Annotated in this window: 201 protein-coding genes and 7 pseudogenes (1 of these 208 running past the window's edge); 94 read left to right on the top strand and 114 right to left on the bottom strand. The window is 72.9% G+C overall.

Going from position 1 to position 223,439, the window contains the following annotated elements:
* The 4 genes from ACIGEZ_RS19320 to ACIGEZ_RS19305 form a co-directional block, all read right to left on the bottom strand.
* Window positions 1–1,340 carry the 5' portion of an APC family permease gene (locus tag ACIGEZ_RS19320; RefSeq protein WP_399832556.1) on the bottom strand. It extends 58 nt beyond the left edge of the window, so 1,340 of the gene's 1,398 nt are visible here — the first part of the coding sequence; its start codon is at window positions 1,338–1,340; the stop codon falls past the left edge of the window.
* Between the two features lie 311 nt (window positions 1,341–1,651).
* Complete coding sequence (locus tag ACIGEZ_RS19315) at window positions 1,652–2,815, bottom strand: oxygenase MpaB family protein (protein WP_399832554.1); 1,164 nt, start codon at window positions 2,813–2,815, stop codon at window positions 1,652–1,654.
* Window positions 2,816–2,833: 18 nt separating this feature from the next.
* Window positions 2,834–3,889, bottom strand: a complete 1,056-nt coding sequence (locus ACIGEZ_RS19310) for a polyprenyl synthetase family protein (protein WP_399832552.1) — start codon at window positions 3,887–3,889, stop codon at window positions 2,834–2,836.
* Window positions 3,879–4,157 carry a polyprenyl synthetase gene (locus ACIGEZ_RS19305; protein ID WP_399832549.1) on the bottom strand — a complete coding sequence of 93 codons (279 nt, stop codon included), beginning with the start codon at window positions 4,155–4,157 and terminating at the stop codon, window positions 3,879–3,881. The genes ACIGEZ_RS19310 and ACIGEZ_RS19305 overlap by 11 nt, the downstream gene beginning before the upstream one ends.
* A 461-nt stretch (window positions 4,158–4,618) precedes the next feature.
* Between ACIGEZ_RS19305 and ACIGEZ_RS19300 the strand changes: the two genes are divergently transcribed.
* On the top strand, window positions 4,619–6,628 hold the full coding sequence (locus ACIGEZ_RS19300; protein WP_399832547.1) for an ATP-binding cassette domain-containing protein: 2,010 nt from the start codon (window positions 4,619–4,621) through the stop codon (window positions 6,626–6,628).
* Here ACIGEZ_RS19300 and ACIGEZ_RS19295 read toward each other — a convergent pair.
* Window positions 6,583–7,014: pseudogene (locus ACIGEZ_RS19295) on the bottom strand (Lrp/AsnC family transcriptional regulator); the annotation flags it as partial. The gene ACIGEZ_RS19300 and the pseudogene ACIGEZ_RS19295 overlap by 46 nt on opposite strands.
* A gap of 74 nt (window positions 7,015–7,088) precedes the next feature.
* Between ACIGEZ_RS19295 and ACIGEZ_RS19290 the strand changes: the two are divergent.
* Both ACIGEZ_RS19290 and ACIGEZ_RS19285 read left to right on the top strand, forming a co-directional pair.
* On the top strand, window positions 7,089–7,559 hold the full coding sequence (locus ACIGEZ_RS19290; protein ID WP_399832545.1) for a hypothetical protein: 471 nt from the start codon (window positions 7,089–7,091) through the stop codon (window positions 7,557–7,559).
* Between the two features lie 364 nt (window positions 7,560–7,923).
* Window positions 7,924–9,825 carry a DUF2264 domain-containing protein gene (locus ACIGEZ_RS19285; RefSeq protein WP_399832543.1) on the top strand — a complete coding sequence of 634 codons (1,902 nt, stop codon included), beginning with the start codon at window positions 7,924–7,926 and terminating at the stop codon, window positions 9,823–9,825.
* A 44-nt stretch (window positions 9,826–9,869) separates the two neighbouring features.
* On the opposite strand, the gene ACIGEZ_RS19280 is transcribed toward ACIGEZ_RS19285, so the two are convergent.
* The 3 genes from ACIGEZ_RS19280 to thpR form a co-directional block, all read right to left on the bottom strand.
* Entirely contained in the window at window positions 9,870–10,286 is a 417-nt protein-coding gene (locus tag ACIGEZ_RS19280; RefSeq protein ID WP_399832541.1) for a universal stress protein, read from the bottom strand.
* A gap of 1 nt (window position 10,287) precedes the next feature.
* On the bottom strand, window positions 10,288–11,805 hold the full coding sequence (locus ACIGEZ_RS19275; protein ID WP_399832539.1) for an APC family permease: 1,518 nt from the start codon (window positions 11,803–11,805) through the stop codon (window positions 10,288–10,290).
* Window positions 11,806–12,157: 352 nt separating this feature from the next.
* Window positions 12,158–12,739: an RNA 2',3'-cyclic phosphodiesterase gene (gene thpR, locus ACIGEZ_RS19270; protein WP_399832537.1), complete on the bottom strand. Its 582-nt coding sequence runs from the start codon at window positions 12,737–12,739 to the stop codon at window positions 12,158–12,160.
* A gap of 189 nt (window positions 12,740–12,928) precedes the next feature.
* On the opposite strand from thpR, the gene ACIGEZ_RS19265 reads away from it, so the two are divergent.
* Window positions 12,929–13,603 (top strand): beta-glucanase, encoded by a 675-nt coding sequence (locus tag ACIGEZ_RS19265; protein WP_399832535.1) that lies wholly within the window; start codon window positions 12,929–12,931, stop codon window positions 13,601–13,603.
* Between the two features lie 163 nt (window positions 13,604–13,766).
* On the top strand, window positions 13,767–15,089 hold the full coding sequence (locus ACIGEZ_RS19260) for a nicotinate phosphoribosyltransferase (RefSeq protein ID WP_399832533.1): 1,323 nt from the start codon (window positions 13,767–13,769) through the stop codon (window positions 15,087–15,089).
* A gap of 38 nt (window positions 15,090–15,127) precedes the next feature.
* Here the strand turns inward: ACIGEZ_RS19260 and ACIGEZ_RS19255 are convergent, their stop codons facing one another.
* Window positions 15,128–16,018: a DUF4436 family protein gene (locus tag ACIGEZ_RS19255; protein ID WP_399832531.1), complete on the bottom strand. Its 891-nt coding sequence runs from the start codon at window positions 16,016–16,018 to the stop codon at window positions 15,128–15,130.
* Window positions 16,019–16,195: 177 nt separating this feature from the next.
* Here ACIGEZ_RS19255 and ACIGEZ_RS19250 point away from each other — a divergent pair, with 177 nt between their 5' ends.
* The 3 genes from ACIGEZ_RS19250 (at window position 16,196) to ACIGEZ_RS19240 (ending at window position 20,278) form a co-directional block, all read left to right on the top strand.
* A complete protein-coding gene (locus ACIGEZ_RS19250) occupies window positions 16,196–16,864 on the top strand; it encodes a DUF4389 domain-containing protein (RefSeq protein WP_399832529.1) in 669 nt (222 codons plus the stop codon).
* 60 nt (window positions 16,865–16,924) lie between these two features.
* The gene (locus tag ACIGEZ_RS19245; protein WP_399832527.1) at window positions 16,925–17,725 is read left to right on the top strand and encodes a crotonase/enoyl-CoA hydratase family protein; all 801 of its coding nucleotides are present in this window, start codon (window positions 16,925–16,927) and stop codon (window positions 17,723–17,725) included.
* Window positions 17,726–17,851: 126 nt separating this feature from the next.
* Window positions 17,852–20,278: a polysaccharide lyase 8 family protein gene (locus ACIGEZ_RS19240; protein ID WP_399832525.1), complete on the top strand. Its 2,427-nt coding sequence runs from the start codon at window positions 17,852–17,854 to the stop codon at window positions 20,276–20,278.
* Between the two features lie 51 nt (window positions 20,279–20,329).
* Here the strand turns inward: ACIGEZ_RS19240 and ACIGEZ_RS19235 are convergent, their stop codons facing one another.
* Complete coding sequence (locus ACIGEZ_RS19235; protein ID WP_399832523.1) at window positions 20,330–21,325, bottom strand: aldo/keto reductase; 996 nt, start codon at window positions 21,323–21,325, stop codon at window positions 20,330–20,332.
* Window positions 21,326–21,328: 3 nt separating this feature from the next.
* Window positions 21,329–21,697, bottom strand: coding sequence for a winged helix-turn-helix transcriptional regulator (locus tag ACIGEZ_RS19230; protein ID WP_399832521.1), 369 nt, complete (start codon window positions 21,695–21,697; stop codon window positions 21,329–21,331).
* Between the two features lie 124 nt (window positions 21,698–21,821).
* Here ACIGEZ_RS19230 and ACIGEZ_RS19225 point away from each other — a divergent pair, with 124 nt between their 5' ends.
* Entirely contained in the window at window positions 21,822–22,472 is a 651-nt protein-coding gene (locus ACIGEZ_RS19225; RefSeq protein ID WP_399832519.1) for an FMN-dependent NADH-azoreductase, read from the top strand.
* A 110-nt stretch (window positions 22,473–22,582) separates the two neighbouring features.
* Here the strand turns inward: ACIGEZ_RS19225 and ACIGEZ_RS19220 are convergent, their stop codons facing one another.
* Window positions 22,583–23,533, bottom strand: coding sequence for an endonuclease/exonuclease/phosphatase family protein (locus tag ACIGEZ_RS19220; protein WP_399832517.1), 951 nt, complete (start codon window positions 23,531–23,533; stop codon window positions 22,583–22,585).
* 105 nt (window positions 23,534–23,638) lie between these two features.
* Between ACIGEZ_RS19220 and ligA the strand changes: the two genes are divergently transcribed.
* The 3 genes from ligA to ACIGEZ_RS19205 all read left to right on the top strand — a co-directional run bounded on the left by ligA (window position 23,639) and on the right by ACIGEZ_RS19205 (window position 26,967).
* Window positions 23,639–25,684 (top strand): NAD-dependent DNA ligase LigA, encoded by a 2,046-nt coding sequence (gene ligA, locus ACIGEZ_RS19215; protein WP_399832515.1) that lies wholly within the window; start codon window positions 23,639–23,641, stop codon window positions 25,682–25,684.
* Window positions 25,685–25,783: 99 nt separating this feature from the next.
* A complete protein-coding gene (locus tag ACIGEZ_RS19210; protein WP_399832513.1) occupies window positions 25,784–26,443 on the top strand; it encodes a lysophospholipid acyltransferase family protein in 660 nt (219 codons plus the stop codon).
* 131 nt (window positions 26,444–26,574) lie between these two features.
* Window positions 26,575–26,967 (top strand): hypothetical protein, encoded by a 393-nt coding sequence (locus ACIGEZ_RS19205; RefSeq protein ID WP_399832511.1) that lies wholly within the window; start codon window positions 26,575–26,577, stop codon window positions 26,965–26,967.
* 83 nt (window positions 26,968–27,050) lie between these two features.
* Here the strand turns inward: ACIGEZ_RS19205 and ACIGEZ_RS19200 are convergent, their stop codons facing one another.
* The 7 genes and pseudogenes from ACIGEZ_RS19200 to ACIGEZ_RS19170 all read right to left on the bottom strand — a co-directional run bounded on the left by ACIGEZ_RS19200 (window position 27,051) and on the right by ACIGEZ_RS19170 (window position 34,131).
* On the bottom strand, window positions 27,051–28,268 hold the full coding sequence (locus ACIGEZ_RS19200; protein ID WP_399832509.1) for a VWA-like domain-containing protein: 1,218 nt from the start codon (window positions 28,266–28,268) through the stop codon (window positions 27,051–27,053).
* An 11-nt stretch (window positions 28,269–28,279) separates the two neighbouring features.
* Window positions 28,280–29,476, bottom strand: a complete 1,197-nt coding sequence (locus ACIGEZ_RS19195) for an AAA family ATPase (protein WP_399832507.1) — start codon at window positions 29,474–29,476, stop codon at window positions 28,280–28,282.
* Window positions 29,473–31,398, bottom strand: a complete 1,926-nt coding sequence (locus tag ACIGEZ_RS19190; RefSeq protein WP_399832505.1) for an ankyrin repeat domain-containing protein — start codon at window positions 31,396–31,398, stop codon at window positions 29,473–29,475. Before ACIGEZ_RS19190 ends, ACIGEZ_RS19195 begins: the two co-directional genes overlap by 4 nt.
* Window positions 31,395–32,549, bottom strand: coding sequence for a gala protein (locus tag ACIGEZ_RS19185; protein WP_399832503.1), 1,155 nt, complete (start codon window positions 32,547–32,549; stop codon window positions 31,395–31,397). Before ACIGEZ_RS19185 ends, ACIGEZ_RS19190 begins: the two co-directional genes overlap by 4 nt.
* Window positions 32,550–32,606: 57 nt before the next feature.
* A pseudogene (locus ACIGEZ_RS19180) lies at window positions 32,607–32,679 on the bottom strand.
* A gap of 159 nt (window positions 32,680–32,838) precedes the next feature.
* Window positions 32,839–33,690 carry a Rieske 2Fe-2S domain-containing protein gene (locus ACIGEZ_RS19175; RefSeq protein WP_399832737.1) on the bottom strand — a complete coding sequence of 284 codons (852 nt, stop codon included), beginning with the start codon at window positions 33,688–33,690 and terminating at the stop codon, window positions 32,839–32,841.
* A gap of 162 nt (window positions 33,691–33,852) precedes the next feature.
* Window positions 33,853–34,131 carry a hypothetical protein gene (locus ACIGEZ_RS19170; protein ID WP_399832501.1) on the bottom strand — a complete coding sequence of 93 codons (279 nt, stop codon included), beginning with the start codon at window positions 34,129–34,131 and terminating at the stop codon, window positions 33,853–33,855.
* A gap of 381 nt (window positions 34,132–34,512) precedes the next feature.
* Here ACIGEZ_RS19170 and ACIGEZ_RS19165 point away from each other — a divergent pair, with 381 nt between their 5' ends.
* Complete coding sequence (locus ACIGEZ_RS19165; protein WP_399832499.1) at window positions 34,513–35,562, top strand: mechanosensitive ion channel family protein; 1,050 nt, start codon at window positions 34,513–34,515, stop codon at window positions 35,560–35,562.
* Here the strand turns inward: ACIGEZ_RS19165 and ACIGEZ_RS19160 are convergent.
* Genes ACIGEZ_RS19160 through ACIGEZ_RS19150 form a run of 3 tightly spaced genes read right to left on the bottom strand, consistent with a single transcriptional unit; the run spans window position 35,544 to window position 38,397 of the window.
* Window positions 35,544–36,221, bottom strand: a complete 678-nt coding sequence (locus ACIGEZ_RS19160; protein ID WP_399832497.1) for an FkbM family methyltransferase — start codon at window positions 36,219–36,221, stop codon at window positions 35,544–35,546. The genes ACIGEZ_RS19165 and ACIGEZ_RS19160 overlap by 19 nt on opposite strands.
* Window positions 36,218–37,501: a hypothetical protein gene (locus tag ACIGEZ_RS19155; RefSeq protein ID WP_399832495.1), complete on the bottom strand. Its 1,284-nt coding sequence runs from the start codon at window positions 37,499–37,501 to the stop codon at window positions 36,218–36,220. The genes ACIGEZ_RS19160 and ACIGEZ_RS19155 overlap by 4 nt, the downstream gene beginning before the upstream one ends.
* A gap of 11 nt (window positions 37,502–37,512) precedes the next feature.
* The gene (locus tag ACIGEZ_RS19150) at window positions 37,513–38,397 is read right to left on the bottom strand and encodes a hypothetical protein (protein WP_399832493.1); all 885 of its coding nucleotides are present in this window, start codon (window positions 38,395–38,397) and stop codon (window positions 37,513–37,515) included.
* 330 nt (window positions 38,398–38,727) lie between these two features.
* Between ACIGEZ_RS19150 and ACIGEZ_RS19145 the strand changes: the two genes are divergently transcribed.
* Window positions 38,728–39,207: an FAD-dependent oxidoreductase gene (locus ACIGEZ_RS19145; RefSeq protein ID WP_399832491.1), complete on the top strand. Its 480-nt coding sequence runs from the start codon at window positions 38,728–38,730 to the stop codon at window positions 39,205–39,207.
* Window positions 39,204–40,169, top strand: coding sequence for an NAD(P)/FAD-dependent oxidoreductase (locus ACIGEZ_RS19140; RefSeq protein ID WP_399832489.1), 966 nt, complete (start codon window positions 39,204–39,206; stop codon window positions 40,167–40,169). The genes ACIGEZ_RS19145 and ACIGEZ_RS19140 overlap by 4 nt, the downstream gene beginning before the upstream one ends.
* On the opposite strand, the gene ACIGEZ_RS19135 is transcribed toward ACIGEZ_RS19140, so the two are convergent.
* The gene (locus ACIGEZ_RS19135; RefSeq protein ID WP_399832487.1) at window positions 40,133–40,729 is read right to left on the bottom strand and encodes a TetR/AcrR family transcriptional regulator; all 597 of its coding nucleotides are present in this window, start codon (window positions 40,727–40,729) and stop codon (window positions 40,133–40,135) included. The genes ACIGEZ_RS19140 and ACIGEZ_RS19135 overlap by 37 nt on opposite strands.
* A gap of 48 nt (window positions 40,730–40,777) precedes the next feature.
* Here ACIGEZ_RS19135 and ACIGEZ_RS19130 point away from each other — a divergent pair, with 48 nt between their 5' ends.
* Window positions 40,778–41,326, top strand: coding sequence for a GNAT family N-acetyltransferase (locus ACIGEZ_RS19130; RefSeq protein ID WP_399832735.1), 549 nt, complete (start codon window positions 40,778–40,780; stop codon window positions 41,324–41,326).
* 48 nt (window positions 41,327–41,374) lie between these two features.
* Here the strand turns inward: ACIGEZ_RS19130 and ACIGEZ_RS19125 are convergent.
* The 7 genes and pseudogenes from ACIGEZ_RS19125 to ACIGEZ_RS19095 all read right to left on the bottom strand — a co-directional run.
* Window positions 41,375–42,067: pseudogene (locus ACIGEZ_RS19125) on the bottom strand (chitosanase); the annotation flags it as partial.
* Window positions 42,068–42,181: 114 nt separating this feature from the next.
* Window positions 42,182–42,604, bottom strand: a pseudogene (locus ACIGEZ_RS19120) (discoidin domain-containing protein); the annotation flags it as partial.
* A 390-nt stretch (window positions 42,605–42,994) separates the two neighbouring features.
* Window positions 42,995–44,683: an ATP-binding protein gene (locus ACIGEZ_RS19115; RefSeq protein WP_399832485.1), complete on the bottom strand. Its 1,689-nt coding sequence runs from the start codon at window positions 44,681–44,683 to the stop codon at window positions 42,995–42,997.
* A gap of 49 nt (window positions 44,684–44,732) precedes the next feature.
* Entirely contained in the window at window positions 44,733–45,272 is a 540-nt protein-coding gene (locus ACIGEZ_RS19110) for a hypothetical protein (protein WP_399832483.1), read from the bottom strand.
* An 82-nt stretch (window positions 45,273–45,354) separates the two neighbouring features.
* Window positions 45,355–45,477 (bottom strand): type B 50S ribosomal protein L36, encoded by a 123-nt coding sequence (ykgO, locus tag ACIGEZ_RS19105; RefSeq protein WP_399832481.1) that lies wholly within the window; start codon window positions 45,475–45,477, stop codon window positions 45,355–45,357.
* A 2-nt stretch (window positions 45,478–45,479) separates the two neighbouring features.
* Entirely contained in the window at window positions 45,480–45,644 is a 165-nt protein-coding gene (rpmG, locus tag ACIGEZ_RS19100) for a 50S ribosomal protein L33 (protein WP_399832479.1), read from the bottom strand.
* A gap of 86 nt (window positions 45,645–45,730) precedes the next feature.
* Window positions 45,731–46,099: a hypothetical protein gene (locus tag ACIGEZ_RS19095; protein ID WP_399832477.1), complete on the bottom strand. Its 369-nt coding sequence runs from the start codon at window positions 46,097–46,099 to the stop codon at window positions 45,731–45,733.
* Window positions 46,100–46,153: 54 nt separating this feature from the next.
* Here ACIGEZ_RS19095 and ACIGEZ_RS19090 point away from each other — a divergent pair, with 54 nt between their 5' ends.
* From ACIGEZ_RS19090 to ACIGEZ_RS19080, 3 genes are all read left to right on the top strand, one after another.
* Entirely contained in the window at window positions 46,154–46,537 is a 384-nt protein-coding gene (locus tag ACIGEZ_RS19090) for a hypothetical protein (RefSeq protein WP_399832475.1), read from the top strand.
* Between the two features lie 94 nt (window positions 46,538–46,631).
* On the top strand, window positions 46,632–48,611 hold the full coding sequence (locus tag ACIGEZ_RS19085; protein ID WP_399832473.1) for a protein kinase: 1,980 nt from the start codon (window positions 46,632–46,634) through the stop codon (window positions 48,609–48,611).
* A gap of 166 nt (window positions 48,612–48,777) precedes the next feature.
* The gene (locus ACIGEZ_RS19080) at window positions 48,778–50,067 is read left to right on the top strand and encodes an MFS transporter (RefSeq protein ID WP_399832471.1); all 1,290 of its coding nucleotides are present in this window, start codon (window positions 48,778–48,780) and stop codon (window positions 50,065–50,067) included.
* On the opposite strand, the gene ACIGEZ_RS19075 is transcribed toward ACIGEZ_RS19080, so the two are convergent.
* Window positions 50,039–51,058 (bottom strand): CU044_5270 family protein, encoded by a 1,020-nt coding sequence (locus ACIGEZ_RS19075; RefSeq protein ID WP_399832469.1) that lies wholly within the window; start codon window positions 51,056–51,058, stop codon window positions 50,039–50,041. The genes ACIGEZ_RS19080 and ACIGEZ_RS19075 overlap by 29 nt on opposite strands.
* Window positions 51,055–51,774, bottom strand: coding sequence for an RNA polymerase sigma factor (locus tag ACIGEZ_RS19070; protein WP_399832467.1), 720 nt, complete (start codon window positions 51,772–51,774; stop codon window positions 51,055–51,057). Before ACIGEZ_RS19070 ends, ACIGEZ_RS19075 begins: the two co-directional genes overlap by 4 nt.
* Window positions 51,775–51,868: 94 nt before the next feature.
* Between ACIGEZ_RS19070 and ACIGEZ_RS19065 the strand changes: the two genes are divergently transcribed.
* Complete coding sequence (locus ACIGEZ_RS19065) at window positions 51,869–53,473, top strand: serine protease (RefSeq protein ID WP_399832466.1); 1,605 nt, start codon at window positions 51,869–51,871, stop codon at window positions 53,471–53,473.
* Between the two features lie 147 nt (window positions 53,474–53,620).
* On the opposite strand, the gene ACIGEZ_RS19060 is transcribed toward ACIGEZ_RS19065, so the two are convergent.
* Together ACIGEZ_RS19060 and ACIGEZ_RS19055 are read right to left on the bottom strand one after the other, a co-directional pair.
* Complete coding sequence (locus ACIGEZ_RS19060; RefSeq protein ID WP_399832464.1) at window positions 53,621–54,511, bottom strand: sigma-70 family RNA polymerase sigma factor; 891 nt, start codon at window positions 54,509–54,511, stop codon at window positions 53,621–53,623.
* Window positions 54,512–54,598: 87 nt separating this feature from the next.
* On the bottom strand, window positions 54,599–55,003 hold the full coding sequence (locus ACIGEZ_RS19055) for a DUF4440 domain-containing protein (protein WP_399832462.1): 405 nt from the start codon (window positions 55,001–55,003) through the stop codon (window positions 54,599–54,601).
* A 295-nt stretch (window positions 55,004–55,298) separates the two neighbouring features.
* Between ACIGEZ_RS19055 and ACIGEZ_RS19050 the strand changes: the two genes are divergently transcribed.
* Window positions 55,299–56,219, top strand: a complete 921-nt coding sequence (locus tag ACIGEZ_RS19050) for a universal stress protein (protein WP_399832460.1) — start codon at window positions 55,299–55,301, stop codon at window positions 56,217–56,219.
* Window positions 56,220–56,376: 157 nt separating this feature from the next.
* Window positions 56,377–56,751: an STAS domain-containing protein gene (locus ACIGEZ_RS19045; protein ID WP_399832458.1), complete on the top strand. Its 375-nt coding sequence runs from the start codon at window positions 56,377–56,379 to the stop codon at window positions 56,749–56,751.
* Between the two features lie 57 nt (window positions 56,752–56,808).
* Here the strand turns inward: ACIGEZ_RS19045 and ACIGEZ_RS19040 are convergent, their stop codons facing one another.
* The 7 genes from ACIGEZ_RS19040 to ACIGEZ_RS19010 form a co-directional block, all read right to left on the bottom strand.
* Window positions 56,809–57,537, bottom strand: a complete 729-nt coding sequence (locus ACIGEZ_RS19040; protein WP_399832456.1) for a GNAT family N-acetyltransferase — start codon at window positions 57,535–57,537, stop codon at window positions 56,809–56,811.
* A gap of 264 nt (window positions 57,538–57,801) precedes the next feature.
* Window positions 57,802–58,497, bottom strand: a complete 696-nt coding sequence (locus ACIGEZ_RS19035; protein ID WP_399832454.1) for a ribonuclease H — start codon at window positions 58,495–58,497, stop codon at window positions 57,802–57,804.
* Window positions 58,498–58,638: 141 nt separating this feature from the next.
* The gene (locus tag ACIGEZ_RS19030) at window positions 58,639–61,293 is read right to left on the bottom strand and encodes an ATP-binding protein (RefSeq protein WP_399832452.1); all 2,655 of its coding nucleotides are present in this window, start codon (window positions 61,291–61,293) and stop codon (window positions 58,639–58,641) included.
* Between the two features lie 10 nt (window positions 61,294–61,303).
* Entirely contained in the window at window positions 61,304–61,729 is a 426-nt protein-coding gene (locus ACIGEZ_RS19025) for a hypothetical protein (protein ID WP_399832450.1), read from the bottom strand.
* A 74-nt stretch (window positions 61,730–61,803) separates the two neighbouring features.
* A complete protein-coding gene (locus tag ACIGEZ_RS19020) occupies window positions 61,804–63,156 on the bottom strand; it encodes a radical SAM protein (RefSeq protein WP_399832448.1) in 1,353 nt (450 codons plus the stop codon).
* 140 nt (window positions 63,157–63,296) lie between these two features.
* On the bottom strand, window positions 63,297–64,211 hold the full coding sequence (locus ACIGEZ_RS19015; RefSeq protein ID WP_399832446.1) for an AAA family ATPase: 915 nt from the start codon (window positions 64,209–64,211) through the stop codon (window positions 63,297–63,299).
* 2 nt (window positions 64,212–64,213) lie between these two features.
* The gene (locus tag ACIGEZ_RS19010) at window positions 64,214–65,431 is read right to left on the bottom strand and encodes a T4 RnlA family RNA ligase (protein ID WP_399832444.1); all 1,218 of its coding nucleotides are present in this window, start codon (window positions 65,429–65,431) and stop codon (window positions 64,214–64,216) included.
* A 244-nt stretch (window positions 65,432–65,675) separates the two neighbouring features.
* Here ACIGEZ_RS19010 and ACIGEZ_RS19005 point away from each other — a divergent pair, with 244 nt between their 5' ends.
* Window positions 65,676–65,933: a hypothetical protein gene (locus tag ACIGEZ_RS19005; protein ID WP_399832442.1), complete on the top strand. Its 258-nt coding sequence runs from the start codon at window positions 65,676–65,678 to the stop codon at window positions 65,931–65,933.
* Between the two features lie 191 nt (window positions 65,934–66,124).
* Here the strand turns inward: ACIGEZ_RS19005 and ACIGEZ_RS19000 are convergent, their stop codons facing one another.
* Window positions 66,125–68,179 (bottom strand): prolyl oligopeptidase family protein, encoded by a 2,055-nt coding sequence (locus ACIGEZ_RS19000; protein ID WP_399832440.1) that lies wholly within the window; start codon window positions 68,177–68,179, stop codon window positions 66,125–66,127.
* Window positions 68,180–68,400: 221 nt separating this feature from the next.
* Between ACIGEZ_RS19000 and ACIGEZ_RS18995 the strand changes: the two genes are divergently transcribed.
* Entirely contained in the window at window positions 68,401–70,428 is a 2,028-nt protein-coding gene (locus ACIGEZ_RS18995) for a phosphocholine-specific phospholipase C (RefSeq protein WP_399832438.1), read from the top strand.
* Window positions 70,429–70,464: 36 nt separating this feature from the next.
* Here ACIGEZ_RS18995 and ACIGEZ_RS18990 read toward each other — a convergent pair whose 3' ends face one another.
* Window positions 70,465–71,034 (bottom strand): NADPH-dependent FMN reductase, encoded by a 570-nt coding sequence (locus tag ACIGEZ_RS18990; RefSeq protein WP_399832436.1) that lies wholly within the window; start codon window positions 71,032–71,034, stop codon window positions 70,465–70,467.
* A 237-nt stretch (window positions 71,035–71,271) separates the two neighbouring features.
* Here ACIGEZ_RS18990 and ACIGEZ_RS18985 point away from each other — a divergent pair, with 237 nt between their 5' ends.
* Window positions 71,272–72,639, top strand: a complete 1,368-nt coding sequence (locus ACIGEZ_RS18985; RefSeq protein ID WP_399832434.1) for an NAD(P)/FAD-dependent oxidoreductase — start codon at window positions 71,272–71,274, stop codon at window positions 72,637–72,639.
* Window positions 72,640–72,735: 96 nt separating this feature from the next.
* On the opposite strand, the gene ACIGEZ_RS18980 is transcribed toward ACIGEZ_RS18985, so the two are convergent.
* Entirely contained in the window at window positions 72,736–73,497 is a 762-nt protein-coding gene (locus ACIGEZ_RS18980) for a hypothetical protein (protein WP_399832432.1), read from the bottom strand.
* A 146-nt stretch (window positions 73,498–73,643) separates the two neighbouring features.
* On the opposite strand from ACIGEZ_RS18980, the gene ACIGEZ_RS18975 reads away from it, so the two are divergent.
* The 3 genes from ACIGEZ_RS18975 (at window position 73,644) to ACIGEZ_RS18965 (ending at window position 75,798) form a co-directional block, all read left to right on the top strand.
* Window positions 73,644–74,123 (top strand): GNAT family N-acetyltransferase, encoded by a 480-nt coding sequence (locus ACIGEZ_RS18975; RefSeq protein WP_399832430.1) that lies wholly within the window; start codon window positions 73,644–73,646, stop codon window positions 74,121–74,123.
* A gap of 119 nt (window positions 74,124–74,242) precedes the next feature.
* On the top strand, window positions 74,243–75,322 hold the full coding sequence (locus ACIGEZ_RS18970; RefSeq protein ID WP_399832428.1) for a dihydrodipicolinate reductase: 1,080 nt from the start codon (window positions 74,243–74,245) through the stop codon (window positions 75,320–75,322).
* Window positions 75,319–75,798, top strand: a complete 480-nt coding sequence (locus tag ACIGEZ_RS18965) for a carboxymuconolactone decarboxylase family protein (RefSeq protein WP_399832426.1) — start codon at window positions 75,319–75,321, stop codon at window positions 75,796–75,798. Before ACIGEZ_RS18970 ends, ACIGEZ_RS18965 begins: the two co-directional genes overlap by 4 nt.
* 68 nt (window positions 75,799–75,866) lie before the next feature.
* Here the strand turns inward: ACIGEZ_RS18965 and ACIGEZ_RS18960 are convergent, their stop codons facing one another.
* Window positions 75,867–77,522 (bottom strand): GMC oxidoreductase, encoded by a 1,656-nt coding sequence (locus ACIGEZ_RS18960; RefSeq protein ID WP_399832424.1) that lies wholly within the window; start codon window positions 77,520–77,522, stop codon window positions 75,867–75,869.
* Window positions 77,523–77,873: 351 nt separating this feature from the next.
* Here ACIGEZ_RS18960 and ACIGEZ_RS18955 point away from each other — a divergent pair, with 351 nt between their 5' ends.
* Window positions 77,874–80,882 carry a protease pro-enzyme activation domain-containing protein gene (locus tag ACIGEZ_RS18955; protein ID WP_399832422.1) on the top strand — a complete coding sequence of 1,003 codons (3,009 nt, stop codon included), beginning with the start codon at window positions 77,874–77,876 and terminating at the stop codon, window positions 80,880–80,882.
* Here ACIGEZ_RS18955 and ACIGEZ_RS18950 read toward each other — a convergent pair.
* Both ACIGEZ_RS18950 and ACIGEZ_RS18945 read right to left on the bottom strand, forming a co-directional pair.
* Entirely contained in the window at window positions 80,873–81,001 is a 129-nt protein-coding gene (locus ACIGEZ_RS18950; RefSeq protein ID WP_399832420.1) for a hypothetical protein, read from the bottom strand. The two genes, ACIGEZ_RS18955 and ACIGEZ_RS18950, sit on opposite strands and share 10 nt — an antisense overlap.
* Window positions 81,002–81,335: 334 nt before the next feature.
* The gene (locus tag ACIGEZ_RS18945; RefSeq protein ID WP_399832418.1) at window positions 81,336–82,100 is read right to left on the bottom strand and encodes an alpha/beta fold hydrolase; all 765 of its coding nucleotides are present in this window, start codon (window positions 82,098–82,100) and stop codon (window positions 81,336–81,338) included.
* A gap of 162 nt (window positions 82,101–82,262) precedes the next feature.
* On the opposite strand from ACIGEZ_RS18945, the gene ACIGEZ_RS18940 reads away from it, so the two are divergent.
* The 3 genes from ACIGEZ_RS18940 to ACIGEZ_RS18930 all read left to right on the top strand — a co-directional run bounded on the left by ACIGEZ_RS18940 (window position 82,263) and on the right by ACIGEZ_RS18930 (window position 86,075).
* The gene (locus ACIGEZ_RS18940) at window positions 82,263–84,773 is read left to right on the top strand and encodes a SpoIIE family protein phosphatase (protein ID WP_399832416.1); all 2,511 of its coding nucleotides are present in this window, start codon (window positions 82,263–82,265) and stop codon (window positions 84,771–84,773) included.
* A gap of 101 nt (window positions 84,774–84,874) precedes the next feature.
* Window positions 84,875–85,129, top strand: a complete 255-nt coding sequence (locus ACIGEZ_RS18935; RefSeq protein WP_399832414.1) for a type B 50S ribosomal protein L31 — start codon at window positions 84,875–84,877, stop codon at window positions 85,127–85,129.
* Between the two features lie 106 nt (window positions 85,130–85,235).
* Window positions 85,236–86,075, top strand: a complete 840-nt coding sequence (locus ACIGEZ_RS18930) for an SDR family oxidoreductase (RefSeq protein WP_399832412.1) — start codon at window positions 85,236–85,238, stop codon at window positions 86,073–86,075.
* Between the two features lie 77 nt (window positions 86,076–86,152).
* Here ACIGEZ_RS18930 and ACIGEZ_RS18925 read toward each other — a convergent pair whose 3' ends face one another.
* The 3 genes from ACIGEZ_RS18925 to ACIGEZ_RS18915 form a co-directional block, all read right to left on the bottom strand.
* The gene (locus tag ACIGEZ_RS18925) at window positions 86,153–87,304 is read right to left on the bottom strand and encodes an epoxide hydrolase family protein (protein ID WP_399832410.1); all 1,152 of its coding nucleotides are present in this window, start codon (window positions 87,302–87,304) and stop codon (window positions 86,153–86,155) included.
* Between the two features lie 282 nt (window positions 87,305–87,586).
* Complete coding sequence (locus ACIGEZ_RS18920) at window positions 87,587–88,084, bottom strand: peptidylprolyl isomerase (RefSeq protein WP_399832408.1); 498 nt, start codon at window positions 88,082–88,084, stop codon at window positions 87,587–87,589.
* A gap of 86 nt (window positions 88,085–88,170) precedes the next feature.
* Entirely contained in the window at window positions 88,171–88,389 is a 219-nt protein-coding gene (locus ACIGEZ_RS18915) for a hypothetical protein (RefSeq protein ID WP_399832406.1), read from the bottom strand.
* 170 nt (window positions 88,390–88,559) lie between these two features.
* Between ACIGEZ_RS18915 and ACIGEZ_RS18910 the strand changes: the two genes are divergently transcribed.
* Window positions 88,560–89,084: a hypothetical protein gene (locus tag ACIGEZ_RS18910; protein ID WP_399832404.1), complete on the top strand. Its 525-nt coding sequence runs from the start codon at window positions 88,560–88,562 to the stop codon at window positions 89,082–89,084.
* A gap of 69 nt (window positions 89,085–89,153) precedes the next feature.
* Here ACIGEZ_RS18910 and ACIGEZ_RS18905 read toward each other — a convergent pair whose 3' ends face one another.
* The 3 genes from ACIGEZ_RS18905 to ACIGEZ_RS18895 form a co-directional block, all read right to left on the bottom strand.
* Window positions 89,154–89,654 carry an NUDIX domain-containing protein gene (locus ACIGEZ_RS18905; RefSeq protein ID WP_399832402.1) on the bottom strand — a complete coding sequence of 167 codons (501 nt, stop codon included), beginning with the start codon at window positions 89,652–89,654 and terminating at the stop codon, window positions 89,154–89,156.
* 151 nt (window positions 89,655–89,805) lie between these two features.
* The gene (locus ACIGEZ_RS18900) at window positions 89,806–90,681 is read right to left on the bottom strand and encodes a YhjD/YihY/BrkB family envelope integrity protein (protein ID WP_399832400.1); all 876 of its coding nucleotides are present in this window, start codon (window positions 90,679–90,681) and stop codon (window positions 89,806–89,808) included.
* A gap of 75 nt (window positions 90,682–90,756) precedes the next feature.
* Window positions 90,757–91,230 (bottom strand): winged helix-turn-helix transcriptional regulator, encoded by a 474-nt coding sequence (locus ACIGEZ_RS18895; RefSeq protein WP_399832398.1) that lies wholly within the window; start codon window positions 91,228–91,230, stop codon window positions 90,757–90,759.
* A 135-nt stretch (window positions 91,231–91,365) separates the two neighbouring features.
* On the opposite strand from ACIGEZ_RS18895, the gene ACIGEZ_RS18890 reads away from it, so the two are divergent.
* A complete protein-coding gene (locus ACIGEZ_RS18890) occupies window positions 91,366–91,854 on the top strand; it encodes a PaaI family thioesterase (protein ID WP_399832396.1) in 489 nt (162 codons plus the stop codon).
* A 28-nt stretch (window positions 91,855–91,882) separates the two neighbouring features.
* Here the strand turns inward: ACIGEZ_RS18890 and ACIGEZ_RS18885 are convergent, their stop codons facing one another.
* Together ACIGEZ_RS18885 and ACIGEZ_RS18880 are read right to left on the bottom strand one after the other, a co-directional pair.
* Window positions 91,883–92,245, bottom strand: a complete 363-nt coding sequence (locus ACIGEZ_RS18885) for a luciferase family protein (RefSeq protein ID WP_399832394.1) — start codon at window positions 92,243–92,245, stop codon at window positions 91,883–91,885.
* Between the two features lie 84 nt (window positions 92,246–92,329).
* Window positions 92,330–93,487, bottom strand: a complete 1,158-nt coding sequence (locus ACIGEZ_RS18880) for a PP2C family protein-serine/threonine phosphatase (RefSeq protein ID WP_399832392.1) — start codon at window positions 93,485–93,487, stop codon at window positions 92,330–92,332.
* A 277-nt stretch (window positions 93,488–93,764) separates the two neighbouring features.
* Here ACIGEZ_RS18880 and ACIGEZ_RS18875 point away from each other — a divergent pair, with 277 nt between their 5' ends.
* The 5 genes from ACIGEZ_RS18875 to ACIGEZ_RS18855 all read left to right on the top strand — a co-directional run bounded on the left by ACIGEZ_RS18875 (window position 93,765) and on the right by ACIGEZ_RS18855 (window position 99,574).
* Window positions 93,765–94,634 (top strand): AAA family ATPase, encoded by an 870-nt coding sequence (locus tag ACIGEZ_RS18875; protein WP_399832390.1) that lies wholly within the window; start codon window positions 93,765–93,767, stop codon window positions 94,632–94,634.
* Window positions 94,631–96,055: a VWA domain-containing protein gene (locus tag ACIGEZ_RS18870; RefSeq protein WP_399832388.1), complete on the top strand. Its 1,425-nt coding sequence runs from the start codon at window positions 94,631–94,633 to the stop codon at window positions 96,053–96,055. Before ACIGEZ_RS18875 ends, ACIGEZ_RS18870 begins: the two co-directional genes overlap by 4 nt.
* Before the next feature lie 55 nt (window positions 96,056–96,110).
* Entirely contained in the window at window positions 96,111–96,695 is a 585-nt protein-coding gene (locus ACIGEZ_RS18865; protein ID WP_399832386.1) for a nucleosidase, read from the top strand.
* 357 nt (window positions 96,696–97,052) lie between these two features.
* Window positions 97,053–98,213, top strand: coding sequence for an LLM class flavin-dependent oxidoreductase (locus ACIGEZ_RS18860; RefSeq protein ID WP_399832384.1), 1,161 nt, complete (start codon window positions 97,053–97,055; stop codon window positions 98,211–98,213).
* A complete protein-coding gene (locus ACIGEZ_RS18855) occupies window positions 98,210–99,574 on the top strand; it encodes an NtaA/DmoA family FMN-dependent monooxygenase (protein ID WP_399832382.1) in 1,365 nt (454 codons plus the stop codon). Before ACIGEZ_RS18860 ends, ACIGEZ_RS18855 begins: the two co-directional genes overlap by 4 nt.
* A 51-nt stretch (window positions 99,575–99,625) precedes the next feature.
* Here ACIGEZ_RS18855 and ACIGEZ_RS18850 read toward each other — a convergent pair whose 3' ends face one another.
* From ACIGEZ_RS18850 to ACIGEZ_RS18835, 4 genes are all read right to left on the bottom strand, one after another.
* Window positions 99,626–101,476: an alpha/beta fold hydrolase gene (locus ACIGEZ_RS18850; protein ID WP_399832380.1), complete on the bottom strand. Its 1,851-nt coding sequence runs from the start codon at window positions 101,474–101,476 to the stop codon at window positions 99,626–99,628.
* 198 nt (window positions 101,477–101,674) lie between these two features.
* Complete coding sequence (locus ACIGEZ_RS18845) at window positions 101,675–102,820, bottom strand: PP2C family protein-serine/threonine phosphatase (RefSeq protein ID WP_399832378.1); 1,146 nt, start codon at window positions 102,818–102,820, stop codon at window positions 101,675–101,677.
* 39 nt (window positions 102,821–102,859) lie between these two features.
* Window positions 102,860–104,242: an MFS transporter gene (locus ACIGEZ_RS18840; protein ID WP_399832376.1), complete on the bottom strand. Its 1,383-nt coding sequence runs from the start codon at window positions 104,240–104,242 to the stop codon at window positions 102,860–102,862.
* Window positions 104,239–104,919: a TetR/AcrR family transcriptional regulator gene (locus ACIGEZ_RS18835; RefSeq protein ID WP_399832374.1), complete on the bottom strand. Its 681-nt coding sequence runs from the start codon at window positions 104,917–104,919 to the stop codon at window positions 104,239–104,241. Before ACIGEZ_RS18835 ends, ACIGEZ_RS18840 begins: the two co-directional genes overlap by 4 nt.
* A 320-nt stretch (window positions 104,920–105,239) precedes the next feature.
* Here ACIGEZ_RS18835 and ACIGEZ_RS18830 point away from each other — a divergent pair, with 320 nt between their 5' ends.
* From ACIGEZ_RS18830 to ACIGEZ_RS18815, 4 genes are all read left to right on the top strand, one after another.
* Window positions 105,240–105,824, top strand: a complete 585-nt coding sequence (locus ACIGEZ_RS18830; protein ID WP_399832372.1) for a TMEM165/GDT1 family protein — start codon at window positions 105,240–105,242, stop codon at window positions 105,822–105,824.
* A gap of 70 nt (window positions 105,825–105,894) precedes the next feature.
* On the top strand, window positions 105,895–106,512 hold the full coding sequence (locus ACIGEZ_RS18825) for a TetR/AcrR family transcriptional regulator (protein WP_399832370.1): 618 nt from the start codon (window positions 105,895–105,897) through the stop codon (window positions 106,510–106,512).
* Window positions 106,496–108,148 (top strand): acyl-CoA dehydrogenase family protein, encoded by a 1,653-nt coding sequence (locus ACIGEZ_RS18820; protein WP_399832368.1) that lies wholly within the window; start codon window positions 106,496–106,498, stop codon window positions 108,146–108,148. Before ACIGEZ_RS18825 ends, ACIGEZ_RS18820 begins: the two co-directional genes overlap by 17 nt.
* 69 nt (window positions 108,149–108,217) lie before the next feature.
* Window positions 108,218–109,516, top strand: a complete 1,299-nt coding sequence (locus ACIGEZ_RS18815; protein WP_399832366.1) for a M20 family metallopeptidase — start codon at window positions 108,218–108,220, stop codon at window positions 109,514–109,516.
* A 1-nt stretch (window position 109,517) separates the two neighbouring features.
* Here ACIGEZ_RS18815 and ACIGEZ_RS18810 read toward each other — a convergent pair whose 3' ends face one another.
* Both ACIGEZ_RS18810 and ACIGEZ_RS18805 read right to left on the bottom strand, forming a co-directional pair.
* Entirely contained in the window at window positions 109,518–110,402 is an 885-nt protein-coding gene (locus ACIGEZ_RS18810; RefSeq protein ID WP_399832364.1) for a DMT family transporter, read from the bottom strand.
* Between the two features lie 4 nt (window positions 110,403–110,406).
* Window positions 110,407–111,321: a LysR family transcriptional regulator gene (locus tag ACIGEZ_RS18805; RefSeq protein ID WP_399832362.1), complete on the bottom strand. Its 915-nt coding sequence runs from the start codon at window positions 111,319–111,321 to the stop codon at window positions 110,407–110,409.
* Between the two features lie 89 nt (window positions 111,322–111,410).
* Between ACIGEZ_RS18805 and ACIGEZ_RS18800 the strand changes: the two genes are divergently transcribed.
* The 3 genes from ACIGEZ_RS18800 (at window position 111,411) to ACIGEZ_RS18790 (ending at window position 116,575) form a co-directional block, all read left to right on the top strand.
* The gene (locus ACIGEZ_RS18800) at window positions 111,411–113,075 is read left to right on the top strand and encodes an MFS transporter (RefSeq protein ID WP_399832360.1); all 1,665 of its coding nucleotides are present in this window, start codon (window positions 111,411–111,413) and stop codon (window positions 113,073–113,075) included.
* Between the two features lie 257 nt (window positions 113,076–113,332).
* A complete protein-coding gene (locus tag ACIGEZ_RS18795; protein ID WP_399832358.1) occupies window positions 113,333–114,967 on the top strand; it encodes a poly(3-hydroxybutyrate) depolymerase in 1,635 nt (544 codons plus the stop codon).
* Between the two features lie 198 nt (window positions 114,968–115,165).
* A complete protein-coding gene (locus ACIGEZ_RS18790; RefSeq protein WP_399832356.1) occupies window positions 115,166–116,575 on the top strand; it encodes a threonine/serine exporter family protein in 1,410 nt (469 codons plus the stop codon).
* A gap of 2 nt (window positions 116,576–116,577) precedes the next feature.
* Here the strand turns inward: ACIGEZ_RS18790 and ACIGEZ_RS18785 are convergent, their stop codons facing one another.
* The 4 genes from ACIGEZ_RS18785 to ACIGEZ_RS18770 form a co-directional block, all read right to left on the bottom strand.
* On the bottom strand, window positions 116,578–116,886 hold the full coding sequence (locus ACIGEZ_RS18785) for a CU044_2847 family protein (protein WP_399832354.1): 309 nt from the start codon (window positions 116,884–116,886) through the stop codon (window positions 116,578–116,580).
* Between the two features lie 20 nt (window positions 116,887–116,906).
* Window positions 116,907–118,223, bottom strand: coding sequence for an Ig-like domain-containing protein (locus ACIGEZ_RS18780; RefSeq protein WP_399832351.1), 1,317 nt, complete (start codon window positions 118,221–118,223; stop codon window positions 116,907–116,909).
* A 168-nt stretch (window positions 118,224–118,391) separates the two neighbouring features.
* The gene (locus ACIGEZ_RS18775; protein ID WP_399832349.1) at window positions 118,392–119,180 is read right to left on the bottom strand and encodes an ArsR/SmtB family transcription factor; all 789 of its coding nucleotides are present in this window, start codon (window positions 119,178–119,180) and stop codon (window positions 118,392–118,394) included.
* Window positions 119,181–119,240: 60 nt separating this feature from the next.
* Window positions 119,241–119,744 (bottom strand): TetR/AcrR family transcriptional regulator, encoded by a 504-nt coding sequence (locus ACIGEZ_RS18770; RefSeq protein ID WP_399832734.1) that lies wholly within the window; start codon window positions 119,742–119,744, stop codon window positions 119,241–119,243.
* Window positions 119,745–119,965: 221 nt separating this feature from the next.
* Between ACIGEZ_RS18770 and ACIGEZ_RS18765 the strand changes: the two genes are divergently transcribed.
* From ACIGEZ_RS18765 to ACIGEZ_RS18745, 5 genes are all read left to right on the top strand, one after another.
* The gene (locus ACIGEZ_RS18765; RefSeq protein WP_399832348.1) at window positions 119,966–121,144 is read left to right on the top strand and encodes an FAD-dependent monooxygenase; all 1,179 of its coding nucleotides are present in this window, start codon (window positions 119,966–119,968) and stop codon (window positions 121,142–121,144) included.
* A 40-nt stretch (window positions 121,145–121,184) separates the two neighbouring features.
* Window positions 121,185–121,763: a PadR family transcriptional regulator gene (locus ACIGEZ_RS18760; protein ID WP_399832346.1), complete on the top strand. Its 579-nt coding sequence runs from the start codon at window positions 121,185–121,187 to the stop codon at window positions 121,761–121,763.
* A gap of 34 nt (window positions 121,764–121,797) precedes the next feature.
* Complete coding sequence (locus tag ACIGEZ_RS18755; RefSeq protein ID WP_399832344.1) at window positions 121,798–122,253, top strand: peroxiredoxin; 456 nt, start codon at window positions 121,798–121,800, stop codon at window positions 122,251–122,253.
* A gap of 109 nt (window positions 122,254–122,362) precedes the next feature.
* Window positions 122,363–122,767 carry an SHOCT domain-containing protein gene (locus tag ACIGEZ_RS18750; RefSeq protein ID WP_399832342.1) on the top strand — a complete coding sequence of 135 codons (405 nt, stop codon included), beginning with the start codon at window positions 122,363–122,365 and terminating at the stop codon, window positions 122,765–122,767.
* 92 nt (window positions 122,768–122,859) lie between these two features.
* On the top strand, window positions 122,860–123,720 hold the full coding sequence (locus ACIGEZ_RS18745; protein ID WP_399832340.1) for a hypothetical protein: 861 nt from the start codon (window positions 122,860–122,862) through the stop codon (window positions 123,718–123,720).
* Between the two features lie 111 nt (window positions 123,721–123,831).
* On the opposite strand, the gene ACIGEZ_RS18740 is transcribed toward ACIGEZ_RS18745, so the two are convergent.
* The 4 genes from ACIGEZ_RS18740 to ACIGEZ_RS18725 all read right to left on the bottom strand — a co-directional run bounded on the left by ACIGEZ_RS18740 (window position 123,832) and on the right by ACIGEZ_RS18725 (window position 126,740).
* Complete coding sequence (locus ACIGEZ_RS18740) at window positions 123,832–124,200, bottom strand: peptidase inhibitor family I36 protein (RefSeq protein WP_399832338.1); 369 nt, start codon at window positions 124,198–124,200, stop codon at window positions 123,832–123,834.
* Window positions 124,197–124,916, bottom strand: a complete 720-nt coding sequence (locus tag ACIGEZ_RS18735) for a hypothetical protein (protein ID WP_399832336.1) — start codon at window positions 124,914–124,916, stop codon at window positions 124,197–124,199. The genes ACIGEZ_RS18740 and ACIGEZ_RS18735 overlap by 4 nt, the downstream gene beginning before the upstream one ends.
* Before the next feature lie 385 nt (window positions 124,917–125,301).
* Window positions 125,302–126,090 carry a polysaccharide deacetylase family protein gene (locus tag ACIGEZ_RS18730; RefSeq protein ID WP_399832334.1) on the bottom strand — a complete coding sequence of 263 codons (789 nt, stop codon included), beginning with the start codon at window positions 126,088–126,090 and terminating at the stop codon, window positions 125,302–125,304.
* 272 nt (window positions 126,091–126,362) lie between these two features.
* A complete protein-coding gene (locus ACIGEZ_RS18725) occupies window positions 126,363–126,740 on the bottom strand; it encodes a hypothetical protein (protein WP_399832732.1) in 378 nt (125 codons plus the stop codon).
* Window positions 126,741–126,829: 89 nt separating this feature from the next.
* Between ACIGEZ_RS18725 and ACIGEZ_RS18720 the strand changes: the two genes are divergently transcribed.
* Entirely contained in the window at window positions 126,830–127,360 is a 531-nt protein-coding gene (locus ACIGEZ_RS18720) for a DUF6328 family protein (protein WP_399832332.1), read from the top strand.
* Between the two features lie 23 nt (window positions 127,361–127,383).
* Here ACIGEZ_RS18720 and ACIGEZ_RS18715 read toward each other — a convergent pair whose 3' ends face one another.
* The 8 genes from ACIGEZ_RS18715 to ACIGEZ_RS18680 all read right to left on the bottom strand — a co-directional run bounded on the left by ACIGEZ_RS18715 (window position 127,384) and on the right by ACIGEZ_RS18680 (window position 135,938).
* On the bottom strand, window positions 127,384–128,931 hold the full coding sequence (locus tag ACIGEZ_RS18715; protein ID WP_399832330.1) for an ATP-dependent DNA ligase: 1,548 nt from the start codon (window positions 128,929–128,931) through the stop codon (window positions 127,384–127,386).
* 96 nt (window positions 128,932–129,027) lie between these two features.
* Entirely contained in the window at window positions 129,028–130,032 is a 1,005-nt protein-coding gene (locus ACIGEZ_RS18710; RefSeq protein ID WP_399832328.1) for a DUF6397 family protein, read from the bottom strand.
* Between the two features lie 92 nt (window positions 130,033–130,124).
* Window positions 130,125–130,547 (bottom strand): roadblock/LC7 domain-containing protein, encoded by a 423-nt coding sequence (locus tag ACIGEZ_RS18705; RefSeq protein ID WP_399832326.1) that lies wholly within the window; start codon window positions 130,545–130,547, stop codon window positions 130,125–130,127.
* A gap of 86 nt (window positions 130,548–130,633) precedes the next feature.
* On the bottom strand, window positions 130,634–131,248 hold the full coding sequence (locus tag ACIGEZ_RS18700) for a GTP-binding protein (RefSeq protein WP_399832324.1): 615 nt from the start codon (window positions 131,246–131,248) through the stop codon (window positions 130,634–130,636).
* Complete coding sequence (locus ACIGEZ_RS18695; protein WP_399832322.1) at window positions 131,229–131,645, bottom strand: DUF742 domain-containing protein; 417 nt, start codon at window positions 131,643–131,645, stop codon at window positions 131,229–131,231. The genes ACIGEZ_RS18700 and ACIGEZ_RS18695 overlap by 20 nt, the downstream gene beginning before the upstream one ends.
* A 12-nt stretch (window positions 131,646–131,657) precedes the next feature.
* Entirely contained in the window at window positions 131,658–132,092 is a 435-nt protein-coding gene (locus ACIGEZ_RS18690; RefSeq protein ID WP_399832320.1) for a roadblock/LC7 domain-containing protein, read from the bottom strand.
* Window positions 132,089–134,887, bottom strand: a complete 2,799-nt coding sequence (locus ACIGEZ_RS18685; protein WP_399832317.1) for a nitrate- and nitrite sensing domain-containing protein — start codon at window positions 134,885–134,887, stop codon at window positions 132,089–132,091. Before ACIGEZ_RS18685 ends, ACIGEZ_RS18690 begins: the two co-directional genes overlap by 4 nt.
* 139 nt (window positions 134,888–135,026) lie before the next feature.
* Window positions 135,027–135,938, bottom strand: a complete 912-nt coding sequence (locus ACIGEZ_RS18680; protein WP_399832315.1) for an MHYT domain-containing protein — start codon at window positions 135,936–135,938, stop codon at window positions 135,027–135,029.
* A gap of 173 nt (window positions 135,939–136,111) precedes the next feature.
* Between ACIGEZ_RS18680 and ACIGEZ_RS18675 the strand changes: the two genes are divergently transcribed.
* From ACIGEZ_RS18675 to ACIGEZ_RS18665, 3 genes are all read left to right on the top strand, one after another.
* A complete protein-coding gene (locus ACIGEZ_RS18675) occupies window positions 136,112–136,717 on the top strand; it encodes a class I SAM-dependent methyltransferase (RefSeq protein ID WP_399832313.1) in 606 nt (201 codons plus the stop codon).
* Between the two features lie 243 nt (window positions 136,718–136,960).
* Window positions 136,961–137,818, top strand: a complete 858-nt coding sequence (locus ACIGEZ_RS18670) for a hypothetical protein (protein ID WP_399832311.1) — start codon at window positions 136,961–136,963, stop codon at window positions 137,816–137,818.
* A 211-nt stretch (window positions 137,819–138,029) separates the two neighbouring features.
* A complete protein-coding gene (locus ACIGEZ_RS18665; RefSeq protein WP_399832309.1) occupies window positions 138,030–139,397 on the top strand; it encodes a tannase/feruloyl esterase family alpha/beta hydrolase in 1,368 nt (455 codons plus the stop codon).
* A 146-nt stretch (window positions 139,398–139,543) separates the two neighbouring features.
* Here ACIGEZ_RS18665 and ACIGEZ_RS18660 read toward each other — a convergent pair whose 3' ends face one another.
* A complete protein-coding gene (locus tag ACIGEZ_RS18660; RefSeq protein ID WP_399832307.1) occupies window positions 139,544–140,104 on the bottom strand; it encodes an MOSC domain-containing protein in 561 nt (186 codons plus the stop codon).
* 50 nt (window positions 140,105–140,154) lie between these two features.
* Window positions 140,155–141,258, bottom strand: a complete 1,104-nt coding sequence (locus ACIGEZ_RS18655; RefSeq protein ID WP_399832305.1) for a fatty acid desaturase family protein — start codon at window positions 141,256–141,258, stop codon at window positions 140,155–140,157.
* Window positions 141,259–141,525: 267 nt separating this feature from the next.
* Between ACIGEZ_RS18655 and ACIGEZ_RS18650 the strand changes: the two genes are divergently transcribed.
* Complete coding sequence (locus tag ACIGEZ_RS18650) at window positions 141,526–144,468, top strand: SNF2-related protein (protein ID WP_399832303.1); 2,943 nt, start codon at window positions 141,526–141,528, stop codon at window positions 144,466–144,468.
* Window positions 144,465–145,805, top strand: a complete 1,341-nt coding sequence (locus ACIGEZ_RS18645) for an SWF or SNF family helicase (RefSeq protein ID WP_399832301.1) — start codon at window positions 144,465–144,467, stop codon at window positions 145,803–145,805. Before ACIGEZ_RS18650 ends, ACIGEZ_RS18645 begins: the two co-directional genes overlap by 4 nt.
* Here ACIGEZ_RS18645 and ACIGEZ_RS18640 read toward each other — a convergent pair.
* From ACIGEZ_RS18640 to ACIGEZ_RS18595, 10 genes are all read right to left on the bottom strand, one after another.
* Window positions 145,786–146,574 carry a hypothetical protein gene (locus tag ACIGEZ_RS18640; protein WP_399832298.1) on the bottom strand — a complete coding sequence of 263 codons (789 nt, stop codon included), beginning with the start codon at window positions 146,572–146,574 and terminating at the stop codon, window positions 145,786–145,788. The genes ACIGEZ_RS18645 and ACIGEZ_RS18640 overlap by 20 nt on opposite strands.
* Window positions 146,575–146,679: 105 nt before the next feature.
* Entirely contained in the window at window positions 146,680–147,534 is an 855-nt protein-coding gene (locus ACIGEZ_RS18635; protein ID WP_399832296.1) for a bifunctional 5,10-methylenetetrahydrofolate dehydrogenase/5,10-methenyltetrahydrofolate cyclohydrolase, read from the bottom strand.
* 303 nt (window positions 147,535–147,837) lie between these two features.
* Window positions 147,838–148,203 (bottom strand): PRC-barrel domain-containing protein, encoded by a 366-nt coding sequence (locus ACIGEZ_RS18630; RefSeq protein ID WP_399832294.1) that lies wholly within the window; start codon window positions 148,201–148,203, stop codon window positions 147,838–147,840.
* 176 nt (window positions 148,204–148,379) lie between these two features.
* The gene (locus ACIGEZ_RS18625; protein ID WP_399832292.1) at window positions 148,380–148,541 is read right to left on the bottom strand and encodes a hydrophobic protein; all 162 of its coding nucleotides are present in this window, start codon (window positions 148,539–148,541) and stop codon (window positions 148,380–148,382) included.
* 119 nt (window positions 148,542–148,660) lie between these two features.
* Window positions 148,661–148,957: a DUF2188 domain-containing protein gene (locus ACIGEZ_RS18620; RefSeq protein ID WP_399832290.1), complete on the bottom strand. Its 297-nt coding sequence runs from the start codon at window positions 148,955–148,957 to the stop codon at window positions 148,661–148,663.
* A 127-nt stretch (window positions 148,958–149,084) separates the two neighbouring features.
* Window positions 149,085–150,206 carry a glutamate--cysteine ligase gene (locus ACIGEZ_RS18615; protein ID WP_399832288.1) on the bottom strand — a complete coding sequence of 374 codons (1,122 nt, stop codon included), beginning with the start codon at window positions 150,204–150,206 and terminating at the stop codon, window positions 149,085–149,087.
* Window positions 150,207–150,317: 111 nt separating this feature from the next.
* Window positions 150,318–150,491, bottom strand: a complete 174-nt coding sequence (locus tag ACIGEZ_RS18610; protein WP_399832286.1) for a CsbD family protein — start codon at window positions 150,489–150,491, stop codon at window positions 150,318–150,320.
* Between the two features lie 116 nt (window positions 150,492–150,607).
* Entirely contained in the window at window positions 150,608–151,414 is an 807-nt protein-coding gene (locus ACIGEZ_RS18605; RefSeq protein WP_399832284.1) for a ribonuclease BN, read from the bottom strand.
* A gap of 198 nt (window positions 151,415–151,612) precedes the next feature.
* The gene (locus ACIGEZ_RS18600) at window positions 151,613–152,299 is read right to left on the bottom strand and encodes an HAD family hydrolase (protein ID WP_399832282.1); all 687 of its coding nucleotides are present in this window, start codon (window positions 152,297–152,299) and stop codon (window positions 151,613–151,615) included.
* Window positions 152,300–152,315: 16 nt separating this feature from the next.
* Window positions 152,316–153,281, bottom strand: coding sequence for an LLM class F420-dependent oxidoreductase (locus tag ACIGEZ_RS18595; protein ID WP_399832280.1), 966 nt, complete (start codon window positions 153,279–153,281; stop codon window positions 152,316–152,318).
* A gap of 337 nt (window positions 153,282–153,618) precedes the next feature.
* On the opposite strand from ACIGEZ_RS18595, the gene ACIGEZ_RS18590 reads away from it, so the two are divergent.
* The 5 genes from ACIGEZ_RS18590 (at window position 153,619) to ACIGEZ_RS18570 (ending at window position 157,968) form a co-directional block, all read left to right on the top strand.
* Window positions 153,619–154,104 carry a flavin reductase family protein gene (locus ACIGEZ_RS18590; RefSeq protein ID WP_399832278.1) on the top strand — a complete coding sequence of 162 codons (486 nt, stop codon included), beginning with the start codon at window positions 153,619–153,621 and terminating at the stop codon, window positions 154,102–154,104.
* Window positions 154,105–154,209: 105 nt separating this feature from the next.
* The gene (locus ACIGEZ_RS18585; RefSeq protein ID WP_399832276.1) at window positions 154,210–154,365 is read left to right on the top strand and encodes a DUF6131 family protein; all 156 of its coding nucleotides are present in this window, start codon (window positions 154,210–154,212) and stop codon (window positions 154,363–154,365) included.
* Between the two features lie 305 nt (window positions 154,366–154,670).
* Window positions 154,671–155,039: a low affinity iron permease family protein gene (locus tag ACIGEZ_RS18580; protein ID WP_399832274.1), complete on the top strand. Its 369-nt coding sequence runs from the start codon at window positions 154,671–154,673 to the stop codon at window positions 155,037–155,039.
* A gap of 541 nt (window positions 155,040–155,580) precedes the next feature.
* Complete coding sequence (locus ACIGEZ_RS18575; protein WP_399832272.1) at window positions 155,581–156,408, top strand: dienelactone hydrolase family protein; 828 nt, start codon at window positions 155,581–155,583, stop codon at window positions 156,406–156,408.
* Between the two features lie 282 nt (window positions 156,409–156,690).
* Window positions 156,691–157,968, top strand: coding sequence for an extracellular solute-binding protein (locus tag ACIGEZ_RS18570; RefSeq protein ID WP_399832270.1), 1,278 nt, complete (start codon window positions 156,691–156,693; stop codon window positions 157,966–157,968).
* A gap of 2 nt (window positions 157,969–157,970) precedes the next feature.
* On the opposite strand, the gene ACIGEZ_RS18565 is transcribed toward ACIGEZ_RS18570, so the two are convergent.
* The 3 genes from ACIGEZ_RS18565 to ACIGEZ_RS18555 all read right to left on the bottom strand — a co-directional run bounded on the left by ACIGEZ_RS18565 (window position 157,971) and on the right by ACIGEZ_RS18555 (window position 161,422).
* Window positions 157,971–159,587 carry a phospholipase D family protein gene (locus tag ACIGEZ_RS18565; protein WP_399832268.1) on the bottom strand — a complete coding sequence of 539 codons (1,617 nt, stop codon included), beginning with the start codon at window positions 159,585–159,587 and terminating at the stop codon, window positions 157,971–157,973.
* A gap of 291 nt (window positions 159,588–159,878) precedes the next feature.
* Complete coding sequence (locus ACIGEZ_RS18560; protein ID WP_399832266.1) at window positions 159,879–160,772, bottom strand: AraC family transcriptional regulator N-terminal domain-containing protein; 894 nt, start codon at window positions 160,770–160,772, stop codon at window positions 159,879–159,881.
* A gap of 110 nt (window positions 160,773–160,882) precedes the next feature.
* Window positions 160,883–161,422 (bottom strand): YbhB/YbcL family Raf kinase inhibitor-like protein, encoded by a 540-nt coding sequence (locus ACIGEZ_RS18555; protein ID WP_399832264.1) that lies wholly within the window; start codon window positions 161,420–161,422, stop codon window positions 160,883–160,885.
* 222 nt (window positions 161,423–161,644) lie between these two features.
* Between ACIGEZ_RS18555 and ACIGEZ_RS18550 the strand changes: the two genes are divergently transcribed.
* Entirely contained in the window at window positions 161,645–162,130 is a 486-nt protein-coding gene (locus tag ACIGEZ_RS18550; RefSeq protein WP_399832262.1) for an SRPBCC family protein, read from the top strand.
* Window positions 162,131–162,156: 26 nt separating this feature from the next.
* Here the strand turns inward: ACIGEZ_RS18550 and ACIGEZ_RS18545 are convergent, their stop codons facing one another.
* Both ACIGEZ_RS18545 and ACIGEZ_RS18540 read right to left on the bottom strand, forming a co-directional pair.
* Entirely contained in the window at window positions 162,157–163,110 is a 954-nt protein-coding gene (locus ACIGEZ_RS18545) for a RimK family alpha-L-glutamate ligase (RefSeq protein ID WP_399832260.1), read from the bottom strand.
* A 14-nt stretch (window positions 163,111–163,124) separates the two neighbouring features.
* Window positions 163,125–163,622, bottom strand: a complete 498-nt coding sequence (locus ACIGEZ_RS18540; protein WP_399832258.1) for a GyrI-like domain-containing protein — start codon at window positions 163,620–163,622, stop codon at window positions 163,125–163,127.
* 106 nt (window positions 163,623–163,728) lie between these two features.
* Between ACIGEZ_RS18540 and ACIGEZ_RS18535 the strand changes: the two genes are divergently transcribed.
* The 6 genes from ACIGEZ_RS18535 (at window position 163,729) to ACIGEZ_RS18510 (ending at window position 169,413) form a co-directional block, all read left to right on the top strand.
* The gene (locus tag ACIGEZ_RS18535) at window positions 163,729–163,890 is read left to right on the top strand and encodes a putative leader peptide (RefSeq protein WP_399832256.1); all 162 of its coding nucleotides are present in this window, start codon (window positions 163,729–163,731) and stop codon (window positions 163,888–163,890) included.
* A 254-nt stretch (window positions 163,891–164,144) separates the two neighbouring features.
* Window positions 164,145–165,212, top strand: coding sequence for an ABC transporter substrate-binding protein (locus ACIGEZ_RS18530; RefSeq protein ID WP_399832254.1), 1,068 nt, complete (start codon window positions 164,145–164,147; stop codon window positions 165,210–165,212).
* A 5-nt stretch (window positions 165,213–165,217) separates the two neighbouring features.
* Window positions 165,218–166,069, top strand: coding sequence for an ABC transporter ATP-binding protein (locus tag ACIGEZ_RS18525; RefSeq protein WP_399832252.1), 852 nt, complete (start codon window positions 165,218–165,220; stop codon window positions 166,067–166,069).
* Window positions 166,066–167,025, top strand: coding sequence for an ABC transporter permease (locus ACIGEZ_RS18520; RefSeq protein WP_399832250.1), 960 nt, complete (start codon window positions 166,066–166,068; stop codon window positions 167,023–167,025). Before ACIGEZ_RS18525 ends, ACIGEZ_RS18520 begins: the two co-directional genes overlap by 4 nt.
* A gap of 85 nt (window positions 167,026–167,110) precedes the next feature.
* On the top strand, window positions 167,111–168,466 hold the full coding sequence (locus ACIGEZ_RS18515) for an LLM class flavin-dependent oxidoreductase (protein WP_399832248.1): 1,356 nt from the start codon (window positions 167,111–167,113) through the stop codon (window positions 168,464–168,466).
* A gap of 47 nt (window positions 168,467–168,513) precedes the next feature.
* A complete protein-coding gene (locus ACIGEZ_RS18510; RefSeq protein WP_399832246.1) occupies window positions 168,514–169,413 on the top strand; it encodes a TauD/TfdA dioxygenase family protein in 900 nt (299 codons plus the stop codon).
* 65 nt (window positions 169,414–169,478) lie between these two features.
* Here the strand turns inward: ACIGEZ_RS18510 and ACIGEZ_RS18505 are convergent, their stop codons facing one another.
* Window positions 169,479–170,360: a diacylglycerol/lipid kinase family protein gene (locus tag ACIGEZ_RS18505; protein WP_399832244.1), complete on the bottom strand. Its 882-nt coding sequence runs from the start codon at window positions 170,358–170,360 to the stop codon at window positions 169,479–169,481.
* A gap of 31 nt (window positions 170,361–170,391) precedes the next feature.
* Window positions 170,392–171,987, bottom strand: a complete 1,596-nt coding sequence (locus ACIGEZ_RS18500) for an FAD-binding oxidoreductase (RefSeq protein ID WP_399832242.1) — start codon at window positions 171,985–171,987, stop codon at window positions 170,392–170,394.
* 75 nt (window positions 171,988–172,062) lie between these two features.
* On the opposite strand from ACIGEZ_RS18500, the gene ACIGEZ_RS18495 reads away from it, so the two are divergent.
* From ACIGEZ_RS18495 to ACIGEZ_RS18485, 3 genes are all read left to right on the top strand, one after another.
* The gene (locus ACIGEZ_RS18495; protein WP_399832240.1) at window positions 172,063–172,662 is read left to right on the top strand and encodes a TetR/AcrR family transcriptional regulator; all 600 of its coding nucleotides are present in this window, start codon (window positions 172,063–172,065) and stop codon (window positions 172,660–172,662) included.
* Complete coding sequence (locus ACIGEZ_RS18490) at window positions 172,659–174,236, top strand: glycerol-3-phosphate dehydrogenase/oxidase (RefSeq protein ID WP_399832238.1); 1,578 nt, start codon at window positions 172,659–172,661, stop codon at window positions 174,234–174,236. The genes ACIGEZ_RS18495 and ACIGEZ_RS18490 overlap by 4 nt, the downstream gene beginning before the upstream one ends.
* 118 nt (window positions 174,237–174,354) lie before the next feature.
* Window positions 174,355–175,158: a TIGR01458 family HAD-type hydrolase gene (locus ACIGEZ_RS18485; protein WP_399832236.1), complete on the top strand. Its 804-nt coding sequence runs from the start codon at window positions 174,355–174,357 to the stop codon at window positions 175,156–175,158.
* Window positions 175,159–175,354: 196 nt separating this feature from the next.
* Here the strand turns inward: ACIGEZ_RS18485 and ACIGEZ_RS18480 are convergent, their stop codons facing one another.
* Window positions 175,355–176,041 (bottom strand): DUF4232 domain-containing protein, encoded by a 687-nt coding sequence (locus ACIGEZ_RS18480; protein ID WP_399832234.1) that lies wholly within the window; start codon window positions 176,039–176,041, stop codon window positions 175,355–175,357.
* Between the two features lie 286 nt (window positions 176,042–176,327).
* Here ACIGEZ_RS18480 and ACIGEZ_RS18475 point away from each other — a divergent pair, with 286 nt between their 5' ends.
* From ACIGEZ_RS18475 to ACIGEZ_RS18460, 4 genes and pseudogenes are all read left to right on the top strand, one after another.
* Window positions 176,328–176,684, top strand: coding sequence for a CU044_2847 family protein (locus tag ACIGEZ_RS18475; RefSeq protein ID WP_399832232.1), 357 nt, complete (start codon window positions 176,328–176,330; stop codon window positions 176,682–176,684).
* 6 nt (window positions 176,685–176,690) lie between these two features.
* Window positions 176,691–180,833, top strand: coding sequence for a trypsin-like peptidase domain-containing protein (locus ACIGEZ_RS18470; RefSeq protein ID WP_399832230.1), 4,143 nt, complete (start codon window positions 176,691–176,693; stop codon window positions 180,831–180,833).
* A 181-nt stretch (window positions 180,834–181,014) separates the two neighbouring features.
* Window positions 181,015–181,395: pseudogene (locus ACIGEZ_RS18465) on the top strand (ATP-binding cassette domain-containing protein); the annotation flags it as partial.
* Window positions 181,368–182,119, top strand: a pseudogene (locus tag ACIGEZ_RS18460) (metal ABC transporter solute-binding protein, Zn/Mn family); the annotation flags it as partial. The pseudogenes ACIGEZ_RS18465 and ACIGEZ_RS18460, both read left to right, overlap by 28 nt.
* 52 nt (window positions 182,120–182,171) lie before the next feature.
* On the opposite strand, the gene ACIGEZ_RS18455 reads toward ACIGEZ_RS18460, so the two are convergent.
* Both ACIGEZ_RS18455 and ACIGEZ_RS18450 read right to left on the bottom strand, forming a co-directional pair.
* Entirely contained in the window at window positions 182,172–183,170 is a 999-nt protein-coding gene (locus ACIGEZ_RS18455; RefSeq protein WP_399832228.1) for a sugar ABC transporter permease, read from the bottom strand.
* Window positions 183,167–184,303 carry an MFS transporter gene (locus ACIGEZ_RS18450; protein ID WP_399832730.1) on the bottom strand — a complete coding sequence of 379 codons (1,137 nt, stop codon included), beginning with the start codon at window positions 184,301–184,303 and terminating at the stop codon, window positions 183,167–183,169. The genes ACIGEZ_RS18455 and ACIGEZ_RS18450 overlap by 4 nt, the downstream gene beginning before the upstream one ends.
* 288 nt (window positions 184,304–184,591) lie before the next feature.
* Between ACIGEZ_RS18450 and ACIGEZ_RS18445 the strand changes: the two genes are divergently transcribed.
* Both ACIGEZ_RS18445 and ACIGEZ_RS18440 read left to right on the top strand, forming a co-directional pair.
* Complete coding sequence (locus ACIGEZ_RS18445; protein ID WP_399832227.1) at window positions 184,592–185,260, top strand: hypothetical protein; 669 nt, start codon at window positions 184,592–184,594, stop codon at window positions 185,258–185,260.
* Between the two features lie 172 nt (window positions 185,261–185,432).
* On the top strand, window positions 185,433–186,125 hold the full coding sequence (locus tag ACIGEZ_RS18440; RefSeq protein ID WP_399832225.1) for a sigma-70 family RNA polymerase sigma factor: 693 nt from the start codon (window positions 185,433–185,435) through the stop codon (window positions 186,123–186,125).
* 98 nt (window positions 186,126–186,223) lie between these two features.
* Here ACIGEZ_RS18440 and ACIGEZ_RS18435 read toward each other — a convergent pair whose 3' ends face one another.
* The 3 genes from ACIGEZ_RS18435 to ACIGEZ_RS18425 form a co-directional block, all read right to left on the bottom strand.
* Window positions 186,224–187,489, bottom strand: a complete 1,266-nt coding sequence (locus tag ACIGEZ_RS18435; protein WP_399832223.1) for an MFS transporter — start codon at window positions 187,487–187,489, stop codon at window positions 186,224–186,226.
* Window positions 187,486–188,883 carry a glycoside hydrolase family 1 protein gene (locus ACIGEZ_RS18430; protein WP_399832221.1) on the bottom strand — a complete coding sequence of 466 codons (1,398 nt, stop codon included), beginning with the start codon at window positions 188,881–188,883 and terminating at the stop codon, window positions 187,486–187,488. Before ACIGEZ_RS18430 ends, ACIGEZ_RS18435 begins: the two co-directional genes overlap by 4 nt.
* A 289-nt stretch (window positions 188,884–189,172) precedes the next feature.
* Window positions 189,173–189,613: a MarR family winged helix-turn-helix transcriptional regulator gene (locus ACIGEZ_RS18425; protein WP_399832219.1), complete on the bottom strand. Its 441-nt coding sequence runs from the start codon at window positions 189,611–189,613 to the stop codon at window positions 189,173–189,175.
* Between the two features lie 130 nt (window positions 189,614–189,743).
* Here ACIGEZ_RS18425 and ACIGEZ_RS18420 point away from each other — a divergent pair, with 130 nt between their 5' ends.
* The gene (locus tag ACIGEZ_RS18420) at window positions 189,744–190,577 is read left to right on the top strand and encodes an SDR family oxidoreductase (protein WP_399832217.1); all 834 of its coding nucleotides are present in this window, start codon (window positions 189,744–189,746) and stop codon (window positions 190,575–190,577) included.
* Window positions 190,578–190,606: 29 nt separating this feature from the next.
* On the opposite strand, the pseudogene ACIGEZ_RS18415 reads toward ACIGEZ_RS18420, so the two are convergent.
* Window positions 190,607–191,397: pseudogene (locus ACIGEZ_RS18415) on the bottom strand (hypothetical protein); the annotation flags it as partial.
* A 522-nt stretch (window positions 191,398–191,919) separates the two neighbouring features.
* Between ACIGEZ_RS18415 and ACIGEZ_RS18410 the strand changes: the two are divergent.
* The 10 genes from ACIGEZ_RS18410 to ACIGEZ_RS18365 all read left to right on the top strand — a co-directional run bounded on the left by ACIGEZ_RS18410 (window position 191,920) and on the right by ACIGEZ_RS18365 (window position 204,450).
* The gene (locus ACIGEZ_RS18410; protein ID WP_399832215.1) at window positions 191,920–192,303 is read left to right on the top strand and encodes a hypothetical protein; all 384 of its coding nucleotides are present in this window, start codon (window positions 191,920–191,922) and stop codon (window positions 192,301–192,303) included.
* A gap of 132 nt (window positions 192,304–192,435) precedes the next feature.
* The gene (locus ACIGEZ_RS18405) at window positions 192,436–194,112 is read left to right on the top strand and encodes an FAD-dependent oxidoreductase (protein ID WP_399832213.1); all 1,677 of its coding nucleotides are present in this window, start codon (window positions 192,436–192,438) and stop codon (window positions 194,110–194,112) included.
* Window positions 194,109–195,659 (top strand): ATP-binding protein, encoded by a 1,551-nt coding sequence (locus tag ACIGEZ_RS18400; RefSeq protein ID WP_399832211.1) that lies wholly within the window; start codon window positions 194,109–194,111, stop codon window positions 195,657–195,659. The genes ACIGEZ_RS18405 and ACIGEZ_RS18400 overlap by 4 nt, the downstream gene beginning before the upstream one ends.
* Entirely contained in the window at window positions 195,656–196,009 is a 354-nt protein-coding gene (locus tag ACIGEZ_RS18395; protein ID WP_399832209.1) for a UBP-type zinc finger domain-containing protein, read from the top strand. Before ACIGEZ_RS18400 ends, ACIGEZ_RS18395 begins: the two co-directional genes overlap by 4 nt.
* 29 nt (window positions 196,010–196,038) lie before the next feature.
* Complete coding sequence (locus tag ACIGEZ_RS18390) at window positions 196,039–196,395, top strand: PRC-barrel domain-containing protein (protein WP_399832207.1); 357 nt, start codon at window positions 196,039–196,041, stop codon at window positions 196,393–196,395.
* A 15-nt stretch (window positions 196,396–196,410) separates the two neighbouring features.
* Window positions 196,411–196,578 (top strand): hypothetical protein, encoded by a 168-nt coding sequence (locus ACIGEZ_RS18385; RefSeq protein WP_399832205.1) that lies wholly within the window; start codon window positions 196,411–196,413, stop codon window positions 196,576–196,578.
* A gap of 178 nt (window positions 196,579–196,756) precedes the next feature.
* Complete coding sequence (locus ACIGEZ_RS18380; protein ID WP_399832202.1) at window positions 196,757–200,674, top strand: Pls/PosA family non-ribosomal peptide synthetase; 3,918 nt, start codon at window positions 196,757–196,759, stop codon at window positions 200,672–200,674.
* A 37-nt stretch (window positions 200,675–200,711) separates the two neighbouring features.
* Window positions 200,712–202,118: a M1 family metallopeptidase gene (locus ACIGEZ_RS18375; RefSeq protein WP_399832200.1), complete on the top strand. Its 1,407-nt coding sequence runs from the start codon at window positions 200,712–200,714 to the stop codon at window positions 202,116–202,118.
* Between the two features lie 108 nt (window positions 202,119–202,226).
* Window positions 202,227–203,171: an RNA polymerase sigma-70 factor gene (locus tag ACIGEZ_RS18370; RefSeq protein WP_399832198.1), complete on the top strand. Its 945-nt coding sequence runs from the start codon at window positions 202,227–202,229 to the stop codon at window positions 203,169–203,171.
* 85 nt (window positions 203,172–203,256) lie between these two features.
* Window positions 203,257–204,450: an NAD(P)/FAD-dependent oxidoreductase gene (locus ACIGEZ_RS18365; RefSeq protein ID WP_399832196.1), complete on the top strand. Its 1,194-nt coding sequence runs from the start codon at window positions 203,257–203,259 to the stop codon at window positions 204,448–204,450.
* A 68-nt stretch (window positions 204,451–204,518) separates the two neighbouring features.
* On the opposite strand, the gene ACIGEZ_RS18360 is transcribed toward ACIGEZ_RS18365, so the two are convergent.
* The 6 genes from ACIGEZ_RS18360 to ACIGEZ_RS18335 form a co-directional block, all read right to left on the bottom strand.
* Window positions 204,519–205,481, bottom strand: coding sequence for an ABC transporter substrate-binding protein (locus tag ACIGEZ_RS18360; protein ID WP_399832194.1), 963 nt, complete (start codon window positions 205,479–205,481; stop codon window positions 204,519–204,521).
* A 1-nt stretch (window position 205,482) separates the two neighbouring features.
* Window positions 205,483–207,462 (bottom strand): ABC transporter permease, encoded by a 1,980-nt coding sequence (locus ACIGEZ_RS18355; protein ID WP_399832192.1) that lies wholly within the window; start codon window positions 207,460–207,462, stop codon window positions 205,483–205,485.
* Window positions 207,463–207,568: 106 nt separating this feature from the next.
* On the bottom strand, window positions 207,569–208,666 hold the full coding sequence (locus tag ACIGEZ_RS18350) for a glycine betaine/L-proline ABC transporter ATP-binding protein (RefSeq protein WP_399832190.1): 1,098 nt from the start codon (window positions 208,664–208,666) through the stop codon (window positions 207,569–207,571).
* Window positions 208,663–210,189 carry a GMC family oxidoreductase gene (locus tag ACIGEZ_RS18345; RefSeq protein WP_399832188.1) on the bottom strand — a complete coding sequence of 509 codons (1,527 nt, stop codon included), beginning with the start codon at window positions 210,187–210,189 and terminating at the stop codon, window positions 208,663–208,665. Before ACIGEZ_RS18345 ends, ACIGEZ_RS18350 begins: the two co-directional genes overlap by 4 nt.
* Window positions 210,186–211,694 carry an aldehyde dehydrogenase family protein gene (locus ACIGEZ_RS18340; protein WP_399832186.1) on the bottom strand — a complete coding sequence of 503 codons (1,509 nt, stop codon included), beginning with the start codon at window positions 211,692–211,694 and terminating at the stop codon, window positions 210,186–210,188. The genes ACIGEZ_RS18345 and ACIGEZ_RS18340 overlap by 4 nt, the downstream gene beginning before the upstream one ends.
* Before the next feature lie 200 nt (window positions 211,695–211,894).
* Window positions 211,895–212,473, bottom strand: a complete 579-nt coding sequence (locus ACIGEZ_RS18335; protein ID WP_399832184.1) for a snapalysin family zinc-dependent metalloprotease — start codon at window positions 212,471–212,473, stop codon at window positions 211,895–211,897.
* A 413-nt stretch (window positions 212,474–212,886) separates the two neighbouring features.
* Between ACIGEZ_RS18335 and ACIGEZ_RS18330 the strand changes: the two genes are divergently transcribed.
* Window positions 212,887–214,356, top strand: coding sequence for a multicopper oxidase family protein (locus ACIGEZ_RS18330; protein WP_399832182.1), 1,470 nt, complete (start codon window positions 212,887–212,889; stop codon window positions 214,354–214,356).
* Window positions 214,357–214,374: 18 nt separating this feature from the next.
* On the opposite strand, the gene ACIGEZ_RS18325 is transcribed toward ACIGEZ_RS18330, so the two are convergent.
* Together ACIGEZ_RS18325 and ACIGEZ_RS18320 are read right to left on the bottom strand one after the other, a co-directional pair.
* A complete protein-coding gene (locus ACIGEZ_RS18325; RefSeq protein WP_399832727.1) occupies window positions 214,375–215,673 on the bottom strand; it encodes an MFS transporter in 1,299 nt (432 codons plus the stop codon).
* 98 nt (window positions 215,674–215,771) lie between these two features.
* On the bottom strand, window positions 215,772–216,542 hold the full coding sequence (locus ACIGEZ_RS18320; RefSeq protein WP_399832180.1) for a DUF4232 domain-containing protein: 771 nt from the start codon (window positions 216,540–216,542) through the stop codon (window positions 215,772–215,774).
* 293 nt (window positions 216,543–216,835) lie between these two features.
* Between ACIGEZ_RS18320 and ggt the strand changes: the two genes are divergently transcribed.
* Complete coding sequence (gene ggt, locus ACIGEZ_RS18315) at window positions 216,836–218,674, top strand: gamma-glutamyltransferase (protein WP_399832178.1); 1,839 nt, start codon at window positions 216,836–216,838, stop codon at window positions 218,672–218,674.
* A 192-nt stretch (window positions 218,675–218,866) separates the two neighbouring features.
* Here the strand turns inward: ggt and ACIGEZ_RS18310 are convergent, their stop codons facing one another.
* From ACIGEZ_RS18310 to ACIGEZ_RS18300, 3 genes are all read right to left on the bottom strand, one after another.
* Window positions 218,867–219,067 carry a DUF5988 family protein gene (locus ACIGEZ_RS18310; RefSeq protein ID WP_399832176.1) on the bottom strand — a complete coding sequence of 67 codons (201 nt, stop codon included), beginning with the start codon at window positions 219,065–219,067 and terminating at the stop codon, window positions 218,867–218,869.
* Window positions 219,068–219,159: 92 nt separating this feature from the next.
* Complete coding sequence (locus ACIGEZ_RS18305; protein WP_399832174.1) at window positions 219,160–220,047, bottom strand: endo alpha-1,4 polygalactosaminidase; 888 nt, start codon at window positions 220,045–220,047, stop codon at window positions 219,160–219,162.
* Between the two features lie 88 nt (window positions 220,048–220,135).
* Window positions 220,136–221,017, bottom strand: coding sequence for an alpha/beta fold hydrolase (locus tag ACIGEZ_RS18300; protein WP_399832171.1), 882 nt, complete (start codon window positions 221,015–221,017; stop codon window positions 220,136–220,138).
* Between the two features lie 410 nt (window positions 221,018–221,427).
* Here ACIGEZ_RS18300 and ACIGEZ_RS18295 point away from each other — a divergent pair, with 410 nt between their 5' ends.
* The 3 genes from ACIGEZ_RS18295 to ACIGEZ_RS18285 all read left to right on the top strand — a co-directional run.
* Window positions 221,428–221,958 carry a hypothetical protein gene (locus ACIGEZ_RS18295; RefSeq protein ID WP_399832169.1) on the top strand — a complete coding sequence of 177 codons (531 nt, stop codon included), beginning with the start codon at window positions 221,428–221,430 and terminating at the stop codon, window positions 221,956–221,958.
* Between the two features lie 81 nt (window positions 221,959–222,039).
* Window positions 222,040–222,885, top strand: a complete 846-nt coding sequence (locus tag ACIGEZ_RS18290; RefSeq protein WP_399832167.1) for a DUF4097 family beta strand repeat-containing protein — start codon at window positions 222,040–222,042, stop codon at window positions 222,883–222,885.
* A gap of 57 nt (window positions 222,886–222,942) precedes the next feature.
* A partial coding sequence (locus tag ACIGEZ_RS18285) for an ABC transporter ATP-binding protein (protein ID WP_399832165.1) occupies window positions 222,943–223,439 on the top strand: 497 nt, incomplete at its 3' end.

Here is a 223,439-nt window from a genome sequence, read left to right as displayed (position 1 = left end):
AGGTACAAGCCCCAGTAGAGGGTGGCCGCGGCCGTGATGCCGCCGGTCCACAGCAGGTACTCGTTGTCCTGCATCCACAGGACGTACGCCAGGACGCCGATGAGCAGCAGCGGGACGGCCGGCCACAGCGGCATGCGCCACGCGGCGACCTCGCGGTGCACGCCCTTCCGGCTGAACAGCGCCGCCACCGCGACCAGCAGGTACATGCCGGTGACGGAGACGCCGGTGACGCCGTAGAGGGTGTCGAGGTCGACGAAGCACAGGGCCGCGCCGGGCACGCCCACGACCAGGGTGGCCACCCACGGGGAGCCGAAGCGGCCCAGCCGGGACAGGGCGTTGTTCACGGGCTCCGGCCACGCCTTGTCCCGGCCGGAGGCGAAGAGCACGCGGGAGTTCTGGATGACCATCACGATGCCGGCGTTGACGATGGCGAGCGCGACACAGAGGCTGATGAACGTGCCGACGGCGGAGTTGGACCAGGCGGCGATCATGCCGCTGATGTCGCCGCCGGTCAGCGTCTCGAGGTCGCCGGCGCCGAGGGTGATGGCCACGACCGGCACCAGGATGACGGCGGTGGAGATGGCCAGGGTGGCGAGCACGGTGCGGGCCACGTTCCGGCGCGGGTTCTCCAGCTCTTCGGAGAGGTAGACGGCCGTGGAGAAGCCCTGGGTGACGAAGAGGGCGATGGCGAGGCCGGAGACGACCATGGCGCCGGTGACGAGCGAGTGCGTGCCGCCCCCGGCCGCGACCTGGCCGTGGACGAGCGCGCCGACGCCGCGCTGGGAGTGGGCGAAGCCGAGGACCGCGACGATGCCCGCCGCGACCACCTCGAGGACGAGGAAGACGCCGGTGATCCAGGCGTTGGCACGCAGGTCGAGGAGACCCGCGAGGGTCGCGAGGAGCATGACGCCGGCGCCGGCGAGCGGGGCCGGTACGTGCACCAGGGGTGCGAGGTAGTCGGCTGTTCCCATGGCGATCACCGGTGGCACGATCATCACGACCAGCAGGGACAGGACGAAGACCAGCCAGCCCGCCAGGCGGCCCGCGAGGGTGGAGACGATGGCGTACTCGCCCCCCGCGCTCGGGATCAGGGTGCCCAGCTCGGAGTAACAGAACGCCACTCCGACGCAGAGCAGCGAGCCGATGGCGATGGTCAGCGCGGCGAAGGTGCCCACTCCCCCGAACAGGTCCGGTACGACCACGAAGAGGGTCGAGGCAGGGGTCACGCACGACAACGTCAGCAGCGTGCCGCCCACCACCCCGATGGAACGCTTGAGATTCTGCGGCACGGGCTCCGTCTGGGGGGCCAGGGTGTGCGGTGCGCTGAGGGTGTCCGTCATCAGGCGGTTCCGATCGGTGTGAGCGGTGTTTCCGAGCGGGAGCGGTATCGCCTCCGAGGCGGCCGGTGATCAGGTGGGTCCTTGGCTCCCGGGCTGAATGGAAGCCCGGGCAGAACCGCAGGTCAATGGCCCATCCACCACGGAATCCGTCGTTCCGACACGCTCTGACGGGGCAGCGGGACGTAAAGAACGCGCTAAGACGGCGGAAACGCTCCGTACGGGAACCGCAGCATGCCCCGGAGGACTTTTCCCGCGCTTTACCGCCCGGCTCCGGTGTTCCGGTGTTCCGGCCGGCCACCGGGCCGGGCGGGTCACGGGGAGACCGTGGCGGCGGGCGGGGTCCAGCGGCGGGTGCGGGGCGGCGCGCCGGGGACCCCGTACTCCTCCCTCAGCTGTTCGGGGATGGCGTAGTGCATGACGCGTCCGCGGGTGAGGGAGGACAGCTCCAGGATCGTGGTCAGGTGGCCGAGGCGGTCCAGCGCCCAGGCACCGAGCGGGGAGCGGTCCTCGATGGTCTCCAGTACGCCGAGAAGGTGCGGCACGGCCCTGACGACGGTGTCCCACGGGGTGCGGGAGACCTCGAGCCAGTCCGCGCACGTGTCGCCGACGAGGTGGCGGATGAGCGCGGAGACGATCGGGTCGAAGAAGGTGCCGGGCACGACCTCCTCGTAGAGGTCGACGAGCTGCCGGGTCAGGTGGGCGCCCTCCGGGGACGGGCCCATGTGCCGAATCATGTACATGTCCAGGAACCGACGGGCGTCGTCCAGGGTCTCGGGTACGGCGTCCTGGTCGACGCCGAGCATGGCACCGACCACGCGCCAGGCGTAGTAGTACGCTTCGGCACCCTCCGTCGACATGTGGATGCCGAGGCGGTGCAGGCTGTCGAGGACGAGCAGGGAGAAGAACATCTGCCCGCCGATCATGTCCTCCTGACAGATCGGCGCCCCGAGGACTCCGGTGTCCCAGCGGTTCTCCCGCTTGAGGTGGTGGCGGATCGAGGCGTGCAGGAGGCGGACCTTCTGGACGGCCGGGATGAAGCGGCTGCCCGCCTCGAAGGCACCGGGCCGCATCAGGTAGACGACGAACTGGCCGGTCTCCGCCATCCTTCTGGACGGGTACTTCAGACCGTGCGTGGCCGAGAGCAGCTTCGCCACGTGCGGGACGACGTAGCACGCGGGCATGGAGGCGAACGACAGCGCGGTGGAGATGTGCACGTTGTTGTCGATGAAGAACAGCCGGGCCTTCTCCATCTCCCCCCAGTCCACCCAGGCGGGCGGGGCGCTCGTGGCCCGGAGGTACTCGCGGGCGACGTCGGGCAGCCCGTCCGGCAGCGGGGAGCCGGCGGTGGAGACGAAGCGCATCAGGGTGTTGAGCTTGCCCACCTCTCCCCGTTCGAAGAGGGTCGTGACGACAGCGTCGGCGAGTTCGTCCCCGGTCTGCCGAAGGGCGTCCATCGAGGCCTCGGTGTGGGTCATGGCGGGACTCCTCGTGGTTCAGGAAAGCCGGATCGCCGCCGAATGCGCCAGGCCGGTCAGGGCAGCGGCGGCGTGCGCGGGTGTGTCCAGCTCGTGCAGGGCGTCAAGGGCCTCCTCGACCCTCGCGGTGATCATGGCCTCGATGCGGCCGGGGGCCTTCAGCCGCCGCATCACCTCGCGGACCGCGTCCAGGCCGTCCGCGTCCAGACCCCGCCGGCCGAGGAGAGCCCGCAGCCGCTCCCGTTCCTCCGCACCGGCGAGGCTCCAGGTCTCCGCCAGCAGGGCCGTGGGCCGGTGGCCGCGCACGTCGTCGGCGTTGTCCTTGCCGGTGCGGTCCGGGTCTCCGAACAGGCCGAGCAGATCGTCCCGCAGCTGGAAGGCCTCGCCCAGCGGCAGCCCGTACGCCGAGTAGCCCGCGCGCAGCCGCTCGCCGGCCCCCGCCAGGGCACCGCCGATCAGAAGGGGCTGCTCGACGGTGTACTTGGCGGTCTTGTACCTGATCACCTTCAGCGATGCCGCGGTGTCCGGATCGGCGCCGGTACGCAGGATCTCCAGGCACTCGCCCGCGATCAGCTCACGGGCCAGCAGCGACCACAACGGGCGGGCCCGCCCCAGATACGCGGCGGGCAGACCGCTGGTGGTGAACAGCTGCCCGGCCAGCGACATCAACAGGTCCCCGACCAGCATCGCGAGCGACCTGGCGGAGGCGACAGGGTGCGGACTGCGGCGTACGGCGCCGCGCAGGGCGACATGTGCGGTGGGCCGGCCGTGCCGTAACGGACTGTCGTCGATCAGATCGTCGTGCACGACCGCCGCGGCGTGCACCAGCTCCATCGAGGCCGCCGCCCGCACCAGCGCGTCACTGTCCGGCTGTCCTGCAGCGCGCCAGCCCCAGTAGCAGAACGCCGCCCGAAGCCGCTTGCCTTCCGCGACCGCCGCCTCCACCTGCTCGGCCACCGGGCCCAGGGCCGGATCGATCGCCGCCAACTGCTCGGCCTCCTCGGCGACGAAGCGGTGCAGGACCGCGTCGACACGGCTCTTGAACACGGTCGGCTCCCACCGGTCAGACATCATCGGCGGCCCGCCGGGCCAGGGCGTGCCGGGCGAGAATCTCCAAGTGGGCCGGGGGGACAGCCGCGTAACGGTCCAGCACCAGGCGTCCGCGCGCCATCAGATCGTCCTGAGCCTCCGCCGCAAGCTCCGCGGCGTCCGAGCGGCGCAGCAGCCCGCGCACCGCGCCGACGGCCGAACCCAGTGTGCTCACCGCCAGATCGGCCAGCCCCGCCGCCAGCAGCACCGCCTGCCGGTCCAGTCCCCCGTGTCGTCCCGCCGCTCGCGCCATCCCATCCCCCAGCCGGCCCACAGCTCCTGCGGGCGGCACCGGTCACACGCCGCCCGTCCCTCTCAGCATCGCGTCCTGCCGGACCCCTGAGGGGAAGGACTCACGATCGAGTGATCACGTCGCTTGTCCGTACGGACCGAGACCGCGGGAACTCCGCCACACGACCACCGTCGGCGTTTCGGCCACCCCCGGGGTCGGCTGCGGCGTTCGCCCCGCAAGGGTCGATGCACACGGCACGAACGCGCATTCGCTCTACGACCGGGTTCGGAACCCGTCCGAAACACATGTGTTCGACCCGCCCGGCCTCGTCGTTGAGCCCCGCGACACCCGACTCCTCGTCTCCCGGAGGCCACCGTGCATCCCCTTCCCGCCCGCAGGACCGCGCCCCTCCCCACCCCCACCGGACCTCTCCGGAGCCTCGGCGTCCTCCGCCCGGCCCGTCCGGATACGAGGTGGGCGGCATGAGCGAGCGGACAGACGAGAATGCCGCCACGGGCACCGTTCCCGCACCACGGACCGCGCCGCTCCCCCTTCCGCCCCGTACGATGCCGGCCGGTCCGGTCGACGGGGACATCGCCGGGGAGATGGAGGAGGCGTACTGGTCCGTCCACGACGGTGCCGCCGCCCAGGCGACCGTCCGGCAGGTCCTTGTCCGGTTGCCGCGGATCACCCGGCAGATCGGCGAGCTCGCGTGGCGGGCCGACCCGCGCGCCACCACGGCCGTGGTCGTCTGCCAGCTCGTCTCGGCCGCGGTGAGCGCCTTCGGACTGATCGCCTCCGTTGGGGTGCTGCAGGAGCTGTTCGGGCAGGGTCCGACGCCCGACCGGGTGCGCGCCGCCGTTCCGCAGATCCTGCTGGTGGTGGGGTTCCTCGCCCTGCGCGCCTTCCTGGAGGCGGCGGTCGCGGTGGCACAGGCGCGGGTGACGCCGAAGATCCGGACCGCCCTGGAGACGGAGTTCTTCCGCCTGACGGCGCATGTACGGCTGGAGGCGGTGGAGGACGCCGACTGGCACGACGAGGTCTACCGCGCCAACGACCGGGGCCTCTTCTACGCCCGGCAGATCGTCGGCCAGGTCGTCTCCCTCGCCTCCGCCGTACTCACCCTCGCCGGTACGGCCGGCGTCCTCGGCATCCTGCACCCCGCCCTGTTGCCGCTGCTCCTGCTGTCCGTCCTGCCGGTCGGGGCGGCGGCCGTGCGCAGCGCCCGGGCCCGGTTCCACTCCTTCAAGCGCTGGAACGCCCTCCAGCGCCGCGTCCGGGTCTTCTCCTGGCTGCTGCTCGACCAGGACGCCGCCGCCGAACTCCGGTCCGACACCGCGCAGCAGGCGCTGCTGGAGGAACACGGCCGACTGATCACCCGCATCGCCGAGGAGGACACGCGTCTCGGGGTGCAGGCGGCCTTGTCGAACCTGGCCGGCCGTGGGGTCGGCGGCCTCGGCACCGGGATCACGTACTGCGCGCTCGGCGCCATGCTGATCGCCGGATGGCTGCCGCTCGCCGCCGGCGCGGGCGCGGTCCTCGCCATCCAGGCCGGTCAGACCTCTCTGACCCGCCTCGTGGAGGTCGCGCATCTCGTGTACGAGCACGCGATGTGGGTGGACGACCTGCTGGCCGTCCAGGACCGCTGCCGGGGCCTCCAGCTGCGCACCGCCGAGGTGCGGGCGCCGGAGCGGTTGAAGACCATCACCCTGGAGGACGTCTCGTTCACGTACGACGGGAAGGAGGCACCCGCGCTGAACGACGTGTCCATGACGCTCAGGGCGGGCGAGACGGTCGCGTTCGTCGGTCTCAACGGCAGCGGCAAGAGCACCTGCGCCAAGGTCCTGGCAGGCCTCCACGACGTTCAGCGCGGGAGGATGTGCTGGGACGGCGTCGACGTACGGACCATGGACGCCCAGTCCGTCCAGCAGCGGGTCGCGTGCGTGCTCCAGGAGCCCGTGCACTTCCCGTTCAGCGCCCTGGCCAACATCACCGTGTCCACCGGCAGCCTCACCGAGGCCGACCCCGAGCGGGCCCTGGCCGCCGCACGCGCCGCCGGCGCCGACCAGGTCATCGCGAACCTGCCCGGCCAGTGGGACGCGCTGCTGTCCAAGCGTTTCCGTGGCGGCCAGGAGCTCTCCGGCGGCCAGTGGGCCAAGGTCGCCGTCGCCCGTGGCCTCTACAAGCACGCCCAGTTGCTCCTGCTCGACGAGCCGACCGCCAGCATGGACCCGCCCTCCGAGCACGCCGTCTACGAGGCGGTGCTCCGCGGCCGGCTGCGCGAGGACCAGATCACCGTCCTCATCTCCCACCGGCTCGCCAGCGTCGTCGACTGCGACCGCATCTACGTCTTCGACACCGGCCGCGTCGTCGAGTCGGGCTCCCACGACGAACTCATGGCCCACGGCGGGCTCTACACCCGCATGTTCACCCTCCAGGCCGACGGCTACCGAGCCGGCCAGGTGGCCGACCCCGAGGGAGCGGCCAGATGATCGGCGACACGTGCTCCGGCCTGCTCCGGCAGTGGTCGCTCGTCGATGACGTTCTTCATGACGAGGGTCGGGGTCAGGCGCTGGACGCCGGGGAGCTTGGCCAACTGCTCGTCGTAGAGCTGCTGGTAGGCGGGCAGGTCGGTGGTGGCCACGCGTAGCGGGTAGTCCGGTTCGCCGAAGAGGCGCTGGGCCTGGATGACGTGCGGGATCGCGGTCACCGCCTCCTCGACGGCGGTGACCGTGTCGCGGTCCTCCCAGCGCAGGGTGGCGAAGACCAGGGCCTCGAAGTCCAGACCGACGGCGGCGGGGGCGACCACGGCGCGGTAGCCGCGGATGGCGCCCTCGCGTTCCAGGTCGCGCAGTCGGCGGTGACAGGGCGAGACGCTCGCCGGGGCCGGCTACCTGAGCCGCCGACCCCGGCGCGGCCTTCGCCACCGCCCTGCGCCGCGCGCAACGCCTCGTGGACGACCCCGGCGGGGCCGTCTGGTACGGCGCCCGCCGGATCTTCGCCTTCGCCCTGATGATCCGCGAGGGGATCCCGGCCGACGAGGCCGAGCCGTACCTGCGCCAACGGGCCTGGCTCGCGGACGCGGCACGCCTCCTGGACCGCACGCCCGAGGCACTCGCGACCGAGCTGGTCCCGACCATGCTCCGCAGCGGAGCCGTCGTCCTGCGCGACGGCCGCCTGCACGCCGCGGCCGACCACGCTCCCGTGGCGGCCGAGTCCTTGCGCGTCCCCTTCCCGCGCGTGGCCGGCCCCGGAGCCTCGCTGACGGAGGACCGGACGGCTGCCGGTCATCTGGTCCGGCCGCGCACGAAGTACGCGATCAGCCCCGGCCGCGGGACGGCGCCGCGTGGGGCGCGCCTTCCCGACGAAGACGGGCTTGCCCGCCCCCAGGGCCTCGCAGGCCAGGCCGGGGTGGCTTGGTGACGCGGTAACGGACAGAAACACGCCCGATCCCCTTGCGAGGGGACAGCAAGCGCTTACATGCTGGCCCGCAGCTCCCCCGCCCCTCCCGGACGTAGGCCCCGCCTTCTGCACCTCCTCGACCCAAGGATGAAGACACCGATGCGGACTCCCTCATGGACAACGCCGTCGTCGCCCTGGGCGCGGACATCACGGCGGGACCGGCGAACTCCTCTTCCGCGTCCGTCATGTGGTGCGCGCCGAGGAGACGGTCACGGTCACACCGGGCGCCCACACCGTGCTCACCGGCCGGGCCGACGGGGCACGGGGCCACAGCCACACCACCGCACTCGTCCAGTGACCGCCCGGTCATCGAAAGGGAACCCCCGTGCCCGCACCCCATCTGCACCTGCCGCCGCCCGACCGCGTCCTCTCCCCCCGTACCGGCTGGACGCGTGCCCACTGGGAGGCGCTCGCCGACCGGCAGCTGGAGGCGCTCGTCCCCTACGCCACCCCGGGGTTCGCGCAGTACCGCCTGCCCGGACGCACCAGCTGGTCGGGGGTCGTCTCGGACGGCCTCGAAGGGTACGCACGCTCATTCCTGCTGGCCTCCTTCCGGATCGCGGGCGCGGACGGCAAGGCCGACCCCCACCTCATCGCAAGGTATACGCAGGGTCTGACAACGGGCACGCAGCGTGACAGCCCCGAGGCGTGGCCGGCGCTCACCGACTGCTCGCAGCAGATGGTGGAGGCGGCCTCCATAGCCATCGGACTGCACGAGACGCGCCCATGGATCTGGGACACCCTCGACTCCGCGGTCCAGGAACGGGTGGTGGAGTGGCTCTCGGGCTTCGTCGGAGCCCGCACCTGGGACAACAACTGGCGTCTGTTCCAGGTGGTGTCGGAACAGTTCCTGGCCTCCGTCGGCGCACCGCACAGCCGGGACGACATCGAGCGCGGACTGGAACGCATCGAGGACTGGTACGTCGGCGACGGCTGGTACAGCGACGGCGACGGCCGGAACTTCGACTACTACGCCGGCTGGGCCATGCACCTGTATCCGCTGCTGTGGGCCCGCATGGCCGGTCCCGACGGCGACGGCGGCCGGGGCGCGGCCTACCGGGAGCGCCTGGCCCGGTTCCTGTCCACGTACCCGCAGTTCTTCGGCGCCGACGGGGCACCCGTACACCAAGGGCGCTCCCTGACGTACCGGTTCGCCGCCGTGGCGCCGGTGTGGCTGGGCGCGCTCGCCGACAGCACTCCGCTCCCCCCGGGGCTCACCCGGCGCCTGGCGTCGGGGACGGCGCGGCACTTCGTGGAACGCGGTGTGCCGGACGAACGCGGGTTGCTGCCACTGGGGTGGTACGGCACCCATCTGCCGACCACCCAGGCGTACTCGGGACCGGCGTCCCCGTACTGGGCGAGCAAGGCCTTCCTGGGCCTCCTGCTGCCCGGGGACCATCCCGTGTGGACGGAGCGCGAGGAGCCGCTGCCCGTGGAGGAAGGCCCGCAGTACACGGCGCTGCCCGCGCCGGGCTGGCTGCTGCACGGCACGCCGCACGACGGCATCGTGCGGCTCGTCAACCACGGCAGCGACCACAACCCGTACGACGGCCCCGCCGAGGACGACCCGCACTACGCGAAGTTCGCGTACGCGACGGCCACGGCACCGGAGTCGGCCGCGCATGCCTGGGCGCGCACCGTGGACAACCACGTGGCGCTGCTGGCCGCCGACGGCACACCGTCCCGGCGCAGCCGCATCCATCCCGTGTCCTGTGAGGGGCGCCGGGCGTCATCCCGTCACACGGCACGCCTCCCCGGGCACGAGGGGGACTTTCCCGTCGAGTCGACAAGCCTGTTGCACGGCCCGTGGGAGATCCGGGTGCACCGCGTCCGGGCCCCCGAGGGCGTCCGGGTGCGCGAGGGCGGGTACGCGGTCGCGGACGTGACCCCACCGCACGTCCTGCAGGGTCCCGGCTGGGCGCTCGCGAGGACGGAGGAGGGGCTGGCGAGTGCGGTGGTGGCTCTGTACGGCTGGGACGAGGAGTGCGGAATCGCCCGCGAGGTCGAGGCCAACGCCTTCGGTCCGCACTCGGCGACGCCGTACCTCCTGGCCTCCGGTCCGCTCGCCGGGGGTCAGCCCGGCGGCACACGCGTCCACGTGACGCTGGTGGCGCTGACCCGCGACGCGGTGCACCCGGAGGCGCTGCGCGCGGCCGTCGGCTGCGCGGTGGGGGACGACGGGCTGATCCGGATCACGTTCCCGGACGGCGAGACCCTGACGGCCTGAGGGCCACGCGTCCGACAGCACGCCCCTGTGCCGGAGGGCAGGTCTCATTCCTCGGGAGGGACGCAGAGAACGGGGACGGTGGACATGTGCAGGAGCTTGTGGGGGGTCGAGCCCAGGAGTGCGCCGCGGATCGGGCTCTCGCCCCAGCTGCCGACCACGATGACGCGTGCGGCGTGACGGCTCGCCGCGTCGACCAGGGCCTGGGCGGGGTTCTCGTCGAGCACCTCGACGACGGTCGGCACGCCCGCGCGGTCGGCCTCCGTGACCGCGTGCTCCAGACCGGTGCGGCCGGCCTGGCGGATGGCCTCGTAGTGGGACGCGTACTCCTCGCCCAAGGGGCCGGGGGCCGCGGCCCCGTAGACCAGCACGAGCCGCTCGTCGAACGCGGCGGCCACCTCGACCGCGATGCGCAACGCACGGGCGGCGCCGGGGGATTCGTCGTAGCCGAGAACGACCGACATCTCAGGGCTCCTTCCGGCGATCGAGGTCGGGCCCGTGGCCGTGGACCAGGACGGGGTCGGCCACACCGGGGCGCTCCTGCCAGAACGCGGGTGCCCGCAGCCGCCATACGAGCATGATGACCACCCCGGCCAGGGCGATGCCGATGCCGATGACGAGCGGGGGGCCGAGGCCGAACCAGGAGGTGCCGCTGTAGGAGTTCTCCGGATCGGACATGTCGGAGACCGACCTCACCAGGAGCCACGTCAGCAGTCCGGCACCGACCAGGGGGCCGAGGCCGATCAGCAGGAAGTTGTGGACGCTCTCGAAGAGATGGCGGCGGTAGTAGACCGCGCAGGCGATCCCGGTGAGCGCGTAGTAGAAGGCGATCAGCAGCGAGAGCGCGGTGAGCGAGTCGAAGAGGGCGTTGGAGCTGATCTGGCTCACCACGAGGTACCAGGCGATGGCGATGGCGGCGACCCACCACGTACTGACGTCAGGGGTACGGAAGCGTGGGCTGATGTGGCCGTAGTGCGCGGGCAGCGCCCGGCGCCGGGCCATGGACAGCGCGGTGCGCGAGGCCGGGATGATGGTGGTCTGGGTGGAGGCGATGGCGGAGGTCGAGACGGCGAGCAGCAGGATCCAGTCCCAGCCGCCGAGGACGTCCGTGGCGAGCTGGGCGAAGACGAACTCCTCTTCGTCGGCGTTCTCGGCCAGGAACGTCGGACCGGCGTACGCCACGACCGCGAATCCCACGGACACGTAGGTCACCAGGAGGACGACGGTCGACCAGAGCCCCGCCTTGCCGGGGGCGGTCGCCGAGTGCTCGACCTCTTCGGTGAGGTTGACCGCCGATTCCCAGCCCCAGTAGATGAAGACGCCCAGGAGCAGCCCGCTGGTCAGTGCCGCGCCGCCGGCGCCGAAGGGGTTCAGCCAGCTGAAGGCGGGTTCGACCGAATCGTATTTGCTCGTGCCGGCGTAGACGCTGTAGAGCGCCACCCCCACGAAGATCAGCAGGCAGGCGACCTGCGCCAGGATGAGGACGTTCTGCACCTTGGCCGACAGTTCGGTGCCGATGACGCACACGGCCGTCATCACCAGGATGAGCACCACGGTGAGCAGCTGGCGTACGAAGGCGTTGTCCACCCAGCTGTCGAGGCCGAAGGAGAGCAGGGCGAAGCTCACGGCCACATCGGCGAGCGAGCCGACGACGAGGACTCCGGTCATCGCGATGGCCCAGCCGCCGAGCCAGCCGGCCCAGGGGCCCATGGCGCGCGTGACCCAGGAGAAGGTCGTGCCGCAGTCCTGATCGACCTTGTTCAGGTAGTAGAACGCCGACGCGATCAGCAGCATCGGCACGAAGGACGCGACCATCACGCCGGGCGCGTACAGCCCGACCAGGGCAACGACCGGGCCGATGACGGCCGCGAGTGAGTAGGCGGGGGAGGTGGAGTTGAGCCCGATCACGAGGGCGTCGACGAAGCCGATCGCGTTGGGCTTCAGACTCACAGGTCGCCCGGCGGGCGAGGCATCCTCGGCCATGCTCCCTCGCTCCCGTGGGGCCCGGTCCGAACCCGGACAGAACAGCGAGACCTACGCCTTCATCGTAGAGAGGCGCGACTTCGCGTGCATGTGCAGGCGGTCACGAGAACCACCCCGTCACCACTACGGCCCGCACGGCATGCAGCCGGACACGACAGTCCGTACCGTCGCAGCAACACCCCCGATGGGTGCGTCCCAGGTGGCCCCGCGTACTTCGCACGGCGCGGGGCCCGCCCGGCGCCGCTGCCGGGCCCCGTCGCCGGCCGAACCGGCTGCGGCGGGTCGCCGGCAGGGCGCGCCGTCGACTCACCCGTGCTGCGGCCCGGACCCGGTCCCCTCGCAGGTGGCGTCCTCAGCGGGCGTCGAAGCTCCAGGATTCGATGTCGCGGTAGCGGATCGGCCCCGGCCCGCGCCCTATGTTGCTGCCGACCATGTGCAGGCGTCCGGCTCGCCATCGACGGCCGGTGAACCCGGCGAGGCCGGCGGCGGCCGCCACGACACGGTCCCCCTCGCCGCGGCGGGCGCGGGCCAGCGTCAGGTGGGGGCGCAGGGGCCGGTCCTCGAACGGGATGCCGCAGTTCCTGACCACGGCCCGCACCTCGGTGGCGAGGAGGTGCAGTCCTTCCAGGTCCCCGTCGATGCCGCTCCACAGCACCCGTTCGTCGAAGTGCCCGCCGCCCCGCAAGGCCAGTTCGAGCGGCCGGCGCGTCGCCGCGAGGTCCGCGAGGGGTGGCTGGAGGATCGGCACGGTCGCAGCGGGAAGCTCTCCGAGGAACGCCAGGGTGATGTGCCAGTCCTCGATCCGGTTCCAGCGCATGCCCGGGTACGTGTCGTAGGCGGGGCGCAGCGCCCGCGCGAGTTCGTCCTTCGCGTCGTCGGGTGGGGCGAGGGCGATGAACACGCGGATGGTCGGGTTGTGGGACTGATCGTTCACGAGGGACTTCGTACCGTGCCGGGCCCCGTTCCGTCATATTCCGGAGCGCGACTCCGTACCGACGACGCCCGGACGCGCACATCCCGTGACGACTTGTAGACAAGGAGTGAGGAATTCCGCGTGGGAGTGGGCCCGGTGGGCAGTAAGCCGGTGATGTGACACATCACGCACCCACCCGAGGAGCTGCGCATGCCGCCCTTCACTCCGGCCGACGAGCCGGTCTTCACCGCCGATTTCGGCTCACCGGAGCAGTGGGCGGCCGGCCGCTCATGGGCGTATCCCGACGGCGGACCGGTCAATCCGGGAGACAACAAGCTCGACCACCTCGTGGAGGACCCCGCCTACAGCCGCTCGGGAGTCTTCCGCGCGACCCGCCGCCCCGACGGACTGTGGGACACCGGGCTGCTGACGACGGAGGGCAGTCCCGAGGGTTTCGAAGTGCGGTCAGGGGACGTGCTCGAGGCGCGCGTCAGGCTGCCCGAGGAGACCGGGGCCTGGCCCGCGATCTGGACCTGGCGCGACGGCGGGCAGGAAGTCGACGTCTTCGAATACCACCCCGACAACCCGGACCTGCTGGAGCTGTCCAACCATGTGCGCGGCACCCACCTCTACCACCGCTCCCCCGCCGTGCGGCCCGGCGGCTGGATACGGCTGCGGACCGAGTTCGGGGCCCGCTCCGTGGTGTGGTCGGTCGACGACGTCGAGGTGTTCGCCGACGGGAGGGGGGTCGGGCGGTCCTGGCACGCCTGCCTGATCGTCAACCTCTCGGTCTGTGCCGGGCGCTATCACCCGGCGCCCGACCCGCAGACGAGTGAGATGTCGTTCGAGGTGCGTGACCTGCGGGTGTTCCGACCGGCCCGCTGACGTCGGCGGATCGCGCGTGAGGCGGCCCGGCCGCGCCCCGTGCCGGCCGCCGTCCCCGTGCGGGCCGCCGCCCCGTGCCGGCCGCCGTCCCCGTGCCGGCCGCCGTCCCCGTGCCGGCCGCCGTCCCCGTGCGGGCCGCCGGCCGGCCGCGCATGCTCGAAGCATGTCCCAGGTGACGACCACCGACCTGTACGAGGTCACGATGGCGCTCTCGTACCTGCGGGAGGACATGCGCGCCCCGGCCACCTTCAGCCTCTTCGTGCGTGACCTCCCCCCGGGTCGCGGATTCCTCGTCGCCGCCGGGCTCGAACCGGCCCTCGACCACCTCTCCCGCTTCCTGGTGGGCCGCTCCGACGTCCGGGAGTTCGCCGAGGCGCTGCGGCGGCCGGTCGAGGACCTCGAACCGCTGCACGGCCTCTCCTTCGACGGGCAGGTCCGCGCCGTGCCCGAGGGGCGGCTCGTCTTCGCAGGTGAGCCGCTCCTGGAGGTCACCGCTCCGCTGCCGCAGGCCCAGCTCGTGGAGACGTACCTGCTGTCCCTCCTCTGTCATCAGACGGCGGTCGCCTCCAAGGCGGCGCGGTGTGTGCTGGCCGCCGCCGGGCGGCCGCTCGTGGACTTCTCGCTGCGCCGGGCCCACGGCCCCGAGGCAGGCATGCAGGCGGCGCGCCTGTGCGCCCTGGTCGGCTTCGCGGCGACCAGCAACGTCGCCGCCGCAACCCGGTACGGCATCCCGGCGGCCGGCACGATGGGCCACGCGTACGTCGAGGCCTTCGCCTCGGAGGAGCAGGCGTTCCGGGCCTTCGCCCGTACCCATCCGGGACCGGTGACCTTCCTGGTGGACACGTACGACACCGACCGCGCTGTCGCGAAGGCGGCGCGCGTCTTCGCGGACCTGGGGCTCGGCCCGGGGTGCGGGATCCGCCTGGACAGCGGCGACCTGGGCGCGCTGGCCGGCCGGGCCCGTACCGCCCTCGACGCGGCGGGGCTGAGGGACGTGCAGATCATCGCGAGCGGCGGGCTGGACGAGTACGGCGTCGCCGCGCTCATACGACAAGGGGCGCCGATCGACGTGTTCGCCGTGGGGTCGAAGACGGGCACCGCCGCGGACGCGCCGTATCTGGACGCGGCGTACAAGCTGGTCGAGTACGACGGGCGGCCCGTCATGAAGCTCTCGCCGGCGAAGGTGACGGCGCCGGGCCCGAAACAGGTCTTCCGCGGCCCCGGCCTGCGGGACGTCATCGGCCTGGCGAACGAGGAGCCGCCCGCGGGCGCGGAGCCGCTGCTGCGGACCGTGATGCGCGGCGGACTGCGCACGGAGCCGCCCGACACCCTGGCCGCCGCCCGCGCCCGCTTCGAGGCGGATCTCGCCGCGCTTCCGGTGGAGGCCCGGCGCATCGACGATCCGGTGGCACCGCTGCCCACGGCATCCATGCGCCTGACGGTCCTGACGACCGTCGTCCGGCACCGGATCGAGCGACCTCACTGAGCGCCCTCACCGGAGGCGTGTCCGGCGGATCGGCCGGGTCACCGGGCGGGCTCGGTCGCGTCCGGCAGGAGGGCGGTGCGGACGCCGCTGATGACCACGGTGATCAGGCAGAGGGCGATGATCGTCTCGGCCCAGAGGAAGGCGAACCAGTCCAGCACGCAGCCGATCGGGGGTGTGCCGGGGGCTGTGTTGCGGAACGCCGCGAGGGCGAACAGAGTGGCGGCCATCCAGGCCAGGGCGGGCCAGACGACGCCCTTGCTGCGGGTCGTCAGGTACCAGGCCCCGAGGAGCACGGACGCCGCCAGCGCCCACATGACGACCATCATGAACACCGCGAAGACGAGCAGGCTGCCCGACCGGGACAGCCGCACCGCCACGACGGCCTCCTGGCGGGAGGGCGCGGGTTCCGCGGAGACCGAGAAGAGCGTGTCGTCGTTGGAGAACAGCAGGCGCACCGGCACCTGTTTGCCACCCAGCCGCGCCCGGAACGCGATGTCGGTCTCGTAGGTGTCGAACGGGTAGTCGCTGATCGACCCGCCCGTGAGCGCGACCTGCACGTCCCTGGTCGCGAGCCGCTCGTGCGCCGTGAACTCCAGGTCGCCGAGGGTGGCCCCGGAGGTCTGGAGGCTGAGATCGGCCACGGGGGCGGCCCCCTCCGCCTCGCCGAGGGTCCCGCGTGGGATGACCCAGACGCGCAGCACCAGCTCGTTGGCCAAGGCGTCGACCCGTTGGACGACGGCCGCCACGTCCACCCGGTCGCCGGCCGAGGATCCGGCGGTGTGCACCGTGTCGACCGCCTGCCGCTCGGTGAACTGCAGCCACGAGCCCACGGATACCGCCACCACGATCAGGACCGCGATGGGCAGCAGGACCCGCAGGATCGACCCCCCGGAGCGGCGTGGGCGAGGTGGGTCCGACGGTGGGGCCATGGTGACTCCGACGAGGTGGGAAGGGGCACGGACTCGTGTGATGCGGCGCGCGTCCATCGTGGTCGGACGGGCAGCGGGCCAGCAGTAGCCAGGGCGGCGGAAACGGGTGATCCTGAGAGGTGGGTGTCGTCGACGGCTGACGTACGCGCAGGATGACCTGGCGAGGAAGTGACGACCATGGACACCCAGCAGTCCCCTCACCCCCCTCACCCCGCGGTGACGGTGACGGCAGAGCTGGACACGCCGCTGTCCCGCTGGCTGTGGCTGGTCAAGTGGATCCTGGTGATTCCGCACTGGATCGTGCTGTTCTTCCTCTGGGTCGCCTTCCTCGTGGTGGCGGTGATCGCGTTCTTCGCCATCCTCTTCACCGAGCGCTTCCCGCGGCCCCTGTTCGACTTCAACCTCGGCGTGCTCCGCTGGTCCTGGCGCGTCTCGTACTACTCGTACGGCGCCCTCGGCACCGACCGCTACCCGCCCTTCAGCCTCGGCCCCGAACCCGACTACCCGGCACGCCTCGACATCGTCTACCCGGAGCGGCTCTCGCGCCCGCTGGTCCTGGTCAAGTGGTGGCTGCTCGCCATCCCCCACTACCTGGTGCTGGCGTTCTTCACCGGCGGCATGCGGGCCGGCTGGTGGAGCGGCGGCCTGGTCACGCTGCTCACGGTCATCGCGGCCTTCGCCCTCGCCTTCACCTCACGGTATCCACGCGACCTGTTCGACCTGATCGTCGGCCTGAACCGGTGGCTCCTGCGCGTCGCCGCCTACGCGACCCTCATGACGGACACGTATCCGCCCTTCCGCCTCGATCAGGGCGGGACCGAACCGCGGCCGGTCGAGGTGCGTTGAAGGCGCGCAGGGCCCCTGTCGGGTCTGGTCGCAGCGCCGCGCCCACGTGAGAATGCCGCCATGACCGATACCCCAGCGCAGCCGGACACCGCCCCCGCCGTGCGCGTCGAGCGTGACGGGCCCGTGACGACCGTGGTGTTGTCGCGGCCCGGTGCCCGTAACGCCGTCGACGGGCCGACGGCGCGGCAACTGGCCGATGCCTTCCGGGCGTTCGAGGCGGACGACGGGGCCTCGGTGGCCGTGCTGTGGGGCGAGGGCGGGACCTTCTGCGCGGGCGCCGACCTCAAGGCCGTCGGCACCGAGCGCGGGAACCGGGTGGCGCCCGACGGCGACGGCCCGATGGGGCCCACCCGGCTGCGGCTGACCAAGCCGGTGATCGCGGCCGTCGCCGGCCATGCCGTGGCCGGCGGGCTCGAACTGGCCCTGTGGTGCGACCTCCGCGTGGTCGAGGAGGACGCGGTCCTGGGGGTCTTCTGCCGCCGGTGGGGGGTGCCGCTGATCGACGGCGGCACGTTCCGGCTGCCGAGGCTCATCGGCGAAAGCCGCGCCATGGACCTGATCCTGACCGGGCGTCCGGTCCCGGCTGCCGAGGCGTACGCGATCGGGCTCGCCAACCGCCTCGTACCGCCGGGCCGGGCGCGGGACGCGGCGGAGGAGCTCGCCCGGGAGATCGCCGCGTTTCCGCAGCTGTGCCTGCGCCACGACCGCCTGTCCGTACGCGAACAGCACGGGCTGACCGAGTCCGAGGCGCTGGCGGCCGAGCTGCGGCACGGCATGGTGCCGCTGTCGGCGGGCGAGACCCTCTCGGGCGCCGCGCGCTTCACGTCAGGGGCGGGACGGCACGGCTCGTTCACCGACTGAGCCGCCCCAGGGGTAGCAATCGCTTTCTATCCCCGGCATGCTGTGCGCCACGCCGCCGGCCGCCGGGCCTCGCGTGACCGCGCGGGCGGCCCCTCCTCGCCGCACTCCCCCGGAGGTTCCTCCCCCATGCACTCCTCCGTCCCCGCCTCCCTGCTGTCCCGCCGCGGCCTGCTGCGCGGAGCCCTGGGCGCCGCCGCGCCGTTCGGGACGGCGGCCGCCGCGACGCCCGCGTACGGCGCCGACGCCTACGACGGCCTGCGGCTGAAGTGGCGGGATCTGCTCCTCGGCACGAACATCACCCCCACCGCCGAGCCCTTCGCCTCGAAGCTCGCGGCGCTCGGGAGCACCGCCCGGGGCCTGCGTGACTCCATGGCCCGGGCGGACGGCTCCCTCTGGCCGGATCTGCCCTACGCCGACCCGGAGCCGGACACGGACGCCGAGTCGTACACGTACTCGGGGAACCTCAACACCAGCTACAACCGCCTGCGCACCCTCACCGAGGCCTACGCGCAGCCCGGCACCGGCCTCACCGGCGACGCCGGCCTGCGCGCCGACATCCTCGCGGGGCTCGACCACCTCCACGACCAGGCGTACCACGCCGGCCAGGCCCGCTACGGCAATTGGTACAGCTGGCAGATCGGCATCCCGCAGGCGCTGCTCGACATCGACGTCCTCCTCTACGACTTCCTCGGCGCGGCCCGCATCACGGCACACTGCGCCGCCGTGGACCACTTCGTCCCGGACAGCACGGTCGCGAGTTACACCGGCACCTCCACCGGTGCCAACCGGGTCGACCTGTGCCGCGTCCTCGGCTTGCGCGGCGTCGTCGGGAAGTCCTCTGCGAAGCTGGCGCTCGCCCGCGACGCGCTCTCGCCGGTCTTCCCGTACGTCACGTCCGGCGACGGCCTCTACGCCGACGGGAGTTTCGTCCAGCACACCTACGTCCCCTACGCCGGTTCCTACGGCGCCGTCATGCTCGGCGGTCTGTCGCTGCTCTTCACCCTGCTCAAGGGCTCGACGTGGGAGGTCACGGACAGCGGCCGGCAGGTCGTGTTCGACTCCGTCGAGAAGGCCTACGCGCCCTTCCTGTTCAACGGCCTGGCCATGGACGCCGTCTCGGGCCGTGCGATCAGCCGGGGCGTGCAGACGGCGGACACCAGGGGGATCCGGCAGGACGACCACCTGCGCGGACACTCGATCATCGCGTGCGTCGCGCTGCTCGCGCAGAGCGCGTCGGCCGCCGAGAAGGCCCGCTGGGAGGGCATGGTCAAGGGCTGGATCGCCCGCGACTACTTCAGCCCGCTGCTCGCCAGTCCGGCGCTCGGCGTCTCTGCCCTGGCCCGGCTGAAGACCATCGACGACGGTTCCGCCGCGGCGAGCCCCGAGCCGTCCGGCCACCGTCTCTTTCCCGGCATGGACCGTGCCGTGCACCGCCGCCCCGGCTGGGCGGCCGGTCTCTCCATGGCGTCGAACCGGATCACGTACTACGAGAACGGCAACGGCGAGAACCTGCGCGCCTGGCACAGCGGCTCCGGAATGCTCTACTGGTGGGGCGGCGCCTTCGCCAACGGGCAGTACACCGACGACTTCTGGCCGACGGTCGACCCGTACCGGCTGCCCGGCACGACCGCCTCCCGCAAGCCGCTCGCCGACGGCGAGGGCGGCACCTGGGGCGCGCCCCGGCCGGACGTGCGCTGGGTGGGCGGGACGACGGACGGCACGTTCGCGGCCGTCGGGCAGTACCTCAAGGGGCTGTCCTCGACGCTCGTCGCCAAGAAGTCCTGGTTCTTCCTGGACGACGCGGTGGTCTGTCTCGGTGCCGGGATCCAGGGCCGCGACGGCACGGGCGTCGAGTCGGTCGTCGAGAACCGCAACCTCGGCGCCGGCGGCGTCCACGCCTTCACCGTCGACGGTACGGCCCAGCCCAGCACGCTCGGCTGGAGCGCCACGCTCACCGGCGCCCGGTGGGCCCACCTCGCCGGTCACGCCGGGTACGTCTTCCCCGGCGGCGCCGGCGGGCTCAGGGCCCTGCGGGAGTCCCGTACGGGCGCCTGGGCCGACATCAACAAGGGCTCCGTGACCGATCCGGTCACCCGCCGCTATCTCACGCTGTGGTTCGACCACGGCACCGACCCGACGGCGGCCGCGTACGCCTACCTCCTGATGCCGGGCGCCGACCAGGCCCGGACGGCCGCGCGCGCCGCCGACCCGGGCTGGCTCGTCCTCGCCAACACCGACCGACAGCAGGGGGTGCACGTCCCCTCGCTGGGGTTCACCGGGGTCAACCTCTGGTTCGCCGGCACGGTGGGGCAGGTCACGGCCACGGCCCCCGCCTCCGTGCTGATCCGCGAGTCCGGCACCACCGCCACGATCTGTGTCTGCGGGCCGCTGCGCGACGGCGCGACGATCGACCTCACGTGGAACCGCCCGGTCTCGGCCGTGACCTCCAAGGACCCGGCGGTGCAGGTCCTGTCCACGGGATCCGCACTGCGGCTCCGGATCACGCCGGGGACACTCGCCGCCACCCACAAGGCGGTGGTGAGCCTCGACTGAAGCCGGAAGGATCCGAGGGGGATGACGCCTGGAACCCGTGGGTCGCGGGCGTCAGGACCAGGGAAGCGCGGCGCGGGTGCGCCAGTAGGTCTCGGCGGGCTCGGCCAGGGCGGCGAGGCGGGTGAGGTCCGTGGCGTCGAGGGCGAGTCCGGCGGCGGTGAGGTTGGAGGCCAGCTGTTCCGGTGTCGCGGCGCCGGAGAGCACCAGGTCGGCCCACGGCCGCGCGGCCACGGCGGCCAGCGCGACGGCGTCGCAGGAGGTGCCTGAGCGGGCGGCGACGGCACGCAGGCCGGCGGTGTCGGGGCCAGTGGCGTTCCGGTCGGCGAGGCGGCCGTTGGCCATGGCCTCCTTGACCACCACCAGCCACCCGGCGGCGTGCGCCTCCGCGAGCGCCGGCCCTGCCGATGGCTCCAGCACGTTCCAGGTCGACTGCACGGCCGTGAACAGCGGCCGCCCGTCCACGGTCACCTCCAGCGCGGCCCGGACGGTGTCCCCCTGTGCCGGGCCACTGGTGGACAGACCCACCCGGACGCCCTCGGTCGCCAGCGCGGCCAGCCTGGCGTGCAGGGCCCGATCGGTGAGCGCGGGGCTGTCAGGGGTGACCGAGTGCACGAGGTACACGTCCGGCTTCGGCCCCAGCAGCGCCCGGGTCTCCTTGATCTGGCGGTCGAAGACCGCCACCGAGTGCTCCTTGACCTCGTGCGCGTCCGCGCCGGAGACCCGCCAGCCGGCGGTGTAGGTGTAGCCCCACTTGCTGCCCACCCGTACCTGCGCGGCCGCGTCCGGCCGGGCCGCCAGCCACTCGCCGAGGAACTCCTCGGCCCGGCCGTACGACCGGGCGGTGTCGAAGTACCGCACCCCCGCGGCGAACGCGGCGTCGAGCAGGGCGTGCGTCCGCGCCCTCATGGCCTCGACGCTGCGGTCGGCCGGCAGATCCAGATCGCGCCCGAGGGTGATGTATCCCGGCCGCCCGACAGCGGCGGTGCCCAGTCCGAACCGCGCGAGCGACGGACCGGCGGCGGATCCGGTGACGCGTCCGGCCGACATGACCTACCCCGCCGTCTCCACGCAGGCGGGGGTCTGCGGCAGGTGGTGTTTCGCCCACTCGCCGAGGCCCCTGAGCGGCGGCTCCAGTGCGGCGCCCGATGGGGTCAGCTGGTAGGAGACGCGCAGCGGGGGTCCTTCGTCGACCTCGCGCAGGACGAGTCCGGCGGCGCCGAGCTCGGCGAGGCGGTCGGAGAGCATGCGTTCGCTGATGCCGGGGATGGCGCGGCGCAGGTCGGCGAAGTGCGCGGGCTGGACCATCAGCACGGCCAGGATCTGGCCGCTCCAGCGCTTGCCCAGCAGCTGGAAGACGCGGGTGATGCCTTCGTCCACTCGCTTGCACGCTGCCACATCGTGGGTCTGCTCCGCCGCCATGGGTCCAGGGTACTACCCTTCTCGTAGGGAGCTGAGAAAAAGTAAGCACCTATGGTAAATGTAGTTGCATACGAAACCGCAGCCCGGCGTCGTCGCTGAGGGCTCACCCTTTCTGGAGACACTCATGGCCACCCTGCTCCACATCGACTCGTCCGTGTTCCCGGGCCAGGCGTCCGCCTCCCGCGCCGTGACGGACGCCTTCCGCAAGGCCTGGGAGGAGCAGCACCCCGGCGGCACGGTGATCTACCGTGACCTGGCCGCGGCTCCGGTCCCGCACATCACCGCCGTGGCCCACACCGCCGGCTTCGCCGCCCCGGACGCCCACACCCCCGAGCAGGCCGCCGCCTTCGCGGAGCGGGTCAAGCTGATCGAGGAGTTCGAGCAGGCGGACGCGGTGCTCATCGGCGCCCCGATGTACAACTACGCGATCCCGTCCACCCTCAAGGCGTGGCTGGACAACGTGATCCTCTTCGGCCGCACGGCGGGCGAGACCCCCTCCGCCAAGGGCACGCCGGTCACCGTCGTGGCGAGCCGCGGCGGCTCCTACGCGCCGGGCACCCCGCGGGAGCCCTACGAGTACGTCCAGACCTACCTGAAGGCCGTCCTCGGCGACGCCCTCGCGCTCGACGTCGAGTTCATCGTCCCCGAGCTCACCATGGCCCCGCACAACCCGGGCATGGCCGAGCTGGTACCCCTCTTCGAGGCTTCCCGCGAGCGCGCCCTCCAGGAGGCCACCACCCGCGCGAAGGCCCTCGCGGAGCGCTTCGCCGCGTAGCCCCGCCCATAGCGGAGCCCGCCGTACGGACGACAGGTCCGCGCCGACACAGGACGGCGCGGACCTGCCCGTACGGTCCGGCCGGGCCGTCCAGGAGCGCACCCGCCAGTTCAGCGCAGCGCGACCCGGGCACTCACCGGCAGGTGGTCGCTGCCGGTGGCGGGCAAGGTGTGCATGGGGCCGACGGTGGCGGAGCGGGCCATGACCTGGTCGATCCGTGCCAGCGGGAAGCCGGCGGGGAAGGTGAAGGCGAAGTCACCGTCCGCCACGCTCATGCGCGAGGTCAGCGGGGCCAGTCCGCGGTCGTCGGTCGTGCCGTTGAGGTCTCCGAGCAGGATCACCGCCTGCTGCTTCTCGCCGGCGATGGCGTCGCCGAGCAGTCGGGCACTCTCGTCACGCAGGGAGGACGCGAGTCCGCTCGCCCCGAGGCGTACCGAGGGCAGGTGCGCGACGTAGGCCGCGATCTCGCCGCGTGGCGTGTGGACCACGGCCCGAAGACCGCGGTTCCATTCCTCCGCGATACCGCGGGGTTTGATGTCCAGCAGCCGGGCGTCACTGAGCGGATGCTTCGACCAGAGCCCGACGGTGCCCCGGACCTCGTGGTACGGATAGCCGGGGGCGAGGGTCCTCTCGTAGACCGGCAGTGCCGAAGGCACCAGTTCCTGCAGCGCGATGAGGTCGGGCCCGGCGTCGGCGAGGGTACGGGCCGTGCCGGCCGGATCGGCGTTCTCGTCGCTGACGTTGTGCTGCACCACCACGAGGTCGTGGGCGCCGCCCTTCGCCGTGGGCAGGAGCAGGCCGCCGAACTGGTAGGTCCAGGCCGCCACCGGTAGCAGCAGGGCCACCAGCGCGATGGCCGAGCGGCGCAGCAGGGCCATGCCGAACAGCGCCGGCACCACCAGGCCCAGCCACGGCAGGAACGTCTCCCCCAGGCTTCCCAGGTGACCCACGGAGTTGGGGACCGTCCAGGGGAACGCCAGGAGTCCCGCCGTCAGCACCGCGAGCACGGCGAGCACGCGCCCCCGCTTCACACCGCGGCCCACCGAATCCACCATGCCCATCCGTCCGTTGGAGATCGCTTCCCAAGACGAGCCGGAAGGCGAATCGGTTCTCGCGGCGCCAGGACGAAGAACGCCGTTGTCAGACCCCTGCGCAAAGATCGACGCATGACGACGACTGCTGCACCTGCCGCTCCCCTGGCCGACCGCACCGCGTACGACGCGGCCGTGTCCAAGGCGCTCGCCGCCTCCCGGGCGTACTACGGCGACGGCGAGGCCGTTCTCGGCGATGCCTCCTACGACGCCCTGGCCCGCCGGATAGCCGCGTACGAGCGCGAGCACCCGGAGCACCGGCGCGACGACAGCCCGAGCGGCAAGGTCGGCGGCGGCGTGGCGCCGGTCGGCGACGTCGCCCACACCGTGCCCATGCTCTCCCTCGACAACGTCTTCGACGCCGAGGAGCTGGTGAAGTGGGACGCCTCCCTGGCACGGCGCATCGGCGGCCCCGCCGAGGGCGGGTACGCGGTGGAGCCGAAGCTGGACGGCGCGGCGATCGCGGCGCGTTACCGCGACGGCCGCCTCGTCCAGCTCGTCGGCCGCGGGGACGGCACGCACGGCGAGGACCTCTCGCACGCCATCGGCAGCATCGTCGGCCTGCCCGAACTCCTGCCGACCGCAGCCACATGCGAGATACGCGGCGAGGTCCTCCTGACCCGTACGCAGTTCGAGAAGGCCAACGCGACCCGGCTCGCCCACGGCGCGAAGGTGTTCTCCAACCCGCGCAACGGCACGGCCGGCACCCTGCGCGCCAAGGACCGCCCCTATGTCATCGAGACGACCTTCTTCGGCTACGGCGCCATCGCCCTGGAGGGGGCCGGGTTCCCGCACGGCGAGACGCACGAGGACGTCATGGAGCACGTCCGGGCCCTGGGCGTCCAGACCACGGCCGTGACGGAGGTCGGGCTGCGCGTGTACGAGACGCTGGCAGAGGTCCAGGCCCGCGTGGACGAGATCGGCAGGCTGCGCGCGGGCCTGCCGTTCGGGATCGACGGCGTCGTGATCAAGGCGAACAGTTTCGCCGAGCAGGCGGCGGCCGGGCTCGCCACCCGACACCCGCACTGGGCGATCGCCTACAAGCTGCCGGCCGTCGAGGCGCAGACGAAGCTCGTCGCGGTGGAGTGGAACGTCGGACGCACCGGCATCATCGCCCCGCGCGCCGTCCTGGAACCGGTGGAGGTCGACGGCAGCGTCGTCCAGTACGCGACCCTGCACAACCCGGCGTTCATACGCGACAGCGGCATGATGATCGGCGACACGGTCATGGTGTGGAAGGCCGGCGACATCATCCCGCGCATCGAGGCGCCGGTCGTGGCCCTGCGCACCGGCGAGGAGACGGACATCGTCCTGCCCGAGGCGTGCCCGAAGTGCGGCGGGGACATCGACACGTCCGGCGAGCGCTGGGAGTGCGCCGACGGCGCGGGCGGCGGCTGTGGTCTGCTGGCGGCCCTTCGCTACGCCGTGGGGCGTGACCAGCTCGACGTCGACGGGCTCGGTACGACGTACATCGAGGCGCTCGTCGAGTCCGGGTGCGTCGCCGACGTCGCCGACCTGTTCACGCTGACCCGCGAGCAGCTGGCCGAGGCGACCCGCAGCGAGAAGCGCGCGGACGCCCTCCTGGAGCAGATCGGCCAGGCCAAGGCCAAGCCGCTGAACCGGGTCTTCTGCGCGCTGGGCATCGTACGGACCGGGCGCACGCTCTCGCGCGAGATCGCCCGGCACTTCGGCACGATGGACGCGGTGCGCGCCGCGGACGCGGAGGAGCTCGGGCAGGTGAACAAGCTGCCGGGCGCGAACGCCCCGAAGATCGCCGCGCATATCGCCGCGATGGGTCCGGTCATCGACAAGCTCGTCGCCGCCGGGGTGAACATGACCGAACCCGTCGCCGAAGCCGCGAGCGTCGCCGGCGGCAAGCCCCTGGACGGCGCGGTCGTCGTCGTCACCGGCGGGATGAACGGCCCGCTGGCCGGACGCAACCGCACGCAGATGAACGAGCTCGTCGAGAACGCCGGCGGCACCACGTCGAGCAGCGTGTCGAAGAGGACGACGATCCTCGTCGCGGGCGAGAACGCCGGCTCGAAGCTGGCCAAGGCCCGGGAACTCGGCACCAGGGTCCTCACCGAAGAGGAGTTCGCCGCCCTGATCGCCGACCACTGAGTAGGGAGACGGCCGGCCGCTGAGTACCGGAGCTCAGGCCGAGGCGGCGGGCGGTGCCGAACATGGAGGAAGTCCCGTCGCCGACCTCGGGGAGATCACGTGCTCAGCCGTATCGCCGGAGCCCTGGTACCGGCCGTGGGCCGACTCACCGTGAGCACGGACGCCCGCGCGGAGTTCGCCCCCGGCAGCATCGTCGTCGCGAACCACACCTCGCTCGCCGATCCGGCGATCGTCCTCGCCGCGCTTCACCGTCTGGGCGTCGAGCCGGTCGTCGCGGCCACGGCCGGGCTGTGGCGCGTCCCCTGGCTCGGTCGGGCGCTCACCCGCGAGGGCCACATCCCGGTGCACCGCAACAGCGCCCGCGCCGCCGACACCCTCGACCTCGCCGCGGCAGCGCTCGCCGACGGGCGAGTGGTGCTCGTCTACGCGGAGGGCGGCCTTCCGCGCCGCAGGGACGCCACCGAGGCACCACCGGAAGCCTTCCGTAGCGGCATCGCCCGCCTCTCGCACCGCACGGGCGCCCCGGTCGTACCGATCGGTCAAGCGGGTGCGCGCCGCGTCGCCTCGGGGGGTACGGCCAAGCAGGTCGCCGGCCTCGCCACCGCACCCCTGCGACGGCCCGGGCTGCACGTACACGTCGGCCCGCCGGTCAGGTTGACCGGCGACGCGGCGGCGCGAACGGCGCAGGCATACACGGCGGTTACGGCCGCGTGGCGCACTGCCTGCTGGTGTCGTTGTCTGGCCATGCTCAGGCGATGACGGAGGCCGGCCCGCTGAGATGCCCGGTACCGGGCCGCGCAGTCTGCGATCGACCGCTGATAATGGCATCACCGGGCCGGCTCGCGCGCGTAGGTGGCCGTGGCCCGGCCGAGCGGAGAGACGAAGGATCGATGACGTGGAAAGAGGGCCAGCGGGTGCGGCTGGCGGCGGATGTCCGGTTGGCCGGTTCGGTCACCCTGGGCGAGGGCTCTCCCGCGGAGACGGGGGCCGTCGCCGGATTCCTCGCCCTGGCGGCGGGTACCGAGGGCACCGTCGAGCGGGTCGACGAGCACGATGAGCAGAGCAAGGAAGTCCGCGAGTACGTACGGCTGAAGTCGCTCCTCGACGACTTCGGCCACCAGATGCCGCCGGGGAGCAGGAAGCAGCTCGAGGAGCAGATCGGCTCTCTGGAACCCGAGTGGATCGCCTATCGGGAGCGCGGGCTCCGCGTGACCGTCCGCGTCCGCCTCGACAACGGATTCGTCCTCGACGAGGCCGCCGAGGGCGTCTTCACCTCCGCCTGACCACGGGAGGATCCCGCCGGCCGGCTCGGTCAGCGTGAGCGCCCTGCGCCCGGGCTTCGAAGCGTCGCCCGGCCCGACGGCGTTCAGCGGGCGGCCGGGGAGGCGACCCGTACCGTCTCGGCCCAGGCGGGGGGCTGGGGAGCGTCCTCGCCGATCAGGGCGGCGATGAGGCGACAGGAGACGGGTTCCGGCGGCCAGGGTGTGTGACCGTCGGTCAGCACGACGACGATCTGCGGCGGTTCGGGAGCGGCGAGAGCCGCACGGATGCCGACGGTCATGTCCGTGCCACCACCGCCCGCCAGTTCGACCTGGTCGACGGCGGTCACCCTGGCGACGGCGTGGACGTCGGCGTCGCAGGCGAGGACGGCGACCCGGTTGCCGCCGACCCCGACCTCACGCAGCACGCCCGACACCTCGGCGAGCGCGGCCGCGAGGTCGTCCTCGCGCATCGAGCCGGACGTGTCGACGACGATCGCCACGCGCGGAAGCGGCCGGCGCAGGCTGGGCAGCACCACGCGGCCGCCGAGCGCCGGAGTGCGGCGCGACGGGCGCCGGTAGGTGTAGTCGACCGAGCCGCCGGCCCACGCGGCGGCCTCGCGTACGGCGCCGGTCAGGGCCTTGCGCCAGTCGACGGTGGGTTCCAGGACCTCGTCCGCCCAGCGCCGCCAGCCCGCCGGCACCGATCCCCGGGAACGCCGGTGCGCGCGGACGGCCTCGGCGGTCTGGCGGCGCAGGGCCTCGGCCTCGACCGGGCCGATCCCGGCCACGCCCTCGCCGCCGCGCTCCCCCAGGTCCCAGGGCGCCGGGACGCCGTGCGCGCCGGACCCGCAGTCCACCGAGTGGTGCGGTGTGGCCGGGATGCCGGGCAGGTACGCCTCGAAGAGGCCCCCCTCGCGCAGACCGAACAGGCGCGGCTCCATGCGCCCTTCGGGCAGACGCAGGCCGTCGGAGATCAGGTCGTCGTTGATCTCGCAGTCCTGGGCGATGTTGACCCGGAGGCGGTCGCGCTGGTCGGCCGCGGGCAGCCGGTCGGCCCGGCCGTGGTGGTCGCGCAGGAGGTGCGCGGCCTCGTGGATCCACACCCCGGCGAGCTCCTCGACGTCGGTCGCGCCGACGAAGGCGGGTGCGACGTAGCAGCGCCAGTGGCGGTCGACGGCCATCGTGCGCACGTGCGGGGAGGCGACGACCGTCAACGCGTAGAGGGCGGAGACGAGGTACGGGCGTGCCTCGGCCGCCTTGTAACGCGCGGCCAGCAGCTTGGCGCGGTCAAGGCCGTCGGCCGGTCCCCCGGTGGCAGCCACGGGGCGCCCGGTCAGCGCGCGCCCGGCAGGGCGCCGGCGAGCTGGAGCAGTTCCAGGAAGGCGTCGATCCCGGGAGGGATCGGCCAATCGGGTTCGCGCAGGGCGGCCAGGTCGCGGGCGGCCCGCGCGGCCACGTCGGGCACGCCGGCGTCCACGGCCTTCGCGAGGACGTCCCAACCCGCTTCCCAGCGAGGGCGGGTGGGTTCGCTCTGCACCGCGGCGACGACCGCGATGAGGAACGCCAGCTGCCGGTCGCCGCGTTCGGGCAGGGCGAAGGCGGACGGGTCGGCGAGCACCCGGTCGGGGTCGGGCAGGTCGAGGTTCTCCAGGTACGAGAGGAGTTCGATGCCGGCCGCCTCGCCGACGGCGCCCATCAGGGCCGCGGCCTGCGCGTCGCGGCCCGCGCCGGACGCGTACCCGGCGGCGAGCAGGCGCAGCGCCATCTCCCATGTACGCGGCGACGGCCAGGCGCGGCCGCGGCTCTCGGCGTCCTTCGGCATGTGGTGGACCAGGCCGGGCCGGGCGGTCAGGAATCCGCTGATCACGCCGCGGGCGCGGGCGACCGCGCCGGAGACTCGCCCGGGATCCACCGTGGGCAGGACGGTCTCGGGCCAGGTGCCCGCCATGCCGCGTGCGACGGTGCGCGGGTCGTGCGTCCAGTCGAGGTGGACGAAGCGGTTGGCGAGGGGCGGGCTGAGGTGCCAGCCGTCGGCGGCGCTGGAGGGCGGGTTGGCGGCGGCGACGATCCGTACCGGCTCCGGCAGGGCCAGGCTGCCGACCCGGCGTTCGAGGACGACGCGGAGCAGGGCGGCCTGCACGGCGGGCGGCGCGGAGGACAGCTCGTCGAAGAACAGCAGGCCGTGCCCGGTGCGCGCGAGGCGGACGGCCCAGTCCGGCGGGGCCATCGGCACGCCCGAGACGGCGGGGTCGTCGCCGACGATCGGCAGTCCGGCGAAGTCGGACGGCTCGTGGACGCTGGCGACGACCGTCTCCAGGTGGACGCCGAGTGCGGCGGCGAGCTGCTCCATGCCCGCGGACTTGCCGATGCCTGGTTCACCCCACAGCAGGACGGGCTGATTGGCCGTCACGGCCAGGGCGAGGGCCTCCAGTTGGGGGTTGCCGGCCGGTTCGGTCCGCGTGGCGCGCAGACGGGCGTTGAGGGCGTCGGCGGCCGCGAGGGCGGCGGGTACGGGAGGGAAGCCGGTCATGCGTGGGTGTCCTCGTCGTGGGGTCCTTCGGAACAGCCCAGCATCTCGGACGGCTCGTCCCCCTCGGACGGCTCGTCCCCCTCGGACGGCTCGTCCCCCTCGGACGGCTCGTCCTCCGCGGAAGGCTCGTCCTCCGCGTCCCAGTCGGGCTCGGAGTCGCGCTCGCTCATGTAGTCGTCGAACCACTCCGAACCGATGCCGGGGTGTTCCTTCAGCACGAGCCGGCGCAGGAACATCAGGTCGGTTCGTTCGTAGCGGCGGATGACCTGGGCGAGCGAGAGCTCCATGTCGTCGGTCACGTCGGTCCTGGCACCCGCGTCGAGGAGATCCCTCACCAGGGCGGCCGTTCCTCCGCAGTGGACGGCGTTCTGGAGCGGGGTGCGCCGGGTGTTGTCCCTCGCCTCCAGGTCGAGGCCGGCGGCCAGCAGACGCGGCAGCAGCATGCCGTGGTCGAGCAGGTGGAGGAGGTGCAGCAGGCCGCGTCCGGAGCGGTCGCGGACACGGGGGTCCGTGCCGGCGTCGAGCAGCGCCAGTACGGCCGGGGTGTCCCCGTGCTGGACGTGCTGGAACAGCTCGCGCTGCTGGGCCCGCAGGGCGCGCGGCAGCCGTCCTTCGCCGCTGGTCCAGGCGTGCCGGGCCGCGAAGCAGCCGGATATGGTGCCGCCGAAGGCCCGCAGGGCGAGTTCGCGCTGCTGCTCCTGCTCGGTGTGCGGGATGTCGAGTACGCCGTCCCTGGAGACGACCTCGTGCCACACGCCGCCGCAGCGGACCCGGACCGGCGCGGGCGGCTTCGGGCCGGTCGGCCCGGCGGCGGGTCCGGCCTGGGGGAACAGGGCGGCGGTGACCGACGGGTGCAGGTCCTCGGGCCGGATCCGGCCGGCGCGCAGCAGGCCGATGTCGGGCAGTCGCTGCCAGGCGTATTCCGGCAGGAGGAGGGAGTTCTCCTCCTGCCCTCGCTCCCGGCCGACGACGTGCGCCGGGGCGCCGTCGGCGTCCGCGGGGTCGAGGGCGATGTGCAGGTGGCCGCGCCATTCCACGGGGATGCGGAACCGCGTGCCGCGTCCGGCCCGCTCCAGCAGGCGGATCTCGGGGGCCAGGCGCGTGAGGTCGGGAACGACGAAGCGGACGAGCTCGGCGACGTCGAGGTCCCGGTAGGAGCGGGGGCCCCGGGGTGGGGTGGTCAGGTCGAGGTCGAGTCCGGCGGCGGCGTACGCCTCCACGTGGGCGCCGCGCGCCTGGAGCACGGCGACCCACTCGGCGCGGGCCGCCGGGTCGGCGGCCCCCGGGTCCGCGGCGGGCAGTTCCTCGGGGGTGAGCGGGGTGCCGTCCGGGTGGAGGAAGGGCACGCGGCCGGAGTCGACGGAGCCGGCGCTGTAGCGCAGTTCGGCGGTGCGGCGAGCGTCCCAGAAGCGGCGGGCGGCTGTCCAGTCCTCGGTGCCGTACGTCAGGCCGTGGAGCCGGTCGCGCGAAGGCTCGACGGCGGGACCGAAGTGCAGCCTGAGCCGCTGCGGCCCTGCCAGCATCGGGGAGGTCGTCAGCGACAGGACGGGTCCCGTGCTCCCGTACGCGGCGAGGACGACGCGCCGGGCGGCGGTGAGCGTGGTGTGGCCGCCGAGTGCACGCGGCAGGTGCCAGCGCAGCAGGTCCGGGGCCAGGTGGAGCAGGTCGTCGGCCACCCGGGCGGCGACATCGGCGCCGTACCGGTCGGCGATCCGCTCCGGGTCGAGCTCGTCCGGGACGTCCGTCGCGGCAACGGCGCAGGCGGCCTTCCAGTCACCGGCCAGGCGTGCCTCAGTGGCGCGTTCGATCATCCAGCGCGGGACGGCGTAGCGGCGGATCCGGGCCCACGCGGAGGTGTCGGCGGGCGCGAGGAGCCCGGGCGGCGCCGGTTGCGGATTCGTCGGTACGCGGGGCGAACTCATCGGTACACGCTGCCGATCGCGCGCAGGTCGGGGTGGGTCGGCCGGGCGGGGCGCAGTCGCTCGGCGAAGGACCGCTTGACGCGTCGGGGCAGGCCGGGGCCGAGCCCCACGTACTCGAGGCGGTGCCCTTCGGGCAATGCGCCGAGCAGGCTCTTCGCCCCGCGACCGGTGATGCCGGTGTGGCGCAGTTCGAGGCGGCGCAGCGGGCTGCCGGGCAGGGCGTCGGCCAGGGCGCGGGCGCCGTCGTCGCCGGTGGTGTTGCCGGTGGAGCCGAGGCTGCGCTCCGACATGGCCCGGCCGAGGTCGAGGGTCTCGATGCCGTCGAGGGCGTCGGCGAGGGCACGGGCGCCCCCGGGGCCGATGCCGTTGCCGCCGAGGCCGAGCCGGACCGGCCTGGCGGGGTCGGCCGCGGCGGCCAGGACGGCGGTGCCCTCGTCGCCGAGGTGGTTGGCCGTCAGGTAGAGCTCGCGGACGCCGGCGTCGCGGACGAGTGCGGCGAGCAGCGGCGCGTCGGCGGCACTCAGGCCGTTGCCGCCGAGGAAGAGCCGCTCCAGCGGGGCCTCCCGGTCCAGAAGGGCGTCGAGGAGGACTCGTACGCCCGCCGGGCCGATTCCGGAATTGACCAAGTCCAGGGTGCGCAAGGTGGTGTTGCGGTGCAGCAGTCCGGCGACGGTGTGGGCACCGGCCTCCAGGACGGGGTTCCGCTTGAGCCACAGGGCGCGGACCGTGGTGTCGTCGGCGAGTGCCCCGGCGAGCGCGGCCACGCCGGCCGGACCGATGCGGTTGCACCCGAGGTAGAGGGTGTGGATGCCGTGGGAGGCGCCGGCGTCCCACGCCGCGACCAGTGCGCCGGCGACCGACCGGACGCCGTCGTCGCCCAGGGAGTTGGTGCCGAGGAGCAGGTGCACGGCGTGCGGGGAGACCGTGGCGGCGGGTAGCAGCCGGGCGGCGCCGTCGGGGCCGAGTCCCTGCTTGCACAGGTCCACGCGGCCGTCGGCGCGCAGGGTGCCGAGGGGGAACGTCTCGTCGGCGGTGAGGGGCCGCGCGTCCGCGAGCCGGGCCGTCAGCGGCGCGAGCCCCGCGGGGTCGGCGAGCGGCAGATCGGGGTGCTCGATCGCGGGGCAGCGTACGGGCGTTGTCGGCTGGGTCATCACCACTCCACCGGTCCTTCGCCGGGGCCCGGCGTCCGCGTCGACATCAAGCAGGCGCAAGACCGGTCGGATTCGAACCGACGTCCTCCAGCTCGATGCGTGGGCGCGACGACCTCTGCGCTACGGCCTTGCTGCGGAGATCATAGCCACTCACCCACCCGGTTTCGATCACCAGTTTGACGGGTCGCTCGTCGACCACCGCCGGTCGACCACCGCCGGTCGACCACCTCGCGCCGACCGGCGGCTGACCGCCCGCCGCCCGCGGAGCCACGTACGACGTCGCACGAGGTCATGCCGAGCTCCTGTGTCGTGGCTGCCGGAAGCGGGCCTCGACGCGGCCGTCGATGATCCGGGTGTCGAAGGCGGGTTGGGGAGCTGTGGCCGGGCCGGTGACGTTCCAGCCGTCGGTCAGGCGGAAGGTGCTGCCGTGCCAGGGGCAGCGCACGCACCCGTCGACGATCTCGCCCTCGGCGAGCGGACCTGCCATGTGGCTGCACCGCTCCGCCAGGACCCGGACCGTGTCGTCGTCCGTCCGTACGACGACCACGGCCACCTCGCCGACATGGCCACGGCGCGGCCGGCCCGGCGGGAGGTCCGCGAAAGCCGCGACCGGGTGCCAGCCCGGCGGGACGAGCACGCTGACCTGTTCGGCGTGGTTCGCGCCCGCGGCCTGCCGGTACGCGAGATGCCCACCGATGGCACCGGTCGCGCCGGTCACGGCCAGGCCGCAGAAGCCCCAGACCCGGCCACGCCGGTAGCGGCCCTGGCAGCGGGCGATCAGGGAGGCGGCGTAGAGCGATACGCCCACGACGTTGGCAGCCGCGTGGACCAGGCCGACGCGCTGCTGCGGACGCCGTAGCTCGGCCCAGTCGACCCAGCCGGCGACGGCCGCGGCGGGCACCCCGGCGAGGCCCGCGCCGACGAGCACCCGTGCCGCGCGCTGCTGGCCGGGCAGGAGGTCGAGGACCGCCGCGGACAGCCACGCGCCGATGGGGAGCTGCACGAGCAGAGGGTGTACCGGGTGACCGAGCCATCGTCCGTGGAGCACGTCCCGGGAGGCACCGAGAGGCACCTTCCGTACGGTTCCGCGCATGCCATCCACGAGACGGTCGGCACGCGGGGAGTTCTCCAGTCGGTCCATCGCCCTCAGGATGAGCCCGGGCTCCTGCGCGGAGGGCAGTACCGACCGCAGGGCGGGCGGGAAAGTGTTCATGCTGCGCGGGTTACCCCTCGCAGGGCGATGAAACGGGCGGTTTCCGGTCCGGGCCGGGGCCACCCGGCCAGGGCCGCTGCGAGCAGACGGTCACGCCGCTGTCGAGCCGGCCGGGCGGGCGATGGTGGCGGGGCCGACGACCGTGAGGGGTATTCCCTGGCCCTCGCAGAGCCGTCGCGCGCGGGCCAGCGCGCTGAGGGTGGCGGGGGACGGGTCGGAGGTGGGCAGCTGGAGGCGGACGAGCCGGGGGCGATGGGTGAAGAAGAGGGCTTCCGTCCTCAGGACCGCCGCTGCTCGGCTGGTGACGTCGAGATCGCTCAGGAGCGTGATGTGCAGGACGCCGTCCTCGAAGGCGTGGCTGAGGAGCATGGCGGTCTCCTTCCGCTGCTCGCCGGGTGCGGCCCTCTCCTGCGGGACGCTTCGCTCGGCGAGCGCGGCAGGGGGCTGAACCAGTATGCGTGAAGGGTGCCGCGTACACATGTTCTCGGCGTGTGCCGGCTCGTATCCGGGGCGTATGCGGGCCACCCTCGTGGATGGCGTGTGTGTGACGGCGTCGAATCTCGATGCTTTGACGTGCTCCTCCGGTCGACGCCCGGCACGGGTCGCGAGAGGATGCGGCTGAGCAGAGGACGCCCGGTTCCTGAGCCGCCCGGTTCCTGCGGGCCGAGGCACCCCGCGCGGTGGGTTTGGCGGGCGGCTCGGCGGTGAGACGAGGGGAACGGCCGTGTTCCACTCGTCGACTGGGGAGCCATGGAGAGCCTGCTTCGACTCGCGATCGTGCTCGGCGGCTCGGTGCTGGTCACCCTCGCCGTCGGTCGCGCGGCGGACCGGCTGGCGCGGCGCGCGGACGCGCGCCATGCCGAGACCCCGCTGTGGGGGCTGCTGCGCCGGTGCCGCCCGCCGTTGTACGTCGTCCTGCTGACCGCCCTGCTCAGGTGGTCCCACCGCGCCTCCGACTGGGCGCCGTTGCGGGACCACCGGGAGGTCGTCGACCACGTCCTGCTGCTGTGCCTGATCGGTGGCGGCGCCTGGCTGGCGGTGCGGGTCGCCTCGGCCGTCGTCGAGTCCTCGTACGCACGCTACGCCGTACGGTCCCGCGATCCGGCCCGGGTGCGCCGGGTCCGTACCCAGGTCACGCTCATCATGCGGGTCGTGGCCGTCGCCGTCGGCGTGCTCGCCGCGGCCGTGGCCCTGGTCACCTTCCCGTCCTTCCGCACCCTGGGCACCTCCCTGCTCGCCTCCGCCGGGATCGTCGGCATCGTCGCGGGCGTCGCGGCGCAATCGACGCTCGGGAACCTCTTCGCCGGATTCCAGATCGCATTCGGCGACATGGTCCGCATCGGCGACACGGTCGTCGTCGGCGGCGAATGGGGACAGGTGGAGGAGGTGACCCTGACCTTCCTCACCGTACGGACCTGGGACGAGCGCCGGGTCACACTCCCGGTCTCGTACTTCACCTCGCGGCCGTTCGAGAACTGGTCGCGCGGCGGCGCGGAGGTGACCGGGACGGTCTTCGTCCACTGCGATCACTCCACGCCCGTCGCGCCGATGCGCGCACGGCTGAGGGAGTTCCTCGGCCTCTGCCCCACCTGGGACGGCCGGGGCTGGGACCTCGCCGTCACGGACACCTCCCCCACCGGCATCACCGTCCGCGCGCTCGTGACCGCCAAGGACGCCGACGACCTCTGGACGACCCGCTGCGCCGTGCGGGAGGAGCTCGTCCGCTGGCTCGCGCGCGAGCACCCCGAGGCGCTCCCGCGGGTCGTCACCGCGCCCGCGGATCACGCGAGGCGGCGGTGACGCCACGCCGCGCTGCGCCAGGCGGGGCCCGTCGCCGTGACGGGTGAGGGCCGGACGAAGCAGTCGTCGCAGCCCAGTTCACCGGCCCACAGGTAGCCCTGGCCTTCGAGGAAGTCGCGGACCGCGGACCGGGCGGGCAGCCAGTTGTGTTCGACGGTGAGGACGCGGACGTCGTACTCGTCGAAGGGGAAACTCCGCAGGAGGGCCAGCTCGGAGCCCTCGGTGTCCAGGCTCCAGTAGTCGAGGACCGACGGCGCTCCGAACTCGCGCAGTACCGAACGGATGGTGCGGGCCGGTCGTCGTACGGTCGGTGGCGGCCGGTCGGGGACGGTGCCGAGGAGCCGGCGGGCGCAGTCGAGCAGGACGGGGTGGTACTCGTCCAGGATGCCGCCGACCGTGCCGGCTTCGACGAAGTCGACCTCTCCCGCCCGGTCGTAGAGGCAGCAGTTCACGCTGTGGCAGCGGCGGTTGCGGACGAGCTCGGTGAAGAAGCGGGGGTTCGGTTCGACGCAGATGCCCGACCAGTCGTACGAGGTCTCCAGCAGGTGGGTGTTGCTGGCGTCCACACCGTCCGAGGCCCCCGAGTCGAGGAAGAAGCCGCCCCGCAGCCCGTTCAGGGCCCGGACCACGAACAGGTCCTGGCCGTATTGGGAGGTCATGCGCGTCGCGGCCGGGACCGGGCCCGGGTGAAGGCTCCCGAGCGCCAGGCCGCCGCTCCGCCGGCGCCGGTCGGCAGGCCGGAGTCGCCCTGGGGGTTGCGGTGGTGGACGTCGTCCGCTCGCTCGCCGTACAGCATGGTGATGTTGATGCGGCGGTTCTCATACCCGGGCCGGAACCGTACGCCGTCGGTGCCGTGGAACAGGTCCGAGTCGAAGAGGACGGCCCGGTTCGCGCGATAGGGGATGCGGACCGCTCCGACCTGCCGGGTCTCCAGGTACGAGCCGATGATGTCGGGCCGGCCGTTGTAGGTGTCGAAGTCCCAGTCGGCGGGCGCGTCGGCGCGGTGGACGAGCAGACCGCCGCTGCCGGGGTCGAGGTTCGCCTCGGTCGGGGTGATCCAGAAGTTGACGTTGACCGCCGCGAAGTCCGCGTGGGTGTGGCCGGAGCGCGGCAGGTCGGGTCCGTTCTTGAAGGCCCACAGCTGCCGCAGGGGATAACGGTGACCGATGACCTCGGGCAGCGCCTCGGCCAGTTCCTCGGCGATCTGCAACAGCAGCGGGCAGTTGAAGCCGTCCCGGAAGAACGCGCCGAGCCGCCCGTGGGCGTACCGGTTGGCGGACCAGACCGTCGATTCCAGGCAGAACGCGCGAAGGCTGTCCAGCGCCTCGGGCGTGAGCAGGTCGTCGATCACCACGACACCGAAGCCGTCGCCGAGGTAGCGCGCCTGCACGGCCGTCCGGTCCCAGCCGCAGGCGAGCGCCCGGTCCAGGCGGGGCGCGGTTCCGAGGTGCAGCAGGCGGTTGTAGACGTGGCCGATCGCCGCGCGGTCCTCGTCCGCCATGGGCGTCTGGCCGAACTCGCCCTCGGCGACGAGTCGTTCGGCGACCGTCTCGTACCTGCCGATGACGAGGTCGTACCCCTCGCCGAGGAGGCCGCGGGCGCGGAGGTAACGCAGCTGCTCGATGTCGTGCCGCAGCTTGGCGACGGACAGGTGGGGCACCGGCAGCGGGCGCAGCGATTCCGCTGACGTTGTGGGGCGTCCGTCCGCGTCGGCGCCGCTGCGCCAGCGGGCGAGGGCCAGCACGCGGCCCAGCTCGCCAGCGGTGGCGTAGTCCCGGGCGTCCATCGCCTCCCAGGCGACCCGGTCGAGCCAGGCCAGGTTCTCGTCGGTGGCCGTCTCGGGGCGCCGCCACAGGTCGAGGCACTCGTCCGTATGTCCGAGCCGGGCGAGCCGGAGCGTCGTGTCCCGTACCTCGGCGGCGTCGACGGGATCGGCCACCTCCGTGGTCCTCACCGCACGCCTTCGGGTCGGTCCAGCAGCCCGCGGTCGCGCAGATCGACGGCGTACCGCATCAGCGCCTCCAGTGCCACGGCCCCGGGGGCGGAGCCGAAGAGCCGGCCCGCGTCGCCGACGGTCACGGAGGAGGGATCGGCGTCCGCGGCCAAGGACACGTGCGTGCCACTCGACTCCGTCAACGGGTCCGTACCACTACCCCCCGTCGACATGTGCGTACCACTCACCTCCGTAGCCGACGCCGGCACCGACACATGCGTGCCACTCGACTCCGTCAACGGGTCCGTACCACTACCCCCCGTCGACATGTGCGTACCACTCACCTCCGTAGCCGACGCCGGCACCGACACATGCGTGCCACTCGACTCCGTCAACGGGTCCGTGCCGCTGCCGCCGGTCGACATGTGCGTACCGCTCACCTCCGTGCCGAACGTCGTGGCCGTCGGCGCTCCGAAGATGCCGCTGTCGGCGATGATCTGCGGGAGTGAGGCGTCGAATCCGACGATGCCGGCCTGCTCGCCGGACGTGCCCGTCAGAGCGGTCACGACGGACTCGGCGCGGTTGTCGATCACCGCTCGGCCGAAGCCCGCCATGCCGTGGTCCGTCCTGGCCCGGTCGTTCCGGGGCCGGCGGGCGTAGTCGCGCAGCCAGCGTACGAGGCCCGGGTTGGACATCACGGCGTAGATGAGCCGGTTGGTGTCGTCGGCCTGACGGTCCGTCAGCCGCTCGCCGCGCACGTACTCCGCGAGCATCTGGGCCGGGTCGGTGACGAACTGCTCCCGGAGGAGGAAGTCCGTCGCCATCGCCTTGAAGAGCGCCTGGATCCGGCGCGCCGCCGCGGCACCGCGCAGTGGCGACGTCACATGTTCCTGAAGGTCCACGCCATGCCTGCTCTCACTCGTCGGAACGCCGCCGCTCACCGCACGCGGCCCGGGGTGGGCACGGCGGTGCCGCCGCCCGCAGCGGAATGTATCCGACATTTGCCGTGAACAGTACAAGTAGCGTCAAGCCGTCGCGAAGGATGCCCGGTCTGGCGTAGGAGACGGCGGGCGCGGTGGCGGCGTGGGGTGGTGATCGTGCGCCCGTAGTGATCCTTTGCGCGGGGCGGCCGGGGGCGCGGGCCATTGAGGCCGGGGCTTCCACCTGCGCATCGTTGAGACTCGGCGGCGGCCGGCCGCCGCCCGGCACGGATCAGTCGTCAGCCACTAGACGTGAGCGAGAGCGCATTGAGGAAGCATCTTCCCTGGGGCAGGGCCGTGGTCATCGGCGGCAGTTACGCGGGCCTGGTGACCGCCCGGGTCCTCGCCGACTTCTTCGACGAGGTCGTCCTGCTGGAGCGGGACCCCGTCGACGAGCGGACCGGCAGCCATCCGGGGGCACCGCAGGGCTATCACGCGCACGCCATGCTGGCCAAGGGCGGCGAGGTCCTCGAGAAGCTCTTCCCCGGACTGCGCGAGGAGTTGCGGGCGGCCGGGGCGCCGGTGTTCGACTACGGGGAGGGGATCGACTTCCTGCTGCCGTCCGGGAAGGCGCCGCGGACGCGGACGGGAGTCGAGATCCAGACGTTCACGCGGGACGAGCTGGAGCGGCGGTTGCGGGGCAGGGTACTCGCTCTGCCGCAGGTCAGGCTGATGGCGGGGACCTCGTGTACGGGGCTCGTGAACGACGGGCTGGGGGGGTGGGCGGGGTGACGTACCGCTGCGGCGACGACGCCGGCGGACAGGAGCAGCGGCCCACCGAGCTGACCGAGCCGACCGAGCTGACCGCCGATCTGGTCGTCGACGCCTCGGGGCGCTCCAGCTCCCTGGAGACCTGGCTGGGCGCGCTGGGTGTCACGGTGCCCGCGAAGCGCACGGTGAAGGCGAAGGTCACGTACACGTCGATGAACTTCGACCGGCCCGAGGAAGGGCATCCCGACTTCTTCGTCGCCTACCAGATGCTGTTCGCGCCGCGCGTCGCCCAGGCCGGGGTGCTGCTGGCTGTCGAGGGGGGCCGGTGGACGTGCTCGCTGTTCGGGTTCCAGCAGCAGCCGCCGACCGACGACGCCGGCTACCTGGAGTTCGCGCACGGCCTGGACAACCCGAACCTGGCCGAGCAGCTCGCCCGGCGCACCGTACAGGAGCCCACGTACCGGTACACCAACGTGGACAACCAGTGGCGGCCCTACCACACCGTCAAGGACTGGCCGGACCGGCTGGTCGCGGTCGGGGACGCGGTGTGCGTGTTCAACCCCGTGTACGGGCAGGGGCTCACCGTCGCCGCGATGGAGGCCGAGCTGCTGCACGGGATGCTCGCACGGCGCCGCGCCGCGGGCGGCGGGCTCGAGGGCGTCGCGCGGGACTTCCAGCGGCGCGTCGGGCGCCTGCTCCTCGCGCCCTGGACGCTGTCGACCAACTCGGACCTGATGTGGAACCCGCGACAGCGGGCCGCCGGGGCCCGGTTCGCCCACTGGTACAACACGCGACTGTTCCGGGTGGCGGTGAAGGACGCGTCCGTGTGGTCGCGGTTCGTGAAGGTGGTCAACATGACGGCCTCCCCCGCCGTCCTGTTCCACCCGGTCGTCGCGGCGAAGGTGCTGTTCGCCGCGTTCGCCTCGGCGCAGCCGGCTCCGGCCCGTCAGGGCGCGGACGGGGGTGACAAGGTCGCCAGGTAGTCGTCGAGGAGTTCGGCCTGGCGCTCGGGTGGGAACGCCGCCGGGTTGAACAGGGCCTGGACCACCAGGCCGAGGACGAAGGACTGGGCGCCGGCGGCGATGCGCTCGGGGTCTCCCTCCGGGAGTTCGCCGAGCTCCTGCGCGGCGGCGACCAGATCGGTCATCCGGGCCCGGCTCCGGCCGTATTTGCGGGCGTAGTCGCCGGTCAGGACGGGGTCGGCCAGGGCGGTGTCCCAGGAGGAGACCCAGATGCGGTTGCTCGCGGTGGCCTCGGGGGTCAGCGGCAGGATGTCGAGCAGGACGGTCCTGAGGGCGTCGAGGCCCCGCCCGGGGGCGCGGCGGGGGCGGGAGGCGGTGCGTTCCTCGAGGAGGTCGAGGGCGTGGGCCACCAGGTCGCGCTTGGCCGGGAAGTAGTGGGTGAGCAGGCCGGTGGTCGCGCCGAGTTCGGCGGCGACGGCGCGCATGGTCAGGCCGTTGAAGCCCTGCGCGGCGAGCACCCGCCAGACCGCTTCGGAGACGTCGCGGCGGCGGGCTTCGTGGTCACCCTTCGTACGTGGCATGCTGCTACCGTACATAACCATAACGCTTGTTGTGTGAATGGGGTCACCATGTTCTCCCTCGCCCTGCGGGACGACGCCGTCCTGCGCCCGCTCGAGGTCTGGCACGCCGAGGAGTTCGCCGCCCATCTGGACCGGGCCCGTGAGCACATCCGGCCATGGGTCGGACCCGCCTTCGTCACGACGGACGTGGAGGGAGCCCGGGGCACCCTGCGGCGGTACGCCGAGCGCCGCGCCGCTGACGCCGGCGGGCTCTACGGCATCTGGCTGGAGGGCGCCCTGGTCGGCGGCGTGATGTTCACGGACTTCAGCGCCGCCGCGGAGTCCTGCGAGGTCGGCTGCTGGCTGGAGCCCGCCGCCGAAGGCCGCGGCCTGGTGACGCCGGCGTGCGAGGCGCTCCTCGACTGGGCCCTGGTCGAGCGCGGGGCCCACCGCGCCGAGTGGCACTGCCGCGCCGACAACGCGCGCAGCTCCGCCGTCGCCGAACGCCTCGGCATGACGCTCGAAGGGACCCGCCGCGAAGCCTGGTCCTTCGGCGGCACGCGCCACGACAAGCAGATCTGGGCCGTCCTCGCTCCCGAGTGGCGGGCCCGCCGGTGACCTCCCGTGCGGTACGGGGCCGGCGTGCGGCCCCGTACCGGCGCCGGGTCAGCTGGTGAGGGAGAACGCCTCGCCGTAGACGCTCCAGTAGAGCGGGATGTTCAGGTCGAGGTTGCCCTCGTTCAGGAAGCGGCGCTGGGCCGTGCTGACGCGGGTGGTGTCGCTGTGCGCCTCCTCCTTGCGCATCTCCTCCTCGCGGGCGTCGAGGAAGGCCTTCAGGTACGCCTTCTCGTCGCCGCCCCTGGACGGCGGCGTGGCGCGGGAGAGGGCGACCGAGCGGATGCTGCGGAAGCCGGACTCGCCGTGCATGACGGCGGCGTCGTAGTAGGCGAACTGGCCCAGTGCCCGCAGTCCGTCCTGCTTGGCCTGGGAGACAGCGGGGTTGAAGTAGACGCGGTCGCGCTCCTCCTCCTGCGTCTGCTGGAACACCGAGTCCTGTGCGGCCTGACGCCAGGCGCTCGTGAAGCCCGGGTCCAGTCCCTCGTGCGAGTCGGTTCCGTCGACAGCCCGCAGGGCGCCCAGGTAGCGGGCGAGCGGATTGCCCGGCTTCTTCTGGGTGTAGCGCTCGACCAGGTCCAACATGTCGCCCGTACCGGAGCAGAAGCCGATGATGCCCGCGGTGTAGCCGCGGCCGTCGCCGATGTCCTCGATGTACGCGAACTGGGCGCGCCAGTCGAGGGAGGAGTTCTCGAAGCTCGACACCAGCTTCATGGCGACCTCCTTCTTGCGGGGGTCGTTCAGGTCGGTGCCGGTGGACGGCGGCGGGGTGGTCGAGCCGGAGCCGTACGCCTCGACCTCCCAGAGCGAGTAGCCGTACGACGTGCCACGCTGCGTACCGAAGACGCGGAGGTAGAGGCCGGAGCCGCTGACGGTGAGGTCGTCGGTACCGCCGTCTCCGGAGGTGGTGGCGTAGACCTGGCGCCAGGTCGAGCCGTCGTCGGAGAGCTCGACGCGGTAGGCCTTGGCGTACGCCGCCTCCCACTTGAGGACGACCCGGTTGACGGCCGTCGCCGAACCGAGGTCTATGCGGATCCACTGGTTGTCGACGCCCTCGGCGCTGGCCCAGCGGGTGGAGGTGGAGCCGTCGACGGCCTTGGCACCGCCGAGCGAGCTGGTCTCGGTGGAGGAGGTGGTGACGGGGCGGTTGGCGGCGAGGTTGGGGGCCGCGGCGGAGGCGGACGAGAGGCCGGACAGGGTGGGGAGAAGGACGCCGGTCGCCGCGGCGACGACGAGTGCGGCGAGGCGGCGGCCGCGGAGCGCGTTGATCGTGGGGGGCATGTCACTCCAACTCTGGAAGTCTCTGAGGATCTCTGGGACGGCGGAGCGTGACACTGATAGGAAAGCTTCCTATCTTTTGGTGAGGGTGAGATTAGGGGGCGGGTTTGCGGGGCGCAAGGGGTAGGGAGAGAAAGGGAGTTGAGGGCATCGACAGGCGGCGACGGCTGCTGACTCCGCCGACTGCCTCCGCCGGCCGCATACTTCATGCGGGTCCATCCGGACAACGCCAGGGCGCTGCGGTGCTACGAGGGCCCCGGATTCGCGCGAGTCGGCTCCGGCCTCACCGCCGAGTGGAACGCCGTCCAGCCGGTCGACCACGTCTGGCTCCGGCACGAAGCGGCACCGTCGGCGGCCGACGCCCTTCGCCCGCTTCAGGCCGATCGCCGACCGTCACGCGCGGGCGGGTACGTCCTCCGGAATCATCACCAGCGCCGTCGTGCCCCCGGTGTCGGACGGACGGAGCGTGATGCGGATGCCGTGCCGCTGGGAGAGTCGTGCGGCCACGAAGAGACCCATGCGGCGGGAGACGTGGACGCTCACGACGGGTGGGGTGGCGAGGCGTTCGTTGATCTCACCGAGTTGATCGGGCGGCAGGCCGATGCCCGAGTCGTGGATCTCGACCAGGACGCGGCCGTCGGGCAGCACGGTGCCGAGGACACGGACCCTGGTCTGCGGGGAGGAGAACGCGGTGGCGTTCTCGAGCAGCTCGGCCAGCAGGTGGACGAGGTCGTTGACGGCGCGGCCGGAGATGTCGATCGTGGACACGGCCTCCAGTTCGATGCGTTCGTACCACTCCACCTCGGAGGCGGCGGCGCGTAGTACGTCGACGAGGGCGACCGGATGGGCGGACCTGCGGCGGTCCGGGCGGTCGCCCGCGATGACGAGGAGACTGCTGGCGTTGCGGCGCATGCGGGTCGCGTAGTGGTCGACCTTGGAGATCGCCGACAGCCGGCCCGGGTCGTCCTCGCGGGACTCCAGCTCGGAGAGCAGCGCCAGCTGCCGGTGGACGAGGCCCTGGGAGCGGCGCGAGAGGCTGGTGAACATCAGGTTCACGTTGCCCCGCAGGAGCGCCTGTTCGGCGGCCAGGCGGACCGCCTCGCGGATCAGCGAGTCGATGGCGGAGGCCAGCTGACCGACCTCCGGGTTGGCGTAGCTGCCGACCGACCGCACCGGCGGGTCGACGTCGTGCGGTCCCGAGACGGCCAGCCGCTCGACCAGTTCGGGCAGGTAGACGTGGGCTGCCTGTGCGGTGGCCTCGCGCAGCTTGGCGAGGTCGCCGGACGATGCCCGCCTCCACCAGCGCGCCAGGGGGTGGTCGTGGGGGGATGCGGGCTGCGTCGAGGGGTCCTGCGCTGCCTCGGTGACCGCGGCCCCGGTCCAGTCGGCGGCGTCCTCGTGGAGGGCGAGCTCGTCGTCCAGGGCTTGCTCGGCGGCCGTGAGGGAGCGGTCGACCTCGCGGTGGATCCGGCTGCTGATGGCGTGGTCGCGCCGGGCCAGCTCCAGTTCCGCGAGGTGTTCCCGTACGAGCTCCCCGAGCCGGTCGCGTTCGGCCAGCGCCATGTCCCGCTCGCGCCGCACCTCCTGTGCGTCGCGGAGCGCGCCGGCCACCGCGCCTTCCAGTCCGAGCAGCCCGGCGAGGAGTTCCTCCCGGCGCCGCTGCTCCTCGGCGATCTGGTCGCGCAGCTCCGCGACGGTCTGCTCCGCCGCGGTCAGCCGGACCCGCGCCTCCTCCAGCTCGTCCCTCAGTACGTACACCTCGTGCCGCTGGGGTTCGTGGACCAGGCACGCGGCCAGGCACTCCGCGCGTACCGCGGCCTTCACCTCGGCTCGGAGCCGCGAGCCGGTCCGGCTGTGCACCGCCTCGTCGAGCTTGTCCAGGAAGCCGATCTCGGGCAGCCGCTGCCCTTTGAGGTAGCGGGAGAGCGTGGAGGCGTCGACGCCCAGCAGGCCCTCCAGCCTGAGGAGCGTCAGGCCCAGGCTTGCGTAGAACTCGCGTAACCGCTCGGCCCAGACGGTCATCTCCGGCCCCAGCTTGGGGTCCAGCGGCCCCAGTGAGCGCCCCCGCCGTGATTCGTGCATCCCCCGCAACAACCCCCTGCCCGCGGCCCGAGTCGCTTTCTCCGCCCCGTCATTTTGGCGCACCCGGGCAACAAACCTGTCGCCTCTCGTGCAAGATCCGGCCACCTGCGACGTTCGCGGTGCGCCCGCAGATCCGGGCGCGCACCGGAACGGAGAAGCACATGGACATCGTCAAGGCGCTCGTGGAGCTGGGGTCTTCGGCCTTGCAGCTGGCCGCTGCCGCGCTCGGGACCGGCCTCGCCTGGCGGGCGGTCAGGAATCGACGGCGGGGAGACGACGGGAACTGACAGGGCGTCGGCGTGACGGGGCGGGCCGCGGGGGCGCTGCTGACGGACCTGGTGGTCGCCGCCTTCAAGGAAGCATGACGCGCCGGAGCGGCGAGCCGGATCCGCTCCAGTGGATACGCGGCGTGCGGCCGCCCGAGCACCGCGAGCACCGCGAGCACCGCGAGCACCGCGAGCACCGCGAGCACCGCGAGCACCGCGAGCACCGCGAGCACCGCGGAGCCGTACAGGCACTCCCCGAGCACGCTCCCGCCGAGCAAAGTCAGGACGAGGTGGACGACGGCGACGGTCCGGGACGCGGTCACCTTGCCTCAGGGCTGCCTGGGCATGTCCGCCGGCGCGGCGGCCCCGTCCGGTGCGGAAGGGACGGGGCCGCGTCCGCGACCGTCAGCCCTGGCGGGCCTTGAAGCGGGGGTCCTTCTTGTTGATCACGTACGTCCGGCCGCGCCGGCGGACCACCTGGGCTCCGGGCCTGGTCTTCAGGGAGCGTACGGAGTTGCGTACCTTCATCGTCAGCGCACCTCTCGGAACTCGACGTGCTCCCCTGCGACCGGGTCGTACTTGCGCAGGACCAGACGGTCGGGATCGTTCTGGCGGTTCTTGCGGGTCACATAGGTAGCGCCGGTTCCTGCGGTGGAACGGAGAGTGACCACCGGGCGCTGGGTGCTGCGTGGCATGGAGTGCTCCTTCCGGCCGGCAGGCGCCGAGATCGTTTGACTCGGGCATGTCAGCCTCACCCCGTGCAACAGCAGCACCCCCTGGCTCATTCCCGCCGGTCCCCCACCCGGGGATCCGCCCGGACGACCGCGTCGAAGAGCAGCCAACCGTCCAGCACGGTCTCCCGGCGCCCGGTCTCGCGTGCCCCTCGGGCCGTGGCCTCGTCAAGAAGGCGGCGGACGACACCCGGCTCGTTGAGATTGAGGGTCGACTCGCCGTCGCCGACGGAGCCGGTGTGGCCCATGTACTCGGGGACGAAGCGCCCGGGGCCCTCGCTGAACACGATCCGCAGGGTCTCGGCTCCGTCCCGGTGGAGGGACACGGTCTCGCTGCACGGGCGGCAGGCGTGCCGTACCGACCACAGCCATGTCGCGTCGGGGACGACCAGGCGCCGGACGGCGCGTCGATTGCTCACCCTGGCACCCTACGGCGGACGAGCCGTCGCGAGCATCGGCAATACGGTGACGGCATGACCGACGCCCTGCCCCCTGACCTGGCCTTCGCCCTCGACGCCCTGCTGGACGACGACGACCCCGTGCACGAGGCCCTGCGGCGGCAGCTTCCGCACCTGCGGACGGCCGGGTGCTGCTCCTGCGGATGCGGGACCACCGACTTCGCACTCGACACCTCCGCCGTACCGCCGGCTCCGGCCGAGGACGGCGTCCGGACGGTGGCCGGAAGGCTGTTCGAGGCCGAGGACGGCAGCCTGCTGGGCGAGCTGGTCCTGTTCGCACAGGACGGCTACCTCTCCTGGCTCGAAGTGTGCGACCTGACCGCCCTGGACAGCGACGTCAAGGTGACGCTGGAACTCGCCGTACGCTCCCTCAAGTTCCCGGCCGCCCCTTCCCCTTGACCGCGGCCGTCATGCGTTCCGGTCGGATGGCGTCCCCGGCAGCCGATAAGGTGCCGTTCGATATCGGTCAGCTACGTGGGGAGACTTGAGTTTCATGAGTGGTCAGCAGCCGGACCTGGGCGGCGCATCCGCGGTGTTCCAGCCGCTCGCGGCGGACGATCCCACCACTGTGGCCGGTTACCGGCTTGCCGCCCGGCTCGGTGCCGGTGGCATGGGCAAGGTGTACCTGTCGTACACGCCCGGCGGCCGGCCCGTGGCCATCAAGTTGATCCGTCCCGAGTTCGGCGAGGACGCCGAATTCCGGCGCCGGTTCGCGCAGGAGGTGCGGTCCGCGCAGCGCGTGCAGGGGCTGTTCACCGCGCCGGTGATCGACGCCGACGCCGAGGGCGCGCAGCCGTGGCTGGCCACCGCCTACGTGCCGGGGCCCTCGCTCGCCGACGCGGTCGTGGCGCACGGGGCACTGCCGGTCGAGACCGTGCTGCTGCTGGTCGCGGGCATGGCCGAGGCGCTCCAGGTCATCCACGGGGCCGGTATCGTGCACCGTGACCTCAAGCCGTCCAACGTGCTGCTCGCCGCGGACGGGCCCCGCGTCATCGACTTCGGCATCGCCCACGCCGCCGACGCGACCTCGCTCACGGGCAGCGGGGTCACCATCGGCACGCCGTCGTTCATGGCACCCGAGCAGGCCGCGGGCCGCCGGGTGACGGCGGCCACCGACGTGTTCGCGCTCGGTCAGGTCGCTGCGTACGCGTCGACGGGTGCGCCCGCGTTCGGCGAGGGGACCTCGCACGGGGTGCTGTACCGGATCGTGCACGAGGAGCCGGACCTCAGCCGCGTTCCCGAGCGGCTGACCGAGCTGGTCACGCGCTGTCTCGCCAAGGACCCCGAGGCCAGGCCGTCCGTCGCCGAGGTCATCCGGCTCTGCCAGGCGGCGAACGCGGCGACGGTGCTGCGCCGGCCCGAGGACTGGCTGCCGGGCGCCGTCTCCGCCGACATCACGGCCCGTACGGCGGCTCCGGCCCCGGTCCAGACCCCGCCGCCGCCGGCCACGGCGCCTTCGGTCACGGCACCGTCCCCCATGGCGCCCTCCCCCATGGCGCCCTCCCACGCGACCCCGCCGCCCACCGCGCCTTCCGCTACGGCGCCTCCGGTGGCCTATTCGCCGACGATGCCGGCCAACCCGTCCGGCCCGTCCGGCGCGTCCTCCCCGGCCGGCCCGGTCGCCCCGCCCGGCGCGCCGACTCCGCCGTATCAGGCGCCCGGCCCGGCGCACTCCCCCGCGCACGCGTACGCGCCGACGCAGGGCCCGGCCACGGCGCCGGGCTCCTACCCCACGCAGACGCCGTTCCACACCCAGGCACCCACGTTCCACCCCCAGCCGCCGTTCCCCGCACAGGGCCGGCCCCCGGCGAAGCCGAAGAGTTCGACGAAGCGGACCCTGCTCATCGTGCTCGCGGCCGCCCTGGTCTTCGGCGTGGGCGGCGCGGGCACCGCGTACGTCATGCTGAAGGACAAGGGGCGGGACACCAACGCGACCGACTCCAACGACAAGCCGGACGGAAAGACCGCCGGACAGACCGGGCAGACCGGTCAGACCGCCGGACAGACGAACGGACAGACCGGCGGGACGAGTGACGGCAGCGAGACGCCCGCGTCGAAGCCGTCCACCAAGCCCGACCCGCAACCGGCGGACTTCAAGAACATCAACCTCACCGCCGGCTACCACCTGACCTTCGGCGACGCCGTCCTGCGCCCCCAGGACGGCGAGGACGGCGGGTACGACCTCTCCTACGACACCGGCGGATACCTCGACGCCGAGAGCACCGGCGGCACCATGGTGCTGCTCGACCCGGGACAGGAGGGCTCGCTCGAGGTCTGCCGCGCCGACACCCGGTTCACCCAGGACGTGTACGTGAACAAGCTGTCCCCGGGCCGGCAGGTCTGTGTCACCACGGGCACGGGCCACTTGGGCCTGGTCACGGTGAAGGGCTTCTCCCCGGAGGGCTCCCCCAGCACGTACATGACGCTGGACCTGACGGTGTGGCGCAACGGGGCTCCCGCCGCCGGCAGCTGATCGCGAACCCCGAACGGGCCCCCGCGCGAGACCACGTGACACCACGTGACAGCGCGGGGGCCCAACGGGGCTCCGCACAGGCTCTTCCGACAACTCTCTTGCTCTTGCGAGTAATAAGCAACAAGCTAGGCGAGTCCTTACCCCAGCCAGGACTCGGAGCCCCGCCATGCCCAAGCTCGTGCCCGACACGGGACCGCAGCGCGTCATCGCCGCGTCGAACCTCGTCAACACGATGGGCAGCGGGCTCTACCTGACCGCGGGCGTCCTGTACTTCACCCAGGCGGTGCACCTCCCGGCCGGCCAGGTGGGGCTCGGACTCGGCGCCGCGGGGCTCGTGTCACTGGTCGTCGGGATCGGCGCCGGGCACCTCGCGGACCGCCGGGAGGCGCGCGGCGTGTACGCGGTCACGCTCGTGGTGCGGGCGGCGGCGACGGGCGGGTTCCTGTTCGCGGACCGGCTCTGGCTGTTCGTCGTGGCGGTCTGCGCGGCGACCGCGGCGCAGGCGGCCGGTCTCGCCGCGCGCAGCCCGATCATCCGGCGGCACGGCGGGGACCGGCCGCAGGAGTTCCGCGCCTATCTGCGGGCGGTCACGAACGTCGGCATCTCGCTCGGGGCGCTGCTCGCGGGATGGGCGGTCCAGGTCGGCACCCTGACGGCGTACCAGCTCCTCGTCATCGGCAACACCGTCGCCTTCGCCGCCTCCGCGGCCGTCCTCGTCCTCCTGCCGCCGGTCCCGCCGGTGCCCGCGGCGGGCGGGCCCCGCTGGATCGCGCTCCGGGACCGGCCGTATCTGCTGATCACCGCGATCGACGGTGTCATGGCCATCCAGTTCAAGGTGCTCACGGTGGCGGTCCCGCTGTGGCTGGTGGGGGCGACGAGGGCCCCGCACTGGCTGATCGCGGGCACCATGCTGGTGAACACGGTCATCGTCATCGGTCTCCAGGTGCGCGCCAGCCGCGGAATCGACTCCCCCGCCGCCGGCGGGCGGGCCTACCGGCGGGCCGGGGTCGCCTTCCTGGTCTCCTGCGCGCTCGTATCGCTGGCCGCGGGGACACCGGAGTGGGCGGCGGCGACGCTCCTGCTGACCGCCGTGGTGGTCCACACGGTCGGTGAACTGTGGCACTCCGGCGCGGGCTTCGAGATCTCCTTCGCCCTCGCGCCCGAGCACGCCACCGGCCAGTACCTGGGCGTCTTCGGGCTGGGCGCCGGACTCGCCGAGGGCTTCGGTCCGGCGCTCCTGATCGGGCTCTGCATCGGGTGGGGCCGCCCCGGGTGGTACGTGACCGGGGCGCTGTTCGCCCTCACCGGGCTGGCCGCGCCGTTCGCCGTCCGCTGGGCACAGCGGACGCGGCTCACCGGCGAGGTGGCGACGGGCGGGGCGCTCACGCCCTCGGCGACGCCTGCGCCCCCCGCGCCGGCGAAGCCCCTCACGGCCGTTCGCCGGGGCGGTTCGTGACCTCCTTCGCCAGTACGGCGGAGCTGCCGAGGACCGCGCCTGCGGGGCCCGCGGGCGTGGCGCGGGTGAGGACGGTGCGTTCGCCGAGGAAGGCCGAGGTGGCGCGGTCGAAGATCCACTGGGTCTGCTCTCCGTACGGGGCGGTACGGGCCACGGCGACGCCCTCGCGGCCGGCCGCGTCGGTGGCGGAGGGCAGGACGGTGGTGCCGGGGATCCTCGCGGCGGCCTCGTAGAGCGCGGCGGTCACGCTTGGGGGCGCCCAGGTCTCCGCGAGGAGGGTGCCGATGGCGGTGAAGGCCCGCTGGTGGCGGTCGGCGCCGGAGGTGGTGCGGGTCTGGGCGTAGACGAGGCGCAGGAGGGCGTCCGGGTCGGTGGGCAGGGAGGCGACATAGCTGTGGGTCGGGTGCGTGACCGACGCGGGCGGGGTCTCGGCGGGCGCCTTGCGGGGCGCGGCGCCGCGGTGGTCGAGGAGGTAGACGGGGGCGGTGCTCCCGCCGAGCGGCGTATCGGGGCTCCCCTGCTCGCGCAGCAGGCCGGGGCGGGTCCCGTCGGCGGAGAGCCAGACCTGGCGGCGATGGGCCGCCGGCAGGGCGGCGGGCCCGCCGTCGGCGCTGCGGGCCGCATGGGCGACCAGGCTCTCGATGTAGACGAACTGCTCGGGTCGCGCCTCGGCGTGAGGGGTCGCCGCCGCCGCGAGCGCCGCGCGCGAGAGGACCCGCGCGGCCGCGGGCGCGGCCACCGCGGTGCCCGGGGCGCGGGGCGTCGGCTGCTCGCCTGCGACGAGGGCGAGCACCACGGCACTCGCGACCGCGCCGCAGGCCACGGCGGACACGGCGAAGCGCGGGATACGGCGGCGGGTGCGGTCCTGAGCGGCATTCAGGATCCGGTGCTTCAGGGCCTGGTGCCGCAGCGGCGGCAGGTCCGGGACGTCCGGGGCGGGCAGCAGACGGGCGAGTTCGGCGCGCAGGGCGTCGTCGGCGGGAGTCTTCACAGCGAGTTCTCCGGGGCGGGTCGGCGCACGGGGGTGGGGCGTGCGGGCGGGAGGGGGGTGGGTGCTGCGGGGTCCACGCGGCGTGCGGACACGCCGGCGGCCGAGGTGGCGGGGAGCCGTACGGCAGGCGTCGCCGGGGGCGGCGCGGAGTCGGGCCCTGGTCGTCGGCGGTCGTGGCGGGTCGTGCGGAGTTCGGCGTCGGCGAGGGTGCGGAGGCGGTCGCGGGCGCGGGACAGCCGGGAGCGGACCGTGCCGACCGGGATGCCCAGGGCCTGCCCGGCCGCCGCGTAGTCGAGGCCGGCCCACACCACCAGGGCGAAGACCTCGCGGTCGCGCCGGCGCAGCTGTTTCAGCGCGGCGCGGGCGGCCCGCAGTCGCTCCGTGTCGGACAGCCGGGCCACGACGTCCTCGGCGAAGTCCGGGAGCACCCCGCGGTCGGCCAGCCGGGCCAGTGCCACGTCACGGCGGCGCGCCTCGCGGGCGGTGCTGCGCAGGATGTTGGTGGCGATGCCGAGGAGCCAGGGTCTGAGCCCGTCCCCGTCCGGGTGCAGACGCTCGCGGCAGCGCCAGGCCTCCAGGAACGTGGCCGAGACCACGTCCTCGGCGGCGGCCGGGTCGCCGCACACGCGGAGCGCGTACCGGTAGAGAACCTGCGCGTGCTCGTCGTACGCCTCGCCGAGCGCTGCCGGATCCCCGGTACGGAAACGATTCCTCATAGGTGATTCCACATGAGGTACTGGGCACTGGTTCGCCAGGGTTCCCGTGACCTATGTCACGGGAACGCCGCAGGTCGTGGGCCCAGTGCTGGTCATGAACGACTTCTCGAAGACCCGGCGGACCGTGCTGCGCGGGCTCGCCCTCGCCGCGGCCGGCACCTGCCTGCCCGCCGCCGCCACTGCCAATGCCGCTTCCGCTTCCGCCGTCCCGGCCACGACGGAGACGTACGCGCTGACGCTCACTCACCTCGGCCGGTCCGGCTCCGCCTGCCGCGACTACCTCAGCCACGTCATCGGCCTGTCCGGTGCGGCCGCCGGGACGACGACCACCTTGCAGCCGGAACCGGAGGACGGGTCCGGCAGCGTCACCGTCCGTGTGCCCAGGGGCCGTTACCTGCTCGACAGCACCCTCCCCGCCTACGGCACGGACGGCGAGACGTACCTCGGGACGGACTGGATCGTCCAGCCGCGCCTGGAGATCGACCGCGACACGACCGTCGTCCTCGATGCCCGCACCGCGGCGCCGGTGGACGTCCGCCCGCCGGAGGCCGGCGCCGAGTTCGTGCACGGCGGGGCGTTCGTCGAGGTCACCCACGGCGGGCGCACCGCCCTTGTCAACGTGCTGAACCTGACCGCGACCCTGCGCGTGGCGCACATCGGCCCGGCGGCGGAACCCGGTTCGGTCCGGCAGTGGGTCGATACGTACTGGCAGGGGGCCACCGACCGTTACGCCCTCGGCTGGACCTTCACCTCCGACCGGGCGCTGACCGGTCTGGTCCGGCGGCCCGCGGCCCGCGAGCTCGCGACGCTCGTCGTCCGCGCCGCCGCCCCGGGGCCCGACGGCGGGTACGGCATCGTGGCCTTCCAGCCGTCGGCCGGGCCTGCCGACGCCCTGCCCCTGGCGTTCCGCGTACCGGGCGAGGTGACGTTGAAGGTGACGCCCGAGCGCGGCGGCTACGACGTCCTCTACAGCGCCCCCGCCCCCGAAGAGGTCGCGGCCAACCGCTACGAGGTGCTCGGCATCGGGTTCACGGCCGGGGCGACCGTCACCCACACGTTCGACGCGCCGGTCTTCGGTCCCGCCCTCGACCCCGCCCCCGGCGCCCGGCCCCCGGGCCTGCGCAGCGGCGACTCGCTCACCCTCGCGCTCGCCCTGCTCGCGGACGGAGACGGCAACGTGCCGGCACTGCCGCCGTACGAGAGCGCCTCGACCACGCTGCACCGCAACGGCGCACTCGTGGGCACCCGCCAGGGCACGCCGGGCCACGCCGAGTTCACCGTGCCTCCCGCGCGGGCCGCGTACCGGCTGACCACCACCGCGGCCCGCCCCGGCGGCCGTGTCACGGCGTCGTGGACCTTCGTCTCGGCCGCGACTCCCCGGCCCACGGAACTGCCCCTGAGCGTCATCCGGTTCGCCCCCGTCCTCCGTACGGACGGCACCGCCCCGGCGCGCACCGTGACCCGGGTACCGGTGACCGTCCACGGCGCGGCGGCGAGGACGGGCGTCCGGTCCCTGACCGTGTCGGTGTCGACCGACCAGGGCGCCACCTGGACCCGGGTCCCGGTCACCGGCGGCCGGGCCGCCGTCCCGACCCCCGCGGCGGGCGGGACCGTCTCCCTGCGCGCCGAACTCACCGACACCGACGGCAACACCCTCACCCAGACTCACCTCGGCGCCTACCGCACGAGCGCGGCCTGACCCGCACCCTCACCGTTCTCGGTCGAGCAGGTCGCCGACCTGCTCGACCCGCCCGTCAGGACCGTCCGGCGTACGTGCGCGACGGGCGGCCGTGGGCGACCCGGATGGGGAAGCGGTACCGGCTCGCGCCGACAGGTCCAGGCCGAGCTACGGTGCGTCGGGCCACAGCACGTCCAGCTCCATCGCCTTCAGCCGCTCCGGCTCCGCGACGACCTCGATCCCGCTGATCAGACCGTCCGTCACCGTGAAGGTCAGCACGAGGCGCAGGCGCCCCAGCGGTGCCATCGCGAGGCCGACCGTGCCGTCGATGAGCGCCAGGCCGGTGAAGGCCGCGCGGGCCATCGCCGCCATGGCGCCCTCCGCCACGGTGCGGCCGCCGGCCACGACGATCGGCTCGGGCGTCGGTACGACCAGCCGGTCGGCGTGCAGGACGGCGTCCGGGTGCAGCAGCGCGACCAGCGCCTCGAAGTCGCCGCCCCTGGTCGCGGCCAGGAACGCCTCCACCACGCGCCGCTGCAGGGACAGGTCCGCCGCGCCGGAGACGGTGCCGCCCCGCACCCTGCGGCGAGCGCGGCTCGCGAGCTGCCGTACGGCGGCCGGGGTGCGCTCCAGCATGGGGGCGATGTCGTCGAACGGGACGGCGAACATGTCGTGGAGGACGAAGGCGAGACGCTCGGCGGGGGCGAGGGTGTCGAGGACGACGAGCAGGGCCACGCCGACGGAGTCGGCCATCAGCGCCTCCTCCTCGGGGTCGGGACCCGGCTGGTCGACGTCCGATTCGCGCAGCCGGTCGTCGAGGGAGTCCTCGCGCCGACGGTCCCGGGACCTGAGCATGTTGAGGCAGACCCGGGAGACGATGGTGGTCAGCCAGCCGCCGAGGTTCTCCACGCCCGTGATGCCGGCGGCGTTCGCGCGCAGCCACGCCTCCTGCAGGGCGTCGTCGGCCTCGGCGAGCGAGCCGAGCATGCGGTAGGCCACCGCCCGTAGATGGGCCCGGTCCCGCTCGAACCGCTCGGTCAGCAGCGTGCGCTCGTCCATGTCCCGCATCCCCGTTCATGATCTTGCCTGGCCGACCCCCTGATCGACACCCTGGGCCGGCACAACGCATCATGGCAGCACCGGCGTTCACGCCTCGGCGACGGGTGTGCCCTGGTGGTAGTACATGCGCCAGCCCGCGTCGCCGTCCCCCTTGCGCCACAGCGAGCTGCGGCGGGCCCGACGGCCGTCGATGGCCGTCTCGTACGTGACGTGGACGAGGCCGGGCGCGAGGAGCACCCCGCGCAGGCCGGAGGGCTCGTAACGCGGCCCCTCCTGCGTGCCGCCGTCGAGCCCGGGAAGCGCGGCGAGCATCTCCTCGTACGTCCAGCGCCGCCCGGAGGCGCCGACCTCGACGAACTCGGGGTCGAGGAGGCGTCGGGCCTCGGCGGCGGAGACGCGGGCGGAGGGGTCCATCAGGCGCAGTTCACCGGCCACGGCGGCGGCGATCGCGTCCTGCTCGGGGTCGTGGTGCGACGTGTTCACGGGGGACATCCTCGCCTGGCGGCGGCCCGGCGGCCAGGAATTTCGTACCGACGGGCAGGCGGACGGGCGCACTTGCTTGGTCGACGCCCGGGGACTCGCCGCGATCGAACGGGCGGAACGGGCCCGGGGCGGCGCGGCCGGCCGGCCGGCCGCGGGTCAAGCTGGGACGGTGCCCGAGCTGGTCGCCGCGGCGAAGGGACGGCGGGGGTTGCCGCGCTGAGGGCGCGGGGGCGAGGTTCGTCCTCGCCCCCGCCCCGGCGTGGCGTCGGGGGCGGGGTGAATGATCCCGATATGAGTGCGGAGTATGAGTGAAAAGTCAGCTGTCGTGGTGGGCGTGGACGGTTCCGAGCACAGCCGGCGGGCCCTGGAGTGGGCCCTGCACGCCGCGCGAAGCCTGAAGGCCCCGCTCACCGTCGCCCATGTCCTCCCGGACGCGCTGCAGCTCGGCAGCGCCCGGATCGCCTCGCTCGGCCCGTCACCCGACATCCCCGACACCCTGCTCGACGCCCTCGCCAAGGAGCTCGGGACGCAGGCCGAGGGGATGGACGTACGGTACGAGTCTCTCGACGGCTCCGTCGTCGACGCGCTCACCGGGGCGGCCCGGGACGCCCGGCTCCTCGTGGTCGGCTCGCGCGGGCGGGGCGGCTTCGCGAGCCTGCTGCTCGGCTCGACCAGCCGGGCCCTGGCCGCGGCGGCGCCCTGCACCCTGGTCGTCGTGCCGCACGAGGCACGGGCCGCCTCGCTTGAGCTCGGGGCGGAAGCGGGCCGGGTCCTGCTCGGGCTGCAGACCGACGAGACCCCCGACGAGGTCGTCGACTTCGCCTTCCAGACGGCGAAGCAGCGCGGGGTGGCCCTCGAGGTCGTGACGGCGTACCCGGTGCCGCCTTCCCCCGCCCTGCTCATCGGCGCGCCCGCACCCGCGCTCCAGGTGCCGCCGCCGATGCCCGACGAGACCCCGGAACTCGTCGAGACCACCACCCGCCACCAGGACGAGCGCCTGCGCACCTTCGCCGAGCGCTATCCGGACGTCGAGGTCAGCACCGCCGTCACCCCCACCGACGCGGCGGGCCGGCTGGTCGAGGACTCCCAGGAGGCGGGCCTCGTGGTCGTGGGCAGGCACCGCAGGCACCGGGTGGAGACGCTCCTCGTCGGCTCGGTCGCGCATGCCGTCCTGCACCACGCGCACTGCCCGGTCGCCGTCGTGCCACCCGTACGCACGCCCTGAACGCGCCCCCGCGCCACCAAGGGCGCCGATGGAGCCCGAGCGGACGGAAATGCGTCGTTTTCACCTCTTCGGGTGATGGCGGATGTGGAGAAACGTGTCTGCCTCTGTATGGACCGAGAACCTCGAGTCACGGGGGCCGATCCACTGGAGCGTGTCCATGCACCTGATCCGACGCCGCGAACCGCACCTCGCCGTCCGGTCGAGCCAGGGCCTGACCACGGTCGAGCTGTACGGCGAGCTCGACCTGGTCCTGGTCCAGCGCGTGCGGCCCGAACTCGACGTCCTGGCCCGCGAGGCGACGGCCCTCACGGTCGACCTGAGCCACGTCACGTTCTGCGACGCGTCGGGGCTCGGGCTTCTGGTGCGCTGTGCCCAGCGCGTCCGGGAGCGGGGCGCGACGTGGCGGCTGGTGTGCGATCAACCGATGACCCTGCGCCTGGTCCGGCTGGCCGGCCTCGACGACGTACTCCTGCCGACGCCGCCGGGGCCACCGGCGCCGCACCCGGGGATGCCGGGGCGGCTGCCGGTGTGAGCCGCAGAGCCGCGAAGCCACGGCTCGACCGGGGCCCGCGGGCCCGCAGGCCCCGCACTAGGCGGGCAGCAGTTCGCCCGCTCCGCCGTGCTCGCGGGTGTCGCGGGGGTAGGCCGACCGTTCGAGCCCGGCCTGCGGGCGCAGGCCCGGCAGACGGAGCTCGATGATGCCGCGGACGGCCGGCCACTCCTCGTCCAGAACGGAGTAGAACGCGGTGTCGCGGACCACTCCGTCCAGGCCGCGCGAGTGGGCCCGGCGCACCCCCTCACAGGTGGCGCCGAGGCGTTCGATCGCGGCCCGCGAGCGGCTGTTGCGGGCGTCGGCCCGCATCGAGATCCGGCGGACGCCCCAGGCCTCGAACGCGTGGCGCAGCATGAGGTACTTGGCCTCGGTGTTGACCCCTGTACCGCGCGCCTCGGTGGAGATCCAGGTATTGCCGATCTCGGCCGCGTCGGGGATGGCGGTGAGCGGGTCGCCGTGGGGGATGCCGGTGGTCGGCGGCCACACGAGCGGCCCACGCCAGTAGTCGAGTTCGAGGAAACGGGTGGATCCGAGGACCCGGCCGTTCAGCGGATTGACGATGGCGAAGGGCAACGCCCTGCCCGCCGCCTGGTCGGCGAGGGCACGGGCGATGTAGTCGCAGGAGGCATCAAGGCCGTGGGGCACGGCGGTGTAGGCATAGGCCGCACGATCCAGTGCGCCCGCCCAGGCGAGACCCTCGGCGTGGCGCATGGCCAACGGCTCCAGGCGCACGGTGCGCCCGGCAAGGACTACAGGTACTGGCACGGAACCTCGGGTCTTTCACGGGCAGGGGACATCCCGCGCCGGATCACGGCGAGGATGACGGGGTGAGGTTCGCGCCGGATGCCGACCACTTCGCCGCATGGGCAAAAAGGGCAGGTGAAACGGTTCGTCACCGGTGCGAGGAGGACAGTATGCAGTCCCGAGCGCTCCGAGAACAGAACCCCACACGAACCCGGGTACACACCTGGGTGAATGTCCGGTTTACCCCGATCCCCCACATGGCCCCAACGGGCCTCCCGTGACCCCCTAGGAGACCGCTTCCGCGCAGGTCGGATGGCCCCAGCCGTCGGGATTCCTGGTGATCGTCTCGCCCTTGCCGTACGGCTTGCCGCAGCGGCAACGACCGGGGAACCGGGCCTTGAGCGTGGGGGCCGACGAGGCCCCGCTCCTGGGCCGCCGGGCGCCCGCCGTCCTGGAGGCGCGCTTGGCGGCCGCGGGGCGGGTGGAGCCGGGCTCGGGCGGCGGCAGGGGCGAGCCCGCGGCCGACCCGGCCGGTTCCTGGGTGCGGGCGGAGTGGCTGGCGGCGCGGTCGGCCGCGTCGTTGAGGGGATCGCCGTCGACCTGGTGCGCGGGGGTGTACACGAACTCGACCCGCCGGTCGGCGAGCAGCTCGTCGATGCGTACGACCAGATCCTTGTTGGCCACGGGGGTGCCGGCCGAGGTCTTCCAGCCCTTGCGGCGCCAGCCGGGCAGCCAGGTCGTGACCGCCTTCATCGCGTACTGCGAGTCCATCCGCACCTCGGCGGGAACGGCGGGGTCGAGGTGCTCGAGGAGCCTTTGCAGCGCGGTGAGTTCGGCGACGTTGTTGGTCGCCGTGCCGAGCGGACCGGCCTCCCAGTGGGCGATCTCGCCGTCCCCGTTCCCGATGACCCAGGCCCAGGCGGCCGGGCCGGGGTTGCCCTTGGAGGCGCCGTCGCACGCCGCGATGATCTTCTCTGTCATCCCTCGATCCTGACATGCCCCCCGACGTGGCCGTGACCATCGGGCGTGCCGGACGGCCAGGCGAACGGGAACCCGCCCCGACCCTGTGGAGGTGCGGCGGCCGGGAGCGCCCTGAGAGAAGTCGCACCGCCCTGTCGGATCTCACTCGGCGGGAAAGCCCTCGTCCCTCAGGATCGCCTCCGTCCAGTGGAAGAAGAACGGGTCGCCGGTGCCCCGGGCGAGCTCCAGGGCCTTCGTCCACGTCTCCGCCGCCTCCTCCGCATGGCGCAGGGCGCGCAGGCCGAGGCCCAGGACGAGGAGGGCGGCGACCCGGCCCGGCTGGTCGTCCGCGGCGCGGCACAGGGTCTGCGCGCGCCGGGCGGCGGCCACGGCCTTCACCGGATACCCCGACCGGTAGTGGGCGTTGGCGAGGGTACTCAGCGCCCGCCCCGCCTCGCCCGCCTGCTGCTCCTCGGTGAGCAGGGCGACAGCCTGCTCGGCGGTCCCGGCGGCCTCCTGGTATCGGTGTAGGAGGAGCAAGGCGTGCGCCAGACCGGCGAGGGCCGCGCCCTGGCCGGGGACGTCGTCGAGTTCCTCGAGAATCGACAGTGCCCGTCGATGAGCGGAGACGGCCGCCTCGTAGGCGCCGGTCTCGAAGTGCCCGTGCGCGAGGCGGGTCAGGAGCCGCGCCTCCGCGGCGCGGTCGCCGATCCGGTGGTAGGCAGTGACGGCGAGGTCGAGGGCCACGGCCGGCAGCTTCTGGGACAGCTGGTCGAGAAGTTCGCACACCTCCCGCCAGGATCCGGTCTCGTCCTCCCCCACCCTCTCGGGCATGGCCTCCACCGCGCGCCGGGCGGCGAACCCGGTCATCTGGCCGATCCGGGACTGCTCCAGGGCCAGGCGGGCCCAGGCCAGGGCCTCCGCAAGGGGCGGACCGGTCCGTCCGGCCGTCTCGGCGGCCATGCGCAGCGCGCGCACGCCCAGGTCCCGGTACGCCACGGCGAGGCCGAACTCGGCGGTCGCCCGCGCGATCTCGACGCACAGCTCGTACACGAGCCGGCCGTCGTGGTCCCCGAGCAGGCGGTCGGCCTCGATCACCGCGTCGAGCGCCAGCCACAGGGATTCGCCGACGTCGTAGGACGACGCCGCGTCCCACGCCTCCTCGACGACGACCCGCTGGAAGCGCAGCATCGTCTCGGCCGTCTCGGCCGCCTCCTCCCGGCGCCCCGCCGCGTCCAGCGCCAGCGCCAGGTTGTCCAGGGCCCAGGTTCGGCCCGCGTGGTCGCCCGCCTCGGTGGCGAAGCGCACCGCGGTCCTGGCGGCCGCCTCCCACTCGGTCGTCTGGCCGCGGTGGGCATAGAGGGCGACCAGGCCCTCCTGGAGGCGCAGGGCGCCGTCGCTGTCGCCGAAGGTCGCGGCCATGGAGATCGCCGCCTGGAGGTTGGGGTGCTCACGGTCGAACCAGGCCAGGGCGAGTTCCGCGTCGGCGAACCGCGGGGTCGGCTCGTCGCTGCCGTGACGCAAGGTCCGTATCGCGGCGGCGGCCAGGTCGATGTAGTGGTTCAGAAGGCGGTTCGACGCCTCGTCCTGGTCGTCGCCCTCCTGGCCGAGGAGTTCGATGGCGTAGGCCCGGATGAGGTCGTGCTGGCGCCACAGCCCGTCCCCCGCCCGCTCGATGACGTGGGCGCGGGCGAGTTCGCGGATCAGCCGGCCGACCACGGTCTCGGATCCGCCGGCCAGCCGGGCGGCGGTCTCGGCGCTGAAGTGAGGCCCGGGGTTGAGGGGCAGCAGCCGGAAGACGCGGGCCTGTTCGGGCGTCAGGCGACGGTACGAGAGGTCGAAGGCGGCCCGGACCGCTCGCTCCCCGTCGTCCAGGACGTCGAGCCTGCTGTGCGCGCCGGCCAGCTCGCCGGCGAGCGCGCCAGGGGTGCGGTCGGGGTCGCGGGCCAGCAGGGCCGTGGCGATGTGCAGGGCCAGCGGCAGGTGCCCGCAGAGCGCGCTCAGGCGTGCCGTGCCGTCGGGGTCGTCGCGGACGCGGGTGTCGTCGGGGACGAGCAGGCTCAGCTGCTCCTCGACGAGCGAACGGGCGTCGGCCGGGGCGAGGCTGCCGAGGACGAGGGTGCGGGAGCCGCGGGCGGTGAGAGTGTGCCGGGAGGTGACGAGCGCCCGGTGCGCCCGGGAGCGCGGCAGGAGGTCGGCCACCTGGGCGGTGGTGGAGGCGTTGTCGAGGACGAGCAGCACCGGCCGGCCCTCGGCGGCGCGTTCGGCGAGCAGCCGGTGGAACTGGGCCGCCTGCCCCCGCGGGTCGGCGGCCGACGGGCCCTGCCCGCCGAGCGCGTGGAGCATGGGCGCGAAGACGTGCTGGGGCATGACCTGGTCGGCGGGGTCCGGCGCGTAGCCGTTGAGGTCGACGAAGACCGCGCCGCCCGGGTACCAGCCGCGTGCCACGGCCTCGGCCGCGCAGGACCGGGCGAGGGCCGTCTTGCCGATGCCGGCGAGTCCGGCGACGGAGGAGACGACGACCATGCCGGTGGCGCCGTGGGCCGGATCGAGGATGGCGAGGACGTCCCGTGACTCCTCGTCGCGGCCCACGAAGACGTCTTCCACCGCCTCGCCCGCGGGCAGGACGGGTTCGACTACGGCCAGGGGGCCGGCCGGGCCCGTGTGGTGGTGGACCTCGGACAGATGGAGGTCGCGTGCCGCCTGGTAGACGCGTCCGCCGTCCGACGCCACGGCCTCCATACGGAGTGCCTGCGAGGGTGCTGCGGGGGCGGAGTCCGGCGCGGGCGACGGCTCGCGGGCGGGTTCCGGTGACACGGCCGACCGGTCAGTGCTCGGTGATGTTGATGTCGCCCCCGGCCTGGTAGACCCGGCCTCCATCGGTGGCGTGCGCCTCCATGTGCTGGGAGCCGATGACCTGGCCGTTCGACGTGGCGTTGGGTAGCGCGAGCTCGTCGGTCAGCCGGGCCAGCCGGGCCGTGAGTTCGGCGGTGAGGGCCGCGTCGGCGAGCAGCAGGTCACGCAGGCGGGTCTGCCAGAGCCCGACCATCGCCTCGCCGACGTCGGCACCGCCCCGCCCGTCGCCGACGAGCGTGTGCAGTCGCGTCAGGTCCTCCTCGACGTCCCCGGCCCGCTCGGGGTGTACGCGCCGCCAGAGGGCGACGACGCCCTCCCTCGCCTGCTGCCAGGCGTCCGTGGCCATCGCGCCGACGACTGCGGTGCCGGCCAGGCCCGCCACAGTGATCGGATCCAACGAGTCCCCCTCGATCCGTCCCGAACTGCCGTTCCGGCGCCCAGAATAGGGCCTGGGCGCCTGATGCGTACGGGCTATGCGGCGGGCTCCCCATCGGCCGGAAGGCCGGCCGGGGAGTCGCCCGGCAGGCTGTCCATGAAGGAGCTCACCGAGAAGACCGCGCGGCCGGGACCGGGCGGGCCGTATCCGGGGGGTGAGCTCAGGCCGTGGGACTCCATCGTCGCGCGGTAGGCCTCGAGCAGGCGGATGTGGTACTCCAGCGGCGCGCCCTCCGGGTTGGCCTTGCCCAGCGGGGTGGTGGGCTCGGGGCACCAGGTGGTGAAGCGGGGCGTGATGCCGCGGGACATGAAGTACTCCAGGCCCTCCGTGGTCGAGGCGATCGCCTCGTCGACCGTCGTGAAGCCGAAGGGCTCGGCCATCTCCACGCCCGCCACGAAGTTGGGGATGACGTTGCGCGGGCCGAAGACCTCCGCGGAGTCCAGGATCCGGCGGTGCCACTCGTCGCGGCCGACGTAGCGCTCCTTGCCGGGGCAGTACAGCTCGAACAGCCGGCGGTCCCACACCTCGTAGTTGGGGTGGTAGATCTGGATGCCGTAGTCCTTGAAGCGCTGCACGTCGGCCTTGGGCAGGGCCTGGGCGACGACCTTGCCGATCCAGCGGCCGGGGAAGCGGTCCTCGATGGCCTGGGCGTACTGGCCGTAGAAGTCCGCCTCGTCCTTGCCGCCGACCTGCGAGGTGACCGCGCCGCCGGTGAGGGTGTACGCGGTCGAGGCCCCGGTCGTGTCGTACTTGTCGATGATCGCCAGCGCCTCCAGGACCTCCTCCACGTCCTTGACGCCGGTGTACGGGCGTCCGGCGGCCTTGTGCTGGCGCCAGTTGTGGTTGATGTCGCAGTACTGGCACTCCTCCTTGGCGCCGAAGTACTGGCAGACGCGGAAGACGGTGAGATAGATCAGGTAGCCCCACTGGATCGTGGGGGCCACCTCCATCACGGACTTCCCGCTGGCGAGCGTGTGCCGGTAGTACTCCGGCATGGGCGGCAGGCCCACGTCGGCGATCCGGCGGCCGTCGAGGTAGAGCCCGAGCAGCCCGTCCTCGCCCGAGGCGACGCGGTACGGCGAGGCCGGGTTGACGCGTACGGAGACGACGGTGCGGCGCAGCCCGTACGGGCCGCCCGTGAGCACGATCTCCTCCGGCGGGCGGCGCAGGGCGGCCTCACCGAGCTCGGGCAGGGTGCGGTGGTCGAAGGAGAAGATGAAGTACGACTTGGGCTTGACCTCGCCGGACGCGTCATTGGCGCTGTCGGTGAGCGCGGACTCGTCGAAGGCGATGCCGCCGCGCAGCAGATCCTCCTTGATCACCGCCTCCCTGGGGACGTGCGGGAAGCGGTGCATGAGGTCTTCGACCTCGTCGGTGCGGCGGATCATGCGCGGAAACAACTCCTCGGTCGTGCGGTCGCAAGCCGTGGTGGGCCACCGGACACCCTAGGACGGCGGGCGGGGTGCGGCATCCGACGGGGGTCGCAGTCGGCCTAAGCCTCTCGGCCGAGGCCCCCGCCGCCCGCGCGTCAGAAGTTGCCGTAGTTGACCTGCCAGGTGGGCAGACCCATCCGGCGCCACACCGCCACCACCCGGTCCCGGTCGTCGAGCGACACGCGGACCGCGTAGCGGTGGCGCACGTGCGCGTCGAAGAGCTCGGCCTTCACCAGGTCGTCGGAGCGGCCGTCGCCGGAGGCCCGCATCCACAGTTCGTCGTACGGCACCTCGTACCGCTCCAGCCAGGCCTCGGTCAGGGCCCGGTGGTCCTCGCTGCGGCCGGAGAGCAGCACGATCCGGTCCTGGTGGGAGGCGCGGAAGGCGCGCAGGGCCTCGCGGACCGGCAGGTTCAGCAGGTCGAGGTCACAACGGCTGAAATCGTACGGTCCGCGGTCACCGCGCAGCGCGAGGGTGCCGTCGATGTCGCACAGGACGGCGGACGGCAGGGCGGGGTCGGCGACGTAAGGGGTGGCGGCGGGGCGGTCGTTGAGCCAGTCGCCGGTGAGCCGCCAGCCCCCGCGGGTGGCCTTGGCGTGCTTGTCGGCGAGGATGCGGATGATCTCCTCGCCTACGGGCCGCTCGCGGGCGGCGTCGCGGCGGACGCACTCGTCGACGGGCACGTCGGTGAAGTCGTGCACGACGAAGGTGGCCTCGCGGCCGGCGACGGCGGCCTTCAGGCGCCGCGGGATGTGCGGGGTCAGATGGGTGTTGTCGACGACGACGTCGAAGCCGTCGTCGACCGCGGCGCGGACGGCCACGTCCTGGATGCCGAGCACGGTCTGCTCGTGGGCGTGCGAGCGGCGGTCGCCGTTCGGCAGGTCGAGCATGGTGCGCAGGTCGTCGAGGTTGACGCGGCGCATCCGGCCCTCCGACTGCTCCTGCAGGGCGCGGGCGGCCGTCGTCTTGCCGGAGGCCGGCAGTCCGGTCATCACATGGACCACGGGCACGGTCAGTTCTCCTCGTCGCTGGTGAAGGGGTCGGCGGTCTCGGGGCGCAGCGAGCGCCACACGTAGAGGTCGGTGGGGCGCCCGTCGAGGCGCAGGAACAGGGCGGAGCGCAGGCTCGGGTCGGGCAGTTGCCTGGCTGCCCGCGCGAACGCGCCCCGGTCGTCGGCGAGATGGGCGAGCCGCTCGTACGCCTCGTCGATGGCGCGCTCCCGTACGGCGAACTCGTCCTCCAGACGGGCGATCACGGTGCGCACCCAGGCGTCGAACTCGTCCGGCACCTGCTCCAGGAGCGCGTCCAGCGGGCGTCCGCCCTGGGAGCGGATGCCGCCGAGTTCGGCCATGGACAGGCCCAGGCCCTGGGCGAGGCGCTTGGCGGCGGTGCCGGCGAAGCGCTGGATGCCGTGGCCGCGCCAGATGTCGCGTTCGGTGACACCGGTGAGGACCTTGTGCAGCCGTACGTACTCGGCGATCTTGGCCTTGGCGCGCACCCCCGAGGCGAAGCGCAGCACGAAGCCCTCGGCGTCGGTGCCGGTGGCGGCGGCGCCGTCGGGCAGCGTGCTCGACTCCGTCAGCTTGAGGAGTTCGTCGAGCGGCATGGGCGGGTGGACGGTGACGACGGTGCCGATGCCGGACCAGGCGGCCGCGGCCGTGTCGAGCGGGATCTCCGTGCCGTCGGCGCCGAAGGCGGCCAGCAGGACGAGGTCGCGGCGGTCGCCGTAGTCGACGACGATCCGGTTCTGGGGGTAGACGATCTCCGCGAGGTACGTCACCCCCGGCACCAGCGCCGAGGTGTCGGCGACGTCGAGGCGGCGCTGCGCCCAGGTGGCCTGGGTGCTGATGAAGGAGCCCTTGGAGGCGACCCGCCAGCGGCCCTCGTAGTGGAAGACCACACCGAGGCTGCCGTCGACCTTCTCGTACACCTCGAACGGCTCGTCGGGCAGTGCGGGCGCGTAGGGGCGGCCGGTCTCGTGCTCGGAGACGTTGAAGAACTTGGGCAGCGGCAGGGCGACGATCCGGCCGGTGCGGTCGTCGGCGACGAGGCCGCGGCACCGGGTGGTGACCTGGTTCCAGACGCCTTCGTACTGACAGGTCCGCGTGTACGTGTAGATCGACAGCGGCAGCTCGGGGTGCGACTTGCGGGTCACATGTCCGGCTTCGACGGCTGCGGCCAGCTCCTGGGGCGGCAGCAGGGCGTCGAGCGTCAGGTACGCCTGGCTCATGGGTTCCCTCCCGGTTTCACGGAGGCCCATTCTTCTGCCCGGGGGCGCCCCCTGACCAGCGAATTAGGGGGTGGGAGGCAGGGCCCCGGAACGTCCGCGGCCCGGTCCGCGATGCGGGCCCCCGGGCCGGGCGGCGCCGGGCCCCCGTAGACTCGGCATCTTGTGGCCGCCGCCTTGGGTGCCGGCCGCATCCACCTGTACCTCCCCCGTACGACTCCCGAAGAACGCCGAGGAAGCGAGCGCAATGAACCACGCGGACAGCACCGCCCCCATCTACGCCGAGCTGATACGTGAGCAGGGGGACGTACCCGGTGACGCGCGGCGGACCGCCGAGGAGGTGCTGCGCGACCTGAGCCGTGTGATCCACATGCCGTCGGCCGGCATCGCCCCGGCGCGTGGGCCCATGCAGCAGATGCAGCAGCAGATGCAGCAAGGGCAGCAGATGCAGGCCCCGGCCCCCGGGCAGCTGCAGCCCATGCAGCCGATGCACCCCATGCAGTAGGAGACGAGGACGCGAAGTCCGGAGTCCGTCCGGGGGGATCGGAGGACCGCGGGACGGACGGCGAGGCCGGAAGACGGAGGGGGTCGGGGACATGGCGGGAACGGGTGCCGCCACGGGGGCCGGTGAGCCTGGGCACGAGCGGTCGTGTTCTCGTGCTCTCGTGCCCGCCCTCGCGCCGGTCCTCCCGAAGGTCAGCGCGTGAGGGTCCGCCAGAGGAAGGTGTGTTCCAGGGCGCTGTTGTAGGCGGTCTGTTCGTGGTCGGTGGCCCCCGCGTGACCGCCCGCCAGGGTCTCGTGGAGCAGCACCCGGTGGCCGAGCTCGCGCAGCCGGGCGGCGGCCTTGCGGGCGTGACCGGGGTGGACGCGGTCGTCGCGGGTCGAGGTGGTGAGCAGCACCGGCGGGTAGGGCCGGCCGGCGGCGAGCCGGTGGTACGGCGAGAGCTCGGCGAGGTGCGGCCGGTCGGCCGGGTCGTCGGGGTCGCCGTACTCCGCGATCCAGCTCGCGCCGGCGAGGAGCCTGTGGAAGCGCAGCATGTCGAGCAGCGGCACGTGGGCCACGATGGCGCCGAACAGTTCGGGGCTGCGGACCAGCATCGCCCCCATGAGCAGGCCGCCGTTGCTGGCCCCCGTGATGCCGAGGCGGTCGGGGGTGGCGATGCCGCGGGTGACGAGGTCCCGGGCGACCGCCTCGAAGTCCTCGTAGGCGCGGTGCCGGTCGGCCTTGAGGGCGCTGCGGTGCCAGCGGGGGCCGTACTCGCCGCCGCCGCGGATGCCCGCCACCACGTACGTACCGCCGCGGGCGAGCCAGGCGCGGCCGCGGACGGTGTCGTAGGAGGGGGTCAGGGAGACTTCGAAGCCGCCGTATCCGTACAGGAGGGTGGGGCCGGGGTGGTCGTCGGCGCCGACGACGGTGTACGGGACGCGGGTGCCGTCGGCGGACCGGGCGAAGTACTGGCGGGCGGTCAGGCCGGTCGCGTCGAAGCGCTCGGGTGTCTGCTTGATCCGTTCGCCCGGCTGCCCGATCTCGCCGCGGTGGAGGGCGGGCGGCTGGAGGTGGCCGGTGAGGGAGAGGAAGTACTCGTCGCCGGTGTCGGGGTCGGTGTCGGTGAGGGCGGCCGAGGTCAGCGGCGGTACGTCGGCGAGCTCGCCGCGCTCCCAGTGGCCGGTGGCGGGGTCGGGGGTGAGGACGTGCATGCGGCTGGCGACGTCCTGGAGGGACTCCACGACGAGGTGGTTGCGGGTCCAGGCGTGGCCGGCGAGCGCGGTCCGCTCGTCGGGGGTGAACAGGACGTCGGGCTCCCGCTTGCCGGCCAGGAAGTCGTCGAAGCGGAAGGCGAGGAGGGTGCCCGCGGGCTGTCCGAGCCAGGGCGCCTTGGGGGTGACGAGGAGCCACTCGCGGTGGACGGAGCTCTCGGCGTCGTCGGGCACGTCGATCCGGCGCAGCTCGCCGTCCTCGGTGAGGAGGTGGGTGTCGCGGTGCCAGAAGTCCCGGTGGCGTACGAGGAAGTCGCGCTCGAAGCCCTCGGTCGGGTCGTGCCAGGCGGAGACGGCGAGGTCCGACGCCTCGCCCTCGTAGACGGGTTCGGCCTGGTCGAGTGGGGTGCCGCGGCGCCAGCGGCGCACGGTGCGGGGATAGCCGGAGGCGGTCATGGAGCCGGGGCCGTGGTCGGTGCCGACGAAGACGTGGTCCCGGTCGATCCAGCCGATGTCGGTCTTCGCCTCGGGCAGCCGGAAGCCGTCCGCGACGAAGGCCCGGTCCACCAGGTCGTACTCCCGCACGACCACGGCGTCGCCACCGCCCCGCGCGAGGCTGACCAGGGCGTGCCGGAAGTCGGGGCGCAGCACCTGCGCGCCCGCCCAGGTCCAGTCCTCCCCCTCGGCGGCGGCGAGCGCGTCGAGGTCGAGCAGTACGTCCCAGTCGGGCGCGTCGGTGCGGTACTGCTCCAGCGTGGTGCGGCGCCACACGCCGCGGGTGTGCCCGGCGCTCTGCCAGAAGTTGTAGAGGTACGGACCGCGCCGCCGGGTGTACGGGATCCGGTCGGGCGCGTCGAGCACCTCGCGCAGCTCGGCGACGAGCGCGCCGAACCCGTCCCCGTCCGCGAGCTCGGCCCGCGTCTCGGCATTCCGCTCCCGCACCCAGTCGAGGGCCCGCTCGCCCTCGACGTCCTCGAGCCACAGATAGGGGTCGGTGTCGCTGTTGCGGCCGGAGGCGACCGGTTCCTCGGTCTCGGCGGGGCTGTCAGTCATGTCGCCATGATGGACCACGCCACTGACGGTGGACCCTCCGCATCCTCCCCGTACCTCATTGGTTCGAACGTGGACCAATCACCGGGCCCTGCCACCCGATACCTCACCGGCCTCCGTAAGTTAACCAAGCGATTACTGCACGGCCGTATACCTTTGAGCTCCGTTCCCTCATCCTGTCCTCGGCGTGCCACCCGGGCACACCGTGACGCGAGAGGCGGAGCATGATTCCCATCAGCCGCAGAGGGTTCGTCGGGATCGGGGCGGGGCTCGTCGCGGGGGCGGCATTGCCGGCCGGGCAGGCGTCGGCGGCGGCGGCCGCCAGGGCCACCGGGACCATCACCGACGTCAGGCACGTGGTGATCCTCATGCAGGAGAACCGGAGCTTCGACCACTACTTCGGCCGGCTGCGCGGCGTGCGGGGCTTCGCCGACCGGGCCGCGGGGAACATACCGGGCGGCTGGGGCATGTTCAACCAGCCCAACTGGGGCGGCCGCCAGTACCCGTGGAAGCTGAGCTCCACTCCCCCGGCCGGCGGCGTCGACGGCGAGACCCTGGCCCAGTGCAACGGCGACCTGCCGCACAGCTGGACCTCCCAGCACGCCGCCTGGAACAAGGGCCGGATGGACAACTGGGTCACCGGCGTCGGCAACACCCGCACCCTGGGACACCTGGACCGCGGCGACATCCCGTTCCACTACGCGCTCGCCGACCACTACACCGTCTGCGACGCCTACTTCTGCTCGACGCTCAGCGCGACCGGCCCCAACCGCACCTTCCTGTGGAGCGGGAAGATCGACGCCTCCAGCAAGGACGGCGGCGACGAGTCCGGGCTGACCTGGGAGACGTACGCGGAGGCGCTGCAGCGGGCCGGGGTGAGCTGGAAGGTCTACCAGAACGCCCAGGACAACTACGGCGACAACGGGCTCGCGTACTTCAAGAAGTTCACCGACGCCCGGCCCGGCGACCCGCTGTACGACCGCGGCATGGGCTCGGTGCCCAAGGTCACCGGCTCGACCCCGGACGACATCGCCGCCGCGATCCGTGCCGACGTGGTCGCCGGCACGCTGCCGCAGGTCTCGTGGGTGGTGGCCAGCGAGGCGTTCTCCGAGCACCCGTACGCCCCGCCCGGCGACGGCGCGCACTTCGTGGACCTGGTCTACCGGGCGCTCTCCGCGAACGCCGAGGTCTTCGACTCGACCGTCATGTTCCTCAACTACGACGAGAACGACGGCTTCTTCGACCACGTACCGCCGCCTGTCGCGCCGCCCGGGACGCCGGGCGAGTACCTCGACGGGGTGCCGATCGGCCTCGGTTTCCGGGTCCCGATGATCGTGATGTCCCCGTGGACGCGGGGCGGCTGGGTCAGCTCCGAGGTCTTCGACCACACGTCCGTCCTGCGCTTCATGGAGGTCTGGACGGCGGCCCTCGGCACCCCGGCCACCTGCCCCAACATCAGCGCCTGGCGCCGCAGGGTCACCGGCGACCTGACCGGGGTCTTCGACTTCGCCCGCCCGGTGTACGGCCTGCCGGCGAACCTGCCCTCCACCGCCAAGGTGATCGGCCAGTCGACCTGCGGCCCGCTGCCCAACCCGGTCCCCCAGGACAACGCCCTGCCCCCGCAGGAGCCGGGCACCCGTCCGGCGCGCGCCCTGCCGTACCAGGTGAACGGCAACCTCGACCGCTTCGAGTTCGGTGCCGCCGGCAAGATCCTCGCCTGGTTCTCCATGACCAACCAGGGCACCGAGGCCCGCCGGCCCGCGCACTTCTCGATCCACCCGCACCAGCACCGCGACACCGCCGCCTGGCAGTACACGGTCGAGCCGGGCGCGACCGCCTCGGACTACTTCAACATCGGCCTCGGCTCGGGCTCAGGGAAGTACGACATCTCGATGATGGGTCCCAACCGCTTCCTGCGCCGCTTCATCGGCGACGCCTCCAAGGCGGGCAAGGACGTCGAGGTCGCGGCGCGGTTCGCGACGGAGCCCGGCACCGGCAAGACGGCGATCTGGTTCAAGCTGACCAACGCCTCCGCCTCGGCGGTGACCTTCACCATCCGCTCCAACGCCTACCGGTCGGACGGCCCCTGGACGTACACGGTCCCGGCGGGCTCCTCGCGCGAGGACTACTTCAACGCCGTGGCGTACAACGACGGCTGGTACGACTTCACCGTCCTGGCCGACCTGGACGGCACCTGGTCGCGCCGCTACACCGGCCACATCGAGACGGGCGCCCCCAGCGTCTCCGGCTGAGCCCTCGCACGCCGTCCCGCCCCCGCGCCGCCCGGCTCAGCGCTGGGGCAGGACCGTGAGGACCCGCTCGATGAAGACCTTGAAGTCGCTCATGAAGTCGCTGAGGAACTGCAGCGTGGTGGGGTCGGTGACCTCGCCGTCCTCGCCGAAGAGGCCCGGGGTGAACTGGATGTACGCCTCGGGTGCGTTCATCTGCGGGGAGTTGCAGAAGCTCAGCACCGAGCGGAGGCTCTGCTGGGCGACCGCGGTGCCGATCTTGCCTGGCGAGGCGCCGATCACTGCCGAGGGCTTGTGCGTGAAGGAGTTGGTGCCCCAGGGGCGGCTGGCCCAGTCGATGGCGTTCTTCAGACCGCCGGGGATGGAGCGGTTGTACTCGGGGGTGACGAAGAGGATCGCGTCGGCGGCGGCGATCGCGTCCTTGAGAGCCCGGCCCTCGGGCGGGTAGTCGGCGTCGAAGTCGTGGTTGTAGAGCGGCAGGTCCCTGATCGGGATCTCGCTGAACTCCAGGCCGGGCGGCGCGACCCTGATCAGTGCCTGGGAGAGGATCCGGTTGATCGACTTCGCCGACAGACTGCCGACGAAGTAGCCGACCTTGTACGTGGTCATGCGCGTGCCGTCCTTTGCCGCTCGCGTGCCGTCCGTGTCCGCTCGGAGGACTCCCCGGCGAACCTAACCCGGTCGCGGCGGGTCGGCGACCCGGCCACACCCCTCCACCCACGCCCCCCTTCTCATCCTTTTGCCGGATATGAATGGTTTGCGGATGATGGGTTCGGATAGTCAGGCTGGGAGGGCCCCGAGGCCCGTACAGCAGCAGCACAAGGCGTGGAAAGGCGGGCTTTCGCCGTGTCTCGACCGAGAATCCTCGTGGTGGGCGCCGGTTTCGCCGGGGTCGCGTGCGTACGGCGCCTGGAGCGGCGGCTGACCCGGCGGGAGGCCGCGATCTCGCTGCTCTCGCCCTTCTCGTACCAGCTCTATCTGCCCCTCCTTCCGCAGGTCGCCTCCGGCGTGCTGACCCCGCAGTCGGTCGCTCTGTCCCTGCGGCGCAGCGAGCGGCACCGGACGCGGATCATTCCCGGCGGCGCGATCGGCATCGACACCGACGCCAAGGCCTGCGTGGTGCGCACCATCACGGGCGAGGTGGAGACCGAGCCGTACGACCATCTGGTGCTCGCCCCCGGCAGCGTCACCCGCACCTTCGACATCCCCGGGCTGGCCGAGCACGCCCGGGGCATGAAGACGCTCGCCGAGGCCACGTACATCCGCGACCACGTGATCGCCCAGCTCGATCTCGCCGACGCGAGCCACGACGAGGCCGAGCGGGCCGCGCGGCTGCAGTTCGTGGTGGTGGGCGGCGGGTACGCGGGGACGGAGACGGCGGCCTGTCTCCAACTGCTCACCCACAACGCCGTCAAGCGCTACCACCGGCTCGACCCGAAGCTCATCAAATGGCACCTGGTGGACATCGCGCCCACGCTGATGCCCGAACTGGGGCCGAAGCTGGGCGCGGCGGCGCTGGAGATCCTGCGGCGGCGCGGGATCGAGGTCTCCCTCGGCGTGTCGGTGGCCTCGGTGGACGACGACAACGTCACGCTCACCGACGGCCGGGTGCTGCCGAGCCGGACCCTGATCTGGACGGCGGGGGTCGCGGCCAGCCCGCTGATCGGGACGCTCGGCGCCGAGACCTTCCGGGGCCGGCTCGTGGTCGGGCCGGACATGAGCGTGCCCGGGCTGCCCGGTGTGTACGCGCTGGGCGACGCGGCGGCGGTGCCTGACCTGGCCAAGGGCGAGGAGGGCGCGATCTGCCCGCCGACCGCCCAGCACGCGATGCGGCAGGGCAAGGTGATCGCGGACAACCTGGTCGCGACCCTGCGGGGCGAGAAGACCCGACCGTACGAGCACAAGGACCTGGGCCTGGTGGTGGACCTGGGCGGCCTCGACGGGGTCTCGAAGCCGCTGGGCGTCGAGCTCCACGGCATGCCGGCCCAGGCGGTGGCCCGTGCCTACCACTGGGCGGCGCTGCGCACGAACGTCGCGAAGACCCGGGTGATGACCAACTGGCTCCTGAACGCGGTCGCGGGCGACGACTTCGTCCGCACCGGCTTCCTCGCCTCGAAGTCGGGCACGCTGCGGGACTTCGAGTACACCGACGTCTACCTCACCCCGGAACAGATCCGCTCCCACACCGCCTCGCTCCGCGCGTCCGCCCCCTGACCGCCACGAGGGTCGCCGGCCCGTGGGGCGGCCGCGGCGCGCAGCCGCACCGCCCGCCGCGGCTCGGGGCGGCGCCGAGCGCGAAGGCGCCGATCGTCAGAGGGCGTTCTCGGCGGCCGGGCCCATGACGATGACGGGCTCGCGGGCCGGGTCGAGTGCGCGCAGCAGCTCCGTCATGTTCTCGCGGGGCAGGGAGATGCATGCCTGGGTGGGGCCGCCGTGGTCGACGTGGATCCAGACGCCACCGCCCTTCTCGTCGCCGAGCGGCCGGTCCTTGTCCAGCGGCGTCGTCCCCGCGACGCGGTTGTAGTCGATGGCGACCACGTAGTCGAACGAGCCCTCGAGGGGTTCGTCCAGGAAGCCGGTGCCGGAGACGGCGAACTCCTCGTCCTGGTCGTACGGGATCCGCGCGCCGGGATCCGGGAGCCGCCCGCCCGCGTCGCCGATGCGGAAGACCCCGACGGGCGAGCGCAGGTCGCCCGCGACGTGGTCGTCCGTCCAGCCGCGCAGGGCGTTGTGCCCGGTCCAGGGTCCGGCGACGGGCTGCCAGCGGCCGGCCGGGTCCCGGTCGTAGAGCACGGCGGTCGCCACGTTGCCGTCGGCGCTGTCGCCGCTCACCACCAGGACCTGGCTCGTGCCGTCGGGGATGCGGGCGTACGTCCTCGGGCCGATCCCGGGGATGCGCTTCGCGGCCTGGCGGGCCTTCTCGGGGGCGCGGTTGGCCGCGTCGTGCCCGTCCTTCGGCGCCGCCGGTGCGGGCGCGGGCGCGGGCGGCTGCCCGGCGGTGCAGCCGGTCAGCACCAGGGCCGCGGACAGGGCGCAGGTCAGCACCATTGCGGTGCCCTTGCGGACGGGCATGGGTCGGCCACCTCCGAGGCTCGGGGCAATGCGGCCATCCGTACCCGGTCCTGGCACCCGCCTGTCGCGCCACGCGCACCGCCTCACCCGTCCGGTCCACGAGGAATGAGGTTGACGTCACGGTGGCCACGCGATTTCCTGCGGCGATGAACGTCCTTCGCATCGAACGGATCGAGCCCACCGACTCCGCCACCGCGCCGGCCCTCCTGGAGGACTGGCGGCTGATCCACAACGAGATCATCCCGACGGCCCCGCTCTCCGCCGAGGAGGTACGCGAGCGCGCCGGGCGCAACCGGCTCGACGTCGCCTACGCGGGCGGCGTCGCCGTCGGGTGCTCCACGGTGCGCCCGCCCGACGACGAGACGCCCGCGGCGACGGTCATCTCCCGGGTCCTGCCCGAGTACCGCGGCCGGGGCTACGGGACGGCGCTGTACGAGCAGGGCCTGGCGCACGCCCGGACGCTGAGCGACGACGGCGTGGAGACCGTGGTGCTCGCGAGCAACGAGGAGGGGCTGCGGTTCGCCCTGGCCCGCGGCTTCGTGGAGATCGAGAGGTACGTCCTGCCGGGCGACACGGTGCCGTTCGTGGCGCTGCGGCTCGACGAAGGGCCGACTCCGGCTCCGTAGACCGGAGTCCGTGGGACCAGGAGTCGGTAGACCGTCCGGCCCCCACCGTACTGACGGCCCGTCAGATTCGGGCCGCCACACCTCTGGGAACCTCACCGCCCCGGCGCTACCCTCCGCGCATGATTCCGACGGTGGTGTGGGGAACCGGAAATGTCGGGCGCGCGGCCATCCGTGCCGTCGCGGCCCACCCGGACCTCGAACTCTCGGCCGTCCTCGTCGCCAACCCGGAGAAGGTGGGCCGCGACGCGGGCCGGCTCGCCGGACTCGGGCACGACCTGGGGGTCGCGGCCCGAGGCGATGTGGAGGCGGTCCTCGCGCAGGGCCCGGGCGCCGTGGTGTACGCGGCGTCCGGGGACCTGCGCCCCGACGAGGCACTCGCCGATGTCGTACGGGCGGTACGGGCCGGCGCCGTGGTCGTGACGCCCTCGCTCTACCCGCTCTACGACCAGCGCGGCGCGCCCCCGGAGTTCCGGGAGCCGGTCCTGGCGGCGGTGAAGGAGGGTGGTGGCTCGCTGTTCGCCTCGGGCGTGGACCCGGGCTGGGGCAACGACGTGCTGCCGCTGCTCGTCAGCGGGCTGGGCAGCACGGTGGAGGCGATCCGCTGCCAGGAGATCTTCGACTACTCGACGTACGAGCAGGAGGAGTCGGTCCGGTATCTGGTCGGCATGGGGCAGCCCATGGAGTACGAGCCGCCGATGCTGCTCCCCTCGGTGCCGACGATGGTGTGGGGCGGCCAGCTCCGGCTGATGGCGCGGGCGCTCGGCGCCGAGCTCGACGAGATCCGCGAGACGCTCCAGCGGCGGCCGCTGGAGCGGACGGTGAGCACGCGGACGATGGGCGAGTTCGCGGCCGGCACCCAGGGCGCGGTCCGTTTCGAGGTGCAGGGGATCGTCGACGGCGAGCCGCGCCTGGTGATCGAGCACGTCACCCGGATCCATCCGGAGTGCGCCCCGGACTGGCCGGTCCCGCCGGACGGATCGGGGGCGCACCGGGTGATCGTGGAGGGGCGGCCGCGGATCGAGGTCACGGTCGAGGCGACGGACGAGGAGGAGAACCGGTCGGCGGGCGGCAACGCGACGGCCGTGGGCCGTCTGGTGGGGGCGATCGACTGGCTCGTGGCGGCGGAGCCTGGACTGTACGACGCGCTGGACGTACCGCTGAGGCCGGCGGTAGGGAAGCTGGGAAGGAGACTGCGGTGATCATCGACATTCCCGAGGGGCAGGAGCCGATCGGGTACGTATGGGGCGACATGGTGCCCGGGATCGGCATGGCGGCGGCGAACTTCTCGCTGTCCGTGTACGCGCACACGACGCTCGGGCTGCGCGAGTTCGAGGCGGCGCGGCTGCGGATCGCGCAGATCAACGGCTGTCAATTCTGTCTGGACTGGCGCACCGACCGGGACGGGGAGAAGGTCGAGGAGGAGTTCGCCGACGCGGTCCTCGCCTGGCGGACGACGGACGCCTTCGACGAGCGGACCCGCCTCGCGGCGGAGTACGCGGAGCGGTACGCACTCGACCACCACAACCTGGACGACGAGTTCTGGGCGCGGATGACGGCGGCGTACAGCCAGGTGGAGATCGTGGAGCTGACGATGAGTCTGGGCTCGTGGCTGGCGTTCGGCCGGCTCAACCGGGTGCTCGGGCTCGACACGGTGTGCGTGCTGCCGACCCGTTGAACGAGCACGGGAGGGGTCGGCCGGAATGTCCGGCCGGCCCCTCGTCGTCGCGCACCCCCCCCGTGGCGTCACAGGTCGGTGGCGATGATCTTCTCGATGTTGCGTTCGGCGAGCGCAGTGATGGTGACGAACGGGTTGACGGTGGTGGTGCCGGGGATCAGTGAGCCGTCGATGACGTACAGGCCGTCGTGGCCGTGCAGCCGGCCGTAGTTGTCGGTCGCCTGGCCGAGGACGGCGCCGCCCAGCGGGTGGTACGTCAGGTGGTCGCCCCAGATCTTGTAGGCGCCGAAGAGGTCGGTGCGGTAGATCGTGCCCTCCTTGGCGTTGATCTTGTCGAAGATGGTCTTCGCCGCGTCGATGGAGGTCTGCTTCCAGGCCCGGTCCCAGCTGAGGTCGACGCGGCCGGCGGCGGCGTTCCAGCTGAACTCGGCGCGGTGCGGGGTCCTGGTGATGGAGAGGTAGAAGGACGCGTAGGTCTCGATGCCGGTGGGCAGCGGTGCGACCTCGGCGAAGGCGCCGCCGGCGTCCCAGTTGTCGATGCCGGCCGTGGGCATGGAGGACTGGAGCTTGCCGGTGGCGTCCCACATGTGGTTGGCGCGGCCGCACATGACGTTGCCGTTGTCGCCCCAGCCCTTGCCGATCCGGTCGTTGAGGCCGGGCAGGGCGCCGGTGGCCTTGAGGCGGGTGAGGAGCTTGCTCGTACCGACGCTGCCGGCCGCGAAGAAGACCCGGTCGGCGGTGACGGTCTTGGTCTCGGCGGTGGCGCCGGTGGTGTCGAGCCGCTCGATGACGACGGTGTAGCCGCCGCCGGAGGCGGGGGTGACGGTGGTGACCTTGTGGAGGGGCGAGATGGAGACCCGGCCGGTCTCTGCGGCCCGTGCGAGATAGGTCTTCTGGAGGCTCTTCTTGCCGTGGTTGTTGCCGTAGATGACCTCGCCCTCCAGGGCGGACTTGGGGACGGTGCCGATGGCCTCCTGCTTCATGTAGTCCCAGTCGTAGACGTTGGGCACGAAGACGAAGGGGAAGCCGGAGCGTTCGGCGTGCTTGCGGCCGACCCGGGCGTACTGGTAGCAGTCGGCGCTCTCCCACCAGGACCGGTCGACGGCGGTGACGCCGAGTCCGGCGTTGGCGCGCGGGTAGTACGTGGCGTACATCTCGGCCGGGTCGACGGTCGGAAGAATGGCGGGGAAGAGCTCGCGGCGCGGGGTGACGGCCATACCGCCGTTGACGAGCGAGCCGCCGCCGACGCCACGGCCCTGGTAGACGGTGATGCCGGCGAAGTCCTCGGCGTCGAGGATGCCCGTGTAGCGGGGGACGTCCTTGTCGAGGGGGAAGCCGAGGAACTGGCTGAGGGGCTGCTTGGTGCGGGTGCGCAGCCAGAAGGAACGGTAGTCCGGCTTGGTGGTGTTGGCGAAGATGCGGCCGTCCGATCCAGGAGTGTCCCAGGCCATTCCCATTTCGACCATATGGACGTCGACGCCGGCGAGGGCGAGCCGGAGGGCGGCGACGGAGCCGCCGTATCCGGTGCCGACGACGAGTACGGGGACATGGGCGCCGGACGGGATCGGCGCGGTGGCGGCGACGGCTTCGGCGGGGGTGGCGGCGCTCGCGGCGGAGACCTGTCCGGCGAGGGCGAGGCCGCCCAGAATGGAACCGGTTCCAGTGACGAACCGACGGCGGCTCAGACCCCCGGAAGGGGAGTCCGAAAAGGATCTGTCACTCACGTGATGTTCCTCACTCTTGAGCGAATGGGAACACGTTCTACTGGGGTGTTCTTGTGAAGTCACGAGAAACCGCCAGGTAACTTACGGCCGAAAATCGCGTTCCCGATCACGGCACGACAACGAAACCCACCCCCGCTCGCCGCACGCACGTGCGGGGCTGATAGATGTTCACTTCTGGTCGTCGCTCAGCCGCGTGCACATGCGTGCGCGGGAACGGCACCGGGGGGGTTTCACGCGCACCGGGCCGGAGCTGCCGTTCCGCACCCGGAGTTCCGCCTTTCCACATCTCCTTCCCCGGCCGTTCCCTGCCCGCGCGGCCGCGCGACGCGGAACGTGAGAAGGAGCGTGTGCATGGGCCGAACCGCCCGTGAGAAGGCATTCCGATGGGGTGCGGCCGCGGTGGCCGCGCTCGCCGTCGCCGCGGTCGGCGTCCCGGCCACGGCCGCCGCGGCACCGTCCGCCGGCGAGCCGGGGCCGCAGCGGATCGGCTCGGCGCCCAAGGTGCCGAAGGGCGCCGTCCGTACGGCCGACCCCGCCCCCGGTGAGGCGCTCGGCCTGAGCGTCGTCCTGGAGCCCAGGGACCCGGCCGCGCTGAAGCGGTTCGTCGCCCAGGTCTCCACCCCCGGCTCGCCGCGCTACCGCCAGTACCTCGGTACGGGCGAGTTCGCCCGGGTCTTCGGCGCCGAGCCGCGGACGGTCGAGCGCGTGCGCGCCGAGCTCGAGGCCAAGGGCCTGACCGTCGGCGCCCTCGAGGCGGACGGTCTCACGCTCCCGGTGAAGACGACCGTCGCCGCAGCGGCGAAGGCCTTCGGGACCGAGTTCGACGGCTACCGCCTGAAGAACGGCCGGGTCGGCCTCACCAACACCGCCGCGCCCTCCTTCGACGGCAGCGTGGCGGACGAGGTGCGCACCGTCGTCGGCCTGAACACCCTGGCCACGTACGAGCCCCGCAACACCGGACCGAAGGGCGGCCCGCGCAAGCGCACCGCCGACACGGGCACGGGCGCCCTGCGGCCGCGTCTCACGGGCACGACCCCGGCGATGTGCTCGGACATCCAGGCCCTGTTCGCCGACGCGAGCGACCCGGCCTACCCGCCGATGTACGACAAGAAGAACTACTGGAGCGCCCGTTCGCTGGCGGCCCAGTACAACATGGCGAACCAGCCGAACGTGCAGACCGGCACGACCGTCGCCGTGTACTCGCTGGAGAACTACGACCCCAAGGACATCGCCGAGTACCAGCGCTGCCACGGCACCAAGGTCCCGGTGACCGCGGTCCGCGTCAACGGCGGCCCCACCGAGGCCGTGAACGTCGACAAGCGCATCGGCATGGAGACCGCGCTCGACATCGAGACCATCATCGGCCTCGCCCCGCAGTCCAAAATCCTCGTCTACCAGGGCAAGAACACCTGGGACGAGGGCGTCGCGGTCTTCCGCAAGATCGTCACCGAGAACCGGGCCAAGGTCGTCTCCGTCAGCTGGGGCAGCTGCGAGCCGTACACCCCGACCGCCGTGCAGGACGCCGAGAACCTCGCCTTCCAGCAGGCCGCCGCGCAGGGCCAGACCGTGATCGCCGCCTCCGGCGACAGCGGTTCCACCGGCTGCTTCTACGACGACGTCACCGACCCGAAGGCCCCGGTGCTGGCCACCGACAGCCCGGCCGGCTCGCCGTACGTGCTCGGCGTGGGCGGCACGAATATGGTGGACTCCGTCGCCAACCAGACCACCTGGGTGGGCTCCGGCGGTGGCGTCTCCTCGCGCTACGCCCTGGACTCCGCGACCGGCTTCCAGGCCGGCGTCACCGGCGCCGGCTACAGCGACGCCTGCACGGCCCCGGCGGGCTCGGCCTGCCGTCAGGTCCCGGACGTCTCCGCGGTCGGCGACGGCAACACCGGCTACCCGATCGCCTACGGCGGCGGCGGCCAGTACTGGTGGGTCATCGGCGGTACGAGCGGCGCCGCCCCGGTGTGGGCCGCGCTGATCGCGCAGGCGAACCAGGACCTGGCCTGCCAGGCCAACGGCTCGGTCGGCTATGTCCACAACGCCCTGTACAAGCTGCCGGCGACGGCCTTCCGTGACGTCACCACCGGCCACAACAACGTGACCGAGTCCGGCAACACCAGCGGTCTCTACCAGGCCGGCGCGGGCTACGACCTCGCCACCGGTCTCGGCACCCCGAACGGGCGCGAGATAGTCGCCGGCCTGTGCAAGGCCGTCGCCCCCTCCCCCGCGAGCACCTACACCGCGCTGCCCCCGTCGCGCATCCTCGACACCCGCTACGGCATCGGCCGCACCGGCACCACCCCGGTCGGCGCCAACGGCACGGTCAAGCTGAAGGTGACCGGCGTCGGCGGTGTCCCTGCGAGCGGCGTCACCGCGGTCGTCATGAACGTCACCTCCACCGCCTCCAGCGGCCCCGGCTTCCTGATCGCGTACCCGAGCGGCACCACCCGCCCGGCCTCGTCGAACATGAACTGGCTGAAGGGCGAGACCGTCCCGAACCTGGTGACCGTCCCGGTCGGCAAGGACGGCTCGGTCGACCTGTACAACGCGGGCGGCAACACGGCCCACTTCATCGCCGACGTCTCCGGCTACTTCTCGACGGCCGACGGCGGCAGCACCTACGTGCCGAAGGGCCCGGCCCGCGTCCTGGACACCCGCGGCGGCATCGGTCGCCCGGGCACCTCCCCGGTCGCCGGCAAGGGCACCGTGTCCCTGACGGTCGCGGGCGCCGGCGGCGTCCCCGCCACGGGCGCCACCGCGGTGGTCCTCAACGTCACGGCGACCGCGCCGACCTCGGCCGGTCACCTGATCGCGTACCCGAGCGGCACGTCCCGGCCGACCGCGTCGAACATCAACTGGCTGGCCGGCCAGACCCGCCCGAACATGGTCGTGCTGCCGATCGGCCCCGACGGCAAGGTGAACCTGTACAACGCCGGCAGCGGCACGGTGCACTTCATCGCCGACGTCTTCGGCTACTACACGTCCGGCGCGGAGGGCGGCACCTTCCACACGGCGGGCCCGGCCCGACTGCTCGACACCCGCTACGCGCTCGGCACCTCGGGCACCGCCCCGCTCAAGGGCGGCACCCCGCTGGCGCTGAGCGTGAACGACGGCCACACGCTGGCGAACGCCAAGGCGGTCGTCCTCAACGTAACGGTGACCGCGCCGACCACCGGCGGCTTCCTGACCGTGTGGCCGGACGGCACGCCGCTGCCCAACGCGTCCAACCTCAACTGGACGGCCGGGCAGACCACGGCCAACCTCGTCACCGTTCCCGTCGTCAACGGAAAGATCGACTTCCGGGCGAACAACGGAACCGTGCACGTGATCGCCGACCTGTTCGGCTACTACTCCTGATCCCGGGAGCCCTCGGGCCCCGTCTCCCGCGCGCGAGCGCCGGAGGCGGGGCCCTGCCCGTCTCCGCGTACGGGGGTGAGCGCGGCGACCAGGACACCCACCAGGACGGCCCAGGCCACGGTGCCCGGTCCTGCGGTCCACCAGCCGAGGCCCCCGAGCAGCAGCCCGCGAGGAGCCCCGCGGCCAGGGCGCGCCGGTCGCGGGTGAAGGCGAGGGTGCGGCGGGCTGTGCCGGGCGTGCGCAGTTCCAGGACCGCCAGGCGGCAGGCCAGGGCCGCCGCCGCGACCACCGCCGTGAGGACCGTCAGGACCACGTGCATCCGCCTCCAGGCTCCGCCGGGGGCCCATCGTCTCGCGGGAGGGCGTGGCGCGCCCGCCGGGAGGGCAGGGCGTCCTCGCCAGGAGAGCAGGGCGTGCCGGCCAGGAGGGCAGGGCGTGCCCGCCGGACCGCCTCTCAGGCCGCCAGGAACGCCTCGATGGCGTCGGCGAGCGCCTTGGGGGTCTCCTCGGGCGCGTAGTGGCCCGCGTCGGGCAGGACTTCGAGCCGCGCGTTCGGGTACCAGCGCAGCCACGTGGCCTCCATCGCCTCCGCGCCCAGCGCCGGGTCGTGGGCGCCGACCACGAGGAGGACGGGCGCCGGGTTGTCGCGGACCCGCTCGTGGAAGTCGCTGCGCGACCAGGAGTCGAGGTAGGCGCGGAAGGCGGTCGCCGAGGAGCGGCGCACGGAGCGGTCGACGAGGCCGGCCAGCCAGTCGTCGCCGTACCGGCCGCCGGTGGTGTTGTCGATGATGGCGCGGCGGTTGCCGTGGTTGTCGGCAGCCCCGGCGAAGAGCTCCCAGGTCTCCGGATCGAGCGGGAAACCGGCCGCGGAGACCGGTGAGATGCCGATGATCGAGCGCACCCGCTCGGGCGCGTCGAGCAGCATGAGCTGCGCCGCCTTGCCGCCCATGGAGTGGCCGACCACCGAGAACGAGTCCCAGCCGAGGTCGTCGGCGACGGCGAGGGCGTCCGCCGCGACCTCCTCCATCGTGTACGCGCCGTCGGCGTCGATCGCCTCTCCGTAACCACGGCAGTCGAGGAAGGCGTAGGACCCGGCGTCGTCGTCGAGGTGGCTCCGCAGCGTCGCGAAGCTGGTCCGGTCGCCGAACCAGTTGTGGAGCACGAGCGCCCGGTGCGGGCCGCTGCCCTGTACGTCGTACGGAAGAACCTGGCCGGTCATCACGCCCCCTGGTCACGAGCTGTTGGGGCTGCGCGCCCGCCGCGAGCAGCCGACGACCGAGTGTGGCGAGCCGCCGCGCACCGGGTCAATGGGTCGGGGGGCCGGTTCACACGTTCGTACCTCCGGATGCGTGGGCCTCCCGGGCGGGAGCATGCTGGCTGTGTGACCTCGTACGGCGCGGCAGGTCCCGCCCCGTCGGCCGGGACCGGGACCCCGCCCCCGGGCTCCGGCGCCGACGGGTCGGCCCCCGACGCCCTCGCCCTCGTGCTCGCCGAGTCGATACTGCGCGCGGTGGAGGCGGTGGGCGGGTACGCGGGCGGGGTCTATCTCCAGTCCGGTACCCCGGGACTGCTGAGGCTCGCGGTGCTGGCGGGGCTGCCGGGCTCACTGTTCCGCCCGTGGTGGCGGATGCACGTGAACCGGCCGTTCCCCGTGGCGGAGGCCCATCGGTCCGGGCAGCCGGTCCACCTGGGGGACGTCGAGGAGGCCATGCGGCTGTTTCCCCAGATGGTGGCGAGCCTGCCGTTCCCCTTCGCGTCCCTGTACACGCCGGTCGTGAGCGGCCGCGAGCGGTACGGAGTCCTGGTGGTGATGCGGGCACCGACCCCGGGAGTACCGGTCGACGCCCGGGACCGGGGCCGGATGCTCCAGGAGGCACGGCGCCTCGGGGTGGCGCTGCGGAACCTCGAACAGGAGGGGACGCTGATCGAGTGGCCGGGCGAGCCGGTCTGTGTCCAGCTGCCCACCCTCGCCTCGCCGCCGGTGCGGATCGGCCACTTCGACTGGAACCTGGAGACCGGGGCCGTCACCGCGGACGCCGGGCTGCGGGCGATCCTCGGTGAGGCGACCCCCTTCCCCTGGACCGTCGAGGCGCTGACCTCTCGCCTGAGCCCCGAGGACGCCTACGCCCTGTGGGCGGTGGCCCGGCAGGCAGTCGGCTCGGGACGTCCCACCGCACGCAGGATCCGCCTGAAGGGACCCGACGGCGGGCTGCACCTGCTCGAGATCACCGCCCGCCAGGTGTCCGACCGCCATGACGGGAAGGTGCTGAGGGGCTCGCTCGTGGACCTCGGCACCGGCCTGGTGGGCTCGGACGCCACCGACCGGCTGCCGCGGGCGATCCTGGCGATCGACCGGCTCGGCCGGATCACGTACCTGAACGACGGGACGGAGTCGCTGCTCGGCATGCCCCGGGGTGCGCTGGCCGGGCGGCCGCTGTGGGAGGCCCTGCCGTGGTTCTCCCACCCCTACCACGAGGAACAGTTGCGCGGGGCGCTGCTCTCGGACCAGCCGATGCACTTCCTCGCCCACCCGGGGCGCGGCGAGTGGCTGTCGGTGTCCCTGTACCCGGGGCCCGAGGGCGTGACCATGGTGCTGGTCCCGGCGGGAGACCCCGCCCAGCGACTGCCGGAGGCGACGGGCGACGACACGCTCGCCTCCGCCGAGGGGCGCGCCGAGGCCCTCTACCGTCCGGTCGCGCTCGCCATCGCGCTCTCGGAGGCGGTGACGGCGCGCCAGGTGTCGGCCGTGGTCACCGAGGAGCTCCTGCCCGCGTTCGGCGGACGGCAGCTGGCCATCTATCTGCTGAGCGAGCGGCATCTCTACCTGGCCTGGGAGACCGGCTTCCCGCCGGGCTTCCTCGAACCCTTCGACGGGGTCGGTCTGGACGCACGGCTGCCCGGCGTGGAGACACTCACCACCGGCCGGCCGCTCTTCTTCGAGTCGATGGAGCAGCTGGGCACCGCGTATCCGGGGCTGCCGCTGGACGCGCACACGGGCGCGCGGGCGTTCCTGCCGCTGATCGCCTCGGGGCGGCCGGTGGGCTCGTGCATTCTCGGCTTCGACGGGCCGCGCGGGTTCACCGCGGAGGAGCGGACGGTCCTCACCGCGCTCGCGGGCCTGATCGCCCAGGCGCTCGAGCGGGCGCAGCGCTACGACTCGGAGTCCGCGCTCGCCCGGGGCCTCCAGGACGCGCTGCTCCCGCACCGGCTGCCGGTCCACGAGGGCGTGGACACGGTCGGCCGGTACCTGCCCGGCACCCAGGGCATGGACGTGGGCGGCGACTGGTACGACGTGATCGAGACGGGTGGTGCCCGCCTTGCCCTGGTCATCGGCGACGTACAGGGGCACGGGGTGGCCGCCGCCGCCACGATGGGCCAACTGCGCAGTGCCGTACGGGCCTACGCCCTGGCCGGACAGCGGCCGCAGGACGTCGTGCGGGGCACCAACCGGCTGCTGATCGACCTGGACCCCGGCCAGTTCGCCAGCTGCTGCTACGTCCTGCTCGACGCGGCGACGGGCGAGATGCACGCGGTCCGGGCCGGCCACCCGCAGCCCCTGCTCCGGCGCGCCGACGGCACCACGGAGGTCGTGGAGCTCGCCGGCGGCGTGGTCCTCGGCGTCGACAGCACGGCCACGTATCCGTTGACCCGGCTGCGCCTGGAGCCGGGTGACGTCTTCGCCCTGTTCACCGACGGCCTGGTGGAGAACCCGGGCACCGACATCGACGAGGGCATCGAGCGGCTGCGACGCACCTTCGCCGCCACGGGCACCGCACCCCTCGCCGACACGGCCGACCGTCTGATCCGCGAGGCCCGGCAGGCCCCCGACCGCCCGGACGACATCGCCCTGCTCCTCGCGGCGCGGTGGGGGCCGCACCACCAGGCGGGCTGACGCCGGCACCCGTTCGGTGCCGCTCACGGGGCCACCGTCGCCCGGCGGGGGGAGGCTGGGCGCATCGGGGGAAGACGTGGCAGGCCGTTCGAGGAGGACATGTGCAGCAGGACAAGCAGCCGGAGTACGGGCCCGTGGTGTTCCGCGACCGTTCCGCCGGGTTCGCCTTTCTGACCCGGTCCACGGCGACCAGCGACCAGACCATCGAGTGGGACGACGGCCACACGTACCCGGTGGTGGACGTCGAGATCTCCTCCGAGAGCCACCCCTTCTACACGGGCAAGGCGCGGACCGTGGACAGCGAGGGGCGGATCGCGAAGTTCGAGCGCCGCTACGGCGAGGAGAGCGGTTCATAACTGGCCAGGAGGTGGCCAGTTCACCTTCCAGGATGAGTGTCGTGACCACGGCGGGGCCTTCCCGCCCCGCCGTGGTCAGCTCACGCATCCACGGAAGGAACAGATCATGATCGTTGTCACCGGAGCGACCGGGAACGTCGGACGACTGCTCGTCGAGGCGCTGGCCGCGCAAGGCGAGGAGGTCACGGCGGTCAGCCGCCGCGCGCCGGAGGCTCCGCTGCCCGTGGGGGTACGGCACCGGGTCGCCGACCTGGCCGAACCGCGGGAGCTGAAGCCGGTGTTCGAGGGTGCCGACGCGGTGTTCCTGCTGGTCGCGGGGGTCGGCGCGGAGCTGGACGCCCGGGCGGTGGTCGGCGCGGCCGTGGCCGCCGGGGTGCGCCGGCTGGTCCTGCAGTCCTCTCAGCTCCTGGGCACCCGGCCGGATTCGGAGTCCCACGGTCCGTTGAAGGAGTTCGAGGCGGCGGTGCGGGAGTCCGGCCTGGAGTGGACGATTCTGCGGCCCTCCGGCTTCGCTTCCAACGCCTACGTGTGGGCGGATGCGGTGCGCACCGCGCGGACGATCGCCGCTCCCTTCGCCGATGTGGCGATGCCGGTCGTCGACCCGGCCGACATCGCCGACGTCGCGGCGGCCGCGCTCCGCGAGGACGGCCATGCGGGGCGTACCTACGTCCTGACGGGACCGGCGGCGGTCACCCCGCGCGAGCAGGCGGCGGCCGTGGCTCTGGCGGTGGACGCGCCGGTGCGGTTCGTGGCCCAGAGCCGGGCCGAGGCGCGTGCCCATCTCGTGCGGTTCCTGCCGGAGGTGGCCGTGGACGGGATGCTGGGCGTGCTGGGCGAGCCCACCCCCGAGGAGCAGCGGGTGAGCCCCGATGTGGAGCGGGTGCTCGGGCGGGCGGGGCGGCCCTTCTCGGCCTGGGCCGAGCGCAACGCGTGCGCCTTCGCGTGAGCCGGGCCCGCACGCCCGGGCGCCCGGGCTCCCTGCGGTTCGGGCGCCCGCGCGCCCGGGCCGTCACCGGCCGGACCTCACCTGAGCGGCCGGAAGAAGGTCCGCAGTTCCCCCGCGACCTGGTCGGGCTCCTCGTACGCCATGAAGTGGCCGCCGCGGCCGGGGGTCTGCCAGTGCCTCAGGTCGCGGAAGACGCGCTCGGCGAGGCTTCGGGGGTAGTCGGCGTAGGCGGGCTCGTGGCTGAGGGTGACGGCCGCCGGGACGTGGACCGGCGGCACGGTCGGGTTGTGGTGGTAGTCGTAGTACTGCCGGAAGGAGGAGCCGATCGTGCCGGTGGCCCAGTAGAGGGTGGCGACGGTCAGCAGGGTGTCGCGGTCCCAGCGCGACTCCAGGTCGCCGCCGCAGTCGCTCCAGTCGCGGTACTTGTCGGCGATCCAGGCGAGCAGCCCGGCCGGCGAGTCGCGCAGCGCGGCGGCGAGGGTGTCGGGGCGGGTGCACATGATCTCGCTGTAGCCCTGGTCGCCCTCTTCGTAGGCGGAGAGGGCGTCGAGATAGGTGCGTTCGCGGGTGGTCGGCGGCTGGGCGGCGAAGTCCGCGGAGACGACGGCGGAGGTGATGTGGACACCGGCGACCGCCTCGGGGTGGAGGGCGCCGAGCCACTGGGTGACACCGCCTCCGATGTCGCCGCCGAAGGCGCCGTACCGCTCGTGGCCGAGGACCTCGGTCATCAGGGTGTGCCAGGTCTCCGCGACGCCCTGCCGGGTGAACGGCCCGTCCGGCAGGTCCGAATGGAGGAACCCCGGCAGGGAGGGGACGACGACGTCGAAGGCGTCGGCCGGGTCGCCGCCGTGCGCGGCCGGGTCGGCGAGCCGTTCGGCGAGCGGGAGCATCTCCACGAAGCTGCTCGGCCAGCCGTGGGTGAGGACCAGCGGCAGCGGCGCGGGGCCGTCGGTCGCGCCTCGCCGCCTGGCGGGGAGATGGACGAAGTGAACGGCGCGGCCGGCGATGTCGGCGCGGAAGTGCGGGAAGGCGTTGAGGACGGCCTCGGCCTTGGCCCAGTCGAAACCGTCGGCCCAGTGGGCGACGACGTCGCGGAGCCAGCCGGGGTCGGTACCGGCCGCCCAGTAGGCGGAGTCGGACGGCTCGGTGAAGAGGGTGCGGGTGAGTCGCGCGCGCAGATCGCGCAGGACGTCCTCGGACACGGAGATCCGGAAGGGGGTGACGTTCATGGTTCCTTCGCTCGGGAGTGCTCGGCGGTACGGGCGCTCCCGGCGCGGGTCAGCGAGACGCCGCGAAGGGGAGGGCCCGTGCGGGGTACTGGTCGTCCATGGGGGCTCACCTCCCGATTCGGCGTGTTCTGCGACCGTGCTGTGCTCCGAACCTACCGGCAGCGGCTGGGCCGCGCATCCCGATAACCGCCGCCGTGCGCGGTGCGTCACGCGCGGCCGCCCCCGCGCCGGGTACGGCGTGGGGGCGGACCGAAGGTGCTCGGCGTCGGCCGTGCGGTCGGGTCAGGCCTTGACGACGCCCGACTTGGCGACCCGGACGCTGGCGCTGGTGGCGCCGGAGCGGGAGCCCAGCTTCTCGATCGCGTCGACGACGTCCTGGCCCTCGACGACCTCGCCGAAGACGACGTGCTTGTTGTCCAGCCAGTCGGTCACGATGGTGGTGATGAAGAACTGGGAGCCGTTGGTGTTGCGGCCCGCGTTCGCCATCGAGAGCAGGTACGGGCGGTCGTGCTTGAGGGTGAAGTTCTCGTCGGCGAACTTCTCGCCGTAGATGCTCTTGCCGCCGGTGCCGTTCTCGTTGGTGAAGTCACCGCCCTGGAGCATGAACTCGGGGATGACACGGTGGAACGGGGAGCCCTCGTAGCCGAAGCCGTGCTCGCCGGTGGCCAGCTCACGGAAGTTCCGCGCCGTCTTCGGGACGACGTCGTCGAAGAGCTTGAAGACGATGCGGCCCGCGGGCTCGTCGTTGATGGTGATGTCGAAGTAAACGTTGTCGCTCATGGGGACATCCTGTCATTCCCCCGGCACTCCTCGCGCACGGGCCGCCGCCTCTCGGGTGGTCGGCGCGCCGCGACCGGGGAACGGAGTCAGAGGAGGCCGCCGGCCTCGGGGGCGGGGACGTTGTCCTGGGCGCCCTCGACGGTCTCCTCCAGGACGGAGCCGACGCCCTGGTCCTCCTGGAGGAGGCCGGTGATGGCGTCGGCCGGACCGGGCTCCGCGGCGGACGCGTTCGGGGGCGGGGTGACGAGGGCCGTGACGACGCCCGCGGCGAGGGAGGCGATGGCGAGCATGCTGCGCTTCTTCATGGCCTGGTCAACTGCTGCGGGCCGATGAGGTTACGGCTCGGGCCGCGATTCCTGAGCGCATACTGAATCCCATCGGAATATGTGCAAATCAGGTGGAACCGTACAAGCGAGGCGGATGTCTTTCCCAGTGACACCACTGTCCCCATCAGCACGAGAAACCGGGGGACGCCATGCTTCACCGTCAGAGCCTCGCGGCCACGGCCGCCGGCATCCTTCTCGCCGCCGGGATCGGCGCCACGATCCCCGCGGGCGCCGGGGCCGCCCCCTCTCATCCGACGACCCCGCCGGCCACGGCCCAGGTCGTCAATGTGCGCTGGGGCGGGCATCCCACCTTCGACCGGCTCGTGATCGACGTACGGGGCACCCTGCCCCCGGTGAGCGTCAGGCAGGTCAAGGAGCTGCGTGCCGACGGCTCGGGCGACAAGGTCCCGCTCGCCGGGAAGTACTTCCTGGAGATCAGGCTCTCGCCCGCCGCCGCCCACGACGAGTCCGGTCAGTCCGTCTACAAGGGACCGCGACTCCTCAAGATCCATCTCCCCACGCTCAAGGGCGTCGCCCTCACCGGAGACTTCGAGGGCGTGGTCACCATCGGAGCGGCCTTGGACACCAAGCCCGTCCACAAGTCGTTCGTTCTGCACTCCCCCGAGCGTTTCGTGCTCGACATCGCCCACCCTCCGGTCGGCTGCCGGAGGTGAATCCGCCTCCCACCGGGTGGGGTCCGTCCGTGGCGGCGGCCCCCACCCCCGCGGTGCGCGCCCGTGGGGTCAGACCTCGGCCGCGGTCTCCACGTACACGGTCGTGCCCGTCCGCCGCGCCCGGTCGATCTCGGCGAGCCGCCGGAAGTTCTGAGGTGTCATCTCCCGCGCCCACTCGGCGAGGCTGCGCACCTGGTATTCGCTGTGCTCCTCGGGGTCGAGGACGACGGCGGCGATCTGCTCGTCGGTCAGCTCGCCGCCGTCGAAGATGAAGCCGATGTGGTTGGCCGGCCAGTGCTCGCCGCGGTCGGAGGTGAAGTGGGTGCCCAGCAGTCGCGGTTCACCCCGGTGGACGAGGCCGGTCTCCTCACGGCACTCCCGCACGGCCGTCTCCCAGGGGGTCTCCCCCGGGTCCATGTTCCCGCCGGGCCACTGCCAGAGCTCGGTCTCGTAGGTGGCGCGCAGCTGGAAGGGACGGCCCTGGGTGTCGGTGAAGTAGAGGCAGGCGTACGCGGTTGCTCGCGGCAGCGTCGCGATGTACTCGGCAGGTGGCAGCCAGGTGTGCGCCATGGGGGCTCTCTCTCGACGGAGCGGTGCGATCACCTCCCATCCAAGCGGTCCGCGCGGCCCCGCCGGGTGCCACGCGAGGGCATCACCGGATCGTGTGATCACCTCCTTTCAGGAGGCCGGGACGAGCCCCGTCTCGTGGCGACGCTCGGCGTCAGGCCCCGTCGGGGCCGGGGGGCTCGCGGTGCAGGCGGCGCTCGAGCAGGTGCTCGTGGACGAGGCGTCCGGCGAGGGCGCCTCCGTACACGACGAAGCCCACCCCCACCAGCCAGGACTGGAGGACGAGGACGGTGCCGAACTGTCCGTAGGTGACGGCGTTGGAGGCGATGAGCGGGGAGAAGACGAACTGGGAGAAGACCCGCAGGCCGAGGAGGCCCAGTGCGGTCAGTACGGCCCCCGGGAGGAGGGCGCGCCAGCGGATGCGGCCGCAGAGCAGGAAGCGCTGCGACCACCAGAAGAAGAGGAAGGTGCCGGTGAGGTCGCCGAGGGCGACGCCGAAGGTGATGCCGGCGGGTGAGTCCTCGGGGGCGGGGTGGGCGACGAAGAGGAGCAGGGCGACGACGAGGACCGCGAGCCAGACGACGTGGCGCCACATGGTGTGCCAGCGGGCGGTGGGCAGGTCCCAGGCCCGTTCGTAGCCGGTCTGGACGGCCGATCCGAAGGTCACGCCGAAGGCGGCGAGGGCGGCGAGACCGAAGGCGGTGGTGCGCTGGAGTGCCTGACCCGGCTGGCCGAAGAGGCGTTCGACCTCCTCCTGGGAGACCTCGGAGACGCCGAGGCCCTGGACGAGCCAGCGGGCGAAGCCCTGGCCGCTGGCGAGGTCGGCGGCGGCCACGACGATGAGGAGGGGGACGAGGGTGAGCAGGCTGAGGGCGGCGAACCCCATGGCGCGGTGCATGAGTTCCATCTGGCGTCCGCGGTACCACGCGAGCCCGACCGGTGAGGCGAGGACGCGTTCGTGGAGCCGGTGGAACCAGTGGCCGTGCTCGGCGGGGGCACCGTCGTGGGGCGCACCGGAAGTGGGGGGCATGCCTCGTCGAGTACCCCGTTTGCCGACCGAACCCGTCCGGCATGCCGCCGATCGGGTGCACCGCCGGGGTGGGCCTCAGGGGTGGAGGGGGCGGGCGGCGGGTCCCGGGCGGACGGTCACGTCGTGGGGAGTGAGGGTGAGGCGGTCCTCGCCGGAGCAGACGACCTCGACGCGCACCGGGGCGCCGCAGTCGGAGTGGCTGACGTCGAGGGCGGTGCCGTCGGGGTCGGCGGCGTGGGTGTCGCCCCACTGTTTGAGGGCGAGGAGGACGGGCCACAGGTCGCGGCCCTTGGCGGTGAGGCGGTATTCGGATCGGGTGCGGGCGCCGGGCTCGCGGTACGGCTCGACGCGCAGCACGCCGGCGGCGACGAGCTTGCGGAGCCGGTCGGCGAGGACGGCCTCGGAGAGCCCGAGGTGGCGGCGGAACTCGTCGTAGCGGCGCACTCCGTTGAAAGCGTCCCGCAGGATCAGCAGGGACCACTTCTCGCCCACGAGGTCGAGGGCGCGACGGACCGGGCAGTTCTCGGTGTCCATCTCCAGCCACTTCATCGTCACACTCTAGCCCGCTGACTTCGGCATTGACAGTCAGCTGATGACACGGCTAGCTTCGATCTTAAAAGTCAGATGTCGGCTGGTCGGGCCCCCGGATCGCGCGGAACGGGCCCCGTGCGGAGGGAAACAGCGATGGAGCGGTCACGGACGGTGCGGTGGCAGGACGCGGGGGCCACGGCGAGCGCGGCCGGGACGATGGCGGGCCTGGACTTCCTCCACGAGATCGTCGCCGGCCGGCTGCCGGGGGCGCCGATCGGCGCCCTGCTCGGCTTCGCGCTGGAGGAGGTCGAGCACGGCCGGGCCGTTTTCACCTTCGAGCCCGGCGAGGAGCATTACAACCCGATCGGCAGCGTCCACGGCGGGGTCTACGCGACGCTGCTCGACTCGGCGGCCGGCTGCGCGGTCCACACGACGCTCCCCCAGGGCATGGCGTACACCTCGCTCGACCTGTCGACCCGTTTCCTGCGGCCGATCACCATGGAGACGGGCAAGGTCCGTGCGATCGGCACGGTGCTCAGCCAGGGCCGCCGGACCGCGCTCGCCGAGGCCGGCCTCTACGACGCCCAGGACCGGCTGCTCGGCCACGCGACGAGCACCTGCATGATCTTCCCGACCGGCTGACGCCACACGGCGACAGGCGAAGTCTCCGTCAGCAACGGGTGCGTGTGCAGTGGTCCGGGGCCGGGTCGCACGCGGGGTACGGCTCGCCGGTGGCCTGGAGGGCGGCGCTCACCAGGGTGGCCAGCAGGTCGATGTCCGAGCCCATGTCCAGACGGACCGTCACCCAGCCGGACCCGGCCCGCAGTCGTAGCGCGCTCGATCCGAGGAGGGCCGGGCGAAGCCGGGCGATCATGGCACGGGTGAGGTGGACGTCCGCCTCGTGTTCGCCGTGGAAGTGCACGATCTCCTGCGTCGCGGTGCGCAGTCCGAGCTCGGCGCCGCAGGGTGCACGGTCGGCGATCAGCGAGGGCCAGCTCATCAGACGTTCACTGGCGTGCCTGGCTGTGTTCATACCGAGGAGCGTGCCGCGCCCCGGCGACCTGCACAAGCGCCCTGCGGAAAGAATCCCGCCGAGGCGCGGAACGGCCGATTTCCTTTACGGCGTCGGGCGTTCGCGGACCCGGGCCGCGAGCACCGCGACGTCGTCCTCCGCGGTGTGCGCGTCGAGCCGGCGCAGCACCTCGTCGACGACCGCCTCCGGGCCGGATCCGGGCGGAAGCCGCAGCCCGGCGAGCCTGGCGAGGGAGGCATCGATGTCCTCGCCACGCCGTTCGACCAGGCCGTCGGTGAAGAGCAGCAGGGTGTCGCCCGGGGTGAGGGTGCGGCCGACCGGTTCGTAGCCGCCGAGCCCCGTACCGAGCGGCGGGCCCACGGGGAGCTCCACCAGCCCGGCCGAACCGTCGGCGGCGAAGACGACCGGCGGCAGGTGCCCCGCGCTGGCGAAGGTCGCGGTGTGGCGCGCCGGGTCGACCTGGATCAGCAGGCAGGTCGCCGGGCGGCGGGCTTCGTCCTCGGCGACCACGGCGTCCAGCTGGCGCAGCACCCGGTGCGGCGGCAGATCGGTGCCGGCCACCTCGCGCAGCGCGCTGCGGTAGGCGTTCATGTCCACGGCGGCGGCCAGGCCGTGCCCCATCACGTCGCCGACCACGAGCAGGCTGCGGCCGAAGTGGAGCCGTACGGTCTCGAACCAGTCGCCGCCGACCAGCGTGCGCCGGCCGACCGGGAGATAGCGTCCGGCGATCTCCAGATTGGGATGCGGGCGGCCCGGCTCGGCGACCAGGGCCCGCTGCAGATGGAGGGCGGTGGCCTCGGTGGCGGCCACCCGGCGGGCGTGGCCGAGGTGGAGGGCGGCGAGCTGTGCCGCGTGGGCGACGACCGCGGTCTCGTGCTTGCCGAGGGCGCCGCGGCTCGGGGCCACCCGTACGCATCCCAGCTCCTCACCGTCCCGGGCCACCAGCGGAAACCTCACCACCTCCGGTGCGAGCGGGCCCTCCTGGCCGTCCGGGCCGTCGAGGAGCGCGGTGGCCCCGGCCGCGGCGGTCCGCAGCGGCGGGGCGCCCTCGGGCTGCCGGAGGTCGACGGCGGCCGCCTCGGCCACCCGGCGGACGAGGAAGCCGGCCAGCTCGGCACAGATGGTCCGCTCGTCGAGCGAGGTGCCGATCTCGGCCATCGCGTGCTCCAGGGCGTCGAGCCGGGCGAGGACGGCCGCGTACTCGTCCTCCGGCACGTCCCGCTCCCCTGCTCGCTCGGCCACCGCACCTCCACCGCCGTTCCCCGCTTTCCCATTCCATCAGCGGCCCGTCCGGTGCGCGCGCGACACCTCCCCGACCAGCGACGGGTCACCCTCCGTGAAGCCGGGGACCGGACCGGACCGCACCGTACCGTGCCGACCGGCTGCGCCGACGGCTGTTGCCGTGACGAGATCCTGGAGATGTGCCGCCGGGGCCGCCGCCGAGGCCCATGCGGCCCGCACGCCGGGTACGCTGCGGACTACTGGCCGGTAACTCACGCGTGCACTCCGGGGGACATCCATGACGACCGGGTACTTCAGCTCCGTCGACGAGGTGGCCGAGCGCCTCGCCGCCACCGGCTATCTGGCCTCGGCCGCCGTCGCCACCACGGTCTTCCTCGCCGACCGCCTGGGCAAGCCGCTGCTCGTCGAGGGGCCGGCCGGAGTCGGCAAGACGGAGCTCGCCAAGGCGGTCGCCGCGGTCACCGGGGCGAAGCTGGTCCGGCTCCAGTGCTACGAGGGCGTCGACGAGTCCCGCGCCCTCTACGAGTGGAACCACGCCAAGCAGCTCCTGCGGATCACCGCGGGCCGCGAAGAGAGCTGGGACGAGACCCGCACCGACATCTTCGGCGAGGAGTTCCTGCTCTCCCGCCCCCTGCTCACCGCGATCCGGTCCGACGAGCCGACCGTGCTGCTCGTCGACGAGACCGACAAGGCCGACGTCGAGGTCGAGGGCCTGCTCCTGGAGGTGCTCAGCGACTTCCAGGTGACCGTGCCCGAACTCGGCACCATCACCGCCACCCGCCGCCCCTTCGTCGTCCTCACCTCCAACGCCAGCCGCGAGCTCTCGGAGGCGCTGCGCCGCCGCTGTCTCTTCCTCCACATCGGTTTTCCGGAGGAGGAGTTGGAGCGCCGGATCGTCCGCGCCAAGGTGCCCGGCATCGACGAGGCCCTCGCCGCCTCGGTGGTCCGGGTGGTGGGCGCGCTCCGTGCGATGGACCTGCGCAAGGCGCCCTCGGTGGCGGAGACCGTCGACTGGGCCCGCACCCTGCTCGCGCTCGGCGCGGACACGCTCTCCGAGGAGGTCGTCCGCGACAGCCTGGGCGTGATCCTCAAGCACCAGGAGGACATCCGGCACGCGGCGGCCAAGCTCGACCTGGACGCCGTGTGACCGCCCGCCCCGAGCCCGCACCGCCGCACCCGGGTCCGTACCCGCCGGGCGAGCGGGTCACCGGCCTCGTACGGGCGCTGCGGGCCCACGGCCTCGGGATCGGCACGGGTGAGACCGTCGACGCGGGCCTCGCCCTGGCGGCGGTCGGCTTCGACGACCGGGAGCGGATGCGCGCGGCCCTGGCCGCGACACTGCTGCACGGCGAGGGACAGCGGCAGGTGTTCGACCGTGTCTTCGACCTCTACTTCCCGCTCGTCGAGGGGCGGGAGGAGGAGCCGGGCCCGGGGAGCGACGACGAGCCGGCCGACCCGGCCGCGGAGCCCGCCCGGCTGCGCGACCGTCTCGCCGCCGCGCTCGCCGCCGGCGACGGCACGGCGCTGAACGTGCTGGCAGGCGAGGCCGTGGGCACGCTCGGCGGATACGGTGCGTCGCCCGGGTCGGATGGCTGGTCCTCGTACCGGACGCTGTCCCGGCTGCGACCCGAGACGCTGCTCGCCCGGATCCGGGCGACGCTACGGGAGGGCGGCGGAGGGGAACCGGAGTTCGCCGACCGGCTGACCGACGACGAGATCCGGCGCCGGATCGAGGACTTCCGCGAGCGGGTACGGACCGAGGCGCGCCGCCGGGTGGCCCAGCGGCAGGGTCGCGACCAGGTGGCGCGCCGGGCGGTCGCCACGACCCCGGACCGGGTCGACTTCCTGCTGGCCGGGCGGGCACAGCTGGACGAGCTCCGGCGTACGGTACGGCCGCTGGCGCGGCGGCTGGCCACCCGGCTCGCGGCGCGGCGCCGCCGGGCCGCGCGCGGGGAGATCGATCTGCGGCGCACCCTGCGGCGCTCGCTGTCGACGGGCGGCGTGCCCGTGCGGCCGGTGCTGCGGCGGCGGCGTCCGGGGCGGCCCGAGCTGGTGCTGCTGTGCGACGTCTCGGGTTCGGTGGCCGGCTTCGCGCACTTCACGATGCTGCTGGTGCAGGCGCTGCACGACCAGTTCAGCCGGGTGCGGGTGTTCGCGTTCGTCAACCGGGTGGACGAGGTGACGGACCTGGTGGCCCGTGGCCGTGCGGATCCGGCCGGGCTCGGCGAGCGGATCCTGGCCGAGGCGACGCTGACCGGCTGGCACGGGCAGAGCGACTACGGGACGGCGCTCGGCGAGTTCACCGAGCGGTACCTGGACGCGCTCGGCCCCCGCAGCGTGGCGTTCGTGCTCGGCGACGCCCGTACCAACAACAGCGACCCCAATCTCGCGGCGCTGAGGCTCATCGCGGACCGGGCCCGCCGGGTGTACTGGCTGAACCCGGAGCAGCCCGCGCTCTGGTCGACCGGCGACTCGGTCGCCCACGCGTACGCGGAGCTGGTCGAGATGCGTCCCTGCCGCAACGCACGGCAGCTCGGGGAGCTCATCGCCCGTCTCCTCCCGGTCTGAGCCGGCCCGAAGGCAACCGGAGCGGTCCCCACCGCTCACCAGGTAGCGTGGCCGCATGGAACTCATCGGTGAGATCACGGCCGGCCGCCCCCTGCTCGTCCTCGCGGTCAAGGAGGAGGCCCAGCACCTCGACACGGACCTGCCGGTGCTGCTCACGGGCATGGGGAAGGTCAACGCGGCGACGGCACTCGCGACGGTCCTCGCCCGCGGGCCGCGGCCCTCCGGAATCGTCAACCTGGGCACGGCGGGCGCGCTGCGCACCGGCTGGACCGGCACCCACGTCGTCGGCACGGTGATCCAGCACGACCTCGACGGCGAACTGCTCGCCTCCCTCACCGGCGAGACGTACGGGGCTCCGCTCACCCTGCCGGACGGCGGCGACGTGGTCCTCGCGACCGGTGACGCGTTCATCTCCGACGACGTGGCGCGGGAGCGGCTCGCGGCCCGGGCCGCCCTGGTGGACATGGAGGGTTACGCGCTGGCGAGCGCGGCCGGTCTCGCCGGGGTGCCGCTGCGCATCGTCAAGCACGTCAGCGACGAGGCGGGCGAGGGCGCGGCCCGCAGCTGGCGCGAGTCGGTGGCCGAGTGCGCACGGGCGCTCGCCGACTGGGCGGCGGCGAACACGCCGTACCGCTCCTGATCCGGACGCCCGCCGGACGGCCCCGCCTTGACATTCCCGAACGCCCTCCGGACGGCCGCACCTTGACATTCCGGAACCGCGCCTGCCTAAGCTGAGGCATTCCCTTTCCGGATCCTGGAGGCCCCCGTGCACGCACCGACCGCCGCGCCGCGTCGCGGCCGTGGTGAGGTGTGGTCGGAGGCCCTGCTGTGCTGCCGGCGGCATGTGGACTTCTGCCGCACCGCCTCCGCGATCTGTCCTTCCGCGCACCGCTGAATTCCGCCCCGTCGCCGCGCCCGAGCGCGGCCTCGGGCCGGCGCGTGCCGTCACGGCCGCGCGCCGCCGTGTTCCGCCGTGTATTTTCCGGAAGGACCTCCCATGCCTCACCCTGCCCTGCACCTGGCCGTCGAGATCGACGGCGACGGTGCCCATCCGGCCGCCTGGCGCCGTGCCGCGCACGCGCCCGGTGAACTGCTGACGCCCCGTCGGGTCGCCAAGGTCGCGGCCGTCGCCGAGAACGCCGGCTTCACCCTGGTCACCCTGGACGACTCCGTGCTGCCGCCGGACTCCGCCGCCGCGGGCGGTCCCGCCGGGCGGCTCGGGGCCGTGGAGCGGGCCGCGTTCATCGCCGCGTCCACGAGCGTGATCGGGGTGGCGCCGGTGGTGGGGACCACGTACGCCGAGCCGTTCCACGTCTCCACCCGGATCGCCTCGCTCGACCATGTCTCCGTCGGCCGGGCCGGCTGGGTCGTGGGAGTCGAGGAGAGCGCCGGGGCCGCCCGTGCCTGGGGCAGGCCCCGCGTCGAGGGCGAGGCCGCGCTGCGCCGCGAGGCTCGCGACGGGCTGCGGGTGGCGCGGGACCTGTGGGACTCGTGGGAGGACGACGCCGTCGTCAGGTCGGTCGCCACGAGCCGCTACCTCGACGGCGAACGGCTGCACTACATCGACTTCGAGGGAGAGACCTACCGTGTGAAGGGCCCGGCGATCGTGCCCCGCCCGCCGCAGGGCAGGCCCGTGGTCCTCGCCCCCGCCGGACTCGTCCCCGCGGAGTTGCCCGACATCGCGCTGGTCGAGGGCGACTCCCCCGCGCGCCTCGGCGAGGCGGCGGCCGCCTCCGGCGCGCCGCTCGCGTTCGCCGAGATCGAGGTGGCCCTGGACACCCCGGCCGAGTCCGCCGAGGAGCGGATCGCGGACCTGGGGCGCTTCGCGCCGTGGGAGACCACACCGGGCCGACTGCGCTACACCGGCTCCGCGCAGGGATTCGCCGCGCTCCTTGAGGAGTTGAGCGCCCTGGTCGACGGCGTGCGGCTGCACCCGCTGGTCCTGGACGAGGACCTGTCGGTGCTCTCCCGGCTCGTCCTGCCCGAGCTGCTCGTACGGCGGGTGGCCGCGCGGCCGCTGCCCGGCACCACGCTCCGTACCACCCTCGGACTCCCCCGCCCGGAGAACCGTTTCACCACAGCCGGAAGCGCCACCACGCGAAGCACCGCCCTCACCAGCGCAGCCACCGCCACCGCCACCCAGGAGGGGACCCGATGACCGGCACCGACCCGCACGACGTCCCCCGCCCCGACGCCCAGCTGCACTTCGGCGTCTTCTTCCAGGGCGTGAACCACTGGACCGTCTGGTCCGACCCGGCGAGCGGCTCCCAGCTCGACCCGGCCTCCTTCCGCAAGGTCGCCCAGACCGCCGAACGCGGCCTGTTCGACGCCTTCTTCCTCGGCGACGGCCTGCGGCTGCGCGAGACCGACGGACGGATCCACGAACTGGACGTCGCCGGACGCCCCGACTCGCTCGCCCAGCTCTCGGCGCTCGCGGCCGTCACCCACCGGATCGGCCTGGTGTCCACCTCCAACACGACCTTCAACGAACCGGGGGATCTCGCCCGCCGCCTGGCCAGCCTCGACCTGCTCTCCCAGGGCCGGGCCGGCTGGAACGTGGTGACCACCGACAACGCCTGGACCGGCGCCAACTTCCGGCGCGGCGGCTTCCTCGACCACGCCGACCGCTACCGGAGGGCGGAGGAGTTCCTGCACCTCGCCCGCGCGATCTGGGACGGCTGGGCGGACGGCGCGGTGAACGGGACGGCCGAGGCCCGCACCTGGTCCGTGCCGGGCACGATCGGCCGGGTGCGGGCGGCGGGTCCGCAGTTCGACGTCGACCTGGTGCCGACCCTGCCGCGCAGCCCCCAGGGGCACCCGGTGATCTTCCAGGCGGGCGACTCGCCGGACGGCCGGGACTTCGCGGCGCGCAACGCGGACGTCGTCTTCTCCGCCCACGGCCAGGACTTCGACGACGCGCTCGCCTTCGCCGAGGACCTCCGGCGCCGGCTGCGCGCGGCGGGGCGGCCGGAGGACGCGCTGCGGATCCTGCCGGGTACGGAGATCGTCATCGGCGCGACGGAGAAGGAGGCGGAGGAGAAGGCCCGCTGGGTGCGGCTCGAACAGGTCACTCCGGCGACCGCCCTCGCCATCGCGGGCCGGCTGTGGAACCGCGATCTGTCGGAGCGCGACGCGGACGGGCCGCTGCCCGCCGAGGACCCGGTGGTGGAGGAGAACACCGGTGCGTTCGGCTCCGCGCGGATCGCCGATCCGCGGGCGGTGGCCGCCGAGTGGCGGGCGAAGGCGGAGGCCAACGGCTGGTCGCTGCGGGAGGCGGTGATCGAGCTGGGCCCGCAGCGCGGGCACGTGGGCACGCCGTCCGGTCTCGCCGAGAAGTTCGTCCGCTTCGTGCGGCACGGGGCGCTCGACGGGTTCAACATCTCGCCGTATCTGATCCCGGACGGCCTGGACGACATCGTGGACCTGCTGATCCCCGAGCTCCAGGAGCGCGGGGCGTACCGGACGGCGTACACGGGCACGACCCTGCGCGAGCATCTCGGCCTGCCCGTGCCGGCCTGATGTGCCGAGCCGGAGGGGGACCGGGCGCGTAGCCCGGTCCCCCAAGGGCACTCAGCCCAGCGGCAGTTCGAGCACCGCGCCGCCGTCCTCGCCCCCGGACGAGGAGACGACGGTCTGCGTCCACACCACCGACACGTCCCCGTACAGCGGGTCCTTGCTGTCGATGACCAGCATCAGGCGGTGGCCCGCGGGGATGTCGTACGCGGCCGCCTGCAGCTCCCAGGAGACCTCGCGGTCCTCGCCCGGGGTCAGACCCTCGACGTTGAGCGGCTCATGGGTGATGATCCGCGCGGTGTCGTCCTCGGCGACGTCGAAGAGGTGGGCGATCAGGGTCGCCGACGCCACCGTGGAGCGGACGGTCAGCCGCAGCCTCGGGATGCCGCGCACCCGGCGGGCGGCCGTGCCGCTCGGGGGCACCGTGAGCGGCTCCGTCGTCCAGACCAGGGCGTGCGTGCGGTCGATCTTCCGGGTGTCGTAGATCTTCGGATTGCCGAACCACTCCGCCCGGCCGGTCTCCATGATCTTGTCCATGGCCATGGCCTCGGTGTCGACGCCCGCGATGAAGGCGCGCTCCCAGCCCTCCGCCGCCGGGGCGGCCGGGACCAGCCCGCCGTCGGTACCGCCCCCGCCGCCGCCCGTGAGGGCGAGGAACTCGACGGCGGTGGTGATCTCGCTCCAGTCGGCGCTGGTCTCGCGCAGGGCCGGTTCGACGATCTCGTTCTCGCCGGTGGGCTGCCCGGTCTCCGGGTCGCGTACGGGGACCGTGCGGTAGGTGAACATGACCTGGTTGCTGATCGCGGGCCAGTCCTCCACCCCGTTCCGCTCGCCCTTGAGGTGGTGGTCGAGCCAGGCGTACGCCTCCTGCATCGGGATGTTGACGTCGCCGGGCCTCGCAGGCGGGGCGACGAGTCCGCGGCCCTCGGGGACGGCGTGGTCGCCGATCCACATGTTGAGCCGCTTGGGGACGTCCAGCGCGTCGAAGGTCCGCAGGACCTGGTTGGCCGCGAACAGGCCCTCGTGCCAGGTGTTGGAGAAGAAGGTCGGTGTCCCCTTCTCGTTGGTCAGGGTGAGGTACGACTCGGGGGCGCGCCGGGTGCCCCAGGCGACCACGGTGTCCATGTTCCGGCCTGCCTGGAAGTCCGCGAGGATGCCGCGGTTGCGCTCGCCGAACTTGTCCTCGACCGTCCCGCCGGTCAGCGCGAGCAGGGCGTTGACGGCGGCGATGTGGCGCACGCCGTTGTCGTAGAGGCAGGTGGCGAGGTTGCCCCAGGTGCTGAGGGCGACGACGGCCTGGACCCGGTCGTCGTGGGCGGCCACGAGCTGGCTGATGCCGGAGCCGTAGGACTCGCCGAGGAAGCCGATGGCGCTCGGCCCGAAGCGCTCGACGGCGAAGTCGACGACGGCCGAGCCGTCGGCCCAGTCGTCGGGGCCCGCGACGTCGATGAAGCCCGGGGAGGTCGACGGCAGGCCCCTGATGCCCAGGCCCCGGGGGGTGTAGGCGACGACGTGGTAGCCCTTGGCCGCGAGGGTGAGGTACGCGTACATGAAGGGCGCCCAGCCGAAGGGCTGCCAGCCGGCCGGGAGGACGACGAGTGGGTGCGCGCCGGGGGCGAGCTGCCGGAGGGTGAAGGCGGAGAGCCGGATGTCGTCGGTGGTCTCGATGCGTGGGAAGCCGGGCAGGGCGATCCCGCGGACCTGCGTGACGAGCTCGGCGAGTTCGTCGGGGAGCAGGTCGGTGCGCCCGTCGGGTTCCATCGCCGCGGTCAGGGTCTGGCCGAGGCGGACGGCGTCGGGGTCGACCGTCCCGTCCGGGGCCCACAGGCCACGTGCGGCGACGCGGGCGACGTCGGCCTCCGTGACGGCTTCGGTGATGAACGAGCTGAAGGTGTTGTCCTCGGGCACGTGCACCCGTTCCTCTCGTTGGTCCGGCAGTTCCGTGCGCGGCGCGTCCGCATTGCGGACGGTTGACGCATGGTCAGCAAGCCTGGCCCATTGCGGACAGAGTCACCAGAGAGCGCATGAAGGGCGCGTGAGACACCCAACCGGGACACCGGAGACACCGGTCGCCCGGTTTCCCACGTTTGAGGACGGCCCGGCCCGTCAGGGCTGTGCCGCCGGGAGGGGTGCGCCGCGCTCGACGGCCGGTTCCTGTGGTCGTACGACGAGCAGCGCGGCCACGTCGTCGTCGAGGTCGCCCGCACCGTAGGCGGCGAGGTCCCGGTGGAGCAGCGACAGCACCCGGTCCCCCGGCTCGTCCGCCCAGGCGCCGAGCCGCTCCTCCAGCGGGTAGAAACGGCCGGCCCAGTCGCGGGTCTCGCTCACCCCGTCGGTGAACAGCAGCAGCCGGTCGCCCGGGCTGAACGGCACCTCCTCGATGCGGTGCCGGGAGGCGCACAGACCCGCGAGGTTGACCGGCAGGGACGGGTCGGTGAAGTCCACCGTGCGCACCCGGCCGTCGTGTTCGAGCAGCGGGGCCGGGTGACCGCAGCTGAGGAGCCGTACGACGTCCCGGTCGTCGGGGAGTTCGATGAGCAGGACGGTGGCGAAGCGCTCGGCGGCGTCGGAGTCCGGGTCCCAGGCCCCGTACCGCTGCAGGCCCTCTTCGAGCCGGTCGGCGAGTTCGGCGAGGTCGGTCGCGTCGGTGACGGCGGCGCGGTAGGCGCCGAGCAGCACGGAGGCCGTCTCCACGGCGCCGAGCCCCTTGCCCTGGACGTCGCCGAGCATCACGCGGACGGCGCCGGGGATCCGTACGGCCTCGTAGAAGTCGCCGCCGATGCGGGCCTTGGCGGCGGCCGCGAGGTAGAGGAGGTGGAGTTCGACGCGGCCGAGCCGGGGCGCCAGCGGGCGGAGCACCACGCGCTGGACGACCTCGGCGACGGCCATGACGTCGCGCATGTCGCGCTCGTAGCTGGTGCGGACCCGGCTGACCCAGACGGCCGCGGCGATGACGGCGGCGAGGACCAGCTCGGCGGCGACGATGTCCTGGACCGAGTCGCCCTGCGCGAGGGCCAGGCCGAGCCGCAGCGCCATGGCGAGCAGGCCGATGGCGATGGTGCCGCGCACGCTCCAGGTGACGGCGGCGAGCGCGGGACCGATGACGAGGAGCCGGTCGAAGTGCTGCCCCTGCGAGGTGACGAGGTCGACGACCACCACGAGGGCGAGGGCCAGGAAGGGCAGCGCGAGGCCGAGGTTGAGCTGGGTGCGCTTTCCCCGCGCGGAGGGAGCGCGATGACCACCGGTGGGCATTGCATGATCGTACGTAGCGGCCGGGCGTGGAGCCCGGCGTTACGGCGCCGCTGGCGTGTCCGCGGCCGGCCGCCGGTGCGGGCCCGGCAGGCCGAGGGCGGCCGGGACGGCCAGCGCGGCGACGGCGGCGAGCGCGGGCAGGGCGCTGCCCGAGGCGATGAGCAGGGAGGCGAGGGCGACGCCGAGGACGGGGCCGGTGTTCATCGCGGTCTGCTGCAGTCCTCCGGCGACACCGGCGTGTTCCTCCGCCGCCCGGTGGACGACGACGGAGGTCGCCGTCACCATCACCGTCCCGAACCCGGCGCCGATCAGCGCCGCCGAGCCGCAGGTCGCGAGCGCGGAGCCGGTCACGGCGGGCCACCCGAGCAGCCCCACGCCCGCCGCCGTGAGCACGGCTCCGGCCGTGGCCGTGGTCCGCGCGCCGATACGCCGCTGGAGTACGGCGGCGACCGGCGCCCCGAGGACCATGAGCAGGGCGAGGGGAACCATCCGCAGGGCGGTGTGCACCGGGTCGAGGCCGAGGATGTCCTGGAGGAGGTAGGTGGCGGTGAACAGGGTGCCGGACAGGGCGGCCGACACGGCGAGCAGGGCGGCGAGTCCGGCGGCGACGGGTCCCCGCCGCAGCAGCCCCGCCGGGAGCAGAGGGTGCGGGGCGCGCCGCTCGTGCCGTACGAGGAGGAGGGCGGCGACCGCGGCGGCGGCGAGGGCGGCCGGGGTGCCGGTGACGAGCCCGTGGACGAGGCAGGCGAGCGCGAGGCCGAGGAGGCAGGCGCCGGGCAGGTCCAGGGCGCCGGGTCCGGCGGGCGCGGTGCGGCGCGGTGCGGGTATCGCCAGGCAGAGCAGGGCGATGGCCAGGGTGGGCGGCACGCCGATCAGGAACACCGCCCGCCAGCCGTAGGCCCCGACCAGGGCGCCGCCGACGAGCGGACCGGCAGCGGCGGCGAGGCCGATCGCGCTGGTGCGCAGGGCGACGGGCATCCCGAGCCGCTCCGGCGGATAGGCGGCCCGCAGCATCCCGAGCGTGGCGGGCTGGAGCAGCGCACCGGCCACCCCCTGCAGCACGCGCAGTCCGATCACCCAGCCGACGCCGGGCGCGAGGGCGATCCCGGCGGAGGCCACGGCGAAGCCGAGGGCGCCGAGGGCGAAGACCCGGCGGTGCCCGAACCGGTCGCCGAGCCGCCCCGAGAACACCAGGAGGCTCGCGACGGCGACCAGATAGCCGGTGCTGGTCCACTGCACCTGCCCGACCTCGGCGCCGAGATCGCGCTGGAGCAGGGGCTGGGCGATGGTCAGGACGGTGCCGTCGAGGGCGACGACGGCGGCACCGACGACGCTGCACGCGAGGGCGAGGGCCCGGTGCAGCCGCTCGGGGCCTTCCGGACGTGCGACTGCGGCCTTCTCGTCCGTGAGCCGCCCGCTCATCGGCCGTCCTCCGCCGACCCGAGGTGCGCCCGCAGGGCGGCGGCGAGCAGCGGCTCCACGTCGTCCGCTCCCGTGGCGAGCCGCAGGCTGCCCCAGCGCCAGAGCTGGGCGATGCCGTGCAGGTTGGCCCACAGGGCGCCGGCGGCCGTGGCGGGGTCGGCGTCCGGGCGGACCCGGGCTACCAGGGCGGCGAGGCGGCCGAAGAGCGGGAGGCTCGTGTCGCGCAGGCCGAGACGGCCGCTCTCCAGGAGGTCGTGGCGGAACATCAGCTCGTACATCCCGCTGTGGGTCCGCGCGAAGTCGAGGTAGCCGCGGGCCAGGGCCTCGATGCGGGCGCGGGGGTCGGTGCACTCTCCCCCGGCCGCCTCGCCCGCGCCCGCCTCGCCCGCGCCCGCCTCGCTCCGGGCCTCCTCGTCCGCGCCTGCCGCGTCCGCTTCGGCCGCGTCCGCTTCGGCCGTCCGTGCGGCGAGCTCTCGGAAGCCCTCCCGGGCGATGGCCGAGAGCAGGTCGAGGTGGGTCGGGAAGTGGCGGCGCGGGGCGCCGTGGGAGACGCCGGCACGGCGGGCGATCTCGCGGAGCGAGAGGGCCTGGACGCCCTCGCCGTCGACGAGCTCGACGCCGGCACGGACGAGTCGGTCGTGCAGTCCGGCTTCGGGGAGCTGGGGTTCTGTGGGCATGACCCCGTTCTAGTCGATCTTCGTAGACACTGTCTACCCTTTTCGTAGACGGTGTCTACGAAGATCGGCGGCGGTGTCCGTTAGACTGATGGGCAGCGAAGGGGAGTAGCCCTGCGAACCGGTCGTCGACACACTGGAACCCCCGGGTTCCCGGTGACCGGGCCCAAGCGGAAGCGCGGGCGGGCGAGACCTTCGGCCAGGCATCAACGCCGCGTCCGCACCTGTGGGCGTGGTTCGTCATGCCGGGCCGAGTGGTCCTCCCGTCGCCCACCGAGGTGCCGTGTCGATCCCGGGCCCGGTCCCAGCAGAGAGCACCCGGTATGCACCTCGACCCCTTGGCGATCCTCACCGCCTTCGGGCTGATCTTCCTCGCCGAACTTCCCGACAAGACGATGTTCGCGTCCCTCGCCATGGGCACGCGCATGCGTCCGCTGTACGTCTGGTTCGGCACCTCGACCGCGTTCGTCGTCCACGTGGCGATCGCCGTCGGCGCCGGCAGCCTGATCGGACTCCTGCCCGACTGGATCGTCAAGCTCGTCTCGGCCCTGCTGTTCGCCTTCGGCGCGTTCATGCTGCTGCGCGGCGGGGGCGACGACGACGAGGACGCCGCGGGCGGCAGGACCGTGACCGGCTTCTGGCCCGTCTACTCCACCGCCTTCATGGCCGTGTTCATCAGCGAGTGGGGCGACCTGACCCAGATCACCACGGCCAACCTCGCCGCCACCAACGGCACCTGGTCGACCGCGATCGGCTCCGCCGCCGCCCTCATGAGCGTCTCGGCACTCGCCCTCGTCGCGGGCCGCTTCATCGCCAAGCGCGTCCCGCTCAAGACGGTGCAGCGGATCGGCGGCCTGTGCATGGCGGCCCTCGCGATCTGGTCCCTGGTGGAGATCTTCGCCGGCTGACCACCGGGTGGGCGCGCAGGGCGGCGAGTCATCCCTTGCTGAAGGTGTGAATCACTGCTTCACTTCTTCCATGCCGTACCGACGCACGCCCGCCGTCCAGGCCCGCCTCGACGCACAGCGCATCGCCGTGGTCGAGGCGGGCCTCGGGCTGCTCGCCGAGCACGGGTACGCCGGCTGCACGGTGGCCGCCGTCGCCGCGCGCGCGGGGATCGCCACCGGCAGCGTGTACCGCCATTTCCCCAGCAAGGCCGAGCTCTCCGTCGAGCTGTTCCGCACGGTCGTCGGGCGCGAGGTCGCCGCCGTCTCGGAGGCCGCGGCGATGCCCGCGCACCGGACGGCAGCCGAGCGCGTCGTCGCCGTCATAGAGACCTTCGCGAGCCGCGCCCTGAAGTCGCCGCGACTCGCCTACGCGCTGCTCGCCGAGCCGGTCGACCCGGCCGTCGACGCCGAACGGCTGGTCTTCCGGCGCGCGTTCCGCGATGTCTTCGCCGAGCGCATCGCCGCCGGCGTCCGCAGCGGCGAACTCCCGCCCCAGGACGCCCCGCTCACCGCCTCCGCGCTCGTCGGCGCGGGCGCGGAGGCGCTGATCGGCCCGCTGACGGAAGGGTCCGTCGGACCCGGCACCGTCCCCGCCCTGGTCACCTTCACCCTGCGAGCCCTGGGAGTTCCCGATGCCGACCACGCATGAGGTCACCAACCAAGTTCCGCCGCTCACCGGTTACGACGTCTCGGCCGACCCGGCGCTCCTGGAGGCGCTGCGCCGCGAGGGCGCCGGCTGGGCGGAGGCCGACGTCCGCGAGCTGGGGGTGATGGCGGGCGGCCTGCAGGCACAGGAGTGGGGGCGGCTCGCGGAGCGGCACTCCCCGGTGCTGCACACCCACGACCGGTACGGCCACCGGATCGACGAGGTCGAGTTCCACCCGTACTGGCACGAGCTGATGACCGTGGCCGTCCGGCACGGACTGCACGGCGCGCCCTGGAGCGACGGCCGGACGGGCGCCCATGTCGCACGTGCCGCGAAGGTGTTCGTGTGGGGGCAGGCCGATCCGGGACACCTGTGCCCCGTCTCGATGACCTACGCGGCGGTACCGGCGCTGCGCGCCGAGCCCGGGCTGGCCGCGGTGTACGAGCCGCTGCTGACCTCCCCGTACTACGACTTCGGGCTGCGGGTGCCGACGGAGAAGCGCGGGATCATCGCCGGGATGTCGATGACCGAGAAGCAGGGCGGCTCGGACGTCCGCGCCAACACCACGCGCGCGGTCCCGACCGGCGAGGCCGGTCTGTACGCGCTGACCGGGCACAAGTGGTTCACCTCTGCGCCCATGTCGGACGTCTTCCTCACCCTCGCCCAGGCGCCCGGCGGGCTGTCCTGCTTCCTCGTGCCGCGCGTGCTGCCGGACGGCTCGCGCAACCCGATCCGCCTCCAGCGCCTGAAGGACAAGCTCGGCAACCGGTCCAACGCCTCCAGTGAGATCGAGTACGAGGGTGCCCTCGGCCGGCTCGTCGGCGAGGAGGGCCGGGGGGTCGCCACCATCATCCGGATGGTGAACATGACCCGGCTCGACTGCGCCGTCAGCTCGGCGTCCGGGATGCGCCAGGGCCTCGTCCAGGCCGTCCACCACGCCACGCACCGCAGCGCGTTCGGCGCGCGTCTGGCCGACCAGCCCCTGATGACCAACGTGCTGGCCGACCTGGCCGTCGAGGCGGAGGCGGCGACGATCGCCGCGCTGCGCCTCGCGGGCGCCGTGGACCGGGCGGCCGCCGGGGACGCCGAGGAGGAGCAGCTGCGCCGGCTCGGCCTCGCGGTCACCAAGTACTGGGTCTGCAAGCGGGCCCCCGTCCACGCGGCCGAGGCCCTGGAGTGCCTGGGCGGCAACGGCTACGTCGAGGACTCGGGGCTCCCCCGGCTCTACCGCGAGTCGCCGCTCCCCTCCATCTGGGAAGGCTCGGGCAACGTGGCCGCGCTCGACGTGCTGCGCGCGATGGCCCGTCAGCCCCAGGCGGTCGAGGCCTTCTTCGCCGAGGTCGACCGCGCGGCGGGCGCCGACCGCCGCCTGGACGCGGCGGTGGTCCGGCTGCGCAAGGACCTCGCCGGCCTCGGCGACCCGGACACCCTCCAGTACCGCGCCCGCCGGCTGGTCGAGCAGCTCGCCCTGGTCCTCCAGGGCTCGCTCCTCGTCCGTCACGGCCACCCGGCCGTCGCCGACGCCTTCTGCGCCTCCCGACTGGACGGCGACTGGGGCATCGCCTTCGGCACCCTCCCGCCCGGCCTGGACACGGCGACGATCGTCGAGCGAGGCGCGCCGGGCTTCCCGGCCTCGTAGCCGGGGCCGGGGCGCCAGCGTGCGAGGCTGGTGAGGCACGTCCATCCCTCAGGCGAGACGGAGGCCTTGGTGAGCACCGGACCGATCGACGAGGAGATCCGCGCGGAGCTCGACCGGCGCGCGGAGCGGACGGCCGCACAGGTGGTCGCCTGGCGCCACCACCTGCACCGCCATCCGGAGCTGCCCAACCGTGAGGAGAAGACGGCCGCGTTCGTGGCGGACCTCCTGCGCTCGCTCGGTCTGGACGAGGTGCGCACCGGGATCGCGGGACACGGCGTGGTGGGAGTCCTGAGGGGTGGGCTGCCGGGCGCGCGGACGGTGGCCCTGCGGGCCGACATCGACGCACTGCCGGTGCAGGACCTGTGCGGGGCGGCGTTCGCGTCCGAGACGGTCGACGCCGACTATCCGGGCGGCCCGTTCCCGGTCTCGCACGCCTGCGGGCACGACTGTCACACCGCGATGCTGATGGGCGCGGCGAGCGTCCTCGCCGGGGCGCGCGAACGGCTGCCCGGAAAGGTGTTGTTCGTCTTCCAGCCGGCCGAGGAGGGACCGCCGGTCGCCGAGGCCGGCGGGGCCCGGGCCATGGTCGCCGCGGGCGCCTTCGCGGCGCCGGTGCCGACGATGGTGTTCGGCATGCACGTCACGCCGTACCCCAAGGGGTACGTGGGCTACCGCGTCGGCAACCAGTACGCGGCCTCGACCCTCGTGCGGATCGTCGTCACCGGCAGACAGGTGCACGGCTCCACACCCTGGCAGGGCGTCGACCCGATGCCGGCGGCCGGCGCGATCCTCACCGGGATCGGGCAGCTCTACCGCCAGGTCTCGGCGTTCGACGCGGTGACCGTCAGCATCGGGCACGTCGAGGACGTCGGCCGCTTCAACATCATCGGCCAGACCGTCACCCTCTGGGGCACCGTCCGCTGTGCGGTGGAGTCGGACATGGCGGAGGTCCAGCGGCGCCTGACGACGCTCGCCGAGCACTCGGCGGCCGCGTACAACGCCACGGCGGCCGTGGACTACCTGCAGGCGGTGCCGCCGGTGCACAACAGCGCCGAGTGGGTGGCGGCCGGCCTGCCGACGCTGCGCCGGGTCGTCGGCGAGGAGCGGGTCGTCGAGACCGGCGGGACCCTCGGCTACGACGACGTGTCCGAGTTCGTCGACCGCTTCGGCGGCCTGTACGTGATGCTCGGCGTCCAGGACGCGACCCTGGACGAGGCCGGCCGGCCGGTCCCGCAGCCCGGAGGCCGCGGCCTGGTCACCAACCACAACCCGCACTTCTACGCGGACGACGACACCCTGGTCACCGGGGTCCGGCTGCACGCGCACGTGGCGTACGACCACCTGACGGGCGCCCTCACGACCGGGTAGGTCACGGCTGGGCGGGCTGCCGCCGCCACAGCGCGCCCACGTACACCCCCGCGAGGATCAGCGGGGTGCCCAGGAGCAGGGAGGCGGTGAGGGGTTCGTCGTCGAGCCAGGCGGAGAGCACGATCGTGACGATCGGGATGACGACGAACACGTAGGCCGCCCGGGACGCGTCCCAGTGCTGCACCACGAAGAGGAAGAGCACGAAGGTCAGCACGGAGCCGGCCACCACCAGGTAGGCGAGTGCCCACCAGGTGGCGGCACGGTCCGGCAGGCGCCAGGTGTCCCCGGCGGCGGCCGAGCCGGCGAAGAGGAGGGCCGCGGCGGCGGTCATGCCCACCGCGTTCATGGTGACGGGGTGGACCTTGGGCAGCCGCCGGACCAGGACCGTCGCCTGCGCGAAGGACAGCATGCTGCCGAGGATCGCGAGGAAGGACAGCAGCGGCACGCCGCCGCTGAGCGGGGCGCGGGAGATGACGGCGACGCCGGCGGTGGCGAGGACCGTGCCGAGGGCGGCGGTCGCACGGAAGCGTTCGAGGCGCTGCGCCACGGCGAGGAGCAGGGTGGCGAGCGGGGTCAGGGAGAGGATCGTCTGGCCGAGTCCGGCGTGGATGTGGACGAGGGCGTAGTACGCGAGGGCGAACGTCACGCCGAACTCGAGGATCCCGTAGAGCGCCGCCCCCGCGAGCGCCCTGCCGCGCGGGAAGGGCATCCGCCGTACGGCCATGACGGAGAGGAGCAGCACGGAGGCCGCGCCGAAGCGGAGGGCCGCGCCCCACAGGGGGTCGAGCTCACGGTTGCTGAAGCGGACGCCGACCGCGTTGCCGCCCGCGAGGAGCGCGACGGCGGCGAACGCGGCGAGCGTCAGCCGGTCCTCGGCACGCTGCACCGGCTCACGGTAGCCGCGGCAGCGCGCCCTCCGGCGCCCGGACACGCGCCGCGGTCTCGGAGAAGGCCCTGATGAGGGCGGACTCGGCGGCCGTGGCCCAGACGAGCCCGTACTCCAGGGGCGGGGCGTCGTGGAAGGGTACGTACGCGATGCCGGGGCGCGGGTGGTAGCGGGCCCCGCGGGCTGCGCCCGGGGAGACGCCGCGGCCCGCGCCGACCAGGGAGAGCAGCTCCTCCCAGGTGGCGGCTGCCGGACCGTGGGCGATGGCCGCGCCGGACGGGGTGCGGGTCGGGTAGTGCGCCTCGCGCCATGCGCGGGGTTGGGTGCGGCCGGTGGTCACCAGGGTGAGCCCGGCGAGGTCCTCCAGGCCGACGGAGGCGCGGCGGGCCAGCGGGTGGGCGGCGGGGACGATCAGCACGCGGTCCTCGCGGACCAGGACCGGGCCGGTGGCGAGGCCGGGGACACCGACCGGGTAGGTGGCGTACTGGACGTCGAGTTCGCCGTCCTCGACCGGGCGCGTCCCGGCGTCGATCGGGACTTCGCGGACGGTCAGCTCGCAGCCGGGGTGGCCGGCGAGGAAGGTGTCGACGGCTGCGGTGAGCAGTTCGCCTCCCCAGGGGGAGCCGAAGCCGACCCGCAGGGCGCCGAGCAAGCCGCGGCCGGCGGCGGTGGCACGGTCCAGGGCGGCGAGGATCTGCGCGTGGGCGGGCCGGAGTTCGTCGTGGAGGCGACGGCCGACCGGGGTGAGACGGACGCTGCGGCTGGTGCGGGTGAACAGCGGGGTGCCGATACGCCGCTCCAGCTTCTTGACGGTCTGGCTGATCCGGCCGGTGGAGACGCCGAGGAGCTCGGCGGTGCGGCCGAAGTGCAGCTCGTCGCCGAGGGTCAGGAACGCTTCGATTTCGTGCCGTTCGAGCACGGGCCGCCTCCGATCGTTTAGCCTGACTCAACGCCGTTTGCATTGTTGCACCTTGATGGGCCGCTTCGACGGGCGGGAGTCTGAGGGACGTGCCCCTCCTCTCCTCCCGGCCGCGCACTCCCGTGCCCACGCCCGCCGCCGCTCCACCGAACGTCCTGGTCCTCGCAGTGGCCGGGGCGGTGACCGTGGCGAACATCTACTTTCCGCAGCCGTTGCTGGCCGCCGTCGCCCGCGGTCTGGCCGTCCCGGACCGGACGGCGGGCCTGGTCGCGTCGGCTGCGCAGACCGGGTACGCGCTCGGCCTCCTGCTGCTCGTCCCGCTCGCCGACACCGCGCGGCTGCGCCGGCTGACGAGGTCGCTGCTCGCCGCGACCAGCGGCGCCCTGCTCGCCGCCGCCGCGGCCCCGAACGTCCTCACGCTCCTGTTCGCGACCCTGGCCCTGTCGACGACGACCGTGCTGCCGCAGATCCTCACACCGGTGGCGGCCGCCCTCGCGGGGCCCGAGCGACGCGGCCGGGTGGTCGGCGTCATCGGCCTCGGCCTCACCCTGGGCTCCACCCTGTCCCGTACGGTCTCGGGCGTGGTCTCCGACGCGACCGGCAGCTGGCGGACCCCCTATCTGGTGGCGGCCGTGGCGACCGCGTGCCTGCTGTGGGTGCTGCCGCGCGCTCTGCCGGAGCGGCTCGCCGGACCGGGTCGGCCCCCCGTCCCGTACGGGCGGATGCTCGCCGGGCTGCCCCGGCTGCTCGGCGCCCACCGCGACCTGCGGGTCCCGGCATTCGTCGGGGCGTGCGTGTTCGCCGCGTACAGCGTCTTCTGGGCGGCGCTGGTCTTCCATCTGGCGGCCCCGCCGCTGGGGTACGGGCCGGGTGCGGCCGGCCTCTTCGGGCTGCTGACCGTGCCGGCAGCGCTGGCCTCGGCGTACGCGGGGCGGCTGACCGACCGGTACGGCGCGGGGGCGGTGGGGCGCGGGGCGCTGGGGTGCGTGGGGCTCGGCCTCGCGGTCGCGGGTCTGGCGCCGGGCTCGCCCGTGGCGCTGGTGGCGGGCGCCGGTCTGGTCGTCCTGGGCACGAGCGCCTGCCAGATCGCCAACCAGGCGCGCGTCCTCGGCCTCGGCCGCGAGGTCGCGGCCCGCTGCAACACGGTCTTCATGCTGGCCACGTTCGGCGGCGGCGCGCTCGGCTCGTTCACGGCGGTCTGGCTGTACGGGGCGTACGGCTGGCAGGCGACGGTCCTGGCGGCCGTGGGCTTCACGGCTCTCGGCGGCTTGGGCGGGCTGAGCGGCCTGGGCATTCCGGGCGGGCCGAGCCGGCCGATCGGGCTGGGGGCCGCGTTCCGGTCGCGGAGCACGTCGACTTGCGCGACGGCCGGCACGCGCAAGGCTGGGGGTACCGGTCCGCGCAGCCCGCAGGGAGACACGATGCAGGAGCCCGCAGCCTTCGACCTCGGCGCCCTCGCCGACGAGCACCTGGCGAAGGCGCGTGCCGCGGCGCACGGCCGCAGCGCCCATGTGGTGGTGCACGACGGGGTGCTCCGGCAGAGCGTGATCGCCCTGGTCTCCGGCATGTCCCTGGACGAGCACAACGCGCCGCCGGCCGCGAGCCTCCAGGTGCTGCGGGGCCGGGTGGAGCTGACGGCGTCCGGTCGGGGCGAGGAGCTGGCGGCGGGGCAGCTCCAGATGCTCCCGAAGGAGCGGCACGGGCTCACCGCCCTGGACGACGCCGTCGTCCTGCTGACCGCCGTGAACGACTGAGGCCGGCTCCGGCCGGCGTCACTCCACCCGGTCGAGGTCCTCCGCGTAGGACGCGATGGCCTTGTCGCAGGACGTCCCTCGCACCGGTGCTCATGCGGTCATCCTCGCAGGTCGCCCCGAAGGCCCGGCGGGCCTGCCAGGTCGTGGAGCGCCATACTCCGGCCCGTTGTTTGTGGCTTCCCGGCCCATAGGGGCGCGGTTCGCGAGGCCTCTAACCTCCGGCGCATCCCCATCGAACGAGCCGCACAGGAGCCGTCATGCGAGCCACTCGAACACCACCTGCGCCGCGAACGAAGCGAGCGCCACGGCCGCGCCGCCTCGCGGCGCTGCTGCTGTCCGCCGTCACCGCCCTGTTCCTCGCCGCCCCCGCGTCCCCCGCCGCGGCGGCGGCCCCCGCGCCGGTGCCCGGCACCCTCACCCCGTACAACGTGAGCTCCGTGTACACCGCCGGGGTCTCGTCCGGCGGGTACATGGCGACGCAGCTGCACGTGGCGTACTCGGGCACCTTCTCCGGTTCGGCGGCCTTCGCCTCCGGCCCGTACTACTGCGCCCAGAACACCCTCGCCGCAGCGCTCAACGCGTGCATGGACACCGTGCAGGGCCTCCAGCTCGCCAAGCTGGAGCAGACCACCCGTGACTGGTCGGCGCAGGGCCTCGTCGATCCGGTGGCGAACCTGTCCGGCGATCCCGTCTACGTCTTCAGCGGCACGAACGACACGACGGTGAAGCAGCCGGTGGCGACCGCGCTCGCCGACTACTACGGGCACTTCGGCGCCCGGGTCCGCTACGACCGCACGACGCCGGCCGGGCACGCGTGGATCAGCCCGCTCGGCCCCAACGCCTGTGCGGTGACGCAGACTCCGTTCATCAACGACTGCGGCGCCGACGCCGAGCAGGAGCTGCTCGGCCATCTCCTGGGGTCGGTCGCGGCGCCCGCCACCGCGCCCTCGGGCACGCTGATCCGCTTCGACCAGAACGCGTACGCTCCCGGCGGCTCGGCCGCGGCGCTGTCGATGGACGCCGACGGATTCGCGTACGTGCCGGCGTCCTGCGCGGGCGGCGCGTCCTGCTCGCTGATGGTGGCACTGCACGGCTGCAAGCAGGGGTACGGCTACCAGGGCTTCGGGACCCGGTTCGTCGAGGGCGCCTACCTGAACGAGTACGCGGACACCAACGACATGATCGTGCTGTATCCGCAGGCAGTGCCGACGGGCACGCTGGAGAACCCCAACGGCTGCTGGAACTGGTGGGGTTATCTCGGCGACCCCGCCTATGCGCGGCACGGCGGGAAGCAGATCGAGGCCGTGATGGGCATGGTCCGCGCGCTGCGCGGCACCACTCCCCCGCCCACCGGCGGCGGCTCGGTGACCCTGTCGAGCGTGGACGCGCAGGACGGGTACGTGAAGGCGGCGGCCGACGGTTCGGGCGCGAGTGTCGGCACGCTGGAGGACCTGTCCGGCTTCGCCCTCGGGCGCGGCACGGACGGCAAGGTGAACCGGACGCTGCTCTCCTTCGACACCTCGAGGATCCCGGCGGGCAAGGAGGTCACCCGGGCCTATCTGACGGTGACCCGGTCGAGCGGCTCGGGCGATCCGTGGTCCTCACCCGCGGGCAACAGGCTCCTGGCCGACGTCCGTACGGGCTGCTTCGGCGGCTGCGCGGTGGAGGCCGGGGACTGGTCCGCGGCGGCGACGGTCGCGGGCGCGGCGGAGTTCGGCGCGTTCTCGTCGGGGAGCGCGGCGTCGACCGACCTGTCGGCTGCCGCGCTCGCGGCCCTGGACCGGAGCGGGACGACGCAGGTGCGGCTCGGCTTCGCGTCGGCGCCGGCCTCGACGGCGTACCTCTTCGTCAACCAGGCGGCGCCGGTGACGCTGACGGTCGAGTACCGGTAGTCCCGCCCATCGGGGCAGGGCCGTTCACCGCTCCGGCGTCACCAGCACCAGCCGGGTGCCCTCACAGGGCGTCAGGTGCAGGGCGCCGTGGCGGTGGGCGGCCGATCCACGCCGCGCAGCGGCTGTCGGCGGACACGGCGGGTGGGGGGCGCGTGTAAGGGACCGCTGATGGGGCGAACGCGCTGATACCTTTCCGTAATGCGGCTCTTGTCCTCCTTCGATCTGCGGGCGTTCGCCCGCAGAGTGGCCTCGCTGCTTCCGCTGCGCCGCCGCCTCCCGGACACGGTGACCCTGCCGGAGGCCGAGGACGCCGGACGGGAGCGGCTGCGGGACCTCGCCGCCCTGCTGTGCGAGCTCGGTTCCGAACTGCTGCGCGCCGGGGAGCGGACCGCCGAGGTGGAGCACGTGATCCACGACGTCGCCGCCCGCTACGGGATGCGGGCCCGCTGCTTCGTCGTGCCCACGGGACTCTTCGTACGCGTCGGGGGCGGGCCCGACGGGCGCGGCGGGGAACTGGACTTCGCCCCCGTCGAAGGGCCGGTCCTGCGCCTGGACCAGGTAGAGGCCCTGCAGTCGCTCGTCGAGCGGCTGCGCGCCGAGGAGCTGCCCTTCGCGGAGGTACGGGCGGCGCTGCGCGCCGAGCGCGAGCAGCCGGAGCGGTTCAGCCCCGCCGCCACCGTGCTCGGCTACATCCTGCTCACGGTGGGGCTCGGCGTGATGCGGCACGCGACCGTCGCCGCCGTCCTCGGGTACGCGGTCCTGGGTGCCGGGGTCGGTCTGCTGCGGCTCTTCGGAGACCGGTTGCCGGCCGCGCGCACGGCGCTGCCGGTGGTCGCGGCGGTCCTGGTGACCGTGGTGTCGCGCCATTGGGCGGGTCCGGTCCTGCACGAGGTGCCGGCCCTCCTCGCCATCCCGCCGCTCATCGCCTTCCTGCCGGGCGCCGCGCTCACGCTCGGCGCCATCGAACTGGCCACCGGCGCCGCCCTGTCGGGCATCTCCCGGCTCGCGGGCGCGGTCAACGTGCTGCTGCTCCTGGCGCTCGGGATCCTCGTCGGCACGGAGCTGGTCCGTGCCCGGCCGGTGGGCAGGCCGCCGTCCGAGGCGCTGGGCGTCTGGGCGCCCTGGGTCGGCGTCCTGCTCCTCGGCTTCGGGTTCCTGCTCTACTACTCGGCGCCCCCACGCGTCACCGGCTGGCTGCTCGGCGCCCTGCTCGCCGAGCGGCTGGTGCAGTCGGCCGCGAGCGAGCTGGCCGGGACGACGTTCGGCGCGTTCGCGGCCGGCATGCTGCTGCCGCCCATGGCCGGCTGGATCGAGCGCCGCTCCAAGACCCCCGACCAGGTGGTGTTCCTGCCCTGCTTCTGGCTGATCGTGCCGGGCGCGGTCGGGCTGACGAGCGTCTCGGAGATCATCGTCGCGGGCAATACCGGCGGTGGCGTGTCCAGCCTGGTCGACACCGTCGTCACGGTCGCCGCCATCGCCCTCGGCGTCCTGGTCGGCGCGGGGCTCCAGCGCCGCCCCCGGCTGCAGATCGCCGAGCCGGGCCCGTCCACACCGGTCGGGACCGGCGGCGATCGGGATGCCGGGCGGGGGGCATCCCGTACCGGATGAGCTCAGCGGGACGACTTGGCCCACTCGAGCGTGACCCGCAGGTTCGCGCTCGCGCTGCCCTGCACGACGAGCGCGGTGAGCTTGCCGCTGTCCAGGCCGAGTTGGCAGCCGAACTCCACCGTCGCACGGTCGGGCGCGGCCCGGTGCAGCGCGTCGCCGAGCTGGCCGGCGAAGGAGGACAGGGCAGCGGTGACGCCGGACAGGTCGGGCATCCGGTCGCCGATCCCTTCGAGGTCCTGCTCGGGGCCGAGCCGCTCGGCTTCCACGTACAGCACGCCGTCGGCGAGTCCGACCTTGGCGATCTCCGTCATCGTGACTCCTGGGTTCGTCGTCAGAGTGCGGGCCGGAGCGCGCCGGCCGCGCGTCCGGTACGGGGTGCGGCGGGCCCGAGGGCGCTGCCCTCGCGCCACTCGGTCCAGTCCAGGTTCCAGTCGCCGTAGCCGTTGTCGAAGGGGCTCATCGGCGCGCCGTATCCGTTGACCACCCGCACGAGGTCGCCCTCTCTGAGGGTGCGGAAGAGCCAGGCGGCGTCCTCGGTGCTCATGCCCGTGCAGCCGTGGCTGACGTCGTCGCTGCCCTGTGCGTCGAGGGACCAGGGCGCGGCGTGCAGATACTCGCCGCTCCAGGTCACCCGGGTGGCCCAGCGGACCTTGAGGTCGTAGAACTCCTTGTTGCCACGGGCGATGCCGATGGAGTCGCCGCGCATGCGGACGGTGGCCTCCTTCCCGAGGACGACCTTGGTGCCGCTGCGGGTGCGGTAGCCGGCCTTGCCCGTGGTGACGGGGATGGTGCGGATGACGCGGCCGTCGCGCAGCACGTTCATCGTGTGGGCGGCGACGTCGGTGACGGCCTCGACGTGGTCGCCGGTGGTGAGGGTGAGCGGTGCGGAGGGGCCGCCGAAGAGCCCCTCGGTGACCCGGACCCCGTCGAGGCCGCTGTGGACCCTGATGGTGGCCCGGGCGGGCCAGTAGTGGCGGGGCCGGTAGTGGAGCGTGGAGGGGCCGACCCAGTACCAGGCGCCTTCGACCCGCGGTACGGAACGCACGTCGAGGGCGCGTTCGACGGCGCGGCGCGCCTCGGGATCGCCGGCGGGCACGGAGTGGCTGAGCTCGGCGGTGAGGGGCTGGCCGACTCCGTACGTGTCCGGGCCCGAGGGTCCGAACTCCGCGGTGAGCCGCTCGCCCGCGGGAGCCGCGCGGGTACGGAGGCCGAGGCGGGCGTGGTGGCGGCGGTGCCGTCCGCCGTCGGTGCGTTCGAGGACGAGGCGGGCTGTGTAGCGGGCGTCCGCGGGGAGCGGCTCGGCGCTGGTCCAGCGTCTGCCGTCGCGGCTGACGGCGCCGGCGACCCGGCGGCCCCGGGGGTCGGTGACGGTGACGTCGGTCAGCCAACCGGGGGTGCGCAGGGCGAGGTCGAGCGGTCCGGTGGCCTTCGCGTCGAGCGTGAACGGCCGCCCGTCGAGGGGCACGGTGCGGCGCGGCGCGGTGCAGGGCCCGCCGGTCGCGGGGCAGGCACCGACCGTGACGAGCGGGGTGCCGGCCGCGGCGGCGGGTGCGGCGACGGCCGGCGGCCGGGCCGCGTTGAGGGCGAGCACGGCCCCGGCGGCGAGGGCCAGCGCGCTCCACCCCTTGATGCTGCTGTGTGACGACACGTCGGGCACCCACCCCTTCTCGCCGGTGCTGACCTGGTCTGACCGGTGCATCAAAGCGGATCGGGGGCGGGACATATGATCAACCGACCGGGCGTGGCGTGCGAGAGGCTCGTGACACGACTCGAAAGCACCAACGCGGAGGCCGGTACGACGCGTCGGGGGTGAGGGTCAGCGCGGGACCTCGGGAAGCTCCTCGCCGGTCTCCAGGAGCGACTTCAGGCTGGCCATCAGTGCGGGCCAGCCCTCTCCGACGAGGCCGCGGATGGTGCCGCCCAGGTCGTCGTGGACGACCGTGAGCTTGACCATGTCCCCGGCCGGCTCGATCTCGAAGGTGACCTTCGAGCGTCCCTCCCTGGCGAGCCGCGCGTAGGTCTCCTCGCCGATGCCGACGGCCTCGGCCCAGGCAGGCGTGAAGGTGTGCCACGTGTACGAGAGTCGTCGTCCCGGCTCGGCGGCGAGGACGACCTGCTCGGGGTCGGTGGTCTTGCGGCCGCCCTCGTCCCACACCATGGGCGAGCCGACGGCCCAGTCGGTCTCGAAGGCCACGCCCCAGTAGCGGCGGGTGAAGGCGGGGTCGGTCAGCGCCTCCCACAGCTCGTCGGGGGTGGTGCGGATGTACGTCGTGTAGACGAACGCGTTGCTGTCCATCGGCGCTTGCTCCATTGCTGACTTCAGGTCGGCGAGCGCGCGCACGCGCTCACGGGCGTACTGCCCGATCCAACGGTCCGCGAGGGCGTTGATCGGGGCGGCGTTCAGGTAGTGCAGCTTCTCCCGCCCCCGCCGCACCGTGACCACGAGTCCCGCCGCCTCGAGGAGCGCCAGGTGCTTGCTGACGGACTGGCGGGCCATGTCCAGACCGGCGCACAGTTCGCGCAGGGTCTGGCCGTTCCGGGCGTTCAGGCGGTCCAGCAGCCGTCGGCGGTTGGGGTCCGCCAGCGCCTTGAACACCACGTCCATCGCCCCACCTCACTCGCGGTCTGCCGCCACCTCCACGATAGGCAGCCTTTTGGCTGCACGTCAACGCAGCGCGGCCGCCACGAGCCCTTCGATCTGCTCCCTGCCGCCCCCCGGCGGCTCCACCCCCGCGACCACACGGTCCAGGACGAGACCGTCCACACAAGCGAGCAGCGTCAGGGTGCGGGTCTCGGGGTCCGCCACACCACGGGCGGCGAGAAAGGCCCGGACCGCCTCGCGCCCCGGGTTCTGCCTCGGGACCAGGATCTCCCGCAGTTCGGGGTCGCGCACGCTCTCCAGGACGCAGGCGTAGCGCGCGAGTGAGCGGCGCCGGCCCTCGCCGCCGGTCCGGGCCGCGATCAGCAGGGCGAGACCCTGGACGAGTTCGGCGGCCGTACGGGGCGCCGGCGAGCGCTCGGCGGCTGCACGCAGTTCGGCCTGGTCGAGCTCGACGAGCCGCCGGACGAGCGCGACGAGCAGGGCGGAACGGGTGCGGAAGTACGCGGAAGTGGTCCCCGCCGCCAGTCCGGCGGCGGCATCGACGGCGCGATGGGTCAGGCCGCGCATCCCGGCGTCGGCGAGGACCCCGAGCGCGGCGTCGGCGAGGAGGGTACGGCGATCGGATGCGGGATTCACCCCCTCTTTCTACACCTGTAGAGGACGGCGCTAGGCTTCACCCGACGGCTTTCTACAGATGTAGAAGGCCGGACGGTTTCGCCGGCCGTACGGACACGGGTCGCGTACGACCGGGGGCCGGCAGGCCGGTCCTACGGGAGAGGGGCACGGACATGGGACACACAGCCGTCGTCGTCGGCGCCGGGATCGGGGGGCTCGCCGCCGCGATCGGACTGAGCCGGGTCGGCTGGGAGGTGACGGTCGTGGACCGCACGCCCGAGCTCGCCGACGCGGGCGCCGGCATCTCGCTCGCCGCCAACGGCATCCACGCCCTCGACGCCCTGGGGCCCGGCGCCGCCGTACGGGCCGCGGGGCGCGGCCAGTACACGGGCGGCACCCGCACCCCGCGCGGCGCCTGGCTCGCCCGGATGGACGGCGCCGCGCTGGAACGGGCCCTCGGCTCCCCCATCGTGGGCATCCCCCGCGCCGAACTGCACCGGCTGCTGCGCGCCGCCCTGCCGACCGGCGCCCTGCGCGTCGGCGTCACGGCCACCGCCGCGACCACGCTCCGGGGAGGCGGGGCGCGGGTGGAGTGCAGGACCGGAAGCGAGCCCTTGGAGGCGGATCTGGTGGTCGCCGCCGACGGCGTCGGCAGTCGCCTGCGCAGCTCCCTCTTCCCCGGCCACCCGGGCCCGGTCCACTGCGGTTCCACCGTGCTGCGGGCCGTAACGGAGCGGCCGCTGGATCTCCGTACCGACTTCGAGATCACCTGGGGACGGGGGGCGGAGTTCGGACACATCGCCTTCGCCGACGGGCGCGCCGAGTGGCACGCGGTGCTCAACGCGCCTGCCGGGGTGCGCCACGAGGACCCGCTCGGCGTCCTGCGCCGACGCTTCGCCGGCTGGCACGCGCCGATCCCCGAGCTCCTCGCCGCGACCCGCCCCGAGGCCGTCCTCCACCACGACGTCGCGGAACTGGCCACCCCCTTGCCCTCGTTCGTCTCGGGGCGGGTGGCGCTGCTCGGCGACGCCGCCCACGCGATGACCCCGAACCTCGGCCAGGGCGCCTGCCAGGCCCTGGAGGACGCCGTCGTCCTGGCCGCGGCGCTCGACCGTGAGCCGGGGGTGGATGCGGCACTCGCCCGGTACGACGCCGAGCGGCGCCCGCGCACCACCGCCGTGGCAGCCGCGGCCCGGCAGGCAGGACGGCTGGGGCAGCAGTTGACCCACCCGGTCGCCGTACCCTTGCGCAACGCGCTGATGCGGCTGACGCCCTCGGCCGTATCCGTACGGATGATCTTGCGTCACGCGGCCTGGACCCCGCCCCTCACCAGCCCTTTTGCAGGTGAATAGGTGTGGAGGAAACTATTCAACGGACTGCTAGCGTGGCGGAATGTCTCTCAAGCACGCGGTCCTCGCAGCCCTCCTGGAAGGCGAGGCGTCCGGATACGACCTGGCCAAGCTCTTCGACGTGTCCGTGGCCAACTTCTGGGCGGCGACGCCGCAGCAGCTCTACCGTGAGCTCGACCGCCTCTCGGAGGCCGGACTGATCGCGGCCCGGGTGGTGCAGCAGGAACGCCGCCCCAACAAGCGGATGTTCACGCTCACCGAGGCGGGCCGCCAGGACCTCGTGGCGTACACGACGCACCCGCCGAAGCCGACGGCGGTCCGCGACGAGCTGATGGTGCAGGTCCAGGCGTGCGACGAGGGCGACACGGCCGCGGTGCGCGAGCACGTGCGGGAGCGGATGGAGTGGGCCCGCGGGAAGCTCGCGCGCTACGCCCGGCTGCGCGAGTGGATGCTCGCCGGCCGGGACGAGGAGTCCTATCTGCGGGAGGCCGAGCGGGTCGGACCGTATCTGACGCTGATGCGCGGCCGGGCCTTCGAGGAGGAGAACCTGCGCTGGGGCGAGCGGGTCCTGGCGATCCTGGCGGACCGTGAGGCCCTGCAGACGGCGCGGCAGGGCCGGTGACGGCCGCGACTACCGTGCGGTAACGTCCCTGCGCATGAACGTCGGTGACATCGTCGAGGACTTCACTCTTCCGGATGAAACGGGGACGCCCCGCTCACTCTCCGGGCTGCTGACCGAGGGACCTGTTGTCCTCTTCTTCTACCCGGCCGCCCTCACCCCCGGGTGCACGGCGGAGGCCTGCCACTTCCGCGACCTCGCGGGAGAGTTCCAGGCCGTCGGCGCCCGGCCCGTGGGCATCAGCACGGACGAGGTGGCGCGCCAGCAGGAGTTCGCCGACCGCCACTCGCTCGGCTACCCGCTGCTCTCCGACCCCACGGGTGCGATACGGGACCGGTTCGGGGTGAAGAGGGGCTTCTCGCTGGCGCCGACGAAGCGGGTCACCTTCGTGATCGACGAGGCCCGGAAGGTGCTCGAGGTCGTGCGCAGCGAGCTGCGGATGAGCGCCCACGCGGACCGGGCGCTCGCGACCCTGCGGGCTCGCAAGGGCTGAGCAGGTCCCCGCAGGGCACCGCGGTCACGACATGCGGGCGTGCGGGCCTTCGGCAACACTCGCTGATAGGCGGGGCCACCCGAGGGCCTGCGGGAAACGGAGCACCGGCATGGACGACTACCCCCTGCTCGACCTCTTCCTGACGATGCTCTGGTTCTTCCTCTGGGTCCTGTGGTTGTTCCTGCTCTTCAAGGTCATCACCGACATCTTCCGCGACCACTCCCTCAACGGCTGGGCCAAGGCCGGCTGGCTGATCTTCTGCATCCTGCTGCCCTACCTCGGCGTGCTGGTCTACGTGATCGCGCGCGGCAAGGGCATGAGCCGGCGGGACGTCGAACAGGCCGAGGAGAGCGAGGCCGCGCTCCAGGAGTACATCCGCAAGACGGCGGGCACCGGGCCGGGCGGCGGCACGGGCGGCCACGCGGACGAGCTCGCCCGGCTCGCGGACCTGAGGGACAAGGGAGCCCTCACGGACGAGGAGTTCGAGAAGGCGAAGGCCAAGGTCCTGTCCTGAGCCGGCGAGAGGACGAGGAGGAGGACGCCGAGGCGGCGGGCACCGGTCCGGACGCCCCGGCGGAACTCTCCCGTTCCTTTCTGCGCGCCGCCATGGCCGAGCCCGGCCGCCTGCCCGAGCTCCTCGCCGACTTCGCGCCGCGACACGTCGGCGAGAGCGCGGGCCGGGCGGTGCAGCGGCTGCGCCGGCGCCATCCGGACGCGAGCCCGGCCGAACTGCGCCACCGGGTGGTGACGGTCGGCAACCGGGCGGTCTCGGCGCAGGGCGCGTTCGTCGGCGGGCCGTTCATCGTGCTCGTCCCGTTCGTCTTCTGCGCCGCGCTGCTGTCGCAGGCCCGCATGGTGCTGGAGCTGGCGAGCCTGGAGGGCCGCGATCCCGCCGCCCCCGAGCGGGCCGCCGAACTCCTCGTCCTGCAGGGGGTGTACGAGGACACCGAAACGGCAGCGGCCGCGCTCGCCGCTCCACGCGCCCCGGCCGGGAAGCGGCCCGGACGGATCACCGCTCTGTGGGGTCTGACCATGCGCATGGCCAAGGTGCTCGGCGTCCTCACCCCGTCGGAGGACAACCCCCGGCTGCTCGTCCGGCTCGGCCAGTGGGCGCTGGTGGGCCTGGTTTTCCTGGTGGGTCTGGTGGCGCCACTGGTCTGGCTGCCCTATCTGGCGTTCTGCTACCACCGCAACACGATCCAGCTCATGGACCGGGCGACGGTCTTCTACGCGGGTGAGCGCATCACGCGCCGTCCGGCCCGCATCAATCCGGCGACCTTCCTCGCGCTGGTGCGCGCGCTGTTGTCGTTGCTCGTTCCGCTCGTGGCACTGGTGGCGGTCGCGCTCACCGACGCGCGGCTCGCCGACCGCCAGTGGCCGGTCCTCACCATCACGTTGTTCACGACGTCGGTGACGGTCGGCGGCTGGTGGGTGTGGCGCCGCCACAAGCGGGGAACGGGAGCCTGACCCACGCTCGGCCCGCCACCGGACCCTTTGACCGCGTGCGCCACGCGACCACCTTGCCCGCCCCGCGCAGGGGTCATGGGTGGTGGTCGCGGGGCGGTGGTGGTCGGCGGTTCAGCAGCCGGTGGCCCAGATGTGGGAGTCGCCCCGGTCGTTGGCGGCGCCGTTGTAGCCGACCTCCTGGCCGGGGGCGAGGCAGATGGTCATCGAGCCGCCCTGCCAGGCTGACTCGTAGACCTGGACGAAGTCCTTGATACCGGGGCCGGAGATGCCGTGGTTGGCCCACGACGAGTCGGTGTCGGCGATCCAGCTCTCCCACCAGCCGTCGTCACCGCTCCAGTTGGCCCGCTGGCCGCCGAAGTTGGCCTCCTGCCAGGCGCAGAACTCGCCGGAGGGGCATTCGGCGGCCGTGGCGGGCGTGGTCGGGGCCAGTCCGCCGGTGAGGGCGAGGAGGGCGGCGGCGGTGCCGAGAATTCGCTTCATCTAGCGTCGTTGCCTCTCGTTGCGGTGGTGATGGTCGCGGACAGCTGGGCTGCCCGTCGCAGTGCGCGGGCGCGCAACTGCTCGTAGGTGGTGACCTCGTCGCGGTGCAGGGTGCGCACGGTGGCGAGCTCGGCGGGTTCGAGGCGGGCGCGCACGTCGGCGAGCCCGCTCTCGCGGGCGCAGCGGTCGGCGACAGTCGGGTCGGGTCGGCCCGCGCGTGGCGCGCCGTCGGGTGCGGCGCAGCGGGTCCAGCGCTCGAGGGCGGCCTGGTGCGCGGGGTCGTCCTTCATCCGGGCCTGGGCCTCGGCGCGCAGGTTGTCGACGGTGACCTGGGCCTTGAACCAGCGGGTCTGGTCGCCGTAGAGGGTCTCGTGGGCCTTGGCGAGACAGCCGTCGGTGTTGGCGGTGACGGTGTGGCCGGTGGCGAGGGTCAGGGAGAGTTCGCGGGGGTCGCTGCCGAAGAGGGCGGCCTGGAGCCGGCGGTCCTCGGCGGGAGCGCGCGCCCGCGAGGTGAGGGCGAGGCCCTCGGCGCCGAGGCAGTCGACGACGAGACGGTTCTCGGCCGCCTTCAGGAGCCGGTCCTGCTCGTGGCGTGCGGCGGCGGCAGAGGCCGGGCTGCCGGGTGGTCCTGAGGGGCCCGGGCGGACGGTGGCGCAGCCGGTGAGGACGAGGGCCGCGGCGGCCGTGACGAGCGCGCGGCGGGTTCCGTGGCGCACGAGTTCCCCCTGGTGACGTGCCTGATCGGCGTGTCCGGCGGCGTGATCGTCGCCGGTTCGTGGCGATCAATGCCCGGTGCCGGACGGGCCATGCGGCGGGCTCGTACGACTCACCCGAAGGGGTCGAACGCGCCGGAGTGTGCGCCGTCCGCGGGTGGTCCGGAAGGCTTGCGGCGGCCACGACAAAGCCCCGGTTGGACGGGGGATTCCAACCGGGGCCGTTTGCCGTGACGCAGGAAGGGCGGTCGCCACTTGGGGGGGACCTTGGGGACCGGACCCCTTCGCCGTCACATACTGATGAACGGTAAACCTTCACCCATTGTTCCGGGGTGTCCCCTGTGTCGGATGTGAGTCACCTCACCCCGTTTGACCGCCGGCGGCCACCTCAGTCGTCCTTCTCGGGACGGTAGACGACACCGGGCTCGGCCTTCCCGGGCGCGAGCAGCTGGGGCACGGTCACGAAGGTGTAGCCCTGGCGCTTCAGCTCGTCGATGATCCCGGGTACGGCGGGGACGGTGCCGTCGTAGATGTCGTGGAGCAGGATGATCCCGTCGGCGTGGGCCTGCTCGAGGACGCGCTGCCGTATGAGGGCGGTATCGGTGGTCGAGTAGTCCTTGGCGGTGACGCTCCACAGGACCTGGGCGAGCCCGAGGTCGCGGCTCACGTCGGAGACGGTGTCGTCGGTGCGGCCCTGCGGCGGGCGCATGAGGGTGGGCTTGCGGCCGGTGATCTTCGCTATGGCGTCCTGCGTGCGGGACAGCTCGTCGCGGACCTCGGCGGCGTCCAGATCGGTCAGGACCTGGTGGGTCCAGGTGTGGTTGGCGACTTCGTGGCCCTCGTCCGCGATCCGCTTGACGACCTCGGGGTAGCGGTCGACGTGCTTCTTGCCCAGGAGGAAGAACGTGGCCGGCACCTTCTTCTCCTTGAGCACGTCGAGGAGGTGGGGGGTGTCCTTGCCCGGCCCCGCGTCGAAGGTCAGGGCTATGCACTTGGCCCTGGCGCAGTCGACGCCACCGGCCGCCGTCCCGGCCTTGTCATCCGTCCCCGCCTTGCCGCGCGCGTCACCGGGGGTGACCGTGTCGGCGGAGCAGCCGCCGAGCGCGAGGACCAGCGAGGCCGCGGCGAGGAGGGCGAAGGCCGGTCCCCGACGGCGCCCGGACTTGGTTCGGAACATGCTGCAACCCGCTTTCCCCGATGTTGGCTCGACTGCCGGCCCGCGCCTGGTCAAGGCGGGGATCTGCGGCACGCCGAGCACTCTACACACGGTGTATAGCCGCAGACGCAAGGGGGGGTCCGCAGCTCATCGGGGGTGTCGGGTGAACTGGTCAGGGGCGCCGGGTGCGCTCATCGGGCGTGCGGTGCGGGGCTCTCCGGGGTGCCGTGCGCGGGCATGACGGCCCCGGGCGGCGCCCGTCCGCTCCGCCCGGGGGCCTGGGGGTACGGCCGTCAGCGGGACGCGAGGAGGAGCCGTGCCTCCGTTTCCTGGTCACCGGAGACGGATTGCAGGGACTGGATGTCGAAATTGCGGGCCAGTACCTTCTCGACCTCGTCGACCGCGTGGTAGCCACCGGTCAGCGTCGCACCGACCATGGCGCTCAGCCGGACCGGCGGCGACTCCTCGTGGCGGCCCTCGGCGGTGTCGAACGTGGCCATCCAGACCGTGGGGGCGGGTGCGGTGGCCGCCTCGGGGCCCGGTGCCGTCATGTCCTCGAGCTTGTAGGCGCGGTCGAGGACCGCGAAGACGGCCCGGGCGTCCTCCCGGTCGCAGTCGCTCAGCTGCACCGTGACGTCGGTGTCGATGTGCAAGTCGTACACGTCGATCATCTCCTCCTGTCCCGCTTCCAGCATCCCTCTCGACGGGGCGTCCCGCGAGGTTCGTGCCACGGTGGACAATGAGCGACACGGGAGGACGCATGGACAGAGGAGCGGAAGGACCTGCGGGAGCGGGGCGGCCGGACGACGACGGGCTGATGCGCGGGCGCCACGAGACGCCGGACGAGCGGGCGGACCGGCGGTGGAGCGAGCTGATGCAGGAGATCCGGGTCGCCCAGACGGGCGTGCAGATCCTCTTCGGCTTCCTGCTCACCGTCGTCTTCACCCCGCGCTTCCCCGAGCTGTCCGACGTCGACCAGACGATCTACATCGTGACGGTCTCGCTGGGCGCGGCCGCGACCGGCGCGCTGATCGGCCCGGTCTCCCTCCACCGGATCGTCGCGGGACGGCGGATCAAGCCCAGGGCGGTGACGTGGGCCTCGCGGCTGACCTTCGCCGGACTCGTGCTGCTGCTCGCGACCCTGGCGACGGCGCTGCTGCTGGTCCTGCGCGTGGCGACCGGCGCGCCCCATGTGCCGTGGCTGGTAGCCGGTCTCGTCCTCTGGTACCTCCTGTGCTGGTACGCGCTCCCGCTGTGGGTGCGCCGCCGGCACACCGCGCGCGACGACTGACGAACGGCGCGCACGAGGGGCGCTCAGTCGCCGGCGAGCACCCGCTCCACGGTGTCGGCCTCGGCGGCGGACTTGTCGGGGCGGTGGCGTACGACGCGGGCGAAGCGCAGCGTCACCCCGGCCGGGTAGCGGGTCGAGCGCTGGAGGCCGTCGTAGGCGATCTCGACGACGAGCTCCGGCCGCACCCGGACGGTGAAACCGTCGTCGGACAGGGCGAGTTCACCCAGCCGCTCGGTCTGCCACCGCAGCATCTCGTCGGTGAGTCCCTTGAAGGTCTTGCCCAGCATGACGAACGTGCCGTCCGCGGCCCTGGCCCCCAGGTGGAGGTTGGACAGCAGCCCGGTGCGCCGCCCGTGGCCCCACTCGGCGGCGAGGACCACGAGGTCGAGGGTGTGCACGGGCTTCACCTTCAGCCAGGTGCGGCCCCGGCGGCCGGCGACGTACGGCGCGTCGAGCGCCTTCACGAGGACCCCTTCGTGACCGCGGGCGAGCGTGGCGCGGAAGAACGCCTCGGCCGCCTCGGTCACCACCGGGTCCGCGGGGTCGGCGACGACGGTACGGCGCACGCGCAGCGGCTCGGGCAGCAGCCGGGCCAGTACCGCGTGCCGCTCGACGCCGGGCCGGTCCACCAGCACCTCGCCGTCCGCCGCGAGCACGTCGAAGAAGACCGGCGACAGGGGCAGCGCGGCGCGGGCGGTGGCCACGTCGACACGGGAACCGACCCGGGAGGCGATGTCCTGGAAGGGCATCGGCCGGCCCGTGGCGGGGTCGAGGGCGATGACCTCGCCGTCCAGGACGATGCCGTCGCCGCTCGCCTCCAGGGCGGTGGCGACGACTTCGGGAAGCCGGTCGGTGATGTCGTCGAGGGAGCGGGTGTAGACACGGACGTCGTCGCCGCGGCGGTGGACCTGGATGCGGATGCCGTCCAGTTTCTCCTCGACGACGCACGGGCCGAGGGCGGCGACGGCCTCGGTCACGCTGCCCGCGGTGTGGGCGAGCATCGGCTGCACGGGGCTGCCGACCCGCAGGGTGAACGTATCGAGCACGCCGGGGCCTTCGGCGAGAACGGCCTGGGCCACACGCGGCAGCGAGCCTTCGAGCATCACGGCCCGCCGCAGCTCCTCGGGCGCCACCTGCGCGGCCTTGGCGACCCCTTCGAGGGCGACGGCGTCGAGGGCACCTTGACGAACGTCGCCGGACAGCAGCCGGAGCAGGAACTCCTGTTCGGCGAGGGTGGCGGCCGCCATCAGCCCGTGAACGAGCCCGGCGCGCCGCGCCTGCGCCCCCGCGCCGGAGACTGCGGCGAGCTCGGTCATGGTCGCATCGGTGCCGGCCAGGGTCAGCGTCGGGTGCTCGGCGGGCTCCACCGCGGGCGGGACGAGATGCTTGAGCACGCTCCAGCCGACCCCGATCCGCCCCTGCGGAAGCCGGCCGGACAGATAGGCGATGACCAGCGGGCTCTCCTCAGGCGCGGCCTCCGAGAACAGCTCCGCCAGCGCGCCGATCTTCCGCGACCGCGCCGACGTGGCAGCGACCTGCCCCGACACCTCCGCGACCCGCGCCAACAACATGGGCCCATCGTGCCCGCGCCCCCGGCCCACCGCACCCCGGCCGGAACCGGCCGCCGTGCCCCGGCCGCGAGCCCGGCCTGACCGGCGAGACACCCCCTAGCGCGGAGCCACCTCCTTCCGCCTGCGCAGCCGGTCGAGCAGGCCGCGCCGTTCCCGCCGCCCCGGCGGCCGGCCACCGGCCGGACGAGCGGCGCCACCGGCCGGACGAACGGCCCGGGCGCCGAAGGTGCCGGTGTCCGCGCCACCGCTTTCGAGCGCGGGCGGGCCCTCCCCCCGTACCGGCACGGAGGCGAGCGCCGTCACTCGGTCCGGCCGCGGGGCCTGGCGGTCGGCGCGGGCCTCGTCCAGGGCGAGGGCGAGGCTCATCCGGTGCCAGAGGATCTCGTCGGGGTCGTCGGCCAGCATCATCCGGTCGGCGATCTCGCGGGCCGTCGGTGCGGCAGGCCGCCAGGAGGGCGGCGCGGGGCGCAGCCGGTCCAGATAGGCCCGTTCGTAGGGGTCCTCGACGACCTCGGCCATCTGGACCGGGTCGAGGAGCGAGGCGATGGCCGCCGTGCGCGTCCATGGGTCCCCGCTCGCGCGCAGGAGCGTCCCGAGCCGCCGCGCCCGCCAGTTCCGGGGCCGCCAGTCCTCGTACCCCTCGGCCCTCGTCCGGATGTCCAGCGGGAGCCGCCCGGTGAGGAGCCCCGCGTGGTTGAGGGCGAACTCTCCCAGTTCCGCGGCCGGATAGAGCCAGACCACCGCACGGTAGCGGTTGACGTAGAACCGCACGGGGCTGAAGTGCCCGGTCCTGGCCAGCCTGGTGAAGCGCTCGCGGGTGACCGCGAGCAGTTGGGCTCCCTCCGTGGCGCCCACCACACGCACCCGAGCGCGCAGCCCGTCCGGGAAGCCCGGGGCTGCTCTGTGCCGTTCGACCTCGCTGCGGTCCACGCGCCTTCGCGCCCCGTCACCGGGGCCGTCCGCCGCGCCCGGCACCAGGCCGGGCACCGTGCGGACGATCCCCAGGTCGACGGCGAGCTGGAACTCGTCGCGCCTAAGCTCCAGTTCGTCCGCGGCCCGTCCCTGCGCCAGCGTGTGCGGGCCGTTCTCTTCCCATGTCATTCGGTCGGTCCTCCCCCGTCGGGTCGTGACGTCGCCCTTTCGGCGGGTCACGATGGTCGATCACTCCGGGTAAAGACCGTAACGCGCAGTGACTAGTCTTCGCTCTGCCTGTGGATAACCTCGGAACCGGGCTGCCGCGCCGCCACACCCAGGTGCTCGCCCACCCGGTTCACCAGCAGCGTCATCTCGTAGGCCACCTGGCCGACATCGGCCTCGGCCGCGCTCAGCACGCACAGGCAGCTGCCCTCACCGGCCGCGGTCACGAACATCAGCGCCTCGTCGAACTCGACCATCGTCTGCCGCGCCCGGCCCGCCTTGAAGTGCCGGCCGGAGCCACGGGCGAGGCTGTGCAGTCCGGAGGAGACGGCGGCCAGATGCTCGGCGTCCTCCCGCTCGAGCCCGCTGCTCGCCCCCGTCACCAGTCCGTCGTTCGACAGCACCAGCGCGTGCCGTATCGAGTCGACCCGCCGGGTCAGGTCGTCCAGGAGCCAGTCCAGTTTCTTGTCCAACGCCATGCGTGGTCCTCCCCCTGTGTGGTGCATGCTTCGGATCAGCCTTACGCACTGTCGTGGACAGGGCAAGCACCCGTCACGGCCTGTCCTCAGCCCACCGAGTCGAGGAGCCGTGCCGTGTGCATCCGGCCCGCGTGCTCGACCAGCCGGATCAGCACCTCCTTCCCCGAGTCGCGGTCCCGCGCGTCGCAGAGGACCACCGGGGTGCCCCGGTCCAGGTCGAGGGCGCGCGACACGTCGTGCGCGCCGTAAGCCCGCGCGCCCGCGAAGCAGTTGACGGCGACGACGAACGGGATCTTGCGGTGCTCGAAGTAGTCCACCGCGGGGAAGCAGTCCTCCAGGCGTCGCGTGTCGGCGAGCACGACGGCACCGAGCGCCCCCTGCGACAGCTCGTCCCAGAGGAACCAGAAGCGGTCCTGTCCCGGTGTTCCGAAGAGGTAGAGGGAGAGTCCGGAGCGGATGGTGATGCGGCCGAAGTCCATGGCGACGGTCGTGGTGGTCTTCTGGGCCACCCCTCCGGTGTCGTCCACCGACTCCCCCGCCCGGCTGAGCTGTTCCTCGGTCCGCAGGGGCCGGATCTCGCTGACCGCGCCCACCAGGGTCGTCTTCCCGACCCCGAACCCTCCGGCGACCAGGATCTTCAACGCGAGGGCGGTGGTGTCCACGCCGCTCGCCGGGCTGCTCTCAGAGCGCTCGTAGGCCATCGATGACTTCCCTCAGGATCCGTTCGTCAGGGAGCTGTGCGGGCGGTACGGGCCTGCTGACCCGCACGAGTCCCGCTTCGAGCAGATCGCCGAGGAGGACCCGCACGACGCCGACGGGGAGGTCGGCGTCGGCGGCGAGTTCGGCGACGGACTGGGTCTCGGCCCGGCACAGGGCGAGCAGGGACCGGTGCTCGGGGCCGAGCAGGGACTCCTCGGCCCCGCCCGGCGGGTCGTCGTCGACGACGACGAGCGCGATGAGGTCGAACCGCACGTTGCTCGGTCCTGGTTTGGTGCGGCCGCCGGTCATGGCGTACGGCCGGACGAGCGGCCCGGCGTCGGCGTCGTACCACTGACTGCCCGGCACGGGCTGACCGTCGCCGGTGCTGTCCTCGTTCATGGGGGTCTCCGGTCAGCCGGCGGCCGGCGGGGTCACCGTGAGCCGGGGCGGGGTGTGCAGATGTTCGCCGACCCGCTTCACCAGGCGGGCCATCTCGTACGCGATGAGGCCGATGTCGGCGTGGACGGAGCTCAGCACGGCCAGGCAGGAGCCGTCTCCCGCGGCCGCGACGAAGAGGAAGCCGTCGTCCATCTCGACCATCGTCTGGCGCACTCCGCCGGTGTGGAACTGGCGTCCCGCACCCTTGGCGAGGCTGTGGAAGCCGGAGGCGATGGCGGCCAGGTGCTCGGCGTCCTCGCGGCTGAGCCCGCTGGAGGCGCCGACGGCGAGGCCGTCGTTCGACAGCACGACGGTGTGACGCACCTCCCGGACGCGCATGACGAGGTCGTCGAGGAGCCAGTCGAGTTCGCCGGAGCGATGGTGGGAGATCCTCTCGTGGTCGATCATTCGTCGTCTCCTTCACTGCCGGGGGCGCTGGGTGCGTGCGGGCCGTAGCCGGTGCCCAAGGGGCGTCTTGCGGCGATCGGGGTGCCGTGGGCCGGCGTGCCGGGCGCGGCGCCGCCGCCGCGCTGCCAGCCGTCGCGGTAGGCGGCCATGCGGTCCCTGACCTGCTCGGGAGTCCGCTCGGCGGCGCCTTGTGGCGCGGCCGGTGCGCTGTCCTGGCCGGGCACGGGGGCCTCCCGCAACTGCGGGACGAGACTGGCCTGCCGTACCCGTCGGGGCAGGTCCGCGCCGGGATCGGGAGCGGGGTCGTGGCCCGCGTACGGGCCCGGGTCCGCGCCCGCTCGCCGGTCGGGGCCGCCCGCTTCGGGGGCCGGTTCCGGTACGGGCCGAGGCCGCGGCGGCTGGGCCGGCGGCGCGGTGGGGCGGGTGCGCTGGCGCAGGGTGGTGACCCCGGCCGGCGGCGGGCCCTGCTCGGCGGGGCGGGGCTCCTGGCTCGCCGCGAGTGCGGGGATCCGTGGCGGGCGCGGCGCGTCCGGTGCCTGGCCTCGGCTGCCCTGGGCCTGTTGGACGTGCTGGGCGTGCTGGGCGTGCTGGGCGGCGATCCCGGCCGGGGCGGTGCCGCGGCCGGGCGGGAGGGCGCCCTGGAGCAGGTCGGTGGGGAGCAGCACGACCGCCGTCGTCCCTCCGTAGGGTGAGGTGCGCAGATGGACCTTGACGTCGTGCCGGGCGGAGAGGCGGCTGACGACGAAGAGTCCGAGCCGGTCGCTGTCGAAGAGGTCGAGGGCCTCGGAGTGGGTGATACGGGCGTTCGCCTCGGCCAGGGCCTCCTTCCCCATGCCGAGCCCGCGGTCCTCGATCTCCAGGGCGTAGCCGTTGCCGACGAGTTCGCCGCTGACCCGGACCTTGGTGTGCGGCGGGGAGAACTGGGCCGCGTTCTCGATGAGTTCGGCGAGCAGATGGGTGAGGTCGGCGACCGCGCCGCCGACCACGGCGCTGTCCGGGAGCCGGCGCACGTCCACGCGGGCGTAGTCCTCGATCTCGGAGACGGCGGCGCGGACGACGTTCGTGAGGGGCACGGGCATGCGCCAGGCGCGTCCGGGTGCGGCGCCGGAGAGGATGATGAGGCTCTCGGCGTGGCGGCGCATCCGGGTGGTGAGGTGGTCGAGACGGAACAGGTCGCCGAGCTCGTTCGGGTCGTCGGCGCGCCGCTCCATGCGGTCCAGCAGATTGAGCTGACGGTGCACCAGGACCTGGCTGCGGCGGGCGAGATTGACGAAGACGCCGGAGATGCCGCTGGCGAGTTCGGCGCGCTCGACGGCGGCGGAGAGCGCGGCCCGGTGCACGGTGGTGAGCGCCTCGCCGACCTGGCCGATCTCGTCCTGCGGGGCGGGTCCCGGCGGGGCCTCGGCCTGGACGTCGATCTCCTCCCCGGCCCGCAGCCGGCGCATGGCGGCCGGAAGTTTACGGCGGGCGATCTCCAGAGCGGTGTTCCGCAGGTTGACGAGTTCGACGACGAGCCCGCGTCCGATGCGCACGGAGATGACGAGCGAGGCGGCGACGGCGGCGAGACCGAGCAGGACCGCGGCGCCCCCGGGGCTGAACACGCCTCCGCCGAAGGGGTCGGTCCGGTCGGCCGCGGCGGTGTGGGCGGCATGCTCGACGGCCGTGATGCCGTCGCGTACGAAGGAGTGGGTGTCGTCCCACTCGCGGGAGGAGACGGCCTGGGCTGCCCTGCGGCCGGGGGCTGTCGCGCGCACTCGCTCCTCGGCCGTGTCGAGCTGCCGGTAGGCGGGCTGGGCGGTGAGGTTCCGCCAGGCGGTGCGCTGGGGCACCGGCAGGTCGGCGGTCGCTGACTCCAGGAGGGCGCGCCGGGCCTCGACGACCCCGCCGAACTCGCGCAGCCGCGCGGCGCCCAACTGCCCGGTGAGGTGCGCCGAGCCGAGCAGCGCGTCCTCCCGGGCCAGCATCTCTCCGGCGCGGGCGAGTTCGAGGAGCACGCGCGCGTCGGAGCCGGCCTGCGCGTGCTGGATACCGGTCAGGGCGCCGCCGACGGCGAACCCGGAGGAGACGGCGGCGGTGTACTCCTCGTAGACCTGGTCCCAGTCGGCCCGTCCGTCGACCGCGGCGGTACGGAGTCTGCTGAGCCCCTCGATCCGCGCCACGAAGCCGGCGATGCGGGCGGAGACCTCCTCGGGGAGGTTCCCGGTGTCCCCGACGGTGTGCCGGTCGTCGAGCCGGAGCCGGCCGAGGGCCGCGTCGGTGCGGCCGATCCGGTCCTTGAGCTCGGCGGCCCGCCCGGCGCCGGGGGCGGCCACCTGGCGCACGGCGGCCCGGCGTTCCTCCTGGAGTGCGGCCACCGCGACGGCGACGGGCCGGCGGACCTCGGCGTCGACCGCCTGGAGCAGGCGGAGCCGGGCGACCTCCTGGGCGGTGGTGACGGTGGCGAACCCCCACAGGGCGAGCAGCGAGACGACCGGGACCATGAGGAGGGACACGATCTTCGCGCGGACGGTACGCGGCCGTAGACCGCGCACCGCACCGCGGGCCGGGGCCGCTCCCGCCGCCGGGCGGGCGGGGGCGGGCGGGGGCACGACGGTGGCCGGGCGCCCGGCCGGCTCCCGCAGGGCCGTCCCGGCCGAGGCCGTCACGCCCGAGGCCGCCGCGGCCCTCTCGGCTGCGGACCGGTCAGCACAGGCCTTCTCGTCGGCCGGCGGCCCGGCGTGCGCGCGGCGCCCGCGGGCCGCCGCGGGCGGTTGCGCCGGGGCCCCGGCGTCCGGGGTCTTGCGGGGAGTTCGCATGGCCTCCTCGTTCCTTCGTTCACGGGCCCGGCGGAGAGGGACGGGTCCGCCTGGTGCTCAGGGCTTGCGGGGCGGTCGGGGTGACGGGACGGCGGCGGTCACCCGGGCACGGGGCCGAGGCCGGCAGGACGGCCCGCTCTCACGCGCGGGCCCGACGCGGGTACGCCGGGCCGCCGTCCACCGGCCCCGAGGGGTACGGCTGGGCGGGCGCGTGCGCGGCGGCGGCCGGCTCCTCGGTCGTCGTCGCTGGGTGGAAGCCGGGAGGTGCGACGTCCACGGCACGCTCGTCCGGTTCGGTGAGGCTTTCCGCCGAGGCGTACGCGGCGCGTTCGGTCGCCGTCGGGGAGAGGGCGACGAAGGCCGAGGTGATGAAGAGGTAGGAGCCGAGACCGACCGCGAGCGGGAAGATGAACTGCATGACGGAGGCACCGGGGAGCGGGGCGGAGGAGGGGACGACCTCGACCCGCACGGCGAACATGCCGGTGTAGTGCATGCTGCTGACCGCCGCGCCCATGACGAGGGAGGCGAGCGCCACCGCCGCCGGTGCGTGGATGTTGAGCGCCGCCCACAGGGCCGCGGTGGCGGCCACGACCGCGATGACGACGGAGAGGGCGACGAGCATCGGGTCGTAGCGCACCTGTCCGTGCAGGCGCAGGGCCGCCATGCCCATGTAGTGCATGCTCGCCACACCGACGCCCGTCGTGAGGCCGCCGATCAGGAGTGAGCGGACGCGGTCGCGCCCGTGTCCCACGGCGAAGACGCCGACACCCACGACGGCCATGGCGATGAGCAGACTGAGCAGCGTGAGGGGAACGTCGTAGCGGATGTCGGTGCCGGTCACGCCGAAGCCGAGCATCGCGACGAAGTGCATCGTCCAGATGCCGGTTCCGATCGCGGAGGCCGCGGTGATCAGCCAGTTGCGCCGCGACCTGCCGGTCGTGTCGAGGGCGCGTACGGTGCAGCGCAGCCCGAGGGCGGCGCCGATGCAGGCCATCGCGTACGACAGCACAGGTGTCAGCCAGCCGAAGGTGGCGTGGTCCAGGTGTCCCATGACTCGGGGACGCTAGTGCGCCTCCAGGGGCGCACTGGGGGCGCATTTCGAAAGCTGATGGAATATGACGCAGAGATGTTCCCGAACGATCGCGACGAGCTCGAACGTGCGCACAGATGGTTCACTCGTCCGGGTAACCGACTCACGCCTGCGAGTGAGGGATCATGGGGCACATGAGCGATGACCCCACACAAGTACGGGAGTTCTTCGGCATGCGCGCCGCCGGCTGGGACGCCCGCTTCCCCGGCGACGGCCCCGCCTACGCCGCCGCCGTCGCCGACCTCGGACTGCGCCCCGGCGACGCGGTGCTCGACGCGGGCTGCGGCACCGGCCGGGCCCTGCCCCCGCTGCGCGAAGCCGTCGGCCCGACGGGCACGGTCATCGGGGCGGACCTGACGCCCGAGATGCTCGAAGAGGCGGTACGAGCCGGGCGCGACAAGGCGGCCGCGCTGATCCTCGCGGACGTCGCCCGGCTTCCGCTGCCCGACGGTGCACTCGACGCCGTGTTCGGGGCGGGGCTCATCTCACACCTCGCCGAACCGGCCGGCGACCTTCGGGAGCTGGCCCGCGTGGTGCGCCCCGGCGGACACCTCGCACTCTTCCACCCCATCGGCCGCGCCGCCCTCGCCGCCCGCCACGGCCGCCGGATCACCGACGACGACCTGCGGGCGGAGCCCAACCTCCGCCCGATGCTCGCCGGTTCGGGCTGGGAGCTGCTCAGGTACGTGGACGAGGACGATCGCTATCTGGCACTCGCCGTGCGCCGCCGTACGCAGTGACGGACGGGGCGGCCGGCACCCGGGTCCGGAACCGGCCAGCATCAGCCCGTTCACCCCGGCGCCTGGCTGTCCGCGCTCGCCGAGCGCCTGCGCACGACGGGCGGGGCACCGCCGGTCCGGTGACAGGGGCCGACCTGGCGGAGGGAGCGGACGTCCTGTGCGAGGCCGTCTTCACGCGACAGCTCTCGACGGACGGGTTACTCACTGGTTAGGGTGCGCCGACGACCAGATGGGGAGGCTGACGTGGGAGAACCGGAATCCGCCGCGAACGGCGCGGAGGACGGCGACGACGACGCGCTGTACGTGCTGACGGCGGCGCTGCTCACGCCCGCGCAGTTCCCCACCGTGCTCGGCGACGACTACCCGGCGGCCTGTGCCGCCCTGGGGCTCGAGCCGTACGCGGAGGGGTACGGGCTCGTGCTCGGGCAGGACGGCGGCGGCGCCCGGTGGACCGTCATCGTGGACGACGTGTCGCTGGTCGCGGTGGCCATCGCCTCCTGGGACTGCGGGATGGAGTACGACCTCTCCCCCGACGAGCGGTCGGTCGTGTCCGCGCTGCCCGGCTGGCCGCTCGCCGTCGCCACGGCCGCGCCCGGCGTGCCCGCGCCCCACGACCCCGAACCGGAGGAGGGCGACCCGGCCCCGCTGGCCCCGCCCGACCGCGGGAGCTGGGGACCGGCTCATCGGCGGCTGGGGGCGGACATGGTGGCGCTCCAGTGGGCCGAGTGGCGCGCGCAGATGGGCGGGGACGCGGACAGCGACGCGGCGGCCGCCGCGGGCAGCACCGAAGCCCCGGAGCCTACGGACGGCGAGGGTGCGGGTACCACCGACCCGTACGACGGTGTGCGCAGGGCGCTCGACGAGCTGAGCGGCTATCTGCAGGAGGCGCCGCCGGTCGGGCGGGTCCGGTCGAGCTTCGCCGGGGGCGAGGCGCGCATGCTGCGTGCCGACGGGCCTGGCTGGTCGCTGGTCGCACGGACCGACGACATGGCTTTCGTGCTCCTGGACGACGAGCCGAACGAGGTCCTGCCGGTGACCCGCGGCCCGAAACTGCCCGCGCTCCTTGAAGCGCTGGACGCGATGGCGGTACGCCCCTCCTGAGCCGGAGCCGGTCGCTTCTGCGATCGGCCACATGGCACGCCGGCAGGAGGTGTGGCGCGGCCCCATGGCCCCGCGATCGGTGTCCCGCGCAGGATGTGGCCGCGCGCCGAGGCGCACGCCGACGGATCATGGCGCGCCAGGACACAGCACGGCGCGTCCCGGCGCGACCGCGCCGGGCACCCGTTCCGCCGTCGCCACACCGGAGGCCACCATGCGCCTGTCTCCAGGCGTTCCGCTGCTCGCCGCGCTCCTGACGGGGCTGACCTTTCTCGGTCCCGCGGCTCCCGCCGGGGCGCAGGGCCCCGGGCCCTGCGCCCACCCGGACCGGCTGCACGTGCCGGGGGCCGAGCACCAGGAGGCCGCGTGCCTGGGCGATCTGACGACGGCGGGGACCGCCGGCACGCGCTACACCGACATGGCCGACCAGGCGGGGCTGTCGGCAGCGGGCACCCGCAATCCGTCGGGCGTCCCAGGCGTCCAGATCGACGGCTACTTCCCCGACGACTCCCGCCTGAACGCCACCCACGACTGGGCGCACGACGCCCAGTTCGTGATCCGGATGCCCGATCGCTGGAACGGCGGCCTCGTCGTCACCGGAGCCCCGGGAACCCGCCGCCAGTACTCCACCGACGCGCTCATCTCCGACCAGGTCCTGGCCCAGGGCTTCGCGTACGCCGCCACCGACAAGGGCAACACGGGCCCCGACTTCTTCACGGACGGGCGGGAGCCGGGTGACGCGGTCGCCGAGTGGAACCGCCGGGTCACCGAGCTGACGAAGGCCGCGAAGAACGCCGTACGCCAGCGCTACGGCTCGGCCCCGCGCCGCACGTACATGACGGGCATCTCCAACGCCGGGTATCTGACCCGCTGGCAGCTGGAGAACCGGCCCGAGCTGTACGACGGCGGGGTGGACTGGGAGGGCGTGCTGTGGACCACCCGCGGCCCCAACCTGCTCACCAGCCTGCCGGTCACGGTCGCCCGCTCGTACGGCACGGCTTCGGACGACGACCTGGTCGACGCCGGGTTCGCGCCCGGCTCGCGCTTCCTGTGGCCATACCACGAGAAGGCGTACTGGGGGCTGACCCAGAAGATCTTCCGTACCGAGTTCGACCCCTCGTACGACCCGCGGTGTCCTGGTGCGACGGCCGGGGCAACGTTGCCCGAGATCCTCGCTCCGTGCGCGTCGGACGCCTCGTACGACTATGCCGCCCGCCCCGCGGCGGTCCGGCGCGCGGTGGCGAAGGTCGCGCTCACCGGCCGGATCGGGAAGCCGCTGATCACGTTGCACGGGGACCTGGACACCCTGCTGCCCATCGCCACCGACTCGGACGTGTACGCGCGGATGATCGAGGAGCGGGGCCGGGGCGGGCTGCACCGCTATTACACGGTCCGGGACGGCACGCACACCGACGGCCTGTACGACGCCTACCCGGACCGGCTGCGGCCGATCCTGCCCTGCTACCGGTCGGCGTTCACCGCGCTGACCCGGTGGGTGGAGGCGGGCGTGACACCGCCCGCGGACCGTACGATCGCACGGCCGGCGGGCGGAGACGTGGTCAATTCCTGCGCACTGCGGTGACAGGAGATCGGATCCTGGATCCAGGATCCAGGATCCTGGATGTTGGATCCTGGATGTTGGATCCTGGATGTTGGATCCTGGATGTTGGATGTTGGATCCAATCTCCAAGGTCCAATCTCCGGGATCCGGGATCCGGGATCCGGGGATCAGACCATCTCCAGGGGGCGGTGCGGCTCCGCCGGGAGCTCGACGCGTATCGCGTCGCCGGGCCGCACCTCCCCGCCGGTCAGGACGACGGACATGATCCCCGCCTTGCGGACGATCCGACCTTCCTCGTCACGGCCGAGGACCTGCTTGAGCAGTCCGTGCTGGAAGTTGTCGATCTGCGCGCACGGGTTGCGCAGTCCGGTGACCTCCACGACGGCTTCGGCGCCGAGGTGGAGTCGGGTCCCGGTGGGCAGGCCGAGGAGGTCGATGCCGCGGGTGGTGATGTTCTCGCCGAGGTCGCCGGGGGCGACCTCGAAGCCGGCTCCGGCGACGTCGTCGAAGAGCTCGGCGTGGATCAGGTGGACCTGACGCAGGTTCGGCACGGTCGGGTCCTTCGCGACCCGGGAGCGGTGCTTGACGGTGACGCCGGCGTGCACGTCGCCCTCCACTCCGAGGCCGGCGAGGAGCGTGATGGTCCCCCGGTTGGGCTTGGTGAACGAGTAGACGCCGTTGCTGCTGACCGTCGTGACGGTGGCTTGGGTCGTCGTGCCTGCGGTCATGACCTGGAGTCCCCTTCTCCTGCGGTGCCTGAGGTGTCGTGCCTGCGACCCTACGCGACGCCCTCCACGCGCAGCGGGGCCCCCACCTCGTGCAGATGGCCGAGCGCCTGCCGGTAGGAGTCGACGAAGCCGGTCTCGGTGTACGGGATGCCGAGCGCCCGGCAGTGCGCGCGCACCGCGGGCTGGGCGAGGCGCAGGTGCGGCCGCGGCATGCTGGGGAAGAGGTGGTGCTCGACCTGGTAGTTGAGCCCGCCGAGGAACCAGTCGGTGAGCGCCCCACCGCGGATGTTGCGGGAGGTCAGGACCTGACGGCGCAGGTGCCCCCAGGAGTCGCCGTCCGGGTGGGCGTCGGGCATCTCCATGCCCTTGTGGTTGGGCGCGAAGGCCATGCCCAGGTGCACGCCGAGGAGCATCTGGTGGAGCAGGGCGAAGACGAGGGCCTGGAGCGGAGACAGGAAGGTCAGGAGCAGGGCGGTGTATCCGGCGACGTGGGCGAGGAGCAGGCCGCCCTCGACGAGGCGTTCGCGGCTGGTGCGGCAGGGGCCGTCCTTGGCGAGCAGGGCCTGGACTCCGTACACCTTGAGGGCGATGCCCTCCAGGGTGGTCAGGGGGAAGAAGAGCCAGGCCTGGTGGCGGGTGAGCCAGCGGCGCAGACCGGTGCGGTCGGTGGTCTGGTGGGCGGCGAAGACGAGGACGTCGGCGGCCACGTCCGGGTCCTTGTCCAGGTGGTTGGGGTTCGCGTGGTGGCGGTTGTGCTTGTCGTTCCACCACTCGCGGCTCATGCCGAGGAGCAGGTTGGCGTGGACGAGCTGGATGATCCGGCCGAGACTGCGGTGGTCGGTGATCTGCGCGTGCCCGGCGTCGTGGCCGACGAAGGCGATGCGGGCGGAGAGCAGCGCGAGCGGCACGGCGAGGGGCAGCGCCCACCAGGACGGGCCGATGAGCGCGAGGCCGGCGATCACGGCGGCGATGCCGAGGAGGTTGACCACGATGCCGCGGGCGTACCAGCCGGGGCGGCGGTCGAGGAGCCCCTGCTCCTTGATGGTGCGCAGCAGCGGGGCGAACTCGCTGCCGCCGCCGTAGCCGTGGCGGCGGGCGGGGCGCTGTTCGGGTGCCGCGAGGGGCGCGGTGAGCGTCGCGGTGGCCTGGGGCATGGCGGTCTCCGGGTTCCGTGGAAGTCCGTGGAAGGCGGCCGCCGCGGGGTCCGCACCGGCTACCGAAAACCTAGGGATCGGTGATCGTCCCGGGCCATGGCGGCACCACCCGGACCCGTTCGGGGGGCGGCCAGGGTGCGGGGGTGGGGCCTTCCCCACCCCCTGCTCGATCGTGATCCGGATCACGGTGTCGATTCGCCCGTGGCGTAGGGCGGTTGGGGTACCCTCGGCCGCTCCGAGCCCAAGTAGTCAAATTTGAGGAATGCGTTGTCGCAGTCGCCGTCGTCCTCGCTCCGCTCTGATGAACTCGCCCGCACCGATGAACTCGCCCGCTGTTCCGCCGTCTTCCTTCCCGCCGATCCGCCGCGCGCGGGTCGGGTCGCCTTCTGGTCCCAGGAGTTCCGGCCGCCGGCGGATGCCGTCGCCGAGCTGACGGTCGTCGACGCCGACGTCCGGCCGCGGACCGTGCCCACGCTGCTGCTCCCGCTGCGCGAGGCCCTGCCCGTCCTCGTACGGGCCCGGGCCCGCGCCGACGAAGGGGCCTCGCCCGCGGCCGCGTTCTGGGGTGCTGCGTCGATGTTCGCACTGGACCTCGCCGCCCGGGGGCTCCTGCTCCCCGGTCTCACCGCCACCGATCTGGACGCGTGGCGGGTCGGGCCGCTCGGACCCGAGGAGCTGGGCGCCCTGCGCGACCTCGCGGCGTCGATGCCGCCGTCGGCGCACGCCGTACCGCTGCCTTCGGATCCGGACTCGGATCCGGCAGAGGGCGGTGATCTGCGGCTGCCCGAACAGGAGGAGTTGCTACGGGCGTTCGCCGATGCCGTCGCCGACCTCCTCCCCCGCACCCCGGCCGCCCCGCTGGCCGCGGGCGGCCCCGCCTTCGCCGCCGACGAGCACGAGGAGCCGCAGCGACTGCCGCACCAGCGCCCCTGGTCGGCGGACGTGGCGGCAGGCCATGACGCGGGCGTCCGGCTTTCGCTCCGCATCGAGCTCGTCGGGGCAGGCGCCGCCGCAACACCCCTGGCCGCAGGGTCCGGGGACCCCGCCGCAGCTCCGGCCCCCGCCTTCCGGGCCGTCCTCCAGATGCACGCCGTCGCCGATCCCGCCCTCGTCGCCGACGCGGCAGACGTCTGGGCCGGTACGGCGCCGGCGGGTGCCGTCCTCGGGCCGCGGGCCCGGATGGACGCCCTGCTCGCGCTGCGCCGGGCCGCGCGGGCCTGGCCGCCGCTCTCCCCGCTGCTCTCGGCGGCCGTCCCCGACGCCGTGGACCTCGCCGACGAGGAGATCGCCGAGCTCCTGGGCCCCGCGGCCCGCGCCCTCGCCGCGACCGGGGTGCGGGTGCACTGGCCGCGCGGGCTCGGGCACCGGCTCACGGCCCGCGCCGTGATCGGACCGCCCGACGAGCCCGGCACGCGCGAACGGGGCGACGCCCTGCCGTCGTTCCTCGCCGCCGACTCCCTGCTCGCCTTCGACTGGCGCTTCGCCATGGGAGACCAGGAGCTCACGCGCGCGGAGCTCGACCAGCTGGCCGAGGCCGGCCGGCCGCTCGTACGGCTGCGGGACCAGTGGGTGCTCGTCGACCCCGAGGAGGTGCGCCGGGCCCGCACGTACCAGGACCGCAAGGTCACCCCGGTCGACGCGCTCGGCGCCGTACTCACCGGCACCACCGAAGTCGACGGGCGCCGTGTCGAGGTGCAGGCCACCGGCTGGGTGGAGCGGCTGCGGGCGCGGCTCGCCGACCCCGAGGGCGGCGGGCAGGAGATCGCCCAGCCCGCCGCGCTCGCCGCGACCCTGCGCGACTACCAGCTGCGCGGGCTCGGCTGGCTGCACCGGATGACCTCGCTCGGGCTCGGCGGCTGTCTCGCCGACGACATGGGCCTGGGCAAGACGATCACCCTGATCGCCCTGCACCTGCACCGCCAGACCGACCCGGCCTCGGCCGGTCCCACGCTCGTGGTCTGCCCGACCTCACTGATGGGGAACTGGCAGCGCGAGATCGAGCGGTTCGCGCCCGGTACGCCCGTACGCCGCTTCCACGGTCCGGCGCGCGAGCTGGACGGCCTGGCCGGCGGCGAGTTCGTGCTCACCACGTACGGCACGATGCGGCTCGACGCGCCGCGGCTCGCCGAGCGCTCGTGGGGCCTGGTCGTCGCGGACGAGGCACAGCACGTCAAGAACCCGTACTCGGCGACCGCCCGTGCGCTGCGCACGATCGGCGGCAGGGCGCGGGTCGCGCTGTCGGGCACGCCCGTGGAGAACAACCTCTCCGAGCTGTGGGCGATCCTCGACTGGACGACCCCGGGTCTGCTGGGCGGGCTCGGCGCGTTCCGTAGGCGGTACGCCTCCGCCGTCGAGGGCGGCCGCGATCCGGGCGCCGCCGAGCGGCTCGCCGCGCTCGTCCGGCCGTTCCTGCTGCGGCGCCGTAAGTCCGACCCGGGCATCGCGCCCGAGCTGCCGCCGAAGACGGAGACCGACCGGACCGTCGCCCTGACGAAGGAGCAGGCGGGGCTGTACGAGGCGGTGGTGCGCGAGACGCTGGCCGCGATCGCCGAGGCGGACGGGATGGAGCGGCGCGGTCTGGTGGTGAAGCTGCTCACCGGTCTCAAGCAGATCTGCAATCACCCGGCGCAGTATCTGAAGGAGGATCCGGGCGGGGAGCGGACCCGGATCGAGGGCCGTTCGGGCAAGCTGGAGCTGCTCGACGAGCTCCTCGACACGATCCTCGCGGAGGACGCGGGCGTGCTCGTCTTCACGCAGTACGTGCGGATGGCACGGCTGCTGGAGGAGCATCTGGCGGCGCGTGGCGTGCGGACCCAGTTCCTGCACGGCGGCACGCCGGTCGCCGCGCGCGAGGCGATGGTCGCCCGCTTCCAGTCCGGTGAGGTGCCGGTCTTCCTGTTGTCGCTCAAGGCGGCGGGCACCGGGCTCAACCTGACCCGGGCCGGGCATGTCGTGCACTACGACCGCTGGTGGAACCCGGCCGTGGAGGCGCAGGCCACCGACCGTGCCTACCGCATCGGGCAGACCCAGCCGGTGCAGGTCCACCGGCTGATCGCCGAGGGCACGATCGAGGACCGGATCGCGCGGATGCTGGAGCGCAAGCGCGAGTTGGCCGATGCCGTGCTCGGCTCGGGCGAGGCGGCCCTGACGGAACTGACGGATGCCGAGCTCGCCGAGCTGGTGCGGCTGCGCGGGGAGGACGGACGATGAGCGGACAGGCGTACGGGAGCGGGGACGAGGTCACCTTCGCGGCGCTGCCGCCGGTGCAGGGGGCTGTCTTCGCCCGGAGCTGGTGGGGCCGGGCGTGGCTGAAGGCCCTGGAGGACACGGCGCTCGACGGCCGACAGCTGAAGCAGGGGCGGCGACACGCGCGGGCCGGTGCGGTCGGCGCGGTGTCGGTGCGGCCGGGCCGGATCACTGCGGTGGTGCAGGACCGCGACGGCACGGCGTACCGGAGCGACGTACTCCTCCAGGAGCTGTCGGCGGAGGAGTGGGACCGGCTCGTCGACCTCGCGGTGGACAGTGCGGGGCACATCGCGGCTCTGCTCGACCGGGAGATGCCGCCGCACCTGGTGGAGGACGCGGCGGCGGCCGGTGTCGAACTGCTGCCGAACATCGGTGACCTGGAGCCGAAGTGCGGCTGCGAGGCCTGGGACCACTGCCCGCATACGGCGGCGCTCTGCTACCAGGTGGCGCGGCTGCTCGACGAGGATCCCTTCGTGCTGCTGCTCGTACGGGGGCGTGGCGAGCGGGCGCTCGTCGACGCGCTCCAGGAGCGCAGCGCGGCGCGCGCGGCGGCCGCGGAGGAGGCGGCGGGGCTCGGCGGGGCGCCGGGGGCGCGGGCGGGAACGGGATCGGGTGCGGGTGCGGGCTCTGGTGCGGGCGTGTCGGCGGAGGAGGCGTTCGCCGCGCGGGACATCCTGCCGCCGCTTCCCACCCCGCCGGCCGTGCCTGCGGCGCCGGGCGAGCCGCCGTCGCTCGACACCGAGGCCGACCCCGAGCCGGGGATCGACCCGGCGGCGCTGGAGTTCCTGGCGGCGGACGCGGCGGCCCGTGCGCACCGCATGCTCGCCGGGCTCGCGTCGTTCGACGACACGCCGCTCACGGTGGCCCAGGACGCGGTGCGGCTCGCCGCCGCCTCACCCGTGTCGCGGGTCGCGGCGCGGCTCGCCGAGGGGTCGGGACGCGGGCGGTCCGAACTCGGCCTGGCCGTACGGGCGTGGCGGTTCGGCGGCGCGGCCGCCCTCGCCGTACTCGACGGGGAGGACCTGCCAGGAGCCGAGGCACTGGCGCGGGCGGCGGCTCGGCTGGCTGAGGCCTGGGAGGACGGCGAACGGCCGGTCCTGCGTGCGGCGGGCGCCTCCCGCTGGACGGTCGTCGGGGCGGACGCCCAGCTGCGCCTCGGCGCGGACGGTCGCTGGTGGCCGTACCGCAGGGAGCACGGCCGGTGGAGCCCGGCGGGCCCTGCGGAGCAGGACCCGGCGGCGGCGCTCGCGGCGGCGCGGGCCGGGGCGGAGGAGGCTCCCGTCACTGAAGCGGCGCGGTGAGTTTCCGGCCGCTGCCGGAGGGCGCGGCGAGGCTGCAGGCGACGGTGTCGGAGCCGAGGAGGTAGCTGGTGCGGTACGGGTACTGGACGAAGGTGGTCCAGCGGGTGCCGAGCGGCTGGTCGGCGGCCTTGAGGCGCAGCGGCCCCCGGCACAGGGCGGCCGCCGCGTCCCGTACCGCCCCGTCATCGACGTGGCGGCCGGTGAGGTGGAGCCTGGCGACCAGTTCGGCGTCGTGGGGCGTGTCGCAGCCGCGGCGGGCGACGGTCCCGGGTGCGTCGCGGTCGATGTCGAAGCAGTCGCCGACGCGCAGCCCGTCGTAGGGCGTGGTCTTGGGCGCGGGCGCGGTCCGGCGGGTGGCCTGGGCCCGGGGCCGTGCGCTGGGGCGCGCGGTGCCGGACTCGGCGGCTCCGGGCGAGGCGGCGGGGCGGCTCGGGTGGGGCGTCGCGGTCCGGCTCGGCGTGCGAGGCGGCAGGGGCGAGGCGCTCTCGCCGTGCGCGGCGGAGGGGTGCTGTCCGGGTGTGTCCTGCGTGCCGTACGGCGTGTCGGCGCGGCCCCCGGCAGGGCCTGCGTCCGGCTGGGCAGGCGTGTCGGACGTGGCCCGGGCGGGGCTCGCGGCGCGCGGGTCGCGGTCGGGCGCGCTGCCGTGCGCGGTGAGGGTCACGGCGAGGCCGAGCACCGCGGCGAGCGCCGCGACCAGCAGGACGACGGCGCCCGGCCGCTTCGGGGGCCGGGCACCGCGGGACGGGGATGCCGTCGGCGGGTGGAGCATAGGGTCCAGGTTCACCCGGCGCCGCCCATGTGGCGAGCCGTATCGGCGACTTGGGCCCCGCTCGTACAGAACCGTGACAATCCCGCTCCTTGCATGAGACCCGGGTTACAGCCCGAGCCGGCGCTCGGCCGCCTCGACGGTCTGCGCGAGGAGGACGGCGATGGTCATGGGGCCGACACCGCCCGGTACGGGGGTGATGAGGGAGGCCCGCTCGGCGGCGCTCGCGAAGTCGACGTCGCCGACGTTGCCGGGGTTGTAGCCGGCGTCGATCACGACGGCGCCCGGCTTGAGGTCCTCGCCCTTGATGAAGTTGGGCTTGCCGACGGCGGCGACGAGGATGTCGGCCTCGCGGACGGCGGCGGGGAGGTCGGTGGTGCGGGAGTGGCAGTAGGTGACGGTGGCGTCGCGGCCGAGGAGCAGCAGCCCGGCCGGCTTGCCGAGGATGGCGCTGCGGCCGACGACCACGGCCCGCTTGCCGGTGAGCTCGACCTCGTACGCGTCGAGCAGCCGCATGATGCCGCCGGGGGTGCAGGAGACGAAGCCGGGCAGGCCGAAGCCCATGGCGGCGAAGGAGGCCATGGTGACGCCGTCGACGTCCTTCTCGGGGGCGATCGCCTCGAACGCGGCGCGCTCGTCGATGTGCGGGCCGACCGGGTGCTGGAGCAGGATGCCGTGGACCTCGGGGTCCTCGGAGAGCGCGGTGATGGTCGCGACCAGTTCCTCGGTGGTCGTGGTGGCGGGCAGTTCGACGTGCTTGGAGCGGATTCCGGCCTTCGCGCAGCGGTTCTGCTTCATCTTCACGTACGTGACGGAGGCCGGGTCCTCGCCGACGAGGACGGTCGCCAGGCAGGGCGTGACGCCGGTGCGGCGGGTGATCTCGGCGGCGCGTGCCGCGGTCTCCTCGACCGTGCGGCGGGCGAGCGCGGTGCCGTCCATGAGGCGTGCGGTGCTGGTGGACATGGGCCACTCCTGGGCGTCGTCGATGACCGGTGGATCGCCCAGGCGCACGGCTGCGACACGTCCGCGCGGGGTGCGCGCGCCCGTGCGGGCCGCTCCCCGGTGGTGATCCACCTCAAGCGCCAGTCACGGCCCGGCTCCACTCTACGTGACGCCTCCGGTGACGGGTACCGGTCAGGGGGCCGGTGCGGTCCGCGAGGCCAAGGCCGGGGCGGCGGACCCCCGGGGGCCGGGAGCAGGGTCGTGACAGGGCTGTGGGGCCCGGACTCGTCGAGTCCGGGCCCCACAGCCTGTGCTGGCCGGTGGTCAGAGCGGGCGGCCGCCGAACGGCGGGAAGCCGTAATACGTGCCGAGCTCCTCGCGGTAATCCGGGTCGCCGAGGTGCTTGTCACGGTGGAACTCGGGGGCGTCCTTGATCTGTTCCCTGGTCAGGTCGACGAAGATCTTCCCGTCCTCCGGAACGACCCGGGTCACCGTGCTCGCCGGCAGGAGGACCTCCTTCCCGAAGATCCACACACCGGTGTCCACGACCAGGTAGGCGTCACCGGCCTCGTCGGAGTGCTTGTCGACCTTGCCGATGCTCCCGTCGGTGGCCTCCACCTTGTATCCGGTGAGGTCGGCACCGGTCAGGTGACCCGAGGTCGACTGGTAACTCCACACATGCTCAGTCACGCGAAAACAACTCCTCCGGTAAAGGGACGGCGAGGAAATTCCCGCCGTCTTTGCTTTTCCGTACGTCGTGCGCGGCGGACTTCACGCGTCCCGCCGGAATTCCGCCTACCCCGCTTCCGGTCTCCCATTCACAGCATCCGGATGGGCGGTCGGCGCGGGCCGGCCGAGCGGGCCTCCTACCACCGGTACCACCGACCGCTACCACTCTTGGGGCGGGCGACGAATCCGAGCAGCCAGACGACGAGCAGGGCGATCGCGATCCACCAGAGAATCTTCAGCGCGAATCCGGCACCGAAGAGAATGAGGATCAGCAGAAGAACCAGAAGCACGGGAACCATGATGATCGACCTCCGGAAATCATGTGCCCCGGTCTCCTGCTCACACACCTGCGAAGGGTCGGGCACCGGAATCGCCGGACGAAGAGGAACCCCTCGGGAGGAAGCGCGGCGGGAATGTCCTAGAAGAGGCCCCCGCGTTCGCCTGCCTTGCGGCCACGTTCGTCGGGGGATGCCGCGGGGGCGTCGCCGTAGGTGTAGGCGGTCCGGATGTGCCCGTCGCGGGCATGGACGACGACCTGTGCGGGGGTGTGCTCCTTGGCATGCCGGCGTGCGGAGTCGATCGCGTCCTTCTGGGTCCGGTGCGGCTCGTGCAGCAGCCGACGGCCTTCCCTGCCCTCGACCTGCCACTTCACGCCCGCAGCCGCCGCCCGCTCGCCGGACGGTGCGACGTGGTAGACGGTCCGTTTCGCTGCCATGATCCTTCTCCTCGCCATTCAGGCGACTTACGACGCCGGGGCGTCGCCGCCTTCCTCGAGTGTGGTGGTCGGCCGTGGTCGCACGCCCCCGTGGTCCGGAGCGGGCCGAGGCCCTGTACTCCCGGGCTCAGGCGCGGGAGCTGCTCGTGATGTCCGCGCATCGGGTGACCACCGAGGCGAGACTGCCGTGGGTGCGGAGGAGTTCACGCTGGATGCGGGCGCCGTTGCCGGCTTCCAGCAGACCGGCGATGCCTTCGCGGACCCGTTCTTCGTCGCCGCTCCCGACCAGGGCCTCTCGGACATGGGCGTACAGCGCCTGGACGACTTCCACCGCCGGCGCCGCTCGCATGGTTTCGGGGTGGAGGAGGGGGCCGTCCAGGCCCGACCGGCCGGCCTGCCACGCCGCCAGCCGAAGCAGGCCTGTGCTGACGCGGGAGGGCGGTTCCCCGCCTTGCCAGGCCATGGCGGCAGTTTCGACGAGGGCGCGCACCAAGGCGGCCAGGAGTACGGGGGTCGACGCTTCGAGGCACACGTCCGCCACCCTGACCTCCACGGTGGGGTACGTGGCCGACAGCCGGGCGTCGAAGTAGATCATCGCCTCGTCGCGCAGGACTCCGGTGTCGAGCATGGCGCGGACCTGCCCGTGGTACCGGTCGACGGAGCCGAAAACGTCCATCGGACCGGCCGAGGGCAGCCTGTTCCACACCCGGCTGCGATAGCTCGCGTATCTGCTGTCCTGCCCCTGCCAGAAGGGCGAGTTCGCGCTCATCGCGGTCAGAACGGCGAGCCAGGGCCGGATCCTGTCCAGCACGGCGACACCTTCCTCGTCCGACTCGACCGAGACGTGGACGTGGCAGCCGCAGGTGAGCTGTTCCTGCGCGGTCAGGCCGAACTGTTCGCCCAGCCACGCGTATCGCGTGCCCGCGTTCAGCGAGGGCCGGGCGGGGAGCGGCGATGTGGCGAGGGCCGCCACGAGGGCGCCCGCGGACTCGGCGTGCTGACGGGCCTCGGCGCGGCACCGGGTGACCTCGTCCCCGAGTTCGCCCATCTCCGTCACCGGTTTGGTGGCGAACTCCAGCTGTTCTTTCTGCAGTTCCTTCTCGAAGGCGTGCAGCGGCGCGCCATCACCGTGTGGCCGCTGCCCCGCGGACCGGTCCGCGGCCGCGAGGACAGCACCGGCCAGCGCGAGGGGCTCCCCGCTGCGGGCATGCACGAGGAGCAACTCTTCTTCCACGCCCACGCTTCTCATTCAGCCACCGCCGTTCGCCTCTCGGTGGGTGGGAAGGCCTGCCCGTCCCACATGCGTTCGTGGGCGGACAGCCCCTCGTCCACCCACCGGGCCTCGGAACCCGTCGGCAGGTCAGTCCTTGAAGACGTCCTTGATCTTCTCCTTGGCCTGGCGGGCGTTGCCCTTCGCCTTCTCGGCACGCCCCTCGGCGGTCAGGCTTTCGTTGCCCACCGCACGGCCCGTCGTCTCCTTGATCTTGCCCTTGGCCTGCTCGGCCTTGGCCCTGGTCTTCTCCTTGTCCGACACGACTGATCACTCCCTGCTAAATCGAGCCAAATGACACATAAGGCTTCTGACCGGCATTCCGACCACCAAACCTGAGTGAGCCCTTCCACGCCTCCCTGGCGGACGGGCACGGAGCGCTAGGTCCGCCGTTTCAGTGCCTGCATCACGCGGGGCAGTTCGCTGTCGATCAGACGGCCGGTGAGCGAACCGCCGAACACGACGACGCCCACGGCGACGAGCCAGGTCTGGATGACGAGGAACGCGCCGAACGGGCCGTAGGTGACGGCACTGGACGCGATCAGCGGGGAGAAGACGTACCGGGAGAAGATCCTCAGCCCGAGCAGTCCGAGCACGGTGGACACCGCCCCGGGAAGCAAGGCCAGCCACCTGACTCGGCCTCCGAGGAGCAGTCGCTGCGACCACCAGAAGAACAGGATGCCGCAGACCAGAGTGACGACTCCACTGACCGGGTTCTCATGCCAGAAGGGCGAGACCGCGAACAGGTAGAGGAACCCGATGAGGACCGCGAGCCAGACCACGTGCCGCCACCGAGCCCACCAGCTCGCGGGTGGCAGGCCCCAGACCTTCTCGTAACCGCTCTGCACCACCGTGCCGAAAGAGAGCCCGAACACGGCGAGCAGGGCGAGACCGAACGCCGTCGTGGTCCGCCGCACCTGACCGGGCAGAGCGAACAACCGGTCGATCTCCGCCCTGGCCGCCTCCGACACCCCGAGGCCGTCGCCGACCCACTGCGCGAACCCCTTCCCGCCACCCGCGCCCGCGGCGGATACCACGATCAGCAGCGGCACGAGCGTAAGGAAACCGAGCGCCGCGAACCCCAGCGAACGCTGCCAGAGATCGAGTTCGCTGATCGCCCCCCAGCGGTGCCCGGCTCGCAGCCGGCGGATCACGCTGCGTATCCGGCCGAACAGGGAGACGAACATCAGCTCGGCGGCGCCTGGGCCGCGCTCCGCAGCGCAGGCACACCGGCGCTGCGCGGGGTAACGAGCATGGCGCGCTCCAGGGAACTGCTGCTGCCTCCACGGTAGAACCAACCGGCCGAGGCGACCACCGAGAGCCGGAGGCACCGGTGATCGCCATGAGCACCGCCCTGGCCGCAGAGCCGTCGCACTCGCGTTCCCTCACGAAACCCGCCCAGGCGTGGCCGACGCGGCGGCGAACGGGCTGTCGCCGAGACGGGCCAGCAGATCGGCGGGATCGCGGTACACGGCGGCGGCGCCGGCCTCTTCCAGGTCGGCCCGCGGGATACCGCCGCAGAGGAGGCCCACGGCGGTCACACCAGCGCGGGTGGCCGCCTTCATGTCCCACACGGTGTCGCCGACGAACACGGCCCGCTCGGGTGGCACCCGGGCCAGTCGAAGGGCCTGCCGGACGGGTTCCGGTGCGGGTTTGCCTTCCCCGACATCATCGGACGTACTGGTCTCGGCGATGGCGTCGTCGGCGTCGATGGCGCGGCGCAGGGCCGAGAGTTCCCTCTCCTTCGCCGACGTGACGAGGACGACCCGCCAGCCGCTGCCGGCGAGCGTGCGCAACAGGTCGGCGGCCGACGCCAGAGCCGGCAGGCGGTCGAAGCAGGTGGCGTAGAGGGTGTCGTGCCCGGCGCTCAGGCGGTCGTCCTGCGCTGTGTCACGGTCGCGTCCGAGGAGGTGGTCGAGCAGGTCCTCGCCGGGCAGGCCGATCGCCCGGTGTACGGAGTGCATCGGCACATGGTGCCCGGCCTGGCGCAGGGCCTCCCACCAGGCCACCACGTGAAGGTAGTTGGTGTCGGTGAGCGTCCCGTCGACATCGAAGAGCGCGGCGCGGCCCATGGGTTCCTCCTCACACTCACAGCTCCCGCAGGGCGGGGAGCAGCTCTGCCTCCGCCCAGCGAAGGAAGGGCTCCTGCTGGTCGCCACCGACCTGGACCAGGGCGATCTCGGTGAACCCCGCGTCGCGGAACGGACGTACCGCCTCGACGAAGGCGCGGACGTCCGCCCCGCAGGGAATCGCGTCCGCCACGTCCTCGGGACGGACGTGCGAGGTGGCCTGTGCGAAGCCGGCGGGGCCGGGAAGTTCGGCGTTCACCTGCCAGCCGCCGAGGGACCAGCGGAACTGGTCGTGTGCCCGCGCGATCGCCGCGTCGCGGTCGGTGTCGTAGCAGACGGGCAGCTGGCCGATGCGCGGCTTGCCGGCCCCACCGTGCGTGTCGAACGCCTCCAGCAGCTCCCGGCGCGGCTCCGTGGCGATCACCAGGTCCCCGTACCGGCCGGCGATGTCGCAGGAGAGTTCCCCGGACACCGCGATGCCGATCGGAGGGGGATCCTCGGGGAGGTCCCAGAGTCTGGCGTTGTCGACGTCGAAGTGAGGGCCGCGGTGGTTGACCGTCTCCCCCGCCAGCAGGGAACGGATGATGCCGGCGGCCTCTTCGAGCATCTCCAGACGCACCGGGGCCGCCGGCCAGCCGGCGCCGACGACGTGCTCGTTGAGGTTCTCGCCCGAGCCCAGGCCGATCCGGAAACGGCCCCCGGAGAGGATCTGCATGGTCGCGGCCTTCTGGGCGATCACTGCCGGGTGGTACCGGAAGGTGGGGCAGGTCACGAACGTCATGAGCGGCAGCGTGGCCGTGGCCTGCGCGGCCGCGCCCAGAACACTCCATGCGTACGGCGCATGCCCTTGCGACTCCAGCCAGGGAAACGTGTGGTCGGAGATGACGGAGAAGTCGAAGCCCGCCTTCTCGGCGCCCACCGCGTGGGCGACCAGTTCGCGGGGCCCGGCCTGCTCGGTCATCATCGTGTACCCGAAAAGCACCATAGACACCACAGTGATGCTTCTCCCGTGCTCACACGAGCCGACAGCGACGCCAGGCCATGGAAACCTCGCCCTGCCCCCGCCGTCCGGGGTCCCCTGCCGGCTGCCCGCTGCCCACTGCCCGCCGGACGTGCGGCCCGGCACCACGGACGCACCACCCAAGCGGACGACGTGGCTGCGCGCCACAATGGAGCAGTGTCCTGACACGAAGGAGAGCCCCCCACGGCCCCAGAGGGCTGGAGGCTCATGGTGCCCACCACGGCTGCTCTGAGGCTCAGCCTGCGCAGCCCCCTGCCCCCACACGCGCACTCGCACCCGCCCCGCACCCGAGGAGCTGACCGTGGCCGGCCTCGACGGCTTCACCGACGTGCTCGACTACCCGATGTACGCCGTCACGGCGGCAGCAGGCGGCGAGCAGGGCGGCTGCCTGGTGGGCTTCGCGTCGCAGTGCTCGATCGACCCGCCCCGCTTCATGGTGTGGATCTCCACCGCCAACCGCACGTACCGCATCGCACGCCGCGCCTCCCACCTCGCCGTACACGCCCTGCGCCGGGACCAGAAGCAGGTAGCCGAGCTGTTCGGAGGACGGACAGGCGACGACATCGACAAGTTCGGCAGGGTGGCCTGGCGGCCAGGAGAGGGCGGAGCGCCGGTACTGGACGACTCCTGCGCCTGGCTCGTGGGCCGGGTACAGGGACTCGTCGACGGAGGAGACCACGTCGGTTTCCTCCTCGCCCCCGTCGCACAGAGCCCGCCCGGCCCCGTAAGACCGGCGCTGCTCCGGTTGAGTGACGTCGCAGAACTCCCACCGGGGCACCCCGCCTGAGATCACGGGTGCCGGATCGTCCCTGACGAAGCCCTGGTCCCGGAGGCCACGAGCGGAACAGACGCCTACGCTGAGAGGGAAGCTTCTGCGGAATCGGAGGACACCATGATCGTCCTCGGCGTCATCCTGCTCGTGATCGGCCTCGTGGCCGGCCTCGGCATTCTCTGGACCATCGGGATCATCCTCGTGGTCATCGGCGTCATCCTCTGGATCCTGGGCGCGATCGGTCGCGAGGTCGGCGGGCGCCGGCACTACTGGTAGCCGGCCGAACAGCCCACGGTTTCCTGGTGCGATCACGTTGAACGACCCAGCGCCGGACTGTGGGAGGACGTCGGCGATGTCGGCGAGGATCGCGCCGATCGCCGTCATGGCCGCGCCGAACGCGGCACCGCGACGGCGCCGTGCACGTCGTCCCCTGGGCGCGGGTCAGCGCGGTGGCACGCGCGGTGCGATCCGCGCCGCTGGAAGCATTCGCCGGCCCCTGTCACCCGATGGCATGGCGCAGGTCACCATCGCCCGCCGCAGTGGCAAGATGCGGATCAGCTCCTCCTGCGGTACTCAGGAATATGACCCTGGAGCACCCTTCCGAACGGGGAAGCAAGGGGCGCGGCCCGTTCGAACGCCTCGCGGAGCGAGCGTCGAACCTGACGAGCTCCCCTCTGTTCTTCTCGTTCTGTCTGCTGCTCGTCGGAGTGTTCATCGGGGTCCATGCAGCCGGTTTGTCCCTGAGCTGGCAGCTCCTCGTCGGGGACACCATGGTGTCGGTGACCCTGCTGCTCTTGGCTCTCCTGAAGAATGCCGAGCGGCGGTCGGATCGCGCTGTCCAGCGGAAGCTCGATGCGATTGCGCTGGCCCTGCTGGAGGAACGCCGACGTACGACCGGCGAGGCGTTCGACTCGCTCGAAGAGGCCATCGGTTTGGAGGAGGACTCCTAGCCGTGACAGCACCCATGAGGAAGCGTCCACCGGGCAGGGTGAGGAGCAGCAGGGCCACACGGTAGGGCGGCGCGGTGGCCGGCGGGGGCGCGAGGGGGAGCGTCGGGGCATGGGCGTTGCCTGTGCCCTGCTTCCACCACTCCACCACTCCACCAGCAGGTGGTCGCGGTCGTGCGAGGAGAGCGGGGGCGCCGTCCTGGGGGCGCTCGGGGTGATGCCCGCCGCGTCGAGGATCGCCGGCGCGATGCCGATGTTCGCGACGATGCGGTTGTCCACAATTCCCGCGCCCCGGCCGCCGGCCGTCCAGGAAAGGCAGAACGGCACCTCCTGGGCGGCAGTCCGGCCGCGGGCGGTCCCTGAAGGCCTGCACCGCGTCGCCGACGCGGGTCGCTGCTGCCATGGCCATGAAAGCAGGCGGAGCGGAACCGCGGTTCCCTGTACGGCAGATGACAGGGGGAGCCCCGCCGGTGCCAGACTCGTGTCGGCGGGCGAGGTTCTCTCGGCGGCCGGGTCCGGTGTGTGCAGGGGATGAGGGAGAGTCATGACGAACCACGACCTGACCGGTTACGAGCAGAGCTCGTTCACGCACGAGGGGACCCGTCGTCGGATCCTGCGGCGGGGCGAAGGCCCCGCCGTGATCGTGATGGCCGAGATACCCGGCATCACCCCGAAGGTGCTGGAGTTCGCGGAGAAGGTCGCGGGGATCGGTTGTACGGCGGTGCTGCCGGTCCTGTTCGGCGAGCCCGGCCGCGACCCCCACCCCGATGCGCACGGCCCGCTGGGCACCGCGCGGTACACGACTTCGTCGATCCTCAGGGTGTGCGTGAGCCGGGAGTTCACCCTGCTGGCCACGGGCCGGAGTTCCCGGGTCGTGTCCTGGCTACGCGCCCTGGCCGCCCACGAGCACCGGCGGTGCGGCGGCCCGGGTGTCGGAGCCCTGGGCATGTGCGTGACCGGGGGCTTCGCCCTGGCCATGGCCACCGATGCCCGGCTGATCGCCCCGGTGCTGTCCCAGCCGTCGCTGCCGGTGGCCGTGTCGGCTGGCCGGTCACGGACGATCGACATCAGTCCCGAGGAGCTCGCCGTCGTCCGGGGGCGCTGCGAGCGGGAGGGACTGCAGGTCATGGGACTGCGGTTCAAGGGCGACCGGTTCGTACCCGGGGACCGGTTCGCGTTCCTGCGGCGCGAGCTCGGCGACGCCTTCGTCGCCGTCGAGCTGGACGACGGCGCGGCCAACCCCGAGGGCGTGCTCCCCCCGCACTCGGTGCTGACCGAGCACCTGATCGACGCCCCCGGCGAACCCACCCGGGCTGCGCTGGACCAGGTGCTCGGCCTGTTCCGCACGCGGCTGCTCGGCGGCGAGGACTGAGCCTCCGCTCGGTCAGGGGTCGGGCCGGATCGGTTCGGTCCTCCTTCCTTCGCCTCGGCTCGGGCTGGTGGTGGGCATTCGTCAATGCGCCTCACCGGAGTCGCTCTCGACATCGTGGAGAGGTCTACGCGCGTCGGAATCGGCGCCGGTATATCCGAAGACACCATTCGGAATCCTCCCGGTTGGAGCTATGCCCACAACCGCTCGGCAGGGGGCGAAATACACCCCGGACCAGGAGAGAATTCCGGACACACTGTCCAAAAAGATCAAGAGGAAAGATCCATGCGACGAAGACTCTTCGGCGTGACCGCCTCCGTGGCCTCATTCGGACTGCTGGGCTCCCTCGTCACCGCCTGCGGCTCGTCCGGGAACGACGCGACGACCTTGCGCCTCGTGGCCGCCGAGTACGGCGACAGCCCGGCGACCAGCTCCAAGGCGTACTGGGACAAGCTGACCGCCGACTTCAGCCGCACCCATCCCGGCAAGAAGGTCGAGGTGACGCTCTACCCCTGGGCCGACGTCGACCGCGAGGTCACCCGCATGGTCCAGGAGGACAACGCCCCGGACGTGGCGCTGATGGGCGCGTACTCCGACTTCGCCGCACAGGGCCGCATTTACGCCGCCAGCGAGGTGATGTCGATCAGAGCGGAGGCGAATTTCCTGCGCCCGCTCGCCGAGGCGGGCTCCTTCGACGGCACCCTCTACGGCCTGCCCTTCGTGGCCAGCAGCCGGCTGCTCTTCTACAACGAGGAGCTGTTCGACGAGGCCGGAGCGAGGCCGCCGAAGACCTGGTCGGACCTGAAGGACGCGGCGAAGGCACTGAAGAAGGAGGGCGTGCTCTACCCGTACGCCCTGCCTCTCGGCCCCGAGGAGGCCCACGCCGAAGCCCTGATCTGGGAACTGAGCAACGGCGGCGGGTACACCGACAGCAGCGGCGGGTACAGCATCGCGTCCGAGCAGAACACGCAGACGTTCCGGTGGATCAAGGACAACCTGGTCCTGCCGGGTCTGACCGGCCCGGTCCCGCCGGCCGAACTCAACCGCCAGGACGCCTTCGCCGCCTTCCTGCGCGGCGACGTCGGTATGGTCAACGGCTATCCCTCACTCCTCCACGAGGCGAAGGCGAAGGGCATGAAGGTCGGCACGCTGCGCATGCCGGTGTCCGACACACTGGGCGAGGGGGAGACCCCGCCGGCGGCGGGCGTCGCCGACTGGATGATGGCCTTCAGGCACGACGGCAATCGCGAACTGGTGGGCTCGTTCCTGAACTTCGTCTACGAGGACAAGAACCTCAGCGAGTTCGCCGGGCGCTACCACCTGCTGCCGTCGACGGTGTCCGCCACCCAGGCATCCCGCTACGCGGCTGCCGACCCCAGCGCCGAACAGTTCCTGACCGCGCTGCGCAGCGCCGAGCTCTACCCGGTCGACGAACCGTCCTGGCTCCAGGTCAGCAACACCATCAAGCGGAACATCGGCAAGGCCGTCGCACCCGACGCCGACCCGAGGACCGTGCTGGAGCGAATCGCCCAGCAGGCCCGGGACGCAGCTCAGCAGAGCTAGCGTCAGAACCTGTTGTGTCGCCGCAGCCCGGCCGGGCGTCCGTCCGGGTCGACCAGGAGGCGGTACGGCGGCAGGGCGAGGCCGCGCGTCAGGCGGGACATGGCGGGTGGGTGGTAGGCGCGCAGCCGGCCGGGCGGTCTCGGGCTGCGAGCGCCGCTCTCGTACCAGGCGTCCAGGGCCGCCGCGCTCGCGGCGAAGGAGGCGAAGGCCTTCGCCGGATCGCACAGGTCCTCCGGTGCGAAGCGCGAGTCCGGCTTCCCGGCGTCCACGTGCTCGCAGGAGAGCTCCAGACGCAGGTCCCGTGCGAAGCGGCGGGCGTGGTCCCCGAGACCGCCGGGATCGCGTGGCTGCCGCCGGTCCACACGTTCGTCCAGGACCACGCAGTCGAGCTCCGAATCGTGCGTCCAGGAGCGGAGGTTGATGTTGTCCGAGCCGACCGAGGCCCACACGTCGTCGATCACGCACACCTTGGCATGCACGTACACGGGAGTCCCGGCGGCGTTCTCCAGCCCGTACACGGCCACCCTGCTGCCGCCCGCGCGACGCAGTCTGTCCAGTGCGGTGACGCGTCCGACGAGGTTCATCGGACGCGTGAGCCGTCCGTCCTGCTCGGGGACGGTGGGTATGACGGCGATCAGACGCAGGCCGGGATTCTCGTGCAGTGCCCTGGCGAAGAACCCCACCACGTTCGGGGACCACAGGTACTGGTCCTCCAGGTAGACGAGCGATCGCGCCCGGCGCAGGGCTTTGAGGTAGCTCCGCGCGATGCTGCGTTCACCGTCGGGGGCGAAGGGGTAGCCGCGCAGCAGCCGGTTGGGGTAGGTCCGGAGCACCTGCACGGCGTGGCTGCCGCAGGGACGGGGGTCGGGCAGCTGTGGAGGGAGGGCGTCGGCTTCGGTGTCCTCGCGGTGCACCATGGCGCGGAGGCGGACCATGGGGCTGCGGCTGAGGGGCGAGGGGTCCTCCCAGCGCTCGCGGAAGCCGGCTTCGAGGTCACCGACGGCCGGGCCGCGGATGGCCAGCTGCACGTCGTGCCAGGGGGGCCGGGGGCCGTAGGCCGCCGCGAACGACAGCGTCTGGGGGTCGCCGTGGTGGGAGGCGTCGTCGTTGCGACCGTGGCACAGGTCGATACCGCCGACGTACGCGACGTCGAGGCCGGGCCGGCCCGGGTGGCGCAGGACGACGAGTTTCTGGTGGTGGGAGCCGCCGGGCCGCACCCGCATGTCCAGCAGACACTCGGCACCGGCCTCCTCAAGCTCTTCTCCCAGGTGACGGTTCTCGCTCTCGCTGAACTGGAACGTGTCCAGGTGCGAGCGCCAGACAAGTCCCTTCACGATCACTCCGCGCGCCGCGGCTTCGCCCAGCACGGTGCTGATCTCCGTCCCGGCGCCGTCGAGACGTTGGTCGGGGTCGCCGCGCCAGTCGGTGAAGAGCAGGAGGTCTCCGGAGCGCTGCGCTCTGACCGCACGGAGGAGCTCGGCGAAGTACGCCGCACCGTGCACCAGCGGCCGGACGTCATTGCCGCGGGTCCATGCGGCCCGGTCGGGGTGACGCCGGTCCAGGCGGGTCGAACCGTTTCCGCGTTCACTCGCGGTGAGCATCCAGTCGCTGTACCTCACGGTGGCCTCCACCCGGCGGCTACCCACTCCGCGCGGTGCCGAAGCGCTACGCCGCTCGCCCGGCGACGCGGGCCCGGTGCGCCCGCGTCGACTCGTAGGCGTCGCTCCACAGGTTTCCGATCCCGTCCTGACGGAACCTCGCCACCCCCCGCGTAATGCATGCGGCATATGCCATGGCTCCGGGTGGCCCGGGGTCCTGCTGCCCCGGGTGCGGCGAGCCGTCGACACCGGCCGCGTCCTGGCCATAGAGGTGCGACGTCGCTCCACTACGCCCGAAGGAACCAACCGGCCCTACGGCACTGCGGCGGCTACGTGATCGGCGCGGTCGCGGAGGCGGGCCGCGTCCGCGCTCGGCGGTACGCCGAACTGGCGCTTGTACTCCCGGCTGAACTGGGAGGGGCTGTCGTATCCGACCCGGGAGCCGACGCCGGTCACATCGTGCGGGCGGTTGGCCAGCAGCAGTCGCGCCGCCTGCAGCCGCATCTGCTTCTGGAACTGGATCGGGCTCATCGCCGTCACCGACTGGAAGTTCCGGTGGAACGCGGAGACGCTCATCCCGGAGGACTGCGCCAGGTCCTCGACCCGGAAGGCCTCGGCGTAGTTGTCCCGAATCCAGTTCACCGCCCGGGTGACGTGGGTCAGGCCGCTGTCCGCGAGGCCCAGCTGCCGGACCGCTTCGCCCTGCTCTCCCGTCATCAGCCGCCACAGGATCTCCCGCTTGATCAAGGGCACCAACACCCGGCGGTCCCGGGGCCGGTCCAGCAGACGCAGCAGCCGGACGATCGCGTCGATCAGCTCCGCCGGCGCGTCAGTGACCGTGATCCCGGGCCGAGTCGACCGGGTCGACGGCGGCAGGTCGCCCGGCCCCGCCTGCAGCATCAACTCCGCGATGACGGCGGGCTCCAGCGTCATCCCGAAACCGAGTTCAGGGCCTTGGGCGACGCGCCCGGTCACCGGCAGATCGGCCGAGGCGACCAGATACTGGCCGACGCCGTACTCGTACACCCGGTCGCCGAGCGCGAGCCGTTTGGCCCCCTGGGCGATGACCGCGAGCACCACGCCGGACATCGCGTACTCGGGCTCTGCGCCGGGGTCGGCTCGACAGATTCGTACGCCGTCGATGGGCGTGGTCAGATCAGGCCGCGCGTGCCGGCTCAGCAGATCGCGAAACTCGTCGAGGGACATGCCCCCATCTCATCATGAGGCGGCATGATCCTCCCCCTGGAGAGAGGATCATGCAGGAGCAGGACCGCACTCCCGGCGTACGGGAGGACGGTCCCGCCAACCGGCGGCTCCTACTCCCCGGGCTCCTCGTATTCGGCGATCAGGTGGCCGCGGGCGATGGTGTGGAAACGCAGGTTGAATCCCACGAAGGCCGGTGCCGCGTCCGCATCCGGCCCCAGCTTCTCCTGGTCCACGGCGTACACCGTGAACACATAGCGGTGCGGGCCGTCCCCCTTCGGCGGCGCGGCCCCGCCGAAGTCCCTGCTGCCGTAGTCGTTCCGCGCCTGTACCGCACCGGCCGGCAGTCCCTTGAAGGGCCCGGTGCCGGCCCCGGCCGGCAGCTCGGTGACATCCGCCGGGATGTCGAAGACCGTCCAGTGCCAGAACCCGCTACCGGTCGGCGCGTCCGGGTCGTAGCACGTGACCGCGTAGCCACGGGTGCCCTCCGGCCCGGCCGACCAGCTCAGCCGGGGCGAGGAGTTGCCCTTCGCGTACACCTGCGCGTCCGGCAGGGTCCCGCCGTCGGTCACGTCCGTGCTGCTGACCGACAGCTCGGGCACCGGCGGGTGGAAGTCGTGCGGCAGCGGACGCCGTGTCACCTGACCAGTCAACTCTTGGTACCTCTTCCGTACTTCCCTGGAGAATCGCCCGAACGGGCCTGTCGCCCATCGGACCACGGATCTCCGGGAAACGACCTGTCGCCGAGAGGATCGTGCAAGAAGGCGCGACCTTTGTGAACGCTCCCGGACCGGAGACAGGCAGCCAACGCGTCCATTACCGTACCGGCGAGTAGGAGGTGGGTGGCCGGCCCACACGGTGCGAGGGAGCGGGCGATGGATCGGCAGTGGAGCCTGGAAGAGAGTACGGTCGCCGACGCGCCACCCTCTGTCGTCTACCGGTTGGTGTCGGACCTGCGGAACATGGGGCGCTGGAGCCCGGAGTGCCGGTACGTGTGGGTGCTGCGACCGCCGGCACGAACCGGAACCCGGTTCATCGGGTTCAACCGGCGCGGGCCGTTCGTCTGGCCGACCCTGGGGCGGGTGAGCCGGGTACGGCCGGACAGCGAGTTCGTCTTCGACGTCGGCGTCTTCGGACTGCCCATCGCCCGCTGGGGCTACCGGTTCGAAGCGGAGGGCCCGGGAACACGGATCACCGAGTTCTGGCAGGATCTGCGGACCAGTGGATACCGGGCGCGGGTCGCCGACCTGCTCGGTACGGTCTTCGCCGGGACGAACCCCGCCCGCCGGGTCGCGCTCAACCGGGCCGGGATGCGCACGACCCTCGAGCGCATCGCACGGACCGCAGCCGCCGAGACCTGAGCCCTGGACGGCGGGCGGCTCGCGGTCTACTTCTCTTCGCAGGCGAGGCGGTTGCGGCAGGCGGTGACGATGGCCTCCGCGATACCAGGCATGTCGGGCTGCCAGGTGGGGTTGCAGTTCACCTCGCACACGGCGAACGAGCCGTCCGATTCGAAGAGAAGGTCGACGCCGGCGACGCCCAGGCCGATGACGGCCGCCGCTTCGACGGCCAGGGCCTCCGCGTCCGGATACCGGCCGGTGCAGACGGTGTGCCTGCCGCCTTGTGCCAGGTTGGAGACGAGTCGGTCGTCGCCCGCCTCGCGCACCACCGCGGCCACGGCCCGCCCCTCGACCACGATCACGCGGAGGTCACGGCCGTGCGAGTGGGCGACGTACCGTTGGAGGAGATAGGGGTGACGGTCGTCCAGGCTGCCCGCCACCGACCGCAGCCACGCGTCGTCGGGGGCGAGGAAGACCCGTTGGCCCCGCTGGCCGCGTACGGCTTTGACCACGTACGGCGTGGGCAGACCGGTGGCGAGTACGTGCTCCAGGGGTGCGTCCGTGTGCGTACGGGTGTCGGGGACCGGGATGCCGGCCGCGGCGAGCTGTTGCAACTGCCAGAACTTGTTCACCGATGCCAGGACCGCCTCGGCGGGGTTGACCAGGCGCGTGCCCATGGCGGCCAGGTGCCGCAGCAGCGTGGCCTCCCTGTCGGCCGAAAGCCGGGGCGTCGACAGGCGGGCGTAGACCACAGCGGGTGCGGCGAGGGGCCGGCCGCTGGTGTCGGCGAGCGTGAGCCGTCCGCCTTCCACTCCGAGCACCAGCCGGCTGCTGTGGACGACCGCGGCCCGCTGCCCGAACTCCGACGCGAAGGCGTCCAGGAGTTGAGAGGTGACCGGTCCCGGCTTCCCGTGCCCGCCATCCGAATTCCCGCCACCTGGGTTCCGGCTCAGGCCGGGGCATAGCAGCAGCCACGCGCGCGTCTCATCCGCCGGTGGCATGACCGTCCCTTCACTCACCGGTGCACCACCCGCCAGTTGAGCTCGGTGCGCAGGTCGCGTGGGTCCATGTCCGGGGAGGGCTGGGTGACGTACGTTTCCCAGCGGTCCTCGCCGGCGGTCAGTCCGCGCTCACGCATCCAGGAGCCCAGGCGTTCCCAGGAGGTCGCGAGGCCGTCGAAGGATCCGCGGTGCGTCAGACGGGCGACCCGGCCTCCGGGCAGCGTGCCGGCGACGACCCCCTCTTCCGGCCGCACCGCCCGGTCCGTGACGAACCCGACCTCCAGACGCAGCGTCTCGCCGGATGGCCCGTGGTAGAGGCCGAAGGCCGGGCTCAGCACGCCGATCCGCTGAGCCTCGATGGTCCTGGCCAGGGCACCGAACGACGCGTCGAAGAAGTCCCGCAGCCCGTCCGTCGGGACGACGCCGCGCACGACCGCCGTCGTCTTCGCTTCCAGAACGACCACGACGGGCTCCGCATCGCCCGCCTCGCCGTCCCGTCCACTCCTGCTCATGCCGCTCCTCTCCGTGCCCCATGACTGCTGTGAACCTATCGGCCCCGGTGCGACAAGGACTCGGCGACTCGCATCGGGTCGATTGTGAACGCCGCACTTCACGCGTATGTCACGCGATTCAGTATGCGAGACCCGGCGGGGCGGGACATTGACGTGTCCTGTTTTCACTGCAAGTCTCTTCGTCGTGAGCGCGATCGATATCCTCGCCGCGCGGCTCCACGTCGATCTGCGACGTCAAGCCAGCGCCATCTGTGCCGTCGGCCGGTAGAACCGCCGATAGGCGCTTCTCCCTTGCTCTCTTCTCGGTCGTGGACTTCTCTGCCGTGCCACACCGGTGACCCCGGCCCGAGCTCCTCACGGAATTCTCTCGCACTCCTTGCCCCGAATTCCGATGTGCCTTTTCCGGCTGCGCTTTCCCTCCGGGCCGAATGACGCGTCGCAGTGTCAGCCGGCGTTTCTCACGCGGGAGATCTCCGCGGAAACCCCCTCCAGCCGCTCCATCGAACGTGAACAGGATGACCCATGACCACGACGGCGTCGCCCCGACGACAGTTCCTCACTCTGCTCGGTCTCTCCGCGGTCGCCGTGAGCTGCGGCACGACCGCCACTGGGGGCTCAGGCAAGGGCCAGACCCGGGCGCTGCGCTATCAGGGCTGGGCAGGACAGGTCACGTTGCCGGAGCTGGCCGAGGATCTCGGCTATCTCGAGGACGTGAAACTGGAGTGGGTCGGCAACACGATCAGCGGGCCGCAGGACATCCAGTCCGCCGCCACCGGGCAGACGGACTTCGGCGGCGCGTTCAACGGCGCGGTCGTCAAACTGGCCGCGAACAAGACCCCCATCAAGGCCGTCATCAGCTACTACGGATCCGACAAGTACGCCTACAACGGCTACTACGTCCTTGCGGACAGCCCGATCCGCTCCGCCCGCGATCTCACCGGCAAGAAGGTCGGGATGAACACGCTCGGAGCCCATGCGGAGGCGATGCTCGACATCTATCTCCAGCGTCGCGGTCTGTCCGGGGCGGAGATCGACAAGGTCGAGCCGCTGGTGGTGCCACCGGTGAACACCGAGCAGTCGCTGCGCCGAAGACAGATCGACGTGGCCGTGCTCGGCGGCATTCTGCGCGACAAGGCCCTGGCAACCGGCGGAATCCGCCCGCTGTTCACGGACTTCGAACTGCTGGGCGCCTTCAGCGCCGGGAGCTACGTGATGACGGACCGCTTCCTCAAGCGGAACCCCGACACGGCACGGACCTTCGTCACCGCGGTGGGACGGGCCATCGAGTGGTCGCGCACCACTCCACGCGACGAGGTCATCGCCCGGATGACGGACATCGTGAAGAAGCGCGGCCGCAACGAGGACACCGCACCCCTGAAGTACTGGCACTCCTACGGCGTCGCCGAGAAGGCCGGCCGGATCACCGGCGGGGAACTCCAGCTCTGGATCGACTGGTTGGCCGAGCGCGGCGACATCCGGAAGGGCCAGGTCACGCTGGACGACCTGTACACCAACGCGTTCAACTCCGCCGGCAAGGGCGGCACCACGCCCGCCTCACCGGCCCCCTCCGCCTCGACGAGCGGGAGCTGAGTCCCATGCCGACACCCACTGCGCCAAAGATCGTGTTCGAGGACGTCCGGAAGGTCTTCACGGTCAAGGACACGACGGCGAAGGGAGGTCCGGAGACGCGGAAACCCAGGGAGTTCACGGCAGTCGACGGCATCGACCTGGAGATAGCGGCGGGCGAGCTCGTCGTCCTGGTCGGCCCCAGCGGCTGCGGCAAGTCGACGCTGCTGGACCTGCTCGGCGGCCTCGCCCGACCGACCGGTGGACGCATCCTGCTGGACGGCGAACCCGTCACCGGTCCGGGCCTGGATCGCGGGATCGTCTTCCAGCAGTACGCACTGCTGCCCTGGCGCACAGCGCAGGGAAACGTCGAGTTCGGCCTGGAAGCCACCGGCGTGCCACGCCGCCAACGGGGCGCACGGGCCCGGGAGTTCCTGGATCTGGTCGGCCTGTCCGGGTTCGAGAACCGGCATCCGCACGAGCTGTCGGGCGGGATGCGCCAGCGGGTGGCGATCGCCCGCAGCCTGGCCTACGACCCGGACGTGCTGCTCATGGACGAGCCGTTCGCCGCGCTGGACGCCCAGACCCGGGAGTCGCTGCAGGACGAACTGCTCCGCATCTGGCAGCGCACCGGTAAGACCGTCGTCTTCATCACGCACAGCATCGACGAAGCCGTCTATCTGGGGCAGCGCGTCGCCGTCATGACGTCCAGGCCGGGCCGCATCAAGCAAGTCGTGCCGGTCGCCCTCGGCTCCCGCACCGGCACGGGTGACATCCGCTCCACCCCCGAGTTCGCGCACCACCGGCACGAGATCTGGTCGCTGCTGCACGACGAGGTGGCCATGGCCCAGCAGCTGGAGAGGCAGGAGGCATCCGCATGAGCCTCACGACCCGCACCACCACCGAGAAGACTCCCCCACCGCTCCCGGCGGGCCCCGCGGGAGGCGGCCACGCCCCCGTCCCCACCTCGTCCGCCCCCGCCTCGTCCGCCCCCGCCTCGGCGCCACCGCTGCCCCGGTCGCGCCGAGCGGCCGCGCAGGCGGCCCGTACCCGCCGGGTGCTCCTCCGGCTGTCGTCCCTCCTGGCGACCGGTGCCACCAAGTCCGCGGCGATCGCGGCCCTGCTGGTGCTGTGGGAGACCGCGCCACGGCTCGGGCTCGTCGACCGGACCTTCCTGCCCCCGTTCAGCGAGGTCGCCGTCGCCTGGTGGGCGCTCGCGGCCGACGGTCAGCTCGCCGACAACACGTACGCCAGCCTGGTGCGCTCGTTCAGCGGATTCGGTCTGGCCCTGGTCCTCGCCGTACCCCTCGGTCTGCTGATCGGCTGGTACCGGCCCGTCGCCGATCTGCTCGGTCCGCTGCTCGAGGTCTTCCGCAACACCGCCGCGCTGGCCCTGCTGCCGGTCTTCGTCCTGCTCCTGGGCATCGGGGAGACCTCGAAGATCTCCATCGTGCTATACGCGTGCGCCTGGCCGATCCTGCTCAACACCATCAGCGCCGTACGCCATGTCGACCCCACGCTGCTGAAGCTCGCGAAGTCGATGGACCTGTCCGCACCCCGGCTCTTCCAGAAGGTCATCCTGCCGTCCGCCGTGCCGGTCGTCTTCACCGGCATCCGGCTGGCCGGATCCGTGTCGATCCTGGTGCTGGTCGCCGCCGAGATGATCGGCGCCAAGGCGGGGCTCGGTTACCTGATCAACGCCTCGCAGTACAACTTCGCGATCCCGCAGATGTACGCGGGCATCATCACGATCTCCGCCATCGGCGTGGCCGTCAACCAGCTCCTGGTGGCCCTCGAGCGCCGGCTCAGCTCCTGGCGCGTGTCCGCGGGCCACTGATCCGGCCGCCCTCACGCGACTGATCCGGACCCCCTCCCGCCCCGCGGTCCCCGCTCGTCCCACCGCCCCCGATCCGAGGAACCCCATGCCCGCGACCAGCCCCCGCCGACTGCATCTCAACGCCTTCCTGATGAACGCCGGCCACCACGACGCCGCCTGGCGCCACCCCCGTACCCAGCCCGAACGGGTCACCGATCTGCGCTACTTCCAGCAGCTGGCCCGGACGGCCGAGCGCGGGCGGCTCGACTCGGTCTTCCTCGCCGACGGTCTCGCCCTGTGGGGGAACGCCCGGTACAACGCGCTCGGCGGCTTCGAACCGCTCACCCTGCTGTCCGCGCTGGCGGCGGTCACCGAGCACATCGGACTGATCGCCACCGTCTCCACCACCTTCAACGAGCCCTTCCACACCGCCCGCAAGTTCGCCTCCCTCGACCACATCAGCGGCGGCCGGGCCGGCTGGAACATCGTCACCTCCGGCACCGTGAACGAGGCCCGCAACTTCGGCCAGGACCAGCACCTGGAGCACCGGCTGCGCTACGAGCGGGCCCGGGAGTTCGTCGAGGTCACCACCAGACTGTGGGACAGCTGGGAGGACGACGCGATCCTGCTCGACCGTGAGCGTGGCGTCTACGCGGACACCGACCGGGTGCGGCCGATCGACCACCGCGGGGAGCACTTCGGGGTGCAGGGCCCGCTGAACGTCCCGCGCAGTCCGCAGGGCCACCCGCTGCTGGTGCAGGCCGGCTCGTCGGAGGACGGCAAGGAGTTCGCCGCGCAGTACGCCGAGGCCGTCTTCACCGCCCAGCAGACCCTCGCCGACGGCCAGGCCTTCTCCAGGGACCTCAAGTCCCGGCTCCCGCGCCACGGCCGCAGCGAGGACCAGCTGCTGGTGCTTCCCGGCATCGCTCCCGTCATCGGCTCGACCGAGGCGGAGGCACGCGCGCTGGAACAGGAGCTCACGGAGCTGCAGATCCCCGAGTACGGGCTCGCCCAGCTGTCCGGCATGCTCGGCACCGACCTGACGGGGCTGCCACTGGACGGCCCGCTGCCGGAGCTGCCCGAGGAACGGGACATCAACGGCAACAAGAGTCGCTTCACGCTCGTCGCCGACCTCGCTCGCCGCGAGGGCCTGACCGTACGCCAGCTGATCGCCCGCCTCGGCAGCGGCCGCGGCCACCGCGTCTTCGCCGGCACCCCGGAGCAGATCGCCGACGAGCTCCAGGAGTGGTTCACGCAGGGCGCCGCCGACGGCTTCAACATCATGCCGCCGCTCCTGCCGGGCGGACTGGAGGACTTCGTCGACCACGTCGTGCCGATCCTTCAGCAACGGGGCCTGTTCCGTACCGAGTACAGCGGCCGCACCCTGCGCGAGCACTACGGTCTGGCCCGCCCCGCCAACCGGCCGGCCGCGGCAGCGGCCGCGGAGGGCCGGCCCGTGTGACCGGCCCCGCCCATCACCTCTTGATCACCTTCCGAAAGGACTCGCTCATGACCACCGGCACCGGCTTCGACGTCCGCAGGATCGGCGGCCGTATCGGCGCGGAGATCGTCGGCGTGGACCTCCGCGCCGAGCTCGACCCCGCCGTCGTCACCGAGATCAACTCCGCGCTCCTGGAACACAAGGCGCTCGTCTTCCGCGGCCAGCGGCTCGACGAGGAGGGCCAGCTCCGCTTCGCCTCCCTCTTCGGCGAGCTCACGACCGCGCACCCGACGGTGCCGTCCCTCGACGGCCGGCCCGAGATCCTGCCCGTCGACGGCGACGAGGGCATCCGTGCCAACCACTGGCACACGGACGTCACCTTCGTCCGTACGCCGCCGAAGGCCTCCACGCTGCGCAGCATCGTGGTTCCGCCCTACGGCGGCAACACCCTCATCGCCCACGCGGGTGCCGCCTACCGGGATCTGCCCGAGCCGCTGCGCGAGCTGGCCGACAAGCTGTGGGCAGTGCACACGAACGCCTACGACTACGCCGCCCCGAAGAGCGAGAAGGCGGCCGAGCACCGCAAGCGGTTCGTCTCCCGGACGTACCGCACCGCCCACCCGGTCGTCCGCGTCCATCCCGAGACCGGGGAGCGCGGGCTGTTCATCGGCGGCTTCGCCCAAAGCATCATCGGCCTCGGTCCCTCCGAATCCCGCGATCTGCTGCGCATCTTCCAGGCATACGTCACCCGCCCCGAGAACATCGTGCGGGTGGCCTGGCAGCCGGGCGACCTCGTCCTGTTCGACAACCGCATCACCCAGCACTACGCCCCCGACGACTACGGCGACCTGCCGCGCCTGCTGCACCGGGTGACCGTCGCGGGCGACGTCCCGGCCGGTGTCGACGGCACGCTCAGCCATGTCATCGAGGGCGACGACGCCACCCACTACACCCCCGCGACGGCCTGAGCCCCGGCTGCCGGGACGGGTGCCCGGAGGAGGCGTCGCCCCCCTCCGGGCACCCGATCCGCCGGTCAGGCCAGGACGTTCAGAGCGGCGGGCCGCACCCTGAGGGTGACCGGCAGGGTCGCGTCGACCTCGCCGTCCGCTCCGTACGGGAGGGGCCGGTCCGCTTCGATGCGGATCTCCTTGCCGCGCAGGATCTCGACCTCGGGACGGTTCACGTGCGCCCCGGTCTTCAGCTCGTTCATCATGGCGAAGAAGAGACGTTTCGGTGCCTTCTTGATGACCACGACGTCGAGCAGCCCGTCGTCGATGCGCGCGCCCGGGGCGATGTTCCTCCCGAAGCCGTAGAAGCCGGAGTTCGCCACGACGACCGTGTAGCCGGTGCGCTCGTGCCTCACCCCGTCGATCGTGACGCGGTACGCGGCGGGCTTCCAGGCGAGGACCGCCCGCAGGCCGCCCGCGTAGTACGACGCCGCGCCGCGCAGCACTCGGGAGGCGTTGGCGTGGCGGTTGGCCACCGCGTCGACGCCCGCGTACACGCTTCCGAGAACGCAGGTCCGCGCGTGCGCGGCTGACTCCACCTCGATCGTGTCGACGGCCCGCGGCTCGCCGTCGAGCAGCAGCTCGACGAGCCGCGGGGCGTCGGTGGGAAGTCCCAGGGCGCGGGCGAAGTCGTTGCCGCGGCCCGCGGGGACCAGGCCGAAGACCGTGTCCGTGCCGCTGAGCGCGCCGCCGACGCAGCCGGCCATCCCGTCACCGCCGACGGCGAGCACGACGTGCCCCTGTGCTCCGGCTTCCAGGGCGAGCTCTCGTGCGTGCGCCAGGCTGCGGCTGTAGACGGTGTCGAGTCGCGCGCCAGCCTCCCGCAGCAGACGGGCCAGCGGGAGCAGGCCCGCCGTGCCGCTGGAACCCCCTGCGGTGGGGTTGACGACGGCGGTGAACTGTCGCATGGATCTGGCCTCCGGGCGGCACGAGTAGGGTTCAGCGGATGGGGATGAGGACTCCGGGGCTGAGCACACCGGAGGGGTCGACCTCGGCCTTGACGGCCTGCAGCATACGAATGCCGAGGGGGCCGATCTCGCGGGCGTACCAGTCACGGTGGTCGGTGCCGACGCCGTGGTGGTGGCTGATGGTGCCGCCCGCGGCCAGGATCGCGTCGTTGGCCGCCCGCTTCACCGGTGCCCAGTGCGTGACGGCGTCCTCGCCCTGCGCGGACACGACGGTGAAGTACAGGGAGGCGCCGTTCTCGTACGTGTGCGAGATGTGGCACATGACGAGCGGTGGCGTGCCCGCCTCGGTGAGGGTGCTGGTCAGCGCGTCCCGCACCGCCGTGTACAGGCCGGGGATGGCGGACCAGAAGGCCGCCGTCTCCAGCGTCTCGGCGAACGCGCCGGCGTCGAGCAGCGCGTCGCGCAGGTAGGGCGCGTTGTACCGGCCGTGCTCCCAGCGGTCGCCGGGCTCCTCGCCGATGAACTCGCCGTCGCAGGCGAGCAGGAGCTCGCGGGCGGCGGCGCGCCGGGCGGCCGTCTCCTGCTCGGTGCCCTCGTAGCCGACGATGGCCATGCAGCCCGGGTTCTGCGGGAGTTCGGTGCTGCCGATGGCGTCCGGCTGCGCGAGTCCGATGAAGGTCTCGGTCTCGTCGGACAGCCGCAGCACCGTGGGCCGGGGGCCGTCCTGGGCGAGTCGGCGCAGTGCTGCCGTGCCGGCCTCGAAGGAGGCGAAGCGCCAGCCCTCGTAGATCCGCTTCGCGGGCAGCGGGCGGATGCGCACGGTGACCGCTGTGATCACTCCGAGGGCGCCTTCGGAGCCGAGGATCAGCTGGCGCAGGTCGGGGCCGGCGGCCGAGCGCGGGGCCCGGCCGGTCTCGAGCGTGCCTTCGGGTGTGGCGACCGTCAGGCCCAGGACCATCTCGTCGAAGCGGCCGTATCCGGCTGACGCCTGGCCGCTGGAGCGGGCCGCGGCGAAGCCGCCGACGGACGCCCACTCGAAGGACTGCGGGAAGTGTCCGAGGGTCCAGCCCTGCTCGTTGAGCAGCGCCTCGCACTGCGGGCCGCGCAGACCGGGCTCCAGGGTCGCGGTGCGGGACACCTCGTCGACGGCGAGCAGCCGGTCGAGCCGCCGCAGGTCGAGGGCGACGAACGGCCGCTTCGTGGTGGGCGCGAGGCCGCCGACGACGGAGGTGCCGCCACCGAAGGGCACGGCGGCGACCCCGTGGTCGGCGCAGGCGCGGAGCACGGCGAGGACCTCGTCGTGGTCGCCCGGGAGCACGACCGCGGCGGGGATGTCGTCGATCTCGCCGGCGCGGATGCGCAGCAGGTCGGGGGTCGACTTGCCGCGGGTGTGCCGGATGCGGCTCTCGGCGTCCTCCCGCAGGCCGTCGGGGACACCGACGGCCGCGCGCAGCGCGGTGCGGGCCTCGCCGGTCAGTGCCGGGGCGGGCGTTTCGATGTCGGTGAGGGCGGCCGGGCCGCTCTCACGCGGGGTGACGCCGAGCAGGTCACGCAGCAGGCCGGTCACCGAGTCGGGCAGGGGTGCCGCCTTGGCCGGGTCGCCCCAACCGCTCCACAACATGTCCACTTCGAAAGGGTTCCTCACGGTCTGTTTCACGGATGGCGCTGCCACTCGGCCGGCGCTGGCATTACACTGTGACAGATGACGCCCATTCGTCACAACCATGCAGACGCAGATCCCGTGCTCGACGCCGCACGCGACTGCGTGCTCGCCGTCGGCGTACGGCGGACCACGCTCACCGACATCGCCCGGCGCGCGGGCGTGTCCCGGATGACGCTCTACCGGCGCTGGCCCGACGTGCGCAGCCTGGTAGGCGACCTGATGACCCGTGAGTGGATCGCCGTCGCCGCCGGTGCCATGCCGCCCTCCGACGACGACCGGCCCGAACGGGACCGGATCGTCGAGGGGCTCGTCGCGGGCGCCGCGGCGTTCCGGGCCCACCCGCTCTTCCACAAGATCCTCGACGTCGACCCCGAGCTGCTGCTGCCGTACATCCTCGACCGCCGGGGCGCGAGCCAGGACGCCCTGCTCGGGCTCCTGCACACGGCACTCGAGGACGGCCACGAGGACGGCTCCGTACGCCGCGTCCGGCCGGACCTGCAGGCCCGGTCCCTGCTGCTCGTCGTCCAGTCCTTCACGCTCTCGCTGCGCACCATGACCGACGAGACCGATCCCGAACTGAGCGAAGCCGCCTTCCTCGACGAGCTGCGCACCCTGCTGGAGAGGACCATCGCCCCATGAACCCCACGAGCAGCCCCGCCCTGCCCGGCTCCTCGCTCGACGCCCGGCGGCGCCTGCGCGACCTGGCCCGACTGGCGGACGGCGACGCCGACAGCGTGGTCGACGTACTCGTCGTCGGGCTCGGTGCCACCGGAGCGGGAGCCGCGCTCGACGCGGCCACCCGTGGGCTCACCGTCGCCGCGATCGACGCACACGACCTCGCTTTCGGCACCTCCCGCTGGAGCTCCAAGCTGATCCACGGCGGCCTGCGCTACCTCGCGTCCGGACAGCTCGACGTCGCCCACGAGAGTGCGGTCGAGCGCGGCATCCTCATGGAACGCACCGCCCCCCACCTCGTGCGCGCCCAGCCCTTCGTCCTGCCCCTCACCCCGCTCGTCAGCCGCGGGCAGGCCGCGCTCGCCCGCGCCGGATTCCTCGCGGGCGACCTGCTGCGCGTCGGCGCGCGCACCTCGCGCAGCACGCTGCCCCAGCCGCGCACGCTGTCGGCGGTCGAGACCCGTCACCTCGCCCCGGCCCTGCGCACCACCGGGCTGCGCGGCGGACTGCTGTCCTGGGACGGCCGGCTCTCCGACGACGCACGACTCGTGACCGCCATCGCCCGCACCGCGGCCGCGTACGGCGCCCGCGTCCTCACCCGCACCCGAGCCCTGGAGCTCCACCCCGACGGTGCGCTGGTCCGCGACGAGACCACCGGCCAGGAGCTGCGCATCCGCGCGCGTACCGTCGTCAACGCGACCGGCGTCTGGGCGGGCGGCCTCGTCGACGACGTACGTCTGCGGCCCTCACGCGGCACCCATCTCGTCCTGCGCTCCGAGAACCTCGGCCGCCTCTCCGCGGGCCTGCACATCCCCATCCCCGGTGAGTCGAACCGCTTCGTCCTGGTCCTGCCCCAGGGCGACGGACGCGTGTACGTCGGTCTCACCGACGAACCCGTCGACGGCGACGTCCCCGACGTGCCGGAGGTCCCCGAGACCGACATCGGCTTCCTCCTCGACGTACTCGGCTCCGCACTGGACGTCACCGTCCAACGCACGGACGTGGTCGGGGCCTTCGCGGGCCTGCGGCCCCTGCTCGACACCCAGGACGCGGCGGGTCGCACCGCCGACATCTCGCGCCGGCACGCCGTGCTCACCTCGCCCGACGGCATCGTCACCGTCGTCGGCGGCAAGCTGACCACCTACCGCCGCATGGCCCAGGACGCCGTCGACGCCGCCGTGGCGGCCCGCGGCCTCACCGCCGGCCCGTGCCGTACGGCCTCCGTACCCCTCGTCGGCGCCGCACGGCCGCAGACCCTCGCCGGGCTCGACGTCCCGCCCCGTCTCGTGTACCGCTACGGCTCCGAGGCACCGGCCGTTCACGCGCTCGGTCTCGAGGACCCGGCACTCGCCCGGCCCGTCGTACCCGGCCACCCCGTCACGGGTGCCGAACTGCTGTGGGCGGTCCGCCACGAAGGCGCCCTCGACATCTCCGACCTCCTCGACCGCCGCACCCGCATCGGCCTGGTCCCGGAGGACCGCTCCATCGCCGAAGAAGCAGCCCGCGACGCCCTCGCACGCACCGCGCCGGTGCAGTGACGTGCAGCGACCTCGACGTGGGTGAGATGCGGGAGAAACGCAGGTGAGAAGGGGGTGAAGACGCTGGTGAGACGCGGGTGAGACGCGGATGCCCGGCACCGCGGCTACCGTCGGCTCCATGGAAGGAATCCGAGCGGTCCTGGTCGACATCGACGGCGTCCTCACCGTCTCCTGGAAGCCCCTGCCGGGAGCGGTCCCGGCCATGGAGCGACTGCGCGGCGCGGGGCTCCGCGTCGCGCTGGTCACCAACAACACCTCCCGCACCAGGGCCACCATCGCCTCGCGCCTGGCCGGCCTCGGCTTCCCCGTCGACGCCGGAGACATCCTGACCGCCCCCGTGGCCACGGCGGCGTATCTGCGCGAGCACTTTCCCGGCGCGCGCTGCCTCCTGCTCAACAGCGGTGACGTACGGGAGGACCTGCCGGGCGTCACGCTCGTCGAGGAGGGTGCTGACGCCGAGGTCGTCGTGCTCGGCGGAGCCGGGGCCGAGTTCGGCTACGAGGCCCTCAACCGGGTGTTCCGGCAACTACAGCGCGGCGCCCGGCTGGTGTCGATGCACCGCAACCTGTACTGGCGGACCGAGGGCGGCCTCGACCTGGACACCGGGGCGTTCCTCGAAGGGCTCGAGAAGGCCGCCCGCACCGTGGCGGACGTGACGGGCAAGCCGGCTCCCGCGTTCTTCGCGAGCGCCCTCGCCCATCTCGGCGTCGACGCGTCGGAGGCGCTGATGGTCGGCGACGACATCGAATCCGATGTGCTGGCCGCCCAGCGCTCCGGCATCACCGGCGTACTGGTGAGGACGGGCAAATACCTCCCCGAGACGCACCGCGCCGCCTCCGGCACGCCCGACCACGTCCTCGACTCCTTCGCCGGCCTTCCCGACCTGCTCGCGGCCGGCGGCGGGACGCCTCAGCACGGATGAACGGTGCTTCCTTTCCTCCCCACAGGCCAGGGCGTTCCGCTCCGAGGCGGAGGCCGTGGGTCTCGCCCACCCGGGCCGGCGACATCCGCCTGTGCGTGATGAAGCCCCTCGACGCCCGGGGGCGCCGGTGCGGGGAGCTGTCGCTGGGGGTGCGCGAGGGGTAGTGCGGGCGTCGTCGTGGCAGCGGGTCGTGCGGTCAGTCGCCCTGGCCCGCGCTTCCGAGCGGTCCGACCTTCACCGGGGATCCGGAGCCGTCCGTGACGGGCAGGGTCGCGGCGCCCGGCCAGGCGAGGGTGACCGTCTTCGTCTCGTTCGGCGGGGTCACCAGGAGTCCGGTGATGCGGACGCCGGAGCCGCCCGTCTCGTCGAACGGGTAGGTGATGCCGAACGCCACCGACTTCCCGCTCTTGAGGGTGATCGGGGTGGCCCGCTCACCCGTGCGCTTCGCGGACAGCGTGCCCGCGTTGGTCCTCAGGTCGACGCCCGCGTACCCGGATAGCACGCAGACCCGGCCGCCGCCGTTCGTCAGCTGCACGGCGACGGTTCCTTCGGGGTCACCGTCGATCGTGCTGTCCATCGCCGTGATCTCCAGCTCGTCGGTACGGCACTTGCCGGGCTTGCCGCCCTCGCCGCTCCCGTCGGAGCCGCTTCCGGCGGCCGTGCCCTGCCCGGCGGAGCTCTTCCCGGCGGAGTCCTTTCCGCCGGAGCCCTTCCCGGCTCCCTGCCCCGAACCACCGGTGTCCGAACCGCCGGCCGAGGAAGACGTGGTGGCCGCGGACGACGGTGCGCTCTGTCCCGCGCCGCCGCCGTCGTCGCAGGCCGTCAGCGAGAGACCCGCCGCGGCGACCAGGGCGGCCGCGAGGGTGAGCTTGTGAACGCGCATGGTTTCGTCCTCTGTATGGGTGGGCGGTGCCGGCCGCTCGGTACGAGCGAGCGCTTCCGCCCACCAAGACCCGTCAGGACCGGCGAGTCGTTCCGCCCAACCGCCCGGTAATACATTCCTGTTACACACAGCCATGGGCCGCAGACCTTTACTCGCCTCGCGCCGGCGCTCTGCGGGATGCGAAGGCCGCGGAAATCGACGATCCTGGTCTTGTTTCCTGAGCGGACCTGTCCACGACCTTCGATCGCATCAGCCGAGCTCCGATTCGGTGGATGGAGGAGGCGCTGTGGTAGCCCTGACCCGCATTCCCTTGGATGGCGGGGGCTGCGTTCTGGTGGAGGATCCGACGCTGTCGGAAGGGCCGGTGAAAGCCGGCCGCGTCGGCGACACCATGCATGAGCTGCACGGGAGTCTGCAGGCGGCCCTGGAGCCCATCACGGAGGCCGCACACGCCACCCTCGAGCAACTGCGCAAGGCGCGCCCGGACGCGATCACCGTCGAGTTCGGGGTCAATCTGGCGGTCGAGGCCGGCGCCGTGATCACCAAGGGCCGCGCCGAAGGCCATCTGAAGGTGACCGTGTCCTGGCAGCGCGACGGAGCCGCTCCGCCTCCGCTGCCTCCCGCGGACGAAGAGCGGAGTTGAGCCCCGGTGCCCAGGGCACCGACCTCGTCGGACGGGCCGGGGATGGCGCGGCTTCCCCCTGCCGTGGGCCAGGTCCTCGGGCAGGACGGCACTGTGGCGGGGGCGGGTTTCCTGGTGTCCGGCGACCTCCTCGCCACCTGCGCGCACGTGGCGCGGGCAGCGGGCCACGGCCCCGGTGACCGTGTGGAAGTGGTCTTCCCGCGGGTGGCCGGCGAGGAGCGGTTCGGTGGCCTGGTCCTGGAAGAACCCTGGCGTGCCCCCGAGGCCGAGGACGTGGCCTTCGTCCGTCTCGACGGCGTCCCCGCCGGAGCGGAGGCACTGCCACTGGGGCCCGCCGGGGGCAGTCGCGGCCACCGGGTGCGTTCGTTCGGTTTCCCCGCCCAGGCCCCGCGGGAAGGACACTTCGGCTTCGGGGTGGCCGGCGACCTGCTGCCGGCCGTGCCGGGCGGGAGTGAGCTGCTCCAGCTGACCGACGCCAACGACCTCACCACCGGGTTCAGCGGCGGACCGGTTCTCGACGAGGAGACCGGCCTGGTCATCGGCATGATCACCGAGATCACGGCCCCCGACGCGTACGAACGGGGGCAGAACATCGCGTACGTCACGCCGACGCGGACGCTGCGGGCTCTGCTTCCCGAGCTCGTCGAGAGCGACTTGTGTCCCTATCGCGGTCTGGAGTCCTTCACCGCCGAACAGGCACGGTGGTTCGAAGGCCGCCAGGACGCGGTACGGCAGGTCATGGCGAGCCTCGCCCGCAAGCAGCGGCTCACGCTTCTGCTCGGCCCCTCCGGCTCCGGCAAGTCGTCGTTGATCCAGGCGGGTGTCCTGCGGGAACTCGCCGCGGGCGAGCTGCCGGGCAGCGACCGGTGGTTCACCGTCCTCGTCCGGCCGCGGCAGGACCTGTCGTCCGAGATCGAGCACGCCGGACTGCCCGGCGCCACCACCGACGGGATCGCCGCGGCCGTTGCCCGCCGCCTCGGGGCCGAACCCGAGCCCGGCCATGTCCTCCTGGTCGTCGACCAGTTCGAGGAGGTCTTCACCCAGCCCACCGCGGACGGACAGCGCGACCACCGGCCGGTCGCCGGCGAGATCGCCGCGGCCGCCGAATCGTCCGACCGGCTCAGCGTGATCCTGATCATGCGCGACGACTTCTACCCCCAACTGGCCGCGCAGGCTCCCGCACTGCTGGAAGCGGCAACCCCCGGGCTCCTGAACGTCCCGAACAGCCTCGGCAAGCAGGATCTGCACGACATCATCACCCTGCCCGCCGAGGACGTGCGGCTCCGGTTCCAGGCGGGACTGCCGGAGCAGATCATCGCGGATGTCCTGGCCACGGCCCCCGACGGCGGGGACGCGCTTCAGGTACCCGCCACCGTCCTGCCCCTCCTGGAACTCACGCTCAGCCAGCTTTGGGAGCGGCGCCAGGACGGCTACCTCACCCACGAGGCGTACCGGCGTATCGGAGGGGTGACCGGAAGCCTGACGAACTGGTGCGACACCGCTCTCGACGTGCTGTCCACGGAACAGCGGACCGTGGCCCGGCGGATTCTCACCTCCCTGGTGCGCCCGGAGGATCCCACCCGCCGCATTCCCCCCACCCGCGCCCAGGTTCCCCTCGACGAACTGCGCGAGCTCGCAGCCGACCTGGACGGCACGCCTGGCGAAGGCGGCGGGTTCGACGAGGTCCTCGCCGTCCTCACGCACCACCGCATCGTCACCACCCAGACCCTCGGCGCCGGCGAGGGCCCCGGTATCTCTCCCGGCCGGCCGGTGGCCGAGCTGATCCATGACGCGCTCATCCACGACTGGCCCGCCCTGAACACGTGGGTGGGTCAGGAGCACCAGTTCCAGGAGTGGTTGGAGCGCACCCGCGAGCGGCGCGCGCGCTGGGCCGCCGGGCAGGACCCCGGAGACCTGCTGGCCGGAACTGCCCTGGCGGAGGGTCTCGGCTGGGGGCGCAAACGCCATCTGCCGGGTGACATCGCGGCCTTTCTCACGGCGAGCAAGCAGCGCCAGCACGCCGTCATCCGGCGCAGCAGACGCCTCAACAGCATCCTCGCGACCCTGCTGGTGCTCGCTCTGCTCGCCGTGGGCGGGGCCGTCTGGCAGTGGCGGTCGGCCGTGACCGCTCGCGAGACTGCACTGTCCCGGCAGCTGGCCGCCCAGTCCACCGAGCTCATCACCACGAACCCGGAACTCGCCTCGCTGCTCGCCGTCAAGGCGTATCGCACGAACCACAACGCCGAATCCCTGGAGAGCCTGCGGAACGCGGCGTCTCTGCCGCAGCACCGTCGTCTGACCGGACACACCGAGACGGTCCGCACCGTAGTGTTCAGCCCGAACGGGAAGATCCTCGCGACGGTGGGCGACGACCGCACGCTGCGCCTGTGGGACGTGGCCACCGGCCGGGCCCACATGATCCGCAAGGAGCATACGAACGAGGTCTACTCGGCCGCGTTCAGCCCCGACGGCAAGACCCTCGCGACCGGCGACGCCGACGACACGGTGCGGCTGTGGAACACGACCACCGGCGAGTCCCGCGCCATCCGGAACGAGGGCGCCGGCCAAGTGGTCTCCGTGGCCGTCAGCCCTGACGGGCGCACCCTGGCGACCGCAGGCGCCGACACCAAGGTGCGCCTGAGGGACGCGAAGACCGGCGAGCTCCTCAAGACCCTGCCCGGGCACACCGATGTCGTGTACTCGGTCGCGTTCAGCCGCGACAGCGGCACGCTGGTCTCCGGCAGCACGGACGGGACGGCGCTGATGTGGGACGCCGCCACCGGGAGGCGGCTGAGGAAGCTGGACCATCCCGGCCCGGTCTCCTCGGTCGCGTTCGACCGCGTCGGGAGGACCGTCGCCGTCGGCGGCGAGGACGGTACGGTGCAGCTGTGGGACACGACCACCGGCGAAGCCCGCAGTACGGAAAGCGGCAGCGCTGTGGAGTCGGTGGCGTTCAGCCCGGACGGACGCACCTTCGCCACCGGCAGCGACAACGTCGTGCAGCTGTGGGACACCGCCACCGGTGCGGCCCTCACGAGTCTGTTCGGCCACACCGACGACGTGCTGTCGGTGGCGTTCAGCCCGGACGGACGCATCCTGGCGTCGGCCGGACTCGACCGCACGGTGCGGCTGTGGGACACGACCAGCGGAGCGGTACGCGCCACCCGGGCCGGGCATTCCGGCGGGGTGCTCGCGGTGGCGATCGACCCCAAGGGAAAGATCCTCGCCAGCGGCGACTCCCTTGGGGACGTCCGGCTGACGGACCTGGCCACCGGAGCGGTCCTGGCTCCCGTCGCCCGACACGGCGGCGGGGTGCTGTCCGTGGCGTTCAGCCCCGACGGGCACACGCTTGCCACGGGCAGCATGGACACCAGGGTGCGCCTGATCGACGTGGACACGGGCGAGATCCGCGAGCTTCCCCAAGAACACGTCGCCGCCGTACACGGTGTGGCCTTCAGTCCCGAAGGCGACCTCCTGGCCTCGGTCGCCGCCGATCGTACGGTCGTCCTGTGGGACCCGGACACGGGCAAGCGCGTCGACGTCCTGCAGCAGCAGGCCAGCGGGATCAACAAGGTGGCCTTCAGCCGTGACGGACGCACCCTCGCCACCGCGGGCAGCGACGCGCACGTACGGCTGTGGGACGTGACCACCGGCAGACTCCTCGCCACTCTCAGGGGCCACACCAGTCAGGTGACGTCGGTGGCCTTCAGTTCCGACGGACACACTCTCGCCTCGGGCAGCTCGGACCGCACCGTCCGGCTGTGGGACTTCCCGTCCGGCGCCCCCCGCGCCACCCTGCTCGGGCCGACGGACGAGGTGGACGCGGTGGCGTTCAGTCCCGACGGGCACGTGCTCGCCGCCGCGGGTCTCGATCTCTCCACGCGGCTGTGGGACGCCGACTCCCGCAAGCCCCTCATCATCCTGATCGGGCACACCAACGCGGTGTTCGCCGTGGCGTTCAGCCGCGACGGCCGCACCCTCGCCACCGGCGGGGTCGACAAGATCGTACGGCTGTGGAACACCACCCTCCCCGAGCCCGCCGCAGCGGTCGCGAGCATCTGCCGGACCGTCGGCCGTGACCTCACCCCACAGGAGCGGTCGGCCTACCTGCCGGGCCAGTCGGGCGGTCCCGTGTGCGATTCGGGCTGAACCGTGCCTCGTACTCCGGCATGGCCCCCGGGCCGGCGTCGTCTGGGGGCCTAAGGCGCGGCGGGGAGGTGGCCGGCAGGCGGTCATGTCCGGTTCCCGGCACCGGGCGGGAACTCGGCGCCCGTCCTGTCCGACTTCTTCACCGCACCGGCACGGCAGCGGCGAAGGCAGAGGGCAGAGGATGGGCGGACTGGACATACGCATGCGCGAAGTCACCTGTCGGCACGGCCGGAACGATGCCGTCGTCGGGGTGGACCTGGAGATCGCCGCCGGTGAACGCGTCGCGCTGACCGGGACGAACGGGTCCGGGAAGACGACGCTGCTGCGGGCCGTCCTCGGGCTGCACCGGCAGGCGAGCGGCGTCGTCGAGGTCGGCGGACACTCCGCGCGCACCGCCGCCGAGTGGGCGCGGCGGCGTCGGTCGTGTGCCTGGATCCCGCAGAAGCCCGCCGCCGGACGGTTCCCGCTACGCGGGGACGAGCTGCTCGCGAGCAGCGGGGATCCGGCCGGGGCCGCGGGGGCCGCTCATCGGCTGGGAGTGGGCGGGCTGACCGCGAGGCCGGCACCGGCTCCGACGCCGACGCCGGTCACGAGGCGGCGGGGGACAAGCCGGTCGTCGTCGTGACGACCACGTGGGAGGGGGCCTTCGCCAAAGCCGCCGGGGCCGAGGACGTCACGGTGATCGTGCCGCGGTCCGTGCACCACGCGCCCGACTACGACCCTAAGCCGTCGGACCTGGCCGCCGTCGCGAAAGCCGATTTCGTGCTCTACGCGCCCTTCGAGCCGTACGCCGCGAAGATCAAGGAGGCGGCCGGCTCGAAGGCGAAGCCGGTCGAGGTGAACCTCGACAACGACCCGGCCAGGGCCGGTGCCGAGGTCGTACGCCTCGGTGGCCTGTTCGGTACGAAGGACGCCGCCGCCCGGTGGAAGACCCGTCTCGACGGCGAGGTCACGAAGCTGAACGGCGAGCTCGAGTCCGCCTGGCCGGGCGGGAGGAGACCGGCGGTCGTCACCCAGGTCTTCACGGCCTGGGCTGCCGGTCTCGCGGGTGCCACGACGGTGGGTACGTACGGCCCGGAGCGGTGACCCCCGCCCGGCTGGCCTCCCTCTCGGCGAAGAAGCCCGCGTTCGTTCTCGACAACGCGCACATGTCGACGGGCACCGTGCTGCCGGACTCGGGTGCCGAGCAGGTGAGCATCGTGAACTACCCGGGCGACGATCTGGACCTGCTCGCGGTGTACCGGGGCGCCGCGGCCGTGCTGAAGGAGGCCATGGGCGGGGCCTGACCGGACGGGTCGCGGGAGGGGGAGGGCCGTGGCGCGGGCCCTCCCCCTCCTGTCATGCGCGGGTGAGGGCGGCGGCCCGTTCCTCGGTGATCTGGCGACGCAGCGCCGCCCGGTCGGGTTTGCCGGCGGCCGTGAGCGGCGATTCCGCCCGGGACGCGCACGCTGTCGACCACGCGGCTCCGGGGACGAGCGCGAGCTTCAGGAGAGCGACCGCGGTGATGGCGGCGGCGGAGGAGTCGCGTGGGCCGTCGGGACGGTGGGCGTCCGCCGCCGGAACCGGCGGGCCGTCGAGCATCGCGCAGTCGGCGAGGAGGAGTCCGGCCGCTTCCGTCAGCCGGTCCGGCCGCCAGGGCAGGGTGTCCGCGACCGCGTCCGCGACCAGAAGGGCGTCCGCGGCGGCGAGGAGGAGCCATGCCTCGCCCCGGGTCCAGCCGGGGGCGGGATCGGCCTCCGCCGTCCAGCCGTTCGTCCCGTCCCAGCGCCATGCCGGGCAGGGCCGCCGGGCACCGTCGCCGGGCAGGCACAGATCCAGGTGGCGGTGCAGGTGCGCGGCGGCAGCCGTCCGCCCCTCGGGCCCGGCCGACGCCAGCAGGGGTACGAGGCCGGGGGCACCGTCCGCACGGGCCCGCAGCCGTGCACCGCCGAGGGCCGCACCCCACGGGACGAGGCCGAGGACCGGATCGAAGGCGCCGACGGCGGTCTTCGCCGCGTGCTCCCGCAGGGCCCGCGCCGCCGCGTCCCCGGCGGCGAGGGCGGTGCCGTACCAGAGGACGAGGCCCCTGGTCGCGGTGTCCGCCTCCGCCCAGGGGGCCAGCCGTGCGGTGACGGCGGCGGCCGCCGTGCGGTCCGCGCCCATCCCGGTACGGCCGGCCCTGAGCCAGAGAAGCCCTGCCCAGAATCCACCCGTCCACGATCCGCGTGCCGTGGTCGTCCACCGTCCGTCGGCCGGGTCGGCGTACAGCGGAAAGCGGTCCCCCACGTGCTCCGCCGTCTCCCCCACCCGCCGGAGCACGAGGCCGAGGGCTTCCTCGGCCCAGCCCAGGGCGCTCACCGCGGTCCCTCCGCGCGAGTACGGCGGTCCCGTACGGCCCAGGCGAGCGCTACCGCCGCCGCAGCGGCGAACTCCGCGGCGACCAGGACCCATCCGTACCCGTACCGTCCGTGCTCCGCGAGCAGCCCGAACGCCGGCGGCCCCACGGCGAACCCGGCGAAGAAGCCGGCGGCGACCAGGGCGGAATCCTGTCCGGCCCGGCCGGGCCCCGACCGCTGCATCACCAGCACCATCGAGACGGCGTTGCCGGCCACGGCGAACACCCCGACCGCCACGGCGGCCACCCACACGAGGCGGTCGACGCGGACGGCGGTGGCCAGGAGCAGGGCCGCACCCACCGCCCCGGCCGCGAGCAGGCCCGGCAGCCAGGGTGCGCGGCCCGGGGTGGCGGCGCGGGACCAGCCGACCCGGCCGGCGATCCCGGCGACGCCGAGGACGGCGACCAGCGCGCCCGCCGCCGTGGGCCCCATACCGAGGCGCTGGGCTCCGAACAGGGCCAGGTACGTGTTGACGGAGGCGATGCCCGCACCGAGGAAGAGCGAGAAGGCCACCAGCCAGGGCACGGGTGCGGAGGGGCGGGACCGTGCCGTGCCGCTCGCGACCCCCTTCGGCCGCGGTGGCGCGTCGGCCGGCAGCGCGCGCCAGGCCCACAGGGCCGCGAGGAGCGCCGCACCGGCGGCGACCCAGACCGCTCCGCGCCAGCCGATGGCGCCCGCGGCCGCGGCGAGGGGCAACCCGGCGGCGAAGGCTCCCAGTTGGACGCCGGACTGTTTGGTGCCGGTGACCCCGCCCCTCCTCGACACCGGGACGGCGACCATGATCGCCTTGTTCGTCGCGGGGTTGGCGAGCGCCTGTGGCAGGCCGCCCAGCGCGACGGCCGCGAGGAGCGGTCCGGGGCCCGGCGCTGCGCCGATCAGGCCCAGGGCGATCGCCGAAAGGGCGAGCAGGGCCACGAGGGCCCGGCGGGGTCCGACGCGGTCGACGATCCGGCCGCCGACGGGCGAGAGGACGGCCGCCGTGCCGAAGCCCACCGTGGTGGTCAGGCCCAGCACGGCCTCCGGGACACCGAGCCGGTCGACGAGACGCGGGCCGAGCGCTCCGAGCAGGAAGAGCTGCAGCATCGAGAAGGCCATGGCCGTGGTCAGCAGCGCGGTCAGCCCGCGGTCCGCCCCTCGCACGCCATCGGCAGGTGCCTCCGCCGCCGTACCCGCGGTCCTCACCCCGTACCCCCTCCCCCGTTCGGCCTGCGGGCGGAACGCCTCGCCTTCGAGGAGTCGTGGCGACCGTGCCGGAAGTTCCCGAGGCGCTCTTGTGGGACGCGCCACAGTCGCGTACTCATGTCCCGACAGGTCGAGGGGGCGGCCCGGGACGGCCGTACCCGCCCTCGTACCTCCGGGGAGGGGTGCAAGGATGGGCGCTCCATGACGCCAGGCCGATGTTCGCGAGGAGTGCGGGCCGCGCTGTTCGCGGCCGTCTGTGTGCTGCTCGCGGCCACCGGCCACGTCCTGATGTCCGGTCAGGGCGTGCCTGCCCGGACGGTGTTACCCGCCTTCGTCGTCACCATGGCGGCCGCCTGGACGCTCGCGGGCCGCGAACGCGGACTGCCGGCCGTCACGACGATGTCCGTGCTCGTACAGAGCGCGCTCCACACGGTGTTCTCCTGGTCCCCGCCGGCGACCGTCCCCGCGCCCGCCGCCGGCGCGGCGATGACGACGGGCGACGTGCACGCGGCACACACGCACATGTCGCACGCGGCCATGGGCCACGGGGACATGACTGCCGTGGCGGACATGACAGCGACGGCGGACGTGTCCTCGTCCTTCGGCATGCTGTCGGCGCACCTCCTGGCAGCGCTGTTGAGCGGGCTGTGGATGGCGTACGGGGAGCGGGCGGTGTTCCGCCTGCTGCGCGCCGCACCCCTGCGGCTCTTCCGCCCCTTGCGCCTGCTGGTGGCAGCCTTCGTCCCCGTCGTACGGGACCGGCCCCGTCTGCTGCCCGTACGGGCCGGTGACGAGCGCGCTCCACGACGGCTCCTCCTCGCCCATTCGGTCATCTCCCGAGGTCCACCGCAGGGACTCGCTGTCCTCTGACAGCCGGCTCCCCGAGCCTGGCGGCTGCGTTCCGTCACTCGGGCATCGGTCGTACCGCTTCCGTTCGGGTCGCGTTCCCTTCGGGTCGCGGTCGGCCGTACCAGTCACCGGCGCGGCGCCGTGCTCATCCGCGCCCAGCCGGATTCCCTTTGCTTCCTAAGGACTTGTGGCGATGACTCCTGTCCACGACACCCTCCGTCAGGTCCCGGCGGGTACCTCCCGCTCGGCGTACGCCCCGGACTCCGACACCGACGCGGCGACGACCCGCCTCGCGATGGCGGCCCGGGACGGCGACCCCGTCAAGGCCGATCTGTTCGTCCGCGCCCTGCACCGCGACGTCTGGCGCTATGTGGCATACCTCAGCGCGGACCGCCAGGCCGCCGACGACCTCACCCAGGAGGTCTTCCTCCGTGCGCTCGGCGCACTCCCCCGCTTCCAGGGGCGGTCCTCCGCACGCACCTGGCTGCTGTCGATAGCCCGCAGGACGGTGGTCGACAGCCTCCGGCACGCGGCCGCCCGCCCTCGCCTGTCCGATCGCGACGACTGGCAGGCGGCGGCCGAACACAGTCAGCCCCAGGGGCTGCCCGGCTTCGAGGACGGTGTCGCGCTCGCCGAGCTCCTGGCCGCCATCCCGGACGACCGGAAGGACGCCTTCGTCCTCACCCAGCTGTGGGGACTGCCGTACGCCGAGGCCGCCGAGGCCATCGGCTGTCCCGTCGGCACGGTCCGCTCCCGCGTCGCGCGGGCCCGGGTCTCCCTCGTCGCCCTGCTGCGGGACGACGAGGACGGCGTGCCACCGGCGCCCGGCTCGGGCAGAGACATGTCCGCCCGCAGACGGTTCACGCGGGCGCCTGCGCTCGCGTGACCGTTCGCGGCACCTACGGGGGCGAGGGCGGGGTCACGATCCGCCGTCGCCCCCTGTCCGGGGAACCGATCCACCCCCCGGAAGGGCGTGGCGCCGTCTCAGGGGACCGAGCGGATGCGGCGCACCAGGACCGAGCCCGCGAGGGCCAGCGCGCCCGCGAGCGCGTACAGGGCCGTGTACCCGCCGAAGCGGGTGACGACCGGGGCCGCGATCACCGGGGCCAGCACCTGGGGCAGGGCGTTGGCGATGTTGATGACGCCCAGGTCCCTGCCCCGGTCCTCCGCCGTCGGCAGCACGTCCGTGAGCAGGGCGAAGTCCACCGCCGTGTACACCCCGAAACCGAGGCCGAGCACGAGCGAGGCGACGACCGCGCCGGTCCAGGTCTGCCAGACGGCGAGCAGCAGGGTGGCTGCGGAGATGACGAGCCCCGACCGGATCACGTAGGACTTCCGCCGGCCACTGCGGTCCGACCGGATGCCGCTGATCACCACCGTGGAGAGCAGGGTCAGGGCGTTGAGCGCGGTGAGGATCAGCACGCCGTCGTCCGCGTCGCCCTGGTAGTGCACGGCGTCGGTCAGGTAGTAGAGCAGGTACATCGTGCTGATGGAGTACGACAGGTTCATCAGGAACCGGGTCAGCCAGGCCCACCCGAAATCGGGATGGCGGCGCGGGTCGATCCAGAAGCCGCCGAGGAACGTCCCCCACCGGAAGGCCGGCCGGGCGGCGCGGGAGAGTGGGGTGTCACGCCGCATCAGGAGGTACGGAACGGCCGCGAGCACCGAGAAGGCCGCGCAGGCCAGGTATCCGGCGGCCACCCCGCCCGCGACCGTGGCCAGCGCCGTACCCGCCAGGACGCCGATCACCTGGGAGACGCCGAGCCAGCCGCCGACCAGACCGCGCTGCCGCGGCGGCACCTGGTCGGGGACGGCCGCGGTGAGAGCGGCGAAGGCCGCGTTGAGGGCGAGCTGGACCAGGCACCAGCCCGCGATCACGGTCGCGACGCTCTGCGCCCCGGCGAGGAGGATCAGCCCGGCCGCCCCGCCCGCCACTCCGCCGGCCACCCAGGGGATGCGCCGGCCCACGGACGCCGTCGTCCGGTCGGAGAGCGCACCGAAGACGGGGTTGGCGACCATCGACACGGCCGCTCCGACTCCCGTCACCAGGGCGAGGGTGGACGCCTTGTGGCCGGGGGCGAGGTGCTCGGCCTGGCGTGCCAGGAGCAGTTGCAGAGGGCCGAACCAGCCGACCCAGACCCCGAGGCTGGCCAGGGACAGCGCGCTCACCCACCGCCCGCCGGCCGGCGTACCGGCCCTGGAGGCCGGTCCGGCCGCGGTTCCCTCCGCCGCCGCCCCGTCGGCGGTCATCTGCCGCTCTTGATCAGGTCGCGGTACCAGGCGTACGACGCCTTGGGCGTCCGCGCCAGCGTCTCGTAGTCGACGTGGACCAGCCCGAAGCGCTGCCGGTACCCCTCCGCCCACTCGAAGTTGTCGAGGATCGACCAGATGAAGTAGCCGCGGACATCGGCGCCCTCCGCCATCGCCGCGTGCAGCGCGCGCACGTGGCCCTCGTGGTACGCGACCCGGCGGGCGTCGTCGATCCGCCCCGTTCCGGGGTCCGGCCCGTCACCGTACGAGCAGCCGTTCTCGGTGATGTACAGGGGCGGCAGCCGGTCGCCGTAGCGCTCGCGCATGGTGGCGAGCAGTTCGCGCAGTCCTTCCGGGACCACCGGCCAGCCGAAGTCGGTGAGTTCGCGTCCTTCGATCTGGTGGACGGCGAAGGGCAGGTCCGGCGGTATGTCGATGCCGCCGAAGGAGGAGCCGGTGCCGGCGGCAGCGGCGTGGGAGGCGGCGGTCGGTTGCGGGGCGCCGACGAGCATGGGGTTGTAGTAGTTGATCCCGTACCAGTCCAACGGGGACGAGATGGTCTTGAGGTCCTCCGCCACCGGGCCGGGGAGGAGCGAGGCCAGGTCCTCGTCCGGGTAGGCGCCGGTCAGGACGGGGTCGGCGAACAGGCGGTTCGTGAGGGTGTCGTACAGCGCGGCGGCCGCCCGGTCCTCGTCGCTGTCGCCGGCGGTCCATATGGGACTGTGGGAGGCGGCGATGCCGATCCGGCGGGCGCCCGCGGCGCGCAGGGCCTGGACGCCCATGCCGTGGGCCAACAGCTGGTGGTGGGCCGCGGGCAGGGCGTCGAACACGAGACGCCGGCCGGGGGCGTGCTCGCCGAGGCCGTATCCGAGCAGCGTGACCTCGGCGGGCTCGTTGATGGTGATCCACATGGGCACGCGGTCGGCGAGCCGCTCCGCGACCACGGAGGCGTACGCCGCGAACCGTTCGGCGGTGTCCCGGTCGAGCCAGCCGCCGTTCTCCTCAAGGGCGAGCGGGGTGTCCCAGTGGAAGAGCGTGGGCACCGGGGCGATGCCCGAGGCGCACAGCTCGTCGACGAGCCGGTCGTAGAAGTCCAGCCCCTTGTCGTTGACCCGGCCGTGGCCGTCGGGCAGGACGCGGGACCAGGAGACCGAGAACCGGTAGGCGCCGACGCCGAGTCGGGCCATCAGCGCCACGTCCTCGCGGTAGCGCCGGTAGTGGTCGGTGGTCACGTCGGCGTGCGAGCCGTCCTTGACGCGCCCCTGTTCTCCGGTGAAGGCGTCCCAGCTGGAGGGGCCGCGGCCGTCGGCCGTGAGCGAGCCTTCGATCTGGAAGGCGGAGGACGAGACCCCCCAGAGGAAGCCGGCCGGGAACTCGGGTACGGGCGCTGTCATGGAGGCTCGCTTCGATCGGCGGGGTGCGGTTCGCTCAGGCACTTTCGGGTCCCGGGGTCCACCCTGTCAATGGAAAGTGAACAACTCTCAGCTTTTTCGGCGAGCCCCTCAGGACCCGGCGCGCCGGAGGGTCTCTTCCCTCGTACGGGAAGGACGGCGACGCCGGTGACGGACCGGCACCCTCCTCCGCGAGGGGCACACGGCCGGTCCGGTCCCGCTGCGGAGCGAACCGGACGACTACGAGCCCGGCACCGGCGGCGACGACCAGGGGGACGACGGCAAGGAGCGATTACGGGGCGCCGGCCGGCCACGTTTCGCCGGCGACCAGGGCCAGGAGTCGGCCGAGGGTCTCGCGCTGCTCACGGTCGAGCGCGGCGAACGGGTCGGTGGCGAAAGGCATCGCGGAGCGCAGCTCGGCGATCGCCCGCCGCCCGGCGTCGGTGGCGGCGACGAGCTTGACCCGGCGGTCCTCGATCCCCGGTCGCCGCTCGACCAGACCGCGTTCCTCCAGTCGGTCGACCAGCGTCGTGAGGTTGGACGGCTCGGCGTGCAGCCGTTCCGCCAGTGCCCGCATCGGTACCGGTTCGGCGCTGTACAGCAGGGCCTTGGCCTGGAGCGGGGTCAGGTCCTGCGCGGTGGCGGCGACCTCGGACTCGCGCGCGTATCTGCGGTTGACGGCGGCGAACAGGCCGACCAGCCGCGCGTCGAGCTCGTCTGCGGGGTAGGTCATGCCACCCACTCTAGCCAAGTGCTTGACAACAGCAAATATCCGGGCTCATAGTTATCGAGCATGGTAGTAATGATTCATAACTACCTGCCTTCATAAGTACTACCGGCATCACCCCAGAGAGGGGCCCTCCATGTCCACCAAGGTCGTCCTGATCACCGGCACCTCCTCCGGTATCGGCCTCTCCGCCGCGGTCTCCGCCGCCCGAGCGGGCTTCACCACCATCGCCACGCTGCGCGACCCGGCCCGCGCCGACGCGCTGCGCAAGGCGGCCGAGGCGGCCGGCGTCGAGCTGGACATCCGCCGCCTGGACGTCACCGACCCGGCCTCGGTCGAGGCGTGCGTCGCCGGCGTGATCGCCGACCACGGCCGGCTGGACGCCGTGGTCAACAACGCGGGCGCGGGCCACGTCGGCACCATCGAGAACGAGTCGGTGGACGAGGTCCGCAAGGTGATGGAGGTCAACTTCTTCGGCGTGGTCACCGTCACCAAGGCCGTCATGCCCCATCTGCGCGCCACCGGCGGCCGGCTGCTCAGCGTCACCAGCGTCGGCGGCGTGGTCGGCCAGCCGTTCAACGAGGCGTACTGCGCGGCCAAGTTCGCGGTCGAGGGCTTCATGGAGAGCCTGGCGCCGGTCGCCGCCACGGTCGGCGTCACGGTCACGGTGATCGAGCCCGGCGCGGTGGCCAGTGAGTTCGTCGCGAACGTGGGCGTCGAGGACAACGCGGCGGCCCAGGCCGGCGTCTACGGCCCGGCGCTGGCGAACTACCTCGGCCGTACCAGGAGCGCCTTCGCCGGCGCCCAGACGTCGGAGGCGGCGGCCGAGACGATCACCGAGGCGCTCACAGCCGGCCGGCCGGCGTTCCGGGTGCAGACCTCCGAGGCCGCCCGCGGCTTCGTCGTGGCGAAGCTCGCGGACCTGGACGGTTCCCTCGTCCAGACGGCGACCTCGGCCTGGGTCGCCTGAGCGGCCCCGTCAGCGGGCCTCTCGGTTCGGCAGCCGACGGTCCCCCTGCGGATCGCGTGACCGCTGGTGTTGCCGTCGTCGGCCCAGTACACGGGCTTGGCGCCACCGACACACTCGTCGGCACCGGCGAGCGTGAAGCCCTCGTTGTTCAGGTCGGACATGCCGCTCGGTCGGTCGTAGACGGCGGCGAGGGAGAAGGTGCCGTTGGTGCCGATCTTCATGGTCCGGTGCCGGCCGGAGCAGGTGTCGTCGCAGACCAGCCACAGCCGCGCGGCCTGCGCCTCCCACTGGAGCTCCATCACACCCGACATGCCGCCGGCGACCATGGCGACCCGGGTGGCGGCGACGCCGTCCTCGAGCACGTAGCCGTAGACCGTGCCGGTGCCCTCGATCCCGAGGAGGACACGCCGCCGGCGTGCGCGCCGTGCCCGTCGGGGTCGTAGGCCGTGCCGGTCGACTCGTCCTTGAAGCCCGCTGCGGTGAGCGTGGCGTCGGGGATCCAGGTGATCGCCTCGAAGCCGAGGTTGGAGCCCACGGCAGGCAGGCCGGCGGTCAGGTTCCACTCCTTCGTGGCGGTCAGGCTGCTGCCGGTGCCGGCGTTGACGTCGTCACGCAGGACGGACAGGCGGCTGGTCCCCGACGCGTCGCCGTTGCGCTCGGTCGCGACGTACGCGCCACCCGCCGCGCCCGTGGCGGTCAGGGCGACGGCCTCGCCGTCCGGGCTGCCGGAGCCGTCGCTGACCATCCGCCACAGCTTGCCGGAGTTCTGGGCGCCCCACAGCACGGAGCCCTCCTCGTACAGGCCGCTCAGGTCCGGACCGACACGAGGGTCTCGGCCGATGCCGAACACCGGTCGGCATCGGCCGGGTTGCCGTGTGAACGCAGGTCGGACGACAGGTCGATCCGACACCGCCCGTGCAGGACGGCCTCACCGCCGTGGCCTGTCCTGCTGCCACCATGGGCCGGTGAGCGGGACAGAGGCGGGGCGGGTTCCGGGCTGCCGGACGGGGGCGCGGGGGGCAACGTCGGCGGGACCCGGAGCGGACGTACGCCGCGCTGCTCGACGCGCTGGAGGCGCCTCGTCCCGGGCAGCTCCACTATGGGCGTCCTCGAAACCCCCGAGCCGTGGTTCCCGATCGTGACTCCGTGAGACCGGACAGCTACCTCCTGGGGCCCGCGACACCGTGTCGTATCGTGGGGAGGGAGGGTGAGAGAGCGGTGACGACCACCGCCGCGGGACTTCCTTCCCTTTCCTTCCTCATCCCTTTCTCCCTCGCCTCACCCTCGCCTCGAATCCCTCACGCGCTGCGCATCCCCGCAGCATTCGAGAGAGGTAGGTTCGATGACCGCATCGACGAGAGTCCGCCGTCTGGTGGCCGGCGCCGCAGCGTCCGGCCTGCTGGCGGGCGGCGCCGCGCTCGGCCTTTCGGCCACGGCGACGGCAGCCCCCGCGCCGACGGTTGCAGCGACCGTAGTGACCACCGACCAGCCGGACCGTCACGACCAGTGCCAGTGGAAGAAGGGGCACTGGGAGAAGAAGTGGGTCAAGGGTCACTGGGAGAAGAAGTGGGTCCACCACAAGAGCTGGCACCCGGGCCACCACGACCATCACGGACAGTGGCACAAGGGGTACTGGGACAACGACCGTGACTTCAAGTGGGTCTACGTACCCGCGCACTGGGAGCACTTCTGGGTGAAGGGCCACTTGGACTGCCACCACCGCTGACGCCCTCAGGCGTCCCGAGCGCACACGCCGTCGCGTGCCAGAGCGATCCCACGGGATCGAACATACGATGGGCGGGAGCCGGCGCCTGCAGCTCGCTGTGCCGGCCGTCCGGAGCGAGCAGGGCGGAGAGGCATGGCACAGGCCACCGACGCGGCACGGACCGTCATCCTGACAGTGGACGACGACCCGGGGGTGTCCCGCGCCATCGCCCGCGACCTGCGGCGGCACTACGGCGGCGGGTACCGGATCGTCCGCGCCGAGTCCGGCGAGTCCGCGCTGGAGGCGCTGCGCGAGCTGAAGCTGCGGGGTGACCTGGTGGCGGTGATCCTCGCCGACTACCGCATGCCGCAGATGAACGGCATCGAGTTCCTCGAACAGGCCCTCGGTGTGTACCCGGGCGCGCGGCGCGTGCTGCTCACGGCGTACGCCGACACCAACGCGGCGATCGACGCGATCAACGTCGTCGACCTCGACCACTACCTGCTGAAGCCGTGGGACCCGCCGGAGGAGAAGCTCTATCCGGTCGTGGACGACCTCCTCACGGCCTGGCGCTCGAGTGACTACCGGCCGGTTCCCGCCACCAAGGTGGTCGGGCACCGCTGGTCGGCCCGTTCCTCGTATGTACGCGAGTTCCTGGCGCGCAACCAGGTGCCGTACCGCTGGTACTCCTCCGACGAGCCCGAGGGGCGCCGGCTGCTGGAGGCGGCCGGGGCCGACGGCCTTCGGCTGCCGCTGGTGATCACTCCGGACGGCACCGCGCTGGTCGAGCCCGAGCCGCCCGAGCTGGCCGCTCATGTGGGTCTCGCGACGACGCCGGCCGCCGACTTCTACGACCTCGTCGTCATCGGCGGCGGCCCTGCCGGGCTCGGCTCGGCGGTGTACGGGGCCTCGGAGGGACTGCGCACCGTCCTGGTCGAGCGCTCGGCGACCGGCGGGCAGGCCGGCCAGAGCTCCCGTATCGAGAACTACCTCGGCTTCCCGGACGGCGTCTCCGGTGCGCAGCTCACCGATCGCGCCCGCCGCCAGGCGAGCCGCTTCGGCGCCGAGATCCTGACCGCGCGCGAGGTCACAGGCCTCGAGGTGAACGGCGCGGCACGCGTCGTACGTTTCTCGGACGGCTCCGAGGTGGCCGCGCACTGCGTCATCCTGGCGACCGGTGTGTCCTACCGGCAGCTCCTGGCGCCGGGCTGCGACGACCTGACCGGCCGAGGCGTGTACTACGGCTCCTCCCTGACCGAGGCGTCCTCCTGCGAGGGTCAGGACGTGTACATCGTCGGCGGCGCGAACTCGGCCGGGCAGGCGGCGGTGTTCCTGGCACGGGGCGCGAAGTCGGTGACGCTGCTGGTGCGCGGGGAGTCCCTGACGGCGTCGATGTCGTACTACCTGATCCAGCAGATCGACGAGGCGCCGAACATCACCGTACGGCCCCGGACCGTCGTCGAGGCGGCGCACGGCGACGAGCACCTGGACCGGCTGACGCTGCGGGACGCCGGGACCGGTGCAACCGAGGTCGTGGACGCCCAGTGGATGTTCGTCTTCATCGGAGCGGCACCGCGGACCGACTGGCTCGACGGGACCGTGCTGCGCGACGAGCACGGCTTCATCCTGGCCGGGCCGGACCTCACGCCCGACGGGCGGCCACCGGCCGAGTGGGAGCTGGACCGGCCGCCCTACCACCTGGAGACCAGCATTCCCGGCGTGTTCGTGGCGGGTGACGCGCGTGCCCAGTCCGCGAAGCGCGTCGCCTCCGCCGTAGGAGAGGGAGCCATGGCCGTGATGCTCGTCCACCGGTATCTGGAGCAGTCATGAGCGGACAGGTCCTGCCCTGCGACCAGCACGAGATCGGCTCGCTGTTCCTGTTCGAGAAGCTCTCGCCCGAGCAGCTCGGACGCCTGTGCGCCGAGGGGCGGGTGGAACGGTTCGGGCCCGGTCCGGTCTACACCGAGGGCGACCCGGCCGGCTCCTTCTACGTGATGATCGAGGGCACCGTCGTCCTGTCCCGCCGGGTCGGCGGCGACGACGTGGAGGTGAGCCGGACCTCGCAGCGCGGCGTGTACGCGGGAGCCATGCAGGCGTACCTGGGCGACCGGGTGCCGCAGACGTACAACAACTCCATGCGGGTGACCGAGCCCACCCGGTTCTTCGTGCTGCCCGCGCAGTCGTTCGCTGACGTCATGCGGGAATGGTTCCCGATGGCGGCGCACCTGCTGGAAGGGCTCTTCTTCGGCTCCAAGAACACCCAGCGGGCCATCGGCCAGCGTGAACGGCTGCTGGCGCTCGGCTCGTTGTCGGCCGGACTCACCCACGAGCTCAACAACCCGGCCGCTGCGGCCGTCCGGGCCACCGCGGCGCTGCGGGAGCGGGTCGGCAAGATGCGGCACAAGCTGGCGGTCATCGCCCAGGGCCCCTACTCCCGCGAGGCCCTCGCCGAACTCATCGAGATCCAGGAACGCACCGCCGAACGGGTCGCCAAGGCACCGGTGCTGAGCCCTCTGGAAGCGTCGGACCGCGAGGACGAGATCGCCGACTGGCTGGAGGGCCACGGTTTCCCGGAGGGCTGGCGGATCGCGCCCACCTTCGTCCAGGCCGGGCTCGACACGGACTGGCTGGAGCAGGTCGCCGCGACCGTGGCCGAGGACGTCCTGCCGGGGGCGCTGGGCTGGCTCAACTACACCGTCGAGACCGAGCTGCTGATGGACGAGATCGACGACTCCACCAACCGGATCTCCCACCTGGTGGACGCGGCCAAGCAGTACGCCCAGCTCGACCGTGCCCCGCACCGCGACGTCGACGTCCACGAACTCCTCGACAGCACACTGCTGATGCTGTCCGCCAAGATCGGACCCCGGGTGCGGGTGGTCAAGGAGTACGACCGGTCCCTCCCCGACGTGCCCGCCTACCCGGCGGAGCTGAACCAGGTATGGACCAACCTCATCGACAACGCGGTGTCCGCCATCGGGACCACCGGCGGCGACGGCACCCTCACGGTCCGCACGGCACGGGAGGGCGACCGGCTGCTCGTGGAGTTCCGCGACACCGGCCCCGGCGTCCCCGAGGACATCCGCAGCCGCATCTTCGACCCCTTCTTCACCACCAAGCCGGTCGGCGAGGGCACCGGTCTCGGCCTCGACATCTCCTGGCGGATCGTCGTCAACAAGCACCACGGCAGCCTCCACGTCGAGTCCGTCCCCGGCGACACCCGGTTCCAGGTGCTGCTGCCGCTGACCGCCCCGGAGACCGACGAGACCGAAGCCGAGACCGGAGCCGAGACCGGAATCGGGACCGATACCGGGACCTGGAACGAGACCCGAACCAGGAACGAGACCGGAGCCGAGATCGCCGAGGAGCCCGCATGACCGAGATCGAAGGAATCGACCCGGGCGCCGCGCCCAGCGGCACGGGCTGCGCGGAGTGTGACGCGGTGGGCGGCTGGTGGTTCCACCTGCGGCGCTGCGCCCGGTGCGGCCACGTCGGCTGCTGCGACTCCTCGCCAGCGCAGCACGCCACCGCCCACTGGAAGTCCACCGGGCATTCTCTCGTGCAGAGCTTCGAGCCGGGCGAGGACTGGTACTGGGACTACGACACCGACGAGCTGTACGAGGCCGGCCCCGCTCTGGCCCCTCCGGACGGCCACCCGGCCGACCAGCCGGCCCCGGGGCCGGCCGACCGCGTCCCGCGGAACTGGCAGCAGCTGCTCCATCGCTGAGGAAATCGACCTGTGCACGGAGGTGGCGGATGATCCGGATCGCCGACATTCGCGAGTGGCGTGATCACGACGTCGTCGACCAGGACGGCAAGAAGATCGGTGTGCTCGAATCGGTGTACGTCGACACCGCCAGCGACGAGCCGTGGTTCGTCACCGTCACCATCGGGCTGCCCACGAGGCGCCGTCTGGCCTTCGCCCCCCTCACGGACGCCGTGGTCGGGCCGGGCTACGTCCGTCTCGCCCATTCGAGGGCGCTGGTGAAGGACGCCCCGTCGATCGACACCGACGGCGTCCTGGCCGCCGAGGAAGAACCCGTGGTCTTCGCCCACTACGAGATGGAGTACGTCCCGGGCGCCGGTGGCGAACGCCGCCTCGCCCGCCGCTGAAAGGGGGACGTGTCCATGGCCTGGATCCTCGCCCTGATCCTCCTCGCGATCGTGCTCGGCCTCATCGGCGCGGTCGTCGAGGGCGTCGGCTATCTGCTGGCCATCGGCATCGTGGTCTTCGCCCTGGCGCTCGCGCTGGCCGCGGTGCGGGTCCGTCGTGGGAGTCACCGGGCACCGCGCTGACGCGGCCGCCCGGCCCACCCCAATACCGTCCCTTCCCGGCCACACGCAAGGTGTCGGCCGGGAATTCCTTGCGCACGCACTAGACTCGAGGGCTGTTTGGCACCGGAAGGGAACAACCCGGGCAGACCCGGGCTCCGCCGGCGACCCGGACGTTGCCGGGAACGAGACGCGAGGTCCGATGGCAGCCACACCTGAGCGCGGCGAGACCACTCTGCTCGACGGCGAGGATCCCCGGCAGGAGGAGTCCGGCAAACACGCCCGCTTCTCCGCCGGGCCCGCCGCCCCGGTGCGCACCCTCGTCGACGTCTTCGAGGCGTCCGTACGGGCCCATCCCGACGAGCTCGCCCTGGACGACGGCAGCACCCGGCTGACCTACCGGGCGCTGGCCACGGAGGTCGAGCGCGGGCGGCGCGCGCTGGCGGCCGCCGGAGTGGGGCTCGGCGACCGGGTCGGTGTGCGCGTGCCCTCCGGAACGAACGAGCTGTACGTGGCCATCCTCGCCGTACTCGCCGCGGGCGCCGCCTATGTGCCGGTCGACGCCGAGGACCCGGACGAGCGGGCCGAGCTGGTCTTCGGCGAGGCCGGTGTGCGCGCCGTCGTCGGCGCGGGGCAGCGGATCGACGTCAGCGGGCGCGCGGGCGCCGGCCCCGATCGCGCCCCGGCCGGCCGGCCCGGCCCCGAGCACGACGCCTGGATCATCTTCACCTCCGGCTCCACGGGCAAGCCCAAGGGCGTCGCCGTCAGTCACCGCAGCGCCGCCGCGTTCGTGGACGCCGAGGCCGCGCTGTTCCTCGTCGAGGAGCCGATCGGACCGGGCGACCGGGTCATGGCCGGTCTCTCCGTCGCCTTCGACGCCTCCTGCGAGGAGATGTGGCTGGCCTGGCGCTACGGCGCCTGCCTCGTGCCCGTCCCCCGCTCCCAGGTCCGCAGCGGCGCCGACCTCGGCCCGTGGCTGGTGGAGCAGGAGATCACCGTGGTCTCCACCGTGCCGACCCTCGCCGCACTGTGGGAGCCCGAGGCCCTGGACGAGGTCCGGCTGCTGATCTTCGGCGGCGAGGCCTGCCCGCCGGAGCTGACCCAGCGCCTGGTGACCGAGGGCCGCGAGGTCTGGAACACGTACGGCCCCACCGAGGCCACCGTCGTCGCCTGCGCCTCGCTCCTGACCGGCGAGGAGCCGGTCCGGATCGGTCTCCCGCTGAACGGCTGGGAGCTGGCCGTGGTCGACGAGTCCGGCGAGCCGGTGCCGATGGGCGGCAGCGGCCAGCTGGTGATCGGCGGCATCGGGCTCGCCCGCTACCTCGACCCCGAGAAGGACGCCGAGAAGTACGCCCCGCTGGAGTCCCTCGGCTGGCAGCGCGCCTACCGCAGCGGCGACCTCGTCCGCGCCGAGCCGGAAGGTCTGGTCTTCCTCGGCCGCGGCGACGAGCAGATCAAGCTCGGCGGCCGCCGGATCGAGCTGGGCGAGGTGGACGCCGCGCTGCAGGCCCTGCCCGGTGTCGCCGGAGCGGCCGCGGCCGTCCGTACCGCCCGCAGCGGCAACCAGCTGCTCGTCGGCTATCTGGTCGCCCAGGAGGGCTGGGACCACGCGGCGGCCGTCGAGCGGCTGCGCGCCGAGCTGCCCGCCGCCCTCGTACCGCTGCTCGCGCCGGTCGACGAGCTGCCGACCCGCACCTCGGGCAAGGTGGACCGGGACGCGCTGCCCTGGCCGCTGCCGGACCTCGAGACCACCGGCCCGGCCGAGCAGCTGTACGGCACCGAGGCCTGGCTCGCCGAGCAGTGGAGCGAGACCCTCGGCGTGGCCGTCACCGGCGCCGCCGACGACTTCTTCGCGATCGGCGGCAGCAGCCTCGCCGCCGCCCAGCTCACCACCCGGCTGCGCACCCGCTATCCGAACGCGGCCGTCGTCGACATCTACCAGCAGCCCACCCTGCGCAAGCTGGCCCGGCGCCTGGAGAAGTCCGTCCAGGACGACGGCACCGTGCGGACCGTCGCACCCGTGCCGCTCCGCTCCGGGCTCCTTCAGATCCTTCTGCTGCTGCCGCTCTTCACCGTGGTCGGGCTGCGCTGGACCGTGGCGCTGCTGGCCCTGGGCAACATGCTGCACTGGTCGGGGTCCTATCCGTGGGCGCCGAGCGCGTCCTGGTGGCTGGTCGCCGCCGGTGCGGCGCTGCTCTTCAGCCCGCCCGGCCGGCTCGCGATCGCCGCGGGCGGCGCACGCCTGCTGCTGCGCGGGGTGAAGGCGGGACGCCACCCGCGTGGTGGCAGCGTCCACCTGCGGCTGTGGACGGCCGAGCGGCTTGCCGAGTGCGTCGGCGCGACCTCGCTCACCGGATCCTGGCTGGAGCGCTACGCACGGGCTCTCGGCGCCAAGGTGGGCCCCGAGGTCGACCTCCACTCGCTGCCGCCGGTCACGGGCATGCTCAAGCTGGGCCGCGGCTGCGCCGTGGAGTCCGAGGTGGACCTCTCCGGCTACTGGCTGGACGGCGACCGGCTGGAGATCGGCCCGGTCAAGGTCGGCGCGGGCGCGGTGGTCGGCACCCGCAGCCTGCTGTTCCCCGGGGCGCGGGTCGGCAAGCGGGCCGAGGTGGCTCCCGGCTCCGCCGTGGCCGGCCAGATCCCGACCGGACAGCGCTGGGCCGGAGCGCCCGCGGGCAAGCTCGGCAAGGCCAAGCGGAACTGGCCCAAGGAGCGACCGGCGCGCGCGGTCCACTGGCGCGCCCTGTACGGAGCGACCGGCTTCCTCCTCACCGCCCTGCCCGTGCTCGCCGCCGTGCCCGCCCTGCTCGTCGTGAGCCGCTTCGTGCCCGCCGACGCCGGGCTCGCCGAGGCACTGCCGGGAGCGCTGCTCGCCGTGGTGCCCGGGGCGCTCGCGTACGGGTTCGCGTACGCGTCGGTGGTGCTGGTCTCGGTTCGGCTGCTCAGCCTCGGGCTGCGCACCGGCAGCCATCCGACGCACAGCCGGGTCGCCTGGCAGGCGTGGACCGTCACGCAGCTGATGGACCTGGCGCGGGAGACGCTCTTCCCGCTCTACGCCGGGCTGATCACCCCGGTCTGGCTGCGGCTGCTCGGGATGAGGATCGGCCGGGGCGCGGAGGTGTCCACGGTGCTCGCGCTGCCGAGCCTCACGACCGTCGGCGAGGGCGCGTTCCTGGCGGACGACACCCTGACCGCGCCTTACGAACTGGGCGGCGGCTGGGTGCGGATCGGTCACTCCGCGATCGGTCGCCGGGCGTTCCTCGGCAACTCCGGCATGACGGCGCCGGGCCGCACGGTGCCGGACGACGGTCTGGTGGGTGTGCTGTCCGCGACGCCGAAGAAGGCAAAGAAGGGCAGCTCGTATCTGGGCCTGCCGCCGGTCAAGCTGCCGCGGTCGGCCGCCGATTCCGACCGGAGCAGGACGTACGACCCGCCCGCGCGCCTGCTGTGGGCGCGCGGCCTGGTGGAGTTGTGCCGGCTTCTGCCGGTGTTCTGCTCGTCCGCCCTGGCGGTCCTGACGGTGGCCGCCCTGTGTGCCCTGGCCACCGCGGACGGTCCGGGCCTCGCGGGTGCCGCACTGCTCTCCGGGGTGGTCCTGCTCGCCGCCGGTGTGGCGGCCTGCCTGGTCTCGACGGCCGCCAAGTGGCTCCTTGTGGGCCGGCACCGGACGGGCGAACACCCGCTCTGGTGCGGCTTCGTGTGGCGCAACGAACTGGCCGACACCTTCGTCGAGGTGCTGGCCGTGCCGTGGCTCGTCGGATCGGTGCCGGGAACGCCGCTGATGGCCCTGTGGCTGCGCGGGCTCGGGGCGCGGATCGGCCGGGGCGTGTGGTGCGAGAGCTACTGGCTGCCCGAGACGGACCTGGTCGTACTGGGTGACGCGGTCAGCGTGAACCGCGGCTCTGTGTTGCAGACTCACCTCTTCCACGACCGGATCTTGAGGACGGATACTGTGGTCCTCCGCGAGGGCGCCACCCTGGGCCCGGGCGGAATCGTCCTGCCCGGCAGTTCGGTCGGGGCCCGCAGCACGCTGGGTCCCGCCTCACTCGTGATGGCCGGGGAGTCGGTCCCCGCCGACACCCGCTGGCTGGGCAATCCGATCGAGGCGTGGCGGGCCTGAACGGGGCCACGGGCACAGCACAGGGCAGGGAGCGGCAGTGAGCGGCGAGCGGACAACGGCATCGGACCCGTACTTTCCGGACCACGGCGATGCCCGGTACCGCGTCCACCGGTACGAACTCGCCCTGGACTACCGTCCCGGCCCCAACCGGCTGGCCGGGACGGCCCGGCTCAGCGCGATCGCCGGACGGGCCCCGCTCACCGAGTTCCACCTCGACCTCTCCGGGTTCAAGGTCGGCCGGATCCTCGTGGACGGCCGGGCGCCGCACTACGCCCACCGCGGCGGCAAGCTCCGCGTCCGGCCGGCCAAGCCGCTGCCCGCGGGCGCCGCGTTCACGGTGGAGGTGCACTACGCGGGCAATCCCAAGCCGGTGCGCAGCCCGTGGGGCGGGCTCGGCTGGGAGGAGCTGACCGACGGCGCGCTGGTGGCCAGCCAGCCCGTCGGCGCGCCCTCCTGGTTCCCGTGCAACGACCGGCCCGCCGACAAGGCCTCGTACCAGATCTCGGTCAACACGCCCTCCGCGTACACCGTGGTGGCGGGCGGCCGGCTGCTGACCCGTACGACCAAGGCCAGCACGACCACGTGGGTGTACGAGCAGTCCGCGCCCACCTCCAGCTACCTGGTCGGCCTCGCCATCGGCATGCACCAGACGGTGTTGCTCGGGGACCCCGGGCTCGGCGGTGTGCCGCAGAGCGCCCATGTGCCGGCGCATCTCCTGCCCCGCTTCTCCCGCGACTTCGCCCGGCAGCCCGCCATGATGCAGCTGTTCGAGGAGCTCTTCGGGCCCTACCCGTTCGGCGAGTACGCGGTGGTCGTCGCCGACGAGGAGCTGGACGTGCCGGTGGAGGCCCAGGGCCTCTCCCTCTTCGGCACCAACCATGTCGACGGCGCGCGCGGCTCCGAGCGCCTCGTCGCCCACGAGCTGGCGCACCAGTGGTTCGGCAACAGCGTGACCATCGCCGACTGGCGGCACATCTGGCTGAACGAGGGGCTGGCCAAGTACGCCGAGTGGCTCTGGTCGGAACGCTCCGGCGGGCGAGCCGCACAGGAGCTGGCGGCGGCCGCGCACCGCATGCTGGCCGCGCAGCCGCAGGACCTGAAGCTCGCCGACCCCGGGCGCAAGCTGATGTTCGACGACCGCCTCTACGAGCGCGGAGGGCTCGCCGTTCACGCGGTCCGCTGCGCCCTGGGTGACGACGCCTTCTTCCGCATGCTGCGGGACTGGGCCACCGTGCACCGCCACGGCGTGGTGACCACCGCGGGCTTCACCGCCCACGTGGCCCGCTACGCGGACGTTCCGGTGGACGAGCTGCTCACGGCCTGGCTGTACCAGCCGTCCCTCCCGCCCCTCCCCTCGTCCCACCGCTCCCCGTCGATACCGGAGCGACCCGCCTATCCGCCCTCGAACGGCGGGGCCGCGGGCCGGGGCAGGGCCTCCGCGTAGCCCGGAGTCGGTCCTGCGGGTGTTCCCCGACATCCACGTCACCGTCGAGCGTCAGCCGGGCGCCCTCCCGTCTGGACGCTCCGTGCCCGCGTAGAGGATCATGGCCTGATGCCGCTGCACACGTACGAGACCGATCTGTTCGAGAGCTCCAGAAGCCGCCTGGAGGCGATCGCCTACCGGCTGCTCGGGTCGGCCGGTGATGCCGAGGACGCGGTGCAGGACACCTATCTGCGGTGGCACGCGGCGGACCGGGATCGGATCGAGACGCCCGAGGCGTGGCTGACGAAGGTGCTGACCAACCTCTGCCTCAACCAGCTCACTTCGGCGCGGGCCAGGCGGGAGACCTATGTGGGGCAGTGGCTCCCGGAGCCGGTGCTCGCCGGCGACCGGATGCTGGGTCCCGCGGAGACGGTCGAGCAGCGCGAGTCGGTGTCCCTCGCGATGCTCACGCTCATGGAGCGGCTGTCGCCCAATGAGCGCGTGGTGTACGTGCTGCGCGAGGCGTTCGGGTACGCGCACCGTGAGGTCGCGGAGATCCTCGACCTCACCGAGGCCAACTGCCAGCAGATCTACCGGCGTGCCAAGCAGCACCTCACGACCGAGCGGGCCCGCACCGAGGTCGACGCGGTCGCCGCGCGGAAGGTCGTCGAGGAGTTCCTCGCCGCGGCCCTCAGTGGCGACACCGAGCCGCTGATCCGGCTGCTGACCGATGACGCGGTCAGCGTGGCGGACGGCGGTTCCCAGGTTCCGGCCCGCAGGACCCCGCTCGTCGGCGCGCTCGGGATCGCGCGCTACCTGCGTGGTCTGTTCCGGCCGACCGCCGCCAAGCGCGCCGTCGCCGGTGGCAGCACCGCCGTCCACGCAGCCGTCGTCAACGGCGGTCCCGCCCTGCTGGTCGCGGTCGGCGAGCGGGTGATCGGTGTCGTCTGCCTCGACCCGACCCCCGACGGCGTCGGAACGGTGTTCCTCCAGGTCAACCCCGACAAACTGCGCCGCATCACGCGCCAGTGGGCGGCCGCCGGCCCCCACCGCCCCCTCGCCGAGCTCTGGTGACCCAGGTCACAACCGTATTCTGTCAGGGATCGCGCGGCTGTCCGGTTCAGGAGGTGAATCCCACCGGATAGAGAGCGAGCCAGCCATGAAGCACCGCATCGTCGTCCTCGGAGCCGGGTACGCCGGAGCCATCACCGCCGGTCGCCTCGCCAGGCGGCTGCACCGTGACGACGTGGAGATCACCCTGGTCAACGGCGACCCCGAGTTCGTCGAGCGGGTGCGTCTGCACCAGCTCGCCGGCGGGCAGGATCTGCCGCGCCGCCCGCTGCGCGAGGTCTACGCGGGCAGCGGCGTGCGGGTCCGGCCGGCCTGGGTCGGCGCGGTCGACGTGGACCGCAGGACCGTCGATCTCACCGGCGAGCACGGCGAGGCCGAGACCCTCGGCTACGACACTCTCGTGTACGCCCTGGGGAGCACCGGCACCGACCACGGCGTCCCCGGTGTCGCCGAGTACGCCCACGACCTGGCGGGGAAGCAGGGCGCGCTGCGACTGCGGGCGCGCCTGGGCGAGTTGGAGCCGGGTGGGACCGTACTGGTCGCGGGCGGCGGCCTGACCGCCATCGAAGCGGCCACCGAGATCGCCGAGGCGCACCCGGGCCTCGAGGTCGCCATCGCCGCCCGCGGCGGCGTGGGCGACTGGCTCAGCGAAAAGGCGCAGCGGCACCTGCGCCGCGCCTTCGACCGGCTCGGGATCACGGTCCACGAGCACGCCGGCATCACGCGCGTCGAGGCGGACCGCGTGGTCACCCGTTCAGGCGGGGAGATCCCGGCCCAAGTGACCGTGTGGACCACGGGTTTCACCGTGCACCCGATCGCTGCCGCCACCACCCTGGAGCTGTCCGGCAGCGGGCGGATCGTCGTCGACGGCACCATGCGCTCGGTCTCGCACCCCGCGGTGTACGCCGTCGGCGACGCCGCGTTCGCCGAAGGAGCGGGCGGCAAGCCCCTTCGGATGTCCTGCGCCACGGCGATCCCGATGGCGTGGCAGGCCGCCGACGCCCTCGCCGCGCGCTTGACCGGTCGGAAGGTTCCCCAGACCACGATCGGCTACGCCGCGCAGTGCATCAGCCTCGGACGCCGCGACGCCATCGTCCAGAAGGTGACCGAGGAGGACGAGGTCACGTCCACCGTCGTCACGGGCCGGACCGGCGCCCGTATCAAGGAACTCATCTGCGCGGCCACGGCGTGGAGCCTCGCCCACCCGACCATGATGGTCCCGAGCCGCCGCCGTCGCCTCGCGGCGACCACCGAGGCGGAGCCCCGCCTCGTCACGCTGTGACGCGACCGCAACGGGGCCCCGGCGGACCGGCACGCCCGCCCGGTCCGCCCGCCGCATCCGCGGCTCCGTCAGGACGGGAGCCATGTCCGCCAGGTGGCCTCGTTCTCCTTCACCCAGCGGCCGGCCGCCTCCTGCGGCGACAGCTTCTCCTCCGCGATCATCAGGGCGACGTCGTTCTGCATGCCGGTCGTCCACCGGAACTTCTTCAGGAACGCGGCGGCGTCGCCCCCGCCGTCCGCGAAGCGGGCGTTGAGGAACTTCTGCAGGGGCGTGTGCGGGTACGCGCAGGCCACCTTCTCCGGGTCGGCGTCGCAGCCCTCCTTGTAGGCGGGCAGCTTCACCTCCGTCATCGGGACCTTCTCGAACAGCCACTGGGGCTTGTACCAGTAGCTCAGGAACGGCTTCCTCTCCTTGGCGAACTGCTCGATCTGCGTGATCTGCGCCGCCTCCGAGCCCGCGAACACGACCTGGTAGTCGAGGTCCAGGTTGTCCACCAGCGCCTTGTCGTTCGTCACGTAGGACGGGGAGCCGTCGAGGAGCTGGCCCTTGCCACCGCTCTCCGCGGTGCGGAACTCGTCGGCGTACTTGTCCAGGTTCCTCCAGTCGGTGACGTCCGGGTGCTGCTCGGCGAAGTACGTCGGCACGAACCAGCCGATGTGGCCGGTCACCCCGAGATCGCCACCCCGCTTGATCGTCGCCTTGTCCTCGATGTAGCGCTTCTCCTGCTCCGGGTGGCCCCAGTCCTCCAGGATGGCGTCCACCCGGCCCTGGCTGAGCGCGTCCCAGGCGGGCACCTCGTCGATCTGTACGGTGTCCACCCGGTAGCCGAGCTCGTGCTCCAGGAGGTACCGGGCGACGGCGACATTGGCCTGTGCGCCCACCCACGACTGCACGGAGAGGGTCACCGTACGGGAGCCCTTCGCGTCGGCGTACGGGGAGGACTGGCGGGTCATGTCGGCGGCGCCGCAGCCCGTGAGCCCGGCCGCCAGGGCGGCGGCGGTCACGAGGGCGGCGATACGTGTGCGAGCCATCTCAGGCCCCCTTTCCGGCGAGGTCACGGCGCTGCGTCGGCTGGGTGACGCGGTCGAGCACGAGGCCGAGGCAGACGATCGCCGCGCCGGCGACCAGACCGGTCGCCAGGTCGCCCTGGGCGAGGCCGAAGACCGCGTCGTAGCCGAGCGCACCGCCGCCCACGAGGCCGCCGATGACGACGACGGCGAGGACGAGCACCACGCCCTGGTTGACGGCGAGCAGCAACGCGGGCCGGGCCAGCGGTAGTTGGACCTGGAACAGCTGCTGCCGCCCGGTCGCGCCCAGTGAGCGCGAGGACTCCATCGCGGCCGGGTCCACCGCGCGTACGCCCTGGGCGGTGATCCGTACCACCGCGGGCAGCGCGTAGACCACGGCGGCCGCGACCGCCGGAGCGCGGCCCACGCCGAACAGGGCGACCACGGGGATCAGGTACACGAACTGCGGCATCGTCTGGAAGACGTCGAGCACCGGACGCAGCGCGCGTCCCAGGCGGGTGCTGCGGGCCGCGGCGATCCCGAGCGCGAAGCCGAGCAGCAGGGTCACGGCGACGGCGGCCAGGACCTGGGACAGCGTGTCGAGCGCCGGGTCCCAGACACCGAGCACACCGATCGCGGCCATCGCGAGGACGGCGGTCACGGCCGTGCGCCAGGTGCCGATGAGCAGGGCGAGGGCGCCGACGGTCAGCAGGACCGCCCACCAGGGCAGCCACTGCAGGCCGTCGCGCAGGGGGTTGAGGACCCAGGTGGTGAACCGCCCCGCCCAGTCGGCGGTGCCGCCGACGAGGGGAACGCCGGAGTAGAGGTGGGCGGTCATCCAGTCGACGGCCGCGTTGACGGGCTCGGCGATGTCGACCGTCCACGCGTCGGGCCAGGAGAGCCGGCCGGCCAGGCGCCCCGCGACGGCGACGGCGGCGGTCGCCACGACGGCGACGGCCCAGCGGAGCCGGGATCGGTCGGCCGGAGCCTTACCCATCCTCCCTCCGGCCGCGGCGGTGACCCGGTCCAGGACGATGGCGAGCAGCACGATGGGCACACCGGCGGCGAGCGCGGCGCCGACGTCGACGGAGGCCAGCGCCTGGTAGACGCGGTCGCCGAGGCCGCCCGCGCCGATGACGGACGCGATGACGGCCATGCCGAGCGCCATCATGATCGACTGGTTGACGCCGAGCAGGAGCTCCTTGCGGGCCAGCGGCAGCCGGGCCGTCAGCAGCCGCTGCCTGCCGGTCGCGCCGAGGGACGCGGCGGCCTCCATGACACCGGCGTCCGCGCCGCGCAGCCCGAGCGCGGTGAGCCGGGCCATGGGCGGGGCGGCGTAGACGACGGTCGCGAGGACGGCGGCGGGTACGCCGATGCCGAAGACCAGGACGACGGGCAGGAGGTACGCGAAGGCCGGCAGCACCTGCATGGTGTCGAGGACCGGGCGCAGGATCCGGTCCATGCGGTCCGACAGGCCGGCGGCCAGCCCGAGGAGACCACCGAGCAGCACGGACGCGGCGACGGCGACCACCATCAGGGCGAGCGTCTGCATGGTGGGCACCCACATGCCGAGCAGCCCGCACACGGCGAAGGCGGCGACGGAGGTCAGCGCGAGCCGGACGCCCGCGACCCGCCAGGCCAGCAGCCCGGCGGCGGCGGTGACGCCGGCCCAGCCGAGGGCGAGCAGCAGCAGGTACACCGCGCGGACGGACACGACCACAACGTTGCTGACGTGGCCGAGGAAGTAGAGGAACAGCGGGTGGCCGTCGCGGTTGTCGATGATCCAGTCGCTGGTGCGCTCCAGCGGCCCGGACAGGTCGACGGCGAGCGACGCCGGCCAGCTGCCGCCGCCCAGGAGTACGACGCCGAGAACGAGCGCGACGGCCACGCCGGCGCCGATCAGCCGGCCGCGGAGGCCCGCGAGCGCGCGCAGCGCACCGTGCCCGGTGGCGGTTGCGGTGGCCGGCGTGGGTCGGGGAGGAGCGGGAGTGGCGGTGGCGCTCATCGGCCCCACCGCCGCACGGCGTCGGGGCAGGTCATGCCGCACCGCGGCTGACGGCTCGCGGCGCCGTCCGTGCCGCCCGGCGGCGGCCAGGTCGTATGGGCGTACATCAGGCCACCGCCTTCCCCGTCGCGGCCGGGACCCCGGCGACGACACCGAGGAGTCCCGCGTGATCGACCACGCCGAGGCACCGGCCGTCCTCGACGACCCGCGCGTTCTCGCCCGTACGGGCGACGGCCGCGATGGCCTCGTGGACGGTGGCGCTCGGGGCGAGCGCGGGTCCTGCCTCGCGCTCGTCGGCGAGCGCGGGGCGCATCGCCGAGCGGACGGTCAGCACCTGCTCGCGCGGCACGTCCCGGACGAAGTCCCTGACGTAGTCGTCAGCGGGGGTGCCCACGATCTCCTCCGGCGTGCCGAGCTGCACGATCCGGCCGTCACGCATCAGCGCGATGCGGTCGCCGAGCTTGAGCGCCTCGCTCAGGTCGTGCGTGATGAAGACCATCGTGCGTCCCTCCTCGCGGTGGAGTCGTACGACCTCCTCCTGCATGTCCCGGCGGATGAGCGGGTCGAGCGCGCTGAACGGCTCGTCGAACAGCAGGACTTCGGGGTCCACGGCGAGCGCGCGGGCCAGTCCGACCCGCTGCTGCTGGCCACCGGAGAGCTGGCTCGGCCTGCGGTGCTCCATGCCGTCCAGGCCGACCTTGGTGACGAACTCCGCCGCCCGCTCACGCCGTTCGCCGCGTCCCACGCCCTGGATCTCGAGCCCGTACGCGACGTTGTCGAGCACCGTCCGGTGCGGCAGGAGACCGAAGTGCTGGAAGACCATCGCCGCGCGGTGCCGGCGCAGCTCGCGGAGCCGGCCGGTGTCCATCGACAGCACGTCCTCGCCGTCGATGGAGAGGGTGCCCGAGGTCGGCTCGATGAGCCGGGTCAGGCAGCGGACGAGCGTCGACTTGCCCGAGCCGGACAGGCCCATGACGACGAAGACCTCGCCCTTGCGGACGTCGAAGGAGACGTCGCGGACGGCGGCGGTGCAGCCTGTGCGCTCGCGCAGCTCGGCGGCGTCGAGGGAGGCGAGCTCCCGGTCGGCGGGCACGCGGTCGGCCTTCGGGCCGAAGACCTTCCACAGCTCCCGTACGGAGAAGACGGGGTCCCCGGAGGTCTGCGGTGCGGTCGTGGTGTGCGGCGGAGTGTGCGGCGTCTTCATCGTGTCGTACCTCCCAGCAGGTCGGCGCATTTCTCGCCGACCATGAGCACGCCGATCATGGGGTTCACGGCGGTCATGGTCGGGAAGACGGACGCGTCGGCGATCCGGATGCCGTCGAGGCCCCGGATCCTCAGGTCCGGTGCGACGACGGCGAGTTCGTCGTCGGCGGCGCCCATCCGGCAGGTTCCCGCCGGGTGGTAGACGGTGTGCGCGACGTGGCGGGCGTACGCGCCGAGCTCCTCTTCGGAGGTGACCTCCGGCCCCGGGCACACCTCGCGCTTCAGCCATCCGGCCAGCGGTTCGCTCGCCGCGATCTGCCGGGCGATGCGGATGCCGTCGACGAGGGTCCGGCCGTCGTAGTCGTCCTCGTCGGTGAAGTACCGGAAGTCGAGGGCGGGTTTGACCTCGGGGTCGGCGCTCGTCAGGTAGAGCCGGCCGCGGCTGCGCGGCTTGGGGATGTTCGGGGTCATCGACACGCCGTGCGCGGGCCGTTCGTAGCCGAGACGCTCGGGGTTGTCGGTGAAGGGGATCTGGTAGAAGTGGAACATCAGGTCGGGCCCCTCGGACCGCGGGTCCCGGCGGACGAACAGACCGGCGTCGGAGTCCATCGCGGAGTTCTCCGGGATCGGGCCGTGCGTCTCCCACACGATGACGGACTCGGGGTGGTCGAGCAGGTTCTCCCCGACGCCCGGCAGGTCGTGTACGACGGGGATGCCGAGCTTCTCCAGGTCGGCACGGGGCCCGATGCCGGAGTGCAGCAGCAGGCGCGGGGTGTCCACGGCCCCCGCGCACACCAGGACCTCGCGCCGGGCGCGCACGACGTGCTCCGCGCCCTCCTTGGTGCGGATGTGCACGCTGGTGGCGCGGGTGCCTTCGAGTTCCAGCCGGAACGCCCAGGTCTCCAGGGCGATGTGCAGGTTCGGCCGGTCGAGGAACGGGTGCAGATAGGCGACCGAGGCGGACGACCGCTTGTTGTCCTCGGGGTGGTAGGCGAGGTCGAAGAAGCCGACGCCCTCATGGAAGGGCTGCCGGTTGAAGCCCTCGACGCGCGGCACGCCGAGCGCGGTCTGCGCCGCGTCGACGAAGTCCCGGGCTATCGCGTTCCGGTCGGCCTCGCCGACGGGGACGATGTTGTTGCGCAGCCGGGCGAAGTAGGGGTCCATCGCCGCCGCGTCCCATCCCTCGGCGCCGGCCTCGGCCCACTCGTCCCAGTCGGAGGGGAGGGGCTTGAAGGCGATGAGGGTGTTGTGCGAGGAGCAGCCGCCGAGGACCCGCGCGCGGCTGTGGCGGATGTGCGAGTTGCCGCGGGGCTGTTCGGTGGTGGGGTAGTCGTAGTCCAGCTCGCCGCCGAGCAGGCCCATCCAGCGGCGCAGGGTGAGGACGTCGTCGCGGCCGACGTCGCTGGGACCGCCTTCGATGACGGCGACGGTGACGTCGGCGTTCTCGGTCAGCCGGGAGGCGATCACCGAACCGGCGGTGCCGCCGCCGACGATGACGTAGTCGTACACGTGCTGGTCGTTCATGCCTGGCCCTTCGCCGTCGTGCCCGCGAACCAGCGCACGGGGCGCGGAGCGAGGTTCTGGTAGATGTGCTTGGCCTCGCCGTATTCGGCGAGGCCGCTGGGGCCCAGTTCGCGGCCGATGCCGGACTTGCCGAAGCCGCCCCATTCCGCCTGGGGCAGGTAGGGGTGGAAGTCGTTGATCCAGACGGTGCCGTGGCGCAGCCGGGCGGCGACCCGGCGGGCCCGGTGTTCGTCGGAGGTCCACACCGCTCCTGCGAGGCCGTACTCGGTGTCGTTGGCGAGGGCGACCGCCTCCTCCTCGGTACGGAAGGTCTCCACGGTGAGGACGGGGCCGAATATCTCCTCGCGGACGACCCGCATGCGGCGGTGGCACCGGTCGAGGACGGTGGGCCGGTAGAAGTAGCCGGGACCGGCCGGCCGCTCGCCGCCCGCGCGCAGGACCGCGCCCTCGCCGAGGGCGGAGGCCACGTACTCCTGGGTCCTCGCCACCTGGGCCGCGGAGACCAGCGGGCCGCACTCGACGCCCTCGTCGGTGCCGCGGCCGAGCCGGATCAGTTCGGCCCGGCGGGCGAGCTCGGTGACGAAACGCTCGCGCAGCGACTCCTCGACGATGAGGCGGGAGCCGGCGGAGCAGACCTGGCCGCTGTGGATGAAGGCGGCGTTGAGCGCCTGGTCGACGGCGGTGTCGAAGCCCTCGCGCGTCGAACAGGCGTCGGCGAACACGACGTTGGGGTTCTTGCCGCCCAGTTCGAGGGCGACCTTCTTCACGCTGTCGGCAGCCGCCTTGGCGACCTTGGTGCCGCTGACGAGACCGCCGGTGAACGAGACCAGGTCGACCTCGGGATGCTCGGCGAGCCGGGCGCCGACCGTGTGGCCGGGGCCGGTGACGATGTTGGCCGCGCCGAGCGGCAGTCCGGCCTCCAGGAGCAGTTCGACCAGCACGACGGTGCTCAGCGGGGTGATCTCGCTGGGCTTGATCACGAACGTGTTGCCGGCGGCGAGGGCGGGCGCGATCTTCCAGCTGGCCTGGAGCAGCGGGTAGTTCCACGGCGTGATCAGGGCGCAGACCCCGACCGGCTCGTGTACGACGACACTGCGGATGTCGTCCGAACCGGCGTCGACGACCCGTCCGCCGTCCTCCTTCTCCACGAGGTCGGCGAAGTAGAGGAAGGCGTCGCGGACGCAGTCGACGTCGACGCGGCCCTCCTCGAGCGTCTTGCCCGCGTCCTGGCTCTCCAGGGCGCCGACCCGCTCGCGGTCGCGCTCCAGCAGGGCGGCGACCCGTCGCAGCAGGGCGGCCCGCTCGGCGACCGGCGTACGTGGCCAGGAGCCGTCGTCGAACGCGGCTCGTGCCGCCGCCACGGCGTCGTCGGTGTCCTGGACACCGCCCTCCGCCACGACCGCGAAGGCGGTCGCGTCGACGGGGTCGATGATCTCGCGCGTGGCGCCGGACAGGGCTGCGCGCCACTCTCCGCCCACATGGATGGTCTGCTGTGCTGCCGTCACGTCGCGTATGGCCTTTCGTTCCACTGAGTCCCCCTACCGGTTGCACCGGCGGTTCGGCCGCCTGCCCTGGGTTCTCGGATCCATGCGCGTTGCGTTGCGGAGAGTGTTCCGACTCACGCTCGAACGTGGTGCAAATCGGGATATATCGCACGGCGCCCGACCGTGGAACCCGATCGGGCGCCTCCCCTGCGGGTCCTCGACTAGCGGACGTCCACGAGCATCCGGCCGTCGGCGGGGATGCTCGCGGCGGCGCCGCCGGCGTAGGCGGACTCCACCCGGGACCGCTCGGTCGCGTTCGGGACCGCGTTCGTGCAACTGGTGCCGGCGCTCGAACCCGACATCAGCTGCGAGCACGGGCCGGGCTTGGTGTCGGGGAGACCCAGGCTGTGGCCGAGTTCGTGGGCGGCTATGCGGGTCTTGTCGTACCCCTGGGCCACCGCCTGGCTCCCGAGCTCGACACGACCCCGCCCGCCCGGACGGACCGGGCCGAGGGTGGCCTGGGGCCAGCCGGTGGTGGCCACGATCACGATCTCGGCCCGGGTGCCCGGCGCGGCCTCGACCAGTTTCACGTTGCCGACGTTGGCGTTCCAGGAGGCGACTCCGGCCGCGATGGCCGCCTCCCAGCCGCCGGCCCGGCTGTCGTCGTAACGAAGTGTCACCACCGCGGACGCGCTCACGGCCGATGACACGGGCGCGGGCGCGGCGGTCGCCGCGGTCGCCGTGGCCAGGATGACGGCCGCGGCGGTGGTGCCCGCCTTCAGCCATGTACAGAGCGGCATTGATGCTCCTTCACTCGTGGGGGCCCGGAGCCTGGCGGATCCGGGAGTGCGGGATGGACGCTATGCCTCCGGCAGCCGATTCGCCATGCACCTGCCAATCACATCTTCCGGCCGCCCCTCGCGTGCCGAGCCGCTCGCGCCCGGTTCACCGTTTCGGCGGGACCCCCGCCGCTCGATTCCGCAGGCAGCGCGGCGCGACGCCGGTGCCTTCGGCGGAGGCCGTATTCCCACCCGCGTCCCCGCCCCGGGGCGTACGGCCCGGCCCGTGAAGGCCCGTCATGCACCCCGTACGCGTGGGCGTCCGTGTGCCGTTCCTCCCGGGCTCGGCTAGAACCGGATCGGGAGCGTGCCTCCGTACCGCCGGACGTCGCTCCCGCCAGCCCGCATGCCGTCGACACACCCGGAGGAAACCGATGGTCAGCCGTCGCAGTGTGCTGGGCGGGGCTCTCGCCGCGACCACTCTGCCGTTCCTCGGCCCCGGCGCCCCGCTCGCCGGGAGCGCGCACGCGGCGGAGCCGACGACGCCGCACGGCTCCGGCCTCGCGGAGAGCCGTGTGCCGCGTGCCTTCAGCACGCCCATGCCGGTCCCCACGGTGCTGCGACCGGCGTCCACCTCGGGCGACCAGGACTTCTACGAGGTGACGCTGCGCAAGGCGACCGCCGGGATCCTCCCGGGCGCCGCCACCGACGTCCTGACCTACGACGGCCACTTCCCCGGGCCCGTCATCCACGCGCGCACCGGGCGCAAGGTCGTCGTCCTCCAGCACAACGGCCTCGACATGCCGGTCGCCGTCCACCTGCACGGCGGGAACGTCTCGCCCGAGTCCGACGGCAACCCCATGGACGTGTTCGACCCGGGCACCTCGCGGACCTACGTGTACGCCAACCGTCAGCCCCACGCCTCACTCTGGTTCCACGATCACGCCCACCACATGGAGTCCGAGCACGTCTACCGCGGGCTGTCCGGCAACTACCTGCTCACCGACGACATCGAGCAGGGCCTGCCGCTGCCCAAGGGCAGCTACGACGTCCCCATCACGATCCGCGACGCCCGCTTCGACGAGGACAACCGGCTCGTGTACTCCACGGCCGACCGGAACCGCACCACCATCCTCGCCAACGGCGCGGTGACCCCCTACTTCGAGGTCGCGGCCCGCAAGTACCGCTTCCGGCTGCTGAACAGCGCCAACCTGCGCTTCTTCTCGCTGAGCCTGTCCGACGGCACTCCGCTCACCCAGATCGCCTCGGACGGCGGCCTCCTGGAGCGCCCCGTCAGCGTGCCCGTCCTCCCGCTCTCGCCCGGTGAACGCGCGGACGTGGTCGTCGACTTCTCCCGCTATCCCGTCGGCACTCAGCTGGTGCTCAACAACTCCGGCCCGGGCTCCATCGGCCAGGTCGGCAAGGTGCTCCGGTTCGACGTCGTGCGCACCGCCGAGGACCCCAGCAGCGTCCCCGCGGTGCTGCGCGCACTGCCGGCCGCCGCGGACCTGCCCGCGACCGTCGTCACCCGCGAGATCACCCTCGGCATGGACGAGGACGGGAGGCCCGAGCCCCGCGGATTCATCAACGGGCAGGTGTACGACCCTGAGCGCATCGACACCACCGTGGCCCTGGGTTCGTCCGAGATCTGGACCGTCACCAACACCAACAGGCGCGTTCCGCACAACCTCCACCTGCACCTGGTCCAGTTCCGCGTGCTCGAGCGGGACGGGGTGCCCGTGGGCCCCGCGGAGGCGGGTCTGAAGGACACGGTCCGGGTGATGGCGGGCTCGACGGTGAAACTGCACGTCACGTTCGGCGGCTACCGCGGCGACTACGTGTACCACTGTCACATGCTCGACCACTCGTCCATGGGCATGATGGCCACCTTCCGGGTCCGGTGAGCGCAGCCGGGTCGGCCCTCAGCGGTCCAGGGGCTTGTGGGCGCTCTCCGGTAGCCGGAGATACACCGCCGAGGAGACCAGGCACAGCACCGCGACGTACCAGGGGAACAGCCCCGGCCGGTCAAGTTCCTTCAGCATCGTGCCGACGTACGGAGCCGTTCCGCCGAAGAGCGCGACCGTCAGGGAGTACGGGAACCCGATGCCCGCGGCCCGTACCCGCGCGGGGAAGATCTCCGCGTTCACGGCCGCCGAGATCGACGTGAAGCCGGTGAGCAGCACCATGCCGGCGCATTGGACGAGCAGGAGGGAGACGAACGAGCCGTCGAGGAGGCGCAGCAGCGGCACGACCAGCACGGCGAAGCCGACGCCGAAGAAGAGCAGCGACGGCTTGCGGCCGAAGCGGTCGGACAGCAGGCCGCCAACCGGCTGCAGCAGACCGAAGAACGCCAGGGACAGGGTTCCGGCGAGCAGCGCGTCCTTCTTGGCGATGCCCGTGTTGAGCTCGGCGTACGTCGGCAGGTACGAGGTCCAGGTGTAGTACGCGAGGGTGCCGCCGGCCGTGATGCCGCAGATCAGCAGCGAGGCCCGGGGGTGCTGCCGGAGCGCGTCGAGGAGACCGGGCCTGCGGCCCTCGGCGTCGCCGACGCGGTGGGTCTCCTCCGCGCCGCGCCGGATCCAGAAGCCCGCGAGGCTGAAGACGGCGCCCAGCAGGAACGGTACGCGCCATCCCCAGCCGTCCATGTCGTCCTCGGCGAGCACGGCGACGAGGAGCGCGGCCACGCCGGAGGCGGCGAGCTGGCCGATCGTGGTGGAGACGTACTGGAAAGAGGAGAACAGGCCGCGGCGGCCGGGTCCCGCGGACTCCACGAGGAAGGTCGTCGAGGCGGCGAACTCCCCGCCGACCGACAGGCCCTGGAGCAGCCGGGCGGTCACGAGCACGACCGGGGCGAGGACGCCGGCGGAGGCGTAGGCCGGGGTGAGGCCGACCAGCAGGCTGCTGCCGCCCATCAGCAGGATGGTGGCGGTCAGTGCCGTACGCCTGCCGCGCCGGTCGGCGATCGCACCCATGAGCAGTCCGCCGACGGGGCGCATGAAGAATCCGACGGCGAAGACGGCGAAGGTGGAGAGGAGCGGGACGAGGGAGTTGCCCGTGCCGGGCGGGAAGACCTGCCGCGCGAGGTAGGCGGCGAGGAAGGTGTACGCGTACCAGTCGTACCACTCGACCGCGTTGCCGACCGAGGCGGCCAACAGCTGTCGTACGGGGTTGCGGGCCGGTGCGGGGGCGGTGGGTGCGGGGGCGACGGGCGCCGACGGCATGTCTGTCATGGCCACGCTCTGCCCGCCCTGGGCGCTCCGTACGCCGCGGACGGCGGTGTCGTCGGCGGACGACACCGTGCGCCGCGTGCGGCCGGGCGTCAGGAGGACATGATGAAGCGCAGCGCGAGGCCGGAGGCCGTCATCCAGTAGGTGACGAGCTGGCCGTCGTCGGCGTACAGCGTGTCGACGCCGGGCAGGTCGACACCGACCGGCTCGCCCGCGTGGCTGCCGGGCTTGCTGCCCTGGAGGGTGACGGTGATGGACTTCGCCTCGTACTCGTCCCTGGCGCCGCCGCTGACGAGCAGGGCGGCGTGCGCCTCCTCGCCCGGAGCGAGGGTGGCGAGCGCCTTCGGGTCGCTGTCCTTGATCACGGGGGTCGGGGCCTGGGCATCGGCACCGAGCCGGACGACGGGGTAGTGATGGAGGGTGCACTTCTTGTCGCCGGTGTTGGTGACGGTGAGCAGGAGGTGCCGGACCGGCTTGCCCTTCCCGTCCTCGTTCGTGAGGGAGAAGGAGAGGTCCTTGCCTGCGCAGGCGGCGATCGCGCCGCCCTTGCCGCCCCCGCCGTCGCCGCCGCCGGTCTTGCCCGAACCGCTGCTCGGCTTGGCCGATTCGGACCTGCCGGGCTTCGCCGAGCTCGTCGGGTCCGGCTTCGCCGACCCCGTCGCGCTCGGCCGGTCCGAGGGCCTGGCCTCTCCCGAGCCGCCGGCCGCGCTCGACTGGCACGCCGTGGACGCGAGCAGCGCGGCGACGGCCGCGGCCCCGAGGACGGAGGACTTCCAGCCTCTGGGGCGGTTGGGGTTCGTGTTGTTGCTGTGGCTGTCGTGGTTGTCGCGGCTGTTGTCAGCCTTGCGGACGCGAGCATTCATGGTGTTCCCCCGAGACCGGCCGTAAGCGGCCGCTTTCGACTCACATGGCAAGCAGATTCTGCGGCGGAATTCGCCCCGCCTAACGCCCACCGCGCGACTGTTACCGATCACGGACAGGGAAGGCACGGTTCCGCCGGAGAGGCGCGGGCCACGGCACGTCAGCGCAGCCGAACTCCCTTGTTACCGAAGGGGAACCTCAGATCTTGCGCAAAGATCCCGGGGACGTGTTGCCCCTCCCGGTTGCGATTGCGAGGGTTTCCTTCATCCCCTCGTCCGAGGCCATCGGAGGCTTCATGCCCGTCCGCCGTTCCCTGCTCGTCACCGCGTCCGCGACCGTGCTCGCACTCCCCCTGCTCGTCTCCCCCGCCGCCGGCTCCTCCGTCACCGGCGCGGAGGCCCCGCCGGGCAAGCAGCCCGTCGTCACGGGCAGCGGTGGCGCGGTCTCCAGCGTGAACCCGTACGCCTCACAAGCGGGAATCGACGTGCTGCGGCGCGGCGGCAACGCCGTGGACGCGGCGGTCGCGACCGCCGCCGCGCTCGGCGTGGTCGAGCCCTACTCCGCGGGCATCGGGGGCGGCGGCTACCTCGTCTTCTACGACGCCGCGACGAAGCAGGTCCGCACGATCGACGGCCGGGAGACCGCCCCGGCGCGGATGCGCGCGGACTCCTTCGTCGACCCCTCGACGGGCAAGCCGGTCCCGTTCGACCAGGCGGTCAACTCCGGGCTCTCCGTGGGTGTGCCCGGCACCCCGGCCACCTGGGAGAAGGCGCTGGACGACTGGGGCACCGTGTCGCTGGCCAAGGCCCTGCGGCCGGCCACCCGGCTCGCGGCCGACGGCTTCGTCGTCAACGAGGAGTTCCGCGCGCAGACGCGGCTGAACGAGGCGCGCTTCCGGGACTTCACCTCCACGGCGGACCTCTTCCTGCCGAACGGCGAGCTCCCCGTCGTGGGCACCCGCTTCCGCAATCCGGACCTCGCCCGCACCTATCGCGAGCTCGCCCGTGACGGTGCGGACGCGATGTACCGCGGCGCGGTCGGCCGCGACGTGGTGCGGACCGTCAAGAACCCGCCGGTGGCCCCCGGGGCGGACCGTGTGGTCAGGCCAGGGCTCATGGAACGGACCGACCTCGCCGGCTACCGCACCGTGGGACGGGCGCCCACCCGGACCACCTACCGGGGTCTCGACGTCTACTCGATGGCCCCGTCCTCCTCGGGCGGCACGACGGTCGGCGAGGCCCTGAACATCCTGGAGAACCACCGCCTCTCCCCCACCGACCGGGTGCACTCGCTGCACGCCTACCTCGAGGCCAGCCGGATCGCGTTCGCGGACCGGAACCGCTGGGTCGGCGACCCGCGCTTCTCGGACGTGCCCACCAGCGGTCTGCTCTCGAAGGACTTCGCCAGGGAACGGTCCTGCCTCATCCGTCCCGACGCGACGCTGACCAGCCCGCTCGCCCCGGCGGACCCCCGCCGCCCGGCCTCGGGCTGCACGCCGGGAACCGGCTCCGCGGAGCCGTACGAGGGTCCCTCCACCACGCATCTCGTCACCGCCGACCGGTGGGGCAACGTGGTCTCGTACACGCTGACGATCGAGCAGACCGGCGGCTCGGCGATCACCGTGCCGGGGCGGGGCTTCCTGCTCAACAACGAGCTCACCGACTTCGACTTCACCCCGCTGACGGAAGGTGTGCCCGATCCGAACCTGCCGGGTCCCGGCAAGCGCCCCCGCAGCAGCATGTCGCCCACGATCGTGCTCCGGAACGGCGAGCCGCTCATCGCGGTCGGCTCCCCCGGTGGCGCCACGATCATCACCACGGTCCTCCAAACGCTCGTGAACCGGGTGGACCTGGGGATGTCGCTGCCCGACGCGGTCGCCGCGCCGCGCATCTCCCAGCGGAACCGGACGACGACCGACGCCGAGCCGGCCTTCCTCGACTCGCCCGAGCGCGGGGCACTGGAGGCCATCGGCCAGCGGTTCGTCCTCGCGCCGTCCACCTTCACCCCCGCGCCGGAGATCGGAGCGGTGGCCGCTCTGGAGTTCACGGGGAAGGGCGGCGACAAGGTCACGGCCGTGGCCGAACCCCGGCGCCGGGGCGGGGGCTCGGCGATGGTGGTGCGTCCGCGGCAGTGAGCCATCGAGCCGGTCCCGCTCCCTCACGGGACCGCTCCCCCGTCCGCCTCCTCCCCGGCGGACGGGCCCGGGACCAGGACCGCGGGGCGCCGCCGCCCCGCGGTCCTGGCGCGCCGTCCGGAGGCCCGGCGGGTGCGGGGGCGTCGTCGGCCCCTGCCGCCGTGCGGGAACGAAGATCGGTCACCGGGCCCCCTACTCGGCGATCTCCGTCCGCTCCCACCACTCGTACACCCGGAGGGTGCCCTCCGCGGTGTCCTCTCGCCGCGAGGTCTCCCGGTAGTGCTCGTACCCGCCGAGATGCAGGATCTTCACGTCCTCGCCGGGAACCTCGACCGGTGCGATCCGCTCGGGGAGGTCGTCCGGCCCGCCCTCGAGAAATACCTTGTGCGTCATGACACCAGTCTCACCAGCCTCTGCGCGGGTCACATCCGGGAAGCGCCGTTCGGGCAGCGGGTGAACAGCGCCCCGGCACCGCTCCGGCGACGTCAGCACGTGCGGCGGAGGTATCCGGATTCCCCGGCCGGGGCGACGCCCGGGTCGCGCAGGACGATGGAGAGGCGGTCGCCCCAGGCGGCGCAGGCGGCGGCGAGGCCCGCCTGCTCGTACTCGATGACGAAGACCCGGTCGTCGTAGGCGTCGGCGTAGGCGCCGCATTCGTCGTACCGTCCGCACTCCTCGGCGACCGCGAAGTCGAACCCGAGGCTCCGCCCCCGCTGCGCCAGTTCGGCGGCGTTCTTCTGGCCGATCGCGAGACCGGCCGCGTGGGCCCGGTCGGCGAGCGACTTCCCGAAGGCCAGGTCGTGTTCGGCGGTGAGGAGCCCGCGCGACCGCAGGTGCGAGTCGAGGTTGTCGGCCTCGACGGCCTGGTAGCCGGCCGCGGCGCAGCCGTCGATCCACTCCCCCACGATTCCGGCGAGCCGCTCGCGCTTGGCGGCGGTGGAGACGTCGAGGAGGGCCTCGTCCCAGTCCCGGTCGACGACCAGTGCGCCGGAGGCGTCGCGCAGCAGGAGGTCGGGGTGGTGGGTCCGCCACCAGTCGGTGGCGTCCGGTTGGGCCTGGAAGGCGTTGACGTAGCAGACGTCGTACAGCCCGGGCGCGGGTTTCGCGGTGCGGTCGCGGGAGACCGCACGGACGCCTGGCGGCGGCGGGTAGGGGCCGCCGATCTGGTAGTCGAATTCGACGCCCGGCTCGGGGAGCACCACCTGGCCGGGGGTGCCGGGCGGGTCGGTCGGCGACGCGGAGGACGACGCGTCCGGCGCATGCGCGCCCTCGCCGCCGGGCGCGGCGCATCCGGCAGCCGCCACCGCGAGCACCCCGCACACGGTCACCGCCGCCAGCACACGGCGGAGGGAACGGGGGACGAGGTCGAACATGCGGCGGGGCTCCCTTCGCCGGGCGGCCTGGGACGGTGTGCGGGTCCCATCATGCCCGGGCGCGGGCGCACTGGTGATCGGCGTGAGCTCAGACCGCGATCACGGGCGAGATCCGCTCGACGGCGCGGAGGTAGTCGAGGCCGTCCAGCGGTTCGTCCCGGAGGAACCGCAGTCCCAGGTCGACGAGTTCGGCCGGTCGTTCCACGGGCAGCATGTGGTCGGCGTCGGACACGACCGCGAGGCGGCTGTCGGCGCAGGTGGCGGCGAGGGCGCGGCAACGGTCCGGCGTGGTGAAGCTGTCGTGCTCGCCGGACGCGACCAGAACGGGCATCGTCGGCGGCTGGTGTACGTCGAGCCCTTCGTGCCGGAGCAGGCGCTGCGTGTTCGCGATGAACTGCTCCCTGTCGTGGGAGGTCAGGTTCTCCAGCCGGCGACGGAGGAACCGCCGCACCCGCGTCCCCGCCACCACGGAATCGACCGTTTCGGGGTTCATGAGCATGCCGAGCGTGACATCGGCGAACTCCTCGATCCGCTCGGCCTTGAGCAGCTCGACACTCCGCCGGATGGGGACCCGCGCCTGGTCCGGGATCCGCGTCATGGTGCCGATCAGCACCAGCTTCACGACGAGGCGGGGGCGCTTCTGCGCGAGCCGGTAGGCGACCGCGCTGCCGTAGGAGCCGCCGAGCAGGTTCACCGAGGCCAGTCCGAGGTCGTCGAGCATGTGACCCAGGGCATCGGCGAGGAAGTCGGTTCCGTAGCGCTCGGGGAGAACGGGACTCGCTCCCCAGCCGGGCAGGTCGACGGTGAGCACGTCGGCGAACTCCAGCAGCTCGCGCTCCAGGCGACCCCAGCTCTCCTTCGTCTGGAACGCGCCCCCGACGAGGACCAGCGTCGCGAGGCGCCCCGAACGGCCACGGACGAACCGTGACTCGCAGTGGAAGCCGCCGAATCGATGCCGCGCGACGGTCACCTCTCCCTGACGGTCGGCTCCGCGGTCTGCCGTCCGGGGTCCCGGCAGGGGAAGGCGGGGGTCGTTCGGGTCGTCGCCGGTCACCGGCTCAGCACATTCCATACCGGGGTCAACTGAGGGATGCCCTACTAAGACACGACATCGACAGAATGAGGCTGATATCCGCCACTGGGACGAGGCGGCCTTCTCGTCACGGCCGCCGTCGACGGCCTCCGATCCCGGGTGGCACCACTTGGCGCCACCCAGCGCCATCGTGTGCCCATCACGACCCATGAGCACCTACGGCACCACAGTGAGGAGCGGTGCCGATTCTGCGTTTCCGCAGGTGGATCACGCCCTCCCGGAACTCATCACCCCCATGGCGCCGTCGACGCTTGCACATGGAGCCATAGTGGTGCCATTATGACGCCATGGACCTCACCCCGTATGTCGACAACCTCCGCCGCGAACTCGCGGTGGCCGCCGAGGCCGGCGGCGACGAAGCCCGTGAGCTGGCCGAGCGACTCACCGCTCCCCTGGAGTCGGCGACCCGGCTGACCATGCTCAACGTGCTCTCCGCCGCGATGGACGAGATCACCCGCGAACTCGCCCCCGGCTCGGTCGACGTACGGCTGCGCGGGCTCGACCCCGACTTCGTGGTGACGCGCCCGGCGAGCGACCAGGTGTACGAGGACTGGAGCGGGCCCGCCGAGCCGCTCAAGGCACCCGCCCCGGCACCGGCCGACGGCGACGAAGGCGGCACCGCCCGCGTCAACCTGCGCCTGCCGGCCCACCTCAAGGCGCGAGCCGAGGAGGCCGCGAGCCGCGAGGGCCTGTCGGTCAACGCGTGGCTGGTGCGCGCCGTGTCGGCCGCGGTCGAGGGCGGCACCCCGTCGCGCACGACGGAGAGGACCCGCACCCCCGGCACCGTCGGACAGAGCTTCACGGGCTGGGTGCGTTAACCGCACCCCGCCCGACCCACTTCACCCACACCACGTCCCACCAGCGGGGACGCCACGAAGAGCCAAGAGGACGGGACAGCCATGCCTTCTTTCGACACCCCCGAACCGATCTCGGCGACCGCCCGCGTGGAAGCCGGATCCATCCGGTTCATCGCCGCCGACCGGCTCGACACCCTCGTCGAGGTGCTGCCGCGCGACCCGAAGAAGGACCAGGACGTGCGGGCGGCCGAGCAGACCGAGGTCACGTACGCCAACGGTCTGCTGACCATCAGGACCCCCAAGCAGCGCTACCTCATCGGGCGTACCGGCACCGTCGACGTGGCGGTCGAACTGCCCACGGGCTCGCAGGTGGAGATGACCGGCGCCTGGGCCCAGGTGTACGGCGAGGGCCGGCTCGGCGAGGTCCGCGTGAAGACCTCGTCCGGCGACGTCCGTCTCGACACCACCGGGCCGCTGCACCTGACCGCGTCCCACGGCAGCATCACCGTGCACCGCGTCGAGGGCCCCGCCGAGATCACCACCAGCTCCGGCAGCCTGCGGGTCGGCACGGTCGACGGCACCGCGGTCCTGAAGAACTCGCACGGCACCACGGCCATCGGCAACGCCCTGGGCGATCTGCGGGTGAGCGGCGCCAACGGCGACATCCTGATCGAGCGCGCCGAGGGTTCGGTCGCCGCCACCACCGCCCACGGCACCCTGCGCCTGGGTGAAGTCGCTCGTGGCACCGTCCAGTTGGAGACTTCGTACGGCGCCATCGAGGTCGGCGTCCGCAAGGGCACGGCCGCCTGGCTCGACGTCAACTCGGGCGCCGGCCAGGTGCGCAACGCGCTGACCGCGTCCGAGAGCCCGGCGGCGACCGAGGAGACCGTCGAGGTCAGGGCCCGTACCCGGTACGGCAACATCGACATCCACCGCACCAAGGCCTGAGCCACAGCATCCACCGGATCCCACCCCCACCACTTCACCCTTCGATCGGAGGGCCCCATGCCTTCTTCTGTCATGCCCACGCCAAGAAGGACGGACCGCCCGTCGGCGGTCGCCGTCTCCGCGGTCGGGCTGCGCAAGTCCTACGGTGACAAGACCGTCCTCGACGGCGTCGACCTGCGGATCCCGGCCGGGTCGGTGTTCGCGCTGCTCGGCCCGAACGGCGCCGGCAAGACCACCGCCGTCAAGATCCTCTCCACGCTCATCACCGCCGACGGCGGGCAGGCCCGGGTGGCGGGCCACGACCTCGCCGCCGCCCCGCAGGCGGTGCGGGCCGCGATCGGTGTGACCGGGCAGTTCTCGGCCGTGGACGGGCTGATCACCGGAGAGGAGAACATGCTCCTGATGGCGGACCTGCACCACCTGCCCAAGCGCGAGGGACGACGCGTCACCGCCGAACTGCTCGAGCGCTTCGACCTCACCGAGGCCGCGAAGAAACCGGCCTCCACCTACTCCGGCGGCATGAAACGCCGCCTCGACATCGCCATGACACTGGT

The organism is Streptomyces sp. NPDC085481, from assembly GCF_044541845.1.
Taxonomy (GTDB): domain Bacteria; phylum Actinomycetota; class Actinomycetes; order Streptomycetales; family Streptomycetaceae; genus Streptomyces.
The sequence above is the reverse complement of the archived record's forward strand: the minus strand, read 5'-3'. Positions and strand labels throughout refer to the sequence as shown.

Bases quoted from the DNA above. Each gene is read 5' to 3' on its own strand.
- ACIGEZ_RS18615 (WP_399832288.1), bottom strand. From the start codon at position 150,206: ATGAGAAGCGTGGGCGTGGAAGAAGAGTTGCTCCTCGTGCATGCCCGC.
- ACIGEZ_RS19185 (WP_399832503.1), bottom strand. From the start codon at position 32,549: ATGACCCAGCCGACAACGCCCGTACGCTGCCCCGCGATCGAGCACCCC.
- ACIGEZ_RS18305 (WP_399832174.1), bottom strand. From the start codon at position 220,047: ATGTTCGACCTCGTCCCCCGTTCCCTCCGCCGTGTGCTGGCGGCGGTG.
- ACIGEZ_RS19010 (WP_399832444.1), bottom strand. From the start codon at position 65,431: ATGAGCCAGGCGTACCTGACGCTCGACGCCCTGCTGCCGCCCCAGGAG.
- ACIGEZ_RS18420 (WP_399832217.1), top strand. From the start codon at position 189,744: ATGTCCACCAAGGTCGTCCTGATCACCGGCACCTCCTCCGGTATCGGC.
- ACIGEZ_RS19085 (WP_399832473.1), top strand. From the start codon at position 46,632: ATGAGTGGTCAGCAGCCGGACCTGGGCGGCGCATCCGCGGTGTTCCAG.
- ACIGEZ_RS19070 (WP_399832467.1), bottom strand. From the start codon at position 51,774: ATGAGGAATCGTTTCCGTACCGGGGATCCGGCAGCGCTCGGCGAGGCG.
- ACIGEZ_RS18925 (WP_399832410.1), bottom strand. From the start codon at position 87,304: ATGAACGTCACCCCCTTCCGGATCTCCGTGTCCGAGGACGTCCTGCGC.
- ACIGEZ_RS19190 (WP_399832505.1), bottom strand. From the start codon at position 31,398: ATGAGTTCGCCCCGCGTACCGACGAATCCGCAACCGGCGCCGCCCGGG.
- ACIGEZ_RS18335 (WP_399832184.1), bottom strand. From the start codon at position 212,473: ATGCCGCTCTGTACATGGCTGAAGGCGGGCACCACCGCCGCGGCCGTC.
- ACIGEZ_RS18790 (WP_399832356.1), top strand. From the start codon at position 115,166: ATGCGGCTCTTGTCCTCCTTCGATCTGCGGGCGTTCGCCCGCAGAGTG.
- ACIGEZ_RS18740 (WP_399832338.1), bottom strand. From the start codon at position 124,200: ATGAAGCGAATTCTCGGCACCGCCGCCGCCCTCCTCGCCCTCACCGGC.
- ACIGEZ_RS19280 (WP_399832541.1), bottom strand. From the start codon at position 10,286: ATGTCGGTCGTTCTCGGCTACGACGAATCCCCCGGCGCCGCCCGTGCG.
- ACIGEZ_RS19300 (WP_399832547.1), top strand. From the start codon at position 4,619: ATGAGCGAGCGGACAGACGAGAATGCCGCCACGGGCACCGTTCCCGCA.
- ACIGEZ_RS18715 (WP_399832330.1), bottom strand. From the start codon at position 128,931: ATGTTGTTGGCGCGGGTCGCGGAGGTGTCGGGGCAGGTCGCTGCCACG.
- ACIGEZ_RS18770 (WP_399832734.1), bottom strand. From the start codon at position 119,744: ATGCGCGGCCTGACCCATCGCGCCGTCGATGCCGCCGCCGGACTGGCG.
- ACIGEZ_RS18905 (WP_399832402.1), bottom strand. From the start codon at position 89,654: ATGGCGCACACCTGGCTGCCACCTGCCGAGTACATCGCGACGCTGCCG.
- ACIGEZ_RS18700 (WP_399832324.1), bottom strand. From the start codon at position 131,248: ATGGCCTACGAGCGCTCTGAGAGCAGCCCGGCGAGCGGCGTGGACACC.
- ACIGEZ_RS18975 (WP_399832430.1), top strand. From the start codon at position 73,644: ATGAACGTCCTTCGCATCGAACGGATCGAGCCCACCGACTCCGCCACC.
- ACIGEZ_RS18505 (WP_399832244.1), bottom strand. From the start codon at position 170,360: ATGCGACAGTTCACCGCCGTCGTCAACCCCACCGCAGGGGGTTCCAGC.
- ACIGEZ_RS19135 (WP_399832487.1), bottom strand. From the start codon at position 40,729: ATGCCACGTACGAAGGGTGACCACGAAGCCCGCCGCCGCGACGTCTCC.
- ACIGEZ_RS18900 (WP_399832400.1), bottom strand. From the start codon at position 90,681: ATGCCCCCCACTTCCGGTGCGCCCCACGACGGTGCCCCCGCCGAGCAC.
- ggt (WP_399832178.1), top strand. From the start codon at position 216,836: ATGCCCGTCCGCCGTTCCCTGCTCGTCACCGCGTCCGCGACCGTGCTC.
- ACIGEZ_RS19035 (WP_399832454.1), bottom strand. From the start codon at position 58,497: ATGACAGAGAAGATCATCGCGGCGTGCGACGGCGCCTCCAAGGGCAAC.
- ykgO (WP_399832481.1), bottom strand. From the start codon at position 45,477: ATGAAGGTACGCAACTCCGTACGCTCCCTGAAGACCAGGCCCGGAGCC.
- ACIGEZ_RS18895 (WP_399832398.1), bottom strand. From the start codon at position 91,230: ATGAAGTGGCTGGAGATGGACACCGAGAACTGCCCGGTCCGTCGCGCC.
- ACIGEZ_RS19265 (WP_399832535.1), top strand. From the start codon at position 12,929: ATGCCGCCCTTCACTCCGGCCGACGAGCCGGTCTTCACCGCCGATTTC.
- ACIGEZ_RS18330 (WP_399832182.1), top strand. From the start codon at position 212,887: ATGGTCAGCCGTCGCAGTGTGCTGGGCGGGGCTCTCGCCGCGACCACT.
- ligA (WP_399832515.1), top strand. From the start codon at position 23,639: ATGACGACGACTGCTGCACCTGCCGCTCCCCTGGCCGACCGCACCGCG.
- ACIGEZ_RS18845 (WP_399832378.1), bottom strand. From the start codon at position 102,820: ATGCCCACCGGTGGTCATCGCGCTCCCTCCGCGCGGGGAAAGCGCACC.
- ACIGEZ_RS19115 (WP_399832485.1), bottom strand. From the start codon at position 44,683: ATGCACGAATCACGGCGGGGGCGCTCACTGGGGCCGCTGGACCCCAAG.
- ACIGEZ_RS18290 (WP_399832167.1), top strand. From the start codon at position 222,040: ATGCCTTCTTTCGACACCCCCGAACCGATCTCGGCGACCGCCCGCGTG.
- ACIGEZ_RS19315 (WP_399832554.1), bottom strand. From the start codon at position 2,815: ATGACCCACACCGAGGCCTCGATGGACGCCCTTCGGCAGACCGGGGAC.
- ACIGEZ_RS19275 (WP_399832539.1), bottom strand. From the start codon at position 11,805: ATGGCCGAGGATGCCTCGCCCGCCGGGCGACCTGTGAGTCTGAAGCCC.
- ACIGEZ_RS18765 (WP_399832348.1), top strand. From the start codon at position 119,966: ATGGGACACACAGCCGTCGTCGTCGGCGCCGGGATCGGGGGGCTCGCC.
- ACIGEZ_RS18480 (WP_399832234.1), bottom strand. From the start codon at position 176,041: ATGCGCGTTCACAAGCTCACCCTCGCGGCCGCCCTGGTCGCCGCGGCG.
- ACIGEZ_RS18890 (WP_399832396.1), top strand. From the start codon at position 91,366: ATGGAGCGGTCACGGACGGTGCGGTGGCAGGACGCGGGGGCCACGGCG.
- ACIGEZ_RS19195 (WP_399832507.1), bottom strand. From the start codon at position 29,476: ATGACCGGCTTCCCTCCCGTACCCGCCGCCCTCGCGGCCGCCGACGCC.
- ACIGEZ_RS18685 (WP_399832317.1), bottom strand. From the start codon at position 134,887: ATGCGAACTCCCCGCAAGACCCCGGACGCCGGGGCCCCGGCGCAACCG.
- ACIGEZ_RS18915 (WP_399832406.1), bottom strand. From the start codon at position 88,389: ATGAAGAAGCGCAGCATGCTCGCCATCGCCTCCCTCGCCGCGGGCGTC.
- ACIGEZ_RS18860 (WP_399832384.1), top strand. From the start codon at position 97,053: ATGCCTCACCCTGCCCTGCACCTGGCCGTCGAGATCGACGGCGACGGT.
- ACIGEZ_RS18430 (WP_399832221.1), bottom strand. From the start codon at position 188,883: ATGACAGCGCCCGTACCCGAGTTCCCGGCCGGCTTCCTCTGGGGGGTC.
- ACIGEZ_RS18445 (WP_399832227.1), top strand. From the start codon at position 184,592: ATGACGCCAGGCCGATGTTCGCGAGGAGTGCGGGCCGCGCTGTTCGCG.
- ACIGEZ_RS19050 (WP_399832460.1), top strand. From the start codon at position 55,299: ATGAGTGAAAAGTCAGCTGTCGTGGTGGGCGTGGACGGTTCCGAGCAC.
- ACIGEZ_RS18320 (WP_399832180.1), bottom strand. From the start codon at position 216,542: ATGAATGCTCGCGTCCGCAAGGCTGACAACAGCCGCGACAACCACGAC.
- ACIGEZ_RS18620 (WP_399832290.1), bottom strand. From the start codon at position 148,957: ATGGCAGCGAAACGGACCGTCTACCACGTCGCACCGTCCGGCGAGCGG.
- rpmG (WP_399832479.1), bottom strand. From the start codon at position 45,644: ATGCCACGCAGCACCCAGCGCCCGGTGGTCACTCTCCGTTCCACCGCA.
- ACIGEZ_RS18855 (WP_399832382.1), top strand. From the start codon at position 98,210: ATGACCGGCACCGACCCGCACGACGTCCCCCGCCCCGACGCCCAGCTG.
- ACIGEZ_RS18720 (WP_399832332.1), top strand. From the start codon at position 126,830: ATGGACAGAGGAGCGGAAGGACCTGCGGGAGCGGGGCGGCCGGACGAC.
- ACIGEZ_RS18980 (WP_399832432.1), bottom strand. From the start codon at position 73,497: ATGCCCGTCCGCAAGGGCACCGCAATGGTGCTGACCTGCGCCCTGTCC.
- ACIGEZ_RS18530 (WP_399832254.1), top strand. From the start codon at position 164,145: ATGACCACGACGGCGTCGCCCCGACGACAGTTCCTCACTCTGCTCGGT.
- ACIGEZ_RS19000 (WP_399832440.1), bottom strand. From the start codon at position 68,179: ATGACTGACAGCCCCGCCGAGACCGAGGAACCGGTCGCCTCCGGCCGC.
- ACIGEZ_RS18955 (WP_399832422.1), top strand. From the start codon at position 77,874: ATGGGCCGAACCGCCCGTGAGAAGGCATTCCGATGGGGTGCGGCCGCG.
- ACIGEZ_RS18995 (WP_399832438.1), top strand. From the start codon at position 68,401: ATGATTCCCATCAGCCGCAGAGGGTTCGTCGGGATCGGGGCGGGGCTC.
- ACIGEZ_RS18775 (WP_399832349.1), bottom strand. From the start codon at position 119,180: ATGGACGTGGTGTTCAAGGCGCTGGCGGACCCCAACCGCCGACGGCTG.
- ACIGEZ_RS18970 (WP_399832428.1), top strand. From the start codon at position 74,243: ATGATTCCGACGGTGGTGTGGGGAACCGGAAATGTCGGGCGCGCGGCC.
- ACIGEZ_RS18560 (WP_399832266.1), bottom strand. From the start codon at position 160,772: ATGTCCCTCGACGAGTTTCGCGATCTGCTGAGCCGGCACGCGCGGCCT.
- ACIGEZ_RS18945 (WP_399832418.1), bottom strand. From the start codon at position 82,100: ATGACCGGCCAGGTTCTTCCGTACGACGTACAGGGCAGCGGCCCGCAC.
- ACIGEZ_RS18440 (WP_399832225.1), top strand. From the start codon at position 185,433: ATGACTCCTGTCCACGACACCCTCCGTCAGGTCCCGGCGGGTACCTCC.
- ACIGEZ_RS19235 (WP_399832523.1), bottom strand. From the start codon at position 21,325: ATGTCGGCCGGACGCGTCACCGGATCCGCCGCCGGTCCGTCGCTCGCG.
- ACIGEZ_RS18325 (WP_399832727.1), bottom strand. From the start codon at position 215,673: ATGCCGTCGGCGCCCGTCGCCCCCGCACCCACCGCCCCCGCACCGGCC.
- ACIGEZ_RS18695 (WP_399832322.1), bottom strand. From the start codon at position 131,645: ATGAACGAGGACAGCACCGGCGACGGTCAGCCCGTGCCGGGCAGTCAG.
- ACIGEZ_RS18435 (WP_399832223.1), bottom strand. From the start codon at position 187,489: ATGACCGCCGACGGGGCGGCGGCGGAGGGAACCGCGGCCGGACCGGCC.
- ACIGEZ_RS19245 (WP_399832527.1), top strand. From the start codon at position 16,925: ATGACCGATACCCCAGCGCAGCCGGACACCGCCCCCGCCGTGCGCGTC.
- ACIGEZ_RS19130 (WP_399832735.1), top strand. From the start codon at position 40,778: ATGTTCTCCCTCGCCCTGCGGGACGACGCCGTCCTGCGCCCGCTCGAG.
- ACIGEZ_RS19205 (WP_399832511.1), top strand. From the start codon at position 26,575: ATGACGTGGAAAGAGGGCCAGCGGGTGCGGCTGGCGGCGGATGTCCGG.
- ACIGEZ_RS19080 (WP_399832471.1), top strand. From the start codon at position 48,778: ATGCCCAAGCTCGTGCCCGACACGGGACCGCAGCGCGTCATCGCCGCG.
- ACIGEZ_RS18580 (WP_399832274.1), top strand. From the start codon at position 154,671: ATGACCCTGGAGCACCCTTCCGAACGGGGAAGCAAGGGGCGCGGCCCG.
- ACIGEZ_RS18795 (WP_399832358.1), top strand. From the start codon at position 113,333: ATGCGAGCCACTCGAACACCACCTGCGCCGCGAACGAAGCGAGCGCCA.
- ACIGEZ_RS18605 (WP_399832284.1), bottom strand. From the start codon at position 151,414: ATGTTCGTCTCCCTGTTCGGCCGGATACGCAGCGTGATCCGCCGGCTG.
- ACIGEZ_RS18705 (WP_399832326.1), bottom strand. From the start codon at position 130,547: ATGGCGTTGGACAAGAAACTGGACTGGCTCCTGGACGACCTGACCCGG.
- ACIGEZ_RS18990 (WP_399832436.1), bottom strand. From the start codon at position 71,034: ATGACCACGTACAAGGTCGGCTACTTCGTCGGCAGTCTGTCGGCGAAG.
- ACIGEZ_RS18390 (WP_399832207.1), top strand. From the start codon at position 196,039: ATGATCCGGATCGCCGACATTCGCGAGTGGCGTGATCACGACGTCGTC.
- ACIGEZ_RS18510 (WP_399832246.1), top strand. From the start codon at position 168,514: ATGACCACCGGCACCGGCTTCGACGTCCGCAGGATCGGCGGCCGTATC.
- ACIGEZ_RS18640 (WP_399832298.1), bottom strand. From the start codon at position 146,574: ATGCTCCACCCGCCGACGGCATCCCCGTCCCGCGGTGCCCGGCCCCCG.
- ACIGEZ_RS19005 (WP_399832442.1), top strand. From the start codon at position 65,676: ATGAACCACGCGGACAGCACCGCCCCCATCTACGCCGAGCTGATACGT.
- ACIGEZ_RS18865 (WP_399832386.1), top strand. From the start codon at position 96,111: ATGGAACTCATCGGTGAGATCACGGCCGGCCGCCCCCTGCTCGTCCTC.
- ACIGEZ_RS19225 (WP_399832519.1), top strand. From the start codon at position 21,822: ATGGCCACCCTGCTCCACATCGACTCGTCCGTGTTCCCGGGCCAGGCG.
- ACIGEZ_RS18535 (WP_399832256.1), top strand. From the start codon at position 163,729: ATGTCACGCGATTCAGTATGCGAGACCCGGCGGGGCGGGACATTGACG.
- ACIGEZ_RS18675 (WP_399832313.1), top strand. From the start codon at position 136,112: ATGAGCGATGACCCCACACAAGTACGGGAGTTCTTCGGCATGCGCGCC.
- ACIGEZ_RS18410 (WP_399832215.1), top strand. From the start codon at position 191,920: ATGACCGCATCGACGAGAGTCCGCCGTCTGGTGGCCGGCGCCGCAGCG.
- ACIGEZ_RS18350 (WP_399832190.1), bottom strand. From the start codon at position 208,666: ATGAAGACGCCGCACACTCCGCCGCACACCACGACCGCACCGCAGACC.
- ACIGEZ_RS18365 (WP_399832196.1), top strand. From the start codon at position 203,257: ATGAAGCACCGCATCGTCGTCCTCGGAGCCGGGTACGCCGGAGCCATC.
- ACIGEZ_RS18345 (WP_399832188.1), bottom strand. From the start codon at position 210,189: ATGAACGACCAGCACGTGTACGACTACGTCATCGTCGGCGGCGGCACC.
- ACIGEZ_RS18645 (WP_399832301.1), top strand. From the start codon at position 144,465: ATGAGCGGACAGGCGTACGGGAGCGGGGACGAGGTCACCTTCGCGGCG.
- ACIGEZ_RS18570 (WP_399832270.1), top strand. From the start codon at position 156,691: ATGCGACGAAGACTCTTCGGCGTGACCGCCTCCGTGGCCTCATTCGGA.
- ACIGEZ_RS19060 (WP_399832464.1), bottom strand. From the start codon at position 54,511: ATGGACGAGCGCACGCTGCTGACCGAGCGGTTCGAGCGGGACCGGGCC.
- ACIGEZ_RS19165 (WP_399832499.1), top strand. From the start codon at position 34,513: ATGGAGAGCCTGCTTCGACTCGCGATCGTGCTCGGCGGCTCGGTGCTG.
- ACIGEZ_RS18885 (WP_399832394.1), bottom strand. From the start codon at position 92,245: ATGAACACAGCCAGGCACGCCAGTGAACGTCTGATGAGCTGGCCCTCG.
- ACIGEZ_RS18355 (WP_399832192.1), bottom strand. From the start codon at position 207,462: ATGAGCGCCACCGCCACTCCCGCTCCTCCCCGACCCACGCCGGCCACC.
- ACIGEZ_RS18450 (WP_399832730.1), bottom strand. From the start codon at position 184,303: ATGGCCTTCTCGATGCTGCAGCTCTTCCTGCTCGGAGCGCTCGGCCCG.
- ACIGEZ_RS19310 (WP_399832552.1), bottom strand. From the start codon at position 3,889: ATGATGTCTGACCGGTGGGAGCCGACCGTGTTCAAGAGCCGTGTCGAC.
- ACIGEZ_RS18525 (WP_399832252.1), top strand. From the start codon at position 165,218: ATGCCGACACCCACTGCGCCAAAGATCGTGTTCGAGGACGTCCGGAAG.
- ACIGEZ_RS18785 (WP_399832354.1), bottom strand. From the start codon at position 116,886: ATGACGGAGATCGCCAAGGTCGGACTCGCCGACGGCGTGCTGTACGTG.
- ACIGEZ_RS18540 (WP_399832258.1), bottom strand. From the start codon at position 163,622: ATGAGCAGGAGTGGACGGGACGGCGAGGCGGGCGATGCGGAGCCCGTC.
- ACIGEZ_RS19250 (WP_399832529.1), top strand. From the start codon at position 16,196: ATGGACACCCAGCAGTCCCCTCACCCCCCTCACCCCGCGGTGACGGTG.
- ACIGEZ_RS18760 (WP_399832346.1), top strand. From the start codon at position 121,185: ATGTCTCTCAAGCACGCGGTCCTCGCAGCCCTCCTGGAAGGCGAGGCG.
- ACIGEZ_RS18575 (WP_399832272.1), top strand. From the start codon at position 155,581: ATGACGAACCACGACCTGACCGGTTACGAGCAGAGCTCGTTCACGCAC.
- ACIGEZ_RS18585 (WP_399832276.1), top strand. From the start codon at position 154,210: ATGATCGTCCTCGGCGTCATCCTGCTCGTGATCGGCCTCGTGGCCGGC.
- ACIGEZ_RS19240 (WP_399832525.1), top strand. From the start codon at position 17,852: ATGCACTCCTCCGTCCCCGCCTCCCTGCTGTCCCGCCGCGGCCTGCTG.
- ACIGEZ_RS18840 (WP_399832376.1), bottom strand. From the start codon at position 104,242: ATGAGCGGGCGGCTCACGGACGAGAAGGCCGCAGTCGCACGTCCGGAA.
- ACIGEZ_RS18680 (WP_399832315.1), bottom strand. From the start codon at position 135,938: ATGGGACACCTGGACCACGCCACCTTCGGCTGGCTGACACCTGTGCTG.
- ACIGEZ_RS18665 (WP_399832309.1), top strand. From the start codon at position 138,030: ATGCGCCTGTCTCCAGGCGTTCCGCTGCTCGCCGCGCTCCTGACGGGG.
- ACIGEZ_RS18730 (WP_399832334.1), bottom strand. From the start codon at position 126,090: ATGTTCCGAACCAAGTCCGGGCGCCGTCGGGGACCGGCCTTCGCCCTC.
- ACIGEZ_RS18360 (WP_399832194.1), bottom strand. From the start codon at position 205,481: ATGGCTCGCACACGTATCGCCGCCCTCGTGACCGCCGCCGCCCTGGCG.
- ACIGEZ_RS18295 (WP_399832169.1), top strand. From the start codon at position 221,428: ATGGACCTCACCCCGTATGTCGACAACCTCCGCCGCGAACTCGCGGTG.
- ACIGEZ_RS18600 (WP_399832282.1), bottom strand. From the start codon at position 152,299: ATGGGCCGCGCCGCGCTCTTCGATGTCGACGGGACGCTCACCGACACC.
- ACIGEZ_RS18545 (WP_399832260.1), bottom strand. From the start codon at position 163,110: ATGCCACCGGCGGATGAGACGCGCGCGTGGCTGCTGCTATGCCCCGGC.
- ACIGEZ_RS18745 (WP_399832340.1), top strand. From the start codon at position 122,860: ATGGCCGAGCCCGGCCGCCTGCCCGAGCTCCTCGCCGACTTCGCGCCG.
- ACIGEZ_RS18755 (WP_399832344.1), top strand. From the start codon at position 121,798: ATGAACGTCGGTGACATCGTCGAGGACTTCACTCTTCCGGATGAAACG.
- ACIGEZ_RS18920 (WP_399832408.1), bottom strand. From the start codon at position 88,084: ATGAGCGACAACGTTTACTTCGACATCACCATCAACGACGAGCCCGCG.
- ACIGEZ_RS18820 (WP_399832368.1), top strand. From the start codon at position 106,496: ATGCCGACCACGCATGAGGTCACCAACCAAGTTCCGCCGCTCACCGGT.
- ACIGEZ_RS19090 (WP_399832475.1), top strand. From the start codon at position 46,154: ATGACCGACGCCCTGCCCCCTGACCTGGCCTTCGCCCTCGACGCCCTG.
- ACIGEZ_RS19020 (WP_399832448.1), bottom strand. From the start codon at position 63,156: ATGATCCGCCGCACCGACGAGGTCGAAGACCTCATGCACCGCTTCCCG.
- ACIGEZ_RS18625 (WP_399832292.1), bottom strand. From the start codon at position 148,541: ATGGTTCCCGTGCTTCTGGTTCTTCTGCTGATCCTCATTCTCTTCGGT.
- ACIGEZ_RS18400 (WP_399832211.1), top strand. From the start codon at position 194,109: ATGAGCGGACAGGTCCTGCCCTGCGACCAGCACGAGATCGGCTCGCTG.
- ACIGEZ_RS18835 (WP_399832374.1), bottom strand. From the start codon at position 104,919: ATGCCCACAGAACCCCAGCTCCCCGAAGCCGGACTGCACGACCGACTC.
- ACIGEZ_RS19260 (WP_399832533.1), top strand. From the start codon at position 13,767: ATGTCCCAGGTGACGACCACCGACCTGTACGAGGTCACGATGGCGCTC.
- ACIGEZ_RS18595 (WP_399832280.1), bottom strand. From the start codon at position 153,281: ATGGTGCTTTTCGGGTACACGATGATGACCGAGCAGGCCGGGCCCCGC.
- ACIGEZ_RS18385 (WP_399832205.1), top strand. From the start codon at position 196,411: ATGGCCTGGATCCTCGCCCTGATCCTCCTCGCGATCGTGCTCGGCCTC.
- ACIGEZ_RS18395 (WP_399832209.1), top strand. From the start codon at position 195,656: ATGACCGAGATCGAAGGAATCGACCCGGGCGCCGCGCCCAGCGGCACG.
- ACIGEZ_RS18830 (WP_399832372.1), top strand. From the start codon at position 105,240: ATGCACCTCGACCCCTTGGCGATCCTCACCGCCTTCGGGCTGATCTTC.
- ACIGEZ_RS18380 (WP_399832202.1), top strand. From the start codon at position 196,757: ATGGCAGCCACACCTGAGCGCGGCGAGACCACTCTGCTCGACGGCGAG.
- ACIGEZ_RS19230 (WP_399832521.1), bottom strand. From the start codon at position 21,697: ATGGCGGCGGAGCAGACCCACGATGTGGCAGCGTGCAAGCGAGTGGAC.
- ACIGEZ_RS18825 (WP_399832370.1), top strand. From the start codon at position 105,895: ATGCCGTACCGACGCACGCCCGCCGTCCAGGCCCGCCTCGACGCACAG.
- ACIGEZ_RS18930 (WP_399832412.1), top strand. From the start codon at position 85,236: ATGATCGTTGTCACCGGAGCGACCGGGAACGTCGGACGACTGCTCGTC.
- ACIGEZ_RS18405 (WP_399832213.1), top strand. From the start codon at position 192,436: ATGGCACAGGCCACCGACGCGGCACGGACCGTCATCCTGACAGTGGAC.
- ACIGEZ_RS18425 (WP_399832219.1), bottom strand. From the start codon at position 189,613: ATGACCTACCCCGCAGACGAGCTCGACGCGCGGCTGGTCGGCCTGTTC.
- ACIGEZ_RS18655 (WP_399832305.1), bottom strand. From the start codon at position 141,258: ATGCCCCAGGCCACCGCGACGCTCACCGCGCCCCTCGCGGCACCCGAA.
- ACIGEZ_RS18550 (WP_399832262.1), top strand. From the start codon at position 161,645: ATGGATCGGCAGTGGAGCCTGGAAGAGAGTACGGTCGCCGACGCGCCA.
- ACIGEZ_RS19175 (WP_399832737.1), bottom strand. From the start codon at position 33,690: ATGGACCGACTGGAGAACTCCCCGCGTGCCGACCGTCTCGTGGATGGC.
- ACIGEZ_RS19055 (WP_399832462.1), bottom strand. From the start codon at position 55,003: ATGTCCCCCGTGAACACGTCGCACCACGACCCCGAGCAGGACGCGATC.
- ACIGEZ_RS19065 (WP_399832466.1), top strand. From the start codon at position 51,869: ATGAACGACTTCTCGAAGACCCGGCGGACCGTGCTGCGCGGGCTCGCC.
- ACIGEZ_RS18310 (WP_399832176.1), bottom strand. From the start codon at position 219,067: ATGACGCACAAGGTATTTCTCGAGGGCGGGCCGGACGACCTCCCCGAG.
- ACIGEZ_RS18485 (WP_399832236.1), top strand. From the start codon at position 174,355: ATGGAAGGAATCCGAGCGGTCCTGGTCGACATCGACGGCGTCCTCACC.
- ACIGEZ_RS18660 (WP_399832307.1), bottom strand. From the start codon at position 140,104: ATGACCGCAGGCACGACGACCCAAGCCACCGTCACGACGGTCAGCAGC.
- ACIGEZ_RS18710 (WP_399832328.1), bottom strand. From the start codon at position 130,032: ATGACATGGGAAGAGAACGGCCCGCACACGCTGGCGCAGGGACGGGCC.
- ACIGEZ_RS18690 (WP_399832320.1), bottom strand. From the start codon at position 132,092: ATGATCGACCACGAGAGGATCTCCCACCATCGCTCCGGCGAACTCGAC.
- ACIGEZ_RS19170 (WP_399832501.1), bottom strand. From the start codon at position 34,131: ATGCTCCTCAGCCACGCCTTCGAGGACGGCGTCCTGCACATCACGCTC.
- ACIGEZ_RS19045 (WP_399832458.1), top strand. From the start codon at position 56,377: ATGCACCTGATCCGACGCCGCGAACCGCACCTCGCCGTCCGGTCGAGC.
- ACIGEZ_RS18725 (WP_399832732.1), bottom strand. From the start codon at position 126,740: ATGATCGACGTGTACGACTTGCACATCGACACCGACGTCACGGTGCAG.
- ACIGEZ_RS18370 (WP_399832198.1), top strand. From the start codon at position 202,227: ATGCCGCTGCACACGTACGAGACCGATCTGTTCGAGAGCTCCAGAAGC.
- ACIGEZ_RS19160 (WP_399832497.1), bottom strand. From the start codon at position 36,221: ATGACCTCCCAATACGGCCAGGACCTGTTCGTGGTCCGGGCCCTGAAC.
- ACIGEZ_RS19305 (WP_399832549.1), bottom strand. From the start codon at position 4,157: ATGGCGCGAGCGGCGGGACGACACGGGGGACTGGACCGGCAGGCGGTG.
- ACIGEZ_RS18520 (WP_399832250.1), top strand. From the start codon at position 166,066: ATGAGCCTCACGACCCGCACCACCACCGAGAAGACTCCCCCACCGCTC.
- ACIGEZ_RS18515 (WP_399832248.1), top strand. From the start codon at position 167,111: ATGCCCGCGACCAGCCCCCGCCGACTGCATCTCAACGCCTTCCTGATG.
- ACIGEZ_RS18495 (WP_399832240.1), top strand. From the start codon at position 172,063: ATGACGCCCATTCGTCACAACCATGCAGACGCAGATCCCGTGCTCGAC.
- ACIGEZ_RS18490 (WP_399832238.1), top strand. From the start codon at position 172,659: ATGAACCCCACGAGCAGCCCCGCCCTGCCCGGCTCCTCGCTCGACGCC.
- ACIGEZ_RS18750 (WP_399832342.1), top strand. From the start codon at position 122,363: ATGGACGACTACCCCCTGCTCGACCTCTTCCTGACGATGCTCTGGTTC.
- ACIGEZ_RS19220 (WP_399832517.1), bottom strand. From the start codon at position 23,533: ATGGGCATGGTGGATTCGGTGGGCCGCGGTGTGAAGCGGGGGCGCGTG.
- ACIGEZ_RS18875 (WP_399832390.1), top strand. From the start codon at position 93,765: ATGACGACCGGGTACTTCAGCTCCGTCGACGAGGTGGCCGAGCGCCTC.
- ACIGEZ_RS18635 (WP_399832296.1), bottom strand. From the start codon at position 147,534: ATGTCCACCAGCACCGCACGCCTCATGGACGGCACCGCGCTCGCCCGC.
- ACIGEZ_RS19255 (WP_399832531.1), bottom strand. From the start codon at position 16,018: ATGGCCCCACCGTCGGACCCACCTCGCCCACGCCGCTCCGGGGGGTCG.
- ACIGEZ_RS18910 (WP_399832404.1), top strand. From the start codon at position 88,560: ATGCTTCACCGTCAGAGCCTCGCGGCCACGGCCGCCGGCATCCTTCTC.